General features: G+C 37.7%; 203 protein-coding genes, 1 other RNA gene, 2 pseudogenes and 1 riboswitch (2 of these 207 only partly in view). Of the genes and pseudogenes, 123 read left to right on the top strand and 83 right to left on the bottom strand.

The annotated features are described in order from the left end of the window. The 6 genes from ACYQ0E_RS08865 to ACYQ0E_RS08840 form a co-directional block, all read left to right on the top strand. Positions 1 to 590, top strand: the 3' portion of a protein-coding gene (locus ACYQ0E_RS08865; RefSeq protein ID WP_460187874.1) for a fatty acid desaturase. It extends 424 nt beyond the left edge of the window; only the last 590 of its 1014 coding nucleotides appear in the window; the start codon falls outside the window, past its left edge; it ends in the stop codon at positions 588 to 590. Positions 591 to 696: 106 nt separating this feature from the next. Further along, positions 697 to 1545, top strand: a complete 849-nt coding sequence (locus ACYQ0E_RS08860) for a sugar phosphate isomerase/epimerase family protein (protein WP_460187873.1) — start codon at positions 697 to 699, stop codon at positions 1543 to 1545. Beyond that, positions 1542 to 2459, top strand: coding sequence for a DMT family transporter (locus ACYQ0E_RS08855; protein WP_460187872.1), 918 nt, complete (start codon positions 1542 to 1544; stop codon positions 2457 to 2459). The genes ACYQ0E_RS08860 and ACYQ0E_RS08855 overlap by 4 nt, the downstream gene beginning before the upstream one ends. A 269-nt stretch (positions 2460 to 2728) precedes the next feature. Beyond that, positions 2729 to 3499: a creatininase family protein gene (locus ACYQ0E_RS08850; protein WP_460187871.1), complete on the top strand. Its 771-nt coding sequence runs from the start codon at positions 2729 to 2731 to the stop codon at positions 3497 to 3499. A gap of 44 nt (positions 3500 to 3543) precedes the next feature. Next, the gene (gene glnT / locus ACYQ0E_RS08845; protein WP_460187870.1) at positions 3544 to 4905 is read left to right on the top strand and encodes a type III glutamate--ammonia ligase; all 1362 of its coding nucleotides are present in this window, start codon (positions 3544 to 3546) and stop codon (positions 4903 to 4905) included. 460 nt (positions 4906 to 5365) lie between these two features. Then, complete coding sequence (locus ACYQ0E_RS08840) at positions 5366 to 5728, top strand: HIT family protein (protein WP_460187869.1); 363 nt, start codon at positions 5366 to 5368, stop codon at positions 5726 to 5728. 36 nt (positions 5729 to 5764) lie between these two features. On the opposite strand, the gene atzF is transcribed toward ACYQ0E_RS08840, so the two are convergent. The 8 genes from atzF to ACYQ0E_RS08800 all read right to left on the bottom strand — a co-directional run bounded on the left by atzF (position 5765) and on the right by ACYQ0E_RS08800 (position 16056). Next, positions 5765 to 7591 (bottom strand): allophanate hydrolase, encoded by a 1827-nt coding sequence (atzF, locus tag ACYQ0E_RS08835; protein WP_460187868.1) that lies wholly within the window; start codon positions 7589 to 7591, stop codon positions 5765 to 5767. A gap of 2 nt (positions 7592 to 7593) precedes the next feature. Next, complete coding sequence (gene uca / locus ACYQ0E_RS08830) at positions 7594 to 11253, bottom strand: urea carboxylase (protein WP_460187867.1); 3660 nt, start codon at positions 11251 to 11253, stop codon at positions 7594 to 7596. A gap of 144 nt (positions 11254 to 11397) precedes the next feature. Then, entirely contained in the window at positions 11398 to 12042 is a 645-nt protein-coding gene (locus ACYQ0E_RS08825) for an urea amidolyase associated protein UAAP2 (RefSeq protein ID WP_460187866.1), read from the bottom strand. Next, on the bottom strand, positions 12035 to 12787 hold the full coding sequence (locus ACYQ0E_RS08820) for an urea amidolyase associated protein UAAP1 (protein ID WP_460187865.1): 753 nt from the start codon (positions 12785 to 12787) through the stop codon (positions 12035 to 12037). Before ACYQ0E_RS08820 ends, ACYQ0E_RS08825 begins: the two co-directional genes overlap by 8 nt. After that, entirely contained in the window at positions 12780 to 13247 is a 468-nt protein-coding gene (locus ACYQ0E_RS08815) for a CopG family ribbon-helix-helix protein (protein WP_460187864.1), read from the bottom strand. Before ACYQ0E_RS08815 ends, ACYQ0E_RS08820 begins: the two co-directional genes overlap by 8 nt. A gap of 1 nt (position 13248) precedes the next feature. Then, positions 13249 to 14160, bottom strand: coding sequence for an ABC transporter ATP-binding protein (locus ACYQ0E_RS08810; RefSeq protein WP_460187863.1), 912 nt, complete (start codon positions 14158 to 14160; stop codon positions 13249 to 13251). A 9-nt stretch (positions 14161 to 14169) separates the two neighbouring features. After that, complete coding sequence (locus ACYQ0E_RS08805) at positions 14170 to 15144, bottom strand: ABC transporter permease (protein ID WP_460187862.1); 975 nt, start codon at positions 15142 to 15144, stop codon at positions 14170 to 14172. A 192-nt stretch (positions 15145 to 15336) separates the two neighbouring features. Continuing rightward, positions 15337 to 16056: a biotin--[acetyl-CoA-carboxylase] ligase gene (locus ACYQ0E_RS08800; protein WP_460187861.1), complete on the bottom strand. Its 720-nt coding sequence runs from the start codon at positions 16054 to 16056 to the stop codon at positions 15337 to 15339. A 293-nt stretch (positions 16057 to 16349) separates the two neighbouring features. On the opposite strand from ACYQ0E_RS08800, the gene ACYQ0E_RS08795 reads away from it, so the two are divergent. From ACYQ0E_RS08795 to ACYQ0E_RS08785, 3 genes are all read left to right on the top strand, one after another. Continuing rightward, positions 16350 to 17627 (top strand): Glu/Leu/Phe/Val family dehydrogenase, encoded by a 1278-nt coding sequence (locus ACYQ0E_RS08795; RefSeq protein ID WP_460187860.1) that lies wholly within the window; start codon positions 16350 to 16352, stop codon positions 17625 to 17627. A 65-nt stretch (positions 17628 to 17692) separates the two neighbouring features. After that, positions 17693 to 19168 (top strand): cryptochrome/photolyase family protein, encoded by a 1476-nt coding sequence (locus tag ACYQ0E_RS08790; protein ID WP_460187859.1) that lies wholly within the window; start codon positions 17693 to 17695, stop codon positions 19166 to 19168. 210 nt (positions 19169 to 19378) lie between these two features. Continuing rightward, the gene (locus ACYQ0E_RS08785; protein WP_460187858.1) at positions 19379 to 20224 is read left to right on the top strand and encodes a MerR family transcriptional regulator; all 846 of its coding nucleotides are present in this window, start codon (positions 19379 to 19381) and stop codon (positions 20222 to 20224) included. A gap of 108 nt (positions 20225 to 20332) precedes the next feature. Here the strand turns inward: ACYQ0E_RS08785 and ACYQ0E_RS08780 are convergent, their stop codons facing one another. Then, positions 20333 to 20791, bottom strand: coding sequence for a PAS domain S-box protein (locus tag ACYQ0E_RS08780; protein WP_460187857.1), 459 nt, complete (start codon positions 20789 to 20791; stop codon positions 20333 to 20335). A gap of 120 nt (positions 20792 to 20911) precedes the next feature. Further along, positions 20912 to 21886 (bottom strand): YbgA family protein, encoded by a 975-nt coding sequence (locus tag ACYQ0E_RS08775; RefSeq protein WP_460187856.1) that lies wholly within the window; start codon positions 21884 to 21886, stop codon positions 20912 to 20914. A gap of 230 nt (positions 21887 to 22116) precedes the next feature. On the opposite strand from ACYQ0E_RS08775, the gene ACYQ0E_RS08770 reads away from it, so the two are divergent. The 3 genes from ACYQ0E_RS08770 (at position 22117) to ACYQ0E_RS08760 (ending at position 24656) form a co-directional block, all read left to right on the top strand. Next, positions 22117 to 22665, top strand: a complete 549-nt coding sequence (locus ACYQ0E_RS08770; RefSeq protein ID WP_460187855.1) for a peroxiredoxin — start codon at positions 22117 to 22119, stop codon at positions 22663 to 22665. An 89-nt stretch (positions 22666 to 22754) separates the two neighbouring features. Further along, positions 22755 to 23873 (top strand): ferrochelatase, encoded by a 1119-nt coding sequence (gene hemH, locus ACYQ0E_RS08765; RefSeq protein WP_460187854.1) that lies wholly within the window; start codon positions 22755 to 22757, stop codon positions 23871 to 23873. Between the two features lie 129 nt (positions 23874 to 24002). Continuing rightward, positions 24003 to 24656 (top strand): cupin domain-containing protein, encoded by a 654-nt coding sequence (locus tag ACYQ0E_RS08760; protein ID WP_460187853.1) that lies wholly within the window; start codon positions 24003 to 24005, stop codon positions 24654 to 24656. Positions 24657 to 24913: 257 nt separating this feature from the next. On the opposite strand, the gene pdxH is transcribed toward ACYQ0E_RS08760, so the two are convergent. Both pdxH and ACYQ0E_RS08750 read right to left on the bottom strand, forming a co-directional pair. Next, a complete protein-coding gene (gene pdxH, locus ACYQ0E_RS08755) occupies positions 24914 to 25609 on the bottom strand; it encodes a pyridoxamine 5'-phosphate oxidase (RefSeq protein WP_460187852.1) in 696 nt (231 codons plus the stop codon). Further along, on the bottom strand, positions 25602 to 25898 hold the full coding sequence (locus ACYQ0E_RS08750) for a CPXCG motif-containing cysteine-rich protein (RefSeq protein ID WP_460187851.1): 297 nt from the start codon (positions 25896 to 25898) through the stop codon (positions 25602 to 25604). The genes pdxH and ACYQ0E_RS08750 overlap by 8 nt, the downstream gene beginning before the upstream one ends. A gap of 335 nt (positions 25899 to 26233) precedes the next feature. On the opposite strand from ACYQ0E_RS08750, the gene ACYQ0E_RS08745 reads away from it, so the two are divergent. The 16 genes from ACYQ0E_RS08745 (at position 26234) to ACYQ0E_RS08670 (ending at position 47792) form a co-directional block, all read left to right on the top strand. Then, positions 26234 to 27376: an FIST signal transduction protein gene (locus ACYQ0E_RS08745; RefSeq protein WP_460187850.1), complete on the top strand. Its 1143-nt coding sequence runs from the start codon at positions 26234 to 26236 to the stop codon at positions 27374 to 27376. Next, positions 27376 to 29268, top strand: coding sequence for a putative bifunctional diguanylate cyclase/phosphodiesterase (locus ACYQ0E_RS08740; protein ID WP_460187849.1), 1893 nt, complete (start codon positions 27376 to 27378; stop codon positions 29266 to 29268). The genes ACYQ0E_RS08745 and ACYQ0E_RS08740 overlap by 1 nt, the downstream gene beginning before the upstream one ends. A 330-nt stretch (positions 29269 to 29598) precedes the next feature. After that, complete coding sequence (locus ACYQ0E_RS08735) at positions 29599 to 31776, top strand: HAD family hydrolase (RefSeq protein WP_460187848.1); 2178 nt, start codon at positions 29599 to 29601, stop codon at positions 31774 to 31776. A 3-nt stretch (positions 31777 to 31779) separates the two neighbouring features. Then, on the top strand, positions 31780 to 32616 hold the full coding sequence (locus ACYQ0E_RS08730) for an HAD-IIB family hydrolase (RefSeq protein ID WP_460187847.1): 837 nt from the start codon (positions 31780 to 31782) through the stop codon (positions 32614 to 32616). A 235-nt stretch (positions 32617 to 32851) separates the two neighbouring features. Beyond that, positions 32852 to 33769: a PfkB family carbohydrate kinase gene (locus ACYQ0E_RS08725; protein ID WP_460187846.1), complete on the top strand. Its 918-nt coding sequence runs from the start codon at positions 32852 to 32854 to the stop codon at positions 33767 to 33769. Between the two features lie 16 nt (positions 33770 to 33785). After that, the gene (locus ACYQ0E_RS08720) at positions 33786 to 35741 is read left to right on the top strand and encodes an alpha-amylase family glycosyl hydrolase (RefSeq protein ID WP_460187845.1); all 1956 of its coding nucleotides are present in this window, start codon (positions 33786 to 33788) and stop codon (positions 35739 to 35741) included. A gap of 372 nt (positions 35742 to 36113) precedes the next feature. Further along, positions 36114 to 37295, top strand: a complete 1182-nt coding sequence (locus ACYQ0E_RS08715; protein WP_460187844.1) for an amidase — start codon at positions 36114 to 36116, stop codon at positions 37293 to 37295. Next, a complete protein-coding gene (locus tag ACYQ0E_RS08710; protein WP_460187843.1) occupies positions 37296 to 38870 on the top strand; it encodes a gamma-glutamyltransferase family protein in 1575 nt (524 codons plus the stop codon). A 4-nt stretch (positions 38871 to 38874) separates the two neighbouring features. Next, on the top strand, positions 38875 to 39690 hold the full coding sequence (locus ACYQ0E_RS08705) for a sulfite exporter TauE/SafE family protein (protein WP_460187842.1): 816 nt from the start codon (positions 38875 to 38877) through the stop codon (positions 39688 to 39690). Between the two features lies 1 nt (position 39691). After that, positions 39692 to 40930, top strand: coding sequence for a pyridoxal-phosphate-dependent aminotransferase family protein (locus tag ACYQ0E_RS08700; protein WP_460187841.1), 1239 nt, complete (start codon positions 39692 to 39694; stop codon positions 40928 to 40930). A gap of 6 nt (positions 40931 to 40936) precedes the next feature. Next, entirely contained in the window at positions 40937 to 42178 is a 1242-nt protein-coding gene (locus tag ACYQ0E_RS08695) for an allantoate amidohydrolase (protein ID WP_460187840.1), read from the top strand. A 4-nt stretch (positions 42179 to 42182) separates the two neighbouring features. After that, entirely contained in the window at positions 42183 to 42710 is a 528-nt protein-coding gene (gene rraA / locus ACYQ0E_RS08690; RefSeq protein WP_460187839.1) for a ribonuclease E activity regulator RraA, read from the top strand. A gap of 79 nt (positions 42711 to 42789) precedes the next feature. Continuing rightward, positions 42790 to 44163, top strand: coding sequence for an 8-oxoguanine deaminase (locus ACYQ0E_RS08685; RefSeq protein WP_460187838.1), 1374 nt, complete (start codon positions 42790 to 42792; stop codon positions 44161 to 44163). A 228-nt stretch (positions 44164 to 44391) separates the two neighbouring features. Further along, positions 44392 to 45165, top strand: a complete 774-nt coding sequence (locus ACYQ0E_RS08680; RefSeq protein WP_460187837.1) for a DUF5020 family protein — start codon at positions 44392 to 44394, stop codon at positions 45163 to 45165. A 27-nt stretch (positions 45166 to 45192) separates the two neighbouring features. Continuing rightward, complete coding sequence (locus tag ACYQ0E_RS08675) at positions 45193 to 46281, top strand: BMP family ABC transporter substrate-binding protein (RefSeq protein WP_460187836.1); 1089 nt, start codon at positions 45193 to 45195, stop codon at positions 46279 to 46281. A 503-nt stretch (positions 46282 to 46784) separates the two neighbouring features. Beyond that, positions 46785 to 47792 carry an adenosine deaminase gene (locus tag ACYQ0E_RS08670; RefSeq protein ID WP_460187835.1) on the top strand — a complete coding sequence of 336 codons (1008 nt, stop codon included), beginning with the start codon at positions 46785 to 46787 and terminating at the stop codon, positions 47790 to 47792. 65 nt (positions 47793 to 47857) lie between these two features. Here the strand turns inward: ACYQ0E_RS08670 and ACYQ0E_RS08665 are convergent, their stop codons facing one another. The 8 genes from ACYQ0E_RS08665 to uraH are packed head-to-tail and all read right to left on the bottom strand — an operon-like array spanning position 47858 to position 57197. Next, the gene (locus ACYQ0E_RS08665; RefSeq protein WP_460187834.1) at positions 47858 to 48778 is read right to left on the bottom strand and encodes an ABC transporter permease; all 921 of its coding nucleotides are present in this window, start codon (positions 48776 to 48778) and stop codon (positions 47858 to 47860) included. Positions 48779 to 48780: 2 nt separating this feature from the next. Next, positions 48781 to 49869, bottom strand: coding sequence for an ABC transporter permease (locus ACYQ0E_RS08660; protein ID WP_460187833.1), 1089 nt, complete (start codon positions 49867 to 49869; stop codon positions 48781 to 48783). Further along, positions 49859 to 51409, bottom strand: a complete 1551-nt coding sequence (locus tag ACYQ0E_RS08655; RefSeq protein ID WP_460187832.1) for an ABC transporter ATP-binding protein — start codon at positions 51407 to 51409, stop codon at positions 49859 to 49861. Before ACYQ0E_RS08655 ends, ACYQ0E_RS08660 begins: the two co-directional genes overlap by 11 nt. Positions 51410 to 51432: 23 nt before the next feature. After that, positions 51433 to 51933 carry a nucleoside deaminase gene (locus ACYQ0E_RS08650; RefSeq protein WP_460187831.1) on the bottom strand — a complete coding sequence of 167 codons (501 nt, stop codon included), beginning with the start codon at positions 51931 to 51933 and terminating at the stop codon, positions 51433 to 51435. After that, positions 51926 to 52933 carry a xanthine dehydrogenase accessory protein XdhC gene (gene xdhC / locus ACYQ0E_RS08645; RefSeq protein ID WP_460187830.1) on the bottom strand — a complete coding sequence of 336 codons (1008 nt, stop codon included), beginning with the start codon at positions 52931 to 52933 and terminating at the stop codon, positions 51926 to 51928. Before xdhC ends, ACYQ0E_RS08650 begins: the two co-directional genes overlap by 8 nt. Further along, entirely contained in the window at positions 52926 to 55280 is a 2355-nt protein-coding gene (xdhB, locus tag ACYQ0E_RS08640) for a xanthine dehydrogenase molybdopterin binding subunit (protein WP_460187829.1), read from the bottom strand. Before xdhB ends, xdhC begins: the two co-directional genes overlap by 8 nt. After that, on the bottom strand, positions 55273 to 56817 hold the full coding sequence (gene xdhA, locus ACYQ0E_RS08635; RefSeq protein ID WP_460187828.1) for a xanthine dehydrogenase small subunit: 1545 nt from the start codon (positions 56815 to 56817) through the stop codon (positions 55273 to 55275). The genes xdhB and xdhA overlap by 8 nt, the downstream gene beginning before the upstream one ends. 26 nt (positions 56818 to 56843) lie before the next feature. Next, a complete protein-coding gene (uraH, locus tag ACYQ0E_RS08630) occupies positions 56844 to 57197 on the bottom strand; it encodes a hydroxyisourate hydrolase (protein WP_460187827.1) in 354 nt (117 codons plus the stop codon). A 372-nt stretch (positions 57198 to 57569) separates the two neighbouring features. On the opposite strand from uraH, the gene ACYQ0E_RS08625 reads away from it, so the two are divergent. The 7 genes from ACYQ0E_RS08625 (at position 57570) to uraD (ending at position 63647) form a co-directional block, all read left to right on the top strand. Then, complete coding sequence (locus ACYQ0E_RS08625; protein WP_460187826.1) at positions 57570 to 58256, top strand: GntR family transcriptional regulator; 687 nt, start codon at positions 57570 to 57572, stop codon at positions 58254 to 58256. 54 nt (positions 58257 to 58310) lie between these two features. Continuing rightward, positions 58311 to 59504 carry a urate hydroxylase PuuD gene (locus ACYQ0E_RS08620; RefSeq protein WP_460187825.1) on the top strand — a complete coding sequence of 398 codons (1194 nt, stop codon included), beginning with the start codon at positions 58311 to 58313 and terminating at the stop codon, positions 59502 to 59504. Positions 59505 to 59520: 16 nt separating this feature from the next. Then, positions 59521 to 60459, top strand: coding sequence for an allantoinase PuuE (gene puuE, locus ACYQ0E_RS08615; protein ID WP_460187824.1), 939 nt, complete (start codon positions 59521 to 59523; stop codon positions 60457 to 60459). 93 nt (positions 60460 to 60552) lie between these two features. Continuing rightward, positions 60553 to 61554, top strand: a complete 1002-nt coding sequence (locus ACYQ0E_RS08610) for an ABC transporter substrate-binding protein (protein WP_460187823.1) — start codon at positions 60553 to 60555, stop codon at positions 61552 to 61554. A 3-nt stretch (positions 61555 to 61557) separates the two neighbouring features. Further along, entirely contained in the window at positions 61558 to 62352 is a 795-nt protein-coding gene (locus ACYQ0E_RS08605) for an ABC transporter ATP-binding protein (RefSeq protein WP_460187822.1), read from the top strand. Next, positions 62349 to 63131, top strand: coding sequence for an ABC transporter permease (locus ACYQ0E_RS08600; protein WP_460187821.1), 783 nt, complete (start codon positions 62349 to 62351; stop codon positions 63129 to 63131). Before ACYQ0E_RS08605 ends, ACYQ0E_RS08600 begins: the two co-directional genes overlap by 4 nt. Positions 63132 to 63155: 24 nt before the next feature. Beyond that, positions 63156 to 63647 (top strand): 2-oxo-4-hydroxy-4-carboxy-5-ureidoimidazoline decarboxylase, encoded by a 492-nt coding sequence (uraD, locus tag ACYQ0E_RS08595; protein ID WP_460187820.1) that lies wholly within the window; start codon positions 63156 to 63158, stop codon positions 63645 to 63647. Positions 63648 to 63769: 122 nt separating this feature from the next. Here the strand turns inward: uraD and gpt are convergent, their stop codons facing one another. The 4 genes from gpt to ACYQ0E_RS08575 form a co-directional block, all read right to left on the bottom strand. Beyond that, a complete protein-coding gene (gene gpt / locus ACYQ0E_RS08590; RefSeq protein ID WP_460187819.1) occupies positions 63770 to 64255 on the bottom strand; it encodes a xanthine phosphoribosyltransferase in 486 nt (161 codons plus the stop codon). A 436-nt stretch (positions 64256 to 64691) separates the two neighbouring features. Beyond that, positions 64692 to 65049: a transfer-messenger RNA gene (gene ssrA / locus ACYQ0E_RS08585) on the bottom strand. 188 nt (positions 65050 to 65237) lie between these two features. Beyond that, entirely contained in the window at positions 65238 to 65717 is a 480-nt protein-coding gene (gene smpB, locus ACYQ0E_RS08580; protein ID WP_460187818.1) for an SsrA-binding protein SmpB, read from the bottom strand. 156 nt (positions 65718 to 65873) lie between these two features. Next, positions 65874 to 66653 (bottom strand): hypothetical protein, encoded by a 780-nt coding sequence (locus ACYQ0E_RS08575; RefSeq protein WP_460187817.1) that lies wholly within the window; start codon positions 66651 to 66653, stop codon positions 65874 to 65876. Between the two features lie 215 nt (positions 66654 to 66868). On the opposite strand from ACYQ0E_RS08575, the gene ACYQ0E_RS08570 reads away from it, so the two are divergent. Then, positions 66869 to 67300 carry a type II toxin-antitoxin system RatA family toxin gene (locus ACYQ0E_RS08570; protein ID WP_460187816.1) on the top strand — a complete coding sequence of 144 codons (432 nt, stop codon included), beginning with the start codon at positions 66869 to 66871 and terminating at the stop codon, positions 67298 to 67300. A 14-nt stretch (positions 67301 to 67314) separates the two neighbouring features. After that, entirely contained in the window at positions 67315 to 67605 is a 291-nt protein-coding gene (locus tag ACYQ0E_RS08565; protein ID WP_460187815.1) for an RnfH family protein, read from the top strand. Positions 67606 to 67701: 96 nt separating this feature from the next. Here the strand turns inward: ACYQ0E_RS08565 and ACYQ0E_RS08560 are convergent, their stop codons facing one another. Beyond that, entirely contained in the window at positions 67702 to 68175 is a 474-nt protein-coding gene (locus ACYQ0E_RS08560; protein WP_460187814.1) for an outer membrane protein assembly factor BamE, read from the bottom strand. A gap of 315 nt (positions 68176 to 68490) precedes the next feature. On the opposite strand from ACYQ0E_RS08560, the gene fur reads away from it, so the two are divergent. Together fur and ACYQ0E_RS08550 are read left to right on the top strand one after the other, a co-directional pair. Next, positions 68491 to 68907: a ferric iron uptake transcriptional regulator gene (gene fur / locus ACYQ0E_RS08555; RefSeq protein ID WP_460187813.1), complete on the top strand. Its 417-nt coding sequence runs from the start codon at positions 68491 to 68493 to the stop codon at positions 68905 to 68907. A 137-nt stretch (positions 68908 to 69044) separates the two neighbouring features. After that, positions 69045 to 69431 carry a DUF2237 family protein gene (locus tag ACYQ0E_RS08550; protein ID WP_460187812.1) on the top strand — a complete coding sequence of 129 codons (387 nt, stop codon included), beginning with the start codon at positions 69045 to 69047 and terminating at the stop codon, positions 69429 to 69431. Positions 69432 to 69548: 117 nt separating this feature from the next. Here the strand turns inward: ACYQ0E_RS08550 and recN are convergent, their stop codons facing one another. Further along, the gene (gene recN / locus ACYQ0E_RS08545; protein WP_460187811.1) at positions 69549 to 71210 is read right to left on the bottom strand and encodes a DNA repair protein RecN; all 1662 of its coding nucleotides are present in this window, start codon (positions 71208 to 71210) and stop codon (positions 69549 to 69551) included. Between the two features lie 148 nt (positions 71211 to 71358). Next, complete coding sequence (locus tag ACYQ0E_RS08540; protein ID WP_460187810.1) at positions 71359 to 72234, bottom strand: NAD(+) kinase; 876 nt, start codon at positions 72232 to 72234, stop codon at positions 71359 to 71361. A gap of 130 nt (positions 72235 to 72364) precedes the next feature. Between ACYQ0E_RS08540 and hrcA the strand changes: the two genes are divergently transcribed. Both hrcA and ACYQ0E_RS08530 read left to right on the top strand, forming a co-directional pair. Beyond that, positions 72365 to 73390 carry a heat-inducible transcriptional repressor HrcA gene (gene hrcA / locus ACYQ0E_RS08535; protein WP_460187809.1) on the top strand — a complete coding sequence of 342 codons (1026 nt, stop codon included), beginning with the start codon at positions 72365 to 72367 and terminating at the stop codon, positions 73388 to 73390. 207 nt (positions 73391 to 73597) lie between these two features. After that, entirely contained in the window at positions 73598 to 74440 is an 843-nt protein-coding gene (locus ACYQ0E_RS08530) for a hypothetical protein (protein WP_460187808.1), read from the top strand. An 82-nt stretch (positions 74441 to 74522) separates the two neighbouring features. On the opposite strand, the gene ACYQ0E_RS08525 is transcribed toward ACYQ0E_RS08530, so the two are convergent. After that, the gene (locus ACYQ0E_RS08525; protein WP_460188687.1) at positions 74523 to 75797 is read right to left on the bottom strand and encodes an IS4 family transposase; all 1275 of its coding nucleotides are present in this window, start codon (positions 75795 to 75797) and stop codon (positions 74523 to 74525) included. A 173-nt stretch (positions 75798 to 75970) separates the two neighbouring features. Then, a complete protein-coding gene (locus tag ACYQ0E_RS08520) occupies positions 75971 to 77245 on the bottom strand; it encodes an IS4 family transposase (protein ID WP_460188687.1) in 1275 nt (424 codons plus the stop codon). Between the two features lie 289 nt (positions 77246 to 77534). Between ACYQ0E_RS08520 and ACYQ0E_RS08515 the strand changes: the two genes are divergently transcribed. The 3 genes from ACYQ0E_RS08515 to ACYQ0E_RS08505 all read left to right on the top strand — a co-directional run bounded on the left by ACYQ0E_RS08515 (position 77535) and on the right by ACYQ0E_RS08505 (position 79484). Continuing rightward, positions 77535 to 78551, top strand: coding sequence for an IS110 family RNA-guided transposase (locus tag ACYQ0E_RS08515; RefSeq protein WP_460186738.1), 1017 nt, complete (start codon positions 77535 to 77537; stop codon positions 78549 to 78551). A 431-nt stretch (positions 78552 to 78982) separates the two neighbouring features. Beyond that, positions 78983 to 79207 (top strand): TA system antitoxin ParD family protein, encoded by a 225-nt coding sequence (locus tag ACYQ0E_RS08510; protein WP_460187807.1) that lies wholly within the window; start codon positions 78983 to 78985, stop codon positions 79205 to 79207. Then, on the top strand, positions 79200 to 79484 hold the full coding sequence (locus ACYQ0E_RS08505; protein ID WP_460187806.1) for a type II toxin-antitoxin system RelE/ParE family toxin: 285 nt from the start codon (positions 79200 to 79202) through the stop codon (positions 79482 to 79484). Before ACYQ0E_RS08510 ends, ACYQ0E_RS08505 begins: the two co-directional genes overlap by 8 nt. Positions 79485 to 79596: 112 nt before the next feature. Here the strand turns inward: ACYQ0E_RS08505 and ACYQ0E_RS08500 are convergent, their stop codons facing one another. After that, positions 79597 to 80946 carry a diguanylate cyclase gene (locus ACYQ0E_RS08500; protein WP_460187805.1) on the bottom strand — a complete coding sequence of 450 codons (1350 nt, stop codon included), beginning with the start codon at positions 80944 to 80946 and terminating at the stop codon, positions 79597 to 79599. A gap of 546 nt (positions 80947 to 81492) precedes the next feature. Between ACYQ0E_RS08500 and cydD the strand changes: the two genes are divergently transcribed. The 10 genes from cydD to ACYQ0E_RS08450 all read left to right on the top strand — a co-directional run bounded on the left by cydD (position 81493) and on the right by ACYQ0E_RS08450 (position 93844). Then, entirely contained in the window at positions 81493 to 83265 is a 1773-nt protein-coding gene (gene cydD, locus ACYQ0E_RS08495; protein ID WP_460187804.1) for a thiol reductant ABC exporter subunit CydD, read from the top strand. Then, positions 83262 to 84944 carry a thiol reductant ABC exporter subunit CydC gene (gene cydC / locus ACYQ0E_RS08490; RefSeq protein ID WP_460187803.1) on the top strand — a complete coding sequence of 561 codons (1683 nt, stop codon included), beginning with the start codon at positions 83262 to 83264 and terminating at the stop codon, positions 84942 to 84944. Before cydD ends, cydC begins: the two co-directional genes overlap by 4 nt. A 304-nt stretch (positions 84945 to 85248) precedes the next feature. After that, a complete protein-coding gene (locus ACYQ0E_RS08485) occupies positions 85249 to 86700 on the top strand; it encodes a cytochrome ubiquinol oxidase subunit I (protein WP_460187802.1) in 1452 nt (483 codons plus the stop codon). 56 nt (positions 86701 to 86756) lie between these two features. Continuing rightward, positions 86757 to 87803 (top strand): cytochrome d ubiquinol oxidase subunit II, encoded by a 1047-nt coding sequence (locus ACYQ0E_RS08480; RefSeq protein WP_460187801.1) that lies wholly within the window; start codon positions 86757 to 86759, stop codon positions 87801 to 87803. A gap of 56 nt (positions 87804 to 87859) precedes the next feature. Beyond that, positions 87860 to 88087 (top strand): hypothetical protein, encoded by a 228-nt coding sequence (locus ACYQ0E_RS08475; protein WP_460187800.1) that lies wholly within the window; start codon positions 87860 to 87862, stop codon positions 88085 to 88087. Between the two features lie 311 nt (positions 88088 to 88398). Next, the gene (gene grpE, locus ACYQ0E_RS08470) at positions 88399 to 88983 is read left to right on the top strand and encodes a nucleotide exchange factor GrpE (protein ID WP_460187799.1); all 585 of its coding nucleotides are present in this window, start codon (positions 88399 to 88401) and stop codon (positions 88981 to 88983) included. A gap of 238 nt (positions 88984 to 89221) precedes the next feature. Continuing rightward, positions 89222 to 91141: a molecular chaperone DnaK gene (gene dnaK / locus ACYQ0E_RS08465; protein ID WP_460187798.1), complete on the top strand. Its 1920-nt coding sequence runs from the start codon at positions 89222 to 89224 to the stop codon at positions 91139 to 91141. A 205-nt stretch (positions 91142 to 91346) separates the two neighbouring features. Then, positions 91347 to 92516 (top strand): molecular chaperone DnaJ, encoded by a 1170-nt coding sequence (dnaJ, locus tag ACYQ0E_RS08460; protein ID WP_460187797.1) that lies wholly within the window; start codon positions 91347 to 91349, stop codon positions 92514 to 92516. A 42-nt stretch (positions 92517 to 92558) separates the two neighbouring features. Continuing rightward, positions 92559 to 93359, top strand: coding sequence for a 4-hydroxy-tetrahydrodipicolinate reductase (gene dapB, locus ACYQ0E_RS08455; RefSeq protein ID WP_460187796.1), 801 nt, complete (start codon positions 92559 to 92561; stop codon positions 93357 to 93359). Between the two features lie 191 nt (positions 93360 to 93550). Then, positions 93551 to 93844: a hypothetical protein gene (locus tag ACYQ0E_RS08450; RefSeq protein WP_460187795.1), complete on the top strand. Its 294-nt coding sequence runs from the start codon at positions 93551 to 93553 to the stop codon at positions 93842 to 93844. Positions 93845 to 93940: 96 nt separating this feature from the next. On the opposite strand, the gene msrA is transcribed toward ACYQ0E_RS08450, so the two are convergent. Next, entirely contained in the window at positions 93941 to 95173 is a 1233-nt protein-coding gene (gene msrA / locus ACYQ0E_RS08445) for a peptide-methionine (S)-S-oxide reductase MsrA (RefSeq protein WP_460187794.1), read from the bottom strand. A 504-nt stretch (positions 95174 to 95677) separates the two neighbouring features. Between msrA and ACYQ0E_RS08440 the strand changes: the two genes are divergently transcribed. The 10 genes from ACYQ0E_RS08440 to ACYQ0E_RS08395 all read left to right on the top strand — a co-directional run bounded on the left by ACYQ0E_RS08440 (position 95678) and on the right by ACYQ0E_RS08395 (position 107185). After that, a complete protein-coding gene (locus ACYQ0E_RS08440; protein ID WP_460187793.1) occupies positions 95678 to 96058 on the top strand; it encodes an NlpC/P60 family protein in 381 nt (126 codons plus the stop codon). 486 nt (positions 96059 to 96544) lie between these two features. Continuing rightward, entirely contained in the window at positions 96545 to 97678 is a 1134-nt protein-coding gene (carA, locus tag ACYQ0E_RS08435) for a glutamine-hydrolyzing carbamoyl-phosphate synthase small subunit (protein ID WP_460187792.1), read from the top strand. 18 nt (positions 97679 to 97696) lie between these two features. Beyond that, on the top strand, positions 97697 to 100912 hold the full coding sequence (gene carB, locus ACYQ0E_RS08430) for a carbamoyl-phosphate synthase large subunit (protein WP_460187791.1): 3216 nt from the start codon (positions 97697 to 97699) through the stop codon (positions 100910 to 100912). A 129-nt stretch (positions 100913 to 101041) separates the two neighbouring features. After that, positions 101042 to 101518 carry a transcription elongation factor GreA gene (greA, locus tag ACYQ0E_RS08425; RefSeq protein ID WP_460187790.1) on the top strand — a complete coding sequence of 159 codons (477 nt, stop codon included), beginning with the start codon at positions 101042 to 101044 and terminating at the stop codon, positions 101516 to 101518. A gap of 286 nt (positions 101519 to 101804) precedes the next feature. Continuing rightward, positions 101805 to 102287 (top strand): DUF4149 domain-containing protein, encoded by a 483-nt coding sequence (locus ACYQ0E_RS08420; protein WP_460187789.1) that lies wholly within the window; start codon positions 101805 to 101807, stop codon positions 102285 to 102287. Positions 102288 to 102404: 117 nt separating this feature from the next. Continuing rightward, complete coding sequence (locus ACYQ0E_RS08415; protein WP_460187788.1) at positions 102405 to 102761, top strand: hypothetical protein; 357 nt, start codon at positions 102405 to 102407, stop codon at positions 102759 to 102761. Positions 102762 to 103031: 270 nt separating this feature from the next. Next, positions 103032 to 103793 (top strand): ferritin-like domain-containing protein, encoded by a 762-nt coding sequence (locus ACYQ0E_RS08410; RefSeq protein WP_460188708.1) that lies wholly within the window; start codon positions 103032 to 103034, stop codon positions 103791 to 103793. A 74-nt stretch (positions 103794 to 103867) separates the two neighbouring features. Continuing rightward, positions 103868 to 104551, top strand: coding sequence for a class I SAM-dependent methyltransferase (locus tag ACYQ0E_RS08405; RefSeq protein WP_460187787.1), 684 nt, complete (start codon positions 103868 to 103870; stop codon positions 104549 to 104551). Beyond that, positions 104552 to 105481 carry an ROK family protein gene (locus ACYQ0E_RS08400; protein ID WP_460187786.1) on the top strand — a complete coding sequence of 310 codons (930 nt, stop codon included), beginning with the start codon at positions 104552 to 104554 and terminating at the stop codon, positions 105479 to 105481. A 132-nt stretch (positions 105482 to 105613) separates the two neighbouring features. After that, positions 105614 to 107185 (top strand): pyruvate kinase, encoded by a 1572-nt coding sequence (locus ACYQ0E_RS08395; protein ID WP_460187785.1) that lies wholly within the window; start codon positions 105614 to 105616, stop codon positions 107183 to 107185. A 103-nt stretch (positions 107186 to 107288) separates the two neighbouring features. Here the strand turns inward: ACYQ0E_RS08395 and ACYQ0E_RS08390 are convergent, their stop codons facing one another. Then, the gene (locus ACYQ0E_RS08390; RefSeq protein WP_460187784.1) at positions 107289 to 108041 is read right to left on the bottom strand and encodes a VIT1/CCC1 transporter family protein; all 753 of its coding nucleotides are present in this window, start codon (positions 108039 to 108041) and stop codon (positions 107289 to 107291) included. A gap of 52 nt (positions 108042 to 108093) precedes the next feature. Further along, positions 108094 to 108552, bottom strand: coding sequence for a YaiI/YqxD family protein (locus ACYQ0E_RS08385; RefSeq protein ID WP_460187783.1), 459 nt, complete (start codon positions 108550 to 108552; stop codon positions 108094 to 108096). A gap of 270 nt (positions 108553 to 108822) precedes the next feature. Here ACYQ0E_RS08385 and ACYQ0E_RS08380 point away from each other — a divergent pair, with 270 nt between their 5' ends. Beyond that, positions 108823 to 110151 carry a DEAD/DEAH box helicase gene (locus ACYQ0E_RS08380; RefSeq protein ID WP_460187782.1) on the top strand — a complete coding sequence of 443 codons (1329 nt, stop codon included), beginning with the start codon at positions 108823 to 108825 and terminating at the stop codon, positions 110149 to 110151. Positions 110152 to 110240: 89 nt separating this feature from the next. Beyond that, on the top strand, positions 110241 to 110573 hold the full coding sequence (locus ACYQ0E_RS08375) for a thioredoxin family protein (protein WP_460187781.1): 333 nt from the start codon (positions 110241 to 110243) through the stop codon (positions 110571 to 110573). Between the two features lie 392 nt (positions 110574 to 110965). Here ACYQ0E_RS08375 and ACYQ0E_RS08370 read toward each other — a convergent pair whose 3' ends face one another. From ACYQ0E_RS08370 to ACYQ0E_RS08360, 3 genes are all read right to left on the bottom strand, one after another. Continuing rightward, positions 110966 to 111841 carry an SDR family NAD(P)-dependent oxidoreductase gene (locus ACYQ0E_RS08370; protein WP_460187780.1) on the bottom strand — a complete coding sequence of 292 codons (876 nt, stop codon included), beginning with the start codon at positions 111839 to 111841 and terminating at the stop codon, positions 110966 to 110968. Positions 111842 to 111998: 157 nt separating this feature from the next. After that, positions 111999 to 112373, bottom strand: a complete 375-nt coding sequence (gene trxA, locus ACYQ0E_RS08365; RefSeq protein WP_460187779.1) for a thioredoxin — start codon at positions 112371 to 112373, stop codon at positions 111999 to 112001. Positions 112374 to 112414: 41 nt separating this feature from the next. Further along, entirely contained in the window at positions 112415 to 113818 is a 1404-nt protein-coding gene (locus tag ACYQ0E_RS08360; protein ID WP_460187778.1) for a class II fumarate hydratase, read from the bottom strand. A gap of 191 nt (positions 113819 to 114009) precedes the next feature. Between ACYQ0E_RS08360 and ACYQ0E_RS08355 the strand changes: the two genes are divergently transcribed. Next, a complete protein-coding gene (locus ACYQ0E_RS08355; RefSeq protein ID WP_460187777.1) occupies positions 114010 to 116139 on the top strand; it encodes an ATP-binding response regulator in 2130 nt (709 codons plus the stop codon). Positions 116140 to 116196: 57 nt separating this feature from the next. Beyond that, the gene (locus ACYQ0E_RS08350) at positions 116197 to 116844 is read left to right on the top strand and encodes a response regulator (protein WP_460187776.1); all 648 of its coding nucleotides are present in this window, start codon (positions 116197 to 116199) and stop codon (positions 116842 to 116844) included. 119 nt (positions 116845 to 116963) lie between these two features. On the opposite strand, the gene ACYQ0E_RS08345 is transcribed toward ACYQ0E_RS08350, so the two are convergent. Then, a complete protein-coding gene (locus ACYQ0E_RS08345) occupies positions 116964 to 117683 on the bottom strand; it encodes a DUF5610 domain-containing protein (RefSeq protein ID WP_460187775.1) in 720 nt (239 codons plus the stop codon). A 376-nt stretch (positions 117684 to 118059) separates the two neighbouring features. On the opposite strand from ACYQ0E_RS08345, the gene prfB reads away from it, so the two are divergent. Together prfB and lysS are read left to right on the top strand one after the other, a co-directional pair. Next, a protein-coding gene (prfB, locus tag ACYQ0E_RS08340) for a peptide chain release factor 2 (protein WP_460188707.1) occupies positions 118060 to 119155 on the top strand; the annotation gives its coding sequence in 2 pieces (ribosomal slippage) (positions 118060 to 118131 and positions 118133 to 119155; 1095 coding nt in all). 189 nt (positions 119156 to 119344) lie between these two features. Continuing rightward, positions 119345 to 120859 (top strand): lysine--tRNA ligase, encoded by a 1515-nt coding sequence (gene lysS, locus ACYQ0E_RS08335; RefSeq protein WP_460187774.1) that lies wholly within the window; start codon positions 119345 to 119347, stop codon positions 120857 to 120859. Between the two features lie 115 nt (positions 120860 to 120974). Here lysS and ygfZ read toward each other — a convergent pair whose 3' ends face one another. Next, on the bottom strand, positions 120975 to 122060 hold the full coding sequence (gene ygfZ, locus ACYQ0E_RS08330; RefSeq protein WP_460187773.1) for a CAF17-like 4Fe-4S cluster assembly/insertion protein YgfZ: 1086 nt from the start codon (positions 122058 to 122060) through the stop codon (positions 120975 to 120977). Between the two features lie 416 nt (positions 122061 to 122476). On the opposite strand from ygfZ, the gene ACYQ0E_RS08325 reads away from it, so the two are divergent. Next, a complete protein-coding gene (locus ACYQ0E_RS08325) occupies positions 122477 to 123016 on the top strand; it encodes a chemotaxis protein CheW (RefSeq protein WP_460187772.1) in 540 nt (179 codons plus the stop codon). Between the two features lie 144 nt (positions 123017 to 123160). Here the strand turns inward: ACYQ0E_RS08325 and queD are convergent, their stop codons facing one another. The 3 genes from queD to ACYQ0E_RS08310 all read right to left on the bottom strand — a co-directional run bounded on the left by queD (position 123161) and on the right by ACYQ0E_RS08310 (position 125457). Further along, positions 123161 to 123538 carry a 6-carboxytetrahydropterin synthase QueD gene (gene queD / locus ACYQ0E_RS08320; protein ID WP_460187771.1) on the bottom strand — a complete coding sequence of 126 codons (378 nt, stop codon included), beginning with the start codon at positions 123536 to 123538 and terminating at the stop codon, positions 123161 to 123163. 293 nt (positions 123539 to 123831) lie between these two features. Then, a complete protein-coding gene (locus ACYQ0E_RS08315) occupies positions 123832 to 124719 on the bottom strand; it encodes a polyprenyl synthetase family protein (RefSeq protein ID WP_460187770.1) in 888 nt (295 codons plus the stop codon). Positions 124720 to 124854: 135 nt separating this feature from the next. Continuing rightward, positions 124855 to 125457 (bottom strand): peroxiredoxin, encoded by a 603-nt coding sequence (locus ACYQ0E_RS08310; RefSeq protein WP_460187769.1) that lies wholly within the window; start codon positions 125455 to 125457, stop codon positions 124855 to 124857. A gap of 338 nt (positions 125458 to 125795) precedes the next feature. On the opposite strand from ACYQ0E_RS08310, the gene ACYQ0E_RS08305 reads away from it, so the two are divergent. Then, a complete protein-coding gene (locus tag ACYQ0E_RS08305) occupies positions 125796 to 126428 on the top strand; it encodes a CBS domain-containing protein (RefSeq protein ID WP_460187768.1) in 633 nt (210 codons plus the stop codon). A gap of 156 nt (positions 126429 to 126584) precedes the next feature. Here ACYQ0E_RS08305 and nadB read toward each other — a convergent pair whose 3' ends face one another. Further along, positions 126585 to 128207 (bottom strand): L-aspartate oxidase, encoded by a 1623-nt coding sequence (nadB, locus tag ACYQ0E_RS08300; RefSeq protein ID WP_460187767.1) that lies wholly within the window; start codon positions 128205 to 128207, stop codon positions 126585 to 126587. A 261-nt stretch (positions 128208 to 128468) separates the two neighbouring features. Here nadB and ACYQ0E_RS08295 point away from each other — a divergent pair, with 261 nt between their 5' ends. The 12 genes from ACYQ0E_RS08295 (at position 128469) to ACYQ0E_RS08240 (ending at position 140439) form a co-directional block, all read left to right on the top strand. Next, positions 128469 to 128945 (top strand): SoxR reducing system RseC family protein, encoded by a 477-nt coding sequence (locus ACYQ0E_RS08295; RefSeq protein WP_460187766.1) that lies wholly within the window; start codon positions 128469 to 128471, stop codon positions 128943 to 128945. Between the two features lie 95 nt (positions 128946 to 129040). Beyond that, positions 129041 to 130480 (top strand): DegQ family serine endoprotease, encoded by a 1440-nt coding sequence (locus tag ACYQ0E_RS08290; protein WP_460187765.1) that lies wholly within the window; start codon positions 129041 to 129043, stop codon positions 130478 to 130480. A 307-nt stretch (positions 130481 to 130787) separates the two neighbouring features. Next, positions 130788 to 132593, top strand: coding sequence for a translation elongation factor 4 (gene lepA / locus ACYQ0E_RS08285; RefSeq protein WP_460187764.1), 1806 nt, complete (start codon positions 130788 to 130790; stop codon positions 132591 to 132593). A gap of 2 nt (positions 132594 to 132595) precedes the next feature. Continuing rightward, a complete protein-coding gene (lepB, locus tag ACYQ0E_RS08280) occupies positions 132596 to 133366 on the top strand; it encodes a signal peptidase I (protein ID WP_460187763.1) in 771 nt (256 codons plus the stop codon). Between the two features lies 1 nt (position 133367). Next, the gene (gene rnc, locus ACYQ0E_RS08275) at positions 133368 to 134078 is read left to right on the top strand and encodes a ribonuclease III (RefSeq protein WP_460187762.1); all 711 of its coding nucleotides are present in this window, start codon (positions 133368 to 133370) and stop codon (positions 134076 to 134078) included. Positions 134079 to 134217: 139 nt separating this feature from the next. Further along, positions 134218 to 135192, top strand: coding sequence for a GTPase Era (gene era / locus ACYQ0E_RS08270; protein WP_460187761.1), 975 nt, complete (start codon positions 134218 to 134220; stop codon positions 135190 to 135192). Positions 135193 to 135206: 14 nt separating this feature from the next. Next, the gene (recO, locus tag ACYQ0E_RS08265; RefSeq protein WP_460187760.1) at positions 135207 to 135926 is read left to right on the top strand and encodes a DNA repair protein RecO; all 720 of its coding nucleotides are present in this window, start codon (positions 135207 to 135209) and stop codon (positions 135924 to 135926) included. Between the two features lie 95 nt (positions 135927 to 136021). Further along, complete coding sequence (pdxJ, locus tag ACYQ0E_RS08260; RefSeq protein ID WP_460187759.1) at positions 136022 to 136771, top strand: pyridoxine 5'-phosphate synthase; 750 nt, start codon at positions 136022 to 136024, stop codon at positions 136769 to 136771. 12 nt (positions 136772 to 136783) lie between these two features. After that, positions 136784 to 137167 (top strand): holo-ACP synthase, encoded by a 384-nt coding sequence (gene acpS, locus ACYQ0E_RS08255; protein WP_460187758.1) that lies wholly within the window; start codon positions 136784 to 136786, stop codon positions 137165 to 137167. Between the two features lie 44 nt (positions 137168 to 137211). Beyond that, a complete protein-coding gene (locus ACYQ0E_RS08250; RefSeq protein WP_460187757.1) occupies positions 137212 to 137925 on the top strand; it encodes a DUF445 domain-containing protein in 714 nt (237 codons plus the stop codon). Positions 137926 to 138038: 113 nt separating this feature from the next. Then, complete coding sequence (locus ACYQ0E_RS08245) at positions 138039 to 138965, top strand: bile acid:sodium symporter family protein (RefSeq protein WP_460187756.1); 927 nt, start codon at positions 138039 to 138041, stop codon at positions 138963 to 138965. Between the two features lie 301 nt (positions 138966 to 139266). After that, positions 139267 to 140439, top strand: a complete 1173-nt coding sequence (locus ACYQ0E_RS08240; RefSeq protein ID WP_460187755.1) for an NnrS family protein — start codon at positions 139267 to 139269, stop codon at positions 140437 to 140439. 189 nt (positions 140440 to 140628) lie between these two features. On the opposite strand, the gene ACYQ0E_RS08235 is transcribed toward ACYQ0E_RS08240, so the two are convergent. From ACYQ0E_RS08235 to ACYQ0E_RS08220, 4 genes are all read right to left on the bottom strand, one after another. Beyond that, positions 140629 to 141777, bottom strand: coding sequence for a YeeE/YedE family protein (locus ACYQ0E_RS08235; protein ID WP_460187754.1), 1149 nt, complete (start codon positions 141775 to 141777; stop codon positions 140629 to 140631). A 213-nt stretch (positions 141778 to 141990) separates the two neighbouring features. Continuing rightward, complete coding sequence (locus tag ACYQ0E_RS08230) at positions 141991 to 143214, bottom strand: efflux RND transporter periplasmic adaptor subunit (RefSeq protein ID WP_460187753.1); 1224 nt, start codon at positions 143212 to 143214, stop codon at positions 141991 to 141993. A 100-nt stretch (positions 143215 to 143314) separates the two neighbouring features. Then, positions 143315 to 145702 (bottom strand): ABC transporter permease, encoded by a 2388-nt coding sequence (locus tag ACYQ0E_RS08225; RefSeq protein WP_460187752.1) that lies wholly within the window; start codon positions 145700 to 145702, stop codon positions 143315 to 143317. Between the two features lie 42 nt (positions 145703 to 145744). Further along, positions 145745 to 146515, bottom strand: coding sequence for an ABC transporter ATP-binding protein (locus ACYQ0E_RS08220; protein ID WP_460187751.1), 771 nt, complete (start codon positions 146513 to 146515; stop codon positions 145745 to 145747). A gap of 215 nt (positions 146516 to 146730) precedes the next feature. Between ACYQ0E_RS08220 and ACYQ0E_RS08215 the strand changes: the two genes are divergently transcribed. The 7 genes and pseudogenes from ACYQ0E_RS08215 to ACYQ0E_RS08185 all read left to right on the top strand — a co-directional run bounded on the left by ACYQ0E_RS08215 (position 146731) and on the right by ACYQ0E_RS08185 (position 151360). Further along, complete coding sequence (locus ACYQ0E_RS08215; RefSeq protein WP_460187750.1) at positions 146731 to 147372, top strand: arylesterase; 642 nt, start codon at positions 146731 to 146733, stop codon at positions 147370 to 147372. A 51-nt stretch (positions 147373 to 147423) separates the two neighbouring features. Further along, on the top strand, positions 147424 to 147894 hold the full coding sequence (gene greB, locus ACYQ0E_RS08210) for a transcription elongation factor GreB (RefSeq protein ID WP_460187749.1): 471 nt from the start codon (positions 147424 to 147426) through the stop codon (positions 147892 to 147894). 279 nt (positions 147895 to 148173) lie between these two features. Continuing rightward, positions 148174 to 148371 (top strand): annotated as a pseudogene (locus ACYQ0E_RS08205) (hypothetical protein); the annotation flags it as partial. Between the two features lie 18 nt (positions 148372 to 148389). Further along, positions 148390 to 149148 (top strand): hypothetical protein, encoded by a 759-nt coding sequence (locus ACYQ0E_RS08200; RefSeq protein WP_460187748.1) that lies wholly within the window; start codon positions 148390 to 148392, stop codon positions 149146 to 149148. Beyond that, a complete protein-coding gene (locus tag ACYQ0E_RS08195) occupies positions 149145 to 149327 on the top strand; it encodes a hypothetical protein (protein ID WP_460187747.1) in 183 nt (60 codons plus the stop codon). Before ACYQ0E_RS08200 ends, ACYQ0E_RS08195 begins: the two co-directional genes overlap by 4 nt. Positions 149328 to 149568: 241 nt before the next feature. Then, positions 149569 to 150585: an IS110 family RNA-guided transposase gene (locus ACYQ0E_RS08190; protein WP_460186738.1), complete on the top strand. Its 1017-nt coding sequence runs from the start codon at positions 149569 to 149571 to the stop codon at positions 150583 to 150585. A gap of 451 nt (positions 150586 to 151036) precedes the next feature. Beyond that, entirely contained in the window at positions 151037 to 151360 is a 324-nt protein-coding gene (locus ACYQ0E_RS08185) for a hypothetical protein (protein ID WP_460187746.1), read from the top strand. A 142-nt stretch (positions 151361 to 151502) separates the two neighbouring features. On the opposite strand, the gene ACYQ0E_RS08180 is transcribed toward ACYQ0E_RS08185, so the two are convergent. Beyond that, positions 151503 to 152396 carry a LysR family transcriptional regulator gene (locus tag ACYQ0E_RS08180; protein WP_460187745.1) on the bottom strand — a complete coding sequence of 298 codons (894 nt, stop codon included), beginning with the start codon at positions 152394 to 152396 and terminating at the stop codon, positions 151503 to 151505. Between the two features lie 154 nt (positions 152397 to 152550). On the opposite strand from ACYQ0E_RS08180, the gene ACYQ0E_RS08175 reads away from it, so the two are divergent. Continuing rightward, the gene (locus tag ACYQ0E_RS08175) at positions 152551 to 153240 is read left to right on the top strand and encodes a type 1 glutamine amidotransferase domain-containing protein (RefSeq protein WP_460187744.1); all 690 of its coding nucleotides are present in this window, start codon (positions 152551 to 152553) and stop codon (positions 153238 to 153240) included. Positions 153241 to 153266: 26 nt separating this feature from the next. Beyond that, a complete protein-coding gene (locus ACYQ0E_RS08170; protein WP_460187743.1) occupies positions 153267 to 154424 on the top strand; it encodes an iron-containing alcohol dehydrogenase in 1158 nt (385 codons plus the stop codon). A gap of 203 nt (positions 154425 to 154627) precedes the next feature. Here the strand turns inward: ACYQ0E_RS08170 and ACYQ0E_RS08165 are convergent, their stop codons facing one another. From ACYQ0E_RS08165 to ACYQ0E_RS08150, 4 genes are all read right to left on the bottom strand, one after another. Beyond that, entirely contained in the window at positions 154628 to 155110 is a 483-nt protein-coding gene (locus ACYQ0E_RS08165; protein ID WP_460187742.1) for a hypothetical protein, read from the bottom strand. A gap of 304 nt (positions 155111 to 155414) precedes the next feature. Beyond that, positions 155415 to 155801, bottom strand: coding sequence for a DUF6858 family protein (locus tag ACYQ0E_RS08160; protein WP_460187741.1), 387 nt, complete (start codon positions 155799 to 155801; stop codon positions 155415 to 155417). A 142-nt stretch (positions 155802 to 155943) separates the two neighbouring features. After that, entirely contained in the window at positions 155944 to 157068 is a 1125-nt protein-coding gene (locus ACYQ0E_RS08155) for an NAD(P)/FAD-dependent oxidoreductase (protein ID WP_460187740.1), read from the bottom strand. A gap of 243 nt (positions 157069 to 157311) precedes the next feature. Beyond that, entirely contained in the window at positions 157312 to 158322 is a 1011-nt protein-coding gene (locus ACYQ0E_RS08150; protein WP_460187739.1) for a 1-aminocyclopropane-1-carboxylate deaminase/D-cysteine desulfhydrase, read from the bottom strand. 213 nt (positions 158323 to 158535) lie between these two features. On the opposite strand from ACYQ0E_RS08150, the gene ACYQ0E_RS08145 reads away from it, so the two are divergent. Together ACYQ0E_RS08145 and ACYQ0E_RS08140 are read left to right on the top strand one after the other, a co-directional pair. Beyond that, the gene (locus tag ACYQ0E_RS08145; RefSeq protein ID WP_460187738.1) at positions 158536 to 159756 is read left to right on the top strand and encodes an ammonium transporter; all 1221 of its coding nucleotides are present in this window, start codon (positions 158536 to 158538) and stop codon (positions 159754 to 159756) included. Positions 159757 to 160017: 261 nt separating this feature from the next. After that, complete coding sequence (locus tag ACYQ0E_RS08140) at positions 160018 to 162405, top strand: Lon protease family protein (RefSeq protein WP_460187737.1); 2388 nt, start codon at positions 160018 to 160020, stop codon at positions 162403 to 162405. 100 nt (positions 162406 to 162505) lie between these two features. Here ACYQ0E_RS08140 and ACYQ0E_RS08135 read toward each other — a convergent pair whose 3' ends face one another. Both ACYQ0E_RS08135 and ACYQ0E_RS08130 read right to left on the bottom strand, forming a co-directional pair. Continuing rightward, on the bottom strand, positions 162506 to 162955 hold the full coding sequence (locus tag ACYQ0E_RS08135) for a CZB domain-containing protein (RefSeq protein WP_460187736.1): 450 nt from the start codon (positions 162953 to 162955) through the stop codon (positions 162506 to 162508). Between the two features lie 255 nt (positions 162956 to 163210). Then, complete coding sequence (locus ACYQ0E_RS08130; protein ID WP_460187735.1) at positions 163211 to 163738, bottom strand: DUF2062 domain-containing protein; 528 nt, start codon at positions 163736 to 163738, stop codon at positions 163211 to 163213. Between ACYQ0E_RS08130 and ACYQ0E_RS08125 the strand changes: the two genes are divergently transcribed. The 5 genes from ACYQ0E_RS08125 to ACYQ0E_RS08105 all read left to right on the top strand — a co-directional run bounded on the left by ACYQ0E_RS08125 (position 163722) and on the right by ACYQ0E_RS08105 (position 168882). Beyond that, positions 163722 to 166511, top strand: coding sequence for a DNA internalization-related competence protein ComEC/Rec2 (locus ACYQ0E_RS08125; RefSeq protein ID WP_460187734.1), 2790 nt, complete (start codon positions 163722 to 163724; stop codon positions 166509 to 166511). The two genes, ACYQ0E_RS08130 and ACYQ0E_RS08125, sit on opposite strands and share 17 nt — an antisense overlap. Next, positions 166508 to 167569: a tetraacyldisaccharide 4'-kinase gene (lpxK, locus tag ACYQ0E_RS08120; protein WP_460187733.1), complete on the top strand. Its 1062-nt coding sequence runs from the start codon at positions 166508 to 166510 to the stop codon at positions 167567 to 167569. The genes ACYQ0E_RS08125 and lpxK overlap by 4 nt, the downstream gene beginning before the upstream one ends. Positions 167570 to 167633: 64 nt before the next feature. Beyond that, a complete protein-coding gene (locus ACYQ0E_RS08115; protein ID WP_460187732.1) occupies positions 167634 to 167834 on the top strand; it encodes a Trm112 family protein in 201 nt (66 codons plus the stop codon). A 70-nt stretch (positions 167835 to 167904) separates the two neighbouring features. Continuing rightward, positions 167905 to 168666 (top strand): 3-deoxy-manno-octulosonate cytidylyltransferase, encoded by a 762-nt coding sequence (kdsB, locus tag ACYQ0E_RS08110; RefSeq protein ID WP_460187731.1) that lies wholly within the window; start codon positions 167905 to 167907, stop codon positions 168664 to 168666. Between the two features lie 12 nt (positions 168667 to 168678). Further along, entirely contained in the window at positions 168679 to 168882 is a 204-nt protein-coding gene (locus ACYQ0E_RS08105; protein ID WP_460187730.1) for a G protein-coupled receptor family protein, read from the top strand. A gap of 78 nt (positions 168883 to 168960) precedes the next feature. Here the strand turns inward: ACYQ0E_RS08105 and ACYQ0E_RS08100 are convergent, their stop codons facing one another. The 6 genes from ACYQ0E_RS08100 to ACYQ0E_RS08075 form a co-directional block, all read right to left on the bottom strand. Further along, positions 168961 to 169830 carry a cobalamin-binding protein gene (locus tag ACYQ0E_RS08100; RefSeq protein ID WP_460187729.1) on the bottom strand — a complete coding sequence of 290 codons (870 nt, stop codon included), beginning with the start codon at positions 169828 to 169830 and terminating at the stop codon, positions 168961 to 168963. Between the two features lie 54 nt (positions 169831 to 169884). Next, complete coding sequence (gene cobO / locus ACYQ0E_RS08095; RefSeq protein WP_460187728.1) at positions 169885 to 170496, bottom strand: cob(I)yrinic acid a,c-diamide adenosyltransferase; 612 nt, start codon at positions 170494 to 170496, stop codon at positions 169885 to 169887. 175 nt (positions 170497 to 170671) lie between these two features. Then, entirely contained in the window at positions 170672 to 172501 is a 1830-nt protein-coding gene (locus tag ACYQ0E_RS08090) for a TonB-dependent receptor plug domain-containing protein (RefSeq protein ID WP_460187727.1), read from the bottom strand. Positions 172502 to 172940: 439 nt separating this feature from the next. Then, positions 172941 to 173174: riboswitch (cobalamin riboswitch) on the bottom strand. Between the two features lie 329 nt (positions 173175 to 173503). Beyond that, positions 173504 to 173698 carry a hypothetical protein gene (locus ACYQ0E_RS08085; RefSeq protein WP_460187726.1) on the bottom strand — a complete coding sequence of 65 codons (195 nt, stop codon included), beginning with the start codon at positions 173696 to 173698 and terminating at the stop codon, positions 173504 to 173506. 24 nt (positions 173699 to 173722) lie between these two features. Next, positions 173723 to 174430: a DUF3581 family protein gene (locus tag ACYQ0E_RS08080; RefSeq protein ID WP_460187725.1), complete on the bottom strand. Its 708-nt coding sequence runs from the start codon at positions 174428 to 174430 to the stop codon at positions 173723 to 173725. 165 nt (positions 174431 to 174595) lie between these two features. Beyond that, positions 174596 to 175225: a LysE family translocator gene (locus tag ACYQ0E_RS08075; protein ID WP_460187724.1), complete on the bottom strand. Its 630-nt coding sequence runs from the start codon at positions 175223 to 175225 to the stop codon at positions 174596 to 174598. A gap of 214 nt (positions 175226 to 175439) precedes the next feature. Here ACYQ0E_RS08075 and ACYQ0E_RS08070 point away from each other — a divergent pair, with 214 nt between their 5' ends. The 3 genes from ACYQ0E_RS08070 (at position 175440) to fghA (ending at position 178375) form a co-directional block, all read left to right on the top strand. Next, entirely contained in the window at positions 175440 to 175997 is a 558-nt protein-coding gene (locus ACYQ0E_RS08070; protein WP_460187723.1) for a DUF2058 domain-containing protein, read from the top strand. 364 nt (positions 175998 to 176361) lie between these two features. Beyond that, positions 176362 to 177471: an S-(hydroxymethyl)glutathione dehydrogenase/class III alcohol dehydrogenase gene (locus ACYQ0E_RS08065; protein ID WP_460187722.1), complete on the top strand. Its 1110-nt coding sequence runs from the start codon at positions 176362 to 176364 to the stop codon at positions 177469 to 177471. Positions 177472 to 177517: 46 nt separating this feature from the next. Next, on the top strand, positions 177518 to 178375 hold the full coding sequence (gene fghA, locus ACYQ0E_RS08060; RefSeq protein WP_460187721.1) for an S-formylglutathione hydrolase: 858 nt from the start codon (positions 177518 to 177520) through the stop codon (positions 178373 to 178375). Positions 178376 to 178481: 106 nt separating this feature from the next. Here the strand turns inward: fghA and ACYQ0E_RS08055 are convergent, their stop codons facing one another. Together ACYQ0E_RS08055 and ACYQ0E_RS08050 are read right to left on the bottom strand one after the other, a co-directional pair. Next, positions 178482 to 179306, bottom strand: a complete 825-nt coding sequence (locus tag ACYQ0E_RS08055; RefSeq protein ID WP_460187720.1) for a DnaJ domain-containing protein — start codon at positions 179304 to 179306, stop codon at positions 178482 to 178484. Positions 179307 to 179373: 67 nt separating this feature from the next. Next, positions 179374 to 179652 carry a peptidylprolyl isomerase gene (locus ACYQ0E_RS08050; protein WP_460187719.1) on the bottom strand — a complete coding sequence of 93 codons (279 nt, stop codon included), beginning with the start codon at positions 179650 to 179652 and terminating at the stop codon, positions 179374 to 179376. Between the two features lie 338 nt (positions 179653 to 179990). Here ACYQ0E_RS08050 and glnS point away from each other — a divergent pair, with 338 nt between their 5' ends. The 3 genes from glnS to dbpA all read left to right on the top strand — a co-directional run bounded on the left by glnS (position 179991) and on the right by dbpA (position 183806). Next, positions 179991 to 181670 (top strand): glutamine--tRNA ligase, encoded by a 1680-nt coding sequence (gene glnS, locus ACYQ0E_RS08045; RefSeq protein WP_460187718.1) that lies wholly within the window; start codon positions 179991 to 179993, stop codon positions 181668 to 181670. Continuing rightward, positions 181667 to 182104, top strand: a complete 438-nt coding sequence (locus tag ACYQ0E_RS08040) for a DUF3010 family protein (RefSeq protein ID WP_460187717.1) — start codon at positions 181667 to 181669, stop codon at positions 182102 to 182104. The genes glnS and ACYQ0E_RS08040 overlap by 4 nt, the downstream gene beginning before the upstream one ends. Before the next feature lie 325 nt (positions 182105 to 182429). Then, positions 182430 to 183806 (top strand): ATP-dependent RNA helicase DbpA, encoded by a 1377-nt coding sequence (gene dbpA / locus ACYQ0E_RS08035; RefSeq protein ID WP_460187716.1) that lies wholly within the window; start codon positions 182430 to 182432, stop codon positions 183804 to 183806. A 192-nt stretch (positions 183807 to 183998) separates the two neighbouring features. Here the strand turns inward: dbpA and ACYQ0E_RS08030 are convergent, their stop codons facing one another. From ACYQ0E_RS08030 to ACYQ0E_RS08010, 5 genes and pseudogenes are all read right to left on the bottom strand, one after another. After that, entirely contained in the window at positions 183999 to 186188 is a 2190-nt protein-coding gene (locus ACYQ0E_RS08030; RefSeq protein WP_460187715.1) for a CHASE2 domain-containing protein, read from the bottom strand. A gap of 29 nt (positions 186189 to 186217) precedes the next feature. Further along, the gene (locus ACYQ0E_RS08025; protein WP_460187714.1) at positions 186218 to 187705 is read right to left on the bottom strand and encodes a FecR family protein; all 1488 of its coding nucleotides are present in this window, start codon (positions 187703 to 187705) and stop codon (positions 186218 to 186220) included. A gap of 12 nt (positions 187706 to 187717) precedes the next feature. Next, complete coding sequence (locus tag ACYQ0E_RS08020) at positions 187718 to 188680, bottom strand: hypothetical protein (RefSeq protein ID WP_460187713.1); 963 nt, start codon at positions 188678 to 188680, stop codon at positions 187718 to 187720. 93 nt (positions 188681 to 188773) lie between these two features. Beyond that, positions 188774 to 188992: pseudogene (locus ACYQ0E_RS08015) on the bottom strand (CDC27 family protein); the annotation flags it as partial. A 464-nt stretch (positions 188993 to 189456) separates the two neighbouring features. Next, complete coding sequence (locus ACYQ0E_RS08010; protein WP_460187712.1) at positions 189457 to 189924, bottom strand: peroxiredoxin; 468 nt, start codon at positions 189922 to 189924, stop codon at positions 189457 to 189459. A 373-nt stretch (positions 189925 to 190297) separates the two neighbouring features. Here ACYQ0E_RS08010 and ACYQ0E_RS08005 point away from each other — a divergent pair, with 373 nt between their 5' ends. Together ACYQ0E_RS08005 and ACYQ0E_RS08000 are read left to right on the top strand one after the other, a co-directional pair. Further along, on the top strand, positions 190298 to 192877 hold the full coding sequence (locus ACYQ0E_RS08005) for a sensor histidine kinase (RefSeq protein ID WP_460187711.1): 2580 nt from the start codon (positions 190298 to 190300) through the stop codon (positions 192875 to 192877). Position 192878: 1 nt separating this feature from the next. Continuing rightward, the gene (locus tag ACYQ0E_RS08000; protein ID WP_460187710.1) at positions 192879 to 194021 is read left to right on the top strand and encodes a SpoIIE family protein phosphatase; all 1143 of its coding nucleotides are present in this window, start codon (positions 192879 to 192881) and stop codon (positions 194019 to 194021) included. A 38-nt stretch (positions 194022 to 194059) separates the two neighbouring features. Here the strand turns inward: ACYQ0E_RS08000 and ACYQ0E_RS07995 are convergent, their stop codons facing one another. From ACYQ0E_RS07995 to metG, 11 genes are all read right to left on the bottom strand, one after another. Beyond that, entirely contained in the window at positions 194060 to 194605 is a 546-nt protein-coding gene (locus ACYQ0E_RS07995) for a ribonuclease H family protein (RefSeq protein ID WP_460187709.1), read from the bottom strand. A 28-nt stretch (positions 194606 to 194633) separates the two neighbouring features. After that, positions 194634 to 195605: a sulfurtransferase gene (locus ACYQ0E_RS07990; RefSeq protein WP_460187708.1), complete on the bottom strand. Its 972-nt coding sequence runs from the start codon at positions 195603 to 195605 to the stop codon at positions 194634 to 194636. A gap of 48 nt (positions 195606 to 195653) precedes the next feature. Further along, on the bottom strand, positions 195654 to 196085 hold the full coding sequence (locus ACYQ0E_RS07985) for a DUF1841 family protein (RefSeq protein WP_460187707.1): 432 nt from the start codon (positions 196083 to 196085) through the stop codon (positions 195654 to 195656). Between the two features lie 244 nt (positions 196086 to 196329). Continuing rightward, positions 196330 to 196962 (bottom strand): endonuclease III, encoded by a 633-nt coding sequence (gene nth / locus ACYQ0E_RS07980; RefSeq protein ID WP_460187706.1) that lies wholly within the window; start codon positions 196960 to 196962, stop codon positions 196330 to 196332. A gap of 15 nt (positions 196963 to 196977) precedes the next feature. Continuing rightward, complete coding sequence (locus ACYQ0E_RS07975; protein WP_460187705.1) at positions 196978 to 197703, bottom strand: electron transport complex subunit E; 726 nt, start codon at positions 197701 to 197703, stop codon at positions 196978 to 196980. Further along, positions 197696 to 198340, bottom strand: coding sequence for an electron transport complex subunit RsxG (gene rsxG / locus ACYQ0E_RS07970; RefSeq protein WP_460187704.1), 645 nt, complete (start codon positions 198338 to 198340; stop codon positions 197696 to 197698). The genes ACYQ0E_RS07975 and rsxG overlap by 8 nt, the downstream gene beginning before the upstream one ends. A gap of 10 nt (positions 198341 to 198350) precedes the next feature. After that, the gene (rsxD, locus tag ACYQ0E_RS07965; protein ID WP_460187703.1) at positions 198351 to 199385 is read right to left on the bottom strand and encodes an electron transport complex subunit RsxD; all 1035 of its coding nucleotides are present in this window, start codon (positions 199383 to 199385) and stop codon (positions 198351 to 198353) included. Further along, positions 199386 to 201830: an electron transport complex subunit RsxC gene (rsxC, locus tag ACYQ0E_RS07960; protein ID WP_460187702.1), complete on the bottom strand. Its 2445-nt coding sequence runs from the start codon at positions 201828 to 201830 to the stop codon at positions 199386 to 199388. Further along, positions 201830 to 202432: an electron transport complex subunit RsxB gene (rsxB, locus tag ACYQ0E_RS07955; RefSeq protein WP_460187701.1), complete on the bottom strand. Its 603-nt coding sequence runs from the start codon at positions 202430 to 202432 to the stop codon at positions 201830 to 201832. The genes rsxC and rsxB overlap by 1 nt, the downstream gene beginning before the upstream one ends. Then, positions 202432 to 203007 (bottom strand): electron transport complex subunit RsxA, encoded by a 576-nt coding sequence (gene rsxA, locus ACYQ0E_RS07950; RefSeq protein WP_460187700.1) that lies wholly within the window; start codon positions 203005 to 203007, stop codon positions 202432 to 202434. Before rsxA ends, rsxB begins: the two co-directional genes overlap by 1 nt. Positions 203008 to 203153: 146 nt before the next feature. After that, a complete protein-coding gene (gene metG / locus ACYQ0E_RS07945) occupies positions 203154 to 205241 on the bottom strand; it encodes a methionine--tRNA ligase (protein WP_460187699.1) in 2088 nt (695 codons plus the stop codon). Between the two features lie 551 nt (positions 205242 to 205792). On the opposite strand from metG, the gene ACYQ0E_RS07940 reads away from it, so the two are divergent. Further along, on the top strand, positions 205793 to 206122 hold the full coding sequence (locus ACYQ0E_RS07940) for an STAS domain-containing protein (protein ID WP_460187698.1): 330 nt from the start codon (positions 205793 to 205795) through the stop codon (positions 206120 to 206122). 3 nt (positions 206123 to 206125) lie between these two features. After that, positions 206126 to 206284 (top strand): hypothetical protein, encoded by a 159-nt coding sequence (locus tag ACYQ0E_RS07935; protein ID WP_460187697.1) that lies wholly within the window; start codon positions 206126 to 206128, stop codon positions 206282 to 206284. Here ACYQ0E_RS07935 and apbC read toward each other — a convergent pair. Next, on the bottom strand, positions 206281 to 207405 hold the full coding sequence (apbC, locus tag ACYQ0E_RS07930; protein ID WP_460187696.1) for an iron-sulfur cluster carrier protein ApbC: 1125 nt from the start codon (positions 207403 to 207405) through the stop codon (positions 206281 to 206283). The two genes, ACYQ0E_RS07935 and apbC, sit on opposite strands and share 4 nt — an antisense overlap. Positions 207406 to 207708: 303 nt before the next feature. On the opposite strand from apbC, the gene mutL reads away from it, so the two are divergent. The 9 genes from mutL to ACYQ0E_RS07885 all read left to right on the top strand — a co-directional run bounded on the left by mutL (position 207709) and on the right by ACYQ0E_RS07885 (position 218103). Beyond that, positions 207709 to 209637 carry a DNA mismatch repair endonuclease MutL gene (gene mutL / locus ACYQ0E_RS07925; protein WP_460187695.1) on the top strand — a complete coding sequence of 643 codons (1929 nt, stop codon included), beginning with the start codon at positions 207709 to 207711 and terminating at the stop codon, positions 209635 to 209637. Positions 209638 to 209683: 46 nt separating this feature from the next. Next, positions 209684 to 210643 carry a tRNA (adenosine(37)-N6)-dimethylallyltransferase MiaA gene (miaA, locus tag ACYQ0E_RS07920; RefSeq protein WP_460187694.1) on the top strand — a complete coding sequence of 320 codons (960 nt, stop codon included), beginning with the start codon at positions 209684 to 209686 and terminating at the stop codon, positions 210641 to 210643. Positions 210644 to 211104: 461 nt separating this feature from the next. Further along, positions 211105 to 211371, top strand: a complete 267-nt coding sequence (gene hfq / locus ACYQ0E_RS07915; protein WP_460187693.1) for an RNA chaperone Hfq — start codon at positions 211105 to 211107, stop codon at positions 211369 to 211371. Positions 211372 to 211491: 120 nt separating this feature from the next. Next, the gene (hflX, locus tag ACYQ0E_RS07910) at positions 211492 to 212805 is read left to right on the top strand and encodes a ribosome rescue GTPase HflX (protein ID WP_460187692.1); all 1314 of its coding nucleotides are present in this window, start codon (positions 211492 to 211494) and stop codon (positions 212803 to 212805) included. A gap of 322 nt (positions 212806 to 213127) precedes the next feature. Beyond that, a complete protein-coding gene (hflK, locus tag ACYQ0E_RS07905; RefSeq protein WP_460187691.1) occupies positions 213128 to 214384 on the top strand; it encodes an FtsH protease activity modulator HflK in 1257 nt (418 codons plus the stop codon). Then, a complete protein-coding gene (gene hflC / locus ACYQ0E_RS07900) occupies positions 214384 to 215241 on the top strand; it encodes a protease modulator HflC (protein WP_460187690.1) in 858 nt (285 codons plus the stop codon). The genes hflK and hflC overlap by 1 nt, the downstream gene beginning before the upstream one ends. Before the next feature lie 54 nt (positions 215242 to 215295). Further along, positions 215296 to 215484, top strand: a complete 189-nt coding sequence (locus tag ACYQ0E_RS07895; RefSeq protein WP_460187689.1) for a DUF2065 domain-containing protein — start codon at positions 215296 to 215298, stop codon at positions 215482 to 215484. A 64-nt stretch (positions 215485 to 215548) separates the two neighbouring features. Then, the gene (locus tag ACYQ0E_RS07890; RefSeq protein WP_460187688.1) at positions 215549 to 216721 is read left to right on the top strand and encodes an ATP phosphoribosyltransferase regulatory subunit; all 1173 of its coding nucleotides are present in this window, start codon (positions 215549 to 215551) and stop codon (positions 216719 to 216721) included. A gap of 62 nt (positions 216722 to 216783) precedes the next feature. Continuing rightward, complete coding sequence (locus ACYQ0E_RS07885; protein WP_460187687.1) at positions 216784 to 218103, top strand: adenylosuccinate synthase; 1320 nt, start codon at positions 216784 to 216786, stop codon at positions 218101 to 218103. A 109-nt stretch (positions 218104 to 218212) separates the two neighbouring features. Here the strand turns inward: ACYQ0E_RS07885 and ACYQ0E_RS07880 are convergent, their stop codons facing one another. Further along, on the bottom strand, positions 218213 to 218572 hold the full coding sequence (locus tag ACYQ0E_RS07880) for a response regulator (RefSeq protein ID WP_460187686.1): 360 nt from the start codon (positions 218570 to 218572) through the stop codon (positions 218213 to 218215). A 449-nt stretch (positions 218573 to 219021) separates the two neighbouring features. Between ACYQ0E_RS07880 and ACYQ0E_RS07875 the strand changes: the two genes are divergently transcribed. Then, the gene (locus ACYQ0E_RS07875; RefSeq protein ID WP_460187685.1) at positions 219022 to 220926 is read left to right on the top strand and encodes a SurA N-terminal domain-containing protein; all 1905 of its coding nucleotides are present in this window, start codon (positions 219022 to 219024) and stop codon (positions 220924 to 220926) included. A 492-nt stretch (positions 220927 to 221418) separates the two neighbouring features. On the opposite strand, the gene hflD is transcribed toward ACYQ0E_RS07875, so the two are convergent. From hflD to ACYQ0E_RS07860, 3 genes are all read right to left on the bottom strand, one after another. Further along, complete coding sequence (gene hflD / locus ACYQ0E_RS07870) at positions 221419 to 222111, bottom strand: high frequency lysogenization protein HflD (protein ID WP_460187684.1); 693 nt, start codon at positions 222109 to 222111, stop codon at positions 221419 to 221421. A gap of 60 nt (positions 222112 to 222171) precedes the next feature. Beyond that, entirely contained in the window at positions 222172 to 223299 is a 1128-nt protein-coding gene (gene mnmA / locus ACYQ0E_RS07865; RefSeq protein ID WP_460187683.1) for a tRNA 2-thiouridine(34) synthase MnmA, read from the bottom strand. A 193-nt stretch (positions 223300 to 223492) separates the two neighbouring features. Next, the gene (locus ACYQ0E_RS07860; RefSeq protein ID WP_460187682.1) at positions 223493 to 224056 is read right to left on the bottom strand and encodes an rRNA large subunit pseudouridine synthase E; all 564 of its coding nucleotides are present in this window, start codon (positions 224054 to 224056) and stop codon (positions 223493 to 223495) included. Between the two features lie 204 nt (positions 224057 to 224260). On the opposite strand from ACYQ0E_RS07860, the gene ACYQ0E_RS07855 reads away from it, so the two are divergent. Then, on the top strand, positions 224261 to 226486 hold the full coding sequence (locus tag ACYQ0E_RS07855; protein WP_460187681.1) for an NADP-dependent isocitrate dehydrogenase: 2226 nt from the start codon (positions 224261 to 224263) through the stop codon (positions 226484 to 226486). 74 nt (positions 226487 to 226560) lie between these two features. Here ACYQ0E_RS07855 and ACYQ0E_RS07850 read toward each other — a convergent pair whose 3' ends face one another. After that, on the bottom strand, positions 226561 to 227508 hold the full coding sequence (locus tag ACYQ0E_RS07850) for an IS110 family RNA-guided transposase (RefSeq protein WP_460186573.1): 948 nt from the start codon (positions 227506 to 227508) through the stop codon (positions 226561 to 226563). A 623-nt stretch (positions 227509 to 228131) separates the two neighbouring features. On the opposite strand from ACYQ0E_RS07850, the gene ACYQ0E_RS07845 reads away from it, so the two are divergent. After that, on the top strand, positions 228132 to 229520 hold the full coding sequence (locus ACYQ0E_RS07845; protein ID WP_460187680.1) for an McrB family protein: 1389 nt from the start codon (positions 228132 to 228134) through the stop codon (positions 229518 to 229520). Then, positions 229517 to 230686, top strand: the 5' portion of a protein-coding gene (locus ACYQ0E_RS07840; RefSeq protein ID WP_460187679.1) for a 5-methylcytosine restriction system specificity protein McrC. It continues 204 nt past the right edge of the window; only the first 1170 of its 1374 coding nucleotides appear in the window; it begins with the start codon at positions 229517 to 229519; its stop codon lies off the right edge, out of view. Before ACYQ0E_RS07845 ends, ACYQ0E_RS07840 begins: the two co-directional genes overlap by 4 nt.

The following is a 230686-nucleotide window of genomic DNA, read 5'->3' as shown; positions in this document are numbered from 1 at the left end:
AGGTGTTTATGCATCTATTGGTAATTATTCTGCCGTTTGTAAAAACAAATCGTAAACAGCGTCGCTTAAGAGTTGTTAGTGTGCTCTTTTTAAGAATGGCGTTTTTTGTATTTTTAGCAAACATTTCTTTGCATGTTTTATGGTTATACCCATTGGCTTATATGCTGTTTTTAACGGTTATGCGTTTTATGGATGTGCATCAGCATACCTATGAAATTTACGAAACGTTAGATTCCGCTAGAGGGCCGGAGGCTCGTTTACGAGACAGAACGTTTGAAGAACATAATACCTATTCAAACTTGCTTTCGGCTCGTTACTCATGGGTTAATTTATTGGTGTTGAATTTTTGCTATCACAATGTGCATCATCAACAACAGCTACAACCTTGGTATCGTTTACCTAAACTCCATCAAGAGATGTTTGATGCCGATTATCAGCAAGTTCTTACTTTTAAACATTTAATGAAAAGCTTTCATAAATACCGTATACCCCGTATTTTAAATGGAGACCCAATTGATTTGCCTGTTAAAAAAGATGAAGGCGAATCTTTTATTGGTGTGGATGGAGTCTCATTTTTAACAGCGCATTAAATTGAAGTAAAAAGCAGGTATTGAATGCCACAAAATAAAGTATTCAAATCATAATTATTTTTTTGCAAAAGCAGAATATCTTTCCAAATCCATACGAGTAGTTATCATGAAATTATCGACCTTTAAAACCTTGTGGGGCAATCAGCTATCCATTTATGAGGCCTGTGAACAGGCGCGATTAGCACAATTTGATGGGATTGAAGGGCGCGCTCCTAGTAAACAAAAAGAACGTTTATTATGGTTAGATGCCATGTCTGATAATCATTGCCAATATGTTGCTGAAGTGGTTACCGGGGGGGACTATGTGCCAAACAGACAATGGAGCATGCAGCAGCATTTAGATGATTTGGCTTGGCAACTAGATAATTCTTTACCTTTAAATCCACTGTTTGCTACTGCCATTACAGGCTGTGATGCATGGTCTGAAAGTACGAATATTGAATTTTTTAGTAAAGCTATGGACTTGGCTAAAGAGCGCAATATTATTTTAAGTTTTGAAACGCATCGTAGTCGTAGTTTATTTACACCTTGGATAACATTGCGAATGGTTGAAGTTTTGCCAGATATAAAGCTAACAGTAGATATAAGCCACTGGTGTGTGGTTTGTGAAAGACTAATGGATTCAGAAATAGAAACTATGCAAGCCATTGCAAACAATGTTTTTCATATTCATGGCCGTGTAGGCTATGACCAAGGCCCGCAGGTACCAGATCCAGCTGCGGCAGAATACAGTGAGGCTTTGGCTTCTCATGAAAGAATCTGGCAGTTATTTTGGACACATCAGATTAATCAAGGTAGAGAGATAACAACAATGACTCCAGAGTTTGGCCCGGATGGCTATTGCCATTTACAACCATATACACAGCAACCTGTAGTAGATATATGGAAGGTAAATTGTTGGATGAATCATTCGCAGCGTTCTCATTTTGATGCTTTTATGGGAGCGACCTTATGAGTCAACAATTAAAAACCCCGCAGTCAGCTTTTGTTGTCTTAGCAATGGCTTCTCTTTTATGGGGGCTAGCATGGTTGCCTCTTAAGTATATGGAAGAGTTAGGGTTTAGTGGTGTGCCTATTACTTTATTTGTGTATTTAGTGATGTTTGTTGTTTTTATACCTTTTGTTTATAAGTTTAGAGCAGAGATTATTAAATCTTGGCCAGTATTGCTTGGTGTTGCTTTGTTTGGTGGCGGAGCGCAGTTGGCTTTTAATACCTCAATGATTTATGGCGATGTTATTAGGACAATGGTGTTGTTCTATATGGTGCCATTATGGGGTGTGATAGGCGGACGTATTTTTCTTGGGGAAAAAATAACTCCCTTACGCTGGTTTGGAATGGGGCTTTCGGTTGTTGGTGCATTTTTAGTTGTTGGTGGTATGAACGCCTTTGTTTCTCCACCCTCATGGCTTGATGCTTTAGCCTTATTGTCTGGTTTTTTATTTGCTATGAATAATATTGTTTTTAGAGCATCACCAAAAGTACCTGTTATGTTGATGTTGCCATTTATGTTTTTAGGTTCTGTACTGCTTGCATTTTTGGTTGTTATTCAGCAACAAGAAGTCTTAATTCCAAATGTGTCTGTCAATGCCTGGTTAGTCTTATTGGGTTATGGTGCTATTTGGATGGTCTTGGCCAATTTAGGCACTCAATGGGCTGTTACGAAAATGGAATCTGGAAAATCATCCATTATTCTTATTCTAGAATTAATCACCGCAGTGGTTTCAGCCAGTATTATTTTGGGTGAAACTTTACAAGGGCTTGAATTGCTGGGCGGTGGATTTATTTTGTTTGCTGCCTTCTTAGAAACTCGTTCTCAAGAAAATGAAACCGAGTCTTTGCCCCAAAATGGAGCCGAATCACACCAATAAGGTTCTATTTATTCTCTATAAAATAGTGTGTTTTACCCTATTTTTTACTTAAGTTATTGAAAATTAATATTAATAAATATCTTGGTCTTTAATGTGTTTTATAGGTATTACGATTTATGATAAACGTAATAATTTTAAAAGTAATCTTCCTATTAAGGTTTAGCTATTTTGATTATTACTCATTAAGTAAAACCTATGGCACTGCGTAACTTTGTTGAATTGAGTAAACAACTTAAGTGCCTAGGGATTTTAATTAAAAAGGAATACTTATGCAGTGGCATCAAATGACTTGGCAAGAAGTGGCTGAGTTTAGCAAATTAGAAACAGCTGCCGCGTTGTTACCGATTGGTGCAACTGAACAGCATGGCCCCCATTTAGGCTGTGGAATGGATTCTGAAATTGCTGACCAATTAGCAAAAGAGGCAGGGGATTTAACAGATATCGCGGTGCTTCCAACTTTACCTTATGGTTGCTCTATCGGACATTCTAAAAGATGGCCAGGCACCATTGCCTTACAGCCTAAAACGATGATCGATGTGGTTAAAGAAATAGGTGACTGGGTTGCATACAGCGGTATTAAACGTTTCTTTATTTTAAATAGCCATGTTTCTAATTTTGCTCCATTACGTTGTGCATTAGAAATGTTACGTGCCGAACATGATGACTTGATGGTTGCCATTATCAATTCAGCAACAGTGAGTGAACGTGTTAAAGATCGTCATTTTGAAGATGCTTATGATTGGCACGCTAATGAAGCCGAAACATCGCTAATGATGGCAATCGCACCTGAAATAGTGCGCCCAGAAAAATTAAAAGACAGTGATGACCCTGACAGAACCGAAGGCTGTGTGTTTTCACACCCTGTTAATCACACCAGTTTAAATGGCGTAACAGGTAAACCAAGCTTGGCCACCGAAGACAAAGGAAAAGAACTTTTTAGCTGGATGAAACAAGATTTAGCTGACGTTATTAGAAAGGGAATGATAGAGCAACCACCATTGCCATATTCCTATCACACAACATTACAAGACAACGATTAACAACAACGATTAAAACAATTAAATAGTTTATTTAGGAGATTAAAATGAATAGTGGTATTGATGTTAAAGAGATGCAATCAGATTTAAAATCTAAAGGTGTTAAATACTGTTTGGGTGCCTATGTGGATATTCACGGTATTCCAAAGGGTAAGTTTGTACCGATTGATCATTTAGGACACATGGTTAAAGGATCTGAACTTTATACAGGTTATGCTTTAGATGGTTTAGGGCAAATGCCTAATGAAGATGAAATTGCATCTGTTCCAGACTTAAACAGCGCCATTCAATTACCGTGGCAGCCTGAAGTTTTATGGATGGCGGCTGACAATACATTACATGGCGAACCGTATGAAATCAGTACACGTGTTGCCTTAAAAAAGGTTTTGGCTGAAGCAGAAGAGATGGGCTTTGGTTTTAACTTAGGAATTGAGTGTGAACTCTTTGTATTAAAAGAAGAAGCAGACGGAAGTTTATCTGTTCCAGATCCAGACGATAAATTAGTCAAACCTTGTTATGACGTTCAAAGCTTTATGAATCGTTTTGAATGGATTGATAAAATGGCCACCACCATTAATGATTTAGGCTGGGATCTATATTCACTAGACCATGAGGATGCAAATGGTCAGTATGAATTCGATTTTCAATACAGCGATGCATTAACTATGTGTGATCGCTTTATCTTCTTCCGTTATATGGCAAAACATTACGCCAAAGAAGAAGGGTTACTGGCCACATTTATGCCTAAACCATTTGCAGATAAAACCGGTAACGGCGCACACTTTAATATGTCTTTATTTGATAAAGAAACGGGCGAAAACGTCTTTAAATGCGATCCAAAAGACGATCCTCGCGGCTTAGGATTAACGGAAATAGGGTATCAGTTTATTGCTGGTGTCATTAAACACGGTCCAGCATTATGTGCCGTATTTTCACCAACGGTAAATAGTTATAAACGTCTATTACGTCAAGGTGATATGGCTACCTTCTCATGGGCGCCTGTATTTAACTCGTTTGGTTCAAACAACCGTACCAACTCAGTACGTGTACCAATGGGTGGCGGACGTTTTGAATCACGTAATGCCGATGGATCTGTTAACCCATATCTTGCAGCAACGCTTGTTCTTGCCGCTGGTCTACAAGGTATTCGTGAAAAACTAGATCCAGGTCTACCTCAAGAAGAGAACCTATACGATTTAACCGAAGAACAGCGTCAGGAAAAAGGGATTGAATTCCTACCGCAAAACTTAGGCGAAGCCGTTGAAGCCTTTGCAGCAGATCCTTTTGTAGAAGAAGTACTTGGTTCTGGGTTACGCAACGAATTCATTAAATACAAAAAGCAAGAATGGGAAGAGTATCACAAGACCGTTTCAGCTTGGGAAATTAAGCGTTACAGCCACTTATTTTAATTAATACGCACTCTCACTATCCAATGCTTCAAAAAGGGTTTATCTAATCCTTTTTGAAGCATTTTTTATGTAAAAATCTTATCTAAATATCTTTAACTTCAGAATTTCTATTAACTATTTCTATCTATTTCTATCTAGTTTTACTCTTAATCCTCGCACAACAGATTCATTGATATGAACAAAAATCGTATAACGCAGACTTGCACATTCTTATAATTTACCAGGCCTGGCATGCTCTGTGGCCATACTATTTTGTGAGCACAGGATAAATTGGGTTGATATGTTTTAAGAATACCCATTGTTTTTATATTTATTATGGATTATTTATCTTGATTTATTTAAGGATGACACCAGGCCTGCTAAATTGTAGAATCAAATCTTTGCAATTATTACTAGCATAATGGCTTACCTTTAACCTGCTTTGTAAATCTAAATATAACCTTAAATATTAGGATGTAATGTGAATCTATGCCCATTTTGTAACAGCGAGTTTTATTTAGAAAACGAAACCTGTATTGCACGCTTTGATATTTATCCAGTTTCAAAAGGACACACTTTAGTTATTCCCAAAAGACACGTAGAAACCTGGTTTGATATGAGTCAGCAAGAACAGATTGATGCAATGGATTTGGTTCAAAAAGTTAAAATGTATTTAGATTTAGAGTACACGCCCGATGGATATAATATTGGCGTAAATTGCGGAGAAGTTGCTGGTCAAAGTATTCCCCACGCACACATACACATCATTCCACGCTACAAAAACGATATGCCAGACCCCAAAGGCGGGGTGCGTGGCGTAATTCCAGAAAAACAGAGGTATTAGGGATTGATACAAAAACTGTGATTTAGATAATATAAATTATTCTATTTCTAATAAGTTAGCAGAGCTGCGTTGTTTCATCCAATTACGCCAACCGCTTGTATGTGAAATATTGGTGGCGCCTTGTAAACCATAAGGTTCACAAATAAAACCTACGACTTGTCGGCCATCAATTAGCTCTACTTTTCCTAAACCGAGAGGGGAAGGGATAAGGGCTAAAAAACTGCCTAGATGTTGTTTTGGCATATTCCAAATTTCTACTTCAATAGATTGACCTTCTTTAGACTGTTTTACCAGGCCTGGTTTAAGAATAGGGCCTCCAGCTAATTCATAAAATGTATATTTAGGTGCGGTTTGGGTGGTTTCTAATAAGGTTGCTCCACGTTCAGTCAACTGACTATTGAGTGGAAAACCAACCAAATGTGCACCTACTACGGCTAAAGGAATCGTTTGTGCATTTTTAAATAGAATCGGATTCGCTTGCGGTACTTCTATAAAACGTGCGCCAGAAGCTTCTACAAATGTTGGATGTAATTCATCGGTTAATTGTAATAAGGCTCTATCTGTTCCTGCGGGTGCAAAAAAGGTCACGCCTGTTGGTAGAGTGTCGTTTCTAAATCCTGTTGGCATAGCAATTGCCGCATAGTCTAATAAATTCATAAAGTTGGTGTAGGTTCCTAACTTTGAATTTAAGCCAATAGGGTCTGCTTTTAGCGCTTCAATCGAATAAATAGATGGCGTAGTAGGCGTCATCATGCAATCAATACCATGCTGTTGCCACAAAATTTGTGTTTCTCGCTGAGCTTTTTGTAATGCGTAACTTCCTTGGTAAGTATCGGCTGCAGATAGATTTTTTGCTCCCGCTACAATGGTTGCCACGGTTGAATCCATAAGCGATTCATTTTTATCAAAAAAGTCTGCGATTGCCAAATAACGTTCTGCCACCCATGCACCACCATATAAAAGTTTGGCGGTTTCTATCCAAGCGTTAAAAGGCACCGTTTTAATTTGATAGCCGAGTTTTTCTAAACGGCTTACCGTCTCGGTAAAGTTTTGTTGAGCTTGAGTGTCGCCATCAAAAAACAGGCTTTCGGTATCAGGAATACCAATAATCGGTTTTGCATGCCAAGCGGGAGGCGTTAATTCGGTTTCATTACGGCTAAACTCGTCTTCTTGATCAAATTGTGCTGCCACATCAAATACTTGATACGCATCTTGTGAATTTAACGCAAAAATACTCACCACATCTTGCGAGCGAACTGCTGGCACAACGCCTTTGGTACTCAATAAACCTTTAGAGGGTTTTAGGCCAATTAGGTTGTTAAAGGCGGCGGGCACTCGGCCAGAACCAGCGGTGTCTGTACCTAAAGAGAAACTGCATAAATTTAACGCTAAAGAAACGGCTGAACCGGAGCTTGATCCACCAGAAATCATATTAAAATCAAAGGCGTTATGGCACTCTCCATAAGGCGAACGAGTACCTACCAGGCCTGTCGCAAATTGATCCATATTGGCTTTAGCGATTGGGATAGCTCCGGCTTTAATGAGTTTTTGTACAACTGTTGCCGATTCTTTTGGTACATAAGCATATTCTTTGCAGGCCGCTGTCGTTGGGATATTGGCTAAATCAATATTATCTTTAATTACAAACGGTACACCCCATAAAGGTAGGCTGTTAGGCTCTGTCTTTTCAAGATGATTTAAATAGGGTTCAAGTTCCGCTTCATTAAGCAGGTGAATAAACAGATTATAGTCTGCATAATTCTCCGCTTTTGTGAGCAAGTTTTTTACAACGTCTCTAGGTGTAAGCGTTTTATCTGCGTAAGCCTTTTTTAGAGCAGGTAGGGTTAAATTAAGTTCTTTCATGATTAAACCTCTGATTCCTGTTGGCCAAGTTCATCAAGTTCAAGAACCATTAATGTTTGTCCCGTTTGAATAAGATCACCTTCATTCACTAAAATCTCGGTGACCGTACCAGAAGTTTCAGCCACAACAGGTATTTCAATTTTCATGGTTTCTAAAATGGCAATAGTGTCATCTTCTTGCACTTTATCGCCAGGTTTAACCTGTAATTTCCACACACTTCCGGTAATTGGCGAGGTAGCGGCTTCAAAGCCTTCTGGGATTTCTGTGGCGGTTTCATTTTGAATCTCTTCTTGAGCCGTTTCGGCTTCAAAATTTGCCAGGCCTGATTCTTCCCAATAAAGTCGTTCAGCTTCAAATGCACCTTGTTGTTGAGTTTGAAACGCTTCAATAGTGGCGGTGTTTTCTGCTAAAAATGCTTGGTATTTATTTAAAGATAATTCAGTCTCTTCAATCTCAATGTCATATCGCCCTAGAGGGAAATCTAAACGAGCTTGTGCCAGCTCTTCTTCTGAAACAGGGTAGTATTGAATTTGGTCAAAAAAGTCCAATAGCCAAGGTTTACCAACGGGGAAGTTGTTGGTTATGTGATAAGGGTTCCACATTTGAATGGTTCTACCCACAAACTGATAACCACCAGGGCCTTCCATGCCATATACACACATATAAGCGCCACCAATACCAACCGCATTTTCTGGTGTCCAGGTTCTAGCAGGATTGTATTTGGTGGTTACTAAACGATGACGAGGGTCAAGTGGCGTAGCAACAGGCGCTCCTAAATAAACATCGCCTAATCCCATAACTAAATACTTAGCGTCAAAAATGATTTTTTTAACGTCTTCAATACTATCTAACCCATTAATACGGCGAATAAATTCAATATTACTTGGGCACCAAGGCGCGTCAGGACGAACCGTTTTCATGTATTTTTCAATGGCGAGTTTGGTGCTTGGGTCATCCCAAGAAAGTGGCAAGCGTACAATGCGACTTTTAACGGTTAAGTCTTGACCAGATGAAATTTCTTCTTCTAGTTTAATTAGTTTTTGAATAATGTCTGATTGGGTAATCTGTTTAGGGTCATAGTGAACCTGTAAAGAACGAATACCTGGTGTTAACTCTTTTAAAAATTCCCAGGCCTGGCCTTCTGCTTCTTTATTGGTTTTTAAACGCTCATATAACACCTGAATACGGAAACGTAGCGCTAAATCTAGCTCCATTTTGCCGTATTCAATTAATACATGGCTATCACCAGAACGACGGTATTTAACACCAAATTCGTGCTCGTCTGCTGAGGTTTCATGAGCAATACAAGACTGCTCGGTTGGTTCATTTAGATAAGGTAGTTCAAGTGTCGTTGGGGTTTTTAATTCCGCAATCGCTTGTTCATAATGGGCAATAGCCAGTTCAGCTGTTTCAATAGAGACCGCTTTAAAACGGACCTTATCGCCAGGGCGAAGTTGTCCCATTTTCCATTGTTCGGCTTCAATAATGGTTGCAGGGCAAACAAATCCCCCTAAACTTGGGCCGTCTTGTGCCAAGATAACAGGCATGTCTCCGGTAAAGTCAATTGCGCCAATTGCATAAGGGTTATCGTGAATATTAGAAGGGTGTAAACCAGCTTCACCACCATCTGTTCGCGCCCATTGTGGTTTTGGCCCAACTAGGCGAATACCTGTGCGGCTTGAGTTGTAATGCACTTGCCATTCTGCGGCAAAGAATTTTTCAATATCTTGTTCGGTAAAGAAATCAGGACAACCTTGTGGGCCGTAAATTACGGCAATTTCATATTGGTTTGTTAATGTTGGAATAACCTGTTTTGGGAGGCCTGGTAAGTCTTGATTATCTTCAATATCGGTTAAACGTAATACATCACCAGTGCGTAATAAACGCCCGCCATGACCACCAAATTTACCTAATGAAAAGGTCGTCTTACTGCCCATATAATCAGGCACATCAAATCCGCCAAGCACGGCTAAATACGCTCGTTGCCCAAAGTCTTTAATCACTTTAGATTTTAATTGTTGTCCTGCTTTAACACGCACAGGTTGCCATTGGGGAATAGGTTGCTTATCAAGCGTGGCTTGAATGTCGGCACCCGTAATACAAATGACGGTGTCTTTATCAAAGGTGAGCCCAACACCCGATACGGTCATCTCAATGGTTGCGGCGTCTTCAGGGTTGTTTAAGCAACGGTTCGCTAATCTATGTGATAAAGAATCCATTGGCCCTGATGGTGGTACACCAATATCCCAAAAGCCTACACGGCCTGGATAACTGACTATCATAGAGTGTGTACCAGGGTTGGTAACTTCAATGGTATTAGGTGTGTGCATAAAGTGATTTAAAAATTGTGTGTAAAGACCACTGCCGTTTTTAAATTTATCAGAATGACTTAGCGCACCTAAATAAACAATATTGGTTTCAAAACCATCAATTTTGGTCGTGTCCATAGCCTGCTGTAATTTCTCAACGGCTTCTTCACGGGTATGACCTTTTACAATGATTTTGGCCAGCATAGGATCATAAAATGAGCTGACTTCAATGCCACGGTCACACCAAGTGTCTACACGGCAATTTTTAGGCATTGTCCAACCGGTTAATTTACCTGTACTTGGTTGAAAGTTTTTAAATGGGTCTTCTGCATAAACGCGTACTTCAATCGCATGACCTTCAGCAGGTTGAATTTGTTCGGCTGAAAGCGGTAGTTTGGCTTCATAAGCGACTTTTATCATCCATTCAACTAAATCTACATTTCTAACTGCTTCGGTAATGCCATGCTCAACTTGCAGACGAGTATTCACTTCTAAAAAGTAATATTCATTGGTGTCGGCATCGTAAACGTATTCCACCGTTCCGGCTGATTTATAGCTAACTAATTCACCTAAACGAACAGCATGAGCTTCCATTTCGGCCACTTGGTCACGGTTAATATCAACGGCAGGGGTTTCTTCAACGACTTTTTGGTTACGGCGTTGTAAAGAGCAGTCACGTTCACCAAAAGAGACGACATTGCCATTACCGTCACCAAAAATTTGAATTTCAATATGGCGAGCATTCACAACAAATTTTTCTAAGAAAATACCACTTTGTCCAAAAGAGTTTTGGCTTAAACGGGCGACTTGCTCAAAGGCCTCAGACAGTTCTTCTTGAGTATCGCACTTTTGCATACCAATACCACCGCCACCAGCGGTGCTTTTGAGCATAACAGGGTAGCCAATACGATTAGCTTCAGAAAAGGCGTGCTCTAAAGTGTCTAAAAGGCCTGAACCAGGTAGTAACGGTACTTTGGCTTCAATCGCCAAATCTCTGGCAATGTGTTTTAAACCAAAGTCACGAATGTGTTGCGGTTCTGGGCCAATAAAACGAATACCTGCCGCTTCACAAGATTCGGCAAAACTGGTGTTTTCACTTAAAAAACCATAACCAGGATGCACAGCTTCAACACCACGTTTTATGGCTTCTTCTAAAATAAGGGGTACGTTTAAATAGGTTTCTGTGGCGACATTACCTGGCAAAAAAATGACTTCATCGGCATGTTGAACATGTAACGATGCACGGTCGGCATCTGATGCTAAGACCACAGACTGAATATTCATTTTTTTTAAAGTACGAATAATTCTTGTCGTAATAGCACCACGGTTGGCGATGAGCACTTTATTAAACATAGTTATTTCCTTTTCAGACCGTTCTGAAGTGATTTCTACCAAATTGGGTCGTCCCAATTGGGGTGTATATGTTGTTATGTTTGTTGTTCTATACTAAGAAAGAATGTTTGTTTTTTATTGTGATGATTTTGTGCAAAGTTCTCATTATTCCCAAATAATCATTTCAACTGGAGTTGGGTTATAACCATTGCATGGATTATTAAGCTGTGGGCAGTTAGACACTAAAACCAATACATCCATGTGAGCTTGCATCTCTACATAACGCCCTGGGGCAGAAATACCATCATCAAAATCTAGGTGACCATCTGGTGAAACAGGTACATTCATAAAAAAGTTAATATTGCTGGATAGGTCTTCTTTTGTCATTGGTTTATCGTGATTGCATTCACAATGACTTAAGGCCATCAGAAAAGAGTCGCGGCACGAGTGCATGTGACGTTTTTCAATGGCATAACGTACGGTATTGCTTTCTGCTGAACAAGCTCCGCCAATGGTGTCATGGCGTCCGCAAGTATCATCCACAATAGTGAGCATTGGATTACAAAGATTAGATTGTAAAACGCTTCCCGTTGTTAAGTAAATATTGCCTTGTTCACGAATGGTATCAGTGGCTGAATAGCGTTCATCATGGTCTTTGGCATTGTAGAAAAGCGTATCAACCGCTTGATTTCCTTCAAGATCCACAATTCTAAAATATTGGCCGGCTTTTACTTCGTGCATCCATGGGTCGCCCGCAGCCACTACTTCACGATAAACAATACGGTTTTCATCAAAAGTTGGTTTAGTCATTTGGGTTTTCTCCATAAAATACTTTGGTGTTGTAGTAGGCTCTTTGATTTTCTGCGCGGTGTAAACGACTAGGGTCATTTTTTTCAACAGGTAGCGCTTTATAGACACTTAATTCAATTGGTTTTGGATCATATTCTGGATTAGAATCCATTGGATGTTGAGCGGTTGATAAGCTAACAATACAGTCCATTTCAAAGCGTAAATCAACATAATCTCCCGCTTTAGAATTATTAGCAATAAAAGTCATAGAGCCATTGTCTTCTACACGAACTTTGCTAAACCAGTTAATGTTTGGCATAACATCACTGGCATTTAAACCCCATTTACCAAGTTCATTAATTAGGCTGTCATAGCCATTTTTAAAGTAGTCGTTATGCGCTTCTTGGTAAGGTTTTTTACCGTATTTTTTAGTCATAATGGCTTTATTAGAAAGCCCACCAATGGTGTCATGCCAGCCACAAGTATCGGCAATAATAGAGCACATAACTCTACCCATATCGCTAAAACACATATTCGGTACCGTTAAAAAAGCCGTTTTTTGAGCTTTTAAGGTGTCTGGCATATTGTAGCGTTCGTTTTTTACTTCAAGGTTATTGATAAGCATCGCTACGTTTGCATTGCCTTCAATATCCGTTAAACGTAAAACCGTACCACGACGAATTACACCCGACCAGTGAGCACCGCCTGGTAAATTTTCTTGCCAAATTAAGCCGTTATATTGGCTGGCTTGGTTGGTGTCAGTCATCTGAATTCTCCTGTGTTGTTTCTGAGTTAAAAATGGGCGGTATCGTAGATTGTGTTAAGTACAAGTTGGCATTTTTAACGCCGCGATGAGCCATCATCTCATCACTTATTTTTTTTAAGTTTTGGGCTGCGCCTTGCATTAAGTTGACCTCTAAAGTTTGTTGGTTCATCAACTGTGTTTGCGTACTGGTGATAATTTCGGCAACATATTGATGTTTTAGTTGATTCAATTTTTGTTGTAAGCCAGGAACCGAATGGTCATAAATCATGGTAAAGGTGCCTGCCATAATTTCATTGGTGTAGTTTTGGCTAAAGGATGCGGATTCTTTACGAATAATATCGGCTAAAAGTGCTGAACGATTGGTAAAGCCTTTTGCCTGCATAAGATGATCTAAATCGTCAAGTACACTGGCAGGTAAAGAGGCGCTGGTTCTAATGAGTTTATTTTTATGCTGTGTCATATTAAAAAATATCCGGAACTTCTGAGTTAACTGAAACCATACGTACCATACTTAATTTTTCTTCCATACTTTCTTCCTCTTGTTCAGGATGAACCAATTCCTCTAAATAGGCTTTAGTGGCTAAAAATTCAGGGCTAAGTAAAGTGTTTTCTTTTCTAGGTCGTGGCAAAGGAACACTTAATGTTTCTGAGACTCTACCTGGATTAGCTTCTAAAATAAGAATTCTATCGGCTAAATAAATGGCTTCATCTAGATCGTGAGTGATAAAGAAAATGGTTACATCAATGTTTTGCCAGATTTCTAAAAGGTAGCGTTGCATTTTTAAACGGTTTTGAGGGTCTAAAGCAGCAAAAGGCTCATCCATTAATAAAATTTTAGGCTGGGTTGCTAAGGCTCTAATAATCGCGACACGTTGTTTCATACCACCAGAAAGTTGATGTGGGTAAGCGTTGGTAAACTTTTCTAGACCAACTAAATCAATCCATTGAAAAGCTTCGGCTTCAGCTTGGTTTTTTGCCATGCCGCCTTCAGTTAAACCAAACATGACATTTTCTTTAACGGTCATCCAAGGAAACAGTGAATAACTTTGAAATACCATGCCTCTATCTGGGCCTGGGCCATCAACTAATTTTTCGTCAATATGAATCGTACCAATTTCGTGAGTTTCTAAGCCAGCAATTAAACGGGCAAGCGTTGATTTACCACAACCTGAAGGGCCAACAACACATACAAATTCACGCTTGTAAGCGGTAAAGTCGATAGAGTTAAGTACATTTACTTTTTTACCTTTATGCTCAAACGTTTTGTGTAAATCACTAATAGTTAATGCTTTAGGGCGTTGCAAAATACGTTGATTACGATCTTTAATTTCAGGCGTATACAAGGCCGCTAATGGGTGAACTTTTTTTAACATGACTTACTCCTATTTATCTGTATGCCAAGGGAATAAACGCTTGCCAATTTGGGCAAGAAGCATATCGGTAATGAGACCGATTAATCCAATAATTAAAATAGCGGCGAAGACATTATCAAAGTTTTTATAACGTGCTTGCTGAGTAATAAACCATGTAATCCCTGTGCTGGTACCAATTAATTCTGCAACGATTAAGTAGGTCCAAGCCCAGCCTAACAAAATACGCATATCGCGATAAAGATCTGGCAAAACACCCGGTAAAACTACTCTACGAATCATGCGAAAGCCTTTACAGCCTAAGGTTAAAGAGGCTTCAATAATAGCCATATTTAATTTACGGGTGGTGGTTGCCACAATTAAGACCATTTGAAAAAACGTTCCTATAAAAATAATGGCTATTTTGGGTGCATCATAAATACCTAAAATGGCGACCGCTAAAGCCCCAAAAGCGGGTGCGGGTAAATAGCGAAAGAATTCTGTAAAAGGTTCTATTAAATGTGATGCGGCATTGTAAGTTCCGGCCAAAATACCTAAAGGTACACCAAATATCATTGCCCAAAAGAAGCCCCAAGCAATAACTTGAATAGAGTGCCATAAACTTTCATGTAGCCAAGGTTGTCCATTACGTTTTGGGGGGGTGGTAAATGCGGTATAAAGTGCGGTCAAAACTTCATCTGGCGCAGGTAAATACACTGGGTTAGCAGGAGTTCCTTGCGGAAGTGCGGCCATATCAATTTGTGGGTTTTCTTTAATCTTTTTCTCGACTTCAATTTTAAAGACGTCCTTATCAATTAAAGCACCTTCTCTAAAATAACTTACTCCGCCTGAATCTGTGATTTCTACCTGTGGATGCCAAATAAAAGGTACATAACTTACTAAGCACCAAATAAAAATTGGGATAGCAAAGCTTGCAAAGGTCAGTACACGCGCTGACTTTTTATCTAGTGAGGTTCTTGGTCTTGTCCAACTTTTCAACATGTTCATAGGCAAATTCATCTTTTGAAGTAGAGGGGGTTTATAGGTATTACTTTTTTACAAAAAAGTAATAAGCATTTGTTGTGCCATCTTAAAAATGCGGTTTTATTAGGGATGTATGGTTTTGAAAGCCAATAAATGAAAGGAATTTGTTTCAATTTGGTTCACGAATGAACCAAAATGAAATATTTTTAATCGCTTTTAAAGGGATTTGCGGATAGAGGTTTGGCCAGACGTTAAGGTTTGTATTTTGCCATTGAGGTTAATTAAAGCCTGGCCATTTTGGTTAATGCCTAAGTAAATACCATTTAGTTTGCTGTTGGCGTTTTCTGCGGTAATGAGTTCAATTGGCTCATTAATAGCAAACATATCGTGCGTTTGCCAGTAGTCTAAAAGTGATTGAACTGAGAAATTTACCAGGCCTGGTAATTCTGTTTTTTTAAATAATTTGTCGATTAATGTTTCTGTTTTAAATTGACTTACACTGCTTGCGCTAGCGATTAAATCATTGTGATTGCGATTGATGCCTATGCCAATAATTAAGGCTCGGTAGTCTTTTTTAACCACTTGTTCAATTAATATGCCTGCCACTTTACCTTGGGTATTGTAAAGATCATTTGGCCATTTTAGTTGCAACATATCTTTCGTAATTTCAGTAAGGCTTTGGTGTAATAAAGTCGCAATTTGTAAACTTACCAGGCCTGTTATTTTGTCTTGCGGGTTAAGTGGAACTGCCCAAGAAAAAATCGCAGAGTCTTTATTAGTTTGCCATTTACGGTTTTGTTGTCCATACCCTGCGGTTTGTTGTTCTGTTATACAAAAAACAGCGGAACAAGGTTGGTGTTCAGATACATAATCTTTTAAATAACGATTGGTTGAATCAACACTTTGTAACTGAATGAGGGTATAGGGTGTGTTCAAAATATAGACCTTTGGTATAAATTATTTGTTTTTACGTCTTATTGTAATAAAACTACTCATGTTTTGTTCTTTTAAACAGACAAGACCGTTTACTAAGCGTCAGCTAAACCGAGTTAACATTCGCCTGCTTTTTGTCCAAACTACAAGGGCTGGCGAGAACGCTATGGATTTTTTCTTATTTTTTATTCTGTGTTATCGCTGTGCCAAAGGGTCAGAAACGTATTTTTTATTTAAAAATTACGTTTAGAATGTTACTACGTATTTAATTGTCTTAAAAAGCAAAGAGGTTTTTTATGTTTGAGTTAGCCAAGCAACGTTTAGAGTCAGTTTTTAAATATATTGATGTAGATGAAGAAGTTATGGATAGGTTATCCGTTGCTAAACGATCCATTATTGCCAGTATTCCTGTTCGTATGGATGATGGTTCGTTAAAAATATTTACGGGTTATAGAGTGCAATATGACGATACACGAGGGCCAACTAAAGGCGGTATTCGTTATCATCCACGGGTTAACTTAGATGAAGTGACCTCTTTAAGCTTTTGGATGACCGTAAAGTGTGCCGTTGCAGGTCTACCTTTTGGTGGGGCAAAAGGGGGCGTTATGGTAAACCCTAAAGAGCTTTCAAAATTAGAACTTGAACGTTTGTCACGTGGTTATATTAGAGCCTTTGCGGATGTATTAGGTGAATCACGTGATATACCTGCGCCAGATGTCTATACCAATAGTACCATTATGGGGTGGATGGCAGATGAATACAGTATTATTTCTCGTAGACAAGTCCCCGCTGCAATTACAGGTAAACCCATTCATTTAGGTGGTTCAGAAGGACGAGAATCGGCTACTGGGCAAGGTGCCTTACATGCCTTAAATGAATATGCTCGTCGTAAAGGCTGTAAACCAGAAGAAACCTCAATTGCTGTACAAGGTTTTGGTAATGTAGGTTATCACTTTGCACGGTTAGCAAAAAGCATGGGCTATAGAGTCGTGGCAGTTTCTGACTCCAGAGGCGCTATTTACAGTACCTCGGGTTTAAATATTGAAGATGTTTATCGCTTTAAACAAACAGATGATAAGCTGGCTTCGGTGTATTGCGATGGCTCTGTATGCAATATATTGGATTTTACTGAAATAACTAATGATGAACTGCTTGAGTTAGAGGTAGATGTTTTGGTTTTGGGCGCCTTAGAGAATCAAATAACCCAATTAAATGCCCATAATATTAAAGCCAAAACGGTTTTAGAAATTGCTAACGGGCCGGTTACACCGCAGGCAGATGAAGTATTAGAAAAAAATGGCATCAATGTGATTCCCGACGTTTTAGCCAATTCGGGCGGGGTGATTGTCAGTTATTTTGAGTGGGTACAAAACCGTTCAGGACTTTACTGGGAACGCCCAGAAGTAGAAGAAAAACTAAAAAAACTCATGTGTAGAGAAGCCAATATTATTTATGATTTAGCCCTAAATCATGGCTGTTCATTAAGAACCGCCGCTTATATTCACGGCATAGCACGTTTAGCGGGGGCGATTGATGAACGTGGTAACCAAAAATACTTTAAAAAAGTCCCTTAAGGAGTATTTAAGAGGCTAAAACAAATTATTTTAAGTGCTTACTAAAGAAAGAGTTAATTCACAACATGACAAATTTGGTTTGGATTCAAAGAGAGTTTCGTTTAGAAAGCACCCCTGTTATTCAGCAGGCATTAGCGCAAAGTGATCGCGTGATTTTGGCTTATTTTCACGACCCTAAACAAACAGTGGGTCAGGCAAATAGTGCAAGATTAGCGGCTAGCTTATTAAGCTTTAAAACCAATATTGAACAGCATTCGGGAAGTTTATGGATGCTAGAAGGTGATTTTGAAACTCGGTTAATTGAGTTAATTAAGCACCAAAACATAAAACAGGTTTATTACAGTTATCAAGTGGGTAGCCCATTTTTGCAAATGCAGCAAACGGCCTTAGATGTTTGTAAAAAATACAAAGTGGCTTTAACGCCGTTTTATAGTGAGTTTTTATTAGAACCAGAACGCTTGTTGAATAAACAACAAAAACCGTATTTGGTTTATACGCCTTTTTATAAAAACTTTTTAACAAAAAAAACGCAAATTGAGCCAATCTATGAGTCATTGCCTAGCGGTGATAAGTCTAGCGATAAAGCCAATGTACTCGCTAAAGCAGGTGATATACAGGTACCGCAAAAATATGCCGATTTACCTAACGATTTAAGCAATGTATTAAAACAACCTTGGGCAACCAAAATATTGGCACATTCGCCAGTAGGTGAAAAAGCGGCCTGGAATAGACTGTATGATTTTATACAAGAAGACTTAATCACCTATACCTTAGATAGAGATTTTCCAGCACAATCGGCTACCAGTGCATTATCCAGCTATTTGCATTTTGGGGAGATAGCGATGCGAGATGTTTTTTTCACTCTGCAAAGTCAAATTGAATCGGGCGATATTAAAGCCGATATCGCTCAACCCTGGTTGCGACAATTGGTGTGGAAAGAGTTTGCGCGTCATTTATTACACTGGTTTCCAGAAACCGAAAAACAGTCGTTTCAAAAAAAGTATTTGGCTATGCAATGGCCAAAAGATAACCATCTAATTAGCTTATGGCAAAAAGGGAAAACGGGGATTCCGATTATTGATGCTGGTATGCAAGAGCTTTGGCAAACGGGCATTATGCACAACCGTGTGCGTATGTTGGTGGCGTCTTTTTTAACAAAAAATTTAAATCAAAATTGGTTAGCAGGCAAGCAATGGTTTGATAACACCTTAATCGATGCCGACCCAGCCAATAATGTTATGGGCTGGCAGTGGGTTGCGGGCATTGGGGTAGATGCCGCACCGTATTACCGTCTTTTTAACCCGGTTACACAAAGTACAAAATTTGATAAAACGGGCGAATACATTAAACATTGGTTGCCACAGCTTAAAAATTTGTCAAGTAAAGCGGTGCATGAACCTTGGTTACACAAGCAAGAGTGTGAGCTAAAAGGTGTTATTTTAGGAGAAGATTATCCTTATCCCATTGTGGATTTAAAACAGAGCCGAGAACAGCATCTTACAAGAGTAAGTGAAATGAAATCTTGGGCTGCAAAAGCTTGATGCATCGCAATGTAGGATTGCTTTGGTATAGCTTTTTGTCTAAGATATGCATAACTTAAGTTGGTTTTTTTAAATTTAATTATTATTTGAAACTGCGGACCGTTTTTACTCATTTTTAAAATATTCGTGTCTCCGTGCCTTGGTGGTTGATTTCTTACAATAATGGATAATCAATCACAAAATATGTATACCTAATAATGAAAGAGAATTATGCAAATTAACGAAGCTCTTTACCCAATTAGAGAAGTCTCTAATCTAACAGGGGTTAACTCTATTACCTTACGAGCGTGGGAAAGACGTTACGGTTTAATTGAGCCTGTAAGAACAGAAGGTGGGCATAGGCTTTATACCCAAAAACATATTGATCAAATTAAAGCCGCAGTCGCTTTAACCGAACAAGGTGTGGCGATTAGCCAAGTAAAAGCCTTATTAGACGAACAGGCAAATACCCAAAAAATAGATTTTAAAGTGGGTGAATCTGATTTTCAGAATCGTTTAACAGAGTATGCATTCTCTTACGATAGCGAACAATTAAATATAGAGTTAGATAACCTATTTAATGATTTAGCCGAATTGTATTGGTTGCCTGTACTCAGTTCGGTAACCAAAATGCTTAAACAAGAATCACGATCAGGTTTTATTTTTTGGGAATCACAACTTATCCCAAGATTACAAACCCGCATGCGCTTTGCTATGCGTTCTATGAATATAGCAACCACGCAACCATTATGGCTAGAATCTAAGCCAGGAACTTCACAATCTATATTACTGTTAGCAGCCCTGTCTTTGACGCAAAAAGGGTATTATCCTTATGTGAATTTATATTCCATTTATGCAGACCAACAATATAAAGAGCTTGATGCAACTTTGCATACATTACAGTGCAATACCGTGGCTTTTGTTGATGATAGTAAGGATTTTGATAAAGTGTTTTGGAGTAAATGGGTAGATAATCACCCATTAATGACGGTGCATTTTTTCTTAGAAGAAAACGAGAATACAAGTTTAGACGGTAAAGCGAATTGTTTTATTAACTCAATTCATAATTTCGCTTAATTTAGTGTTATTTGGTCATGTTTTATGTCATTTGTAAATAGATTTACCAGGCCTGGTATGCCTGGTGGCAAACTAAATTTTGTGAGTATAGGTAAATCTAAAAGGGTTCTATTTCTGTAAAGATTGAATATCCGCTTCTAGTTGTGCAATTTTTTGATTAGCCGCGTCTAAAGCTTCTTGTAACAGAACTTCTTCTGTGACATCTTTTTGAATACCAATATAGTAAGTTAATTGATCAACCTCATCATAGTACGGCGTTACGCTTAATTCATTCCAAAAAACAGAACCATCTTTACGGTAGTTTTTTAATACCGTTCTTACCGGCGTAGAACCATCTATGGCATTACGAATGACTTTAATGGCTTGCTGTTCGGTATCGTCGCCTTGCAAAAAGCGACAATCTTGGTACAAAATTTCTTCGGATGAATAGCCAGTCAAATCCTCAAAAGCTGGGTTAACGTAGATAAGAATTGTATCGTGGCCTTCCTTTTCGGCAACCACAATACCTTCTTGTGCGTTTTCAACTAGCTGAATCAGTAAATTGGTTCTAAGTTTAAGGTCTTTCATAAGCTCAATGTTGTGAATGAAATTCTAATTTTATTCATTATGCCTTACTTACAACTACGGTCAAGTAGTGATTATTTATGATTTGTTATCAGTTGTTATCTCTATTAATGAGTCATTGCTTTAACGATAGGCGGTAACCTTCGATCTTAACGCCAGGTCTGCTGGGTAAGGGTGAAAAAACACCTGAGACTGCAAATACTCTGAACCATAGTGATTTAAAAACTGTTCTAAGATTTTAATGGCGGCAATTAACGGCACAATATCTTGCATAAACTCTTCTACGGTTTCTCGAAAATGTCGTTTTTCTGCAGGTGTAACCTGTTTTTTAAAGTAGCCATAAATGTGTTCTAACACATTTTTAACTGAACCTTTTTTTGAACGATAGGCCAATAATTTAAATAACTTAAGTTCATAACCTTTTATACTTTGTTCTAAATTAAACTTGCGAGTAGTGGCCACTAAAGCACCTAAATCACGATACAGTTCTTCATTTTTAGATAAAAACAGATATTTATGGTCTCTATGAAATGCCTGAAAACTTGCCAGTGTAGGTTGCGATTCTAAAAATTCACGCCAGCGAGCCGACGTAAAAACTTGCAGCATAAAATTTTCACGTAACCAAGCATCAGACAATCGTCCTTCTTCTTCAATGGCAAGATGAGGTAAAGCTTCACGTAAATCTCGGGTAAATAAGCCTGCCTGCATTGGGTCTTTAGAACCATGCCATTCGCCATTAGGTTGATAGACTTTAATGCGCTCTAAACCACAGCTAGGTGAACGTGACTTCACTACAGCACCATCCACTTTTTTATCCACCAATTTAGGGATAATTAGATTGTTATACGCCTGTATACCATCGGTATAATCGGTTTCAGATTTTGGCCCAATCACACGTACTTCGTTACCTATACCCACTAAACGAATGGTTTCACGCGGTGTTCCTAAAACGGCGGCTTCTGGGCAAAAAGGATAAAAATCGGCATATTTAGCTAACTCATGATTCACAAAGTCATCTTGAGCATGCCCACCATTGTAACGACATTCGGTTCCTCTTAAGCAGTCAGATACCGCTATTTTAATTCGTGGATAATGCATGGCGTTCTCCTTTTAAACTGATTTTATATGAAATCTTTATGTATATTGTACAATACTTATACAAAATAGTATAAAATTCTGTGAGATTTAAAAATAAGATTAAGTTCAATCGTTAAATTTGTTAAATTGAGCAAAGTTTTTGTTTTATAGCCTATGTATTTGCATACAGGTTAATTGTTGTTGTTTTAAATAGGTTGCCTTATTGGCAAAAAACCATAGGATATATTGTCATGTTTAATCGTATTAAAAGCGTCGTGATAACGTTATTGTTTAGTCTGTCTTCTTTTGTTGTTTTTAATTCACAAGCCCAAGCCGATGACTTAAAAGTAGGGGATATGGCTCCCGGTTTTACTTTGATTGATCAACATGGAAATAATGTGTCATTAAGCGCACAAAAAGGCAAATGGGTGGTGTTGTATTTTTACCCTAAAGACGATACTCCAGGCTGTACAACAGAAGCGTGTAGTTTTAGAGATAATATAAATAGATTAATTACTCAGCAAGCTGTGATTTTGGGTGTGTCGGTTGACAGTAAAGATAGCCATATAGAATTCTCTAAAAAACATAATTTACCATTCTCATTACTGGCTGATGAAGATGGCAAAGTGGCTAAAAAGTACGATGCTATTTTAGATTTAAAACTCATTAAGTTTGCAAAGCGTAATAGTTTTATTATTGATAAACAAGGAAAAATAGCCAAAATTTACCGTGATGTTGACCCAAGTGAACATGTACGCGATGTAATTGCTGACTTAACTAAATTACAAAACCATGACTAAAAATAGAATTAAAAAACAAGATAAAATCGATGTTTTTTATGTAAAACACTAAAATATTTAATAAAAAATAAAGCGTAAACGGAAACTCTATGCACTATAAGACTTATACAAATTATCAACATGGTGACGCCGCTAAAATTGGTGTACTCATTACCAACCTAGGTACACCTGATGCACCAACTAAAGAAGCGTTAAAGCCTTATCTTAAAGAGTTTTTATCTGATCCACGCGTGGTAGAACCACCACCAGCACGTTGGTTATGGAAACTTATTTTAAATGGCATTATTTTAAATACCAGGCCTGCAAAATCGGCTGAAGCCTATAAAACAGTATGGGATTCTGAAGGTCCAGGTGCGCCATTATTAAATATCTCTAAAAGACAAATTGATGCTATTGCCAGCTATGTAAAACCAAAAATAAATACCGATATTGAATTTGAATTAGGTATGCGTTATGGCAATCCTTCTATTGGGTCAGCGCTACAAAATTTGCAAGCTAAGGGTTGTCAAAAGATTTTAGTTTTACCACTTTATCCACAATATGCTGGGGCAACAACCGCTTCAACGTTTGATGCTGTAAATGAAGAGTTAAAAGACTGGCGTTGGATACCTGATATAAGAACCATTAGTCAGTATGCTCGTCATCCAGGTTATATTGAAGCACTGGCCAATTCCATTACAGAATACCAAGCCGAACATGGTAAACCCGATTTATTGGTCATGTCTTATCACGGTATTCCGCAACGTTATTGGGATAATGGCGATTCATACCCTTGTCAGTGTCATTTAACTTCACGTTTACTGGCCGAAAAACTCGGTTTAAGCAAAGATCAATACAAGGTTACTTTTCAATCACGTTTTGGTAAAGAACCTTGGGTGCAACCTTATACTGATGCAACTATGATGGCATTGCCAAAAAATGGCGTCAAAAATATTCAGGTTATTTGCCCTGGTTTTTCAGCAGATTGTTTAGAAACAATTGAAGAAATTGGCGAAGAAAACCGTGAATATTTTGAAGAAGCAGGTGGTGAAAAATTTGGTTACATAAAATGTCTAAACGACCGAGATGATCACGCCAAAGCGCTAGCAGATTTAGTGCTTCAAAACCTACAAGGGTGGGATGAAATTATTGATGAGCAAGATCTTGCCAAAGTTAAAGAAAATGCAGCAAGCCTTGAAACACAAATGATTTTAAAACATAGTGATTAATCTCTTTTATTAAAAACATTGTTAATTCAAAACTATAAGTGATGTTTTTAACTTAATTTAAAAACCTTTGTTTTTAAATGATAATTTACCAGGCCTGGTAAAAAAGACCAAGAGCAATAGGGTAAAAGTATGAGTGAACAAAAACGTATTGATTTTAGCCAAAGAGTGGTTATTGAAACCCTAAATCAACCGTGGATAGGTAGCCCATCTGAAGGGGTATTGCGCAAACCGTTAGAAAAAGAGTTTGCCGAAAGTGGCCGTACTACCAGTTTAGTTCAGTTTATGCCTGGAGCTTCTTTTGCACCACATAAACACCCAATGGGTGAAGAGTTATTTGTGCTTGAAGGCGTGTTCTCGGATGAAACGGGCGATTATCCTGCCGGTAGCTATATTAGAAACCCACCAGGCTCAATGCATAAGCCGTTTTCTAAAGAGGGCTGTGTGTTGTTTGTAAAACTAGATTATTTTGAAGCTGGAGATTTGGAAACAGTCAAAATACAAACCAATTTTGAGCCAAGACAACCCGGTATTGGTAATTTAAAAGTCATGAGTTTGCATAGCTATGCCACGGAAGGTACGGCCTTGGTTTATTGGCCAAAAGGCGAAGTGTTTCAAGCTCATACCCATTTTGGGGGCGAAGAAATTTATGTGATTAGTGGCGAGTTAATTGACGAACATGGTCGTTATCCAGCCGGCACTTGGCTAAGAAGCCCACATTTAAGTAAACACTTTCCGTATGCAGAACAAGAAACGCTTATTTATGTAAAAACAGGGCATTTATAGTTAATAGCCAATCGTTTATGTTTTTTGTTATTAGGCATTTAATCTTGGTTATTTGTAATTATCAATTTCACTTTAAATCAAACTAGACGATTCAGACAAAACCAATAAATAGTCAATCTGTAAAAGCATAAATCACAAATCGTAAATCGTCATTATCAGGCTTGACCTGATCATTTTCACAGGCCTGGTAAAAGTTGTTTTCAGTTAAAAAATGGATCAAGTCGCCATTAAACAGATTAAGTTTTGTGTTTTAAAGATTAAGGAGCCAGTCGTTTAATAGACCAGGCCTGGTCTTTTTGGTCGGTGGCGTTTGCGGTAGGTTCTGTTGTTGATAGGTCTATTGATTCATACAAAATCCTATCATGCAGACGGTTTTCACCACCTTGCCAAAATTCAATTTTATTAGGAATTACTTTATAACCGCCCCAAAAATCAGGAAACGGTACTTCACCATCTTTAAATTTAGCCATAAGCTTTTCATACTGGGCTTTAAGTAATGATTTAGATGAAATGATTTCACTTTGATGGCTTACCCAAGCACCAATTTGGCTACCTTTTGGGCGACGACTAAAATATTTTAGTGATTCAGCGGTGGATATTTTAACGGCTTGACCTTCAATGCGAACTTGACGCTCTAAATCAAGCCATAAAAAATGTAAACTCACATTAGGGTTGTTTTCAATATGATGAGATTTTTCACTTTTAAAATTGGTAAAAAAAACAAAACCACTTTCATCAAAATATTTAAGCAATACCGTGCGACTGGTTGGTTGTAAATTAGCGGTTATCGTGCCTAATGTCATGGCATTGGGTTCAGTTAAATCGGCTTTTTTAGCTTCTTCAAACCAAAGGTCAAACTGTTCATAGGGGTTTTTGGCTACTTCATCTTCATTTAAACCACCTTTTTGATAACTTTGGCGCATATCAGCCAAATCTTTAAAGGTTTTACTCATAAAAATCCTCCTCACTTAATGCTTCCCAATGGCTTGGCTCATTAAAGCCACTGTCACCCTGTTTTTTAAAATGAATAGGGCGACAACAAACAGGGCAGTCTTCAATCATTTCATTTGATTCATCTGAATCATCAATAACCCACTCAAAGAGTTCCCAGCAATAAGGGCATTGCATTTGTATGCTTTCTAGCTCAATGTGTTCGGCTTCAAAATGTTTTAAATCAGAATCGTCAAAGTTTTCTACGTCATCTTCTGTTGCATTTAACGGTTGTAAATCATCTGAACGCATTTTATTCACCCTTGCAAGTTGGACTTTTTAAGCAAATTCCTTATTAACAGCCATTTGAACCGCTATTGTCTTTGAAAGTTAAGCTTATAACTTTTTAGTTGCCGTTACCAAGTTTATAACAAATTATTGGTTTATTGGTTTAGTCAAAATTGAAGAGATAGTAATATTTATACCTTATAAAGATATTTAAGTTGTTTAAAAGTAACGCTTTGTCATACTATGAATAAATCTCATATTAAAATTAAGGTTATTTAAGTAATCTCTAATATGTTTTTATGCAGACACAGTGAGTTAAATGCTTTTATTAGAATTTGATTTTATGCTAAGGATATTTAATGAAAATAGAAACACTTGAACTGGTGAAAGATCATTTTCAATTGATGCAAACCAGTACTTTTCAAGATTTTAATGCCCAACTTGTGTTTATGTTTGGCGATGAAAACCTCTTTAAAAATCCCAAGTACTATTTAGAGCTTAAAAAACGTTATCCCAATGCAAATATTCTTGGCTGTTCTTCTTCTGGTAATGTGCTTGGTGTAGAAATTAGTCACGCACCCATCGTCGCAACAGCCGTTCAATTTACAACATCTCATGTTCGTTTACACAAACTTGCCTTAAAACCTATTCTAGATGAAGATAAATTTAAAGCTCAACTGAGTCAGACTATGGATGATTTAAACAGTAATGGATTAAAGCATCTTTTTGTTCTTGCTAGCGGTCTTAATATGAACAGTTCTCAATTGGTAAGTATTTTAAATAAAGTCAGTCCAGTGCCTGTAACGGGTGGCATAGCAGGCGGAGAAGATTTTTTTATGGAAACTTGGATAGTCGCTGACGATAAACCTCAAAATAATGTGATTGCTCTTTTAGGGTTTTATGGTGATTCAATACATACTGGTTATGGTTGTTATGCTGGGTGGAGTGAGTTTGGTGCAGAGAGGCATATTACAAAATCTACAGATAATATTGTTTATGAAATAGATAGTCAGCCAGCACTTGATTTATACAAAAAATATTTAGGTGATTATGCTCATAATTTACCAAATAGTGGCTTACGCTTTCCATTAAGTATAAAACAACACGATGATGATCCCGAAGTGATTAGAAGCATGATTGCCATTAGTGAAGAAGATAAATCCATTACATTTGCTGGGAATGTACCTACAGGCTTTAAAGCCCGCTTAATGAAACCTAATTTAGATAGTCTTATTGATGGTGCAGGCATGGCCGCGCAGCAAATTAGAAAAAGTAACGATTTACCCGCGTTAGGGTTGGTTGTCAGTTGCGAAGGGCGTAAAGTGGTTATGGGAGAGATGATTGAAGAAGAACTCGATGCCATAGAGGATGTTTTAGGCAAAAATGTATTGCTTTGTGGTTTTTATTCTCATGGTGAAATATCGCCCATGAATGATAAGGCAAACAAGAGTTCTTTACACAATCAAACAATGACATTAACCACTATATATGAAGATGAATAATGCATAAACTTTTATCAAGGCAATTAAAAAAAGCTTACGGCAATGATTATGCAATTGAGTCTTTACCGTCAGAAGTGCAAACGTTAATTACTTTGGTGACAAAAGCTTATGATGATCTTTCGGATGAGCGAAAGTTTTTAGAATATACCTTAGAAATGAATTCTGCAGAACTGACGGCAGCAAATGACTTGGTCACAGAAAAAAATAAATCCCTTAATAAGCAAATTAGAGCGGCTAATCATTCAAAGGTGTTTTTAAAACGGTTAATAGACAGCATTCCCATGTTTGTTTTAACCTTAGATAAAGAACTCAATATCATTACTAGCAATGAACAATTTTTAGCGAATACAAATAAAAAAGTAAGTTCATTTAAAGATATTTTTCCGGACTCAAAAACCTTAGAAAGTTTTAATAAAGATGTGCAATTTTTATTTTCTGAACAATCAGAATATATTTACCATGAGATGGAACTTTTTGATAACTATAACAATACACTCTACATTTCTTGGACTCATACCTTAGTTGAAAATGAGTCTGGAGAAGCTATAATTCTTTCAATTGGTTCTGACTTAACACATCGCAAAGAAGCCGAAAATGCTATGCAATGGATGGCTTATAACGACAGCTTAACCCATATTGGTAATCGTAGAGATTTTCAAAAAAATATTAAGGTAGCCTTACAACGTAAAACGACAGGTGCCTTAGCCTTTATTGATGTAAATCATTTTAAACAAATCAATGATTTTCACGGCCATACGGTGGGCGATCAAGTTCTTATTCATATTGCAGATACCCTAAAGCAAATTACTCGTTCTATTGATATTGTAAGTCGCCTAGCAGGTGATGAGTTTACGGTGTTTTTTTGCAGAGTGGATGAAACCAATATTAACCACATTTTAGATAAACTTGCCAAATCACTTAATAGCTACATTACTTTACAAGATGGCTCACGACTCGAATACTCTGTCAGTATTGGTGCTGCACTTTTTCCACTACATAGTCAGCAAGAAGAAGAGTTAATTATAAAAGCCGATATTGCCATGTATAAAGCCAAAAAAAGCGGTGTGGGGCGTTGGCATTTATTTGACCCTGTCCATGACGATCTTAAGGACTTGAAAGAAGACAACCGTCTTATTTACGGTTTAAAGCAGGCAATAGAAAGTAGCCGAATGCAACTGTATTATCAGCCTATATTATGTTTAGAAACAAAAACCGTGTCGCACTACGAAGTGTTATTACGCATGATTGATGAAAATGGCAAAATGGTCTTTCCTGGCGAATTTATTCCTGCGGCAGAAAGAATGGGATTAATTCGTAATATTGATGAATGGGTATTAGGCCACGCTTTACAACAATTAGCGTTAAACTTAAAAACATACCCAAATTTAAAATTTACCGTTAATATTTCCGCCCCATCATTGCAGGCAGCAGAGTTTCCCAACCATATTAAGCAAGCGTTACAAGAAAGCGGTGTGGCGAGTAAACATCTTATAATCGAGTTAACCGAAACGGCTTATATTGATAATGTTGATCAAGTGAAAAGAAACCTTCAAAAAATTCATGCATTAGGCGTAAAAATTGCCCTTGATGACTTTGGTGTTGGTTTTTCGTCTTTTAGTTATTTAAAGAAAATGCCATTAAGTTACGTTAAGCTTGATGGATCTTATGTAAAAGAGCTCATAAATAGCCCAGAAGACCAAGTGTTTGTAGAAGGTGTTTCTAAAATGGTACAAGCTTATGGAATGCAAACCATTGCCGAATTTGTGGGAGATGATGCCACATGTAAACGTTTAATGGAGCTAGGGGTAAGTTATGGCCAAGGGTATTTTATAGGCCAACCAAAACCTTATTTAGCCACCATAGACGAAATTAAAACCAATTTACTAAATTAATAAAACATTAAAAAACAATTGTTAAATCCAATATAGATTTACTCTATGTCCACAAAACCTTATTGGCCACAGGGTATACCTGGCATACCAGGCCTGGTAAATTTTTTTACTTTTATAACGTTATTGTTAATAAGTCTGTATTAACTGCTTATCTTATTTGTAATTTTTACATTTAATCTATATTTATAATCATTTCTATCGCATTTATGCGAGATTTCTTAAATCTCAGACCCTCTTTTTGAGGTATGGTATAAAAGAGAGAATTAAAAACATTCTAATCGTCTTTTAACAATCTTGATTCTAAAGCCAATAATCAAAAAAGTGAAAAATATGACTGAAAAACAAGCGGGTGTGTATATTGCCCTGATTAGTGTTCACGGACTTATTCGCGCAAATAATTTAGAGCTCGGTCGAGATTCTGATACCGGTGGTCAGAGTCTATATGTTTTAGAGCTTGCACAAGCGTTATCAGAACGGCCAGAAGTCGATAAGGTGGAACTTTTTACACGGTTGGTTAAAGATGAGGCTGTGAGTTCTGAATATGCCCAGCCTGTTGAAAAAATCAACGATAAACTTTCAATTATTAGAATAGAAGCTGGGCCAGAAGAGTATATTTTTAAAGAACAGCTGTGGGATTACCTTGATACTTTTGCCGATAATATGATGGAATATTTTCGAGATCAAAGTCATTATCCAGATATTATTCACAGCCATTATGCCGATGCGGGTTATGTTGGTAGCCAGTTATCTAATCAACTCTCTATTCCTCTTATTCATACAGGGCATTCTTTAGGCCGTGTTAAACGCGCCAGACTTTTTGCTAATGGCGTTCCATCAAAAGAGATTGAAGAACAGTACAACATGTCTAGGCGAATTAATGCTGAAGAACATGTTTTGGCAACGGCAGAACGAGTTATTACCAGTACACACCAAGAGATTGAAGAGCAGTACGAAATTTATGATTTTTATCAACCTGAGCAAATGCGGGTTATACCTCCGGGCACCAATTTACAGCAGTTTCAACCTCCGCGAGGCGATGAACTAAGCTCCGAGCTTTATCAGCAACTTACCTATTCTTTAACCGATAAAAATAAACCCATTATTCTTGCTTTATCACGACCAGACCCACGTAAAAATATTGCGGCATTAATTGAATCTTTTGGTCAATCAACTGAATTACAAGAAAAAGCCAATTTACTTATTATTGCGGGTAACCGAGATGATGTGGAAGATTTAGAGTCTGGAGCTCAGCAAGTATTTCATGAAATTTGGGCTATGATTGACCGTTACGATTTATACGGCAAAGTGTCTTTGCCTAAACATCATAATCGTAATGATGTCGCTTTTATTTATAGAATTGCCGCGGCCTCTGGTGGTATTTTTGTTAACCCGGCATTAACCGAACCCTTTGGTTTAACCTTAATTGAAGCGTCAGCGTCAGGTTTACCTATTGTGGCAACCGAAGATGGTGGGCCAACCGATATTATTGAGAACTGCCAAAACGGAATTCTTATTGATCCTCTTGAACCACGAACGATTACTCATGCGTTGCTTGAATTGCTTAAACAGCCCGATAAAAAAAATCAAATGATTAACGAGGGGTTAATTGGTGTTAAAAAACATTACGCCTGGAAAGCGCATGCCGAGCGTTATTTACATTTAATTATGCCAATTGTGCAAAATTCAGAACGTTTACCAAGAACACCAATCAGTCGACGTTCAGCACTTTATAAAGACAGAGCCTTAGTCACCAGTCTTGATCATAACTTGGTGGGTAATCCACAAGCTTTAAACAAGCTCATTGCTTTATTAAAAGAGCACCGTAAATCAACCTTATTTGTGGTAGCAACCAACAGAAGATTAGATTCTGCATTGCGTTTGCTTAAACATTACAAATTACCAGAACCCGATACACTGATTACCAGTTCTGGAACAGAAATTTGTTATGCCCCGAACCTTAATAAAGATAAGTATTGGGCCAAACATATCGATTTTCATTGGGGAAGACGTAATATTAAAGAACTTTTAGACAGTCATCCAGGTTTGTATTTACAACCTAAATCAGAGCAAACGCCATTTAAGATTAGTTATTACCTAAACAAAGATGTTACTGATCTTGATCATATTAACGGCATACTTCATCAAGAAGATGAATCCGCTAATGTTCAGCTTTCGTTTGATAAATATTTAGATATTTTACCCATGAGAGCTTCTAAAGGAATGGCATTACGTTATGTGGCTGACCGTTGGCAAATTCCGCTAGAACATATATTGGTTGCGGGAGGTTCAGGGGCGGATGAAAATATGATGCGAGGTAATACCCTCGCCGTTGTCGTGGCTAACCGTCATGATGAAGATCTTTCGCAATTGCAAGAGCTTGATAGGATTTATTACGCTAAACAAAGCTATGAAGAAGGCATTTTAGAAGCCATAGATCATTATGATTTTTTTGGTAAATGTTGTCCGCCCGATGAACATCCAGTCAAAGCTGAAAAGCAGGATTCTTAGAGTATGAAATTGCTACTTTGTACAGATATGGACCGTACAGTTATTCCTAATGGTCATCAAAAAGAAGCCAGTGGCGCTCGTGAATTATTTAGACAATTTTGTGGTATGCCAACCGTTACTTTGGCGTACGTGACAGGTCGACACTTAGCTTTAATGAGCCAAGCCGTTAAAGAATATCAACTGCCTTTAGCGGACTATGCCATTACTGATGTTGGTACGCGAATTTATCATCAAAAAGACAGTCAATGGCACCCAATTAGTGCGTGGGAAAAAGAGATTGATCAAGATTGGCAAGGCATAGAAGCAACACAAATTCATCATTTAGTCTCTGAGATAAAAGGCATTTCGCTACAAGAGTTTGAAAAACAAAATTCGCATAAAATAAGCTTTTATATTGACCTTCAACAATTAAATGAAGTCAGCTGTTTAAAACAGGTTAAAGAGCAGATTGCCCCTTTAAATATAAAAACCAATTTAATTTGGAGTATTGATGAAACCAGCAATACTGGGTTGCTTGATATTTTGCCACCCAAAGCCAATAAGCTACATGCGATTGAGTTTTTACAAAGCTATCTCGGTTATCAAACAGAAGAAGTGGTCTTTGCAGGTGACAGTGGCAATGATCTTGAAGTATTAATTAGCTCAGTGCAATCTGTTTTAGTGGCAAATGCAACGCCAGAACTTAAAGAGCAAGCGTTAAATTTGGTTAAGCAACGCGGTACAGAAAATCAGTTTTATCAAGCGGTAAATACGCAGGGTAACGACGGTAATTACAGCTCTGGTATATTACAAGGCGTTATGCATTATTTACCAAAATTTCAATCACATAATCATGATTAGTGACCTTTGCACAAGTTAAGCCACAGTTAAAAATGGCTAAAATTCACTTGATTTTTGTTGAATAACTTGCCAATAGCTTGCTACTTGCTATTAGCTGCTTTATTCGCCGCAATCAGGCAATTTTTATCGCATTTTTTCCGCGCACCTCACTCGTGCAAAAGTCTCTATTAAAATTTAATAGTTAAATTCTAATGATTAAAATCTACTGACTAAAGTTACTGGTTAAAATATTAATATGAATTCATCGTCTCAAACTCAAATTACACTTTTTGGTGAAGTTCTCTTTGATTGCTTTAGCCATCAACAATCATCACAACAAAAGCAAGAACAAGTGCTTGGCGGTGCGCCATTTAATATTTGTTGGCACTTGCAAGCCTTGGACGATAACCCCGTTTTTATATCTAGAGTCGGTCAAGATGATTTAGGTAAAAAAATCATTCAACAGGCTAAGGCTTGGGGGATTAATACTAATAATATTCAGCAAGATACTGTTCATCCCACCGGTCAAGTACAAGTTACGTTTACTGATAATGAACCTAATTACGATATTAAAATTAATAGCGCTTACGACTTTATCAATCAATCTGAAACCATTTTATCAAAACGTAATGGCATTCTTTATCACGGCTCTTTAGCCTTAAGAAGTGACCATGCAAAAGCAGAGTTTCAAAAGCTGGTTGACTCGGGAGAGTGGGATATTTTTTTAGATGTGAATTTAAGAGCGCCTTGGTGGGATAAGCCAAATTTAGTGAAATGGATTAAGCAAGCTAAATGGGTCAAACTTAATATTGATGAACTGCGTGAACTTGGCTTTAAACAGGCTGATATTAATACCGCTATACAGGCCTTTCAAAAAGAGTATGGTAATGAGCAGGTCATTGTTACTCAAGGTGCAGATGGGGTTACGGTATTAACCAAAGAAGGCTTTTTTAAAGAAACCCCAGACAAAATAAATCAATTTATTGATGCTGTTGGTGCAGGTGATGCCTTTACCGCCGTGTACATGCATGGTTTAATAAAAAACTGGTCAATAAAACAAACTCTAGAAAAAGCCCAAGGTCTCGCCAGTAAAATCATAGGCATTCGTGGTGCTACACCTAATAATAAAACCTTTTATCAGTCATTATTTACCACTGATTCTCAAAATAGTTAAGAGCAGTTAACAGCCTATGTACGAAGAAATTTCCCACTCCTTACTCAACGATATTCTTAATCAAATAAAACCAGATATTTATAAAAAAGATTTACGCCATTTTTATACCCGTTTAGGTGCAAACTTTTATGCCATTCATGGTTTATTTGGCAAGTTATACGGTGATAGACCTGACTTTGAGCTCCAAGCACAAAAACTGGTTGAAACCATGGCACGTAAATATATCAAACGCTCTGATGAATTAAAGCAGCAAGATATAGAACGCGAACGTGACTACAACTGGTTTTTAAATCAAAAATGGGTTGGTATGGCACTGTATGCCAATGGCTTTGCTAAAGACATTAAAGATATGCAAGGGCATTTAAGTTACCTGCAAGAGCTGGGTGTAAACCTAGTGCATATTATGCCGATTATGAAATGCCCGGAAGGGCAGAGTGACGGCGGTTATGCAATCAGTGATTTTAGAGAAATTGATGATCGTGTTGGTTCTCTTGAAGATTTAAAAAACCTATCTGAAGACATGCGTGAGCGTGATATGTTACTGGCGTTAGATGTGGTTTTAAATCATACCTCTGATGAGCATGAATGGGCTGAAAAGGCTCGAGAAGGTGATCCGGTTTATCGAGATTACTACTACACGTTTGAATCTCGTAATGTGCCAGATATGTTTGAACAAAGCATGTTAGAAGTGTTTCCAGAAACCGCACCAGGTAATTTTACCTGGGATGACAAAATGCAACGTTGGGTCATGACCGTATTTAATAACTATCAGTGGGATTTAAACTACAACAACCCCGCTGTTTTTATAGAAATGCTTGATGTTATTCTTTACTGGGCAAACAAGGGTGCGGATATCTTGCGTTTAGATGCTGTGGCCTTTTTATGGAAAAAACTAGGCAGCACTTGTCAAAATGAGCACGAAGCCCACCTGATTTTACAACTGCTTAAAGATTGTTGCCAAGTGGTAGCTCCAGGTGTTTTATTTATTGCAGAAGCGATTGTTGCTCCCTCAGAAGTGACCAAATATTTTGGTGAAGATGCGGTTATAGCCAAAGAGTGTGAAATTGCTTATAACGCAACATATATGGCTTTATTATGGGATGCCGTCGCCACTAAAAATGCCAATTTATTAACCCAAGGCATTAAAAGTTTACCCAGTAAATTAGAACGAGCAACCTGGTTAAATTACATTCGCTGTCATGATGATATTGGTCTTGGTTTTGATGATAATGACATTATTCAAGCGGGGTATGAACCACAATCGCATCGTCGTTTTTTAATTAATTATTTAACAGGTCGTTTCGAAGGTTCTCACGCTCGTGGTTTACCTTTTGCCGAGAATTTTAAAACAGGTGATTCTCGTATTTCTGGTTCATTAGCCTCATTGATAGGGCTGCAATACGCGATTGAAACAGGCGATATTGAAGCACAAGAAATTGCCATCAAACAAATCCTACTATTAAACAGTATGATTTTATCTTTTGGCGGGCTACCATTGCTGTATTACGGTGATGAAATTGGTACCTTAAATGATGACTCATATCTAAATGATCCAAACAAAGTGGATGATAACCGCTGGGTACATCGCCCCAAAATTAACTGGCAAAAAGCAGAGCAACGTCATGTAACGGGCACCATTGAATACGAAATATTTAACGGAATTAAAAAGATGATTTCAGTTCGTAAAGAAATCAATGTTTTTTCGGACTTTAATAATCGTGAATTGGTTGATGTTGCTAATCCAAATTTGTTTGTTTTTAGCCGCTTTAATCCACAAAAAGCCAGTGACCGAGTTTTAGTTGTTGCCAACTTTAATAACCAACCACAAAAACTAGAAATAGAAGACGTGAGTAGTTGGGGCAGTTACGACCAAGGTCAATTGTTTGATCTATACAGTCGTCAAAAACCAGAAATTTACAACAACGCTCTCATTATTCCCGCATTTAGTTTCTATTGGCTTAGAGAAATGTAACGCCCTATTAATAGGGCGTTAATAGACATTTAACAAGCTCTATTTCTCATTTCAAAAGTCTCGGTAAAGTAAAATTTACCGAGCTTTCTCAATAAGATTATTTACTAAATACTTTTCAGTTTTTGTATTTCTTATTCTATATTTTTACGTTCTAGTCTCATTTTTATAATGAAAATTCTATGGGATTTAATGACTCCCATTCTTTCGTACTCTATATTCTAAGGGCTTGTTTTTATTATGAGTTGTCTCGTATTTACTAGGTAAAAAGATAGTGTTCTTCACTTCAAAAAAATGAGTGATCACAAAATACAAAATTGATTTACTTTTAATATTGTGTACAATATTGTGTACAAAGTGAGTTAAAGAGTAATTATGTTGAATAGTTTAGATATAAACACAGGTATTATCTTAGGTTTACATATTGATAAAGATTCTTGTAATGGCAAATTGTCTAAACTGACCGTGGCCGTTAAAGACTTGTTTCACATTAAAGGTATACCAACCTCGGCTGGTAATCCAGATTGGTTAGCAACGCATGAACCCCCTAAAATAACGGCCTCTTCGCTTGAAGCTTTGCTAGAAAACGGTGCAACGATTATTGGTAAGTCTTTAACGGATGAACTGGCTTATAGTCTGAACGGTACAAACTTTCACTACGGTACTCCTTTAAATTTAAAATCCCTAAAGAGATTACCAGGCGGGTCATCAAGTGGCTCGGCTGTTGCGGTAACTTCTGGTGTTGCGGATATTGGTTTGGGCACTGACACTGGTGGTTCAATTCGTGTTCCGGCCAGTTATAACGGCTTATTTGGTTTGCGACCTACTCATGGTGTAATTCCAATGGATAATATGGTTGCTTTAGCCCCTTCGTTTGACACGGTGGGGTGGTTAACTCGAGATGTTCAGACCTTGGCTCTTGTGGCTGAAACCTTATTGCCTAAAGCAAAATCACTTTCAACACCCAATAAATTAATCGTATTAAAACCTATTATTAATGATGTCACCATTTGGCATTCAGATATTGATTGTTGGATTGATGAACGTAAGTCTTACTTTATCAGTGTTGAACAAATTTCATTTGATAGCGCCTTTTATACTGAGGCAAGTAATACCTTTCGGGTTTTGCAGGGTGCAGAAATTTGGAAAGAACATGGTGAATGGATTGAAGCAACGTCACCCAAATTTGCACCCGATATACAAACACGTTTTGAATGGTGTAAAACCTTAACCAAGCAAGATGTAGAAAAAGCTAAACAAGCCCAAAAACAGATTGTGGCAGAGCTTGATAAGGTACTTCCTAATGGTTCATTTGTTATGTTATTACCAACTACACCTGGTGCTGCGCCTTTATTAAATTCTTCAAGAGCGTTTATGGATGAATACCGAACTCAATTAATGGGCTTAACGGCACTTGCTGGATTATCGGGTAGGCCCCAATTGAACTTGCCTGTTTTAGAAAGTGAGTCTGCTCCTTGGGGGCTTTCATTACTTGGGGCACAAAACTCAGATTTATCAATCATTGAATTATCAAAACAACTATTAGGAAATTTATAGATGACACAAGTTGCCTTTACTGCATCTCATCACTTAGCAACCCAAGCGGGCATGAAAATATTGCAGCAAGGTGGTAATGCAATTGAAGCAATGGTCGCGGCCGCCGCAACGATTTCTGTGGCTTATCCTCATATGACCGGTTTAGGAGGAGACGGCTTTTGGTTGATTCATAAACCAGGTGAAAAGCCAGTTGCTATTGATGCGACAGGTTTTTCTGCTTTAGCCGTAAACCGTGAAGATTATGCCAAGCAATCGACTCTTCCTACACGAGGTGGTAAAGCGGCGATTACAATTGGTGGCGCAGTATCGGGTTGGCACCAGGCATTAATGTGGGCTCAAAAAGAATTAGATTCTAAGGTTGATTTGTCTTTGCTCTTAAATGATGCGCTTACCCATGCAAAAAACGGTATTGAAATCAGCGAAACCTTAGCAATAACGACACAAAATAAATATCAAGAATTAGTTGATATTCCAGGGTTTTCTGCCAATTTTTTAAAAGATGGAAAGCCTTTAGTTAAAGGTGAAATTTTAAAACAACCAGGCCTGGTAAATTTGTTTGAAAGCTTAATTAACAATGGCCTTGAAGACTTTTTTCAAGGCGAAATAGCCAATAATATTGCACAAGCTTTAGCGGATGCGGGTAGCCCTTTATCAATAGCCGATTTTAATGACTATAAAGCGCAATTTGTTGAGCCTTTACAGAGTGAAATTTCTAAAGGTACTCTGTTTAATCTTTGTGCGCCCACCCAAGGAATTGCATCACTGATTATTTTGGCTTTGTATGATCGCGTATATCAAGATAGTTGGAGTGAATTAGAGAGGGTGCATCATTTAGTGGAATGCACCAAACAAGCCTTTATGCTACGCGATAAATTTGTAACAGATCCGCAACGATTAAAGATTGATTTAGAGGATTTACTTGAGAGTGATTTTTTAGATAAATTAAGTTTAAAGATTGAATCTGATAAAGCGTTAGATTGGCCTTATGAAGGTCAACCTGGCGACACAATTTGGATGGGTGCCGTAGATAAAGATGGCGTGATGGTCAGTTATATTCAAAGCTTATATTGGGAGTTTGGTTCAGGTGTGGTTGTTCCAGAATATGGTTTAGTTTGGAATAATCGAGGCGTAGGTTTTAGCCTACAAAAAGGGCATATTAATGAGCTAGCTCCAAGAGTAAAACCTTTTACCACTTTAAACCCAGCGCTGTGTTTATTTAAAGATGGCAGACGAATGGTATACGGAACCATGGGGGGCGAGGGGCAGCCTCAAACCCAGGCAGCCGTGTTTAGTCGAATCACAGATCTAAATTTATCGCCGGAAAAAGCGATTGCCGAACCACGTTGGCTTTTAGGCCGAACGTGGGGCGATTCACAAAATAATCTAAAGCTAGAACAATCCCTTGCTAATCGTATTGGTACGCAGTTAAAAAACCTAGGGCATGATATAGAAGTAGTGGATGATTTGGCTGAAATGATGGGACATGCCGGAGCAATTATGACAGATTTACCAGGCCTGGTAAAAGCGGGTTCAGATCCAAGAAGTGATGGTGTTGCAATGGTTTGCGAGGTTTAATGTGATGAACTTAGTGGATTATTTACCTCTTTTATTGTCATTAATGGCAACCGGTGTTTTAGGTGGTTTATTGGCAGGTTTGTTGGGAGTAGGCGGCGGTATTGTGATTGTACCGGTACTCTATTTTGTTTTTCAAAGCTTGGGTATGGACAGTATTGGTGCTATGAGCTTAGCAACAGGAACCTCATTGGCCACGATTGTACCCACCTCAATGAGTTCAATTCGTTCGCATCACGCCAAAGGTAATGTTGATTGGAATTTAATTAAATCCTGGTGGCCTTGGTTGTTATTAGGAGTGATTTTAGGCGGCCTGTTAATTTCAGTATATAAAAGTGCCTTGTTTATTTTACTGTTTGCGATGATTGCTGGGTTTGTTGCAATTCGAATGTTATTCGCTGTTAAGCCTAAGGTGTTAGAGCTCCCTAAAAAGGGTATTCAGCGTGCGGTTGCCAGTGTCATTGGTTTTTTATCCGTCATGATTGGTATTGGCGGCGGTACATTGGGTGTACCCGTATTAAGCAAATTTAACTTTGTCACACATCGTGCTGTAGGTACGGCTGCAGTATTTGGCTTAATTATCGCGTTGCCGGGTGCTTTAATGATGCTAATTTTAGGCGTTTCTCCAGAAAACAGCCCAATAGGTACTTACGGTGCAATTAGTTTACCTAGTCTATTAGCTATTATTCCGTTAACCGTTTTATTTGCGCCAGTGGGCGTAAGTCTTGCACAAAAATTAAACCCAGCAACCCTTAAAAAAGTGTTTGCTGTGGTGTTATTAATCACCAGTATTCGTATGTTTACTCAAGTTTTAGGAGTTTAAAATGGCCATTACCTATGACCCAATCAATCCACCAGCACGTTTATTAATGGGACCTGGACCAATAAATGCCGACCCAAGAGTACTGCGCGCCATGTCTGCACAACTGGTTGGGCAGTATGATCCATCAATGACTGAATACATGAATGAAACTCAAGTGTTGTATCGTCAAATATTTAAAACGCAAAACAATGCAACGCTTTTAATTGATGGTACTTCTCGAGCAGGAATTGAAGCGGTATTGGTGTCAATTATTTCTCCTGGCGACAAGGTGTTAGTACCTGTATTTGGACGTTTTGGACACTTATTAAAAGAGATCGCAATTCGTTGCGGTGCTGATGTGCATGTTATAGAAGCGCCTTGGGGTGAAGTGTTTAAGCCTGAACAAATTGAAGAAGCCATTAAACAAGTTCAGCCTAAAATACTGGCATTAGTTCAGGGAGATACTTCGACCACCATGCTGCAACCTCTAGAAGATATTGGTGAAATTTGCCAACGTTATGATGTGTTGTTTTATTCTGATGCCACGGCTTCTATTGCTGGTAACCCTTTTGAAGCAGATGTTTGGGGATTAGATGCGGTTTCAGTTGGTTTACAAAAATGTTTGGGTGGGCCCTCAGGTAGTGCGCCAATATCATTAAGTGAACGTTATGTGGCAGAAGTCAATAAACGCAGACATGTAGAAGCCGGTATCCGTGACGCCCATCATAAAGACAGTTCAGGGCAAATTATTCGTTCAAACTATTTTGATATTCCGATGATTCTAGATTATTGGGGTGAAGAGCGTCTTAATCATCATACAGAAGCCTCAACCATGTTGTATGGTGCTAGAGAATGTGCACGTATTGTCTTATTAGAAGGCCAAGATGAATGTATTGCGCGCCATAAATTACATGGCGATGCAATACGCGCAGGGCTAGAGGGAATGAACCTTGAAATGTTTGGCGATCAAGCACACAAAATGAATAATGTTATTGGTGTCATGATCCCCGATTCAGTTGACGGAGAGGCGGTTAGACAAAGTATGCTTGTTGATTTTGGTATTGAAATAGGTACTTCTTTTGGGCCTTTAAAAGGCAAAGTATGGCGAATTGGAACCATGGGTTATAACGCCAGAAAAGATGCCGTATTAAATACGCTTTGTGCTTTAGAAAATGTATTGAGAAGAATGGGGCATAAACTACCAATGGGAGAAGCGATTGATAGGGCAATGAATCACTATCAAGATAATTTGTTAGGGTAATTGGTGATGTCTAACATTATAAAACGTTGTGAAGAACTAGCCAAAATTACAGATAGTCCGGTTGGTATTTCTAGGCTTTATTTAGCCCCTTCTTATAAAAAGGGCTTAGAGTTAGTTGCTAGCTGGATGCAAAAAGCGGGCATGACAACGCAAATTGATGCGGTGGGTAATTTATGGGGAAAACTGGCTTGTGAAGACCCTAACGCACCCACTTTTATTATAGGTTCTCATTTAGATACTGTTCCAAATGCCGGAATGTTTGATGGTATTTTAGGTGTCATGATTGGAATAGAAGTGGTTCAAAAGGTTCAACAACAAGGTCTAAAACTTCCATTTCATATAGAAATAGTCGGTATTGGCGACGAGGAAGGCGTTAGTTTTGATGCTTCAATGCTTGGCAGTCGTGCCATTGTCGGACAATGGTCAGATGACACATTGGAATTAACCAATACACTTGGTGAAACCTTAGAACAAGCACTTGCTAAAAATGGTTTTAATGGTCAAAACTATGCCCAAGCGTCAAGAGTAACGGATAACCTTTTGGGTTATTGGGAAATACACATGGAACAAGGCCCTGTACTTGAAGCAGAGGGTCTACCTGTTGGCGTTGTTACTGCGATTGCAGGGGCAAGACGATTTAAAGTAACTATTGAAGGTGAAGCGGGGCACGCAGGTACGGTTCCTATGAATTTGCGACATGATGCTTTAACGGCCGCGGCTGAAGTTATTCTCATGATAGAAAGAAATGCTCAGCAGCATAACTTAGTGGCCACAGTTGGAAATCTGACAACCTATCCTGGAGCCGTAAATGTCATACCAGGCCTGGTAGAATTTACCGTTGATATTCGTAGTGATAATGATGAATTAAAAGAACGCATCATGAACCTGATTTTTCATACCTCAGAAGGCATTAGTATGCAAAGAGGGGTAGAAATTTATTGGAAAGATTATCATTGGGCCCCTGCACGCCAATGCAATTTAGATTTTAGAAGTTTATTTGAAGAATCTATAGCGCAACAAAAAATACCGGTACGTTCCTTAGTGAGTGGCGCAGGACATGATGCTATGGCTTTTGCTGAAATTACAGATATTGCGATGTTATTTGTTCGGTGTAAAGGTGGAATTAGTCACCATCCAGATGAATATGTAAGTGAAGAGGATGCCGATATTGCTGTGAATACAACCTTTATCGCATTAGAAAAGTTAGCCGCATGTTATTCAGTTAACCACAGTATTCATAGGGCATAATGATATGAAATTAGGTACTCCTGATATTTGTGATCAGCACAGAGATATTTTGCAAGTTGCTAACCCTGTATTTAAATCTTATGGCGGTTGCCAACGTGTTGCGGGCATGATTGAAACCTTAAAGATATTTCGTGAAAATAGCCAGTTTTGGGAAGTTCTTCGCACACCTGGTAATGGTCGAATTTTATTTGTAGATGCCGCAGCAGATTACGGTGCAGTCATGGGTGACAAAATGGCTATAATCGCGGTCGAAAATGGTTGGAAAGGGATTGTGGTTAATGGCTATATTCGTGATATAGCTATTATTAAAACCCTGCCATTAGCGGTTTGGGCATTAGGAAGTTGCCCAATGAAAGGTAAAATGAACTCAAAAGCTGAACAGAGTGTTGCACTCAAATTTCATGGCTTAGATATTCAGCCAGGTATGTTTGCTTATGCTGATGAAGACGGAATCTTAATAACGCCAGACTCTTTGCCAGATTTTAATGCAGATTTTAATTTTGAATTTCAAAATGAGTTTACTCACAAATAAAGTTTCTCTAACTTTTGTTTAAATTTCTTTATTGTGTACAATGTTTTAATAACAATGTATTCAATAAAGAGATTTAATTATGTCAAACTCCTCATTACAATCCAAAGTTCTTTGGATTAAAAACCCCTTAGCCATATTTACCGCAAATGACCAAGATGCCAAAGGCGGTATTCTTATCAAAAATGATAAGATTATTGAACTTGTGGCAATGGGAACAAAACCTAAACTTCACTATGATGAAATATACGATGCTTCCGAATCGGTGGTTTTACCAGGCCTGGTAAATGTACATCATCACTTTTATCAAACGCTTACAAGGGCTTATCCTCCAGCTTTAAACAAACGTTTGTTTCCTTGGCTCAAAACGCTTTATCCTGTTTGGTCGGGTCTTAAACGTGATCATTTACAAATTGCCTCTACCTTAGCAATGAGCGAACTGATGTTATCTGGATGTACCACGGCTTCAGACCACCATTATGTTTTTACGGATGGATTGGATGATGCTATTGATATTCAAATTGAAGCCGCTAGAAAATTAGGTATGAGAGTGCATTTAACTCGAGGATCTATGAGTTTAGGTGAGGATCAAGGCGGATTACCGCCACAAAATACCGTACAAACAGAACAAGTTATTTTGGATGATTGTGAACGATTAATTAAAACCTACCATAACAAACAGCCTGGAGCGATGGAAAGAATTGCGCTTGCCCCTTGCTCACCTTTTTCAGTAACTGAATCTTTAATGAAAGAAACGGCTCTGTTGTCACAAACATACGACGTGATGATGCATACACATTTAGCTGAAACCGAAGACGAAAATAAATTTTGTATAAAAATGTTCGGTTTACGACCTTTAGAATACTTAGAAAAAGTGGGGTGGTTAAATAATAAAGTTTGGTTAGCGCATGGTATTCATTTCAATGACCAAGAGGTAAAACAATTAGGTTTGAACGGGGTTGGTATTAGTCATTGTCCGTCCTCAAATATGATTTTAGCCTCGGGCATTTGTAGAGCAATTGAGCTTGAACAAGCCGGTTGTCCAGTTGGTATTGGTGTGGATGGCTCTGCTTCTAACGATGGTTCAAATATGATTTCAGAGGTCAGACAAGCTTTATTAATTCAACGTTTACGTTACCAAGCAGATGAAGTAACCCATTTAGATGTTTTGCGTTGGGCAACTAAAGGCTCAGCAGCTTGTTTAGGTCGTGATGATATTGGGGAAATTGCTGTCGGTAAACAAGCGGATATTGCATTGTTTAAATTAGATGAACTTAGATTTTCTGGCGCAGGAGACCCATTAGCGGCATTGATTATGTGCGGTGCACAATCTGTAGATAGATTAATGATTAATGGTAAATGGCGTGTTATAAATGGTCAATTAATGGATATAGATATGATAGATATGATGTCAATGCACAAACAAAAAGCAAAACAAGTGCAACAATATGAATAAATGCTTGCACTAAAATGGAGCGTTTTATCATTAATTGTACGCAGATCAATAAGTTCAATATTTTTTAAATGGGAGGAGGTAACCGCTTTATAGGGGCTCAAGGGTTCTTTAATGGTTTTTATGATTGAAATTAAAAGATGGCATTATGATTGCTAACTATTTCATAAATAAATTGTACACAATATCTGTACACATTATTAAAATCTAAAACCATAAAAGGAAAATGTAATGTCTATGCCAACTATCTTTAAAAAGAAATCATTAGTCACCAGTCTAGCATTAGCTGGAGCTATGTTATCTGCAACCACTTCTCATGCAGCGGATTGGAGTAATACCAATCTATTACTTTTAAATGGTTCTGGTTATAAAGAAGTACCGTCTGATAATGAAGTTGATGGTACCGTTGTAACAGTAGAGCATGTAAGTGGATGGAAGTATGGTTCAAACTTCTTCTTCTTTGATGTGACTAACGCCAATACCAGTAAGAGTGATTTTTATGGTGAAATCTCGCCTAGCTTATCTTTTGGAAAAATGACAGGTAAAGATCTTTCTTTTGGATTTGTTAAAGATGTTTCTCTTGCTGCAACTTTAGAAGTTGGGCAAGTTACAAACGCACAGTTATATGGTATAGGTTTTGATTTAGATATTCCTGGTGTTCCCGTTGCTCAAGTAAACTTTTATCAGAGAGCGAGTACAAGTGATTACTATCCTGGAAAAATGGGTAGTGGTCAACAGGTTACTTTTGTTTGGATGGCGCCATTTAAATTAGGTTCAACAAGTTGGACTTTTGAAGGTTTCCTAGATTATGCTTCTGCTGAAAAAGAAGTTGGTAAGGTTGAAAACATTATTGCATCGCCACGTTTAACTATGGATGTGGGTGAATTATTTGGTGCACCAAAACGTATTTCAGCAGGTATCGAATACTCTTATTGGATGAATAAATATGGTCAAGATGGCATTGACGAAGGTGTTCCACAAGCAACCGTTAAGTGGACGTTCTAAATTAGCGATTTAAATAAAGGAAATATGATGAAAAGAAGAACATTTTTAAAGCCTTTAGCTTTAGGTCTACTTGCTGCAACAATGGGTATGAGTTCTTCTTTTGCTACGGCAGAAGAAAAACTTAAAGTTGGATTTGTTTATGTTGGTCCTATTGGTGATCATGGTTGGAGTTATCAACATAACCAAGGACGCTTAGCCGTTGAAAAAGAATTTGGTGATAAAGTAAAAACAACCTTTGTAGAAAAAGTACCTGAAGGTGCAGATGCAGAGCGTGTTATTCGCAAACTGGCCTCTACTGGACATGACATTATTTTTACAACGTCATTTGGTTTTATGAACCCAACCTTAAAAGTGGCAAAACAGTTTCCAAAAGTAAATTTTGAACATGCTACGGGTTACAAAATGGCTAAAAACGTCGGTATCTATGGCGCACGTTTTTATGAAGGTCGTTACGTTATGGGGCAGGTTGCAGGTAAGATGACAAAATCGAATGTTATTGGTTACATTGCTTCATTTCCAATTCCAGAGGTTATGCGTGGAATTAATGCCACTGTTCAAGGTCTAAAAACCGTTAATCCTGATGCTAAAGTTAAAGTTATTTGGGTGAACAGTTGGTACGATCCAGGTAAAGAAGGTGATGCGGCAAAAGCTCTTATAGACCAAGGTGCCGACTTTATTATGCAACATACCGATTCTCCAGCCCCGTTACAAGTTGCTGAACAACGTGGTGTTTACGCGGTAGGTCAAGCATCTGATATGTCTGCATTTGCTCCTAAAGCACAGGTAAGTTCAATTATTGATGACTGGAGTGGTTATTACATCAAAAAAGTTAAAGAAACAATGGATGGAACTTGGAAGCCTGACAACACTTGGGGCGGTATTAAATCAGGTATGGTAGGTATTGGTCCTTTTGCTGATTTTGTTCCTAAAGATGTGGTTGCTATGGCAGAAAAAACGATTGAAGACATTAAGTCAGGTGCTGTAAAACCGTTTCAAGGTCCTATTAAAAATCAAGAAGGTAAGTTGATAGTTGAAAAAGGTAAAGAACTTAGTGACGGTGATTTACTTGGTATGAACTGGTATGTAGAAGGTGTTGATGGAACGGTACCAAAATAAAACGTTCTCGTTTTATAGATATCAACAAACAAATTAAATTCTCTTAACTCTCTCCAAAGAAGTTGTTCTACTTCACCCGGGTGGCCTTGTCCACCCTTTTTAGTTATTCAATAGACGATATTCATTGATTCAACAGAAGAAAATTTTTACATTTTCTAATGCGATTTAGCTCTTTTAATAAAGTCTAAATATCGATGATAAATTGTTCTGTATTCCATTCTAAGCCAGTTTTACGTTCAAATATTTTCGTGTTTTTTAAGAAATTACTGCGATAAAAATTGGGTTATTTGATACAGCTTGTTTTATGAAAAAACACTTAAAAACTTAAGATCAATATATCAGGGAAGATTTCTATTCATTAAATTTAGGGATGATTACATGAGTCTTAAGTGCAATGAACTACAAGAAAGTATAAAAAATCCATTTAGCGGTTTTTTAGAATTACATATTGTTAAAAAAGGCGAGATTTAGTGCGCTTTTTGGATTTAAAAGGAGAAACTTTCATGAATGAATTTATAAAAAAAATGCCTAAAGCAGAACTTCATTTACATATTGAAGGAACCTTAGAGCCAGCTATGATGTTTGAGTTGGCTCAAAGAAATGATGTTCGGTTATCTTACAAGAGTGTTGAAGAAATTGAATCTGCTTATGATTTCAAAGATTTGCAATCTTTTTTAGATCTCTATTATCAAGGCATGATTGTGTTACAAACAGAACAAGATTTTTATGATCTTACCTGGGCATATTTACAGAAATGTGCAGAGCAAAATATTATATATGCTGAAGTATTTTTTGACCCCCAAGCTCATATGGAACGCGGTGTTTTATTTGAAACTGTATTAAATGGGATCTATAACGCGATAATGGATGCTAAAGAACAATTGGGTGTACAGGTGAATATTATTATGTCGATTTTACGACATTTAGATGAAAGTTCAGCCCAAGAGATTTTAGACTTGGCGATTGTTTATCAAGATAAGATTATTGGCATTGGACTTGATTCATCAGAAAAAGGTAACCCACCTGAAAAATTTCAACGTGTCTACCAAAGAGCGAAACTTGCCGGTTTTTATTTAGTTGCTCATGCGGGTGAAGAAGGGGATGCCAGTTATGTTTCTGGTGCACTCCATAACCTTAATGTTAACCGTGTTGATCATGGAAACAATTCCATTGAAGATCCCGTTTTACTTGAAGAGCTTAAAAATAAGCAGATAGCCTTAACCTTATGCCCATTGTCTAATCAACGTTTACAGGTGGTTAAAGACTTAACTCAGCATCCTTTAAAGAAAATGTATGATATGGGACTTAAAGTGACGATTAATTCAGATGATCCTGCATACTTTGGAGGGTATCTTAATGAGAACTATCAAGCCATGAGTGATAGTTTAGAGTTAACGAAAAGTGAATTAATTGATATTTCTAAAAATGCCTTTGAAGCGAGTTTTTTAGAAAGAGAACAAAAAGCGGAATATTTAGAGAAACTACTAAAATATGCTCATCAACTACATTAGTGAGTAATTCGTTTAAGAGTAAAAAAAAGGGGCTTTAAAAGCCCCTTTTTTAGTATTTAAAAAAGTTAATGTGTCGGGTGAAAAGGGCTACCCAAATTGGCAGGTGCAAAATTATTTTGTGCTTGTTTCGAAATAATAACAAGAACAATAATCGTGGCTAAGTAAGGCAGCATTGAGAAGAATTCAGAAGGAATAGAAATCCCTAATCCTTGTCCATGTAATTGTAAAATGGTAATTCCACCGAACATATAAGCTCCCATTAGAATTCGAGAAGGCATCCACATAGCAAATACCACTAAGGCCACAGCAATCCAACCACGACCTGCTGTCATGTTATCAGCCCACATAGGTGAGTAAGAAAGTGATAAATAAGCACCAGCAAGGCCACTCATTGCACCACCGTACAGTACAGCCATATATCGAATTTTAATAACAGGGTAGCCAATAGCATGAGCGGCATCATGTGATTCACCTACAGCTCTTAATATAAGACCATAGCGAGTTTTATTTAAAAACCAGTAACTTACATAAACCATGATAAGTGAAAAATAAATCAGAATGTCATGGCTAAAAAGTACGTTTCCAAAAAATGGAATCTGACTCAAAAATTCAATATTAAGTTTTGGCAACCCCTCATAAGCAACGCCAACTAAATCGCTGCCTAATAATGAACTTAAACCGAGACCAAAAATAGTTAAGGCTAAACCGGTTGCGACTTGGTTTGACTGCAGCGATAAGGTTAAGATACCAAATATTAATGCCATGGCCATACCCGCTAATGCAGCAGAAATAACCGCTAAAGTCGCGCTACCTGTATAGGTTACTGTCGCAAAAGCGACTACCGCGCCGACAATCATCATTCCCTCTAAACCTAAATTTAATACACCAGATTTTTCAGAGATTAATTCACCTAAAGCGGTTAGTAATAAAGGGGTGGCCGCACTGATTATGGTGACCATAATTAATGAAATAATTTGTATATCCATCTTTATAACCCCTCTGGAGTGGTGTTTTTTAGATTATAAGTAAAGCGAATTTTGTACATAATCAACACATCGGTCGCTAATAAGAAAAACAGTAATAATCCTTGGAAAAGCCCTGTTAAGGCAACAGGAAGTCCAAGCGCAATTTGTGCATTTTCACCACCTAAATAAGAGATAGCCATAATTAAACCCGCCAGTAGAATCCCTAATGGATGAAGTCGGCCTAAAAAGGCCACAATAATGGCTGTAAATCCATAACCTGGCGATATAGAAGGAAGTAGTTGACCGATAGGGCCAGAGACTTCCATTATGCCCGCCATGCCCGCCATTGCACCACCTAAAAGAAAAGCAAACCACACGATTTTTTTATGATTAAACCCAGCATATTTAGCCGCATTTGGTGACTGACCAACAACGTTTACTTGGAAGCCGATAATCGTTCTAGATAGCATGACCCACAGCCCAATAAGTACAATAACCGTAATAAGCGTACCTAGGTTTAATCGAGTTCCTTCAATCAATATGGGTAATAGTGCAGAATCACTAAATAAGCGTGATTCAGGAAAGTTATAACCTGAAGGATCTCGGAAGGGACCATTCACCATAAAATTTAAAAACAGAATAGCGACATAAGTAAGCATTAAGCTGGTTAAAATTTCATTAGTATTATATTTCGTTTTTAATAGAGCAGGAATTGCAGCCCAGAGCATACCTCCTATGGCACCAAATAGAATCATCATAGGAAGCAACCAGGCACTTTCAGATTCATAAAACCATAAGGCAAGTCCACCGCCTAGAATAGCCCCTATAATAAGTTGACCTTCGGCACCAATATTCCAAATATTGGCTTTAAAGCCTACGGCTAATCCTAAGGCAATTAAAATTAATGGCGTGGCTTTTACCGCGAGTTCACCTAATCCATAAATATTGGTAATAGGTTCTATAAAAAATACGTAGGTTCCTTCAATAGGAGATTTTCCCATAGAAGCAAAAATTATCATGCCAGATAAAACCGTTAACAAAACCGCAATTACAGGCGAAAGATAGGTCATTTTTTTCGAAGGAATGCTTCGAGCTTCTAATCTAAGCAACATGTTCATCATCTCCATTCAATTTTGGATTAGGAGTCGAAATTCCTCCCATAAGAAGACCAATTTGTTCGCGACTCACGTTTGAAATAGGGTAGGCTTCAGAAAGCGTACCTTCGTAGATCACACAAATAGAATCACAAACTTCAAAGAGTTCATCTAAATCTTGCGAGAGGACTAAAATGCCACTCTTTTTTTCAGCTAAATCTAAAATAGATTGGTGAATAGCCGCCGCAGCTCCCGCATCAACACCCCAAGTAGGTTGTGCCGCAATCAAGATACTTGGCGCTTGTTCTATCTCACGACCAACGATAAATTTTTGTAAATTCCCTCCCGAAAGACTTTTAGCAAGAGATTGAATACCAGATTGTTTTACATTGTATTTGTCACAAATCAATTGTGCGTATTCATCACGCTTTTTAAAATTAATAAAGCCATTTTTTTGTAAGTTTTGTGCCTTATAACCACTTAAAAAAGCATTTTGATGCAAGGAATCGTTGGGAACAGCGCCGTGCCCTAAACGCTCTTCTGGCACATAAGCCATACCTATCATTCTGCGTTGATTAGAAGGTAAGTTACCGCTAGGTCTACCATGAATGATAATGCTGTCAACTTCGGTATCCGCTTCGCCACTTAAGGCCGATAATAATTCTGTTTGACCGTTACCAGCAATACCAGCAATACCGAGTATTTCACCTTCACGGATGACAAAATTCACATCTATTAAATCGTTACCAAAGGCTTGGTCAGATTTAACCGATAGATTTTGAACTCGAATAACTTCTTTTCCATATTCTGTAGAGAATTCTCGTTTAGGTGGGTTAATTTTTTCACCCACCATGAGTTGAGCCATACTTTTTGCCGTCTCTTGGCTTGGATCAACTTCTTGGATATAGCGACCACCTCTAAGTATGGTTGCGCGATGACAAAGCGCTTTAATTTCATCGAGTTTATGACTTATATATAGAATTGAAACACCTTCAGATGAGAGGCGACGTAAGGTAACAAATAATTTATTGACTTCTTGGGGGGTAAGTACAGAGGTTGGTTCATCCATAATAAGCAGTTTAGGATCTTGAAGTAGGCAGCGTATGATTTCGACACGCTGTCGTTCACCAACCGATAAGTCATGAATATACATTTTTGGATTGATATGTAAGCCATAATCTTCTGAAACTTGAATAATACGCTGTTCTAATTTTTTAAGATTAAACTCGCCATCTATTCCCACGGCTATATTTTCGAGTACGGTTAAAGCATCAAAAAGAGAAAAATGCTGAAATACCATGCCTATGCCTATACTTCGAGCCTCTTTGGGGCTATCAATTTCTATTGGAGAACCTTCCCAAATCATTTGGCCTTTATCAGGTTTCATAAGGCCATAAATCATCTTAACTAGCGTGCTTTTACCCGCGCCGTTTTCGCCTAATAATGCATGAATCTCCCCAGGGTTGATGGTTAAGTCAACACTGTCATTTGCCAAGCAACCAGGGAACTCTTTAGTAATTTGGGCCAGTTTTAATCTAGGTTGTATTGTATCTGTCATGGTATGCACCTTAGCCAAAGACTTTAATAACGAATTTTATCGCTCTTGTTTTTCCAATCATTAAAAGGACGAATCGCTTCGTCTTCTAACATTCTGTGGGTTGGAATACTTCTTTCTGAAATGGGTTTTGAAATTTCGGAGTACAGCATTTCATCATCAAAACCAATATCGGCAGCATCTTCACGAGAGTTTGCATAATAGATGGTTTCAAGCCTGGCCCAGTAAATAGCGCTTAAACACATAGGGCAAGGTTCGCAACTGGTATAAATTTCACAACCAGATAAGTCAAATGATTCTAGAAATTTACAGGCCTCGCGAATGGCTGTTACTTCGGCATGAGCGGTAGGATCATTGCTAGAGGTGACTTGGTTATAGCCTTCGGCAATAATTTTTCCGTCCTTTGTAATAACGGCACCAAATGGGCCACCAAATCCCGCTTCCATTTTGGTTTGCGATAGCTCAATAGCATGACGCATAAATTCTTTACTGCCGCTTGTTGTAGAATTAGATTGGCAATCACACATAATGGTTCCTTTTTGTTGTAGATAAATCCGTTGGCTGATTGTTTATATTAGCCATGCTTTGTATTTGTAAAATTTGAGCGACAACCGAAACAGCAATAATTTCTGGCGTTTTACCTTGAATAGACGGTAGGCCAATTGGGCAAGTTAAGCTGTTTAGCTGTGTATCTGTAATACCAGATGCTTTTAGTTGTCTTTGAAAACGAATCTTTTTAGTTTTGGAGCCAATTAATCCAAAATACGTATGGTTATTACGTTTTAAAATGGCTTCAGTGATTTCATAATCTAATTTATGGCTATGTGTTAAAACTAAAAAGTAAGCGTTGTTAGGGGCTTCTGATACATAGGTTTGCCAGTTTGTTGTGTGTACAGAATGTACATTACTTGCGTTATTAACGGGCTGTTGTTCTAAGCGGCTATCGATGCAGGTTATGTTTACATTTAAATGTTGTAATTGATTCACAATGGCTTTGCCAACATGTCCTGTACCAAAAATATAAACTGGTAGAGATGCGTTATGAATAGGTTCGACTAATTGATTTTTTTTAGGTAGCCAGTGAATTTTATCAGTGGATTGTTGGGCTTTTTTATCAGTATGTATATATCGAATATTTTGTTGTAAATCGGTAATTAACCAGGCCTGGTAATTTTGATTCTGAAACAGATATTTTTTTAAGTTTTTAAGCCAACCAGAGGTTTGAGGATTCACTTTTTCAAATAATAACTGCACAACACCACCGCAACACTGATCATATTGTGGGGTAAGAGGGGTTGTATATTCTGTAATTTGATTTTCAATAGACTGGCTAAGGTGTTCTTTTGCTTGTTTAATAGCAAAAAATTCTAAGTTACCACCTCCAATCGTACCAATGATTTGAGATTGAGTAACCATCATTTTGGCTCCCATTTCTCGTGGAGACGAACCTTGTACCTTACCGACTGTTACCAGTACAAAAGGTTCTTTTGTTTCTGCTAGATTGGCTAAAGATTCCAAATTAAACATGCTGTTCATCCTTGTGATTTTGGCGTAATGCTTCACAAGCTAACAAAACACGTTCGGGTGTGGCCGGGGCATCCAGTTTTGGACAGGCCTGGTAATTTGCAACGCTGGCCACAGCATGTGTTAAAGCATTAAATACACTAATTCCTAACATTAACGGTGGTTCGCCAACAGCTTTAGAGCGGTATATTGTATCTTCGCGGTTAGCATCACAACGCAGATGAATATTCATTTCTTTTGGACGATCACCAAAAGATGGGATTTTATAGGTAGAGGGTGCATGTGTTCTTAAGCGACCTGAATCATCATAAACTAACTCTTCCGTGGTTAACCAGCCCATACCTTGAATAAAACCACCCTCAATTTGCCCAGTATCAATTGCAGGGTTAATACTGTCGCCACAATCATGCACGATATCTACGCGATTTACTTTGTATTCACCAGTAAGCGTATCTATCGTGACTTCTGAGACCGCTGCACCATAAGCAAAATAGAAGAAGGGGTGGCCTTTACCCATTGTTTGGTCAAAATGAATTTTAGGTGTTTGATAATAGCCTGTTGTAGAGAGTGAAATACGGGCAAAGTAAGCCTGCATAACCAAATCTTTAAAAGCCACTATTTCATGACCGATTTGCACACCTTTTGCCGTAAATTGGATATTAGTGCTATCCACTTTATATTGACTACTTGCAAAATCAATTAATCTTTCTTTTAAAATAATGGCGGCATTTTGTGCGGCTTTACCATTTAAGTCACAACCACTAGAAGCCGCTGTTGGCGATGTATTGGGTACCTTAGCGGTATCGGTTGCGGTGATTTTTATTTGTTCAATTTCAACCTGAAACTCTTCTGCTACAATTTGTGCTACTTTGGTAAATAAGCCTTGCCCCATTTCTGTTCCACCGTGGTTAAGGTGAATTGAGCCGTCGGTGTATATGTGTAATAAAGCCCCTGCTTGGTTTAAATGGGTTGCTGTAAAAGAGATACCAAATTTAACCGGTGAAAGAGCAATCCCTTTTTTAATATAAGGACTATTTTCATTAAACTGCATGACGTTTTTAAGGCGTGTTTTATAGTCAGAGCTGGCTTCAAGTTCAGCTGTAATTTCATGAATAATATTGTCGGTAACGGGCATGTAATAAGGGGTAATGTTGCGATCATTAATGCCATAGTAGTTTAGTTTACGAATCGATAAAGGATCTTGCTTTGTGTGATAAGCAATTTCATCCATAACACGTTCTATGGCAACCATGCCTTGTGGGCCACCAAAACCACGAAATGCGGTATTAGAAACAGTATGTGTTTTGCAACGGTGTGATACGATTGAAACATTATCTAGGTAGTAGGCATTATCTAAATGGAACATGGTTCTATCATTAATGGATGCAGATAAATCGGCAGACATTCCGCAACGAGAAGCTGCTTCAAAGGCAATGGCTTCAATTAAACCGTCTTGATCAAAACCAACATCATACTGAATGACATAATCATGTCGTTTGCCAGTCATAGTCATATCATCATCTCTATCTAAACGCACTTTAGCAGGCCGTTTGGTGTGATGCGTAACCAGAGCAGCAATGCTCGCAAATAAAGCGGGTTGAGACTCTTTTCCTCCAAAACCGCCACCCATACGACGCATCTCTACATGAATGGCGTGATCGGGTAAACCAATGGCTCTTGCACAACAATGCTGCACTTCAGTAGGGTGTTGAGTTGAACTATGAACCTTGATGTCGTTGTCTTCACCAGGAATAGCCATTGCAACATTGGATTCTAAATAAAAATGATCTTGACCACCAATCTCTATTTCACCTTGAATTCGGTATTTGGCTTTTAAAAGTGTTTCATGTGGATTACCACGCAAAAAGGTTTTAGATTCCAGCACAAAGGAATTTTGTTCTAAGGCTTGTTTAACGGTTGTTATGGCAGGTAAAGGTTCATATTCTACAACCGCTAATTGCGCCGCTTCACGCGCTATGTCAATAGAATCGGCAGCAACCGCAAAAAGGGATTGGCCAATATATTCAACTAAACCATCTGCAAAAATAGGATCACCATCAATCACTGGCGCAAAATCATTTTTACCTGTCACATCTTTTGCGGTAAGCACTTTTGTAACGCCAGGAAAGGCAATTACCTTTGAAATATCTAAAGACAAAACCTTAGCGTGAGCTTGTTCACTTTGTGCAATATATACATGCAGTAAATCACGCGGTTCAGGTAGGTCATCAATATAAAAGGCTTCACCACTTACGTGCTTTTCGGCACTATCATGTTTTACCTTAGCACTTACACCTGTTTTGATTTTAGGGAGTCGCTGTGGTTCGGTAGAAGGCATTGTATTAAGCATGTTTAATCTCCCCTGTATGCAAGATTTGAATGGCTGTATTTTGAGGAGAGTCAGAGAGCAAATTTTTAGATTGCGATTCAATAAAAAACTTACGTAAAAGATTTTTAGCAACCGCTATTCGGTATTCACTAGATGCTCTAAAATCACTAAAAGGTTGATAGTCTTCACTGAGTTTTAAACAGGCCTGGTCAATATTTTCAAGATTCCAGGTTGTATTAATAAGCGCCGCTTCGGTTTGTTTTGCTCTTAATGGCGTAGCGGCCATTCCGCCATAACAAAGGCGAACCGTAGTAATTTCGTTATGGTTTAATTCAATATAAAACGCAGCACTTACTGAAGAGATATCTTGTTCAAATCGTTTGGAAATTTTGTATAAATTAAACAGGCCTGGTCTATTAATAGGTACGCGAACTTTTTCTATAAATTCATTTGCTTTACGGTCTTGTTTACCATAGGCAATAAAGTAGTCTTCTAAAAGCATTTCTCGTGAGCCTTGTACACTACTTAAAGTAATTTTTGCGCCCAAAGCAATAAAGGGAGGAGGGATATCACCAATGGGGGAGCCATTTGCGATATTGCCAACGATGGTTCCAGAGTTACGTATTTGTGTTGAGCTATGTCTTTCTAAATACCCTTCCATTTGTGGAAAGTGTTTGATTAATACAGGCATGGCTTCGCTATAAGTTACCGATGCACCCAACTCAATGTAATCTTCTTTTTCGGTAATGGTTTTTAATTCAGGAATTTGACCTAAATAGATAAGTGTTTCTAGCTTTTTACGCTGTTTGGTAACCCATAAACCTAAATCAGTTGCACCTGCTAATAAGTGAGCAGAAGGTGTTGAGTCTAAGGCGTTATTGAGTTCAGTGATATTGCTTGGTTGAATATAGGTTTGCGCCTTGTTAGTAAAAGATTTTTTACATTTTGGAGTAATGCTTTTAAGTTGTTTTATGATGTCGGCATTTTCTTGTTCAATAGTCACTTGGTTTTCTAGCGCTTTTTGAATAAATGTTTTTGCAGATTCAATAATAGGGCCGTAACCGGTGCATCGACAAAGATTACCCGCATAGGTTTTATTTAAACAATCTGTTTGGGCTGACGCATTATTACAGGCCTGGTAATTTGAGCTCGAATCGTTTTTAGAAAGACGCGTGTTTTGGTATAAAGCAAAACCAGACATAACAATACCAGGCGTGCAAAAACCACATTGAGAAGCATGATGATCAACCATGGCTTGTTGAACAGGATGCAGTTGATTATCTTGGTTTTTAAGGTGTTCTACAGTTAAAACTTGTTTTCCATCCAACATAGGTAAAAAAAGTATGCAGGCATTAACCGCTCTATAAGTTATTTGACCTTGTTGTAATTCCACTAAAACAACAGTACAAGCCCCGCAATCACCTTCAGCACAACCCTCTTTAGTTCCAACTAAATCGGCTTCTGTTCTAAGGTAATTAAGCAATGTTAGAGTAGGTGAACAGTCTTTTACGGTAACGAGTTTTTGGCCTAAAAAGAATTTAATATCGTTTGAATTCATAATGTTATCTCTTGAATTAAAATAGATTAGCTACCGCGATAGGTACTAAAGCCAAAAGGTGATACCAATAATGGAACATGATAGTGAGCGTCTTTATCTGAAATACTAAACTGAATCGGTATATCACTTAAAAATAACGGTTCTATTAGATTGTTTTGTGTGTGTTTAAAATAGGGGGCCATTTCAAATAATAGTTGATAAGTACCAATTTCCATTTGCGCTGATGTTAATAGCGGTTGCTCTGATCTACCATCAATATTTGTTACGACTTCATTTATTAAGGTAAACCCATCTTGGGAATATTTAAAAAGTTTTATATGCACACCCTCAGCAGGTAAACCTAAGCTGGTATCTAAAATATGTGTTGTCAGTCCGCTCATAAAAAACAGCCTTTTATTTTGTTTTCAAATGTTTTAATTGATTGTACACAATCTTAAATATTAATAATAGGTTTAATTATCATAGTAAAGACAATATATTTAAATTTTGTATACAAATAGTAAGAATTAAACCGTGAGGAAAGAGAAAAAAGTTTAAAATTAACTAATAATCTTGAGTTTTAAAAATATGATTAAAACCCATTAAATTAAAGGTTTAAGAGCAGTTAAGTTCTAAATTGTTAGATTGCAGTTAAGATAAATTATGAAAAAACGGTAAAAAATAGTTACCATTGTTTTTATAAATTGTATACAATCAATGTCAGGAACAAGGTTTTTTGAGATTGATTTTCTATTGGAAGGAGTTTTGTAAACATGGAAAAGTCGAAAGGATCAAGAAACCAAGAACAAGTCATTTATGACAGACTGTTTGATGTCATTCTTGAGCAAAAGTTGCAACCAGGTTCCCGTTTAACTGAGGTACCTCTAGCCGAAATTTTTGGCGTGAGTCGTACAATAATACGCAGAGTACTATTAAGGCTTTCACATGAAGGTGTTGTAGAGATTAAGCCAAATGTCGGAGCAAGTGTTGTGGCGACTCCGCCAGAAGACGTTGAACAGTATTTTGAAGCCCGAAAAATTATTGAAGGAGCGATAGCAAAAAAGTTAACTGGCCATCTTACGGATTACCAAGCAGAAATGTTAAGTTCAATGGTTAGGGAAGAGAATCGCATGTTTGATTTAGGAAATCTTGCAAAAGGGTTACGTAAATCAACAGAGTTTCACTTTTTTCTTGCTGAAGCGGCTGGTAATCAAGCTTTAGAAGAAATTGCTAAACAGTTAATTGCTAGAACTTCTCTAATAGTGTCGCAATATAACTTAACGGGCTCAGGTGGTTGCGCTTGTATTGATCACAACACATTGGTAGACATTTTACAAAACGGTAAACCAGAAGTTGCTGAAAAAATGATGATTGATCATATTGATCATATCGAGCAAGGATTACAGCTAAGTGAGAAGGCCGTTGAGCCGGATCTTTATGCTTTATTAAAAGATAATTAATCTTATTCTCTAAATGTTGGGGATAAGTGTTCTAAGCCATTAAGGGAGAACGACATGGATCCTCAAATTATTGAGTGGTTAAATTTAAATATAAAATGGATACACCTTATTGTAGGGATAGCATGGATTGGTGCTTCATTTTATTTTAACTGGCTAGAAGGTAATTTAGAACGTAATAAACCCGGTTTAAACAAAGGTGTGGCAGGCGATTTATGGGCTGTACATGGCGGTGGGTTTTATCACGTTGAAAAGTTTGAAAACTCGCCTGAAAAACTACCCGATGTGTTGCATTGGTTTAAGTGGGAAGCCTACCTAACTTGGATAACGGGTTTTGCTATGATGATTTTGGTGTTCTATATGACACCAAGTATGACACTTGTTGATAGCTCTGTTATGGATATTTCACCTAACCTTGCCATTGCCATTAGTCTACTTTCTATGCTGTTATCTTGGGTTGTATATGATCAACTATGCAAAACTAAGTTGTCAGAAAATGGCACTTTATTCTTTTGGATAATCTTTATTGGTTTAACAGTCGTTGCCTATGTTTTAACTCAAATCTTTAGTGCAAAAGCAGCTTATATTCACGTTGGAGCCATTATTGGTACTATTATGGTCGCCAATGTCTTTTTTGGCATTATTCCTTCACAAAAAACCATGGTAAAAGCGATGGAAAAGGGTGAAATTCCTGATCCAATAGTAGGCAAACTTGGTTATCAACGTTCATTACACAATAACTATTTTACGCTTCCCGTTCTGTTTATTATGATCAGTGGCCATTACCCGCTGACTTATGGTAGCGAATATAACTGGCTGGTTCTTGCTGCAATTTCTTTAATTGGTGTGTTTGTTAGACACTACTTTAACCTTAAAAACCGTGGTCAAAATAAAGTTTGGATGTTACCCGTTGCCGCTATTTTAATGGCTGTGCTAGCGTATTTGACCATGCCTAAAAAAACAGACGTTACCCTTAGTTCTTCCGTTAGTTATGAGCAAATTGCTCCGGTTATACAACAGCGTTGCGCTACTTGTCATGCTGTTAATCCAACCGATCCTGCATTTAAAGTTGCGCCAAAAGGGGTCGCTTTAGAAACACAAAGTGATTTAGAACGTAATGCGGATATGGTTTATGCACAAACAGTCACCACCCATGTCATGCCAATAGGTAATCTCACTAAAATGACAGAACAAGAACGTACTTTACTTGACGGTTGGTATCAAACCTACAAGCAGAGTTTAAAACAGTAATTAAAAGGCTTAAGCAATGGTAAAACTCTACGACAGAGATTTAATCGGTTACGGACAAAATCCACCAAAAGTTTCTTGGCCGGGTGGTGCTCGTATCGCTGTACAGTTTGTTATTAATTATGAAGAAGGTGGCGAAAACTGCATATTGCATGGTGATAAGACGTCAGAAGCTTTTTTATCCGAAGTGGTGGGGGCTTCTGAATGGCCTGGTCAACGTCATATGAGTATTGAATCGGTTTATGAATATGGTACAAGAGTTGGTTTTTGGCGATTACATAAGTTGTTTACCCAAAATAATATGCCTGTAACCGTTTTTGGTGTGGCTATGGCTTTGCAACGTAATCCTAACGCAGTGAATGCTATGTTAGAGGCTAATTGGGAAATCGCTTCTCATGGTTACCGTTGGATTGACTACCGAAATGTACAAGAAGCAGTAGAGCGCATGCATATTCAAAAAGCGTTAGAAATTCACACCCAAATGACAGGCAAGCCACCAGCAGGTTGGTATATTGGTCGCAATAATGATCGTACACGTAAAATTATTTTGCAACAAACAACGCCATTATATGATGCAGACTCTTATGCCGATGAATTACCCTATTGGATAAATAACCCTGCAACAGACGATGACAAACCGCATTTAATTGTGCCATATACCCTTGACGCAAATGATATGCGTTTTGCCACTTCGCAAGGTTTTAATTCAGGCGAACAGTTTTTTCAATACTTAAAAGATTCATTCGACGTTTTGTATGAAGAAGGTGAAACTGAACCCAAAATGTTGTCAATTGGCCTGCATTGTCGATTAATTGGCAGGCCTGGTCGATTTGCGGCACTTAAACGTTTTATTGAATATATACAAAAAAAACAAGACGTATGGGTATGTACTCGGGAACAAATTGCCACACATTGGCATGAAAAACATTATCCAAATAAATCTGAAATTAATATCTAAATAAATCTATCTATTACAAATTTGTTGGCAACGGCGTCGACATTAATTTTATTAAACGATCCTCTCTTAATGAGAACAATGGAGATTACTCTCATGAAATTAAAGATGTTTTTTGCCGCCGTTTTAGCGACAACAAGTTTATCGGCTTTTGCCGCCACCCCAGTTAAATTTACACTTGATTGGAAGTTTGAAGGACCTTCTGCCGCTTATTTAGCAGCTATTGATAAAGGCTTTTATAAAGAAGAAGGTTTGGATGTCACCATTGATTCAGGTAAAGGTTCCTTAGATGCTATTCCTAAAGTAGCTTCTGGTACTTATGAGTTTGGTTTTGCAGACATCAATTCATTAATTAAATTTAAAGATCAAAATCCTAGCTCTAAATTGCAAGGTATTTTAATGGTCTATAACAAACCGCCATTTGCCATTATAGGAACCAAACAAACAGGCGTTTCTAAGCCTAAAGATTTAGAAGGTAAAATTTTAGGCGCTCCAGCGCCAGATGGTGCCTATGCACAATGGAAAGCGTTCACTAAAGTGGCAGGGGTTGATGCTTCAAAAGTGACTATCGATAATGTGAGTTTTTCTGTTCGTGAATCCATGCTGGTTCAAAAGCGTGTTGATGCGATTGCCGGCTTTTCATTTTCATCATTCTTAAATTTAAAGAAAATAGGTTTAAAGCCTGAAGACATTAATGTCATGTTAATGGCTGATTATGGTTTAAAACTTTATGGTAATACTTTGATTGTTAATCCGGAGTATGCAAAACAACATCCAGAAGTTGTTAAAGGATTTATTAAAGCAACAATTAAAGGCTGGAAATACACCATCGAACATCCAGCAGAAGCCATTAAGTTAGTTATGGCTAAAAATAAGATTGCCAAAGAATCTGTTGAATTAGAGCGTTTACAGATGTGTATTAACGATAATGTTATGACTGAGGACGTTAAAGCGAACGGCTTTGGGGATGTGGATTATGGACGTTTAGCAGAATCGATTGAGCAAATTGGTTATACCTATACTTTTAAAAATAAGCCACTCGCTAAAAATGTGTTTACAGAAGCCTACTTACCAGCGAAATCAGAAAGAGAGATGTAAGTTATGTCTGATTTTATACAGCTAGAAAAAGTTTCTTTGAGTTACAACGGTTCAGAAAAACTTGAAGACATGGCTATTCATGAAGTCAATTTAACCATAAAAAAAGGAAGTTTTACTGCAGTTGTAGGTCCTAGTGGCTGCGGTAAATCAACCATGATGAAGTTATTATCGGGGTTGCAAGCCCCGACGTTAGGTTATGTCTTTATGAATAATCGTGAAGTTAATGGCCCTGTTTCTGGGGTTGGAATGGCTTTTCAAAAATCAACGTTGTTACCATGGCGAAATATTATAGATAACGTATTGTTACCGTTTGAAGTTAGCCCTGATTACGAAAGGCAGTACCGAAAAAATAAACAAAAATACATTGATAAAGCAACTGAGTTACTAGAACAAGTGGGTTTAAAAGGCTATGAAGATAGTTTTCCATGGGAGCTATCAGGGGGAATGCAACAGCGAGCATCTATTTGCCGTGCCTTAGTGCATGAACCAAGTTTACTCATTTTAGATGAACCATTTGGTGCTTTAGACTCTTTTACTCGTGAAGAGCTCTGGGTTATGTTGAGTGAACTTCAAGAGGCCAAAAAGTTTACCGTTTTATTGGTTACTCATGACTTAGAAGAAGCCTCTTATTTGGCAGATGATATTTATGTTATGTCTACTCGACCAGGACAAATTGTTCATGAAGAAAAAGTCGATTTTACTCGTCCAAGATCCATTGATATTCGTTACGATACGGAATTTACGCATCTTGTACAAAAACTCCGTGGCTTTATTAAAGCGGCTAAGGAGGCAGCATGAAAAAAACCGCATGGTCATCATTAACGGAATCCAAATCTTATGAATATGGCGCACCTTTACTGATATTTTTTTCAGCCATTGGTATTTGGCAGATAACGTGTATGTTGGGAAATATTCCCGAGTATTTTTTACCATCACCTATTCGAATATTTCAATCGATGGTGGAATATCAAGATGCGTTACTTGAAAATGGTTGGCAAACTTTAAAAACCACCATTATTGGTTTTGCCATTTCGGTTGTCTTTGGAGTGGCTGTTGGGGCATTAATTGGTAATTCAAAAACCTTATACAATGCTTTATATCCGTTATTTATTGCCTTTGAAACGGTACCTAAAGTGGCCGTTGTGCCTATTTTAGTACTATGGTTTGGTATTGGTACAACGCCAGCAATTTTAACCGCATGGCTTATCTCATTCTTTCCAATTGTTGTTAATGTATCAACAGGCCTGGCAACTTTAGAACCAGAAGTGGTTGATGTAATGCGAGCACTTAGAGCCAGTAAACGTCAAATCTTACTTAAAGTCGGTATTCCTAATACACTGCCGTATTTTTTTGGAGCCTTAAAAATTTCAATCACTTTAGCGTTTGTTGGTTCGGTGGTTGCAGAGACCGTTGCTGCTAATTCAGGTGTAGGGCATTTAATGCTTTCAGCTCAAGCCAATTTTGACGTTCCGTTAGTTTTTGCAGGCCTGGTTGTTTTAGCAATAGAAGGCTTAGCCGTTTATACGTTGTTTGCATTATTAGAAAAACGCATGACTAAATGGGCATTTAGAAACTAAATTAAATAGAGAAGTATTTATTTTATGACATTGGACGAACTTAATAAATTACCGACCAAATCCTTTTTAGAGCAGTGTAAGTCGTTATTGGAACATTGTGATTGGGTTTTACCAGTCTTAGAGGAATCTCGTCCATTTATGAGTGCTTTAGATATGCAAAATAAACTGGCTGTTGCAATCAAAAATGCGCCTTTAGGTCTTCAGAAACAAGCGTTGCAACTACACCCTAAGCTTGGTGTAGGCAAAGCTCAACCAGGTTTTTCTCAATCAGAACAACAGCAGGCAGGTTTATCCAGTTTGAGTGAAGATGAACTGATGTTATTTAAGAAGTTAAACCATGAATACGAAAACAAAATGGGGTATCCATTTGTGGTCGCTGTTACAGGGATGAATAAGACACAGATATTGACATTGATGCAACAGCGCTTAAATCAAACAGAAGAGATTGAATGGCCTGTATCCGTTGCAGAACTGATTAAAATTGCTCAGATAAGAGTGAAAAAACTAATAGATTAGATTATTCAAAAGCTTTAATTAGGGTTGTATAGAGAAATATCAACGTTTTAATAGGATGGTTAAAAAGCATTTTTAACCATCTATTTTAATCATCTATTTTAACTATCTAATGAAAAATACGTTTATTCATCTGCGTGTTTGGAGATTGGTTTTACGTAATCTAATTCCAAATCCCATGGAAAATAAATCCAAGTATCTTGTGGTACTTCCGTTATAAAGTTGTCTACTAAAGGTCTACCTTCAGGCTTTGCGTATACGGTTGCAAAATAAGCTTTTGGTAGTCGTTCACGAACAAACCTTGCCGTTTTACCTGTATCAACTAAATCATCAATTAATAGATAATTTTCACCATCGGTTGTTGCTGTTACGTCATTCAACACAACAGGCTCACTTATTTCTTTATGACTATAGGTTCTAACCGAAATAGTATCAACAACTCGGATTCCAAGTTCACGTGCAATAATACCAGCGGGAATCATACCGCCACGTGTAATCGCAATAATGCCATCCCACTTTTTATCAAGCGCAATTAATTCATGTGTTAAGGCTCTGCAGTCTCTATGAAGTTGATCCCAAGAGATAATATGTTTTTTAATTTGGTTGCTCATAAAAGACCTTTTTTTTTAATTTTGGCAATTATACAGTAATCTATCGATATCAACAGTTTGAAGACAAATATATCTGTAAAAACGCACTGATAAATTAAGTGAAAGTTTTGCACGATTCATAGACGAAAGAAAAGTAGACGTAAGTACCCCTTGAAGGCAAATAATTACTGGTTGAGCCTGAAGTTCAGTTTATAACTAGAGATTGACAAGTTTTAGCATGAAGAGCTGTGTGGTTTTATTAGACCACTACAATATTGACTTATGAATTTGAAAATGACGTTTAAATACATGAAAAATATGTGTTTGATAAAAAACTATATGAATTGTATTTTAAATCTTATATAGAATTTTTAACAAAAAAAGGGCCATAAGGCCCTTGTATAAAGAACTAATTTGATTTTATTAAACCTAATTAGTCTTTCTTGAAAAACGAAATTGGTGGAGCTGGGGGGAGTCGAACCCCCGTCCGCGAAGCCGCCATCTAAAAATCTACATGTTTATTTGGTCTATTCATTTAACTACAATGCTTCCCGGCCAGCAGGGAACACATTAAGCGAGCTTGTGAAGTTTGATGCTAAACACCCAAACACGTATTTAACACGGTTCTATGTAAGATGATACAGCGATCAGGGGCCATAGACAACTTGCCTGAGCTGCACTAGCGGCCTAAGCTGCTAGAGAGTAGTTATCGTCGTTTGCAACTATAACAAAATTGAAATAAGGATTTACGTGCATCATTCAGGCACGACATGCATCTCAAATTTTGTACTCCCCGTCGAAACCAGTACAGCCCCGAATTTTTCTTGTTAACCGATATTTTGGTTAGCAAGGGGAATTTATAAGAGTTGAGGTATTATTGGGGGTGAATCAAAATAATTCAAGGGATGGTTTGAATAAAAACCTAAAAAACGCGATTTTCTAGGTTTTATTATTTAAAAGGGTGATGAAAACTTAACAGGTTTGTGTGAATCGATTAATGAATTTATCGAATATCACCTTTTAAAATACGTTGTTTGTCTCGATTCCAATCACGTTCTTTCATGGTGGCACGTTTGTCGTGCTGTTTTTTACCTTTGGCTAGGCCAATGGATAGCTTAACTTTACCTTGCTTCCAATAGAGTTCTAAAGGCACAACGGTGGAACCGTCAATTTCGACTAGACCACGTAGGCGGTTAATTTCACGGCGGTGCAGTAGTAGTTGGCGAGTGCGTAATGGGTCGTGAAAGTTATGGGTCGATGCGGTCATTAGTGGGGTAATTAAGGCACCAAATAGCCAGGCCTGGTTATCTTTAAAGGTCACATAGCTTTCACCCAGTTGAATTTTACCAGCACGTAGGCTTTTTACTTCCCAACCTTCTAGGCTTAACCCTGCTTCTAGCGATTCTTCTATAAAATAGTCAAAACGTGCTTTTTTATTGAGAGCAATGGTATTTTCTTTATTAAATTTTTTCTTTTTAGCCATGGTGTTATCTTTAAATCAGTATTAAGTTGTGTGGTTTTAGCTGGGCGATTAATTGGGTGGTTAAACAATCCAAAATGCTAAGTGAAACCTTTATTTATCAACTTGTGTATAAGTTGTTCGGTATTATAGCAGGCCTTTTGGATTGTGTAGCGATGCTTATTTGAGTTGACGTTTGGTAAGACAAAAATCCATGACTTCTTCTGGCACAAAATCGGTCATTCGTTTGGTGTCTAGCGTAAATGTTCTAATGTGGTCATTATCGGCTTCTAAAGTAAAGTTCATGTTTTGTTGTTGTTTAATGGCGTTATTTAATTGCTTAAAAAAGTCTTTTGCATCATCTGGTGTGTCGCTTGCTCTAAAGCTAGGCATTTCTTTAAAGGTAAAAGAATAGAACCAAGTCATTCCCATTTCACCTGGTTGTAAGGTGTTTTGGGTTTTAAAAAGACCGGTTGTATGATTGGTTTGCCCGCCAACGGAAGGATGGTAAGTTTCTGAGTTATCGCCCACTTTTACGGTCATTTTTTGTTTATCGTCATAGACGTAACCCAGTTTGGCAAATGAGGATGAAGCATTGCTTAGCTTGCCGTTTTCAGCCAAGTTTTTTTGTTGATCAATATATTCCATACTAAAGTTGGTAAAAAAAGGTTTGCACTGCATGGTAAATGCAGCTTGTGGGCCAAACTGTTTTGGTATGTATAATACGCGTGCTTTTTTAACGGCGTCTGTAAAATCATCTGCTTCGTAAGTTACGATCCAAGTATCAGAAAGCGGTGTAGATGGATTTTCTATGATTTTATCATTACCCGCTAAGCTGGGAACGGCATAACTAATAAAGCCTAAAATGAATAAGGGTGTTATTAGGGTTTGGCTAATCTTTTGAATACGGCTTGGTGGGTGATTACATGCTTGAGCTTGAGTATTTATTATTGCGGTCACAACAATCTCCAGTAATGAACTTGCTTAAAATAGATTTTTAGCTAAGTGAGTGAGCATATTTAAAATATACCATACGGTTTTATTTATTTTAACACTGGGTTGATTAAAGAATGTGATTCTTGACCACAGGGTATACCAGGCCTGGTAAAATGCCATATTGATTAGCTTACAGCTAATAATTTTTAATAAAAGACATAAAACGAACCTAATTTAACATGAAGAAAATTGCTAGAACGGCATTATTGCCTTATTCCGCCCAACAAGTTTATGCACTGGTTAATGATGTAAAATCGTACCCAGAATTCTTGCCGTGGTGTGGTGGGGCAGATGTTTTAAATTGTACGGATTATGAGATGCAAGCGAGTGTTACTATTGCTAAAGCAGGAATTAAACAAACATTTAAAACGCAAAATCATCTCGTGCCAGGTGAACGTATTGAAATGCACTTATTAGATGGGCCGTTTAAATCGTTGCGTGGTGAATGGGAGTTTAAAGCACTGGATGAAGATGCGTGTAAAATCATATTTGAAGTTGAATTTGAAGTGAGTAATGGATTATTAAATATGGCAATAGGGCCAATTTTTGAACACATAGCTAGCACGATGGTAGATTCTTTTTGTGAACGTGCAAAACAGATATACGGATAAAAAGAGAGTAATCAATGAGTGATATGATTCAAATAGAAGTCGCTTATGCATTAGAAGATATTCAATACTTATTTGCAGAACAAGTTGAAAAAGGCACCACGGTTGAACAAGCCTTGCAGCAGTCTAAACTATTAAAAGAATTACCAGGCCTGGTAATTGATAAAGTGGGTATATTTAGTAAATTAGTTAGCTTAGAAACCGTTTTGCGAGAAGGCGATAGAATTGAAGTGTACCGTCCACTAAAAGTAGATCCAAGAGATAGACGTCGTCAAAAAGTAGAAGAAGAGCGTAAAGCGGCTAAATAAAGATAAAAATAGCGTAGAAACCATAAATAAGAAGGCCTGGTAAGTTTAATTTACCAGGCCTTTTTTTATTTTTGGAGAAGTTGACGTTAAGATGGTTTAAAACCAACCTAAACCTAACCATGAATCATCTTTATTAATGTCAATGGCTTCTTTTTCTTCTTTCCAAGAGCTAAGTAATTTATCTTTATCAAATGTTAATACCACATGCGAACGTTTATTCTTAGTTTGCGAGTTGGTTTCAGAACTGTAATAAATATATTCCCAATGCTCTGGGTTAAAAGGATTTTGACCCATTGGAGGCCCTAATAACTCTCTAACTTGAGATTGAGTTAACCCTTCTTGAAGCAGTGATAATGACTCTTTAGTCATGACATTACCTTGCGTTAATGGCGCTTTATAAGGCTCTAAATAAGAACAACCTGATAATAAACCTATGCTGAATAGCCCAATTAAAAAAAGCGAACGTGAACGAGCCAGTAAAGTAAAAGAATTATTTGTTTTAGACATGCTTTCCTCAGAATGAAGAATGCCTTTTATTGGGATTAAAAAGGCATTTTTCTGTAAAATCATTATTTCTATTTAAATTTTAGTTACGGATAATTTAGGGTATTATACACACTATTCTCAGTATGCACCTTTAGTCATATCAAAAAAAAATAGTGGCCAAAATATGAGAGATATTATGCTTTTTATTGCAGTTGTTATGGCAAGCAATATATCAAAACCTGTAATTCCTTGAGGGCAGTGCATTCTCTCAGAGTTAAGTAGATAATTATTGGGTCATTGAGTTTACAAAGTTAACGGAAAGTTATTTAAACTTAATTGGTTTGTTAATGTTTTAGCAACCCCCAAATAACAAAATAAAAAAGTAAGAGGGCAGCTTAAATGAGCGGAGCAGAACTTAAAAAAGTCGGTTTAAAAGTGACTTTACCAAGATTAAAAATTTTAGAAATATTAGAAACTTCAGGTGATCAGCATCATTTAACGGCTGAAGATGTTTATAAAATTCTTTTAGAACAAGGTGAAGAAGTTGGTTTAGCCACCGTTTACCGAGTGCTTACTCAGTTTGAACAAGCAGGTATTGTAAGACGTTTAAATTTTGAAAATAATATCTCAATTTTTGAACTAGATACAGGTGATAATCACGACCATTTAGTCTGTTTAAAAAGTGGAAAAGTAAAAGAATTTGTTGACCCTATTATTGAAAAACGAATTCAAGAAATCGCTAAAGAAAATGGTTACGAATTATCGGGCCATAGTTTGGTTATTTACGGTACCTTGCCTCCTGAATTATTAAAATAGAACGTTTTAATATTTTGTGATTTGTTAAAAGAGAGCCTAACGGCTCTTTTTTTTACTTTAAAAATCTTTGGCTTATTTACATTGAGGTTTATTATTAAGGTATCTGCGTTAAACAAAGTCATTGTGTGAGAAATAAAATGAAAAAAACTGCAAATGTAGTCAGCCAAACCCGTAATGTGTTTGGTAAACCTATGAAAATATGCTGTTTAGAACCTGCAACTGGGTATTACCGTGATGGGTTTTGTCATTTTGGCGAGGACGATTATGGCGTGCATGGTGTTTGCGTTGTAATGACGGCAGAGTTTTTAGCGTTTAGTAAAGAGCAAGGTAATGATTTAAGTACCTCTATACCAGAATATGGTTTTGTGGGTTTAAAACCAGGCGATGCTTGGTGTTTGTGTGCCGATAGATGGATTCAAGCTTATAACCAAGGTATGGCACCAAAACTGAAACTGGAGAGTTGTCACCATATTTTATTAGAACTTGTGCCTTTAGAGGTTTTGCAACAATTCGCGGCAGACTAAGCTCTATAATCAGCTTTAAAACAAAGGTTTAAAACAATAAGGACTTGTTTGGATTATCCATTCCGTTTTTAAATATCAATACAGTCAAAAGATTGAGTGTATTGATAAATGTGGTTTTTATGGATGTGCCGTTTGCAACATTTCTTTGGCGTGTGCAATCGTTTGTTCAGTCACTTTTAAGCCACCAATCATTCGCGCCAATTCTTGAATGCGATCATCTTCTGCTAAAGCATTTACTTGGGTAAAGGTTGCTTCATCTTTAGTCTGTTTTTGTATATGCAAATGCGTATGACCATGCGATGCCACTTGCGCTAAATGGGTAATAGAAAATATTTGTTTGTTTTTACCCAGCTGTTGCATTTTTTGGCCAACCACTTCGGCAATGCCGCCGCCAATACCTACATCAACCTCATCAAAAATAAGCGTAGGCAGTTGCGCTATTTCAGAGGTTGCTACCTGAATAGCCAAACTAATACGAGATAACTCACCACCCGATGCTACCTTGGCTAGCGGTTGTAATGGCTGGCCTTTGTTTGCGGTTACATTAAAAATAACTTTATCGGTACCATTGGCATTGGGTTGCTCGGCATCACTTAAGGCCACTTCAAATAATCCATTAGGCATGCCCAAGGTTTGCATACCTTCAGTCACAATATTGCTTAGGTTTTTGGCGGCTTTTAGGCGTGATTTTTTAAGAATATTCGCTTGCTCTTGATAATTTTTCCAGGCCTGGTCAAGTGCCAATTTTAAAGCTTCTAACGATGAATCTGATTGTTCTAGTCGTTCTAAGTCTTCTTGAATTTGCTGGTGTTTTTCAACCAGTTGTTCGGCTTCAATATTGTATTTTTTGGCTAAACCAAATAGGGCAGACAAACGGTCTTCTACGTTTTGCAGTTGTAGCGGATCTAAATCAATATTTTCAGCGTGGTGCTGAATTTCAGTTGCCGCTTCTTGCACCTCAATGACACTGCTGTTTAGTTGAGTTATTAAGTTTTCTAAACCTGGGCTAAATTCAATAATAGATTCTAAAGCGTGAATCGCTTGGTTTAAAGAATCCACTGCACCTTGTTCATCTTCAATAACGGTATACGCTTTTTCGCACGCAGATTTAATTTCGTTAGCGTGAGAGAGTTGGCTTTGTTCTTCAGACAAGGTTTCAAATTCATTGGCTTGTGGGTTAATTTCATCAAACTCATTTTTTTGAAAACTCAATAACTCCAACTTGCTTTGGTAGTCGGCTTGCTCTTCTTCAATTTGTTTTAGTTGACGTTTTAAATCTTGCCAAGCTTTAAAGGCTTGCTGTGTTTGGCTAAGATTTTTAGGGTGATTGGCATAAGCATCAAGCAACTCTAATTGCTTGTGACTTGAAAGCAGAGTTTGATGTTCATGTTGACCATGAATATCAATTAAAAAACTGCCTAAGGTTTTAAGCTGATTAGCCGCCACAGGGTAACCATTAATATACGCTTTTGAGCGACCTTCAGAAGTAACGGTTCTGCGTAAATAACACGCCATATCATCGTCTAACTCTTGCTCTTGTAGCCAGTTTTGTATGTGGGGTAATTTTTCAATTTCAAATAGGGCGGTTACATCCGCTTTAGATGTGTTGTGACGAACCAAAGAACTATCAGCACGTTCGCCTAAGGCTAATCCTAACGCGTCTAATAAAATAGATTTACCCGCACCTGTTTCACCCGTTAACGTAGTAAAACCTGTGTTAAATTGCAGTTGAAGTTTTTCAATTAAAGCTAAATTTTGAATAGAGAGTTCTTGCAGCATAATGGCTTTTATTTCATATTAATAAATTTACCAGGCCTGGTAAAAATCAATTTTACCAGGCCTGGTAATTTGCGAGATTGAATTGTATGTTGGTTAACATGCCCAGTATTTTAAAACGAATAAAAAACGTCATAAAAAGTAAAAAAACCTATGAAAGCTTATTACCCCAGTGCAATTTGGCTCTTAATAGCTCAAAGTGGTCATGGCTTTTGGGGTGTAGCAAACGTAGGTAGTGTTCGTTACGTTTAATAACGGTTCGGTGTTTTGGTGAAATCTCATGAGTAATTTGACCATCACAAATAATTTGCGAGTTATTTTCACAGTTTTCATGCGCACGCAATTCCACTGTGCTACTGCTATTAATCACATAAGGGCGTGTGCTCATGGTGTGTGGGTTAATAGAAACTAAAGTTATGGCATCAACTCCTGGGTCTAAAATAGGCCCACCAGCCGACAACGCATAAGCGGTAGAACCTGTTGGGGTAGAGATAATCATACCGTCAGAACGTTGGCTATTTAAAAAACGACCATCCACAAATGTTTCAAATTCAATCATGCGTGGTGAGTCGGTTTTATGAATCACGACATCATTAATGGCACGTTCTTGAAACACCAATTTATCTTCTTCATAAACGCTGACTTGCAAAACATTGCGTAGCTCTTCTTGATAAACCCCTTCAAGTACCTCTTGCATGGTTTCAATCATATTGTCTGGGGAAATATCCGTTAAAAAACCTAAACGACCCAAGTTAATACCTAAAATAGGCACATCATTATCTGTAATACAACGCGCTACATCTAAAAAAGTACCATCACCACCCACCATAATGGCTAGGTCAATTTTACTTTTTAATTCTTCGCGTTCTAACATCTGCACAGAATCATGTTTAGGAAACTTTTTGCAAGAAGGTTTATCTAAATAAACCGTGCATGATTTTGATTCTAAAAAATCAATAAGGGTTTGAATGTGTTTCCAACATTGATTGCCTTTGTATTTACCAAATATTCCGATTGATTGAAACATATTTTTTAACTCGTATGTCATCTCAGCAAGGCTTAAGATGTAATTAAATAATCTCTAAATATTACTTTAAAAACTTGAATAACTGCGTGTTGTTCATATAATTTAGCAGTCTACCCTAAAGAGCCTTGTAATGCTAAACGACCGTTCACAATTATTATTTAAAAACCTCATGGGATTATACCTTAACGACGGTAAGCCGGTAGGGTCAACTACGCTTGCTAAATTACCCGATATTGGCTTGAGTTCAGCAACGGTTCGTAATGTAATGGCAGACCTAGAAAAAATGGGCCTAATTCACGCACCACATACCTCAGCTGGGCGCGTGCCTACTGATAATGGTTACCGATTTTTTCTCGATTCTATACTTACCTATGAGCCACTTTCGCAACAAAAACAAGCCTCTATTCGTAATGAGTTATCGGTGGGGTTAAATCAAGATGCCTTACTTGAAAGTGCCTCAAAAGTCTTGTCTGGCATTACAGGGATGACTAGCTTGGTGTTAATGCCAAATAAACAGCAAGAGATTCTTAAACACATAGACTTTATTCAACTCGGTGCAAATCGTGTGTTAGTGGTATTGGTGTTTAACGATAATGATGTACAAAACCGCATTATTGAACTAGAAAAGCCCGTGAGTAGTGATGAACTTCAGCAAACCGCAAACTATTTAAATGAACACTGTTTAGGCAAAAACCTAGCCGAAGCCAAACAATTTTTAATGTCTAGAATGGATACGATTCGTTCTACCACCAATGACTTTATGAGCTCGATTGTGCAAGCCACCGACTTTGTTTTAGAAAGTCAGTTGGCACAAAAAATGCCGTTTTTAGTCTCAGGTAAAACCAATTTATTAAACTACCAAGAGCTCGCCAGTTCAGAAAAGTTAAAAGCACTCTTTAACTCGTTTGAACAACATAATGAAATGGTTTCATTGTTAGATAAAAGCATGCAAGCTCAAGGCGTACAAGTGTTTGTAGGCCACGAATGCGGTAACGAAATATACCAAGACTGCAGTATTATCACCACACCCTATGAAGTAGAAGGCGAAATTCTAGGCGTGCTAGGTGTAGTAGGCCCAAGCCGAATGAACTACCAAAGAGTCGTACCTAGAGTTGATATGACCGCAAAAATATTAGGTTCACTTCTTAAAAAGTAATTTCACTACTTCTCTCTTTAAACTTCATTTAATAAGTAATTAAACTTAATTTATTTCCCTTTTTACGGTAATCGTTTAAGATGATATTCATCACAAACGAGTGCCGTAAAACTATGTCTATTTCTGTTATTCAAAATTATTTATCCCTGTTTGCTCAAATGCTTTTGCGGGGTTTAAAATTCAGCCCTGTTTTGCAAAGGGTTCATTATGTTTAAAGATCCGTTTTTAAAGTGGGGTGGTATTTTTGCCGTGGTGTTTGTGGTCGGGTATCTGACTGAAGACATTATTATGACCAATATCCTTGGTTACTATCACTGTTCTCAAGACCCCAACCCAAAAACATTCATTAAAAAAACCGTGGAGTACCCAGAGAGTATTTACTGGGAAGATAATGTGTATCCTGGTTTTAATGAAGAAGACCGCAAGTTAATGATTATGAATTATCTCGATGGCAAACATTTAAAAGCCATGGCTTTAAATGGGGATGAAGGCAAAGTTTATATATATAAAGCCATAAATGCAGAGGCATTAAGTCGCAATGCGGAACTCGCTGAAATGAATAAAGCATACCTCAAGAAAATAACCAGTACAGAAAACAAAACCTTAAAAGAGTCGTTGATTAAAGAAAATAGGGCTGTTCTAGCAGAGAAAAAAGATTTGCTAAATAACTATGTTCAAAAAGTAGTTGATAACGCTGTTATTTATACTTCAAAAGAAACCATGCCACAAATGAATTACACCGTGAATTTTCAGCCAGTCAATTTAGGCGAACTTTCAAGTAAGTACCTTTATTCAGATAAAGTCACTATTACCGATAACCACACTCAAGAAGTGATTGCCTATAACCAACGAATTATGCATTTCTTTTATAAATTATTTCCAGATATTTCTCAGGGAAATATATATTTTTATCCTCACCCAATATGTGGTGATGAACGTTCTTGGTATGAGAGAAATGTTTTTGTGTTCAAACGTATTCGAAGTGTGCCAAATCACACTTTAAGCATAAATAAAAAAGCTTATTTAGAGCATTATCAAGGGAGAAGGTAATAATGGATTCAAGCATAGAAAAAATATCTCTAAAAAAGGGGACGCTACCCAATGCCATTAAGTTAAGCTGTAAGTCGTTGTTTTATAGGCATGATTTATACTCAATTGGCAGTTCTAATTTCTCTTTACTTCTCAAAGTCCTATTGAATTTTCGACCTTTTCTAATGGCCGTTACTGATAATGCTATCTTATTAATTAGCCTTCGAAGTTCTTTATCTAATTTACGAGTTGGTCCGTGAGCCAAAAAAATAAACCTGACTAGTGAGTGTTTCATTTTAGAAACCGTCTGTGCAAAATTAACTCGATATTTGAGTTTGCGTTTTTTATCTTTTCGGTTCACTTTTTTCTGTGCTACCCAGCTGTGTATTTCTGTTAGATTAGCTGCTAAGATTTTGGCAAAAAAATCCTGTCTGATTGACAACGCAGTCTTGCCTGAAAAGTTGGTAATTTCTAGCCATTGTTTTAATCGCTTATAGTTTTCTTCAATGCCCCAACGTAAAAAATAAAGATGTTTAAAGCAACTCGTTGGATAATGTCTTTCATCCATTAAATTGGTGATTAATACCTCAACCTCTGAGTCTAGGTCTACCCGAATTAAACGCAGTGTAATAGGGGCAGCATCCAATTCATTTTGTTGACATTGATTGGCAGAGTATTTTGAGGGCTTAAGCGTGACCACTTGTTGTTTAGCACCGCTCTTTACAAAAGCTTGAGCGATCTTGAGTTGGTTTACCTTTACTCTTGCACAAAACTTTCTATTGCATTGTTGATGATAAGCATAAATAGGGAAGCCACCATAGCCTCGGTCATATAACACTAAATCTTTGTTGGTTGAGTAATGAAGGTGTTCAATTGCGCAAGTTCTCTCTGATGTATGAATCGATTCAATGGTTGAATCGATCACTACGCGGTTTAAAACATCATAAAATACAGAACAAAGTGCCATAGGGCAGCCCTCGGTTGAATTCTGTCCTTTATGTACGCCAAAATTATCGACTATATTTTTTGATTTGGGTAGTCGCATCATAGAGCCATCAATGGCTGCTAATCGAAACCCTTTCCAATGCTTTAAACGTTTAGATTCAGCATAAACATGATTGACCAAGTGGTTGTTTAACGTTTTGAAGGTCAATGAGCATAACTGACTTCTTGCCTGAGTTAAAGCAGACTGCGAAGGTAATCGGCGAGAAGAACTAGACTGAACATGTTCAAAGAACTGATTGAGTTCTGTTTGCCCTGTTTGTTTTCTAAAATTGAGTAGAAAAAGAACTAAACTGGAAAAATCTAAGCTGCGATTTCGAGTGAAAGCAGTTTTGGATAGACGGTGTTGTTTTATGAAAGAAGGTCTAGATAAAATATTATTAATAAGGGTATAAGTGTTTTTAAATGAAGTTTAAAGATGACATTTGTTAATTCCTTTTCTATAACCAAAATGTAAGCTTTATCTTAACATAATCAATGCGTTACAGCTTAACTTAATGGCATTGGGACGCTACCCAATGCCATTAAGTTAAGCTGTAAGTCGTTGTTTTATAGGCATGATTTATACTCAATTGGCAGTTCTAATTTCTCTTTACTTCTCAAAGTCCTATTGAATTTTCGACCTTTTCTAATGGCCGTTACTGATAATGCTATCTTATTAATTAGCCTTCGAAGTTCTTTATCTAATTTACGAGTTGGTCCGTGAGCCAAAAAAATAAACCTGACTAGTGAGTGTTTCATTTTAGAAACCGTCTGTGCAAAATTAACTCGATATTTGAGTTTGCGTTTTTTATCTTTTCGGTTCACTTTTTTCTGTGCTACCCAGCTGTGTATTTCTGTTAGATTAGCTGCTAAGATTTTGGCAAAAAAATCCTGTCTGATTGACAACGCAGTCTTGCCTGAAAAGTTGGTAATTTCTAGCCATTGTTTTAATCGCTTATAGTTTTCTTCAATGCCCCAACGTAAAAAATAAAGATGTTTAAAGCAACTCGTTGGATAATGTCTTTCATCCATTAAATTGGTGATTAATACCTCAACCTCTGAGTCTAGGTCTACCCGAATTAAACGCAGTGTAATAGGGGCAGCATCCAATTCATTTTGTTGACATTGATTGGCAGAGTATTTTGAGGGCTTAAGCGTGACCACTTGTTGTTTAGCACCGCTCTTTACAAAAGCTTGAGCGATCTTGAGTTGGTTTACCTTTACTCTTGCACAAAACTTTCTATTGCATTGTTGATGATAAGCATAAATAGGGAAGCCACCATAGCCTCGGTCATATAACACTAAATCTTTGTTGGTTGAGTAATGAAGGTGTTCAATTGCGCAAGTTCTCTCTGATGTATGAATCGATTCAATGGTTGAATCGATCACTACGCGGTTTAAAACATCATAAAATACAGAACAAAGTGCCATAGGGCAGCCCTCGGTTGAATTCTGTCCTTTATGTACGCCAAAATTATCGACTATATTTTTTGATTTGGGTAGTCGCATCATAGAGCCATCAATGGCTGCTAATCGAAACCCTTTCCAATGCTTTAAACGTTTAGATTCAGCATAAACATGATTGACCAAGTGGTTGTTTAACGTTTTGAAGGTCAATGAGCATAACTGACTTCTTGCCTGAGTTAAAGCAGACTGCGAAGGTAATCGGCGAGAAGAACTAGACTGAACATGTTCAAAGAACTGATTGAGTTCTGTTTGCCCTGTTTGTTTTCTAAAATTGAGTAGAAAAAGAACTAAACTGGAAAAATCTAAGCTGCGATTTCGAGTGAAAGCAGTTTTGGATAGACGGTGTTGTTTTATGAAAGAAGGTCTAGATAAAATATTATTAATAAGGGTATAAGTGTTTTTAAATGAAGTTTAAAGATGACATTTGTTAATTCCTTTTCTATAACCAAAATGTAAGCTTTATCTTAACATAATCAATGCGTTACAGCTTAACTTAATGGCATTGGGACGCTACCCTTTTAATCGAAAATTAAAGAGGTTTAAGAATGACAAAGTATAAATCAATCGAGTCTGATGGTATGGACACGCCCATCATACAAAACGGCTTTACGAATGCATTGAGCCAGTATGATAAAGGTGTAATCTCAAACAAAGGAGCGTGCCCATGACTAAAGATATTACTACTATTGGTGTTGATATTGCAAAACATACCTTTCATTTAGTCTTTGCTAATCAACAAGGTAAACCGATTCAGCGTAAGCAATTGAATCGGTCAAAATTTAAAGAACTCATCCAAACTCATGAGATAACAACATTTGTTCTTGAAGCCTGTGGCACCAGTCATTATTGGGCTCGGACCATTCAACAGGCAGGCCACGAGGTAAAGCTCATTAACCCTGCCTTTGTAAAACCGTTTGTGATGTCCAATAAGAATGACTTTAATGACGCGACTGCCATTATCGTGGCCGCAAACCAACCCACTATGCGTTATGTCTCACCAAAATCCACCGAACAGCAAGATGTTCTGATGCTCCATCGCGTTCGTGAACGTATGGTCAATCAGAAAACCGCACTCATCAACCAAATTCGAGGGTTATTGGCCGAATTCGGCATTGTGATTAAAGGTGGTGCTAAAAGTTTGATGGCCGAACTGCCTTTTACCTTGGAAGATCCTGAAAATGGTTTATCTCCTTTAGCAAGGGAGCAGTTTTATCTGCTTTATCAGGAGTTAAAACAAGCGGATCAACGTCTTAGTGAACAAAGTGCAAAAATTGAACGTTTAGCACAGCAAGATCCGGTGGCATCTAAATTACAAAAACTGCCTGGGGTGGGCTTTTTAACGGCTTCAGCCATTGCGGCTTCTGTCGGTGATCCTCTGGAGTTTAAAAACGGTCGCCAATTTTCTGCATGGCTAGGTCTCGTTCCAAAACAAAACTCCACAGGGGGCAAAAATGTCTTGCTTAGTATAAGCAAACGAGGTGATGGTTATTTAAGGCGGCTGTTAGTTCAAGGCGCATTAACTGCGATTGCTCGAAGTAAAGGCAATGATAACCAAGTCACTTGGGCCAAAAAGTTACGGCAAGCCAAATGTATTCAAGTAGCCGCGGTTGCCCTAGCGAATAAGACAGCAAGAATTATGTGGTCATTAATGGCACACAATAAAGAGTACCAAGTGATGTAGTTAAACTCTGTTACTAGACTACTTCACTTTAACAACTTACCTTGAAAAGCAAAGCTCATGGTAAAACGGGTTAATCCCACCTTGGCAAGGCCTGAATTTGGGGTCTGAGACATAGGTCTCGTGAGTCTGATGAGGAGCCAAGGTGCGGATAACATGATGGCTAGCCGGGTGCCTTAAGCCCGACACTTAAGAGCCGAATATACGACCGCTTAACTCGCTTTTAACCCTAGCCGGCGAAGCTGCGCAAAAAGGTAACTAGTGAATTTAAAATGCTGAAAAATGCATTAATGGAATTTTATTGCTTGAAATCTAGGGCGTGTCCATATATGACCCTATCGATAAAATTGTTTTTTTGCGTACAGTTGTAGCGAGTTGCTTTTATTGATGCAAGTTACTACACTTTGGGTATTTAAAACTTAAAGGAGAGTAGTATGGCAACGGCAAGCGTACGCTTAGACCAATCATTGGTTGAAAAGGCGAATATTTGGGGTAAGGCTCATCACCGTACCGCTCCTAAACAAATTGAATATTGGGCTAAAATTGGCGAGATTATGGAAGATAATCCAGACCTGCCTTTTTCTTTTGTGCAACAGGCTTTATTGGCTCAAGCCGAGCGTGAAGCAGGCAAGTTAGAGCCTTTTGATTTAGATGACTGAGTTGCAGTTGTTACAAACGCCCTGTTTTAAAAAGGCTTTTAAAAAACTGCACGCTAACCAGCAGTCTGAAGTCAAAGAGGCGATTCGTCATTTGTTGCTAAACCCAGAAGCAGGTGAGCAGAAAAAGGGTGATTTGCGTTTTTTGAGAGTTTATAAATTTAAGATGGTTGGCCAGTTAACTTTGCTTGGTTATGCCTATGAGCAAGAACGTCTCGTTTTGGAATTATTGGCACTTGGAAGTCAAGAAAACGTTTACCGTGATGTAAAGCAATCCTAAATAGTTTTGAAAAATAATTTTTCTTGCTTATTCATACACACAAATCAAGTAAAACTTACCACACCCCGAAAGGGGTTATAAAGGCCTGGTAAATTGTTTTTAACTCTTATTGTTAAACTGGTTTTAGTAGGTTATTGATACAAACTTGATTACGTCCCGCCTTTTTTGCGGCGTATAGAGAGTGGTCTGCGGCTTTAAATAGGGTTTGGTAGTTTAGCTCTATCTCTTCTGGGTTTTGATTGATGTTTTCAAGTAGCTCCACCAGTTGTAAAGCCACTTTTTTATCATGACAAGCTAGCCCAATAGAGCAAGTAGTCGTGAGACCTAGCGGTTGAGCTTCTGCGACTTGTTGGCGTATGGTTTCTGCTCGTTGTAGGACTTTTTGTTGATTTTGGTCTTTAATAATCATGACAAACTCATCACCGCCATAGCGGGCAATAATGTCGTTTGCATGGCCATTATTTTTTAGAATTGAAGCAACGGTTTTAAGTATGGTGTCGCCTGCAGTGTGTCCCTTTATGTCGTTTATTTCTTTGAACTGGTCAATATCTAATAACATTAAGGCAATCGCTTCGTTTTGAGAGATTGCTGATTTGACGAGTTTTTCGCCATACTCATCTAAAAAATGGCGGTTATTAATGCCGGTTAGCGAGTCTATATTTACTTTTTGGTAAAGTGCGGCTTGTTCTTCTATGAGTTCATCACGAGCTCGTTTGCCCATAATTAGGTTGATGGCTCGTGCTAAAAAGTCGGTTTCATTAAAGGGTTTGGCAATAAAGTCGCCTGCACCGTGTTTAAGAACATACACTTGGCGTAATAGGTCATTCCATCCAGATACGGCCAAAATAGGGATGTCGCGAATGCGTTCATTGCCTTGACGAATTAGGTTAATAAGACCAATACCACTCACTTCGCCTTCTAAAACCAAGTCTGTGACTACGATATCAAACGATTTTTGTGTGTTATCTAACAGTTTGGCGGCTTCTTCACCACTTTTAACGTGCGTTACTTTCCAGCCGGCTGATTGCATAATGTGGCTAGTAAAGTCGGCGGTGCTTTGGGTGTCTTCTACATAGAGAACATGAGCGGATATATTTAGTGTGGCATACAGCATTAAACTATGCAGAGCACGTTTTAGGGTTGGAAAATCAGATTTAATAAACACTTCGGTAAAGCCGGCATTGTAGGCTTGGCGTTTAAAGTTGGGCGAATTATTTGAAGTGAGCAAAAATTTAGGTGTGTTGTTTAAGTTTAAGTTGGACTTTAATTCATTTAAAAACTTAAAACTATCCATGTCTCCCAGTTCATGGGCTACGCATATGGCCGATGGTTTGTGTTTTTTTAAATAGGTTAAGCCATCGCTACCAGTACAGGCCTCGGCGATTTTTGTATCTTCATTACTAAGGGTGAGCTTGATAATATTACGATAACTGTTAGATGGGTCGACAATGAGTATATTCATAGAATGAGAAATGGCTTTGTAAAAAGCCTGTTATTTTAAGGCTAAATGCGTGTCTCAACAAGGATGATATTACGTAGAAGCTTGTGTAACAAAGGCCAAATGACTGAAAATATTGCGGATTTGGTTATGTTGACTGCTTTTTTAGCCCAACAGACAATATAGATATTTGGTTTTTACCAGGCCTGGTAAATCTTAAAATGATGATTTTAAAAGTCGCAAAGTAGGCTTTTCTTTGAAAAGGTCTCTATTAAAACGCCATGATTTTGTCATATTCCCAAAATGATATGGTTAAAAAAATGATTATACTAATGACTATATTAAAGCCTTTGCAGAAGAAGCGGGCATAGATGTAAAGCTTAAGTTTTAAACCTTTAGCCAAAAAACCTTAATAGCGAGAATATAAATAACACAGGTATAAGTAGCAAGATATTAATTCTGTTTTTGTTATCTTGGTTGAATCTCTTTTTAGTCATTTTTACTCGTTTAAGTTCTTGTACAAAGCTCTCTAAGTTCATCAAAATTTTTATAGCAAGGATGTATTCATCAATGGCTAATCCCACCCCATTACAAGATAAAGCGCAAACTCTTGAGTTGGATCGCTGGCTTAAAAATCAAGCAAAAAGGGTTAAAAAACCTCTCAATATTGCTGTTATTTTAGGCAGTTTTAATGGTTTCTTTTTAATTGCACAGTGCTGGCTGTTAGCGCAGGTGCTTAATGCCACAGCTATCGAACATCAATCTATTATGGCGGTTTGGGGTTATTTAGTAGGCATGGTGGGGTTATTTGGGGTGCGTGCCTTGCTTACCTATGGTAATCAACGATTTACTTTTGAAGCGGCTGCCCGTTTACGTACCTATCTTAGAGCTCAGTTGTTTAAACACATGCATGACTTAGGGCCTGCTTGGAGCCGAGAACAACGCTCTGGTGCTCGTGCCACTGAATTGGTGGATGGAGTTGAAGCACTTGAAAAGTATTTCAGTCTGTATTTGCCACAAAAACAATTGGCTATCATTATTCCTGCGGCCATTTTGGTATTTGTTTTTCCATTTGATTGGGTATCTGGGCTTATTTTAGCCATTACCGCGCCGTTATTACCTGTCTTTATGATTATTATTGGTAGCCAAACAGAAAAATTGAACCGTAGCCAATGGCGTAGCCTGACTCGAATGGGAGCTCACTTTTTTGACATGATTGAGGGGCTTACGACGCTTAAGCTTTTTAATGCGGCGCAAACCGAGGCGCGGTTTATTGGTCAGATAGCGGAGGATTACCGCCTGCAAACTATGAAAGTATTGCGTGTTGCTTTTCTTTCTTCAATGGTGCTGGAGTTTCTGGCGGCTATTAGCATTGCCATGGTGGCGGTTTATGTAGGGTTTCGGTTGATGTATGGTGATATTCACTATCTTAATGGTATTTTTGTGCTGTTATTAGCGCCAGAGTTTTATTTGCCTTTGCGTAGTATGGGCACGCAATTTCATGCTCGAATGGATGCTTTAGGTGCGGTTGAACCCATTATTAAACTGCTTAATACACCTGTTCCATCTCAGCAAGATGGTCAAGTGAAACTGACTTTACAACACGCACCAGAGATTCGTTTTACTAACCTAAAGTTTGCTTACCCTAAACGAGATGCGGTTATTCGGGGGCTTAATCTTAACTTGCCTGCTGGCAGTCGCACAGCCTTAATAGGGCATAGCGGAGCAGGCAAATCAACTTTAGGGCAGTTATTGCTAGGCTTTTTAAGCCCATCGCAAGGCGAAATCTTAATTGATAAAACGCCGCTATCCCAAATCAGCTCTAGCAGTTGGAATAAGCAGGTAGCCTGGTTGCCACAAGACCCTACGTTATTTCATGGCACACTTGAAGAAAACATCGCTTTATCACCTCACTTGCAAGGGCATGAAGAGGCGTTAGTCCAAGCTGCAGAAGCGGCATACGCTTTGGAATTTATTAATCGCTTACCACTCGGGTTTAAAACCGTAGTAGGAGATAGGGGGCAAGGTCTTTCAGGAGGGCAGATTCAACGTATTGCTTTGGCGCGTGCTTTTTATAAGGATGCTCCCGTTGTGATTCTTGATGAACCTTCAGCCAGTTTAGACCCACACAGTGAACAACTTATTACACAAGCGATTGCCAAATTGTCCGTAGGTCGAACCTTGCTCATTATTGCGCACCGACTGACCACCATTGAGCAAAGTGATCAAATCGTGGTGCTTGATAAGGGTGGCATTATCGAGCAAGGCACCCATGAATCATTAATGGCTTTACAAGGCGCTTACGCTAAACGCTATCATCAGTATCGCAGGGCAGGATTATGAATCATCAAAAAGATGTGCATGAGCTACGCTGGCTTTTTAAAATGAGCCGTGCCTATTTAGGTTGGATGGCGGCGGGTGTGTTACTGGCCACTACCGTTATTTTGGCCAATGTGGCATTGCTAGCTGTTTCGGGTTGGTTTATTACGGCGATGGCCATTAGTGGTTTGACGGCTACGGCCATTAATTATTTTACCCCCGCAGCCGCCATTCGTGGTTTGGCTATTTTACGAACAGTGAGTAGATATTTAGAGCGTTTGGTCACCCATGAAGCGACTTTTAGATTACTGGCCGAGTTACGACAATGGTTTTTTGAGCAATTAGAACCTTTAGCGCCTGCTCGACTTCAGTATTATCAAGGGGGAGATTTATTAAGTCGTATTCGTGCTGATATTGATACCTTAGAGAATGCTTATTTACGAATTTTAACGCCTACTTTAGCCGCACTATTGGCCAGCTTTTTAATGGTTGTCTTTTTGTTATTTTGGAACCCAGCCATTGCCTTGGTTAACCTTATAGGCTTGTTGGTGGTTGGGTTTATGTTACCCATAGCCGCGCTGTATCTTGGAATGAATAGTGGACAAGAAATGGTAGAAGCCAAGGCCGCTTTGCGCCAAAGAACCAGTGAAACGGTACGTGGTTTAGCTGAAATCACGCTTTATGGTGAACCACAACAACGCATCGAAATGATTCAAACAGAAAACAGCGCCTTGGTAGAACCCCAAAGACAGCAAAATCGTATTGATTCAACCAGTACCGCTTTGACAGGGCTGTTTAGCCAGTTAACGTGGTTGGGCATGATTGTGATTGCCATTACTTTGGTGCAGAGTGGTCAGATTGATGGTCCCGAGTTGGTCATGTTGGCCTTTTTTGGTATGGCCAGTTTTGAAGCGGTTGCCGCACTGCCTGTGGCTTTTCGTGCAATGGGGGAAACCCGAAGTGCCGCACGCCGTATTTTACAATTAGTTAACGCCAAACCAGCCGTTACCGAGCCGCTTGAGCCTTGTGCGATACCTACAACATTTGATATACGATTCGATTCGGTCAGCTTTGCTTATGTAGAAGATAAGTCTGAAGCTTTGCATAATGTAAGTTTTCAAGTGGCACAAGGTCAAAAGCTCGCCATTCGTGGGGCAAGCGGTTCGGGTAAAACCAGTTTGACCCAATTGCTACTCAAATTTTGGCAAGCAGATACCGGTAAAATTACAATTGGCAATACCAATTTAGATGACCTGAATGGTGACATGGTTCGTAAACTTTGTGCGGTGGTTTCTCAACAAGTTCATCTATTTAATACCACCGTTGCCGCCAATTTATATTTGGCTAATCCTAATGCAACCCATGAACAATTATTAGAAGCGTGCCGTGCTGCGGCTATTCTTGATGATATTTTGGCTTTGCCAGAAGGGTTTGATACCGAGGTAGGCGAAGCGGCAACGCGTTTATCTGGCGGGCAAATTAGGCGTATTGGTATTGCCAGAGCTTTGCTTAAAGACGCACCTATTGTTATTTTGGATGAGCCTACAGAAGGGTTGGATGCTGAGACAGAACAGCAAGTAACGCAAGCTTTGGCAAGACTTTTGCAGGGCAGAACCGCCATTATTATTACCCATCGTCCACAGTTGCTAACCTTGGCTGATCATAGTTTTGTTATGAATCAAGGGCAAATTATTCCAGACTAGCACGGCAAAATTTACTGGTATTTTGTCGTGAGAGAAAAAATTGTTTTGCTGAAGTTTATATAAAGATTAAAGATTCTGAACATAGATTGACTTTGTCTCTTCAAACCATCATAGCTTTGTTTAATTATATTAGAATCCCCTTATTAAGTCCTTTGCTCGAGACGACTGCATGGTCGTGAGATTAAAAAAGTTAAAATTTCTCGCAACGCGGCGAAAAATATCTCCTTCTTTTTCTCTTTCTAGCCGTCTACTCGTGTAAAGGTCTTACATCATATTTACTCCTTTAAACTCATGGAGAAACACAGTGACAGACCCCACCTTAATGACTGACCTTGCGAGACTTGATTTCGGATGGATCACCACAATGCACATTATTTATCCACCGCTGACCATTGGTTTAGCCGCTTTTTTATTTTTTAGTGAATGGCGTTGGCTTAAAACCGATAGTGACGAATGGTATCGACTGACGCGCTTTTTTGAAAAACTCTTTATTATTAATTTTGGTGCAGGTGTCGCCACAGGCATTACGATGGAAATGTCTTTTGGGATTTTATTTAGTCCTTTCTCACAGGCGGCAGGTCCATTTTTTGGCAATATCTTGGGTTATGAAACCATTACCGCCTTTATGTATGAAGCAGGCTTTATTGGTTTGATGATTTTTGGTTGGGGCAAAATTAGTAAGAAAATGCACTTGTTTGCCACTTTTAATGTGGCATTTGCTTCTATGTTATCGGCCATGTGGATTTTAGATGCCAATTCATGGATGCAAACACCAACAGGTACACACCTAGAAAACGGTATATTTTTGGTAGATAACTGGACTCAGGCCATTTTTAACCCGAACTTTTTAACGGCCTTTCCGCACATGCTGATTGCTTGTTTAGAAGTTGGGTTATTCTTTGTAGCAGGTGTTTCAGCGTGGATGATTTACAAAAAACGTCATTCTAATCTGTTTATACGCACACTCACGGCTTCTATTATGGCGTTAGTTATTGTTGCGCCTTTGCAAGTTTATATGGGTGATGTGCTTGGGCAAACAGTGGCTAAACACGACCCAGCCGCCTTGGCCGCAATGGAAGGGCATTGGCATACACTTAATAAAGACGGTTCACCAAATACCAGCTGGAATTTAGTGGCTTGGCCAAATGAAGAAAAAGCCACTAATGATTTTAAGATTGCCATTCCACATGTATTAAGTTTGCTTGAAGACCATGAATGGGTCAGTACGGTAATGGGGTTAGATCAAGTTGATAAGGCTGACCGCCCACCCGTTTTAGTGCCATTTTACGCTTTCCGTATTATGGTCGCCGCTGGAATGTTTTTAATGCTAGTGGCTTTTTGGGCACTTTACTTACGTTATCGTGGCGAGTTTTCCGCCACAAAATTGCAGAATCATCCTTGGTTTTTACGCACCGTTATTTTTAGTGCCATTTTGCCCTATATTGCTATTTGGACAGGTTGGTGGACACGAGAGATCGCGCGTCAGCCTTGGATTATTCATGGCTTAATGCGCACATCCGAGGGGGCGAGCCAAATGAGCATTACCGCAGAGATTGTTTGGTTTATTGGTTTTGTTCTTTTTGATCTCATCGTTTGGTTTGGGGCTTGGTACTTCTTTGTTAAAGTCGTTCGTAAAGGGCCGGATATGGAAGCAGAGGTCATTCACGGTGTTATGCCTGAAACATTACATCTTGGTGATATGCCAAACAAAGAAATGCCAGAAGGTAAGCCTTTGTTTGTAAGACCTACTCTTTAAATGATAAGGAGACCTTTGTTTATGATTTGTATAAAGGTCTCATTCGGAGAAAAAATATGCAGCATATTATGAGTATGACTCATCCAGAGCAATGGGTGACACTGGTTTGGTGGATTTTAATTGGTTTGTTTGTGGTCGTTTACATTATTCTTGACGGTTCAGATTTGGGAGCAGGTATCTACTCTTTATTTCATTCTGACAGTGAAGAAAAGGGCGCTATTATGGCTTCTATGGCGGGTACTTGGGATGCAAATGAAACCTGGTTAGTGGTAGTTGGTGGCGCGCTTTTTGGAACATTTCCAATGGCTTATGGCGCACTTTTTCATTATTTAATGATTCCGCTGATGTTTGTACTTTGGGGAATTATTATACGAGCGGTCTCTTTAGAGTTTCACCACTACTCAAAACGCAGTAGAGTGTTTTGGGATTGGGGCTTTGGTATTGGTAGTTTAATGGTGGCCTTTTTTGCAGGAGTGTCTTTAGGCGCTTTTTTACAAGGGTTTCCAACCACGGGTACCACAATCGTTAACTTTTCAGGTGGCGCTTTAGATTTTTTAACACCTTTTAGCGCGTGGACTGGAGTAACAGCAACCATTGCCGCTTCGTTAGCGGGAGGCGTGTATCTTAGAGCACGTTTTGATAGAGAAAGTACTATTTATCATAAAGCTTTAGTCTGGACAAATGTGATGTTTTACCTCTCTCTCGTTGCCATTCTAAGCACCGTAATCTGGACATTTATTCAGTTTTCATGGGCAAGAGATAAATGGATTGGGCCTTATTGGTGGGCTTATGTACTTTCGGGTGCTGTGGTGTTGTATGCCGTATGGGCCATGCGCCGTGCATCGCATCAAAAAAAGGATGTTAAAGCCATGCTTTGGTTAGGCGTAATTGTCTTTATTAATTTTGTCATTATGATGATTACACTCTTCCCTTGGTTTGTACCAGGTACTATGACCATTTACGATGCTGCAAGCCCTTCAAATGACTCAGGTGCTTTTACTTACGTTATGCTCGGTTTTGTGCCGGTTATGCTTTCTTATAACTTTTACCAGGCCTGGGTATTTCGTGCTCGACTTAATAAATTGGCAGGGTATAACAGTTAAACGGTTTATTAGTTAAACGGCTTATTAGTTAAACAAATTATGACAGACTGAAGTTAATGAATACTTTTTTATCCTCATCTCCAACCATAAAAGCGTTATGGCGTTTACGCGCCATGGCACTTTTTTTTATTGGGCCTGTTGCCGGGGTCGTCCTTGTTCAGTTAATCTTTGGATTACCTAAAATATTATGGTGGTCAGCAGGAGGGATGGGGTTATTTATGTTCTCGATTTTTTTAATATTGGTGTTAAAAGAGCGAGCAATAATCATAAAGCAAACCTTTTAAGCAGAGGTTAAGGTCACGCAAAAGAGCTTATCAATATCAAAAGTAAACAGAAATGCCTAGAGAGTTGCTACGTAACTTGGCATGAGGCGTTTATGATGATTGGTTTGTTAACCCTGATTTGGCATGATTGGTATTTGTAAATCATGAAATTTTTACGGTAATCTAAAGCAATATGAATACTTGAGATTCATTACTTCTCTTTGACATTTACCAGGCCTGGTAAATTCTTTTAAAAAAAATCCTTCTTTGGCTTGAATTACTCAAAGCTATCCCTTATAAAACCCCCGACTAGATATTTACTGGAGATAACCATGTCTGAAAAAGAGCAAAAAATGAATGATGACGTTAATGCAGAAACTGTAGAAAATCAAACCGCAGAAGAAGCGGCTCAACAGGCTGAAGAAGCTTTAGATAATGCACAAGAAGCGGTTCAGGAAGATATTGCAGCTTTATTAGAAGAAGCAAAAGCAGAAGCGGAAAAGCATAAAGATTTGGCCTTACGTGTTCAAGCGGATATGGAAAATTTACGCCGTCGTACTCGTCTTGATGTAGAAAGCGCACATAAATATGCATTAGAAAAGTTTGTTAATGCGTTATTGCCAGCTATGGATTCTATGGAGATGGGGATTGATGCGGCTTCTAAAGAAGAAGCAACCATTGAAAGTATTCGTGAAGGTCTAGATATGACTTTTAAGCAAATGCTAGATGTATTACAAGAGTTTAGTGTTGAGCGTGTCAACCCAACGGGTGAAAAATTTGACCCAACTTTGCATGAGGCATTAACCATGATTCCGTCACCTGACCATGAAAGCAACACGGTTGTGGATACGATTCAAAAAGGGTACACATTAAATGAACGATTAGTGCGTGCAGCACGCGTGATTGTGGCTCAGTAACACTTTTTATGTGAACGGATTTGTTTGTGTTTAGAAAAAATGATTAGAAAACACAACAAAAACACAAAAAAAGTGGTTTTTAGACTTGAAAGCTTGTTTAACAACCTTATATACAAGTCAACTAAGTAAAACAAACATATTTAATTAAAAGTATTAACTTAAATTTTCAGGGTATTAAACGCTTTAACTAAGCTACCAGGCCTGGTAAATCTTAAGTTTGCAATTTGGAGAAAATCAAATGGCTAAAATTATTGGTATCGATTTAGGAACCACCAACTCATGTGTTGCGGTTATGGAAGGCAAAGAAGTTAAAGTTATTCCAAACGCAGAAGGCGTACGTACAACACCATCTATTGTTGGTTATACAGCAGACGGTGAAGTATTAGTAGGTGATTCAGCAAAACGTCAAGCGGTAACAAACCCAGAAAATACACTATTTGCAATCAAGCGTTTAATTGGTCGTCGTGCCGATGATGCGGTTGTACAAAAAGATAAAGACATGGTTCCTTATGCGATTGTGGCTGCAGATAACGGCGATGCATGGGTTGAAGTAGCAGGTAAAAAACTGTCTCCACAAGAAGTATCTGCTCGTACTCTTATGAAAATGAAGAAAACGGCAGAAGATTACCTAGGTCACGAAGTGACTGAAGCGGTAGTAACAGTGCCTGCTTACTTTAACGATGCGCAACGTCAAGCGACTAAAGATGCAGGTAAAATCGCTGGTTTAGAAGTAAAACGTATTATTAACGAACCAACCGCAGCAGCACTTGCTTATGGTATGGATAAAGCGACTGGCGACAGCAAAATTGCTGTTTACGATTTAGGTGGTGGTACCTTTGATATCTCTATCATTGAAGTAGCAGACCTTGATGGTGAAAAACAAGTAGAAGTTCTTTCTACCAATGGTGACACTTTCTTAGGTGGTGAAGACTTTGATAACGTAATTGTTGACTACATTGCTGAAGAATTCAAAAAAGACCAAAACGTTGATCTTAAACTAGATAAGTTGGCTTTACAGCGTGTTCGTGAAGCAGCAGAAAAAGCAAAAATTGAGCTTTCTTCTCGTGAGCAAACTGACATTAACTTACCTTACGTTACTGCAGATGCAACAGGGCCAAAACACTTAAACATGAAAATCACTCGTGCTAAGTTTGAATCTTTAATTGAAGGCCTAGTTAAGCGTTCTATTGAGCCTTGCAAAATGGCACTTAAAGATGCAGGTCTTTCAGCGTCTGAAATTGACGATGTTATTTTGGTTGGTGGTTCAACTCGTGTACCAATGGTACAAGCAGCGGTTAAAGAGTTCTTTGGTAAAGAGCCACGTAAAGATGTAAACCCTGATGAAGCCGTAGCAATGGGTGCAGCGATTCAAGGTGGTGTACTTTCTGGTGATGTTAATGATGTACTTCTATTAGACGTTACTCCTCTATCTCTAGGTATTGAGACTATGGGTGGTGTAATGACTAAGTTGATTGAGAAGAACACAACAATCCCAACACGTAAGTCACAAGTATTCTCTACTGCAGAAGATAACCAAAATGCGGTAACGATTCACGTAGTTCAAGGTGAACGTGAAATGGCTTCTGGTAACAAATCATTAGGTCAATTTAACCTAGATGAAATTCCAGCAGCGCCACGTGGTACACCACAAATTGAAGTAACGTTTGATATTGATGCCAACGGTATTTTAAATGTATCGGCTAAAGACAAAAACTCTGGTAAAGAGCAACACATCACAATTCAAGCCTCTTCTGGTTTAAGTGATGCGGAAGTTGAAGCCATGGTTAAAGATGCTGAAGCGCACGCTGAAGAAGATGCAAAAATGAAAGAACTTGTTGAAGCTCGTAACCAAGCAGACGCTATGGTTCACGCAACCAATAAAATGGTAGCAGACGCTGGTGATGCCGTTGATGCAGCTGAAAAAGAAGCCGTAGAAACAGCAATCAAAGCAGTAGAAGAAGCCATTAAAGGTTCTGATAAAGCAGCGATTGAAGAGTCAGTGGCCAAACTAGGTGAAGCAAGTCAATCAATTGCTCAAAAAGCACAAGCTAAACAGCAAGATGGTGGTGAAGCAGCTCAAGAGCAAGGTTCAGCAGACAATGCAGATGACGATATCGTAGATGCAGAGTTTGAAGAAGTGAATGACGATAAAAAGTAATTCTTAGAGCTAACCACGAAGGCACGAAGGCACGAAGTTTTGATGAATTTAATTTTAAATTTATCAAAATGGAAAGGTCTTCGTGCTTTTCTATTTAAACAGTTAGTTTGTATCCGAAAACAATCTTAAAAACTTCGTGACTTCGTGTCTTCGTGGTTAAAAGTTTTTTGATATTAATTAGATTAAAGAATAAAACGAGAAATCGATGAGTAAAACCTGTTACTACGAAATCCTATCCGTTTCAAAAACGGCTTCTGAAGGTGAAATTAAAAAAGCCTATCGCAAAATGGCAATGAAATATCACCCTGACCGTAACCCTGATGATGCCGAAGCAGAAAATAAATTTAAAGAAGCCGCAGAAGCTTATGAAGTGTTGTCAGATGCACAAAAGCGTGCAACTTATGATCAGTTTGGTCATGCCGGTTTAGAAGGTGGTCACGGTGGTGGCGGCTTTGGCGGCGGCGGTGGTTTTGGTGACGCGTTTGGCGATATCTTTGGCGATATTTTTGGTGGCGGTTTTGGTGGGCAAAGAGGTCCGCAACCTGGCCAAGATTTACAGTATGAGTTAGAAGTTTCTTTAGAAGATGCGGTAGCAGGTACAACCGTTGATATTCGCATTCCAACCAAAGATGTTTGCGATGCTTGTGATGGAACAGGCGCTGAACCAGGTAGTGATGTAGAAACTTGCCCAACCTGTCATGGTGCGGGCCAAGTACGTATGCAACAAGGTTTCTTTGCGGTGAATCGTACTTGTCCTAGCTGTCATGGTTCAGGTAAATTAATTAAAACGCCGTGTAAAAAATGCCGTGGTGAAGGCTATACACATGACAATAAAACCTTGTCAGTTAAGATTCCAGCAGGTGTCGATACGGGCGATCGTATTCGTCTTCAAGGTGAAGGTGAAGCGGGTGAGCCAGGTGCACCACGTGGTGATTTATATGTGCGTATTCGTGTTAAAAAACACGCTATATTTGAACGTGATGGCAATACTTTATATTGTGAATTGCCAATCAGTTTTGCCACAGCGGCATTGGGTGGATCGGTTGACGTACCTACTTTAGGCGGCAGTGCCAGCTTAAAAGTGCCGGCTGGTACTCAGTCTGGCCAACGTTTTAAATTGGCTGGTAAAGGGGTTAAGTCGGTTAGAACTTCACATATTGGTGATATGATTGTGTTAGTGAATATTGAAACTCCCGTTAAATTGACGGCACGTCAAAAAGAATTATTACAAGAATTTGATGAGAGTTTGCAAGGTAAACATCACAAACAACATAGTCCTCAAACGCATAGTTTTTTTGATTCCGTTAAATCATTCTTTACTGGTGATGACGACGATTCAAAATCAAAAAAAGACAAAGATGAACCTTGGAACTAATTAAACGCTGATTCACGCTAGAAATACAAAAGGAAACAAAACATGAGAGTAGCCATTATTGGAGCTTCAGGACGCATGGGGAAAAACCTAATTGATGCGGTAAATCAAACGCAAGGTTTAACCGTGAGTGCCGCGATTGAACGCCCTGAAAGTTCATTAATTGGTGCTGATGCTGGTGAACTAGCTGGTGTGGGTAAACTTGGTGTTGCCATTGTGGGTGATATTGAAAAGGTAGTGGATGACTTTGATGTTTTAATCGATTTCACTACACCAGCTACCACCGTACATAATTTAGATGTCTGTGTGGATCACAATAAAAAGATTGTGATTGGTACAACGGGTTTTGATGATGCTGGTTTGGCGGCTATTGATAAGGCAGCAGAAAGCATTGCCGTTATTTTTGCGGCTAACTTTAGTGTGGGGGTTAACTTGTGTTTAAAACTGTTAAAACAAGCGGCTGAAGTGCTTAACGAAGGTTACGATATTGAAGTGATTGAAGGGCATCACCGCCATAAAGTCGATGCGCCATCGGGTACCGCATTACGTATGGGTGAAGTGGTTGCCGATACCTTAGGGCGTGATTTAAAAGAGTGTGCAGTTTATGGACGAGAAGGCATTACTGGCGCACGTGACCCAAATACCATTGGTTTTGCTACCATTCGTGCAGGTGATATTGTTGGTGACCATACCGTATTATTTGCTACCGAAGGCGAGCGTGTAGAAATTACTCATAAAGCTTCTAGTCGTATGACATTTGCAAATGGTGCGGCTCGTTCTTGTAATTGGATATCTAATAAAGATAAAGGCTTATTTGATATGCAAGATGTCTTAAATTTAAGATAATTTATTACATTTTTAGATAATTAATTAAGTTTTATTATTACCGCTAATTACCATTGTTTATGGTCAATACAGGCACTCAATTAGATTAATTGAGTGCCTTTTTATTTTATGATTGGATTAATTTACCAGGCCTGGTAAAGTGGGAAAAGTGAAATATAAATGAGTTATGAAAAATTGAGGTATTAGAACTTATGTCTAAAAAATCTAAGATACAAAGTGATGAAGAACTAGATAAAAAAGCCGCTTTAAAAACAGCAGAAAAAATTGAGAGAAAATTAGCTGAACAAGCTCAAAAAGCGGAAAAAAAGTTAGCTAAAAAAGCGACTAAAGACGCAAAAAAAGAAGCTGAGAAATCAGAGAAAAAAGCGGATAAAGAAGCGTTAAAAAAAGAAGCGAAAAAAGAGTCAGACAAAGAAGTTAAAAAATCGAAAAAAGACAAGAAAAAGAAAAAAGACAAAAAAGATAAGAAGTCTAAGAAAAAATAATTTTAAATAATACGTTTGATATTTTTCGAAACAATAAAAACCTACTCAGTATATTTATTATTGGGTAGGTTTTTTTATGGGTGTATTTTTTTAAATTTATTCTGCTTTATCAGGCACAAATTTTAATACATTGCCATTAATGCAGTAGCGTTTATAAGTTGGGGCTGGGCCATCGTCAAATACGTGGCCAAGGTGAATCCCTGAACTCGCACTTCTTACTTCTACACGGTGCATTCCGTGGCTGTTGTCTTCCACTTCTGTTATTGCGCCTTCAACTGGGTTAAAAAAGCTTGGCCAACCTGTGCCGCTTTTAAATTTAGTATCACTTCTAAACAGTTTTGCACCTGTAATCGGGTCAACAAAATAGCCAGGTCGGGTTTCATCTAAATGTGATCCGGTAAAAGCTCTTTCTGTACCATCCTCAAAGGCAATTTGGCGTTGTTCTGGCGTTAATAGTCTGAAACCTAACCATTTCCAAAAACGGGCTTTATCACCGTTATAACCTGTAAAACGCGATACTTCTTTACCGTTTTCAAATAAGACGATGGTTGGTGTTGCAAACAGCGCTTTTTCTAATGTCCAACCTTGTGGCGGGTTTGGGTTTAGGGTGGCGATGATAGGGACTTCTGATTTCCAAGTGCTTAAAACATCTTGGGTAAATTTTTTGCAGTATGGGCAGTCTTCTGCTTCAAAAACAATCAGTTGCTGTTTTTTATTTACATCCCTTGTAGAAAGTTGCGGGTGCTGTTTTGTGGTTGATCCTGGATAGGCAACCCCTGTACCACCTAATCCACAATAGCTATTAGGGTTCTTTTTAAGGTAGTCTTGATGATATTCTTCTGCAGGAATATAGTTAACCAATGGGGCAATTTCAGTGGTGATTTTTGAAAAACCAGCTTTTGTTAAAGCTTGTTGATAAACCGCCTCTGTTTCTTCGGCTAGATTTTTTTCAGCATCGGTTTGGTAGTAAATAACACTGCGGTAATTTGTACCTACATCGTTACCTTGGCGATTTCCTTGGGTAGGGTTATGGCTTTCCCAAAATTTAATTAAAATGGTTTTTAAATCAACCATTTCAGGGTTGTAAGTGACTTTAATCACTTCAGCATGATTTCGTTCATGGCTTAAGCCCATTTGAATTTTTTGCTCTAATCCAAGTACGTCTTTATAGCCGGCTTTTTTAGCGTCACCACCAGCGTAACCGCTTTGCACATCAATAACGCCTGGTATTTCTGACATGCGTTTTTCGGCACCCCAAAAACAGCCCATGCCTAATACAATAGACTGGCTGTCGATATTGGTGACTTCCATATCATTTTTATTGCTCATGTCAGGCTCCTTGGCGCAGCTTTGTAGGCTTAATGTTAAGGGTATTATAAAGGCTATTAGCCATTTAGTTAGCTGAGTTATTTTATAGGGTCTCGCTTTCATAATAGGCTTCCTTTGTTATTACGTTTTATTTGTTGTTCTTAACTAATACAGACAGTGTAATCTAAATAAACTTTCTTACAATGACGTTATATTCATGCTTTGTTCATGATTGAATGGTTGGTATAGTAAAAGCCACTAAGCGTGACTTTGTGTTTTTAATGCCAAGGGTAATAAATAGAGTATTTAGTGCCTTAATATTTAGTTTCAATTGATAGAATGCTTGCAAGAGATAAATAATGAGTGGTTTTTGTGTTGCTGGTAAATAATAAAATATGGACTAAACAGAGCCGTTTTAATCAGGCATTTTTAATGCTGATAGGGTTAATGGTTCTTTTTTTAAACGGGTGCTCGAGTTCGCCAAGTAAGTCTTCTTATTCATTTAAAGCGGCTAAGCCGGTTAATTTGTCAGATTCTAGTAAAGTAAAAAGTTTAATTTTATCTCAATATAAATTATGGAAAGGCACGCCTTATGAGTATGGCGGTGTTGATTTTAACGGGGTTGACTGTTCTGCCTTTGTACAAAATACCTATCGTTCTAAACTTGGGTATACGATTCCAAGAACAACTCGTACCCAAATAAAGTTGGGAAAACGAGTGTTAAAAAGGCATTTAAAAGTTGGCGACATTGTTTTTTTTAAAACAGGCAGAAACTCTTTGCACAACGGTATTTATATTGGAAAATCCCAATTTGTACATGCCTCAACCAGTAAAGGGGTGACTATTTCTAACTTAAATAACGTGTATTGGAGAAAAACGTATTATCTCTCTAAACGTATAAGGTAATCATCTGGGTGTTTTACTCTATTATCAAATAACGTTTGATAGCTTATCTAATTTGCAATTTACCAGGCCTGGTAAAAACGTAAAAACAAATTTATTTTATAAATAAAAGTCGTGTAATACGGATTACTTGTTGTGATCTACTTCGTTTTAAATCATAACGATAATGAGCAGAGCGATTCATTTTAAAAAACAGGGTTTATCGGATATTAAAATTAAATGTTAACGTATTGAATAAAAGCCGAATTTTAGCGGTATTTGATATAGACACAAGTCAGCAAATCGAGTACAATTCGCGTTATTAATTTTTGCGACTGAAATTATCAGTTATTTGCAGTTTACGGGGTATTTAGCGGAGATGATTAAGTTCATTTAGCAACTAAGAAACGGAGTGAGTCTTCATTGGAGACTGGCTCCGTTTTTTTGTATGTGCCGTACAAATTTAGCAAATAGCGTTTTAATTTCAAATCACTTTGGATGGATGTATAGATGACACAGGCTTTGCTGGCTTTAGAAGACGGTACCCTTTTTTGGGGAACCTCGCTCGGTGCGGAAGGGGAAACAACAGGTGAAGTAGTATTTAACACCTCGATGACAGGATATCAAGAAATCCTTACAGACCCTTCTTACTTTAAACAGATCGTTACATTAACGTATCCACATATTGGTAATGTTGGTGTTAATGCAGAGGATGAAGAATCTTCTCGTATTATGGCTCAAGGTCTTGTTATTAAAGATTGTCCTCCAGTAATGAGTAATTTTCGTGCTGAAAAATCATTGCCAGAATACTTAAAAGAACAAAACGTTGTGGCAATTGCAGATATAGACACTCGTAAATTAACACGTATTTTACGTACTAAAGGTGCACAATCTGGTGTGATTGTAGCGGGCGAAAATATTGATGCCGACGACGCGGTTGCAAAAGCCAAAGCGTTTAGTGGTTTAAAAGGGTTAGATTTAGCTAAAGAAGTGACTACGGCAGAAACCTATGTTTGGACTGAAGGGTCTTGGTCTTTAGGCGAAGGGCATGCAGATTGTACTGCCAATAATGAGTACCATGTCGTGGCATATGACTATGGCGTTAAGCGTAACATCCTGCGCATGATCGCCGACCGTGGTTGCAAACTAACGGTTGTACCAGCAAAAACACCAGCCGAAGACGTATTAGCCATGAATCCAGATGGTGTTTTCTTATCAAATGGTCCTGGTGATCCAGAGCCATGTGATTACGCTATTGAAGCCATTCAAAAAGTTTTAGAAACCAAAGTGCCTGTATTTGGAATTTGTCTAGGGCATCAATTATTGGCGTTAGCCAGTGGTGCTAAAACCGTTAAAATGAAGTTTGGTCATCACGGTGCCAACCATCCTGTTCAAGACAGCGAAACTAAAAAAGTAATGATTACTGCACAGAATCATGGCTTTGCGGTAGATGCAGAAACATTGCCAGCTAATTTAAAAGCCACGCATAAATCTTTGTTTGACGGTACTTTACAAGGTATTTCGCGTACAGATAAATCAGCCTTTAGCTTTCAAGGTCACCCAGAAGCAAGCCCTGGTCCGCACGATGTTGCCCCTTTATTTGACCAGTTTATTGATAACATGAAAAGCGCCAAAAACGCATAACCAATAGTAGGAAAAAGAATGCCAAAAAGAAGTGATATAAAAAGTATTATGATTATTGGTGCTGGCCCTATTATTATTGGGCAAGCATGCGAATTTGATTACTCTGGAGTTCAAGCGTGTAAAGCGTTAAAAGAAGAAGGCTACCGTGTCATCTTAGTGAACTCTAACCCAGCCACCATTATGACTGACCCTGAAATGGCCGATGCTACCTACATTGAGCCAATTGAATGGAAAACGGTTGAAGCGATTATTGCTAAAGAACGTCCAGATGCTATTTTGCCAACAATGGGTGGCCAAACCGCTCTAAACTGTGCATTAGACTTAGATGCCAAAGGCGTTTTAGAAAAATACAATGTAGAGTTGATTGGTGCTAAAGCAGACGCAATTGATAAAGCCGAGAACCGTGATCGTTTCCGTCAAGCTATGACAAAAATTGGCTTAGATATGCCTAAGTCTGATGTGGCGCATAATCTTGAAGAAGCTTGGGCTATTCAAGCTGAAGTTGGTTTTCCAACGGTTATTCGTCCATCATTCACCTTAGGGGGTTCTGGTGGTGGTATTGCCTACAACAAGCAAGAATTTGAACAAATTTGTAAATTTGGTTTAGAGCTTTCACCAACTAAAGAGTTATTGATTGAAGAATCTATTGAAGGTTGGAAAGAGTATGAGATGGAAGTGGTTCGTGATAAAAACGATAACTCTATCATTGTTTGCTCAATTGAAAACTTAGACCCAATGGGTGTGCATACCGGTGATTCAATTACCGTTGCACCCGCACAAACTTTAACTGATAAAGAATATCAAATCATGCGTAATGCCTCTTTGGCTGTACTGCGTGAAATTGGTGTTGAAACAGGTGGCTCTAACGTTCAGTTCTCAATTCACCCTGATACAGGGCGAATGATTATTATTGAAATGAACCCTCGTGTATCTCGTTCGTCTGCATTGGCATCAAAAGCAACCGGTTTTCCAATTGCTAAAATTGCCGCCAAGTTGGCCGTAGGTTATACCTTAGATGAACTTTCAAATGATATTACTAACGGCGCAACACCGGCTTCTTTTGAACCTACAATTGACTATGTTGTTACTAAGGTACCTCGTTTTACATTTGAAAAATTCCCGCAAGCACAAAATCGCTTATCGACTCAAATGAAGTCGGTAGGTGAAGTTATGGCAATGGGTCGTAACTTTCAAGAATCTATTCAAAAAGCACTACGTGGTTTAGAAACAGACAAATCTGGTTTTGATGAAATTATGCCATTGGCGACAATGGAAGAGAAAGACATTAAAGATAAGTTACGTCAAGAGTTACGTAACCCAGGTGCAGAACGTCTATGGTACGTGGCCGATGCTTTCCGTGCTGGTTGGGATCTAGAAACCGTATTTGATATTTGTAAAATTGATCCATGGTTCTTAGCGCAAATCAAAGAACTGATTGATATGGAAGACAACGTTAAGCAACGCGGTTTAGATGCACTTGATGAAGCTTACCTACGTAATTTAAAACGTAAAGGTTTTTCTGATAACCGTTTAGCAAAACTATTAGATACCGATGCGGCGTTTGTTCGTAAGTTCCGCCATACGTTAAATATTCGTCCTGTATTCAAGCGTGTTGATACCTGTGCTGCAGAATTTGAAACCTCTACCGCTTATATGTACTCAACTTATGATGAAGAGTGTGAAGCTAACCCAACAGATCGTGACAAAATCATGATTTTAGGTGGTGGGCCAAACCGCATTGGTCAAGGTATTGAGTTTGATTATTGCTGTGTGCATGCAGCAATGGCAATGCGTGAAGATGGTTATGAAACCATTATGGTTAACTGTAACCCTGAAACGGTTTCGACCGATTACGATACCTCTGACCGTTTATATTTTGAACCACTCACGCTTGAAGACGTGCTTGAGATTGTTGAAGTTGAACAACCTAAAGGTGTCATTGTTCAATACGGTGGTCAAACGCCACTTAAATTGGCAGAAGATTTAGAAGCCGCAGGTGTACCTATTGTTGGAACTTCACCTGAATCAATTGATTTAGCTGAAGACCGTGAGCGTTTTCAAAAAATTCTAAATGACAATGACTTACTTCAGCCACCTAACCGTATTGCAAGCAATGCAGGTGAAGCAGCCGCTTTAGCAAAAGAAATTGGTTACCCATTAGTGGTACGTCCATCTTATGTTTTGGGTGGGCGAGGAATGGAAATTGTATATGACGAAGCGAATTTAATGCGTTATATGCAAGCAGCAATTGATGTATCTAACGAATCGCCAGTGTTACTTGATCGTTTCTTGGATGATGCGGTTGAGTTAGATGTTGATGCCATTTGTGATGGTGAACAGGTCGTGATTGGCGGTATTATGGAACATATTGAGCAAGCAGGTATTCACTCAGGTGATTCAGCTTGTTCATTACCGCCTTATAGTATTTCAGTTGATATTCAAGATCGTATTCGTGTTCAAGTTGAAAAAATGGCACGTGCCTTAGGTGTTGTAGGTTTAATGAATACACAGTTTGCCGTTAAAGGTGACGATATTTATGTGCTTGAAGTTAACCCTCGTGCATCACGTACTGTACCATTTGTTTCTAAAGCCATTGGTCATCCGTTAGCTAAAATTGCTGCTCGTTGTATGGTTGGTCAAAAACTGGCTGAGCAAGGATTTATTGCTGAGGTTAAACCTAATCATTTCTCTGTTAAAGAAGCGGTTTTCCCATTTATTAAATTCTTGGGTGTAGATCCGATTCTTGGGCCTGAGATGAAATCTACGGGTGAAGTTATGGGGGTTGGTGCTAACTTTGCACAAGCTTACTCAAAAGCTTTATTAGCTGCGGGTACTGTTCTTCCACGTTCAGGTAAAGCATTTTTATCTGTGCGTAAAGCAGATCGTGTAAAAGTGATTGAGCTCGCCACAAAACTGATTGAAAAAGGCTTTGATGTCTGTGCAACACGCGGTACAGCAACCTCGTTAAAAGAGGCGGGGGTTGAGTGTGAAGCAGTGAATAAAGTGACAGAAGGTCGTCCAAATATTGTCGATTCAATTGTGAATGAAGAAATTGCATTAATTGTTAATACCTCAGATGGTTCTGTTAGTATTCAAGATTCATCGTCAATTCGTCGTGAAGCTTTAATGCATAAAACTTGTTATACAACGACAATTGCTGGTGCATTTGGTATGGTTGCCGCTATGGATTACTTAGATGATCAGCCGGTAACACGATTACAAGATATACACTAATTTAAACGGCTTTTACATTGCGCCAAAGTCTAATTAAATTAGGCTTTGGCGTTTTACGTTTATTACATACAAGGAGTCGTTATACATGACTTGCTTGTACTATCAAAATTATAAAAAGGATAAGATGTTATGCAAAAGCATCCTATGACAAAAGAAGGTGCAGATGCCCTTCAAGCCGAATTAAACAAATTAAAAAAAGAAGATCGACCACGTATTACCCAAGCGATTGCTGATGCACGTGAACATGGCGACTTAAAAGAAAATGCAGAATACCATGCTGCTCGTGAACAACAAGGTTTAGCAGAAGCTCGCATTAGCCAGATAGAAGGTCAGCTTTCTAACGCTCAGATTATTGACGTTACTAAGCTAAATGCGGGTGGAAAAATCGTTTTTGGAGCGACAGTTACGGTTTTAAACATTGATACTGATGAAGAGTTAACCTACAAAATTGTAGGAAATGAAGAAGCAGATGTTAAAGTTAATAAAATTTCTGTAAACTCACCGATTGCTCGTGCCTTAATTGGTCATGAAGAGGGTGATGAGATTGTGGTAAAAGCGCCAAGTGGTGATATTGATTATGAAATTATTACCGTTCAATATATTTAACGTTTAATCGGTTAGCTAAATTGAAATGCCAACCAGGCCTGGTAAATTTACTAGGCCTGGTTTTTTTTATATCTATTTTATATAGAGGGACCTTTGCACGAGACCATGAACACATAAAAACAGCTATAGTTCTCTATCTTCAAGCTAAAAAAATCACCCAATAACTCCTTATTATGCGTGTTTTTTAGCCTAAATCTAAAGAATTCTATCTTGTTTTTCTTGTGCCCCTGTCTCGTGTAAAGGTCTCAGAGATACCTTTATATAAACCTTAACTAAGGAGCAAATAATGTCAGTTAAATTGAGTAAACCTGCATCTTATTATTTAACTATAGGATTGGTATTACAATCATTTTTGCTGACGCTTTTAATCACGCTTGGTTACTTTGTTACTCCAGTCTTATTTGATTCATTAGACACAAAAACAGCCGGAGATATTGCTGGAATATTGTTTCAAATATCGGGTTATGTCACCTTAACGGTTTTAATCTTATTGCTCCTTTGGCAGCAATTTTATAAATTTACCTTTGTCTCAATATGGCCAAATAGGATCGTTGTCTTAATAATGTTACTTTTATTATTTTGGATTAGTCCTTGGATGAATAAAATTAAAGAAGATTATCCATTAGGTCTAACATCTGATTCTGCTGATTGGTCAATTTTTGCTTCATTGCATGGTGTCTACCAAGTTGGGTATCTTATTGTTATTATTGCGTTAATTTGGAGTGTTTACCGTTCAGTAAAAATCCTTAATTTGAATGTATATAAGTGATAAAAAAAGTTTATAAGCATTTCATTATTTTCTAATTCAAATAGGGTTGCAATTTAGTTTGAAAACAGTCAAAATTGAAGAGTTAAAGCGACAAATCAAAACTTCGGAGTTTAATTAATGAAACAGTTAACACTAAAAGCATTATTCGTTTCTGCCATCGCGGTAATGTCTATGAACGCACAAGCAGCAGACGATGTATACAACCAATGTATCGCTGATGCTGAAAATGTAATTGCAACAGCTAAAAAAGATGGTGGTACAGCAGCTAGAGCGATCGAGCAAAAAACTGATGTAAAAACTTGCATGGGTGAATTATCTAAAATTGAAGCAAAATATGGCGACAAAACAATCGCTAAAAATCCTTCATATGTTATGACTCCAGAAGATCGTGCAAAATGGGCCAAATTATTTGATGCTATTGATGCAAAACAATATAAAGGTGTTCCATTCTTACAAGCTTCTTACTACCGTTAATTTGGTTGTAATTCTTGTTTGAAAAAAACCGGTCTTTTGGCCGGTTTTTTTGTTTTAGTGACAATATTTTTATTTACGCCTTTATGCTAGGCATTTTAATAGACTTATAATCATGTCATAATCTGCGATTATCTAAGTTTTTCTAGTTTGTCCAATCTAGCTATCCCACTTGTAATACATTGAATTCAGCCACATTAAAGAGTCGTTATGTCAAAAAGTTCTTCGCAACAAAAATCACAAAATTTATTTGAATCTGTTTACGCCTGTTTAATGGAAAGTGACTTAAACCAAAAAGTTACCCAACTTTCCAAACTACAAGAAGATTGGTCTAATGATGTGTTTGAAATGACTCCTACTAAAACAATAGTACGTGTTCCAGATGCCGGACGACCAGAAAAACCTGTATTAGTGCCGCCCAAAGACTTACCAAGGCGACGTTTAGGTTCAAATGAAGGTCATGCCTCATTAATGCATTCCATTGCACACATTGAGTTTAATGCAGTAAATTTAGCATTAGATGCGGTGTATCGTTTTCAAGATATGCCGTATGAATATTACCGTGATTGGCTAGGCGTTGCCGGCGAAGAGTCTTATCACTTTCAAATGGTAAGAGAGCATTTAAACCACTTAGGTTATGAATATGGTGATATGCCGGCTCATGATGGTTTATGGATGACCACTTATGAAACGGACCATGATCCACTGATTAGAATGGCTTTAGTTCCTCGCACGCTTGAAGCACGAGGTTTAGATGTTACCCCTCCAATGATCAGTAAATTACGTTCTATTGGTGATAAACGCGGTGTAGAGATTTTAAAAATATTACTACGAGATGAAATAGGGCATGTAGAAGTAGGTACGCGTTGGTTTAGATATTTATGTGCTGAACGTGATTTAAATCCATTTAATGAATTTCAACACATTATCAAAAATTACTTTCATGGTGATTTACGTGGGCCTTTTAACTTTGAAGCACGCCAAGAAGCAGGGTTTTCGGAAGAAGAGATTTCTTGGTTAAAATCTATTAGCTAATTGGGTTTTATTAGGCTTTATTACTCTTTATTATTTTAGCTGTAGATTTGCTTGCTAATCGTAACGGATATGACATGTCTCATTCACCAGATAAATTAACACAAAAACAACGTTTAAGAATTCAAACTCGTCACAAGGTATCTATTGAGCGCCACGGTTACCAACCGCAAGCGTTGTATTGGAGTAATCGTGAAATTCAAGAAATACGTTTTCAAAATTTAATCTCCATTCTTCCTAATTCACATGACTTAAAGAACCAGGCCTGGTCATTATTAGATGTGGGTTGTGGTTTTGCAGATTTAATCGATTATTTAGCTTCTTCGAGCTATCTTCCAAATTATACCGGGTTAGATTTATCGCCAGATATGGTTCTAGCTGCTCAATCATTGCATCCAAAAAGTATTATTTTAGAGGGTGAATTAGTGGAATCTCAATTTGTAGATTCTCAGTTTGATTATGTGATGCTCTCAGGCGCATTAAATGAAGTGGTTGAAACAGAAATTGAAAATACCGCGCAGTTTAAAGGCTGTTACGCTAAATCAGTCATTAAAGAGATGTATCGTATTTGTAAAAAAGGTGTGGCTTTTAATCTTTTAGATGCTAATCATGCCTGGGTACAAAGTCGCTATGATTTACAAAGCTTTAAGCCTAAAGAGATGGTTGCCTATTGTGAAGAGTTTGCCGATGAAGTTGTGTTGATTCAAGGCTATTTAGATAATGATTTTACTATTCATTTAAAAAAACAGAGTGTTAAGTAAATGAAAAGATTACGTTTTGGGATTGATTTAGGTGGCTCCAAAATTGAAATTATAGGTTTGCTTACCGACAATGTATCTTTTAATAATACCAAAGTGATTTACACAAAACGTATTCAAACCCCAAAAGGGGGCTATGCCGCAACCGTTCAAGCCATTGTTTCTCTAATAATTAACGCTGAAAAAGAACTGGTTAAAACTCAAAAAATAAATTTACCAGGCCTGGTAGGGGTTGGTATTCCAGGTGCAATATCAAGCAAAACAGGCAAAATAAAAAATGCCAATTCAACTTGGTTAATTGGTAAAGACTTGCAGGGCGATTTACAATATAAATTAAATCGTCCAGTGACATTGGCAAATGATGCAAACTGTTTTTCATTATCAGAAGCAACAGACGGTAATGCAAAAGGAGCCGCTTCAGTTTTTGGCGTTATTATTGGCACTGGTTGTGGTGGTGGCCTAGTGATAAATGGCAAAATTCATAATGGCATTAATGCTATTGGTGGCGAGTGGGGACACAATTCATTACCCTGGATAACTAAAAACGATGTGGCTATGGATTGTTACTGTGGTTTACAAGGTTGTATTGAAACGTTTCTATCAGGTAGTGGTTTACAGGCACATTATGCTCTGAGAACGGGCAAAACTCTTACTGCGCAAGAAATTGAAATATTAGCTTTACAAGGTGATAAACAAGCACAACAACAAATGCAAGATTACATCACTTGGTTAGCCAAAGGGTTAGCCAGTGTTATAAATGTATTCGATCCCGAGGTGATTGTATTGGGTGGCGGCATGTCTAATGTACCTACTCTTTATACTGATGTACCTAAAATTTGGCACAAGTGGGTGTTTAGCGATGAAGTAAACACTAAGTTGGTTGCGCCTAAGTATGGTGATTCTAGCGGCGTACGTGGCGCGGCTTGGTTGTAATGCTTTACTTTCCAAAGCTGCTTATAACTTAGCTTGTTAAGACTTAGCAATACTAACTGTCATAAAATCTTAAATTGGCAATAAAATCAAATTTATAAAATAGAGATCTTAACTCACAAAAGGTTTCTTACTATGTCTCATGTTGTCTCTCCATCCTGTGTTCAATTACCCGATTTACTGAATGATTTATTAGAACTTAAGCAGCGCATAGAATCTGAAACCGAGAAAGGGCTTTTAAACCTCAATGTGCAAAACGCAACTAAGCCATCTTTATTTAGTCTAGTAAACCTGTTGAATTATGTTGTTATGAGAAGAGAAGAACTTCATGGTCTTCAATCTAGATTGGCACAAGCAGGGTTGTCTTCTTTAGGGCGTGTTGAACCACACGTTATGACAAATATTAATGCTGTAATTGATGTATTAACAAAAGCAACAACACATGAAAATAAGCCTATAGAAGAAGAACAATTCTGTGTCGATTATGAACAGGGATACCGTTTATTACAAGCTCGTTCAGAGCGTATGTTTGGTCAACATCCAAAAGCTCGTTCTGAATATATTATGGTTACCATGCCAACAGAAGCCACGACTGATAGACAATTAATTGAAACTTTTTTTAATGCAGGTATGAATAATGCAAGAATTAATTGTGCGCATGATAATGAAGATACTTGGTTAAAAATGATAACCAATATTAGATTGGTAGCAAGAAACCAAGATAAAGATTGTAAAATTTTAATGGATTTAGCAGGTCATAAAATTCGTACAGGCGATATTGTTGCTGTTAATCAAAAGATAAAAAACCATAAAAAAAGCAAACATAAGAAAAAAAGCAAACAAACAATAGAAACTATTGCACCTAGGGTTTATAAGGGTGATTGGGTTTTGCTTTGTAAAGCGTTGCCAAAAAAGACTGAACTTTTGGAAAACTTGCCTGTTAATGTGAATGTTATGGTGACGTGCACTTATGATGCCGTTATAGATTTACTTGAAATAGGTCAAAGTGTTTGGTTTGATGATGGAAAAATAGGCTTACAGGTAAAAGAGTTAAGTGAGTGTGGTTTACTGCTTCAAATCACTCAAGTAGGCCCAAAGGGCGCTAAGTTAAAAACTGAAAAAGGCATTAATCTCCCAGATACAATCTTAAATTTACCCACGTTAAGTAAAAAAGACTGTAAAGATTTAACTTTTGTAAGTCAACATGCAGACATGATTGGTTTGTCTTTTACAGAGTGTGCTAATGATGTGCTTTATTTACAAGAGCAGTTAACTGATTTAGAACGTCCAGATTTACCCATATTGGTTAAAATTGAAACCGCTGATGGTGTGCAGAATTTGCCTGATATATTACTTCAATCATTAGCAAAAAATATAGATATTGGGGTGATGATTGCACGTGGAGATTTAGCCGTTGAACTTGGAAGCGTGCGTATGGCAGAAATGCAAGATGCGATTTTGCGTTTATGTGAATCGGCGCATATCCCTGTCGTTTGGGCGACCCAAGTATTAGAATCTTTAGCTAAAGAGGGCACCATATCACGTGCAGAAATTACAGATGCTGCAACCTCGCAAAGAGCAGAATGCATCATGCTTAATAAGGGACCATATATTGCAGAAGCGGTCTCTGTTTTAAGCCATGTATTACAGAGCATGGAAGCACAACAGTTTAAAAGTCATACCCATTTTAAAGCTTTAAAGTGGTAAGTTTTTATTCGTTACTGAGTTTAAAACGACTAGGCATTAAAAGTATAGGTTTGCAAAAATGAGAGCTGTGGTAAACATGTTATTTGCTTTGCAAATGATTATTTTAAATGCCAAATTGTTCTCTTAGAATATAGCCTGTTATAAATGCTAAGCTGGCTGCAGCACTGCCTGTAATAAGCGTTTGTATTCCTGAAATTAGAATGGGTTTTGCAAACACCATACTTTTTAACATACCAATTAGAAAAAACATAATTCCTGCTAATATCGCACTCGCCATAAATTGTTGATCAATCGTAATTGCTGATATAAAAAATGGTATAAGTGGAATGACGCCAACCAATAAAAATGCGCCAAAGGTTGTTAATGCAGCTTCTATTGGATTTTGAGTTTGTAATTGTAAACCATGTTCTTCAATCAACATGGTGTCAATCCATAGATTTTGATTTCGGGTAATGGTCTCGACTATTTTTTCTAAGATATCGCCCTCAAATCCTTTGCGTTGAAATATCTGTCTAATTTCTTCTTGTTCTCCCTCCGGGATTTTTTGAATATGTTCAGCTTCCATCTTACGCACACTTTCAACATATTCTTTTTGCGCTTTGTTCGCTTCATAATTGCTTACGGCCATACTAAAGCCGTCCGCAAAAAGATTGGCAAAACCTAAAATCAAAGCCACATTGGATGAAAAACCAGCACCAATGGCACCAGCAACAATAGCAAATGTGGTCACACAACCATCAATAGCACCTAAAACAGCATCTGAAATATATTGTTTTTTTTGTGGAGAATCTAATCTTTGAGCAATGATTTCTGGCTGATGTTCAAATTCAAGATTTTCTTGATGTTTTGTTTTCATAAATTATCCAAGTGTTTATCTGCTAACAATCATATTTGCTTTAGATTATTGTTTAGAGTGTCGCTGATTTGTTTTTGGTTAACCAACGATCAAGTTGGTTGGCAAACGCTTGTCTATCCGTTTTATTCATAGCATTTTGACCACCAGTATCAACTCCAGTACTGCGTAAGGTTTCCATAAAGTCCCGCATGTTTAGGCGCGCTCTAATGTTAGATTCAGTATACAACTCGCCTCTAGGGCTGAGTACGATAGCGCCTTTTTCAATGGCTTCAGCCGCCAAAGGAATGTCGCTACTGATAACTAAATCACCAGACTGTAACTGAGCAACAATTTTATCGTCTGCGACATCAAATCCTGACTGTACCTGTTGAAACTTAATCCAAGGAGAAGGCTGTATGTGTATGGCATGATTTGCAACAAAGGTTGTTAAGGTTTCTGTTCTGTTGGCCGCTCTAAATAGCGTTTCTTTAATAACTGCCGGACAGGCATCGGCATCAACCCAAATATTCATATTTATTTTCACATTATTAGATTATGGCTAAATTCTAGCACAGCAATTAGGCATTTATATTTTGCTTTAATTTCTTAAGGTTAACCTTGTCGGTAGACGCCTAAATATAAGTGAATATAGGGTTTAGTTTATTGACTTGTAATCAAGCAAAAATTTAAAAGTAATCTAATGGCTTTATGTAGGTTCTTAAGGTAAGCTACCCGCTCATTTTAATTATGGCAAATATCGTAATTTTTTACTTTTCTTTGCCAATCAGCAAAGAGCGATATTATGGATTTTTCCTCTCTAGGTTTATCAGAACCTATTTTACAAGCGGTAACAGAGCTTGGTTATAACAAAGCGTCACCCATTCAAGAAAAAGCGATTCCTGTTGTTTTAGAAGGCAAGGATATTATGGCGGCCGCTCAAACGGGTACAGGTAAAACGGCAGGTTTTACGTTACCCATGTTAGAGCGATTATTAAAAGGCGAACGCCCACAAAGTAACCAGGCTAGAGCTTTAGTCTTAACGCCAACTCGTGAACTTGCCGCACAAGTGCAAGAAAGCGTTTTTCAATACAGTAAACATACGCCTTTACGTTCAGATGTCGTATTTGGTGGTGTTAAAATTAACCCTCAAATGCAACGTTTACGACGTGGTGTTGATATTTTAGTCGCTACACCTGGGCGTTTATTAGATTTACATAGTCAAAATGCCATTAAGTTTAATCAGCTAGAATTTTTAGTTTTAGATGAAGCCGATAGAATGCTAGATATGGGTTTCATTCACGACTTAAAACGCATTATGAAATTGCTACCTAAAAACCGCCAAACGCTGTTGTTTTCAGCCACATTTTCACCCGAAATTCGTGAATTAGCCAAAGGTTTTGTGCGTAATCCTGTCGAAATTTCAGTAACACCACCAAATAGCACCGTAAAGAAAATAGAACAATGGATTTATGAAGTAGATAAAGGGCATAAAACCAAATTATTAATTGATTTAATTGTCGATAATAAATGGGAACAAGTCTTGGTTTTTAGTAAAACCAAACACGGCGCAAACCGCATTACCAAACAACTTAATGCTATTGGGATTACCGCATCACCTATTCACGGAAACAAAAGCCAATCGGCGCGTACCAAAGCCTTGGCTGATTTTAAATCGGGCGCCATTCGTGTATTAGTTGCCACCGACATTGCTGCACGTGGTTTGGACATTGACCAACTTCCACACGTTGTGAATTACGATTTACCAAATGTAGCAGAAGATTATGTGCATAGAATTGGACGCACAGGGCGTGCAGGTGCAAGCGGAGAAGCCATCTCATTAGTTTGTTCAGAAGAAGATAAATTACTGTTTGATATTGAACGACTAATTGGCGAATTATTAGAACGTAGAAAACTAGACGGCTATGTTCCCACTCACCCAGTTAAGCAATCACGTTTAAATCCAAAGCCAAAAAAACCTAAAAAACCAAAGAAACCAAAAACCAATCATCAAGATGGCCAACGTTCTGGCGAAAATCGAAGTGGTAATAATGTACCAGGTAATCGTGGTAATAAACCTGGTAGTAGACACAGTAATAAAAATACGAGCCAAACCAATAATACTAAAGGGTAATTTGGTTTTTACCAGGCCTGGTAAAATGCTGCGTTTGAATGTAATGTTGATATTTAAAGATGAGTAAAAACTAAAGTGGGTGATTCATTATGCAAAATATAGAAACTTTAGAAGAGCTTGAAAGCTTAAAACAATCACAAGATGCCTTATTGATTTTGTTTGGTGGAAAAGAGTGCAATGTGTGTCACTCAATTAAACCTAAACTGATCGACCTAATGGCAGAGAGCTACCCAAAAGTAAAATTGGTCTATGTAGATTGCCATGTAGTAACGGAAGTTTGCTCACAAAATGGCGTGTTTACCTTGCCAACTTTACAAGTATTTTTTACCGGTCAACGATTTATAGAAGAAGTACGCAGTTTTAGTTTACAGAAAGTCATGCAAGACATAGCAAGACCTTATTCAATGGTCTTCTCTGATTAGGCTTCCTAAAGCAGGCCATTTCTGCGTTAAAGCAACGTTCATTTACCTTGTAAGTAAACTTCACGTTTCTTTGCCTTGAACTGACCTACTTTTGAAAGCCTAATGATTAACAAATAGTCGTTAATAATTTCTAAGCAGGTTGTTTCTGCGCTAAGGAAGTGCTCATTTACCTTGTAAGTAAACTTCACGTTTCTTTGCCTTGAACTGACCAACTTTTGAAAGCCTAATGATTAACAAATAGTCGTTAATACTTTCTAAGCAGGTTGTTTCTGCGCTAAGGAAGTGTTCATTTACCTTGTAAGTAAACTTCACGTTTCTTTGCCTTGAACTGATCTACTTTTGAAAGCCTAATGATGTATTGATTGCTTTTTAATCTATATAAAAAATAGTTGTTAACGCTTCCCATCTCCACCGGCTTTAATCAAAAGAGCATCTAACCAACGGTTTGGCAAAATGCGTTTTAGGTAGGCAAAAACAATGGTGGGTACGGTGACACGGTAGCGAATTTTGGCTTGTTTATGTTGTAAAGCATGTAGCACACATTTGCTTACGGCTTCTGGTCCTAAGGTAAATGGGGCACTTGGGCCAACGGTTTCTAAACGCGCAATCATTGCTTGGTATTTTGCTTTATGTGCGCTTTCTTCAACCTTAATCCATTTTTTAAATTGTTCAAAAGCATTTTTTCTAAAATCAGACAATATTGGCCCGGGTTCAATTAGGCTGACTTGAATGTTGTCTTGCTTTACTTCGATTCTTAAGGTATCTGCAAAACCTTCAATGGCAAACTTACTGGCATTGTAAGCGCCACGATATTGCATGGCGGCAAAGCCTAAAATAGAGCTGTTATAGATAATCTTTCCATGACCTTGCTTACGCATGATTTTAACGACTTTATTGGTGAGTTCTTGGGTACCAAATACATTGGTTCTAAATTGATATTCCATGGCTTCACGAGTTAAATCTTCTACTGCACCAGGTAAGCCAAAAGCACCATTGTTAAAGAGGGCGTCAATTTTTCCATCGGTTTTGGTTAGTATCTCCGTAAGGGCAAAATCAATACAGACACTGCAAGCTAAATCTAATTGAAAGCAAGTCAAACCTTCTTCTTTTAAACGGCTTACATCCTCTTGTTTTCTACAAGTGGCAATGACGTTATAGCCTAAATTTTTAAGAGCATGAGCGGTATGGTAACCAATGCCCGTAGAGCAGCCAGTAATTAAAATGGTACTGGGTGGCAAGATTTGAGTAACTGAAGTGTTTTGTGACATGTAAATTCCGTAAGCAAAAGGTATTGAAATGTTTACATGATTATAGGGGATTTATTAACTTAAAGTGGCTGATTCTGGTTGGTTTTTGAGGAGGGATATATAAAGGGTGCAGATATAGAAAAAGCACCCTTAAAAGCGAAGAGATAAGTGTTAAAAATTAACCTTCTTGCTTAGCTTGCTCAGCCGCTAAATCAGCATGGACTTTTTCCATATCTAATTCTAAAAGTTGGCCAATACCTTCTTCTAAAGCTGTTCCAGGGATAGCGCCAGGGTTTGAGAAGACAACAATTTTTTCACGCATAAATACTAGCGTAGGGATTGAACGTACTTGAAACATGCCGGCTAGTTGTTCTTCTTCTTCCACATTCACTTTGCAAAAAGCGATGTCTGGGTATTTTTCAGAGATTTCTTCAAATACTGGACCAAATTGTTTGCAAGGACCACACCATTCGGCCCAAAAGTCGAATATGACGATGTCATTGTTGGCAATGGTTTCTTCAAACTGTTCCGTTTTTAAATTAATTATGGCCATGTTTTTTCCTTTGAGATTTTAAATAAAAAATAAAATGTGAGTTATACCGCTGGGTTTCCACCTTCAGTTAATAGGGCAGGGTTAAGGTATTTTTTTAGTGTGGTTTCATCTAAATCGGTCATTTCAAGCGCGACCTCTAAAACAGGACGAGCAGAGGCGTAGGCTTCTTTAGCGATAGCCGCACCTTTTTCATACCCCACTACCGTGTTTAAAGCGGTCACTAAAATAGGGTTAACGTCTAATGCTTTTTGAATGTTTGCTGTATTAACGGTAAAGTCTTTAATTGCTAAGTCGGCTAATTGTATTGAGCTAGTTGCGGCAATTTCAATGCTTTGTAGTAAGTTATGAACAATCATCGGTAACATAACATTTAACTGAAAATTACCTGATTGAGCCCCCACTGTAATCGCGGTATGGTTTCCCATGATTTGTGCCGCTACCATCGCAACCGCTTCTGGAATAACCGGGTTTACTTTACCTGGCATAATTGAGCTACCTGGTTGTAAGGCAGGCAGTTGAATTTCTCCCAGGCCTGCTAAAGGGCCCGAGTTCATCCAGCGTAAATCATTGGCGATTTTCATTAAGCTTGCCGCCAATACATTTAACTGGCCACTAAGTTCAAGCGCCGTATCTTGTGAGCTTAAACCAATAAATAAGTTTTTCATTGGTTCAAAGTGAATAGCGGTAATGGTGGCTAGGTTCGCGCAGACTAATTGACCAAACTCTGGATCAGCATTAACCCCTGTGCCTACTGCAGTACCACCTTGCGGTAGCATTTGAATACGTTTTTGCGTTTCTTTTAAACGGTCAATATTGTCATTAATTTGCGCTTTCCATGCACCTAGTTCTTGGCTAATTTTTACCGGCATGGCATCCATTAAATGAGTTCGACCTGTTTTAACGATGTCTTTTAGTTCAATTTCACGATCTTCAATGGTTTCCACTAAATGCAATAGGGCTGGCAATAAAGTCTCTTCTAAGGCAATGGCCGCCGCAACATGAATGGTGGTAGGAATCACATCATTTGAACTTTGGCTCATATTAATGTCATCGTTAGGGTGAACATCAATTCCTGTTAGTTGCTTAGCAACACTTGATAAGACTTCATTGGCATTCATATTGGTGCTTGTACCAGAACCCGTTTGAAAAATATCAATTGGAAAATGGTCGTAATAATCACCTTGAATCACTTCTTTAGCGGCCGTTTGAATGGCATCTGCCTTTTCTTCGCTCAATAACCCTAGTTCTTGGTTGCTGTCTGAACAAGCAAATTTTACATAACATAATGCCTGAATAAAGCTTTTAGGCATGGGAATGCCACTAATAGGAAAATTATTAATAGCACGCTGTGTTTGTGCGCCATATAAAGCATTCTTTGGCACATCTAAGCTGCCCATGCTATCTTTTTCAATACGAGTTTCGGTTGTTGAGATTGGTTGCGACATAGTTATTGGTTCTTATTGGGTTAATGATTATTGCTCTGTCTATGTTAGTAAAGGCAGAGTTTTAGTAAACAAAATTACGGGTTGGGAGTGATGATTGGGTTTATTCGTGGTTAAATGAACACAGTCAAAATAATGCTGAATATTTTAGCATTTTTGAATAAAAAATACAGGGTAGCAATGAGCGTAGTCAGATGAGTCTTCAACAAAACGAATTAGCCAATCAAATGTATCACCAAACCCTATGGTGGTCTTATGTCAAGGACGGTAGTCAAGAGCTATTGCAGATATCTGATGCTCTACAAGAAGCCTTAGGCCGTACTGTTACTGTGATTGAAGACATGATGGGGGAATTTGAAACAACCTTGCTGAGACTCAAAATAACCGAGGCATTAAAAGCAAAACAATCAACAAAGTCTGATTTTGATATGCGTTTTGTAGCAAGTTATGAAACGCTTAAAGGTAAAAGAACCTTTCAGCATCAGTTGCGGGTACTCGAAAACGAAGGTAAAAAAGTTGTATGGTGCCAATGTATTGATGTCTCTGAAATGGCGGCTTTAGAACGAGAAATGGTGGATGCGCAAGGCCGATTATCACTACAACAGGTGGTAGAGCGAGAGCAACATATCGCTGATCAAAGCCGTTTTGTGCATGATTCTTACGATAAACAATCACGTTTTTTAGCAATGTTAAGTCATGAACTCCGCTCTCCGCTTTTGGGTATTAGTAGTCTCGTTAAACGTTTAAGAAGTGAGATAGACACGTCTCCTGATGTCTTAAATATGCTTAAAACGATACACATGACCGCTGAGCAATCGACCTATTTGGTTAATGATATTTTGACCTATTCTCAAACAGAATATGATGGCATTACCTTACACCCTTCAGAAGTGTCATTACCTGAGTTATTAGAAAGTGTAAAACAACTCACTAAATCAATTGGTTCTGATAAAAACTTGGTGATTTCATTAGTGTATTTAGGCAAACATAAATATGTGTTGGCTGATGGTGTTCGGTTAACCCAAATTTTAATAAACCTAATTGTGAATGGTATTAAATTTACCCAATACGGTGGGGTAAATATTGAAATTAATGAAAAAGAAAATGGAAAATTTGTTTTTAACATAACCGATTCTGGCGAAGGCATACCAGAAAATAGACTAAACAAAATTTTTGAACCATTTGCTCAACTCGAAGCCAGTGAAGGTGGTTACACAAAAAACACAACTTATTTGGGAGCCGGTTTAGGGTTGTTTGTGGTTAAACAACTTGTTGAACTGATGAAAGGAGAGATTAAAGTCTCGTCTTCAGTGGGGGTCGGTACAAGTTTTGAATTTAGTTTGTCATTGCCGATAATTGTTACTGAAAATTTATCCGTTGATAAGAATCAGACCTCACAACAAAAAAACATTACCAACTTAAAAAAGACCAAATTACGTCGTACTTTAAAGGATAGCGAAAATGACGCCAAATCCTCTGCGAATGCATTGGCAACAAAACCAAGATATAAGGTCCTTATCGCGGATGATTCTAAAATTAATAGAATGGTTTTGGCAGGGTATTTATCGGATTTTCATTGTGATGTTGTTGAAGCAAAAGATGGTAGAGAAGCCTGGGATTTATTTCAAAAAAACCAATTTGATTATGTTTTATTAGATATTCAAATGCCTTTTATGGATGGTCTACAAGTCTGTAAAAATATACAAACCCAATTTGAAAAAGGAGAACTACCAAATTTAAAAGGGGTGTTTGCCATAACGGCAGGTGGAGATTCATCTGGTTTTATGGATGAAAATGAACATCATGAAGGCATTGGGTTTGATAAATGGCTCGTTAAACCTGTAGGTAAAACGCAAATACTTGCATTATTAGAGCAGAATTATCGAGATATTAATAAAAACAAATTAGACACTCAACAAGAAAATAAACTTAAAGACCATGGCAAAATATTAACGGATAACACAGACGATGATGAGCTGGAGTTACACACGTTAAATGATATTCCTCAGCAGTTTCATCATTTGTTTGAAGCTTTTATTCAAGAAATAAACAGTGGTTTGCAGGAATTAAATGAGCACAATTTAAAAGATGATGTTGACGAGATACAACGGCTTGCACATTACTTAAAAGGTAACTGTATGTTATTTCAATTACCAGGCCTGGTAAAATTATTTAAAACACTTGAAACTACTCAACAAAACGCACTAAATCAGTCAATTAATAAAGCACAACGCTTGAAAAAAACAGAAAAGATCTTACAAAAGATTGTATTAATTATGAAAAGTCTTGAGAAGTCTGGCACGATTAGTCATAATAACGAGTAGAAGAAAATTGATATTATTATAAATTAAGTAAAATTAACAAGTTAGGTAGTAACGAATATGTCTGGAAAGATTAGTGTTTTATTAGCGGAAGACCATGGATTAGTTCGAGCGGGCTTTAAATCTATTATTGAAGGTGAAGCCGATTTTGATGTGGTTGCTGAAGCTGAAGATGGTTTAGAATGTTTAGAGCTTATTCGAGCTAAAACGCCTAATGTTGTGTTGCTTGATTTATCAATGCCTAAATTGAGTGGTGTTAATGCCATTACTCATATTCAAAAACGTTATTCAGATACAAAAATTATTGTTTTAACGGCGGCAGAAACGATTAACGTTTGGCGTGAAGTATTAGAAATGGGTATTCAAGGTTTAGCCATGAAATCAATTTCGCCAAAAGAATTAGTGGCTGGTATTCGTCAAGTTATGAATGGTGAAACATTTATTCATTCAGAGATTCAACCAATTTTAGAAGCGGAAGCAGGGTTAGCAAATAAACGTTTATCTGTTCGTGAAAAACAAGTGGTAAAACTGGTTGCAGAAGGCTTTAAAACCAAAGATATTGCTGAAAAGTTAGAAATTAGTGATAGAACGGTTTCTAAACACCGTGAAAATCTAATGACAAAAATGGGCATGACTTCTACAGCAGAGTTAACAAACTATGCAAATGAATCTGGCTTAACAAAGGTTGGTTTAGAAGAAATTGAATAATTTCAATTTCAAACTAAAGTTAATGCTTTAGTTGTTACATTTTACTTAATAAAAAAGGCGTTTAAAATACGCCTTTTTTATTGCCTGCTAGAAATGCGAATCAAGCAGGTAGTCGGATTTTAGCTGTTATTTATTTCAGTATCAGCTGCTTCAGTCGCCGTTTCTGTTATCGCTTCATCGGTTTGATTAAGCCCTAAATATTGATTTTTAAAGTTTTGCATTCCGTCTTGCACTAATTGGTAGGTTGAATCAATATTGGTTGCAATATCACCTTGCAGTACGTCAAGGTCACCAAGAATGCTTTTAGCTTCATCAAAACCTTGAGTTAGGCCTCCACCAACGACGTCCATAAACTTATTCATGAGCTCTTCGCCTTCTAAGTCAGGGTTGGCTTTTTGAAAACCGCCCAAAAACATAGTGGCAGCATCAACAATACGTTTTGCCGTGTTTTCAGGCGTCCAATAATCCATACCACCTTGGCTCGCTAAAGTTTCTTCACTAATGGGGGCTGAACTTGTTTCACCTTCAGCCGTTGTATCCATGTTGGCAGTTAAAACTTCATTGATTTTTTCAATAGCCGCTTGATAGGTTAATTTAAGTGAACTTTGGTCAGCGGTGGTTCCATCACCAAACAAATGAGCAACTAAACTGGCTTGCATGTCATTACGAATAGTCGTTTTAGTTGCATCCAGTGTGGTTTGTTCTGTTGTCTGTTGTGCAAATTGTGATATGGCACTGTTTTGATTTGCTTTGGTGCCAGCGGTATCTGAGTTATTTGATAATGTCGCCAGCTTTTGATAGGCCTGTATAGAACCTAAATTGTTTGCATCGATAGCCATGGTATATGCCTTTTTCTGGTCAAAATATAGTGTAAAACCCTTTGTACAAACATACTAAAAGAATTTTATTATTCACGATATGCGGTATTGAATTGATAAGCATTGGTTTTAATGTCTACAATTTTAAACTGAAGCCAATGAAACCTAAAGACTTTAATTAAACGCATTCGATTATTGTTATTAGTGTTATTACAAAATATAACGGCCGAATAAACAGAAACTTAAGTGCTAAGGTAAAATAATTAAAAGAGTGTGAGCTGAATCGATAAAAGGTTACTGTTTAGAATGTGCGTCTTAACAGAACTAAAGCAAAACTTAGCGTTTCCTGGTATTATTTGCGGCTTATTTTTAAAAGTAATAGATGGATAAAATTAACATGGAATTAAATCCTGTTTATAACCGAATTCAAGATTACCAAGAGCGTAGTGACGTTCTTAGGGGGTATCTTTGACTATGATGTTAAGGCCGAGCGTTTAGAAGAAGTTTCTAAAGAACTTGAAGACCCTAATATTTGGAATAAACCTCAAGAAGCCCAAGCCTTAGGTAAAGAAAAATCACAGTTAGAAAATATTGTTTCAACCATTGATGATTTAAAGTCAGGTACCGAATCAGCCAAAGAGTTATTAGAAATGGCAGAAATGGATTCTGATCAAGAGATGGTTGATGAAGTGATTATGGAACTAGACCGTTTAGGTGAACGTTTAGATAAACTAGAGTTTCAACGAATGTTCTCTGGTGATATGGACGCCAATAACGCTTACTTAGAAATTCAGTCTGGTTCAGGTGGAACCGAAGCCCAAGATTGGGCCAATATGATTTTAAGAATGTATTTACGCTGGTCTGACCGTCACGGTTTTAAGGCCGATATTACTGAGATTTCGGCAGGGGATGTTGCTGGAATTAAAGGTGCAACGATTCATATACAAGGTGATTATGCCTATGGTTGGCTAAGAACCGAGCTGGGTGTGCATCGATTAGTGCGTAAATCACCGTTTGATTCCAACTCTAAACGTCATACTTCATTTGCTTCAGTATTTATATCGCCAGAAATTGATGACAGTTTTGAAGTCGATATTAACCCAGCCGATTTACGCATTGATGTTTATCGTGCCAGTGGTGCAGGTGGTCAGCACGTTAACAAAACTGAGTCTGCTGTACGTATCACGCATTTACCAACCAATACCGTTACCCAATGTCAAAATGGTCGTTCTCAACATCAAAACAAAGCCGAAGCCATGAAACAGTTACGCGCCAAGTTATATGAGTTAGAAATGTTAAGCCGCAGTGCTGAAAAACAAGAGCTAGAAGACACAAAATCGGATATAGGTTGGGGGAGTCAAATTCGTTCTTATGTTTTAGATTCGGGTCGAATTAAAGATTTAAGAACGGGTGTTGAGTCAGGAAATACGCAAGGTGTTTTAGATGGCGATTTAGATCAATTTATTGTGGCAAGTTTAAAGTCAGGTGTTTAAAGTCAGTTAAACAGTAACAGTATTTAAAATAATGGAATTAAAAGCGATTTTGCTAGAGTTTAAGTCACTAAACGCTTAAAATAACCGCATATTAAATTGTATTGCGTTTTAAATTTACCAGGCCTGGTCAATCATTGATTTTACCAGGCCTGGTTGTTTTAAAACATTAAGTTTTAAGAGAGAAAGTTCATGTCGGAAACAAAAAATAACGCGCCAGAAGTCGTTGATGAAAATAAAATCATTGCTGAACGACGTGCCAAGCTTGCTGCTTTAAGAGAAGATGGCCATTCTTACCCAAATACTTTTCGCCGAGATAGCGAAGCGGCGGAGTTACACGCCAAGTTTGATGAGATGACCAAAGAAGAATTAGCTGAAGCCGAGCCTGTGCGTGTCAAAGTAGCAGGGCGTATGATGTTACGTCGCATTATGGGTAAAGCCAGTTTTGCGACTTTACAAGATGCAACCGGGCGTATTCAGGTTTATGTTACCCGTGATGAATTGCCAGAAGGTTTTTATAATACTCAGTTTAAAAAATGGGATTTAGGCGATATCGTTGGTGCAGAAGGTTATGTATTTAAAACCAATACTGGTGAACTTTCTATTCATGTTGAACACATTGAATTAGTTACTAAATCCATTCGCCCATTACCAGACAAGTTTCATGGTTTACAAGACCAAGAAATGCGTTACCGTCAGCGTTATGTCGATTTAATCGTAAACCAAGATAGTCGTGATACCTTTGTTTTACGTTCTAAAATTGTACAGCATGTGCGTAACTTCTTAATTCGCCATAACTTTATGGAAGTAGAAACGCCAATGATGCACGTGATTCCAGGTGGTGCAACGGCTAAACCGTTTAACACACATCACAATGCATTAGATATGCCTTTGTATTTACGTATTGCACCAGAGCTTTATTTAAAACGTTTGGTTGTTGGTGGTTTTGAGCGCGTATTTGAAATAAACCGTTCATTCCGTAACGAAGGGCTATCAACACGTCATAATCCAGAATTTACAATGGTTGAATTTTACGCGGCCTACACCAATTACCATCAGTTAATGGATTACACGGAAGAACTTTTAAAAGAGCTTGCTGAATTAGCGGTAGGTTCAACAAAAGTACCTTATCAAGGGTTAGAGTTTGATTTTGGTAAACCGTTTGCACGTTTAAGTATGAAAGACGCCATTCTTCAATATAACGAAGGTGTTACCGCAGATCAGCTTGAAACGATTGAACAAGCGACCGCTTTAGCAGAGTCTTTAAAAATTCACGTTAAAGAAGGTTACGGTTTAGGTAAAATCATTACTGAAATCTTTGAAGAAACCGTTGAAGAAAAATTGATGGATCCAACGTTTATTACGGAATACCCTGCAGAAGTTTCACCTTTAGCACGTCGTAATGATGAAAACCCATTTATTACCGACCGTTTTGAACTGTTTATTGGTGGGCGTGAGTTGGCTAATGGCTTTAACGAGTTAAATGATGCTGAAGACCAAGCCGAACGTTTTAAATCGCAAGTTGAAGCAAAAGATGCCGGTGATGATGAAGCCATGCATTATGACGAAGATTACATTACCGCTTTAGAACACGGAATGCCGCCAACAGCAGGTGAAGGTATTGGTATTGACCGTTTAGTAATGCTCTTTACTGATTCAGCTTCTATACGCGACGTTCTTCTGTTCCCGCACATGCGTAAACATTAAGTTTTAGCGTTAGTAGTCATAAAAAACCCCGCTTACAAATAGTTGTAAGCGGGGTTTTTTTATGGCTAAAAATGATGACCAAACATTACTGTGTAGGTTATCTAATCGTTGATAGTTACTCTTCTTCAGTAATGGTATAGGGTAATGGTTCAATTTTAGCTAGGTTGCCATTTTCAGTGGTTAAGTCACCCTGTACAGAATCAAGCGGTTTTAAAGTGGCAATCGCAAGACATAAGGTGCCTTTTAAGACATCTGCATTTGAGCTAACAACGCTAAGTTTATAACTCTTATCGGCTTCATCTTTTAACGTTAATGTATCACCCGCTGTTAAGGCTGCATCTTCATTTAAATGAATGCGTAGCATTCTTTTGGTGACTTTACCGCGGTAGTGAATTCGAGCAATAATCTCTTGGCCAGGAAAGCAGCCTTTTTTAAAGTTAATAGCATCAAATTTATCTAGGTTAAAAAACTGTGCAATAAATTGGCCTGTGGTCTCTGCCGTTACTTCTGGAACACCGGCAGCAATATTCAATAATTTCCAATCATAGTTGTTGGTTACATCACTGTTATCACGAATTTTTGACCATGCTTGAATCATCTGATCCGCAGGCCCAAATAAAGCGTAACGGTGGTAAGGGCCAGGTACTTTAATAACTAATACCTCTTCAATCCCTTCAAGCTCAGCTAAACCAGATTCAAATACTTCTTTTACTTTGGTGCTTAAACGGCGTTGAATATCTAAATCACCAAATTCACCCGCAAAACCAATCTGAATAAGGTCATCAGAAACTTCGGTTAACTTTACATCAGAGCGTAATACAAACATGCTTAGTCGTTTTAAAATAACGTCTCTTAAAGAACCGTCAAAATTTAGGTAGTAATCACCTAAATATTTAAAAATTAAAAAATTGGCAAGCACTTGGCCTTGTGGGTCGCAAAAAGCAGAAAATTGTGCTTTATTTTCAGTGACTTCATTTACATCGCTTGTTAACTGAGCTTGTAAAAATTGTTGAGCTTCACTACCCGATACTTTAATTAACGCTTGTTCAGTAAGGCTCGTCACAATAGGGCCGTTTTTTACTAAAAAACGTTCAAGTTCAGGGTGCCCAAAACTATAAATTTTGCCAGATTCATCAAATTGTGCATTTTGAGTAGCTAAAAAGTCTGACCAAATTGGGCTTAAAGTCGTTTGTGTTGCCATTTTTTTTCCTTAACTTTATTGGTTAACGTTATTTTTAGCTGATGATACCTTACTCAATTCAAATAACAAAATATCTTGGCGTATTTCTTGCATGTAAGCTGATGTATTAACCTCTTGACCATAAAATCGCAACAAAATTGCCTGTTTTTTGTAGGTATATTGCCACGTTTAAGTTTTGTATCTTAAATATGGCAATGATTGTGCTGATTTGAACGTGAATGTTTTAGTTAAACCATTTTAAAAGGTATGCTATTTACAGGTTATTGGGTAATTAAAGTACAATAAAACCCCATTTGATTTTAACGATTATTTTAAGCGTAACTTTGTATAAAAGCTTTGAATAATAGGGTTAGAAAGGGTATAAGAATATTTATTGCTGGTGTTTTCCAGAAGATGTTGCATAACGGAGGCCGTTTGTGTCGAGTACTAAACAAGAATTTTTAACTTTTATTATTGGTAAAGAAGAGTTTGCCGTTGAAATTCTTCGGGTTCAAGAAATTCGCGGCTGGGAAATGCCAAACCCATTGCCAAGCGTGCCGAGTTATGTAAAAGGTGTCGTTGATTTACGAGGTACAGTCGTGCCTATTATAGATCTTCGTGAAAAATTTAATTTACAAGCGAGTTATGATGGAACAACGGTTGTTATTGTTGTACATGTTTTAACCTCTCAAGGCGAACGAATTGTTGGTTTAGTGGTTGATGCAGTGTCAGATGTTCATCAGTTTGACCTTAATAATTTGCAACCAGCCCCCGATATTTCAAATTCAATTGATAGCCAATATATTTTAGGTTTAACAACTATTCGTGATAGCCAAGGGCAAAGTAGTGCGGCACAAATGGGGAGCGACAATAAAGTGTTGTCGGATAAAGGCAGAATGGTGATTGTGGTTGATTTAGATAAGTTGGCTATGGATGGGCTTATTAATGATATTGTTTTACAACAAGGCAATGTATAAATAGAAGCATAAGCGGATCGTTTATTGTAAAAACTATTTTAGGTTGCGTTAATCAAATTGATGCTACAAAAAAGCCGATTCAAAATGAATCGGCTTTTTTATTAGTGAAGGTTTAAATTAAGATAGGGTATTTATTTTCAATATCTATTCTGAATAGGTCACGCAATTACGATCATTTTCCCATACGGTTAAGCTATGCATCTTAACTTCTGGAGATTGAATACGTTTTTCTATTTCTTTAAAAATATAAACTGCAATGTTTTCAGCGGTTGGGTTTATTTTTGTAAAGTGTGGGTGGTCATTTAAAAAAGTGTGGTCTAGTTCTTTAACGACTTCTTTTGCATGGCGTTTAATCTCTTTAAAATCAATTACCATACCGATGTCATTTAACTGAGTACCCGCTACTTGAACTTCAATTTTCCAGTTATGACCATGCAATTTAGCGCAGTCACCAGGGTATCCTCTTAAGCTATGCGCAGAGGCGAAATCAAGTAAGGTTTTTAATACAAATGTTTGTGCCATGAGAAATCACTTTTTATCTTTTAAGTTCTTGGCTAAAACGTAGAATTAAGAAGCCAATAAAATGAAACTCTTATTGTATCTTAAAAACAGTCCTATGTTTTACAAGGCCAGAAGGGGTGCCGATTATAACCAAAAGATTTTAGGATGAAAAGCTAACTTTTTGAAAAGCTAAGATTCTTTTGTGTGGAAGCACCTAAATACGGTTGTTTTTATGGTCGTCAAATCCAGGCAAAAACTCAATTTGCGTTTAAAGCCGGTGTTGTTTGCAGTTAAGTGTGCATTATGGTTAATGTTTAGTGGAGTCTTGCAGCGATATAGTCAATTAACTCTTCAAGAAATTTACTATGAATATTCAGATCGTGCAGTTGTTGTTTTGCTTGAATAATTAATTGATCACGATAGTCTTTTGCAGCCTGTAACCCTAAAAGTTTTGGATAGGTTGATTTATCGAGTAGTAAATCACTGCCTTGCGGTTTTCCTAATGTTTGGGTATTGCCTTCAATATCTAAAATATCGTCTTGTACTTGAAATGCTAAACCAATTAGTTCACCCAGTTTTAGCAGGCCTGGTTTAATCGTTATGTAATCTTTAGACTGTACAGCACCCATTAATAAGGCACATTGAATTAAAGCACCTGTTTTTTTATTATGAAGTTGTTTTAATTGCTCGGCAGTAATTTCTTTGCCTTCTGATTCAATGTCTAATACTTGACCACCAATCATACCCAAAGGGCCACTGGCTTTGGCTAATAAAGTCACCATTTTAATGGCGTGATTAGGTTGTAAATTAGGGTCTTCACTGAGAATTTGAAAAGCCATTGTTTGTTGAGCATCACCGACTAAGATTGCGGTAGCTTCATCGTATTGAATATGGCAAGTAGGTTGGCCTCTGCGTAAATCGTCATTATCCATTGCAGGTAAATCATCATGTACTAAAGAGTAGCTATGAATAAGTTCAATGGCGCAGGCTGCCGTGTCGACTTGTTTTAAAGGTGTATTTAACGCTTGTGCTATGGCATAAATTAATGCAGGTCTTAGGCGTTTACCTTTATTCAAGGTTGAATATTGAATAGCGCTAAACAAATTGTTTGTATTGCTAGATTGTTGATTAGCAAGCTTATTAATATAGTCTTCTAAAGCTTGATTAACGCGTGTTTGAAACTGAGTAAGCTGGCTTTGCAAAAGTATTCTCCATAAAAAAAGCCGTCTATTGACGGCCTTTTTTTAAAGTACGATAAATATTGTGGCTATTTTAACGGTTAATACTATTGAAATAAACTCATTAACACGGCTAACACAATATTTTATGTAAACGAATTATAACTCGTCTGAATGCTCGCTTAGGTACTCGGCAACACCGTCTGGCGTATCTTTCATGCCTGAATCACCTTTATTCCAACCGGCAGGGCAAACTTCACCCACTTCTTCATGGAACTGAAGGGCTTCAACCATACGTACCATTTCGTCCACGTTACGTCCTAGAGGAAGGTCATTAACCACTTGGTGACGTACTACGCCATTGGTGTCAATTAAAAAAGCACCGCGTAATGCAACGTTACCTGGGTGAACAATACCGTAAGCTTCCATGATAGAACCACCTAAATCGGCTACTAATGGAAACTTAACAGGACCTAATCCACCTTGGTTAACTGGCGTGTTACGCCAAGCGTTGTGAGTAAATTGAGAATCTACTGAGATACCAACTACTTCTGTTCCTAATTCTTTAAAACGATCAACACGGTGGTCAAAAGCTAAGATTTCAGAAGGGCATACAAAGGTGAAATCTAAAGGGTAGAAAAACACAACGGCGTATTTACCAGCAATATGGTTTTTAAGGTTGAAGTCTTCAACAATTGAACCATCAGCTAATACAGCGGCTGACGTGAAATCTGGAGCTTGTTTTGTTACAAGAACTGACATAGTTTTAATCCTTAATATAAGTTAAATAAGATGAATAAATTAACTGAAATAGTATAGTAAAAAACGGCTGTTTATACCAGTGAATAACATAGATAAAAGAATTTACCAGGCCTGGTAAAAACGTAACAAAATACAAAATATTAAAGCTTTAATTGTTTTTAGCCGTTATAGTTTATAGAAAGTTTGAGTAACGCTTGTATTATTAAAATAGTTATTCTTGTCATTAAGTGTTCTTAAACAAAAATAAAGAGTTTATATTCTTGATGTTATTTATGTGATTGTAGCGAACTATTATGAAATAGCGGTTTTGTAAAAATATCTCAACTAGGTTGTTGTTTATGTTTATTGTGTATAGTCCAGAAGGTCAGAGCTTTATAGGTGCAGCGCAAAATTTGCCTGCATTAAAAGTAGACCCTGCCAAACGCATTAATAAAATTGAAGCGGCCGAGCTGGAAGCGTTAAAGGTTGATTTACAACAAAAGCATAGCGGCAATACAAAACAAAATAGTGCGGTCAATGCTTATAAAGTAAATCAAAAAGAATCACAACGACGTTTACTGGTTAAAGGCGCTGAGATTATGAGTTCGCCAGTGATAACGATTGATGAAGACCGTTCTTTAGAGGACGCTTGGAATTTAATGCAACAACACCACATAAAACACTTACCTGTTTTAAGCGAAGGTCAGCTAGTTGCAATGTGTTCTAAAACGGATTTATTAACGAGAATGATTGTGAGTGCAAAAGGTCAACTTGAAGGGGTTAAGCCTGAAAAAGTAAGCCAAGTAATGAAAACGGGCGTGGTCACTACGGCATTAGATACCGATATAAGACACATTGCTTTAGCTTTAACCGATTATGACATTGATGCTTTAGTCATTATGGGGGAGTATCAAAAAATATTAGGTATTGTGACAGAAAGCGATTTAATTAATCGTTTGGCGCAAGAACCACCGCTTGAACTTTATACCTAAACTTTGTCTTTAAGGTTTTGTATTTAAGGTTTTATATTACATCTGTTTTTAATGAAATCGTCAGTGTAAACACAGATTTACCAGGCCTGGTAAAATGATTAAATTGCGAATCAAATCTGTTGATTTAATAGTACAAAACGCTTTAAATCCAGTATTTTAATGTGTTTTAGGTTTTAAAATAGTGGGCTTAGGTATTTTGTGAATATGTGGGTAATCTAAGTTGTAGTGCAAGCCACGGCTTTCTTTACGACGTTGTGCGCTCATTACCATTAATTCGGCTACCAGTACCAGGTTTCTTAATTCTAATAGATCACGAGTTAAGGTGTGTTGACGGTAGTATTCATCCACTTCTTTGTGTAAGTTTCTAATACGTTGGCGTGCGCGTTTTAAACGTTTATTGGTTCTAACAATACCAACATAATCCCACATGACTCGGCGAAGTTCATCCCAATCATGGCTAATTAAGACTTTCTCTTTAGGTTCAGTGGTGCCGCTGCTATCCCAAGGTTCAACAGGTTGGCGATCAAATGTTTGACTGGCAAACGCTTTACAAATACTTTCTTGAGCCATTTTGGCAAAAACCAATCCTTCTGCCAGTGAATTACTTGCTAAACGATTCGCACCATGCAAACCTGTATAAGCCGTTTCACCAATCGCATATAAACCATCCAGGCTACTACGACCTTCTAAGTCGGTTACCACGCCTCCGCACGTATAATGAGCTGCGGGTACAACCGGTATTTGTTCTTTAGTGATATCAATACCCAGTTTTTTGCATCGTTCATAAATAGTTGGAAAATGCGTTTTTATTAAATCTGCGGGTTGATGGGTAATGTCTAAATACACGCAATCAATACCATGCATTTTCATCTCTTGGTCAATGGCTCTGGCCACAATGTCTCTGGATGCAAGGTCGGCACGTTTATCATATTTATGCATAAATGCTTCACCATCAGGTAAGCGTAAAATAGCCCCTTCGCCACGTAATGCTTCACTGATTAAAAATGAACGATCTTTAGGGTGAAACAAGCAGGTTGGATGAAACTGATTAAATTCCATATTGCCCACTTGGCAACCTGCGCGCCATGCCATAGCAATACCATCCCCGGTAGACGTATCGGGGTTGCTGGTATATAAATAAGCTTTACTTGCACCACCTGTTGCTAAAACGGTAAACAGCGAGGATATGGCGTAAATACTGTAATCTTTTAAGTTAAGTACGTAAGCACCAATACAGCGATTTCTTTTTTTGTTTTGAATTAAATCAATCGTCATATGATCGGGTAATAACGTAATGTTTTTATGCGTTTTTACTTTTTTAATTAAGGTCGCTAAAACCGATTGCCCTGTGTGGTCGGCCGCATGTATTACACGTCTGTGGCTGTGTCCGCCTTCTTGGGTTAAATGAAACGGAAAGTCCGATTTATTATGTTCCCCAGGTTCTTCTGGATGATCAACGCTAAAAGGGACACCAAGTTCAATGAGTTCTTGAATGGATTCTGCCGCATGGGATGCAACAATTTCTACGGCCTTTGGATCACATAACCCCGCACCCGCAATTTGTGTATCTTTTATATGTGCGTCAATACTATCAAATGGGTCTAAAACTCCTGCAATTCCACCTTGGGCATAGTTAGAACTCCCTTCTGAAAGAGGGCCTTTAGCCAAAATAGTAATTTTATGATTTTCAGCTAATTTAAGGGCAATGGATAAGCCAGCAATTCCACTTCCAATGACTAGAATGTCGGTATTATGCGTAGTGCTGTTTTTTGAAAACAAAATGAATCCTTAAGTTTTAAATGCAATCATGCGGGCAGTTTAAACACGAAGAGTTGACTATGACATGAAGTAGAGTTGTTTTATGGTACACGCTTTTTTTATGTTTATAGTTGTTATTATATTGGACAAGAAAGTGAACTAAAATGCTTATTTTCGCTAACTGAGCGATAAAAGAAGGGAATTTTTATTGAAAGTTAAGGTAATATCCTTATTTAAAGCTTTAATTCGTTAGTGATTAGCAAAAGATTGTTTGAGGAAATCATGGAAAATCAAGAAGGTCGTTTGTTGCGTGAACAAGGTATTGTTGTGGGTATTGAAGCCAACAGTGTATTAGTGCAAACGCAAAGAGTTACGGGTTGTTCAGGTTGTTCATCATCATCTGGCTGTGGTACTTCGGCTTTGTCAAAACTATTTTCAGGTACCAGTAAAGAACCGGTAAGGGTTAATAAGACCCTGTCATGTAATTTAGGAGATTCTGTAGAGCTTGTATTGGATGAGTCACGATTGCTTAAACATTCATTTATGGCTTATGGTTTACCATTAATTGGCTTATTTTTATTTTCAATTACCTTTTCAAAGCTTGCTATAGGTCTTTTAGGTTTAGCCAATTTAGCGGATATAGCAGCTATTTTGGGTGGTGGTTTTGGGCTTTTTTGTGGTTGGTGGATAACCCGAAAACTCTACAAGCCTGTTATGCCAGAATTAAGCAAAGTATATGGCCCAGCTTCAACGTCGTAATAATTTTTGTTGCTTGGGTAAGATAGTTAATCGTAAAAGCAAAGGGTTTTGCGATTTAATGAATTAAAGTGATGAATATAGGGAGTCAGTTAACCATGAAAAAAACATCCGTATTTTTTAGTGTTGTTATTAGTGCTTGGATGGTTTTTCAGCCTGTAACCAGTTTTGCAGCCAATGCAAACGATTACGGCTTGCCTGATTTTAGTCAATTGGTAGATGAAACCAATCAAATAGTGGTCAATATCAGCACCTCTAAAAAAGTAGATCGTGAAAAAATGCCCCAGTTTAGAGGTGTGCCAGATGAGATGTTACGCCACTTCTTTGGGTTGCCAAAATATAGAAACGGTCCAGATAGTGATCAAGACTCAGAGCAAAATAGAATTCCGCAAGAAGAGATGCACTCTTTAGGTTCTGGTTTTATTATTAGTGCAGATGGTTACATCTTAACGAATAACCATGTGGTTGAAGGGGCAGACGAAATTATCGTTAGAATGCGTAATCGTCAAGAACTAAAAGCCAAAGTAATAGGTACTGATCCACGTACTGATGTTGCCTTAATTAAAATTGATGCACATGATTTACCGTTTGCAAAAATTGGTAATTCAAGTGATTTAAAAGTAGGCCAATGGGTCTTAGCGATTGGTGAACCATTTGGTTTAGACTTTAGTGCAACCCACGGTATTATTAGTGCTTTAGGGCGTGCTTTACCTGAAGACACTTATGTTCCCTTTATTCAATCAGATGTTTCTATTAATCCAGGAAACTCTGGTGGGCCATTATTTAATTTAGATGGTGAGGTTATTGGTATTAACTCGCAAATCTACAGTAAATCAGGTGGCTCAATGGGATTATCATTCTCTATCCCTATCAATATTGCTATGAATGTTGTTAATCAACTGAGAACGGATGGTAAGGTTTCTCGCGGTTATTTGGGTGTGCAAATTCAAGAAGTAACGAATGATTTAGCGCAATCTTTTGGCTTGTCTAAACCAGAAGGAGCTTTAGTTGGGCAAATTTTCCCAGATACAGCGGCATCAAAAGCAGGTATTCAACCGGGTGATATTATTTTAGAATTTGATGGCAAAGCCATTAAAAAGTCAGCCGATTTACCACCTATTGTTGGTATGACATCGCTTAAAAAATCGGTTAAGGTCAAGGTGTTAAGACAAGGTAAAACGATTTTCTTTACTGTACATCTTAAAGCGCTAGATCAAGATGAAACCTTAGCCAGTAATTCTAAGGCCAAGTCTGCTAAAAATAACCGATTAGGAGCATTGGTTAAAGAATTAGATAGTGATTCTTTAAAAGCCTTAAACCTTCCATTTGGTGTAATGGTTACAGATGTTTTGGGCGGAGCCGCAGAAAAAGCAGGTCTTCGTACTGGTGATATTATTGTTACCATCGACTTTAAGCCTATAAAAAGTGTTAAGGGTTTAAAAGCCATTATGAAAAAACTGCCTAAAAATCGTTCTTTACCCGTGAGAGTAGTTCGCAATAAACAGTCTCTATTCTTACCGTTAACCCTTGATAAGTAAGGTTTTATGAATGTTTTAAAAAGTAAATTAAATCCAATGAAAACTGGGGGGTGTTTAATTTAAGTTTAAGTCGATGAATCAAGATGATTTATCAATGCGAAATAACTTGAATTAGCGTAAAATACCCGCCATTCATTGGTAACCAACACAACGTTGTTTTATGTATCTTAAAAATAGGTCAATAATCGTTGTGTAAAAAGGGGCTATGGCCCCTTTTTTATTTGTTTTTTTTAATCATTTCTCAAAGAACCTTTATGCAAAGGTCAAACAGAGTGAATGAAAAGTGTATCGTTAAGTTGGAGCTTAAATGTCAGACAGTTTAAAACATATTCGAAATTTTTCGATTATTGCGCACATTGACCATGGTAAATCGACCATTGCAGATCGTTTTATTCATTTATGTGGTGGATTAACTGATCGTGAGATGCAAGCTCAAGTGCTTGATTCAATGGATATTGAAAAAGAACGTGGTATTACCATTAAAGCGCAAAGTGTCACTTTGTACTATAAAGCTGATGATGGTGAAACTTACCAATTAAACTTTATCGATACTCCAGGCCACGTTGACTTCTCTTATGAAGTATCACGTTCGTTAGCGGCATGTGAAGGTGCGCTTTTAGTGGTTGATGCCTCTCAAGGTGTAGAAGCTCAAACCGTAGCTAACTGCTATACCGCCATAGAACAGGGGTTAGAAGTTCTTGTTGTTTTAAATAAAATTGATTTACCTGCCGCAGATCCAGACCGAGTTATTGAAGAAGTTGAAGAGATTATTGGTGTTGAAGCCGTTGATGCGGTAAGAGCCAGTGCTAAAGCGGGTATTGGTATTCGTGAAACATTAGAAGACATTGTTGCAAAAATACCACCACCTGAAGGTGATACGGATGCACCGCTAAAAGCCTTAATTATTGATTCTTGGTTTGATAACTATTTAGGTGTTGTCTCTTTAGTGCGAGTAATTGACGGTAAAATTGGTAAAAAAACCAAAATGAAAGTCATGTCCACCAAAGAAGAATACATGGTTGATGATGTGGGTATCTTTACGCCAAAACGTACTTCTAAACCGTATTTATCAGCGGGTGAAGTAGGGTATGTTATATCGGGTATTAAAGACATTGACGGTGCACCCGTTGGTGATACTTTATGTGATGCGGCACGTGAAGATGTAGATGCGCTTCCAGGTTTTAAACCAGCACAACCACGCGTTTTTGCAGGCCTGTTTCCAATTAGTTCAGAACAATATGAAGATTTGCGTGAAGCGTTACGTAAGCTACGTTTAAATGATGCGGCATTGCACTTTGAACCCGAAACGTCAGAAGCCTTAGGGTTTGGTTTCCGTTGTGGTTTCTTAGGTATGCTGCACATGGAAATTATTCAAGAGCGTCTTGAACGTGAATATGATATTGATTTAATTACCACAGCCCCAACGGTTATTTACGAACTTTTAACCAAAGCAGGAGATGTAATCAATATAGATAATCCATCAGAACTTCCAGATGGTGGGATTATTGAAGAAATTCGTGAACCGATTATTCAAGCCAATATTCTTGTGCCAAACGAATATGTTGGCGCCGTAATGAAATTGTGTATTGAAAAACGTGGCGTGCAAAAAGACATGCAGTATTCGGGTGGTCAAGTATCTATTCATTATGAGCTACCGTTAAATGAAGTAGTATTAGACTTCTTTGATCGTCTTAAATCATGTAGTCGCGGTTATGCCTCTATGGATTACGAGTTTAAACGTTTTCAAGCAGATGATTTGATTCGTGTTGACTTTATGATTAATGGTGAAAAAGTGGATGCCTTAGCGTTAATTGCTCACCGTAGTTTTGCGGTAAAACGCGCCAAAGTGATTATTGAAAAATTACGCGAAGTTATTCCACGTCAAATGTTTGATGTCGCCATACAAGCCGCTATTGGCGGTAAAATCATTGGTCGTTCAAATGTAAAAGCCCTACGTAAAAACGTAACTGCCAAATGTTATGGTGGTGATGTTTCTCGTAAAAAGAAATTGTTGCAGAAGCAAAAAGAGGGTAAAAAACGAATGAAATCAATTGGTAGTGTAGAATTGCCTCAAGAAGCCTTCTTGGCTATTTTAGATACAGGAGAATCTTAAATATGAGTTTTGAGTTAATCTTAGTCATTGTTACGGCAATTACGGGTGTTATCACCTACGTAGATCGTGTAGTTTGGCGACCCAAAAGATTGTCAGCGATGATGCCAGAAAAAGAACCTATTCTAGTAGAATACGCTCGCTCACTTTTCCCTGTGTTTTTAGTGGTTTTGGTACTGCGTTCTTTTATTATAGAACCGTTTAGAATTCCGTCAGGATCAATGTACCCAACATTACAAATTGGTGATTTTATTGCCGTGAATAAGTTTGCTTACGGTATTAAACTACCCGTTTTGCAAACTAAAATTATTCCAATTTCTGAACCTCAACGTGGTGATGTTGTGGTCTTTAAATACCCTAAAGATCCAGATGTAGATTACATTAAACGTGTGATTGGTTTACCAGGCGATAAAATTACCTATGTAGATAGAACGCTTTTTATTAACGGTAAAGTGGTTCCACAAAAGTACATTGGCAAATATCACGGAACGGAATCGAGCGCGATTATGAATGGTGCATCGGTTGTTCAAGAAACATTTGATGATGGCAATGTGCATCAAATTTTATTAGATATGGACAAGTCTTCAGCCGACATGAATACAGTCACTGTGCCTCCTGGTCATTATTTTATGATGGGAGATAATCGTGATCACAGTAATGATAGTCGTTTCTGGGGCTTTGTTCCTGAAAAGAATTTAAAGGGTAAAGCATTCGGAATTTGGATGAACTGGGACAGTAAGTTACATCTAAATAGATTAGGTACGGGAATTCATTAATATGGCTAAGTCAAACGGTAAACTTTCAGTTGAGCGTCTTGCTAAATTAGGGCAATTATCTAAAAAGTTGGGTTACCAATTTAACGATATCTCTGTTTTACAACACGCATTAACCCATCGTAGTATGGGGGCGATCAATAATGAGCGTTTAGAGTTTTTAGGTGACAGCCTGGTTAATTTTATGATTGCGGATGTTTTGTTTCATCAGTTTAATCGTTTACCAGAAGGTGATATGAGCCGAGTGCGTGCGCATTTGGTAAAAGGGGATACCTTAGCGATTATTGGTAAAGAGTATGAATTAAGTGATTATTTAGTACTTGGACCTGGTGAGCTTAAAAGCGGTGGTTTTAGACGTAATTCTATTATTGCCGATTCAGTAGAGGCGATTATTGCAGCGGTATATGAAGACGGTGGTTTAGATGCCTGTCGAGAGTTAGTCATGCGTTTTTATAAAAAACGACTTGAAGAACTTGACCCTAAAAAAGTGGGTAAAGACCCTAAAACCCGTTTACAAGAATACTTACAGTCACATAATGAAGACCTACCCGAATACAGTATTATTAGTGTTAATGGCGCAGCGCATGCTCAAGAATTTACGGTTTCTTGCTATGTAGGCAAGTTAAATTCTAAGTTTGAAGCCAATGCTTCAAACCGTCGTAAAGCAGAACAAAAAGCCGCCGAGATTGCTTTAGAAGCATTGGGTGAGTTGTAGTTAACAAAACAAATTACCATTTCTTTATTTTGCGAGTTTTAGTCTGTTTTAGCATTTTACCAGGCCTGGTAAAATATAAAACTTCTGTAATTTAGAGTTATAATCAATCATGTAATAGCATGATTATATTGAGAAAACCATGTCAGATAACGAATTATCTTTAGAAAAAATCCTCGCCGGTTCAGCTGAACAAGATGCTGAAGCCGTTACCGATTATCAAGCAGGCTTTGCCGCAGTAATTGGTCGCCCAAATGTGGGTAAATCCACCATTATGAACGAGATGCTAGGCCAAAAACTTAGCATTACTTCACATAAACCACAAACCACTCGTCACCGAATTCACGGCATTTACACCACACCTAAACACCAAATTATTTATGTGGATACGCCAGGTATGCATCTTGGGGGTGAAAAATCGATTAACGAATACATGAACCGTACCGCTAACAGCGCATTTGCCGATGTTGATGTAATTTTATTTGTGGTAGAAGCAGGGCGTTGGACCAAAGAAGATGAAGCCGTTGCTAAAAAATTGCAAGGTATTGAAACACCCGTTGTGGTTTTAATGAATAAAATCGACAACTATAAAAACAAAGAAGATTTGTTTCCGTTTATGCAAACGGTGGGTGAAAACGTTCAAATGGACACCTTGATTCCGATTTCTGCTTATAAGAAAAACGGTTTAGATTTAATTAAAAAAGAGGTCCTTAAATACCTACCTCATCAAGATAAAATCTTTCCAGAAGAGTATGTAACTGATCGTTCTCAACGTTTTTTAGCGGCAGAGATTATTCGTGAAAAACTGATGCGTACATTGGGTGAAGAAGTACCTTACGGTTCAACCGTTGAAATTGAACAGTTTAAATACGATGAAGAAGAAGATCGCTGGTTTATTAATGCCTTGATTTTGGTTGAACGTAAAGGCCAAAAACAGATTGTCATTGGTAAAAAAGGCGAGCTCATTAAACAAATGGGTATTCAAGCACGTAAAGATTTAATTGCGCTACTCGACGGCAGAGTTCACCTAGAACTTTGGGTTAAAGTTAAAGAAAACTGGTCAGATGATGCACGCGCATTAGCCAGTTTGGGTTATGACGATAACTATTCAAGTTAATTAGGTTTTAGGCCATGGAGATAGAGCAGTCAGCTTATGTTCTGCATTCTCGCCCTTACCGAGAAACCAGTGCCTTGGTGACTTTTTTTACCCCCGAATACGGCAAAATAAACGGCGTAGTGCGTGGGGTAAGAGGGGGGCGCAAAACAGCTTCTCAAAAAACAGCCATGTTACAGCCATTTCAAAAACTCACTTTGCAGTGGCGCGAAAAACCCAATAACTGTTCTGATTTAGTCAGTATTAAACAAGTTGAATTTGATTCACTACGTTTTCCTCTTATGGCAGAAGCCAATATTTGTGGTCTTTATGTCAATGAGCTGCTATACCGTTTGCTTTTTCCGCAGGTGGCCACTGAAACTTTATTTGAACTTTACCAACATACCCTTTATGACTTATTAGCCGCTACACAAAGAAATCAACAGGCCTGGTCTTTAAGGCAGTTTGAACACCACTTATTGGCTGAAATGGGGCATGGCTTACAGTGTGATACGGATGTGAATCAACAGCCTATTTTAGCGGAACAAGCCTATTTTTTTTACCCTCAAATGGGGGCTGTTTTAGCCCATTTAGACAGCCAAAAGCAAGGTGTACCTATACAAGGTGAATCGCTGTTAGCAATGCAAGAAATGCGTTATTGTGAAACCTGTTTGCCTGATTTAAAACGTCTTTATAGAACGGTTCTAGCGCACTATTTAGGCGGTAAACCCATTATGACTCGTGAACTTTTTAATTAACGTTTTTTAAGTTTTTACTGGTTTTTTCAATGATATTTCATCGCTAAACAGCGATAATAATTCACTTAATTTTGACACTATTTCAAGGAAAAGTAATGAATCCAATTTACCTAGGTTTAAATATTGATCACGTTGCCACTTTACGCCAAGCTCGTGGTACACGCTACCCGGATCCAGTTAAGGCCGCATTAGATGCAGAGATGGCTGGCGCAGACAGCATTACTTTACACTTGCGTGAAGATAGACGTCATATTCAAGATGCAGACGTGGTTAAAATATCGGCCATGCGTCAAACCAAAGTAAACCTTGAAATGGCCGCCACCGAAGAAATGGTACAAATTGCCATTCAGCAAAAACCAGAAGATGTTTGTTTAGTGCCAGAAAAACGTCAAGAGTTAACAACGGAAGGTGGGTTAGATGTAGCCGGGCAAATGCCTTGGTTAACCGATGTTTGTGCTCGTTTGGCAGAAGCAGGCTGTCGTGTATCTTTGTTTATTGATCCAGATGAAAAACAGATAGAAGCCGCCAAAGAAGTGGGTGCACCAGTCATTGAACTGCATACAGGTACTTACGCTGACTTAGAAAAACCAGAAGAAGTGGCCGAAGAAATCGCCCGTATTAAGCATGCTGCAGAATACGCTACCCGTTTAGGTTTAGTGGTAAATGCTGGGCATGGTTTGCATTACCATAATGTACAACCTATTGCCGCTATGAAAGAAATTGAAGAGTTAAATATTGGTCACGCTATTATCGCTCAAGCCATCTATTCTGGTTTACCAGAGGCCATTCGTGAAATGAAACGATTAATGATTGAAGCCCGTCAACAAGCGTACTTAAACGATTAAAAGGTCTGCATAATGATTATTGGTGTAGGCACAGATATTGTTGATGTAGAACGTATTGAAAAAGTGTATGAAAAACAGGGCGATACCTTTGCACAAAGATTATTGTCTGATGCAGAACTTAAAGAGTTTAAAAATCAGCTGTATCCTGCTCGGTTTTTAGCCAAACGTTGGGCTTTAAAAGAGGCCGTATCTAAAGCATTGGGTACAGGGATTGCACAAGGTGTTCGTTTTAAAGATATGACCGTAGCCCACAAAGAGAGTGGGCAACCTGTTTTAGTGCTTACTGATTCAACGTTAGAAAAATCAAATGAATTGGGCATTACCGATTGGGCAATAAGTATTAGCGACGAAAAACATCACACCGTGGCGTTTGTAGTGGCAGAGCAGCGAACTTAATAAATTTAAATTTAATCAATCAACCGATATTAGGAGTTTTTAGCATGAATAAATCGCTGGTTACTAACTTAACCGCACTTATTTTAATGGTTTTGGGTTATGTGTTACAAGACACATTACTTTTAATGATGGGGCTTTTTGCGTTATCAGGTGCCTTAACTAACTGGTTAGCGGTTTATATGCTGTTTGAAAAAGTTCCCGGCTTAGTCGGTTCGGGTGTGATTCCTAACCGTTTTGAGGAGTTTAAAAGCGCGATTAAATCACTCATGATGGAACAGTTTTTCACGCAAGAAAATATTGATAAGTTTGTTTCTAATACCGCAAAACAATCAAAATTTGAGCTTAAACCTATTATTGAAAAAGTTGATTTAACTCCCTCTTATGAACGATTGGTAGAAGTGATTATGAATTCATCTTTTGGTTCTATGTTGGGTATGTTTGGTGGTGCAGACTCGTTAACACCATTAAAAGAACCATTTTTAGTGAACATGAAAAGCTCATTAATAGAAATGACGCAAACGGATGAATTTCATCAAATGTTACAAGAAGAACTTGATCAACCCGATGTCATGGCCGATATTAAAAGCCAAGTCGCTAATATTATTGATGCTCGTCTTGATGAATTAACGCCGCAACTGGTTAAAGAGATGGTACAAAAAATGATTAAACAGCATCTTGGTTGGTTAGTCGTTTGGGGTGGTGTTTTTGGTGGGTTAATTGGTTTAGTTTCATCACTATTTATGATGATGCCCGTTTAATAAAATTTATTTTTTACCCCTTTTTTCTTTTGCAAAACTAAATTACCAGGCCTGGTAATTTAGTTTTTTTGTATTATGCAAAATGATTGATAAACCTTAAAAAGACACGTTTTATGATAATGACAGCATTTCCAATTTGGGCCATTCTATTAAGTGCTTTAGCCATGTTTTTTCCGCAAATGTTTGTGGATTTAAAATCATGGATTGTGCCATTGCTTATGCTGGTTATGCTTGGCATGGGTCTCACGCTTAAATGGCAAGACTTTAAGCAAGTTTGGCAACATCGCTTTGTGGTTGTTTTAGGGGTTGTTATTCAATTTTTAATCATGCCTTTGGCGGCTTGGTTGCTTTCTCTTGTTTTTGGCTTATCTCTAGAGCTCACCATCGGCATGATGTTAGTGGGTGCAACGGCAGGCGGTACTGCTTCTAATGTTATTGCGTATTTAGCAAAGGGTGATTTAGCCTTATCGGTAAGCATGACGCTGGTTTCAACCTTAGCTGCGGTGGTTATGTTGCCATTATTAACCTGGTTATATATTGGCCAACAAGTGGACGTGCCCGTTATGTCTATGTTGATTATGTTGCTTAAAATTATTGTGTTACCCATTATTTTGGGCATGATTATCAACCATTTTTGGCATGCAAAATTACAAAAGGTTATGGTGTTTTTTCCGCCTTTTTCTATGTTGGCCATCTTATTAATTATTGCTATTGTGGTTGCATTAAATGCCAATAATTTAGAAACCGTTGCCTGGACAGTAATTGCTGCCGTTATATTGCACAACGTAATAGGTATGTTTTCTGGTTATTATTTAGCCAGAAAATTTGGTTATAACTCAGTGATTGCCCGAACGGTTGCTATTGAAGTGGGTATGCAAAATTCGGGTCTAAGTGTGGCATTAGCCCTTAAATACTTTACAGCAACCAGTGCTTTGCCAGGAGCAGTGTTTAGTATTTGGCATAATATTTCGGGTTCAATTTTTGCAAGTTACTGGCAAAAGAAAAGTAAATCAAGCCATTCAACAGAGGCCTCTAAATAAAAAATAGGTATTTTTAATTCCGTATTAAAATTCTGTATTTTAAATTCTGTAATGGTCTGTAAATAAAGAAAAAGTTTTGTTTTTACTTCACGCCTCATGAATTCTTATCTATAATATGTATTTTAAATCCATGTTTAAAATTGCACTTAAAAATGTGCTTACTATTTATGGTTAATGACCATGTTAAATATTGATATTAAATATGGATGTATATAGAGCAGGCTAGTAATGACCAGGCCTGGTAAATTTAAGAATAAACCTAAATATCAGTCTATTGTGGTTTTAAAGGCTTTATAGAATTATGTATTTTTTTGACCGGGCATTTCGTTCTTTTTTTCTGGGTGGGGCACTTTTCGCCACCATTTCTATGCTTATTTGGTGGCTTAACTATCCCGTAGTAAATGCGGGCTTAAATCTAACCAATTTTTCGGGTGTGTCACCCGTTTATTGGCATGGTCACGAAATGATATTTGGCTACGCTCTGGCAACTATAACCGGTTTTTTACTCACCGCAGTCATGAACTGGACAGGTTTAAATTCGGCATCGGGTAAAAGTTTGGCAGGGCTGTTTTTATTATGGTTATTAGCCCGTTTAGGGTATTTATTTGATCTTCCCATTCAGTACATTGCCATGGTTGATATCGGTTTTACATTAGGTCTGTTTTTACACTTTTTTATACCCGTGTACAAAACCAAACAGTGGAAACAAACAGGCATAGCGGTTAAGTTCTTTTTGCTAATCTTTGCTAATGCGCTCTATTATTTAGGTGCGTTGGGTTTATTACCAAAGGGCGAATATTGGGGAATGATTTCGGGGCTGTTTTTAGTCTTAGCCATTAACTTAACCATGATGCGTCGCTTGATTCCATTTTTTACAGAAAAAGCATTGGGCTTGCCAGAAAAAAAGAATGAAATATGGATTGATGTTTTAGCCGTAGGCGGTTTTTTAGGTTTAATGGTAGCGATTATGTTTGTGCCTAACAATTGGTTAATCAGTGTTATTGCGTTTCCACTTGCACTTATTCATACCTGGCGTTGGCTAAAATGGTATCACCCTAAAATTTGGAAGATCACACTCATTTGGCCATTACATGTCTCTTATGCGTTTATGATTTTAGGTATGTTTTTATACGGTTTTGTTGGCTTAAAAATGGTGAATGAATCCCTTGCTATTCACGCTTTAGCCGCAGGAGGCATTGGTTTGCTGTGCTCATCCATGATGGCAAGAATCTCTTTAGGGCATACCAACAGAAATGTATTTGAACCACCTAAAATAGTGGTTGCGATATTTGCCTTATTAACCCTTACGGCTATTGTTAGAGTAATCTTACCGCTTGTAGATGCTAGTCACTATGTTTTATGGATGCATCTCAGTCAATGGGGTTGGGCAATCAGTTTTGCTATTTTAAGCATCGTCTATTGGTCAATTTTAACAAAGCGCAGCCCTTTAAAAGACACGGGTATTAGGCTTTGATAGACTTTGATAGGCTTTGATATTGGTTGCAATAGACAGTTATAGGTTGCCATAGATTGTGAATTATTATTCATCACTAATCACTCATCATTCAGCGTTAATTAGAGGCTCAGTAACTACAAAGTAACGCCTAATTAACGCTTAAGTAACGCCTAATTAACGCTTAATTAACGCTTAATTAACGCTTAATTAACGCTTAATGCTAAAAACTCGTTTTCTAATAACCAAACCCAATATATTGCCAAATAACGCAAATACCAACCATAGCCAACCATGCAAACTGCCTGAGGCAATACCGCTAAAAAATGCCCCAATATTACAGCCAGAAGCCATAACTGCTCCAAATCCCATAATTGTGCCGCCTATAATACTTGCTGTTAAGGCTTTAGCGCTAATCGTTACCTTGATTCTTGGATGAATCAGCGATGCAATAAACGCCCCTAAAATAACTCCCATAGTTGTTAAACTCACCGTATTTTCAAATAGTCCCTGATTCATTCGGGTACTGTTTTCCATAGCATAATCCCAAAATGTCCAATCAATAGAAAGGCCAAATAGGTCAATTAGACTCGTTCCCCAATATGGAAAAACCGAACTAATCGACCAAGGAGTGCCAGATATAAATAATAGCGATGCATTTAAAAATGCCAAACTGATTGCGGCGGCTAAAAATGGGTGTGTCTTTAAAAAATGTTGTTTAGCAATTAAGGGCTGATAATCTTGATGATGGCGTTGTTCTAACCGTTTTAATAACAGATACAAAAATGCCAATAAAAGCAGTTGAACCAATAAACCTAACAACCAACCAAACTCACGTTGAAACGCAAATGGTTCAAAAACAGGTAATTGATTCCAATCAGAAAAAGTCATGGCAGCCAAGCTACCGCCAATAATCATAAAAAATAGGGTAGAAAACGACATAGCTTGTAACTGACCCACTCTGTTAAGAGTGCCAGAGGTGCAACCGCAGCCTATTTGCATGCCGATTCCGAAAATAAATGCCCCTAAAGGTATGGCTAAACTCAACGGGCGAATAAACCCAGTAAAGGTTTGATCGTGCCAAGATTGCAGAGCCAAAAGCGGGGCAAATAAAAGTATGGCAATGGCTAATAACCAAATAATAGATCGCATACCTGCGGTGCGTTTTTCTGTAATCAAAGAGCGAAAACTACTGCTAAAACCAAACTGAAAGTAATTTAAACTTGCTCCTAAAAGAGCACCAATTAATAGTAAATTAAAGGCCAAAAGTTGGCTGTTTTGAATAATATTATTGAGAGCAAACACCCATAAAGGTGAGGTTAAAAATAAAATGTATAAAGAAAATTTTGTGCGGTTCATGAACATATCCCAGGTTTTATAAAGATATCTTAATAAGATTTACTTATTAAGTATAATCAATAAAACTAATGATGTTATTGGTTGTAACCTTAGCTAGAACCCCAATTTAAAAGGTCGTTATCGGGGTTTGTGTGTATATCTGTTAAGTAAAATAGTAATTTACCAGGCCTGGTAAATTGCTAATTTAAAGAAAAAAGCTGGTTAATTATGGGATTAATTTTTGATGCGTGTTTTTGTGGTTTTATTATTTTCAACCGCATCATTTGGGTGATTAATAATGGATTCACCTTCTACCAGGCCTGCTAAAACTTGCGCACTTAAACCATTGCGTTGACCTACTTTTACTGCTTGTCTTATTGCGGTGTTATTAACATTTTTAAAGACCGCCCAGCCATCCTTGTAACGAAATAAAGCACTTGAAGGAACTTGTAATACATTGTCTTGTTGCCACAAAATAAATTGAGCTTCAACACGATAGCCATCACCTAATTTTTGCCACTCTTTCGTTGCAGAGGTAAAGTCACATATCACCCAAACACGTTGTTCTTCTACACCTAAAGCCGACACTTTGGTAAAACCAACGGGTTCAATCAGTCTTACAATACCTTCTAAAGGGTGCGAACCTCCCCAGCGGTCAAATAATACTTTCATGCCTGGCTTGATTTTAACGGCGTCGGCAGAAAGTACATCAACCTCAACTTCTAATGCGGTTGGATCACCCACCTCTAATAAGGATTCGCCAGTGATAACCGGGCCTTCACATTTACGAGCGACTTTTAAAATTTTGCCATTAATGGGTGAGTTTACGGGCACACGTTCAATATTGTTATTGTGTGGTTTTGCGGCGGAATAGTTGAGTGTGGTCATGGCTGATTGCAGTTCAAATTGAGCCACCTCAACGGCAAAATTAGCAGAGCGTTGTTGGCTTTTTGTCGTTAGTGCGGCTGTTTTGGTTTGATCAAAGGTTTCTTGAGAAATTAAGCCTTTGGCCAGAAGCGGTTGATAGCGTTTGAGTTTATCGCTAGCCAGTTTGGCATTGGCTTTTGCTAAAACCACTTGTTGTTTAGCCGCTTGCAAAGCAGAATTGGCAACCGATACTTGAGCTTGTGCCTGAGCTTTACTTCTAGCATCAAGCACTTGAGATTCTAATGGACTAATATTGAGTAAATTTTGCCCTTGGGTTACGGTGTCGCCCACCTTTAAATGCATACGGCAAGTCATTCCATTAATGGGCGAGGCAATCACATAACGGTCAATCACTCTAGTACGACCGTCTTCTTGAATACTAACAATCAGCGGCGCTTTTTTAACCTTAACAATCTCTACCATAATTGGTTTTGGCCAAAATCCCCAGACTAGCATCCCGATAATCAAAATCAAAGTCACCAAAATGCCAGGGTGTTTGAGTAGGGTTGAATTTTTAAATGGGTTATTCATAGTTAAACTCTTAATTTAGCCTTTAGTTGTATCGTTTTTAGTTGGTCTAGCTTTTAGTTAGTTCAGTTTTTAGTTGGTTTAGCTTTGATTTTATCTATATCTATTCTTTGGCTTTTAATACCGCTACCATATCAAGCTGGTCAAGATTTCGCCATATCATAAAACCAGAAAGTAGTGATGAAACTAAAACCACCAGTGCCGCTTTGGCATAGACTGCGTTTTCTAAAATAAGTGGAATTCGATATAAATCACTATCAAATTGCATGGCTAAATAGCCGCATAAAAGATAACCAATGACAAAACCCAGCGGAATTGCAAAAAGGGTTAATAGAGCTTGCTCACCCAATAAAATATAGGCTATTTCTGAGCGATGAAACCCTAACACTCTTAGGCTAGCCAGTTCTCTACTGCGTTCAGATAACGCAATTCTCATACTGTTATAAACCACGCCAAAAGCGATGCTTGCCCCCAGTAGCGTTGAGATAAAGCTAAAAAACAAAATGGTATCGTCCATGGTTTCATAAAAACCCTCAATGGCTGATTTTTGCTGTACCACGCCAGCAATTCTAGGCATGTTTTTTAGCTGGTTATAAACCGATTTTTGATATTTTTCATCTACTTTTAAATAAGCACCAGAAATCACATTTCCCTCTTTTAACAAGCGGTTTAAGGTGCTGCGTTGCATATACACATTTAACCCTAAATATTGCTTTACTGTACCAATAATGGGCACATGAATAGTGGGGCGATTGCCTTCTAAAACTTCAATGGTCAGAATATCACCCACTTTAATATGCAGCTGTTGAGAAAGGTAATCGGTAATAATTACACCTTCTTGCGGTACGCTGACTTTATTGAGATGACTGTCTAACAAATCTGTTAAAAAAGATATTGGCTCCACGCCACTGACTGAAGTGCGGTAAGAACGATGTTCAAATTTAAGTTTAGCGGCCACATTTCTAAAACCTTCTGCCAGTTCAACGCCTTGAATACTTTTTAAAGAGTGCAACGATTTGCTTGCGGAGGGTTCTGCATACAACGCCATTAAATCTTCATGTTGGCTCATATTGTATTGCACATCAACCATCTCATTAATGGCACCTTCTTGAAACCCACTTACCATCATAATACCGCATGCCATACTAATGCCAAGTGTGGTTAATAATGATTTAATTGGGCGGCGTTCAATGTGCCGCAAAATCATTCTAGATGGTTGAGAAAACTGATTTTGTAAACCCAAACGTTCTATAAATGTGGGGTGATAACTGGCCGGTGCTTGAGCTCGCATACCTTGAGCGGGCGGGAGTTTTACCGCTTTATAAACGGCATGCAATGTGCCCAATAAAGCCACTGCAAAGCTCACTAATACGGCTAAAGCAATCATATGCGGTTGCACAATATAATTCATATAGGGCAGGCTATACACATCCATATAGATCTGGCTCATGCCTTTGCCCATCCAAATACCCAGGGCAATACCAATAATAATTCCTAGCGAGACAATCATTAATACCAATTTACTGTAATGAATGCCAATGGCAAGATTACTGTATCCAAAGGCTTTAAGTACGGCGATCTGTTCTCGTTCAAGCGAAATTAAACGGCTAATAACCACATTCAATAAAAATGCCGCAACTCCAAAAAAGATAATGGGAAATAGGGTCGCCATGTTTTGGAGCTGTTTTAACTCTTCCGTTAAAAAGCGATTTGAGAGTTGGTCTTTACGAGCATAAGCACCAATACCGCCATAGGGTTTGAGTATTTGGTCAAGCTGGTCAATAACATCTTGGGCATTGGCCCCTTTAAACAAGGTTAAGGTGACGTTATTAAAAGCACCTTGCATATCATACGCACTGGCTAAAGGGGCACGAGCCATCCACATGACCCCATAACTTTTATAGTCTGGAAACATCGCACCAGGCGCAATTTGATAAATGTATTCAGGAGAAAGACCCGTACCCACAATCGTTAATTTTTTACTGCGGCCATTAATATTGGCTCTAATTTTATCGCCAGCTTTTAATTTGTGGGCATCGGCAAACTCTTCACTCAAAATAATTTCATTATCACGGCCTGGTTCAATAACCCGACCATCACGTAAATAGATTTGGTTAAGTAAGCCACGTGGGTTATTGCTATTACCGCTAATACTGCTATCTGGCAGAGAGATTAAATGTCCGCTTACTGGGTCGTTATAACCCGCAATCTCTAAATTTACATAACTCACCACACGGGTTTCTACCTTATCAACGCCCGGTATTTCTGCAATACGTTTAGCAACTGAGAGAGGAGCACGTTTTAGCGATGAAAAAATGTCTGCAAAATGGTGATCTTGATAATAGCTAGCACGGCTTTGATAAAGTGAATCATAGGTACTTAATGACATAATAAAAATGGCCACACCACTTACAATCACCATAGCAATAGCTAAGGCTTGCATACGCATATTCCAAAGTTCACGCCAAAGTTTGATGTCAATTGCATTCATGATATTGGGGTCTTTATAGCTTCTTTATGGATTAGTTGTTTTCTACCACGATAAATCTTGCGGAGAGACACGGGTTTGATTGCTGTAACTTTTGATAATCTGCCCATCTGATAAACTAATCACTCTATCGGCCATTTCAGCAATGCCTGCATTGTGGGTAATGACTGCGGTAGTGGTACCTAGTTCTTGGTTAACGCGTTGTAACGCTTCTAATACTTTAATCCCCGTTTGCGAATCCAAAGCCCCTGTGGGTTCATCACACAATAAAACATCTGGATTTTTAGCAATGGCTCGTGCAATCGCCACACGCTGTTGTTCTCCACCAGAAAGTTGGGCAGGAAAGTGATTTAATCGTTCACCCAAGCCAACTATCTCTAAAGCCTCTTCAGGTGTCATGGGGTTTTTAGCAATTTCAGTCACCACCGCCACATTTTCACGTGCGGTTAAACTGGGAATAAGATTATAAAATTGAAAGACAAACCCCACGTTATAACGGCGATATTCGGTAAGCTGATATTCGCTGGCTTGGCTTAAATCAATTTCTTCAGGATGATTGTTTTGTATATTTTTATGGTTGTAGTAAAAAACCTCACCCGAACTAGGTGTGTCTAAACCACCTAAAATATTAAGCAAGGTGGATTTACCACTTCCTGAAGGCCCTAATAACACCGTAAATTCACCCTGAAAAAGTTCTAAATCAATGCCACGTAAAGCATGCACATCAACTTCACCCATTTGATAGGTCTTTGTGATGTTTTTTGCACTAAAGACTAAGGCTTTATTTATGTTTGAAAGAGCGTTTCTATTTTGCATTTTTGGGTTATTAACCTTAAATTATAAAAGACATATTTTAAGTATATACCTAAAAATTATTAGAGGTAAGAGTTCATAAAATTGAAATAAGTTCCGTTACCATCGCGAATTAAAATCATCTTTTTTGTATTAAATGAATAGCACATTAAAGATACAGAACACAGTAAAATAGACCCATAATAACGTTCTGATTTAAATACAGTTGGTATCAATTAATGGCAATTACTTTTAAACAATTTGATATAAATCTCTTTTTACCAGGCCTGGTAATTTTATTTTTAACCACAATTTTTCTTGCAGGTTGCAGTTCTAAGAGCCTACAACCTTTGCCAGAAGATAGCGTTATTATGGCTTTTGGAGACAGCTTAACTGCAGGTTATGGCGTAAATAAAACACAAAGTTACCCCAATGTATTAGCCAATTTAACCGGGTTAAAAGTAGTAAACGCGGGTGTAATTGGCGAAACAACTCAGCAAGGCCTTAATAGAATAGATAAGCTGTTAGAAACCCATCAACCAGGCCTGGTAATTTTACTAGAAGGTGGAAATGATGTTTTACAAAAAGTACCAACAGCCACAATAAAAGACAATTTACGGCAAATGATTCTTAAAATACAAGCGCATGGCGTAGCCGTTGTTTTAATTGGCGTACCACCCAAAAAGTTATTTGCAGATTCAATGGATTTGTATTCAGAGCTGTCTGATGAATTTAATATTCCGCTAGAAGACGATATTGTGGCCAGTTTAATAATGAAACCCTCAATGAAATCGGATTATGTACATTTTAATGCCAAAGGCTACCAAGCACTGGCTGAAGCCATTTATAAAAAAGTACAAGACAGTGGAGCGGTTAAATAAGACTTTATTGTTTAACCTAACCAGATAAAAATAAAAGAAATACCGTAAACGATGAAAACAAAATTAATCACCAAACAAGGTTTTACAAAACTCCAAGCGGAACTGGATGAACTTTGGCGTAAAGAACGCCCACAAGTCACCAAAATTGTCACCTGGGCAGCCAGCCTTGGAGATCGCTCAGAAAATGCAGACTACCAATACAATAAACGCCGTTTAAGAGAAATAGATCGCCGAGTACGCTTTTTAAGAAGGTACTTAGAAGAGGTCAAAATTGTTGAATACCATCCGCAACAAGACGGCAAAGTGTTTTTTGGTGCTTGGGTAGAACTAGAAGACGAAGAGGGCAAAACACTGAAAGTCAAAATTGTTGGCCCAGAAGAAATTTACGGCGCAAAAGATTACATCTCCATAGATTCACCCATGGCCAGAGCCTGCATTGGCAAACAAGTTGATGACGAAGTGATTGTAAATATACCAACAGGCAAAAAAACCTGGTTTGTAAACGCGATTAGTTATAGTTAGGAATAATGATTTAACCTACCTAAAACAGTTTACATGCATTCCAATCAAACCACTTCTAAACTCTAAACCACACAAATAGATTCATTCAAAAAAATAATTTACCAGGCCTGGTAAATTGCAACTTAATCCTAAAACAATCCTAAAATACATTCTTTTATTAATTGAATAAGTAAAATTTCTGATTTATTATAAATGCGTTTATTACACGAATTTTGGCGTTTAGTCTATTAGAGAGCTTCAAGCTGACCCCTTTAATTTGATTACGCATCGGCAAGGCGGTTTTTAGTGTTTTTTATTTATTTGAATGATGATTTTGAAGGTGGCGAAACCAGTTTTAAACAGTTCAATATTAAAGTTAAACCCAAACAGGGCAGTTTGATTCTATTTCCACCCATGTGGAACTGGTTACTCCAATCCCGTGCCGTAACAGGCAATAATCCTAAATACAGTGTTGGGAGTTATATGCATTATGTTTAAGAATTTAGGGGGTTTTAGATGTATTTACATTTAATTGGCCTTTTGTTTGTCGCTGCTTATTTCATAGTTATTTTTTTAGCTAAAAAATCTTATTTTTTACGGTTTAAAAATAGACTTAGAAGGTTCTCTTTTTTTCATACTAAAGTTTTTAAATATTTACGTTTGTATTTCAGGATTTTATTACCACATGCTTGGTCTACTTCGGCCTATAAAGCCAGTAATTGGAAAAGGTATCCTTGGTTTTATTCCATGCTTAATGGTCTTCAGTTTTTCTTTATTTTTGGAGGTTCAATACTCTTTATGAATGAGATGGCATCAAACGTAAAATTAGATCGTGTTGAGCAGGGTATGTTCAGTACTGCTGATGCAAAATTTGAGAGTTTTAGAGCAGGCTATAGAAATAAGGTTAATAGATATTTTCCCTCCAAACTTTTTTTAACCACGAGTGAGCATTCGGACTTGAGTTTTGTTTTTAATCCACATCTAGAAGCAATCCCAAATGTTATAGACAAATTTGAGTCACTAAAGTCAGGTCAAAATGTTGAAGTGAGGTATTTTACGGTTTTAGGTCGGGATTATTTGATAGATATGTCGGTTAATGACATTAACTTACTTAGCCCAGAGCAGGCAATTCAGGCGTACCGCTACAGAGAAGGTGGCAAGGATTCAATAAGTTATTTTAATGAAGTAATTTTATTATTAGCTGTTTTTCTGGCGCTTATTAAATACAAGATTTATGGGTTGAGAAACTATTTTAAAAGGATTGATAAGAAATGAGTAAGACAAATGTACAAGTAGACGATGTCATCCAAAAAGTTATTAATACAGGTGAGTTTACTGTTAATGATTATAACGCAATACAAAATTATTCGAAGGACGATCCAGTTGGAACTGCTCTTTCGTCAGCTCAAGCAATAAACAATGGTGTTGAATTAGTAAAAAAATACCAGGTTTAGGAAGTGCATTAACATTAGCGGATACTCGTTATCAGATTTATAACGAAGGTGCCAATATATCAACTTACGATGCCATACAGTCTGCAGTTAGCGTGACTGGTCTAATACCAGGCCTTCAACCGAATCATCGATGTAAATCAATCGAGTCTGATGGTATGGACACGCCCATCATACAAAACGGCTTTACGAATGCATTGAGCCAGTATGATAAAGGTGTAATCTCAAACAAAGGAGCGTGCCCATGACTAAAGATATTACTACTATTGGTGTTGATATTGCAAAACATACCTTTCATTTAGTCTTTGCTAATCAACAAGGTAAACCGATTCAGCGTAAGCAATTGAATCGGTCAAAATTTAAAGAACTCATCCAAACTCATGAGATAACAACATTTGTTCTTGAAGCCTGTGGCACCAGTCATTATTGGGCTCGGACCATTCAACAGGCAGGCCACGAGGTAAAGCTCATTAACCCTGCCTTTGTAAAACCGTTTGTGATGTCCAATAAGAATGACTTTAATGACGCGACTGCCATTATCGTGGCCGCAAACCAACCCACTATGCGTTATGTCTCACCAAAATCCACCGAACAGCAAGATGTTCTGATGCTCCATCGCGTTCGTGAACGTATGGTCAATCAGAAAACCGCACTCATCAACCAAATTCGAGGGTTATTGGCCGAATTCGGCATTGTGATTAAAGGTGGTGCTAAAAGTTTGATGGCCGAACTGCCTTTTACCTTGGAAGATCCTGAAAATGGTTTATCTCCTTTAGCAAGGGAGCAGTTTTATCTGCTTTATCAGGAGTTAAAACAAGCGGATCAACGTCTTAGTGAACAAAGTGCAAAAATTGAACGTTTAGCACAGCAAGATCCGGTGGCATCTAAATTACAAAAACTGCCTGGGGTGGGCTTTTTAACGGCTTCAGCCATTGCGGCTTCTGTCGGTGATCCTCTGGAGTTTAAAAACGGTCGCCAATTTTCTGCATGGCTAGGTCTCGTTCCAAAACAAAACTCCACAGGGGGCAAAAATGTCTTGCTTAGTATAAGCAAACGAGGTGATGGTTATTTAAGGCGGCTGTTAGTTCAAGGCGCATTAACTGCGATTGCTCGAAGTAAAGGCAATGATAACCAAGTCACTTGGGCCAAAAAGTTACGGCAAGCCAAATGTATTCAAGTAGCCGCGGTTGCCCTAGCGAATAAGACAGCAAGAATTATGTGGTCATTAATGGCACACAATAAAGAGTACCAAGTGATGTAGTTAAACTCTGTTACTAGACTACTTCACTTTAACAACTTACCTTGAAAAGCAAAGCTCATGGTAAAACGGGTTAATCCCACCTTGGCAAGGCCTGAATTTGGGGTCTGAGACATAGGTCTCGTGAGTCTGATGAGGAGCCAAGGTGCGGATAACATGATGGCTAGCCGGGTGCCTTAAGCCCGACACTTAAGAGCCGAATATACGACCGCTTAACTCGCTTTTAACCCTAGCCGGCGAAGCTGCGCAAAAAGGTAACTAGTGAATTTAAAATGCTGAAAAATGCATTAATGGAATTTTATTGCTTGAAATCTAGGGCGTGTCCATATATGACCCCATCGATATGTAAACGTAATTAGTTATAGTTAGGAATAATGATAGTCAAAAATACAATTTACCAGGCCTGGTAAAAGGGTTTATTTAATTTATATACATTAAGTATGAGGGTAAAAATATGCAACAGGATGAATTAACGCTAAATCAAATTTTTGAGAAGGTTTTGAATGGTGAAGAGGTAAAGTTCTCCGAGGATGTATTATCATTGCTTTATAAAGCCGAGATTTTTAAACCTGGGCTTGATGATGAATTACAAGGTGAATTTATAACTGAACATATAACTGAACTTAATGTTAAATCTAGTCCCAGTTCTATCTCTAATTCTAGCCTTACACATAAATCAGTTGTCGATGAGAGTTCAGAATACTGGACTAGCCGAATAAAATCGAAATGCACGGAAATGCTAGATATTCCTTGTTATGTAACTAAGTCTATTCATTAATTTCTCTGAAAAAATTAAGCTACTCTTAAAGCTATAACACTTAAAATTCTTTAATTCAAAAAACCAATTTACCAGGCCTGGTAAATTGGTTTAGATATTAGTCGTCTATTCGTGTTTTCTGTCTATTTGCCATTTTTTTGGATTACAGCTTTAAAAAATATCCCTTTAAATAATCTATTAGTAACCGTAATTTTTTAGACTCTGCATTACCAGGGGGAAAGACGCCATAGACGTTAATGTCTTTAAGGGTGTAATCTTCTAACACGGATCTTAAAGTGCCACGTTGAATTTTGGGTTGTGCATCATAAATTGGAATTTGGGCTAAACCGTGCCCGCCTTCTACAAAGGCTGTTCTTGCCGCGGCATTATTGGTTTTAATGGTGCCTTTTCTTTCAATTGAATAAGAACGAGTGCCTTTTGTGAGTTCTAGGTTGTCTGAGGTCAATTTATATAATACCCACTGATGTTTATGGAGGTCAGTAGGTTTTTGGGGGATGCCAAATTTTTCAAAATAGCTCGGTGCACCACAAAGGCAGGTTTTTAGTGTTGAGAGTTTTGTGGCTTGCAGTCCGGAGTTGGGTAGTGATGCGCCACGAATGGCTAAATCAATGCCTTCTTTCATTATGTCGACGACTTCATCGGTAAACATGACATCGAGTTCAACTTTTGGGTAGAGCGCTCTAAATTCATTGAGGGCGGGCACAATAAGTTGTAGACCTACATTGACTGGGCAAGTGATTTTTAGCAAGCCATTAGGGTCATGCTTGAAGTTTTCAATTTTTTGATTGGCCGCATTAGCTTGTTCTGCAATGACGCGACAATGTTCATAGTAGGCTCGACCAGCTTCAGTGAGTGAGATTGTTCTGGTTGAACGATTGAGTAATTTTATCTCTAAGTGTGCTTCCAACTTTTTTATATGGTAGCTGACAACGGCACGAGATAACCCCAGGTGCTTGGCAGCACCGCTTAAGGTTCCTTGCTCAATCACCTGAGCAAATACCATCATGCTTTTCAATTGTTCAAATGGCAGATCCATAAGTTGGTTTCACTGTTTAATGGAGAATGGAATTATTGTATCAATTATTGATACAAAGTAGTCTATTTTGTCTGCATTGTTAGACTAGGTTTAGTTGGTTAGAATTCTCTACAAGTTGAAATCAAACGAAAAATTAAAACCAATGAGGTCTCAAATGAAGTCTAAAAAAATATTAATGGTGTTAACGTCGCATGCTGATTTAGGTAATACCGGTGAAAAGACCGGTTTTTGGATAGAAGAGTTCGCAACGCCATATTATGCGTTTAAAGATGCTGGTTTAGAGGTTGTATTGGCTTCACCCGCAGGTGGTCAACCGCCAATTGATCCTAAGAGTGAATTAGAGGGGTTTCAAACTCCCGCAACGGTTCGTTATAACGCAGACAGAGATACGCAAAACGTGGTGGCTAATACACTTGTTTTAAAAGAAGCGAATGTTGAAGATTTTGATGCTATTTTCTATCCCGGTGGGCATGGTCCTTTATGGGATTTAACAGACAATAGCGATTCTATTCAATTAATCGAGGCATTTTTGGTAGCAAATAAGCCTGTTGCTGCGGTATGTCACGCACCTGCGGCTTTATTAAATGTGAAGAATAAATCTGGTGAATATGCCATTAAAGGCAAAGCCATTTCTGGTTTTACTAACGGCGAAGAAGCCGCCGTGGAATTAACCGATATCGTGCCTTTTTTATTGGAAGATGAATTGATTAAACGCGGTGGCGATTACCAAAAAGTAGATGATTGGCATGCTTTTGCCGTTCAAGATGGCCTGTTTATTACCGGGCAAAATCCACAAAGTTCAGAATTAGTTGCACAAAAACTATTAAGCCAATTAAACGCTTAATTTCAATTTTTTATGAGGTATTTTAAATGTTAAATTTTAGTTTCCATAACCCAACAAAAATTCATTTTGGTGAAGATCAAATTAAGTTGATTGCCAGTGAAATTCCGTCTAATGCAAAAGTTTTAATGATTTATGGCGGTGGCTCAATTAAAAGTAATGGTGTTTACGATCAAGTCGTTAATGCATTATCCGAGCATACTTGGTTCGAGTTCTCAGGTATAGAGCCTAATCCTAAATATGATACGCTGATGAAGGCTCAAGCCATTATTAAACAAGAAGGTATTGATTATTTACTGGCTGTTGGCGGAGGATCGGTTATTGATGGCGCTAAATTTATTGCCGCCGCAGCACTGTACGAAGGCGAAGATCCTTGGGATATTCTTGCAAAACAAGTTCCTGTAAAACAGGCTTTACCTATTGGTGCGGTATTAACCTTACCTGCTACGGGTTCTGAAAGTAATGGTAATTCAGTTGTTACCCGTGATGGTAATAAATTACCGTTTTCTAGTCCTTTAGTTTGCCCACAATTTGCGGTATTAGATCCTAAAGTGACTTTGTCATTATCAGATCGTCAAATCAGTAATGGTGTGGTGGATGCGTTTGTTCATACCATCGAACAATATCTGACTTATAGCGTGAATGGTAAGGTGCAAGACCGTTTTGCAGAAGGCTTATTACAAACCTTAATTGAAGAAGGCCCTAAAGCTTTAGAACCCGCTACTAAGGATGACTTGGAGATACGTGCAAATATTATGTGGTCAGCCACAATGGCACTTAATGGATTGATTGGTTCGGGTGTTCCCCAAGATTGGTCGACCCATATGATTGGTCATGAATTAACAGGTCGTTTTGGTATTGATCATGCAAGAACCTTATCGATTATTTTACCTGCTGTAATGAAAGTAAAACGTAAAGAAAAGCATGATAAATTAGTGCAATTTGCAGAACGTGTTTGGCATTTAACTGAAGGCAATGATGAGCTTAAAATTGATAAAGCCATTGAGTTGACCGAAGCGTTTTTTAAACGTATGAATGTACCAACGCGATTATCTGAAGTGGATGTCACCAAAAAAGATATTGACGGCCTGCTAGAAAAGCTTGAACAACATGGTATGACTCAGCTGGGCGAACATGGTGATATTACATTGGATGTAAGCCGAACTATTTATGAGAAGGCTCTTTAAGTCTTTTATCAAATACAGAATAGAGTTGGAGTGAGGTTAAGGTTGTAACTTTATGATAATATTGGTTAAGTTTAAAATTAATTTATTCTATTTTAATTAAAGTAGATTATTAAATCCAATTTACCAGGCCTGGTAAATTGGGTTTAGATATTGTTAGATTTGTTCTTTAGGTAGGGTAATTTTCTCAGATATATATCTGTAGTTTATTCGCTTTTTTCTGGAAACCAAGTCGATTTTTCTGCTTGTTTGTATAGATCACCAAACTGATCGTGAATCTCTTTTATCCAACCTTTTTCTCTGGCCCCAGAGCAACCGCCTAGAGCGTTTAAGTTTTTCTTAAAGGCTGTTTCTTGGTTTTCTTTTTCGGCACGTACATCTTGATTAATGTAGTTTTTTATAAAGTTATTGGCCGTTAAACTGTACTTTGTAATATAAAGACGATTCACTTTATTAAAGTTTTTTGCCACGCTAATCCCACGACAGCGAACATTATAAAAATCCACTTGAAGCGCTTTTAAAACCAAATCTGAATGGAGTTTAAGTTCTGGTTGTTCAATGTTATTAGTTTTAGCTGTTTCATTAGCGAAAGTATTAACTGAAAACAAGCCTAAAAAGGGTATGAATACGGCTATAAGCAGTAAGTTGTTTATTGTTTTAAATACGTTTTTTAGTTTGTAAGTAACCATATAATTTCCAATAAGTGCTCAATGCAAGTTCATGAGTAATACTAGTTTACTGGATATGCAACGTGTTTTGAAAGCGAATGCTTATTGAGTGAGTCTTAAGAGTTTTGATTTATGTTTTTTATAGAGACTTTTGCACGAGACAGGGGCACAAGAAAAACAAGATAGAATTTTTTAGTTTGAAGATAGAGAATTATAGCTGTTTTTATGTGTTTATGGTCTCGTGCAAAGGCCTCTTATAGACTAAAAAGCCTCAAGCAACGAGGTTGTTTGAGGCCTTTAGGTATTTAACAAGTAAACGTTTAAGTTATTTTACAAGTTGTTTTGCCCAAGATTCCATTGTGCTGTTTGCTACATCATTTGGCGCTTCCATAAAGTTAACCACAAAATGATTACCCATATCTGTTACACCAATTGAACGCGGACGAACAGCAACTGGATCAGCAGACGGTAATTGAAAACCAAAACAAAAAACGATGTTTTGTGCATCAACAATGCCTTCGCCAATTTCACCATTAATGCTTTTTGTGTGGCTAAAATGATCAAAACGCGCAATATTGATGGCTTTTGGATTCGCTTCAATTTGTTCGTATAAATAATCTAAAATTGCAGGAACTGAATCGAATTTTGATTCTTCTTTTGTAAATTCTAGAGAGAAAATTGGATACGTTTCTTTAAACATCTTTTTTTGCATGGAGTTTTCCTTAATGTAGAAAATAGCCCATTTACCAAATAAAAATTATTTTATTTATGGGCTTAGGTTAGTTTTATTATTGTAATTAAAGTGTGATTAAAAGACTTTAATCACACGGTGGAGCATGTATTTGTTACTTGTTTTAACGATACTGGCGAAGGTACATCCATTCAAAAACACGTTTACCAATATGCAGTAAACGACAAGGAGGTAATATGGTTGGGCCTTTTTCTGTACGTTTAATTAAAATACCGTGAGTGAGTGTGTCAACAATACAGATTAGTTCATGTTTAAACTCTTCAAGATTGGTTTGGCCGTTAAGCGTTTTAACCAAGTTTCTGGCAGCGGCTTTAGCTTGTAAATCTGCAGCGTGTGCTTGTTTTGCTTGCCAATCAGGGCCAGGGAAACTACCCGCATCACCAGCTACGTATACATTGTTGTAGCCTTCAACCTGCGCGTACATATTGGCAACAATCATGCCGCCTTCTGATTTTGGTAGGTCTGAATTAGGTAACCATGCTGGCCCAGTCATTCCAGGCATAAACAGAATTAAATCGGCATCAAATTCACCACCTTCTGTTTTTACTTTATTGGCTTCAAAACCAACCATTTTATGGCCTAAGTGGGTTTCAATCCCTCTTTTAGTCATCATTTTAGCTAGGTTAGCCGGTACATTTGGCCCTAGACGTTTACCAGGTTCTGGAGATGGGTTAAAGAAGACGAGTTTAAATTTATCACGACGGCCCTGGCTACGAAGTAGGTTATCTATACCAAATAAAAATTCAAACATTGGTCCGCCACGCATGGCTGAAGGTTCTTTAGGGTTACCACCAAAACCAATAGCAATGGTTCCACCACTCATGCCATTTAAACGGTCTTTAATTCTATTAGCGGCATCAATGCCTTCGCATGGGGTTATAGCATGTTCAATTCCAGGAAGTTTTTTAATAAAACGACCACCCGTGGCAATAATTAAACCATCGTTATGATATTCACCTGTTGAAGTGACAACAGTGCGTCCATCATTAATTATGTTTTCAACGCTTGCTTGAATAAATTCTACTTTTTGGCGATTAAAAAAGTTGTGTAAATCTACCTGAAGGTCTTCACCTTTGCGAAGTCCTGAAGGAATCCAAATTAAGCTTGGAAAATACATAAAAGATTCTTGCGGGGCAATGACTGTAATGTTAGCTAAAGGTGAAGCTTTACGTGTTTCTTTAATTGCTGTAAGGGCTGCAAATCCTGTGCCTAAAATTGTTATGTTCATAAAAAACCATCCATTAGTATATTTTTGTCTATTATAAGTCAGGCTTATAATTTATTTTAAAAAGTTAATTAGAATTTATATATGAATCATAACAAAAAAAACTTATGGTATAGGTGTAATAAATACCCTGACTAGGGTGATGTATTTATAAGTTGCTTTAAGTCTTTTAAGTAACTTTTAATGGAGTTTATTTATTAATTTATTCTTTATAAACAAGTTGTTGTATTGTTTTTATAAAGTGATTTATAATTTATTTCTTCCTTGTAAACCACCGGTGTGTAACAATATTATTTTTGAATTTTTTGGAAAAGCCTGCATTTTTAATTGCTCATAAAATGCAAAAATCATTTTTGATGTGTACACGGGGTCTAGCGGAATACCAAAAGTTTTTTCAAAATCTTGTTGGTTTTTTAAACCTAATTTGGATGTTTTGGCATAACCACCATCATGATATTGAGTGAGTAAATTCCAATTAATGAGTTGATGATGTTTGGATCTTTTTGAGTGTTTATTATTTAACTGAGCAAGCCAATCTGTTATTTGTTGATTTAGATATTCAGCTTCTTTAAGTACTGCAATTCCAATCACTTGTTTAGAGATATTTGTATTCAATGGTGATATTGAATCTTTTCCTTGCTCAAGAGATGGCATATTTGTTTGAGCGAGTTTATTTGTAAAGTAACTTAAACCCGCTAAAGTACCGCCCGTGCCTACTGGGCAAAATAGATGAGTCCAATTAGGGCATTGTTGCTGTAAATCGGCAATTAAGTCTTCAAAACCTAAAATAGCCAGTTCATTTGTTCCACCTTCGGGCAGAATATAACTATTGGGATACTTATTTCTCAGTTCGTTTAAATAGGTTTCGCTCTCTTTTTGGCGATAATTTTGTCGGCTTATAAACTGAAATTCCATTCCATTCTGCTGGGCGGTCTTTAAAGTAGGGCTCCACTTTTCTGGTGAATCAGCTAGTTCATTTCCACGAATAATTCCAATACTCTTAAAGCCATAAGCTTTAGCGGCATAAGCGGTTGCTGCAATGTGATTAGAGTAAGCGCCACCAAAAGTAATGAGTGTTGTTGCTTTATTAATTTTAGCTTGTTGTAAGTTGTGTTTTAATTTGTGCCATTTATTACCCTGAATAGAAGGGTGATTTAGGTCATCTCTTTTTACATAAACTTCAATATTGTATTCATCAAACAGCGTTGAATATAAACGGGTTAATGGCGTGGTATAAAGCTTTTTATGTGCAATCATAAGTGTATATTTGGTACAATTAGCCGCCATTTTTTTGGCGATTTTAAATAAAAAAAGAAATGATTTAATTGAATGCTATTGTATCCAATAACATGGTTTGAATCGTTTAAATATAGTAGCCAATTTTGTGGTTCATGAAATCGGTATTTTTACCTTAATTTAATTCAAATATACCCTTGAGTTTAGGGTGTACAAAGTTTGTCGAGGAGACAGATGGAACAGTTAACAACAAGTTTGGACGTATTGTTCATTTTATTAGGTGCAATACTGGTCTTGTTTATGCATGCAGGGTTTGCTTTTTTAGAAGTGGGTACTGTGCAACATAAAAACCAAGTGAATGCTTTGGTTAAAATCATGAGTGATTTAGGCGTATCGACTGTAGCGTATTTTTTTATAGGTTATGGCGTGGCTTATGGTGTATTTCTAGGGTTTAACGTTGATGGTCAATTAACACAAGCCATGACAGAAAAATCGGGCTTTGAACTGGTTAAATTTTTCTTTTTAATGACCTTTGCCGCCGCAATACCAGCTATCGTATCTGGAGGAATTGCAGAAAGAGCGCGTTTTTATCCAGTATTAATGTCCACCTTTTTAATTGTTGCCTTTATTTACCCTATATTTGAAGGTATTTCTTGGAATGATAACTTTGGTATACAAGATTGGTTAAGTAAAACATTTGGAGCAGGATTTCATGATTTTGCCGGCAGTATTGTAGTTCACGCTGTTGGCGGTTGGATTGCATTAGCGGCAATATTGGTTTTAGGTGCACGCCATAACCGTTATGACAAACAAGGTAATATTCGTCACGTTCATCCACCATCAAGTATTCCTTTTTTAGCTTTAGGTGCATGGATTTTAACCGTGGGTTGGTTTGGTTTTAACGTTATGTCTGCACAGTCGATTGAAGGTGTTCAAGGACTTGTTGCAATGAACTCATTAATGGCAATGGTCGGGGGAATCTTAGCAGCGACATTTGTGGGTGATAAAGATCCAGGTTTTGTTCATAATGGCCCTTTAGCAGGTTTAGTGGCTATTTGTGCTGGCTCAGATGTTGTGAGCCCATTAGGCGCATTGGTAATTGGATTAGTTGCTGGTGCTTTATTTGTAAAAGCATTTACTTGGACTCAGAAAACCTTAAAAATTGATGATGTATTAGGTGTCTGGCCACTGCATGGTTTAGTTGGCGTTTGGGGTGGCCTTGCCGTTGGTATTTTTGGTTCTGAAAAACTTGGTGGTTTAGGTGGTGTATCTATGGCTTCGCAGTTAATAGGTGTTGGTTTAGGTGTTGTCATTGCTTTTACAGGTGGATATTTGGTTTACTTGTTGGTTAATAAAGTTTCTGTAATAAGAATGACTGAAGAAGAGCAATATCAAGGTGCCGATTTAACCATTCATAAAATTCGTGCTAACCCTCCACAAGAAGATTATTCATAAAATTTTTACTTAAATAGTGCTTAAAAGCCTATTTAGCATGTTATGAATGTTGAATGAAAAGCCCGTAATAAAATCACGGGCTTTTTTATTAAAGTGATAAATACAATAAACGCCACGAATAAACGATAAAATTGACTATAATTTACCTAAGCTTTGTCATATCTACTGTCGTAATCGTTATTTTAACAATAATCATAAATAGAGACCTTTGCGCAGCTTGAGTAAAGACCTCCAATTAAAAGAAGAAGTTGAATCACCTCTATGGAAAAATTATCCTCTCAACAGCTATATCGCCACACAGACTTAAGCCAATTTGATTTTAAAATTGATCCTAATAAAGGTAAGGACGATGAAATTTTAGATTTCATGCAATATTTTCATCCTAGAGCATATCAGTCACTTAATTTTGGCTTGCACATGAAGCGTAATCACAACCATATATTTATTATGGGTGAACCAGGTATTGGCCGTATTGGTATGACTAAAGCGATGTTAAAGCAGTCGGCTCAACAAAAGCCAATACCGGATGATATTGTGCTGGTTTCTGACTTTAGTGAGGCGAATAAAACACAATATTTGTATTTTGAAGCGGGCGTAGGGATTGAGTTTAAAGCAGCGGTAGAAACCTTTATTACTCAACTAAGAACACAACTTCCCGTTTTATTTGATGGACACGCATACCAACTGCGTAGCCAAATGTTAGAAAATGATCTTAATGAAAAACAAGAAGCTGTTTTAGAACCGGCATTTGAACTGGCAGAAGAGCTGAGTATCTCTATTACCCAAACTGAAAATAACTTTGTTTTATCAGCCATTATCGACGACAAAGCTTATAGAGCGGCCGAACTTAAAAACTTTGATGAAGCAACGCAAAAACATTTTATAGAAGCGTTTGATAAGGTTGAAGAAGCTTTAAATAAAGGCTTAACGCATTTTCCATTTTTACAACACGAATATATGGATGCGGGTAAACGTTTAAATACTAAAGTAACAAATGAACATTTAGAGCCGTTAATTCAAACACTTAAAATGGAATTTGCTAAAACGCCTGATATTGTGGCTTACCTAGACTCTTTACAAAATAGTGTGGTTTCTAAACTGCACCTTTTTTGGGATCAGAATGCTGATCAAGTTACCTCAAGCAATCAGTCAAGTATGGATGAACTCTTGTCAGAACAACAAGGCTTGTCTGTTTTTGAAGTAAATTTACTGGTAGATCATCGTGATTTAAAACACGCGCCTATAATTTATGAACAAAATGCCTCTATGCCAAAGCTATTTGGCTACACCATTAATTCAGCAGCAGCCACAGCAACCGATACGGTAAGCTTAGCCATGAGTCATCAAGCGGGCTTATTGCAAAAAGCGAATGGCGGTTATTTAATTTTAAATATCCAATCTTTATTAAAAGATCCAGAGATTTGGTCAAGTTTAAAAGCGGCCTTAATGAGTAAAAAACTCAGTTTTGAAGTGCCATCTTCAAGCAGTGTCGCCCCTTACCATTTACCTGATTTTCCTCTGAACTTAACCTTAATTTTAGTAGGCCAGGCGGCACACTTTTATGCTTTACAAGAAATTGATGCACAATTTAGTCGTTTGTTTAAAGTGCAAGTTGAATTTGAAGTTGAGCTAGCAAGAACACCAGAGCATGAATTGACATTAGCCAAACAGCTCGCATCTGAAATTATGGATTGGGATGACTTACCAGTAGAAAAATCAGCTTATGAACGTTTAATTGAACATGCATCAAGAATGGCAGAAGATGAGAGCCGTCTTTATAGTAATAAAGCCATTCTGCGTGATGTTTTGGCAGAAGCCAATGCGTTTGCTCGTGCAAAGGGTGAGGAATCCGTCAGTCGTCAAACCATTGAGGACACCATTTTACAGCGTGAGTTTCATACTGGATTAATGGAAGAATATTACCATCGTGCGATTACCGAACAGCAGGTATTAATTCTGACTGAAGGCGAGCATATTGGTATGGTAAATGGCTTAACGGTACTTACGGTAGGTAAGCAATCATTTGGTCAGCCCGTTAGAATTACCGCACAAGCGTCAGCAGGCGATGAAGGTGTGGTTGATATTGAACGTGAAGTTGAAATGGCAGGGCCAATACATTCTAAAGGTATGTTGATTCTTTCTGGTTATTTACGTGGCCGTTATATGAAACAGCGTGCACTAGGTTTTAGTGGTTCTATTGTTATGGAGCAATCTTACAATGGTGTGGAAGGCGATTCGGCCTCATCGGCAGAACTTTTGGCATTAATTTCATCGCTTGCCCAATTACCTATGCGTCAAGATATCGCAGTGACTGGGTCTATTAACCAATTTGGTGAAATTCAACCAATTGGCGGTGTTAATGAAAAAATTGAAGGTTTTTATAAGATTTGTCATGCTCGTGGTTTAACTGGTACACAAGGTGTGATTATTCCGCATTCAAATGCAAGCCATTTAATGCTTAATCTTGAAGTCAGAAATGCGGTAGAAAGAGGTGATTTTCATGTATATACAATGAATCATATAGATGACGCGATTACTTTATTTACCGGCATAAAAGCAGGTAAATTAAATAAAAAAGGGCAGTTTACTAAAAATAGCGTTAATGCAAGAGTGGTTAAAGCGCTAGAGGTTATGAACGAGAAAACCTAAGTGAATATTTAATTGCTAAGGCTATTTTAAAACCGTTTAATGAACTGAGTTTGTTAAACGGTTTTTTTATATTTGGGGTTCTGTTTGGATCATTTAGGCATTAATAAAGTTCATTAATTTGACTATCTGTCATTGCCATAACTTCTTGTTCTAAGCTATTTATTGAGGCCAATAATTCTTCAGAAATAACCGTTAAGTTTTTCATTAATTCTTCGGCTTGTTTTACATTTTTTAAATGGCGTTTTTCTTGAGAGTTAAATATGCTATCCAATAAGCTTGGTTTAGTTTTTGTAAAAATCAGTTTATAAATATTCATGTATTCTTGATGTAACAATACATGTGGTTTATCGATTTCAGCAAAATGTTTTAAGTTACTAAGGCTTTGGCCTTGTCCATAGTACCATTGTCCAAATTTACAGTCGGTATGAATAACGGGTACTAAGTTTTGGTCAATAGAAAAACCTGCAACTAAAGCTTGAGCATAAGCACGCCATTGAATATGCGCTGTTTTAGCCGCTCTTAATTGCGCAATAATCTCTTTTCTGGTCATTTTTTACTCATTTATTAAGTGTAAAGCGAGGTCGTTATTGTTAGTGGTTTCGTTTTTTAATCAAATAATTTTTAACAAAAAACGAATGAGATTCGTGGTTACGATTCGCTTTTTAAGCAAGAAAATTTTGGATTGAATTGAATTGTATTAAATTGGATAAAATTCGGGTAGAGAGAACCCTGTATATATGCTTGAATTTTTAAATAAGATATTATTAAAAAATAAGTATAAAATACACTAAATGTATTTTTTTACTTATTTTTTTATTTTAAGGTTCGCTTTTCTCGCTAACCAGCTTTTATTAACATGGTGGCGCCATAGAAGTTTAATAACAAAATAGGAAGTAAACCCTAATACTAAACCAACGACCACACTGCCTAAGTAAAGTGGTAACCAAAGTTCACCAAGGACATTAACAATCCAGTGCCAGCTCAGTTCAAAATGCAGGCTTTCTTGTGCTTCATCACCCAAAATAAATGAACCAACTAAGTAATTAAAGTAAAAAATAGGCGGCATAGTAAGCGGATTACTTATCCAAACTAAAGCAACACTTAACGGTAAGTTAGCTCTAAATAATATGGCGCTAAAAGCCGCAACAACCATTTGAGAGGGAATGGGAATTGCCATCCAAAATAGACCAATAAAAAATGCTTTAGAGACTGAATGTCTATTGAGATGCCAAATATTAGGATTGTGTAACCATGTTCCTAAAAAACCTAAACCTTTCATGTTTTTTACTTTATCAGGGGTTGGCAGGTAGCGTTTAATGAATTTCTTTGGCATGTTTATTCAGTTTGTTTTAGGTTTGTTGGTAACCGTTATTTTATGTTACCAAGTGCCACAATTTCCATCTTTATGGGTGGGGTGGGCATTGTTTGTTTTAATGACTTGGATGCTGTTGTTTATTGCCTTACACAAAACGCATTATGTCTATTTTATAAAACGTACACAAAATAATATTCAAAGCCTATTACTGCCGTCTGCAAAAAATAGGCTTTTTTATTTACTCTTGAGTGTCATTATAGGGATGAATTTAGTTTTCTGGCAGGCTTTTTTTAGCCCAAAAATCCCTGAAGAGAGTGTTAACCATAAAAATGTTTTAGATATTAAGGTGTTAACGCTTCCAGAAGTAAATCAGAGTGATCATTTTACTAAAATTTCATTTGAAGCTTCTTTAGCCAAAATACAGCTCAAACGTACGCAAAGTTCACTTTTTAATACTAAACAATTTCAAATTTCCCTATGTTCACAAGATAGGGCATGCCAGGCCTGGTATTTTAATCCACCCAAAATTAAAGTTTCTTGGTATTTAGATCATGCTGAATATGCCCGTTTAGTTAAACAATCTGCTCGTCCACAAGTCGGTCAAACTTGGCAACTGTATGCCAAATTAAAATCTAACCATGCCTCAATGAATTTAGCTGGACGAGATTATGAGGCCTGGCTGTTTCAAAATCATATTTTAGCAAAAGCGACCGTGTCTGGTTTGGTGGTTAAACATAAATCAAACCAAAGTCATGCAGAGAAAATACCCAATTTAACGGCAATTAAACTCAAAGAGGCTTCTATGTTTAATTGGCGAGTATGGCGTGCTAATACGGTTTTGTATGTGAATAATCTCTTTAAAGAAAGCTCATTTAAAGGTATTTATTCAGGCCTTTTGGTTGGCGATAAATCGTTAATAGACACTCAACAATGGGCGCTTTTCCAGCAAACGGGCACGATTCACTTAATGGCTATTTCTGGCTTACACATGAGTATTGTGGCTTTATTGGGTTATTTGTTCTTTCGCCTAGTTTGGAAAAGTGTACTGTACCGCTATCAAAACGTGACTCTGCCAACCTTTGGTGCTGTTGGTGGTTTGGTTTTTGCCACATTGTACCTGTTTATTTCTGGTGCAAGTATTCCAACGCAAAGAGCTTGGATTATGGTGGCAACGGTTTTGGCTTTTTTATTAATCAGGCGTCAATTTCAACCGTGGAGCGCATTAGCCATGGCCGCTTTAGCAGTTGTTGTTTGGGATTCTCGTTCTGTATTAAGTACGGGTTTTTGGCTCTCTTTTTTGGCAGTGTCGTTTATTTTTATCGCCTTAAAACTGTATCACGACCGACCAAATTGGCAAAAACTCGTTGCTATGCAAATAATGCTAACGGCGGGTTTAGCGCCATTTATTTTGTTTAGTTTTTATCAAGTGCCGCTGTATGGTTTATTGGCAAATCTTATTGCCGTACCGTTTGTTACCATAATTGGTTTGCCTGGTTTAATGCTTGTGGTGGCAAGCAGTCTGTTTTCTACTGAATTGGCAAATAATTTACGTGAAATAATGGATTGGTTTTGGCAACAACTTTGGGATTATTTAGCAGAAATTGCCAAGCTATCAAACTTAACAAGCTATAACGATACATTTCATCTTGTCACCAGTCAGCACTCTGTTTTATGGTTAATAATTGTGAGTGGTTTTTTATGGTTGTTTATTTTATTCTTTAAATATTATCAAACGACAATTCAAACCAAAATCCTTTATAGCCGTTTTTATTTCTTATTGTTGATGATTGGTTATTTTTTACTTGTGGCTTTGTATCCATATTCTCCACCACGCCCGCTAATGGAATTGACTTCAAATCACAAAAATCAAAATTACCAGGCCTGGTTAACGGTGCTGGATGTAGGGCAAGGGCAGGCAATTGTTATTGAAACCGCTAACCATGTGGTTGTGTATGACACAGGAGCAACGTGGGGATTGCATACCGATGCCGCTAAGGTGGCATTAATACCGTATTTAAAAGCGCAGGGTTGGTCAAAAATAGATTTACTCATGGTGAGTCACAGTGATATTGACCATGCAGGCGGTACGCCGAGTGTGTATCAAGCCTTTAAGATCGTTCAAGCGGTGAGTGGTCAGCCAAAAGAGGTGAATCAACGTTTGAGCCACAAGCTGAATTTATTTACAACAAAACCAATAAAAGAAACATCAGCTTTATCAAAAGTAAATTTAAGCAAACAACCTAAATTTACTCAATGTTATGCAGGGCAAAAATGGCAGTTTGATGGTATCACCTTTGAAGTTTTATCGCCCTTTAAAAAAGCAAAGTCCGCTTTAAAAACAGACAATGATTTATCTTGTGTCTTAAAAGTGAGTAATCAACACCAGGCCTGGTTAATTACCGGCGATTTAAGTAAAAAAGGTGAAGCATTTTTAATAAAAAAATATCCAAAACAAACCTTTATATTGCGCGCTAACTTATTAGTGGCAGGGCATCATGGTAGTAAAACGTCTACCTCACAAGCTTGGTTAGATGCCGTACACCCCAGTAAAATGGTATTTTCATCGGGCTACTTAAATCGGTATCAATTTCCTGCAAAAGAGGTGGTTAAACGGGTAGAAAATTGGCGGGGTTTAACGTCAATTTCTTGGTGGAACACCGCTTGCTCTGGCGGGCTATCTTTTAAAATGGATAAAAGCACTACAGTTTTACGTTATGAGGCTCGCAAAAAACAGCGTAAATGGTATCATCACTCCTGTTTACCGTCTGAGCAAGGAACTTATTTTCAGTGAGTTGGCCAAAATTTTGGGAAAAAAAGCAATGGCAAAGTATTGCGTTATTACCACTCGCCAAATTAGTGTGCTGGGAAGCGGCTCGCCGTCTTAAAAAGTTTGAGTCTAGCAGCACTAATAAACCGACTCAAGCCGTTGTTGTTGTTGTGGGTAATATTGTGGTGGGCGGTACGGGCAAAACACCGTTTATTATTTGGTTGGCCAAACAGTTGCAACAGCGTAATCTTAAGGTCGGTATTATTAGTCGTGGTTATGGCGCAAAGCAACAAAACTGGCCGCATTTGGTTACAGACCAAAGCCAAGCCGCTGAGTGTGGCGATGAACCTTTAATGCTTGCTAAGCAAACGGGTTGTCCCGTTGCGGTATCGCCTAAACGTATTGAGGCAATTGAACTGTTAGCAAGCAAAACGCAATGCGATGTGATCATTAGTGACGATGGTTTACAGCATTACGCCATGGCAAGAGATATTGAAATTGTGTTAATTGACGCGCAACGCCGATTTGGTAATGGCTTTTGTATGCCGTCAGGCCCATTGCGTGAGCCGTTAGATAGAATACAAAAAGTCGATTTTACTGTGTGGAATGGACTCGATTTACATGATGCCATTCCCACATTAAGCCTGGTTCAGAAAAATCCATCACGTATGCAATTAAAACCTCATACTTTTAGATTGGTAGGAGAGCCAAATACTGAACTGAGTGTGCATGACTTTTTAAAAAAATATTCTAATTTAAACGTTTATGCAATTGCCGGTATTGGTAACCCGCAGCGATTTTTTACCACCTTAACATCAATGGGTTTAAAGGTGGATAGTACAGCGTTTAAAGATCACTTTTCTTACCAAAAAGAAGACATACAAAATATAGTAAACGCCTCTTTAAATAAGCCCAATAATGCAATTGAACAAAAACCATTAATTATGACGGAAAAAGATGCGGTAAAATGTACCCAATTTGCTAAAACACAAAAACACTGGTGGTATTTACAAGTGCAATCAGAATGTGATGGTGCAATGGTTGAAGCGGTGGTTGATAAAGTACGCAACTCAGTTTCATAATTGGCATTTACTTGTTTGTATACAGCAGTGAAATAATCACCCATAAATAATCTAAGAGTAGAAAATGGATCCTAAATTATTAGAAATTTTAGTTTGCCCAGTCAGTAAAACCAAACTGATTTTTGATAAGGCAAATCAAGAGTTGATTTCAACGGCCGCCAATCTTGCTTTTCCGGTAAGAGATGGAATTCCTATTTTATTAGAAGATGAAGCACGTCAGTTAAGTGCGCAAGAAGTAGAATCTTTTCGTAAACAAAAAAGTTAACCATTAAAGTTAAACAATCAAATTAATGATTCGTCATTGTTTTTTAAAACGCCCAACGTAGAACCTCAATATGTCATTTTGCATTATTATTCCAGCCCGTTTTGAATCAAGTCGTTTACCAGGTAAACCTTTAATGGATATTCACGGTAAACCCATGATTTATTGGACTTGGCAACAAGCTAAAAAATCTGGCGCACAACGCATTATTATTGCGACCGAATCTGAACAAGTAAAACAAGCTTGTGAAGCATTTGGTGCAGAGGTTTGCCTAACCGGTAATCAACACCAATCAGGCACTGAGCGTATTGCTGAGGTGATTGAGCTTTCTGGTATTGCGGACAATGACATTATTGTGAATGTGCAAGGCGATGAACCTATGTTGCCAGCTGAATTAATTCATCAAGTAGCCGCAGGATTAGAAACGCATCCCAATATTCAAATGGCCACCTTGTGTGAGCCTATTCACAATGTTGAAACCGTTTTTGATCCTCATGCGGTTAAGGTGTCAAGAGATGTAAATAACTACGCTATTAACTTTAGTCGTGCGCCATTGCCGTGGTCACGAGATACCTTTACCCAATCATCAAAAACTTTACCAACCAATTGGGCGTATAAACGTCACATTGGTTTATACGCTTACCGAGCAGGTTTTGTAAAACAATATGTGGCTTGGCCTGAGTGTGAACTAGAGCATGTAGAAAAATTAGAGCAGTTACGTGTGCTTTGGCATGGTGTGAATATTTTAGTTTTAGATGCATTGTGCGATGCGGGTGTGGGTGTTGATACCGCTGAAGATCTAAAGCAAGTTCGTAGCTTGTTAAACCCAAACTAATGACGAATTGCGATGCTTAAATACCTTACCTTAATGGCCGTTATTTACTTTTTTTACTGGTTAATTAAACAAAAAATCCGTAATCGTAAATTAGAACAGCAGGGCATAGTGGTGGAACAAAAAGGCCTAAGACCCATCACCTTAATGAGTATTGTCATGGTCGTCATGTACGGCGGTTATATGCTCTATTTTTTGATATTTGCTAATAATGCCTAAAGCTATTGTAAAATTCAAAATTCAAAATTCAAAATTCAAAATTCAAAATTCAAAATTCAAAATTCAAAATTCAAAAAATCACTTTCTTCCTTTATCAATTAGCTTACATAAATTAGGTAAATTCTCTATAAACCGTGCCGTTGGTCTTTGGTATAAGTTATTGTTTAACAAATAAATTTGTTGATTTTTTACGGCATCTAAAAATGGGTAGTTAAACCATTGTTGTTTCCAATCATTTTGAAATGCTTTTTGCCCACCAATAAGTAGTACCGTTGGGTTACGTTGAATCACACTTTCTGTATTTATTTCTGCGGCCAATGTTGGCAGGTCTGCAAAGGCATTTTTGGCACCACAAATATTCATTCCTAAACTAATAAACTGTTTGCCATTAATCGTCATTAAGGGGTTTTGCCAAACTTCATAAAAGGCCGTAATTTGCTGTTTATGGCTGTAATGTAAGCTTAATTGATTCAGTATTAGATTTAGCTCTTTTGCTTTTTGGTTAGCTAAATAAGTTGTGCCAGCTTGCTCACCGATTTTAGTAATAAGTTTAGGAATATCTTCTAAGGTGTTTATTTTGGTTAGCCAAACATTTAAGCCAAATGCCTTTAATTTGGCAATGTCTTGTGGGCGGCTAGAGGATTGCCATGCGATGATTAAATCGGGTTTTAGGGCTAATATCGCTTCAATGTTAATCGCGTTAGAATTTCCTACAGACGGAAGGTTTTTGGCTTGCAAGGGAAAGTCAGAATAATCACTCACGCCCACTAAGTGTTGCCCAGCGCCCGCTGAATACACCAACTCCGTAAGATGAGGAGACAATGAAATAATACGATGTTTAGCAATAGAATCGGCTGACCAGGCCTGGTAATTTTGAAAAAACAAAAACAAACCTATTAATAATAAGCTAGCTAAACGTACTTTAAAAGAACGGCTCTGATTAAGCATAGTCTATTTAACCTTAATAGCGGTGCATTGGGCTGAGATAGAACAAGATTTCCATTATAAATCAACACCTTTTTGTGCTTTTATGCCACTGGTATAGGCGTGTTTTTCATCTTTAATTTCAGAAACGGTATCGGCTAAATCTCGTAATTCTGCAATTGCTGAACGACCTGTTACAACTACGTGCTGCATATCGGGACGATTTTGAATGGTATCCAATACGATGTTTTTGTCTAGATAGTTATAACTTAACAGATAGGTTAATTCATCTAAAACCACTAAATCATAACTTGGATCAGTCAGCATTTTAGTTGCTACTTGCCAGCCTTTTTCTGAGGTAATAATATCTTGTTTTTTATCTTGTGTGTCCCAGGTAAAACCGTCCCCTAAAACATGCCATTCACAATTAGGTTGTTGGTTAAAAAAAGCTTCTTCACCTGTGTCAGTACGGCTTTTTATAAACTGACAAACGCCCACTTTCATGCCGTGACCTAAAGCACGTGCGACCATGCCAAAACCAGAGGTAGACTTGCCTTTACCGTTGCCAGTAATAACAAGCAAAATCCCTTTTTCATCAGAAGCACGGGCAATAGAAGCATCTATTTGCGCCTTTTTGCGTTCCATTCGTATTTTGTGGTATTGGTCTTGTTTCGTAATTTGTTCACTCATATTTGTTCTCGATTATTTAGCACAGAGGCTAGGTATCATTTTTATCAATCATTTTTACATAAACAAACACACGGCTTAGTAATATTAAGCCGTGTGTTTGTTTTAACTGTTATTTAACTGTTATAAGCCTAGATAAATCATTATCCATTCTTACAAATCGTTTAATTTTTATAAATTAAAGACTACCACGAACACCAACAAAGAACTGGCGACCACCGTTAGCGTAAACATAATTTGGTGTTACATTTGTTGCAGGCCAGTCAGCAACACTGGTTATGTAATCTTCATCAGTAAGGTTAACGACTTTTGCATAGACGTTTAGATTTTTATTTACCTGGTAATCAATATTAAAGTCAGTAACAAAATATTCACCAATTTGCGCCCCAAGTTCATCGTCAGCGGAATAGTTTGTGCCGGTATAACGTGTTTCTAAACCTAAATGTAGATTGCTAATACTATAGTTATCAACCGTTAAACTGGCTTGCTGTTGAGGAATATAGGCTTTAAGCTCTTTGTTTTCATTTTTAGCAGTAAGCCATGTGGCATTGACTGAAAAATGGGTATTAATGGCATTGAGTTCCTTTTGATAGCTTAGTTCCCAACCTTCAGTGGTGGTTTTTCCATCGGCATTAACATAGTAACTATTTGGCCAAGAACCTTGTGAATCCAGTAAATCTTCTGTTACGCTATTAAAGTAGGTAACTTCAGCACCATAAGCGCCTAAGGTAAACTCATAACCTTCAACGGATTCGGGTTTTAGCTCCGTTGGATTGGCAGGTCTACTTACTTGGTACAAAGAAGGGGCGTTGTAGCCTGTACCGTAATTAGCCGCAATAAATATTTGATCTGTAAATTGGTTTTTTAAACCTAATTTACCTGTAGTGGCATTGTCAAAGTTATCATAGTCGTCATAACGCAACGCTTCATTTAGGATTAAAGAGGGTGTTAAGTAATGGTTATTGGCAATGGCATAGCCTGTATTGGTATATTCGGTATCACTTAATGTATCTCTAAAATGCTTTTTCTCAAGAGAAACATTTAACGCATTTTGTTGACCATATTGGTAACCCATCTGACCACCTAAACTTTCAATTAAGCCCTCGGTTTTATAACCGCTGCTAAAACTACTGTTTAAAATCTGCTCATTAATATAAATACGGCCATTGATTTTATCTTGGTTATATAAATATTGTAGTTGGCGAGTAGTGATTTCATTGTCATTATAAGAAGAAGCATCACCGGGATTCGTTCCCGAGTCATATTCATTGCTAGCATTGGTATTTTTAATAAGCGTTTCAATACGATGGGCTGGGGTGATATTTATGCCCATTTTAAAAGAAACATCGGTTTGGTTAAATCCATCGTCTTCATAGCTAGATTCATTTGAATGGTAAGGTTTTATAGCTGTGAAACCATCGGTGCTAATATCTTCAAGATGAAATGCAAAATCAAACTGTTTATTACTCGCACCTAATGTCGTTGCTAGTTTTTTTGTATTATTAGAGCCCATTTCAACATTTACATTGGCGATTTTTTGGCCTTTTATGGTGATGATATTAATCACACCTGCAGAGGCATTTGCACCCCAAACACCAGATTGTGGACCTTTTAAGATTTCAATTCGTTCAACATTACTTAAAAGCATATTGGCTACGTTGGCACCAAAAGCTGCTGGATCGGTTTGTTCAATGCCATCAATTAAAATTAATACCTGACGATCAGACGAAGAGGCGCCACGCATAAAAATGGAACTCGACTTGCCTAATCCACCAGTGTTTTTAACCGTGATACCAGTGACACTTTTTAGGGCATCACCTAAAATTTGATAATTTTTTTGTTCTATATCTTCACGTGTAATAACGTTAACTTGGCTGGTTACGGATTGAATGTTTTGAGACATATTGTTTGCTGTCACAACAACATTGTGTAAATTTGTGGCGTCGGCAAAGACGGTTTGTGAAAAAGAGGCCGCTAAAATAGCCGCAGAGATTTGTGAAAGTTTCATGATTTTCCTTTAATTCATGCGGGCACCACGATTGACTCTAAATTGAATTCTGCGGAACGTAAAGATCACTTATTTTAGGCGTAGGGTGTAGGCCTTAGTCATCTAAGTTCAAGGCCTATAACAACAAAAAAGTAGTCTTTACGTCCCACCCAACGGGACTTAGCCAAGTTTTATAGCTCTGTGTTGTGAATGTTTATAAGGTCTAGACATTATTTCACACCCACGCCTTGATCTATAAAACTTGGCGTTGTCAGAATTAAATTTAGGGTCAATCGAGGTGCCCATGTATTGAACAAAGGCAAACGGACAGGCGGTAAACGTTTTACTAGGCCTGGTAAGATAAATTACTCTAGTGAATGTTATGGGTAAAACATTGGTGTATTTGGCTTATCTCCGTATTGCCCACCGCAATCGGGGTTGAGATAACGTATATAAAAACGATAAACTCGATTTTTAGGCCGGTATCCGGGCTTAAGAGCAGTTTCAGATTGCCTTCTCAGAACGTCCTGTTCCAATGGCAAAATTAATCTGTTTTCTCTATTACCGTTGCGGGGGCAGCGTAGGAATGGATTGTTTTATTAAGACAATCGCACCAATCTTCCCGTTTAACGTAAGAATATTTACAAAAAATAAACGTGTAAATATCTCATGCACCTAAAAAATAAGATTTTACAAGGTAGAAAATTAAATGCAAGGGTTTAACTATTTTATATTTGATCCTGTGCTCACATCACAAAGACGGTCACAGGACATGTCCTGTGCTCACATAACAAAGACGGTCACAGGACATGTCCTGTGCTTACATGATAGAGAAGGCCAGAGGATATGTAAGGCCTGGTAAATTAGGTGTTTAGAGTCTAAATAACGTTTTTTGCAATTAAGAGCAGAAGAGGGATGGACACTCTTTGGTTGGTGGGTTTTATAAGTGCGTTATTTAGGGATATACAGAAAAAATAGACGAAGTTTAACGTTGTTGTTTATTCTTTTGCCTGTAATAAGGTTTTAGAGGTTTCTGTTTTTAAAATAAGCGATAGCTTCGCTTTTTAATGGTTCGTCTAACGCTTCAGGATCATAAACGGTAGACTTAAGCATAATATGCCCACCATCAGCAGAAATATTTGCTTTTAGTTTAAGGTGTTTAGCGCGTATTTCTAGCCACTCTTTTAATTCTTTACTAAGTTCAGTTGTATGGGGCATATTTATAAAACCTTGGTTATACTTTTAAGCGGTGTAGTTGGCTTTAGATGATTCGTATAGCTCAATTAAGGTGTCTACCTGTTCTTGCTCATATTCACGCAAGCCACTCATTACCATGGTTTTGTACCCTTTACCAATTTGGGTATCGTTATCCATAATGGTAAATTCTAAACGCACAATGCCACGTTTACCATCTACTTTTAGTTGGCTATTGTCTAATTCTAACAATGGTTGAGTGACATTTAAATCATCAAATTCAAATGCCATGCTTTCATAGATAATCATAGGTCTTAATGGGTTAATCATCACATTATGTTTTTGCATTAATGGCACTAAAATATGCGGAAAGCTACGTCCAGAAAAGGCAACATAGGCTTTAGAAAAGGCTTCAATTAGAGTCATATCTGAAGTGATTTCGCCATCACGAGTCACATTTAAATAAGGTTTTTCATTGCCACCTTTAATGGTAAAACTTTTTTCATCGGTATCAGGAATGCAGAGTTCGGCGCCTTTACCGACCATGCCTGTGTAGTTAAAAACCATTTTTTTTGATAAACCAAGACGGGCTAAAGTTAAAGCAAACAGTAAGTCACCTGGTACACAAAAGCGTTTAGATTCTGGATTATGTAACGGGTTAAAGTCATCCGAAATCTCTTTGGCAAAGCGACTGCCTTGTTCTGGTGTGATTTGAATTAAATTGTTTTGAATAGCATAAAAGGCGTCTAAATACATAGTTTCTCGGTTTAATGAAAATGATAAGCAAAAATGACAAAGTGGGAATAATACTCAAATATATGAAAATAAGCACCTTTTTCTACCAATTAGTTTTACCAGGCCTGGTAAAACTACATAGGTATTTTACGTTATTTACCTGTTTTAAGGGAGCTTTTATTGTTACTAAATACTTGAAAGTAATAGGTTTACCGCAAGGGCGGTAAAAACAATACCCGCAATTCTGTTTAAATACAGTTGCGCTTTATCCGATTGATTAAGCCAGTTACCAAGTTTGCCAGCAGTAAATGCAATGGTAATAAAAGAGATTAATCCTATAATCGTAAAAATGGCGCTTAATTCAAATATTTGATAAAGAGCCGATTGGTCATTACTTGTTGTAACAAATTGAGGTAAAAAAGCTAAAAAGAACACGGTGACTTTTGGGTTGGTAATATTCATAAAAATACCGCGACGGTATAGTTGAAATGCTGTTTTAGGTATGTTCTTTTCAGCTTTTAATTTATTTGAATGCGCTCTAAATGCTTGCCAGGCTAAGTAGAGTAAATATAAAGCACCAATTGTTTTTAATACCGTAAATGCAACGGGCGAGGCAATAATAATAGCGGCAACACCAAATGCCACTAATAAAGTATGAAACACGAGACCAGACACCAAACCTAATGTGATTAAAATACCTGTCCTTACACCCTGAATGGCAGATTGAGTTACTACAAAAATCAAATCTGGACCTGGTGAGACGATCAGTACAAATGAAGCAATGATAAAGGTAAAAATGGAATCAGTTGGAATCACAATAGAATGCTCTAAAAAATAAAAGATTTTGAATTAAAAATTAAAGTTGAACAATTTTAACCGTAAATAACGATTGAGTTGTTGTCGTTTTATACTTTTAATCTTTTTAAATCAGAAAAAGTGCATTTTTTTATTTAAAGATTCTTGCGTACAAGGACGTGCTTGAAATTATTCGGTTAGAATAGTGGCCTTAATAAAAAATATAGGCAAAAAGATGGCAGGTTCTCTATTTGATCAGTTGAAAAAATCAGGTTTAGTAAACGACAAAAAAGCCAAGCAGATTCAACGTGAAAAACAGCAACAGAATAAACAAAGTAAAGCCAATAAAAACAAAAAAGGCCAAACCGTTGTGAGTGAATCGGCGCAACTAGCGGCCAAAGCGGCCCAAGAAAAAGCCGAGCGCGATCGTCAATTAAATTTACAGCGTCAGCAAGAACAAGCTGAAAAAGCTAAAAAAGCAGAATTAGTACAAATTATAGAATCCAATAAGCTTAAAGACTTTAATGGCGATATGGCTTATAACTTTGCTGATGGTGCAGTGGTTAAAACTTTGCATGTTAATGCTAAAACACATAAACAATTAAGTATTGATGCATTGCGTATTGCTCGATTTAAAGACGGTTATGCCTTGATTTCAGTGGAAGCAGCAGAAAAAATTATAAAACGCGATGAATCGGTATTAATTAGCGCGGTAACAAGTGATGATTCTATGTCACAAGAAGACAAAGACTACTATGCTAAATTTGAAATTCCAGATGATTTAGTTTGGTAATTCTGTTTAAATATCTACAAACTTAAGCAAACAGCTGTGTTATTTAGCTTGTTTATGCGCATTTATTGTCAGGTCGTTTTTCAATAGTTTTATCTTACGGTTCAAAACAAATTCAATAGGCCAAAAGCCTGCTATAGCATTTTATAGCTTTATATTTTAAAGCTGTTGATACATAAAGATTTATATGGGTACCCCTTTGAGGGTATAGTTTTTTTTAGGTTTTAATTGAAAATACCCATCACTTAGAGTTTTAGAGTTAGGTTTTTAGCAAGATGAAATGATTCCACTTTTGTTCTTGTTTTTTATTGAACTCGTTCAACTCCCTCTATATCAAATACCAAAAAATAGAAAGGACTTAATAAATATGAAATGCAAAGCAGCAGTCGCTTGGGCGCCAAAGCAACCTTTAGAAATTGAAGAAGTTGAAGTTGAAGGCCCAAAAGAAGGTGAAGTCTTATTAAAAGTCATTGCATCTGGCGTGTGTCATACCGATGCTTTTACCTTGTCTGGTAATGATCCAGAAGGTGTGTTTCCTGCTATTTTAGGGCATGAAGGCGGTTGTGAGGTGGTTGAATGTGGACCTGGTGTTAAAGATTTAAAGCCAGGCGATCATGTTATTCCATTATATATTCCTGAATGTGGTGAGTGTGAATACTGTCACTCTACTAAAAGTAATTTATGTCAATCCATTGCGAGCACAGTATGGACAGGTTATATGCCAGACGGAACGCGTCGTTTTTCTAAAAATGGTAAACCTATTTATCACTATATGGGTTGTTCAACCTTTTCTGAATATACGGTGGTTCCTGAAATTGCCTTAGCCAAAATCAATAAAGCCGCACCACTTGAAAAAGTATGTTTATTAGGTTGCGGTGTCACAACAGGTATTGGTGCGGTGCTAAATACGGCTAAGGTTGAACCAGGCTCTACAGTTGCCGTATTTGGTTTAGGTGGTATTGGTCTTTCTTGTATTCAAGGTGCGGTAATGGCCAAAGCATCGCGTATTATTGCGGTGGATATAAACCCAAGTAAATGGGAGATGGCTAAGGCATTAGGTGCGACCGATTTTGTAAACCCGCAAAAAGTAGATGGTAAAGTCAGTGAATACATTGCAGAGTTAACGAATGGCGGTGTTGATTACTCATTTGAGTGTATTGGTAATGTGGATGTTATGCGTGATGCACTTGAATGTACCCGTATGGGTTGGGGTGTTTCTACGGTTATTGGTGTGGCTGGTGCTGGTCAAGAGATTTCTACTCGTCCGTTTAATCTAGTAGTTGGGCGTACTTGGCAAGGTAGTGCATTTGGTGGCGTTAAAGGTCGTAGTGAACTTCCAGGTTATGTTGACCGTTATATGGATGGCGAAATTGAGTTAGATTCAATGGTCACTCATACGATGGGCTTAGAAGATATTAACAAAGCGTTTGATTTAATGCACAGTGGAGAAAGTATTCGCTCAGTTATTATTTTTTAAAAAACTCTTTTTAAGATAACTTTTTATAATAATGAAAGGTAACGAGATGAATCAAAAAATCAAACAGATCGAAAGTGTTAAAGAGTTTGGCGGTTTTCTTAACCGTTACACCCATTTTTCTGATACTTGCCATTGTAATATGACGTTTTCAGTGTATCTGCCTCCCCAAGCAGAAACTCAGGCCGTGCCTGCTTTGTACTGGTTGTCGGGCTTAACATGCACTGACGATAATGTACGAGTTAAGGCCGGAGCACAACGTTATGCGACCGAGCATGGTATTGCCTTAGTTATGCCAGACACTAGCCCTCGTGGTGATGGTGTGGCCGATGAAGCCGAACGTTATGATTTAGGGCAAGGTGCGGGTTTTTATGTGAATGCAACGCAAGAGCCTTGGGCTCAGAATTACCAAATGTATGATTATGTTACCGCAGAATTGCCAGGTTTAATTGAACAGTATCTCCCTGTTGTTACAGGTGTAAAGTCAATTAGTGGCCACTCTATGGGTGGGCATGGTGCATTAATTTGTGCGTTAAAAAATCCTGGGGTATTTCAATCGGTTTCAGCGTTTTCGCCCATTTGTCATCCAATGCATTGTGGTTGGGGACAAGGGTGTTTTACCGCGTATTTAGGTGAAGAAAATCAAAGTGATTGGGCGGCGTATGATGCCGTTAAATTGATTGAAAACGGCGCTTCTTGCGGGGCGATTTTGGTCGATCAAGGTACGGCGGATGAGTTTTTAACCGAAGGCCAATTACAACCAGAAAGTTTACAAAAAGCGTGTGACGATAAAGGCATTAACTTGCAACTTAGAATGCAAGAGGGCTATGACCATAGTTATCACTTTATTTCTACGTTTATTGGTGAGCATATCGCTTATCACGCTAAGGCACTTTTACAAAAATAAGTAAAAGTAGAGTGTATTAGGCAAAAAAACCGTTAAGCCAGTTATAACTTGCTTAGCGGTTTTTTTTGTTTAACAAGTTTTTACACGGGTTAGCGCTCTCTAATAATTACTCACCTCTGCGGCGTTTAATCTCTTCATACGCCGCATTTATATCTTGCATTTTTGTAGTCGCTTTCTGAATATCTTCATTGTCCATACCTTGGCCGTGCATAAAGTCAGGATGATTTTGTTTAACCAGTTTGCGATAGGCTTTTTTAATGGTAGAAAAGTCATCAGATTCATTACATTCTAATACTTTATAAGGGTCAGAATCTGCAAAGGTACTGGCGTAAGAACCCGCTGAACCACCGCGTACTTGGTCAATAAACTGTTCAACTTCTTCATGGCTAAAGTCAAATAATCCGCCAATTTCAAAGATTAATTCTTTCGTGCTCTCTGATAAACCGTCCAAAGTGGCAAAAGAGATCATTTGCAATAAAGCACCACGGCGAACTTCTACCCCAGTCTGTTTTAAAGATTGGCAATAATAAGCGGTGGGGTTGTCGTCTTGTTTGGCCTGATTCGCTAAAGTAAATAAACGTTTTTTGGTAACATCAATAATCGCTTTTGGTAGGCCTGCCTGTTGCATAGCGTGCGCCATTGACTTAATGGTGTCGCTCATAAACTCAATTTCTAAACGACTAATTTGCCCATCACTTTTGGCTACTTTTGCCATTAAAGCAATCACTTCTTCAGGTACGCTTAAACGAGATTTACTGTATTGGTTACTGGTAAAGTTTTTATAAGCTTCATCAAAACTTTCACTGTTTTTAACAGATTTATAAGCATCTACGCCAATATCTACGGTTTTGCGTGACCCTTTAAACAATAAATGAATAATCTTTAAAAAGAGAAAAAGAATGATTAAAAATAGACCTTTAATAAAGCGCAATGTGTTTCCTTTGAATAAATGGTTAATAGGTGATTAATAGGGTAAATGAATATTTTAAATCAATAAGTTAACTTCGATAGATGGTTTCAATTAAATGATAACCAAATTTGGTTTTAATCGGACCGTGTACCGTTAAAACGGGTAATTTAAACACCACATTATCAAATGCTTTAACCATAGTGCCAGGTGCAAATTCACCTAAGTTACCGCCTTTCTTTTTAGAAGGGCATAGTGAATGCTTTTTAGCCATAGATGCAAAATCAGCGCCTTTGGCGAGCTGTTGTTTGATTTTTTCAGCCTCTTCTTTGGTTTTTACCAAAATATGTCTAGCGCAAGCTAAAGCCATCTTTGTACTCTCTTTAGAATATGATTGAGCATTTTATTATAGTGTTTGTTTATTCACTTCGCAGTATTCTTCAATGAAGATTTTACCAGGCCTGGTCTGACTTATGACCTTAAATACTCTGCAGGAATTAGGAGCATTCTTTTTAAACGTACAGTTAAAACCGTTAAGTTAAAGCAACTTCACAATCGTAAGAGCCTTAGTATTTAATGTCGACGTTAATCTCAAGTTCTCTTGAATACCCCTTAATCTTTAATGCTATAATTTGCGGCATTAATTTCTTTATAAACTTAGTGAATTACTAGGTTTGTCATATCCGTATTTGAACAGGTTTTAGATAAATGAGTAACAACGGTAAATCCGCAGAAGTAGAACGTCCAGTAAATTTTATTCGCAATATTATTAATGATGATTTAAGTAGTCATAAACATGACTCTGTGCAAACGCGATTTCCGCCAGAACCTAATGGCTATTTGCATATTGGTCACGCCAAGTCTATTTGCTTAAACTTTGGTGTCGCGCAGGACTATAACGGCGGGTGCAACTTACGTTTCGACGATACTAACCCTGCTAAAGAAGACATTGAATATGTCGATTCTATTAAGCAAGATGTGACTTGGTTAGGGTTTCACTGGTCAGGCGATATTTGTTATTCATCAAACTATTTTGACCAGTTTTATGCCTATGCAGTTGAACTTATTGAGAAAGGCTTGGCTTACGTCTGTTTTTTAAATGCTGAAGAAACACGAGAATATCGCGGAAGCCTTAAAGAGCCAGGTAAAGACAGTCCATATCGTAATACCTCAATAGAAGAGAATTTAGCTCTATTTGCCAAAATGAAAAACGGCGAGTTTAAAGAAGGTGAGTGTGTATTACGTGCCAAAATTGATATGGCCTCTTCGTTTATGTGTATGCGTGATCCAACACTTTACCGAGTGCGTTTTGCACACCATCACCAAACGGGTGATAAATGGTGTATTTATCCAATGTACGATTATGCGCACTGTGTTTCAGATGGTATAGAAGGCGTTACCCATTCTTTATGTACGCTTGAGTTTCAAGACAATCGACGTTTGTATGACTGGGTTTTAGATAATCTAAGCGATTTTCAAAGACCGGATCGTCCACACCAGTATGAGTTTTCACGTTTAAACCTAGAATATACTGTTATGTCTAAACGTAAATTACATCAGTTAGTAGACGATAAATTAGTAGAAGGTTGGCAAGACCCTCGTATGCCAACTATTTCGGGAATGCGTCGTCGTGGTTATACACCCGCGTCCATTCGTGATTTTGCCGAACGTATTGGTATCTCAAAAGTAGATAGCATGACTGAAATGAGTATTTTAGAAGCGGCAGTACGTGATGACTTAAATGTGGTTGCTCCACGTTCTATGGCCGTTTTAGACCCGATAAAAGTGATTATAGAAAACTTTGATGGAGAGCCAGAAGTCTTAATGGCACCGATTCATCCGCAAAATGAAGAGATGGGTAAACGCGAGATTTTCTTTGGTCGTGAATTGTATATTGACCGTGCCGACTTTACCGAAGTTGCACCAAATGGTAAATATATGCGTTTGGCCATAAATAAAGAAGTACGTTTGCGTAATGCTTATGTCATTAAAGGTGAACGTGCTGAATACGATGCGGATGGCAATGTAACGACTGTTTATTGTTCTTATGACCCAGAAACACACGGTAAAAATCCTGCCGATGGTCGTAAAGTAAAAGGCGTAATTCATTTTGTAGAAGCCAGCAAAGCCGTTGCGGCAGAATTTAGATTGTACGACCGATTATTTACGGTAGAAAACCCTGCTAAAGAAGCGGATTTTGAAGCTGTAATTAATCCAGAATCTTTAATTGTTAAACACGGATTTATAGAACCAGGCCTGGTAAATTCAGAACCAGAAAAAGCCTACCAGTTTGAGCGTGAAGGTTATTTTTGTCGAGATAATCAATCAGGTGAAAAACAAATTTATAACCGTACTGTTGCTTTACGCGACACTTGGAGCAAAAAATGATGCGAATTTGTGGTGTAGAGTTAACAGGTAATGATGCCGTTATTACCTTACTAACGGTAGAAAATGAACTGTTTAATCTACCCGATTGCCGAGTGCGCCGCATTACCTGTCAAAACCCAGATACAGCAAATGATTTAAAGTACTTTCAAAAGACATTTGTGCAGTTAATGAAAGATTACCAAGTCGATACCGTGGTCATTAGAGAGCGCATGAAAAAGGGTAAATTTGCAGGTGGAGCGAATGGCTTTAAATTAGAAGCCACTTTGCAGTTAATTGAACATCTAAAAGTCGTTTTAATGAATCCAACGGATCAAAAAGCACATTTAAAACATTATCCATTACCTATTACCTTTGCAGAAACAGGGCTTAAAAAATTCCAAGAAACCGCCTTTATGGCGGCTTTTGCCTATTATGCTAGCAAGCATGAATGGTAATTGGTTTTAAATCTTTTTGATTATTTTGAACCACGAAGACACGTTTAAAAAAATTGAACCACGAAGACACGAAGTCACGAAGAAAAACAGAGTTTTAATAAGGTTTAAAGAACGATTAATTTGGAATTGCTTTTTAAATTTACTACACCCCGCAAGGGGAGATAAAGGCCTGCTATGTCCTGTGGCTTACTTTAATTATGTAAAAATCATTCTAAAAACTTCGTGTCTTCGTGACTTCGTGGTGAATTAAAAAGCCTTTGTGATTAATTAAAAACCTTCGTGGTGAACACCAAAACCAAAACATAAACATTAAATGAGTAAATTCATGCCAAGTAATTTTGAACATCTTGATCTTCCTAAGTCGCAGTTACAAAACTTAGAGCAGTTGGGTTACCACTCAATGACGCCTATTCAAGAAGAGGCTTTGCCTTTAGGTTTGGGTGGGCATGATTTGATTGCTCAGGCTAAAACGGGTAGCGGTAAAACAGCGGCATTTGGTATTCCTATGCTCAATAAACTTGATATGGCAAACAAGGCGGTGCAAGGTTTAGTGATTTGCCCAACGCGTGAACTGAGTAATCAGGTGGCCGAAGAGCTACGACGTTTAGCGCGTTTTCAAGCCAATATTAAAATTATTGTTTTATCGGGCGGTATTCCTATGCGTCCGCAAATTGCCTCTTTAGAACATGGTGCACATATTGTTGTTGGTACGCCAGGGCGTTTAAAAGACCATATTCAAAAAAATAATCTCGATATTTCAAATATACATACTTTGGTTTTAGATGAAGCTGATCGCATGTTAGAAATGGGTTTTAAAGAAGAGATGATTGATATTATTGGTTACACGCCACATACACGTCAAACATTACTGTTTTCAGCCACTTTTCCTGATGATATTGAATATATTAGCCGTCGTTTTCAAAAGAACCCAATGCAAGTGGCGGTGGAATCTCATCACGATGCCGACAGTATTGAACAATTCTTTTATATGTGTCAGCACAAAGATAAATTAGCCAGTTTAGTGCGTATTTTGTCAGTGAATGAATTTGAACACGCTATGATTTTCTGTAACACCAAAGCCTTAGTGCAAGAAGTGATTGATTTTTTAAAAAACAAAGGGTTTGATGCGGTTGCTTTGCACGGCGATATGGAACAGCGTGAGCGTGAACAAATTTTAATTCGTTTTAAGCATCACAGCACTAACTTTTTAGTGGCGACCGATGTGGCCGCACGTGGTTTAGACATTGAAGCTTTACCTGCGGTGATTAACTATGAGTTACCAAGAAACCAAGAAACCTATACGCACCGTATTGGGCGCACAGGGCGAGCAGGGTTAGAAGGTAAAGCCATTAGCCTATTTACCGAAAAAGAACGTTATAAGTTAGATCATTTAAGTTCTTATCAAGGTCATGCTTTAGAGTATGAATCCATTGAGCGTTTACCTCAATCACGTTCTAACCGAGTACAGCCTGAATTTGTGACTTTATATATATCAGGTGGGCGTAAAGACAAAGTACGCCGTGGTGATATCTTGGGGGCGATTACCAAACAAATCGGTTTAGATGGCAAGCATGTGGGTAAAATCGATGTGGTTGACCATTCAAGCTATGTGGCCATTGAGCGTGGTTACGAATCTGAAGTGGTAAGAGGGTTAAACGAAAATAAAATTAAAGGCCGTAAATTCAAAGTAGGGCGTGTTTAATTACTGTTTTATATATTAATATTGAATAGATTATTACTTTTAAAATAATAAAAAACCAATTTACCAGGCCTGGTAAATTGGTTTTTTTGTTTGTAAAGCTAGCAATAAGGCTAACAAAATAGATGATATACGAGTGAACGAAGCCAAGAATCAAGTGTATTTGTATGCTTTTTATTGGTTGTTTAATTTATCCTATTTGCTGGTATGTTCATATACAGCATTAAAGTTTTGAGGTGTACATTTTATGTATTGGTTGCAACGCGCAATATAAATGCCATAAATTTTACGATTGGTTTTGTCTGGTAGTGATTCTAATCTAGTAAAGCATTCAAGTGCTTCTGTAAACTTGGCTTCTTGGTAGAGTTTGATTGCATAGTGGTAATCGTCTAATTCGGTTTTTAAACGCCCTTGTGCTTGACCAAAATCGTGTACTTGCCAGATATCGACTGGCTGCGCTTTACCTTTAACGGTTACTCTGTCTAAAAAACGCAAAATATACGGTTGTTGTAATTGTTGTTTAGTCTGTTCAGAAATATTAAGTGTTGAACCATAAAATTTACACAAAGATTCTAAACGCGACCCTAAGTTAACGGTATCGCCAATAATGGTGTAATCACTGCGCCCCGAACTTCCCATTTCGCCCACAACGGCATCACCTGTATTTAAGCCAATGCCTATTTGAATAGGCTCAATTTGATTAATCTTACATAACTGAGTAACGGCATCAAATTTTGGATTTTCTTTTATCCGTTGGTTTAAATCCGGAAGGGCTTTAAGTTGCTCTAAACTGGCCGTTACAGCTAAGTCTGCATGATTGGCGACATTAAGCGGCGCATTCCAGTACGCCATAATGGCATCACCAATAAACTTATCAACCGTGGCTTGGTGTTTGACAATGATATTGGTCATTTCAGTGGCGTACTCATTTAAAAAATCAATGAGAGTTTGCGGGTTAGGCATGGTCTCAGATAAACGAGTAAAGTCGCGTAAATCTGAGAAAAACACGGTAATTTCTCGGGTTTGTCCTTGCATGATATCTTGTGATTCATTTTTAAGTATTTCACCCATTACCGAGGGACTCACCTTACTAGCAAGCTTATTTTTAATAAGAATTTTTTGGCGCGTTTCAAAAAAATAACTGGCGAGAGTGGATAAAAACATGGCCGAAATTAATGCGGCAAAAGGCAATAAAATATTTAAAATAATCCCTTCTTTAAATAGCATGTAGTTTAAAAAGAAAAACAGTAAACTTAAGCTAGAAACAAAAGCGATAACTAACCAAAATGCATTGAGTTGATTAAAAATTAAATAGCTAATTAAAAAAAGTAAAATCAACAGTGTTAAGTCAACGGCATCAACCCAAGTGGGGTTAGATAAAATATCACCAGTAAGAATATTATCAATCACCGTAGCATGCGCTTCTACCCCAGGGTAAACATTATCAAAGGGCATAGAACGTAAATCGAGTAGCCCGCTGGCCGAGGTGCCAACTAATACCCATTTGTTTTTGATAAGGTCTCGGTCATAAGTGCCATTAAGAATGTCAACAGCGCTGACGTAAGGGAAACTATGTCCAGGGCCACGATAGTTTAAAAACAGTTGTGCATGGCGATCAGTGGGAATGTTTACGTCAGCTAACTGAATGGTGTCTACACCCGTTTCAGAAGAAATCACTTTTATGGTTGGGCTATTTAAGCCAATGCGTAGCATTTCAAGTGCTAATGAAGGGTATATCACTCCTTGATATTTCATAATCAAGGGAACGCTTCTTACCATACCCGATGCGTCTGGGATATTATTGAAAAAACCGCTGCTATAGGCTTTATTTTGAATAGCTGAAATATTGGGTAATACCCCTTTTGGGGATAATAAAGCATTGTAATCTGATGTGCCTTGTTCTATCACTACAACAGGAATAGATGGAACGATTGTTTGCGGTGTAGTTTGTGTCATATTAAACACATAACCTAAAATAGTAGGGCTATTGGCAACGGTATTAGCTAATATGGCATCATAATCAGCAGGGTTATTTAAAGCAAAATGGTGTTTTTGGTTAATGTAAGCGGGCGATGTTTTATCTGCTTCTGCAAACACCATATCAAGGCCAATAATCCCTGCACCATCTTTGGTAAGTTTTGTTAATAGCTCGGCTACCAGGTCGCGTTCCCAAGGCCATTGTCCCAATTTAGTAAGGCTTTTTTCATCAATATCCACAATGGTAACTTGATTTGAGGTTGGTATCTCACCACGAATTTGAAAGAATATATCGCGCAGCGAACTGTCTAGCGATTGCAATTGTGGAGGAGGGAATAGAAATAAGAGCGCTAATAAAAAAGCACCTATAAAACTTACGATAAAATGATAGAGGCGCTGTTTACTCATAATGCGGTTATTTAAACTCTATTTTAGGATTATTGAGCGCCACTATAAACACCAGAACTGTTAACAGTCGTGTCTGTTACTACATTCGTTCCTTGCAAATTAAACGCACCAGAAATACCTTCTGCATTTGGGCCAGAAAATTGGCCATCTAATTGGCCAGTAATACCTGTTACATCAGAATCAGCTTGTGGTATGAAGTTAGTAATATTTAGACCTGTATTGGATAAGCCACCAACAAAGTCGGTATTCCATCTGGTATGGTCAATATTATAGTTTAAGTTGCCATCTATAGCTGTACCACCACCATTGAAGTTAACATCAATCGTGACACTACCAGTACCTAAATGATTATTTTCATCAATGGCTATTATGTTGCCATTATATTGTGCGGTCGCGTTAGCAGAAATAAGAGCATCAACATTAGCTGGAGTTGTGATAGAGCTGGCTTCTGTCCATAAATCACTAATAGCTCCATTTATTGGGTTTAACCAATAACCGTATGAAGTATAACTGTCAGAACCACTTGTTACTTTAGTTAGTGAATCAAGATTACTATATGTACCGTCTATAGTCGTATCCAGAACATTACCAAGAAAACCACCAACCTCATCTACAGTAGAATCGATTACAGGGGTAACGAGAGGTTCAGGGGAAGTATCAACAGCTACGTCAGGTGTGGTATCAACGGCGGTATCTGGAGAGGTATCAACAGCTGCGTCAGGAGTAGTATCAACGGCGGTATCTGGAGAGGTATCAGCAGCTGCGTCAGGTGTGGTATCAACAGATGTGTCTGGCGATGTTTCAACTGTAGAGCCGTTAGTTTCTTCCGTCGTGGCTTCTGATGTTTGATTTTCAACAGGTGATGCTGAACGGTTATCGTCGTTGTTTTCTATTAACTTGCTAGGCGTAGTACCATTTTTAGGAGCTTGACCGTTAGTGCCTATATTTGGAGTTTTAAGGGCACTTATTTTCACTTCTTTAGTGATGTTATTAAAAACAAGTTGTTTATTTTTAACAACTGGGTATAAAACACCCGAGAGGTTATCCATTAAGTAAGTTTCACCTTTAAACGTTTTTAATATGACCTTATCATCATTAACTTGAATGCTGTATGTGGTACCACGAATACCAATTGTTGCATTTTTTGTTTTAATTTTAAAACGTTGTGGAGCTAACTTTCCTATTTTACCGGATACGGCTTTATAAAAACCTTGGACCAAGCTAAATTCAGCTTTGGAATTTGCAGTATTACCAAATTGGTAGGATTGAACTGAAAATAGAGTATTCGCACCTAAGGTAATGGCGGTTTTATCAATAAAGATGATTTGTAATAAGGTATTGGAATGGGTACGAATCGTATCAGTAGTTTCAACTTTAGTACCGATTTTAATAGGGATAACTTGTTGGTTTCGGTCAATTGAAGCGGTTCCATTTATAGCTGTAATTGTACCAATGGCGGATGATGCAAAAGCATCAATACTTAAGGAAAACATTATTAGAACGATTAAATACCTCATGTAAATTTTCCTTTAAAAGCGAGTAATTAAATTTAGCATTACGATATCTTTATCGTAAGTGTAAAGTTCTTGGTTAGAATCATTGTATGTTCTAGAAAGATTAAGTTGGGCCAACAAGTTTTTAGTAATATTTTTGCTGGCATTTAATGTCAGGTTACGATTTCTATCTTGGCGTTTTTCTAGAAAGTAAGGGTTATTATCAAGATAATTAGTCCCTTTGATTTCTGCACTTACACCTAATTGCCAATTTTGAGGCAGGTAATAACTTAGTGCAACTCGCATACCAAGTCTGTCGTAGTCTACATCGTATCGGTTACCTGTTTCTTTACGTTCTTGTTGTAAAGTCGTGTAAAGAACAAAGGCAATATTTGAGCCAATTAATTTTTGATACTGCGCATTTAATTCGGTGTAAAGGGCGTCTCTTTCTTTATCAATTGTTTGTAAATAATGTTTTTTTAGAACTTTAATTTGGCCAAAAACATGGCCGAAATCATCGGAACGGTAAGATAACTTGGGTGCTAATCCATAACTTTCTAAGTAAGCATCAGCACCGTAGCGCATATAGTTATACTCTAATGCAGTTTCAAGTTGGTAATCACCATATTCAAATATAAGAGAAGGTGTGTAGCGAGTAAATAAAATATTATAGTCACTTTCTCCAGGTAGACTTTTTGAGTAAATCAGTAAATTATTTTTAATGCCAAAACCGTATTCTTCAGTAGCATCGTAATAATGGTTAATAACAGCAGTTTCTTGATGAAAATTACTTTCTATTTGTTTGGTCGTATTGTCAAAATCTAGGGAAAACGCAGGTAAATACCAAGAATCTGCGGTAGCAGCGGTATTGACATTGGTATCATGCCCAACTCCAAAAATAAGTACCCCCGTGAGTGAGGATTTATTTTGTGCTTTTTTGATTTTAGCCAAAAACTGGTTAATGTTTTCTTCGACTTGAAGAGGTACGTTATCTTGCAAAGCAGACTTAAAATAGAGTTCTGATAGCTTATAAGTTCCTTGCTGATAGTGCAGTTTAGCGAGTTCTAATTTACTTCGAGTATTACTTGGGTCAAGGATTAAGATACGTTCATAGGTTATGATGGCTTCGTCTAGTCTATGAGTTAGAGTCGCTGAACGGGCTAAGTAAAAATTGTATTTTACAGAACCATAGTTTGACTCAACGAATTTTGTAAATGCTTGATAAGCCGCTTCATATTGTTTGCCATTAAAAAAAGTTAAGGCCTGTTTATAATTAGCTTCATTAGCGGTGCTCTGCTGGCTGAAGAACAGGATGCTTATTAATGTAATTGTGGATATTAATTTTCTAAGTAAGTTAGTTAGAAACTGTCAAAATTTAAACCTTTTTCAAAGATGGTTAAATATACTTAATATAGGAGTTGCTTCTAACATGTATTTAAGTTATTTAGAAAAAGTATACCCTATATTCTTTATCTTGAATATTTATTCATTATTTGGTCGGTAGAGAAACTAAAGGGCAATCAACATAGTTTATGGAATATTTAAGAAATGATGAAGGCTTTGTATTATGACTATGACTTAGGCAATATGGTGTAAAGGGATTAATATGTTATGTAAACAAGGTAGGTATAAATTAGAAAAAAGCCAGTTTAGACTGTGTTTACAAATATCTAGTCAGCCACATGGTCTGCCTGTTTTACTTTTTTTGTAGACTTAGCGGCCATGTGGTACAAGATAGATTTACTTTTTTATTTTAGAAAACGTAAATCGTGAGCTTAAGTGAGTTCTTTTACTACATTAAGCATATGTGCTGCATGTCCATCAGGTGAAACACCATATTCTACATAGGCGAGTTTGCCCTCTTTATTAATGACAAAAGTAGAGCGAACAAGCCCCATTTTAGAAACGCCATTTTTCTCTTTTAATTGCCAAACACCAAATGCATCACAAACTTCACCGGTGGTATCGGCCAGTAGGTCTACTTTAAGGCCAAATTTATCTATAAAAGCCTGATGGCTTCCGCAATCGTCTTTGCTTACACCTATAACGACACTGTCGGCATTGGCAAAATCAGTGGCAAGTTGGGTAAAATCATTGGCTTCAATGGTACATCCAGGTGTGTCGTCTTTTGGGTAAAAGTACAAAACAACATTTTTTAGTCCCTGATAATCTGTTAGCGATACTGGTTTTTCATATTGGTTTGGGCTGGTTATGTTTGGTGCTAAATCGCCAATTGTAAGCATTGGGTATTCCTTTAAGTAAGTGACGTGAAAATCTGAACAACTATACGGTACAAAAATTTTAAAGTTTAATTCGGTTTATATCCTAATCAATTTTTAAATGCATTTCGCCCACAATCTTTTTATGGGTACTTGACTCTCCTTAAATACAAAGTCTTGTTTGAGTATTTTCTTTGAAAGAGAGTACGAGTAAATAAAAAAATGACTTATAAAAAGCTCAATGGGATCAATATTAATTTTAATGGAGATAAATACGCAGTATTTTTTTTGATACGTTAAAATGTCTATCATTACTTGCCTTAGTTATGTGTTTGTGTAATAAGTCTTTTATATAGGGTTTTGAACCGAGAACATATAACTCATTTTTGGACGACGTGTGAATAAAAACTTTTCTTGTAAAATTATTTTTTTAGTTTCAGTTTCATTCTTTGTAATGGGGCTGTCAATAACGTCTTTATTGATTAAATATGATGAAAAAAACCGTATTTATGCGTTAGAAACAAAGTTTGATTCCTATTCAGTGCAAGCTTTTAATGTTTTTCAAAACAAGTTAAATCGGGAGCTTGAAAGACTTAATAGCCTAACGGCGGTATTTGATTTTTCAGAAGAAATGAATAAAAACGATTTTGATATATTTGGGAAATCGTTACTAAAACAAAGTTCTGAGGTTCAAGCATTAGAATGGATAGAAATTGTTCATGCTAAGAATATAAATGAATTTAAAGAAAAAATGGCAATACAAGAAGGCACTAAAAAGTTTTTTATTAAACAAAACTTACTGGGTACTTTAGTAAAGCAGTTTAGTGGTAAGGATCAATATGCCGTTGTTAAATATGTTTATCCTTATGATAAAAATAAATCTATTGTCGGGTTAGACGCCTCATCGAATGCAACGCAACATGAAGCGATGCTTACGGCGAGCTTAACTAAAAGCCAAGTTGCCATAAATGCACAAACGCTTATATCAAACCCTAAAAGAGATTATTCCGTAATCGTTTACCAACCTGTTTATAAAGGTGATTATTCTTTATATGGTTACACGGCAATAATTTTGGATATGAGCCATTATTTACGTTGTCTGCAAAAACACTCTCTACTAGAAAAATCTTTACGAGTCTCTATTTTTGACTCACCTTCGGGGCAACAGTCTAAAGTCTCTATTGGTAAAGAATATTCAAAAGATTCACCTTTATACCGAGTCAATCATTACCATTTTGACTTTGCTGGTGAACGGCTTTTTATGAATACATCGGTGAATCTAAAGGCTTTACCTGACTATCGCGTTTTTACGGATAAATCTGAACATAAAAAATGGGTGGCGGGTTCTCTAATTAGTTTTTTGCTCGCTTTAACGGTATTTTTGATTTTGAAGTATTTAAGACAGTCGTCCAATACTCAAGGTAGTCTGCAAAAACAAGAAGAACTGTATCATAAGATTATTAACCAAACATCCGATGCTTATTACTTACTGGATAGTGATGGGCGAATTTTAGATGTTAATAGAGAAACTTGCCTTGCTTTAGGGTACGAACGCCAGGAGTTATTGAAAAAAAGAATTAGTAATATTGATATTAAATATAAACCTGAAGAGGTGACTAATATTTGTATAAATTTTGAACCTGGTACGCGTATTTTGTTTGAAACAATTCATCAACGTCAAGATGGATCTAGCATACACGTTGAAATAGCCGCCACCAAATTTAAAATTGATGATAAATGGGTAACTTGCGCCTTTGCTCGAGATATAAGCGAAAGAATTATTAATAAAGCTTTAAGTGTTGATAATAAAGAATTGCAACAATCTATCGAGCTTTATACTCGGCAGTTAAATAAGCAAAAAGAGACATTTGAAACACTTTTTGAAAAATCAGCAGATGGTATTTTTATTACAGAAGGTCGCCATCTTTTAGACTGCAACCAGGCTACGGTTGAGATGTTTGGTTATCCCTCTAAAGCCAAATTATTAAGAACACCTAATAAAGCATTTGCGCCCAAATTTCAGCCTGATGGTGAAAGCTCTCACCGTAAAGGTTTTAGAATGTTACAAATTTGTCTAGAACAAGGTTCTCATCATTATGAATGGGTGAACAGAAAAGCGAATGGTCAAACATTTTGGACAGATGTTGTTTTAACAAGATTGGAATATTATGGCCGAAATGTTATTCATGTGGCTTTACGTGATATTTCTGAACGTAAACATTTAGAAAAAGCGATGTATCTTGCACGAGAAGAAGCGGTAGCTGCAAATAAGGCTAAATCGTATTTTTTGGCCAAGATGTCTCATGATATTCGAACACCTTTACACGGAATTCTTAGTTATGCCGAAATGGGTGGATCAAGAGTAGGTCTGTTGGATACAGATAAATTAAGGCGGTATTTTAATAATATCTCGCAGAGTGGACACCGCTTAATGGCATTGTTAGATAACTTGCTAGATTCGGCTAAATTAGAATCTGGTTTAATGCGTTTTGACTTTGCACATAAACCTTTAAAACCGATTGTTGAAATTTGCTTGGCAGACCAGAAATCACTCATTAACACCAAAAACATCACAATAAAATCCTCGTATATAGATTTATTGGCTTATTTTGATAGACATAGAATTGCTCAAGTTGTGTCTAACTTATTAAGTAATGCAATTATGTTTTCACCGTTTGGTTCAACTTTGATTTTAAGCATTGATAAACACAATGAAGATTTTTTAATATTTTCATTACAAGATGAAGGTAAAGGTATTCCGGTTGAAGATCTAGACTTAATTTTTGGTAAATTTATACAGAGCCATGATACCGACAGAAACACGGGTGGAACAGGGCTTGGCCTAGCCATTAGTAAAGAAATTATATTAGCGCATGGTGGTGAAATTTGGGCAGAAAACCATCAAGTAGATGGTTCTGTACAAGGGGCTATTTTTAAATTTACATTGCCACTAAACCCACCTAAAGAGACGACATGAAATGGTTGAAAATATAATAACAACAGGTGTTGATAAAGCGTACGTTCTTGTGGTTGATGATGAACCGTTAAATAGATTGATTGTAGAAGATTTAATTGAAGATCGTTATGAACTTAAGCTGGTTGATAGTGGTCAAGCGTGTTTACAAGAGATAAAGAAAAAAAAACCTCATTTAATTTTATTAGATGTAAATATGCCAGGATTATCAGGCTTTGAAGTGTGTGCTATTCTAAAAAAGGATGCAGCTACTCGAGATATTCCAATTATATTTTTAACCGCAATGATTGGTTCTGACGATGAAAAAAGAGGGTTTCAGATTGGTGCCGTTGACTATATTACCAAGCCATTTACCGAATCAATTTTACTGGCGAGAATGCAAACTCATCTCTCTTTGTACTTTACTCGTCAGTTACTTGAAAAAAGTAGCCAAGTCTTGCAACAAGAACGTGACTATATTGAACATATTATTACGTCAATGGAACATGATCAACGCTTTGAAAAACAAGGAATTCGCCAAGTTACTTCGCCCGTAGAAAAATGCAGTGGTGATATTGTACTGTCTTGTCTTAGTTCAAATAATCATCAACATATCTTTGTTGGAGACTTTACCGGACATGGCCTTGTTGCCGCTATCGCAGGGCCTTTAGTTTCGTCTTTATTTTATACGCATGTTAAGCAAAATCGCTGTTCTTCTGATGTTTTGCAAATTATAAATGATGAATTAGTTCATAAGTTACCACCACAAAATTTCTTGGCGGCAACCTATATTGATTGGAATAGAAATAATCAAGAAGTGACTATTTGGAACTTTGGTATGCCTTGTAGCTTATATGTACGATCAAATAAAATTAAAAAAAATTCATCCATATCTGTCGCGCTTGGCATTATTCCAATGGCTCAACATAGGTTAACCCCAAAACAAATCAATTTTTGTGAAGGTGATAAACTGTTTATTTACACAGATGGGCTTGCCGAAGTAAAAAATAATGTGGGTGAAGAGTTTGGTGAAACAAGAACCATAGAAGTTTTGCTGAAAGTGATTGAAGAAAATTTAGAGCTTAATGATGTTGTTCAATATCTTCATCAGTTTTCGGGTGGTAAAGGTTTATCCGATGATACAACGTTACTAGAAATTTCAGCTTAGTCAGTATGTTTTGTGTAAAGGCTTGTATTCTCTAGTAACTAATAAGATCGTTGCATAACCGCTTCTCTTGCTAAAGAATCAGCCCTAGTATTACCAGGGTTGCCATTATGGGCTTTTATCCAACGTAGGGTAATATGGTTTTGCGTACAAAGCCTAGATAAACTTTGCCACAGCTCTTTATATACCACCGTTTTACCAGATTTTACTTTCCACTGGTTTGCACACCAAATGGGGTATTTTTGGGTAAGGCCATCAATTAAAATTTTTGAATCTGTAAATAAAGTCGTGCTTAAATTTTCTGGTAAAGAATGATGGTTAAGAGATTGTTCGTTAGCTTGGATAGCGTTTATCTTTTCTATGGCTTTTTGTGCCGCAAATAATTCCATTTCTAAACTAGACGTTTGTTTTTGCCAGCCTGAATCACGCAAAACTTCTTGGTCGTTTTTAAAAATAACAAAACCCCAACCGCCAATATCTAACTTTTCAAAATAACCACCATCGGTATAAATCTGATAATCATCCAATAAAGCGTTTTGGTGTTTGATTGATTGGTCGCTATTTTGATTAAAGAGCGTTGTTTGCATATTTACCAGGCCTGGTCTTTTTTAAAAATTATGGTCGTGTACCGTGTTTTAACGGTAAAGATTTATCCATTAAATATTCTTGAATAGAGCCATCGTAAAGTTTAACGTGCTTAAACCCTAAACTTTTAAACATGGTAAAGCTACGGGCCGCGCGGTGAGCCGTATTGCAATACACAATAATCGGTTGGTTAAGGTCATATACCCCCATGCCTCGTAAGGTCTGTAATAGGGTTTCTTTAGGGTATTGTTTAAACCCATTTTTTAAGTCAACTGCATTTGACCATTCAAACCATAATGCGGCTGGAATATGACCACTGCGTGGTTGTTTTGAGTTGCCCGTATATTCTTCTTTAGTACGGGCGTCTATTAAGATTACTTGGTCTTTTTTAGCTTGAATAACATCATTTTTATAGGCCGTAAGTTGTTTAGTTAAATCCTTTTTAGAGGCCTGGTAATTGGTTTTGTTCGGGCGAACAGGGCGTTTTTGCGTTACCGGATTACCAGCTAAAACCCAACTTACAATACCGCCGTCTAAAATATGCACATTTTTGTGATTAAGTTTTTTAAGCTCCCAATATAAGCGACTAGCAGGTAGCCCGCCCATATCGTCATAAATCACAATGTGGTCACTATTTTTAATGCCTAATTGTGACAAAACATTAGCCATGTAAGCGGAACCACCACTGAGTTCAACACGGTTTTTAGGTTTAATTAACCAGCCATAACTTACCCAAATAGCATTTTTAATATGAAACTTTTGATAATTAGCTTGTTCACTCATATCAATCACTTTTACATTTGATTGATGTTGCATAAGCCATTGCGGACTCACAAAAACAGATTGATTAGCGGCAAAACTTGGTATAGAAAAGAGTGTAAGAAAACTAAAAATTAAAATTACCAGGCCTGGTAATTTTAACGCCCCTTTGTTTTGAATGTGCTGTGTTTGTTGGTATTTAACGTATTGATTAAAACGGGGTGCGTTTTTGAGTAATGACATTAATGATTCCTCAGTTTATAAACCATGCATGGTAAAAATAAAGTGTTTTTATTTAAAAAGTAAGCTCTGTAAACAGCTTAAATACGCTTGTTCATTTGGTTCAACTTGATCACGTTGAGCGATCCATAAAGATTCAGCTAAACAGTCCATCATGGCATGTTCGGTTTTATGTACATCGCCTAAACGTTCACCCAATTGTTGGTAAATGGCTTGAATGCCAGCAGGGCGGTCCATTGATACTTGTTCTTGCAAACCAAGGTGCATACCCATATGCAAAAAGGGATTAGTTTCACCATCTTCAGGTTTGTATTCATTGCCCAAATGCTTTTCATTGGTAAGCATATTGTGGTATTCCGGGTGCAACTCAATCACACGGGCCACCATGGTTTCCATTGCATCCATAGGCAAACCATGGCGCGCCTTTTGCCAAGTATCTACATAAAACTGTCTAAGCTTGTCTCTTTCAGATGTGTAAAACATATTAACCTTTATGATTTACCAGGCCTGGTAAATTGTTATTTTAATGATTTTATAAATTCACCACGAAGTCACGAAGTTTTTTAGAATGATTTTATCTAGTGCTCTCATAACAGAGATAACCACCGGACTTGCCTGGCCTTTATACCCCCTTGCGGGGTGTGGTAAAACCAAAATCTAACTTTTTTATCAAACCTTATTAAATCTTTTCTTCGTGACTTCGTGGTAAAAAATAGGGGCAAAAATATTAAACCGTTTTTTCTTTATATTCGCATAAATCGTAAATACAGCAAGCGCCGCAACGGGGTTTGCGGGCTACGCAGGTGTAGCGTCCGTGTAAAATAAGTAGGTGATGCGCTGGGATAATGTATTGTTTGGGTATGTTTTTGAGCAGTTTCATTTCTACTTCTAATACATTTTTACCCGGGGCAATTTTGGTGCGGTTTGATACTCTAAAAATATGTGTATCAACAGCCATAGTTGGTTGACCATAAGCGGTGTTAAGCACCACGTTAGCGGTTTTTCGGCCAACGCCAGGCAGGGCTTCTAGGTCCTTGCGATTATCGGGTACTTGCGAACCATGCAAATCAATTAACATTTTGCAGGTTTTAATAATATTGGCACCCTTAGTATTAAATAGTCCAATGGTTTTTATGTATTCTTTTAAGCCGTCTTCACCTAAAGCGTAAATGGCTTCTGGTGTATTGGCGACTGGAAACAGTTTATCGGTGGCGATATTAACCCCTTTATCGGTGGCTTGTGCCGATAAAATTACTGCAATCAACAACTCAAATGGATTGCTGTAATTAAGCTCGGTTTCTGGGTTAGGAATCGCTTCACTGAGTCGTTCAAATATTTCTAAACGTTTGGCTTTATTCATAAAAGGTGCGTAGTCTTATTTGGCTTGCATGGGAGTAACGGCAATTTGAATGCCGAGTTGATTTTGTTGTTTAGCGACTTTTTTAGCATCCGCCCAGTTTTTAAGGGCAATTAATAGTCCTAAACCAATAAATGCACCCGGGGGTAAAATGGCCAATAAAACGCCTTGGTAGTTATCGCCAAAATGCAATGTCCAGCTTCTTGCCGATTCGCCAAACATTAAATATGCTTGGTCAAATAGAGTGCCGTTACCAATCATTTCACGCAAGGCTCCTAGTACAACCAATACGGCTAAAAACCCGAGCCCCATAAACAGGCCATCAACTAAGGCTTTATCCATTCTGTTCTTAGAAGCATAAGCTTCAGCACGCCCTAAAATGGCACAGTTGGTAACAATAAGGGGAATAAATATCCCTAAAATACCGTGCAAAGTGTGAAAGTAGGCATTCATTAATAAATCAATAATGGTCACCATTGTGGCGATTATGGCAATAAAAACCGGTATGCGAATTTCGTCAGAAACGTGGTTTCTAATGGCGGATACTAATACGTTAGAAAGTACCAATACTAATAAAGTGGCTAAACCTAAACCAAAACCGTTAATGGCGTTGTTTGATACGGCTAAAAGCGGACACAAACCTAATAGGGCAACAAGTGCTTGGTTGTTTTTCCAGAGGCCATTTTCGATAATTTGTTTATAGTCTTGCCAAATAGATTTACGTTCAGTATTTGTTTCACTCATATAAACGTGCTCCTAAATCATTAATAACGGTCAGTGCGTTTTTAATTGAACCTACTACCGCGCGTGGCGTTATGGTGGCACCGGTAAACTGGTCAAAGTCGCCGCCGTCTTTTTGTACCGCCCAACGAGGTTCATTATCATCCCGTAAATTACGGCCATCAAACTCTAGCACCCATTTACTTTTATTCATTTCAATTTTATCACCCAGGCCTGGTGTTTCTGAATGTTTAATCACACGAACACCTGCAATACGACCGTCAGGAAAAACGCCCACTAAAACATAAATATTACCGCTGTAACCATTGGGCGCAATGGTGGTAAAAATAACGCCTGCGGGCTTGCCATTTTTAGTAGCACGATAAAAAGTCACCGGTTTATTACTGCCCAATAGCTTTAAATAAGCCGGGTCTTTAATGATTTTAGTGTTTTTTAAAGGATCATTATCATAGTAAGTGCTCGGTAACACTTCATCAAAAGTATTAAGTAACGTTTCTCTTTCTGCTTGTTGAATTTCAGGTGCAGTAATATAACGAATACTCAGCAGTAAAATAATGCTTATAAAAACAAATAAGGTCAATTTGCCTGCCGATGAGAGCATGGTTTTAATTAATGTTTGGGTGTTGCTATTTTTTGACATAACAAGCTCCCTAACGTTTGTGACCATACACACGAGGTTGTGTGTATTGATCAATTAAAGGTACGGCAATATTCATCAATAAAATGGCAAACGCAATACCATCGGGAAAAGCGCCCCAATTACGAATAACATAAACCAATACACCAATGCCGCATGCATAAATTAATTTACCACGTGGTGTAGTGCTTGCCGTTACGGGGTCGGTAATAATAAAGAAAGCCGCTAACATTGTCCCACCACTCAGTAGAGTAAAGCTCATCGGAGGGTAAAGAGCAGGGTCAATTTGGTTAAATACAAAGCTGATTAAAGCCAAGGTGCCCAAAAAACCAACCGGAAACTGCCAACTAATGGTACGAGTAATCATCATCCAAACACCACCAACAACAAAGGCGATATTTACCCAGCCCCAACTGGTTAATCCCCAAAGGTTGCTGGTAGATTCTGCACTTAAGGTCTCTATGACCGTTTTACCTTGTGATAAACCCGTTCTAACATCATTTAATGGCGTTGCACCCGTTATGGCATCAATGGATAGGCCTGGAATATGCCCTGTAAAAATATAATAGGCGGAATCTATAAAACTTAAAGCGTGGCCACTTAAACTCACAGGCAAAGTCCATTGAGTCATTTGCACCGGAAATGAGATGAGCAAAAATGCATAACCCAGCATAGCAGGGTTAAAAGGGTTGTAACCTAAACCGCCATAGAGATGTTTACCAAAAATTATGGCAAAAGCGCTGCCCGATACAATAACCCACCAAGGTGCCTCGGGCGGAATACAAAATACCAAACCGGTTATGGTAATTAAGGCACTCATATCTGTCATAAACGGCATAATGGGGCGGCCACGTAAACGTAACATAACGTATTCAACCACTAACATGGTGGCTACAGCTAATAACCACTGAACCACAATACCAAAGCCAAATAGATAAATGTGTGTGAGCAGAGCAGGCAAGGCAGCAATTTGAACTTGCATCATGACTTTGCGCACATTTTGATTATTATGCGTATAAGGTGATGAACTGAGGTTATTTGAATTCACTTAGTTACTCTCCTCAGAGTTGGATTGTGCTTGTTTTTCTGCACGTTTTTTTGCCGCACGTTCGGCAGCTTTTTGTTTAGCCAGTTGCATAGCTTGCTGTTTTTTTGTTTCTGGTGTTTCTATAAGATTATCATCAGATGTATTCGTTTCAGAAGAACTGTTTGTAGAAGTATTACTCTCAGAGTCTACTAACGATTCTGCTGATTGTTCAGATTGTTCAGATTGTAAAAGGGTTGCTTTTTGTTGCTTTTTTTCATCACTACGTTTTTTGGCCGCTGCTCTGGCAGCTTGCATAGCCGCTTTACGTGCGGCTTCTTTTTTAGATGCATTTGTTTCTACAGTGGTGACTTCAGTTAGGTCTGTAGCGATTTCTGTGGTTAGATCTTGTGTAGCTTGTAGTTGTTCAGCTTGTAAATCGAGTTCTTGTTCATCAATTTGTTTTGCTTTAATGGGTTGAACTTCAAGTGATTGTGTTAATGCTTTTTTGGCTTGAGCTCGTTGTTGAGCCGCTGCTTTTGCAGCCGCCATAGCAGCCGTTTTAGCCGCAGATTTAGCCTCAGTAACATCTTGTATTGGTTCTTTAGTCTCTGTCGTTTCAGGTTTTACAATAGACTCTTCAGTCGCGACGGTTTTTTTAACCTCGTCAGTGCTGTGTGACGCTTTAGCTTGTTCGCGTTTTTTTGCAGCCGCAGCCATAGCGGCTTTTTTGGCGGCTTCTTTAGGGTTTGTAGCACCTCCACTTTGTTGAGTGGCTTTTTTAGCCGCTTCAATGGCTTTTCTTCTTGCGGGTGGAATATTATCTGTTTCTGACGTTGCCGTTGCATTAGCATTTTTAGCGGCGGCTCTTTTGGCGGCCGCGGCTTTAGCTGCAGCCGCTGCTGCAGAAGCTTTAGGTTTATTGCTGGTGTTTTTTTGTAAACTTTCTTTAGAATCTGTTTGTGCTGAAGCTTGTTTTTTAACGGCTTCTTTTTTGGCTCTTAAACGTTCTTCACGTTCTTGTTTTTCACGTTCAATACGTGCAAGCTTAAACTCGTGCCGTTGTTTAGCAAGTTCAACCGCTTTTTCTTCGGCATGCATTTCTTTAATTTCAGATTTTGCATTTCTATAATATTGAACAAGCGGAATATGACTAGGGCATACATAGCTACAACAGCCACATTCTATGCAATCAAAAACATTCAGTTTTTCTACCTTGTCAAACTCATGCGCTTGGCTATGCCAATACATTTGTTGAGGCAATAAGTTGATTGGGCAGGCATCCATACATTCGCCACAACGAATACACGGCATTTGCATCTCTGTTGGTTCCGGTGGATTTGCCAGAATGCAGTTAGTGGTTTTAAGCACAGGAACTTGATTAGATTTAACGGCAAAGCCCATCATAGGCCCTCCCATAATCAGCGGATAATTAAGCGCTGTTTTAGGTTCAGCAGCTTGTGCTAAATCTATAAAAGATGTTCCGATTAACGCGTGAATATTAAAAGGTTTAGCCAAACCTAAACCTGTTACCGTAACCAAGCGTGAGGTTAATGGGTCGCCATAAGTAACCGCTTTAAATATAGAAGCGTAGGTGGCTACGTTCATCATTAACATACCAATATCTACAGCATGTGCTTTATAGGGCATTTCAATGCCTGTAAGTTCCTGAGTAAGCTGTTTTTGACCACCCATTGGGTAAACTGTTTGTACTTCTACAATACGTACAATGGTATTTTTTGCCGCTTGTTGCATGGCTTTAATCGCGGTAGGTTTGTTAGTTTCTATACCGCAAATAATTTTGCTCGAACCTAAAGCATTGGCGGTAATTAATGCACCCTGAATAATTGATTCGGCCTCAGTTTGCATTAATACATCATCACAAGTAATAAACGGTTCACACTCTGCACCATTAATCATTAAGGTGTGAATTGTGCCTTTTTCATTTGGTATTTTGGCGTAGGTTGGAAAACCCGCACCGCCCATACCTACAATACCGGCATTTAGCAAGATATCTTTAAGCTGTTGCGGAGTTTCTGGGTGTTTGCCAGTAACATTAAGCGCATTATTAATTTGGGTATTAAGATGGTCGGGTTCAATAATAATGGCAATATCTTCTAAACCAGAAGGGTGCGGCAAGGTTTCTGAACTTATGGCGGTAACCGTACCTGAAGTTGGCGCATGAATAGGCACAACCAAGGCTTTATTGGCATCTTTAGATGATCGTGCAATCAGTTGATTTTTTTTAACCTTATCACCCACTTTTACTAACATTTCAGCAGGTAAGCCTACTTGTTGTTGAAGTGGCATAATTAAACGGTTGGGAATCAAAGCTTCTCTAATGGGTTGTCTTGAAGAAAGCTCTTTACTATACGCAGGGAATATTCCACCATTAAAACTGTGTAACCAACGTTTTGCTTGTGGGTAGATTGGAGCAAGAATTTTTACAACTTTGGCAAAGACAGACATTATTTTGATGTCTCCGAGTTGTTGGTTTCTAAATCGATGGAATTATCTGTATTTGAAGCATTTATAGAATTGACATTAGGTTCAGGCCATTTCCAGTTTTTAACAGAAACCGCAAGTGGAACCATATCAATGCAGTCAACAGGGCAAACAGGTATACACTTCTCGCACCCTGTACACTCTTTTTCGATAACCGTGTGCATTAATTTAGTGGCACCTAAAATGGCATCAACAGGGCATTCTTTTATACAAAGTACACAGCCAATACAAAGTTCTTCATTGATTTTGGCCACTTCTTTGGTTTTATGCTCTTCTTCAACAACCTCCATCTCTTTAGGTTCTAACCCCGTGATTTCAGAGATTAAAATCATAACCTCGTTACCACCAGGAATACATAAATTCACTTCAGTTTCGCCCTTAGCTAAAGCTTCAGCATAAGGTTTGCAACCTGGAAAACCACATTGACCACATTGTGTTTGTGGCAAGATCTTATCAACCTGTTCTGCAACAGGATTGCCTTCTACTTTAAATTTAACTGAGGCGTAACCCAGTAATAAACCAAATAGGATGGCTAATCCAACAAAAATAAGTACGGCTTCAATCATTAAACTAATCCACCAAATCCCATAAAGGCCATAGACATTAAGCCTGCGGTAATTAAGGCAATCGGCGCACCTTTAAAAGGCCCAGGAACATCCGCTACATCAACACGTTCACGAATAGAGGCAAATAAAACCATTACTAAAGTAAAACCAACCGCAGCACCAAAACCATAAACGGCGGAGGCGATAAAGTCATTTTTTTCGCCCACATTCAGTAGTGCTACACCCAATACCGCGCAGTTTGTTGTAATAAGGGGTAAGTAGATCCCTAAGACTTGATAAAGTGCAGGGCTGGTTTTATGAATCGCCATTTCGGTAAAACCCACTACAGCGGCAATGGCTAAAATAAAGGCGATGGTTTGTAAATACTCTAAGCCAAATGGTTCAAGCAGGTAGGTGAAAATAATGTAACTTAATACAGAACTTAAGGTTAATACAAAGGTGGTGGCCAACCCCATACCTAAAGCGGCATCGGTCTTTTTTGAAACACCCATAAACGGGCATAGGCCTAAAAACTTTACTAATACAAAGTTATTGACCAAGACAGTGCTAATTAGAATGAGAATGTATTCGTGCATTAAATATTCCTGTAACTATACCTGTAAGCATTTTAAAGTTATGACGTTTGTTTTTTATACCGTTTTTACCAGGCCTGGTAAAAAGGGTTTATTTAATTGTTTTACTTAATCTGTTTTACTTAATCTGTTTTATGTAATCGTATTAATTATTTAACACGCATACCTGGTTGTGCACCGTCATCGGGTGAAAGTACATATAAATCACTACCACCTGGGCCTGCGGCTAAAACCATGCCTTCTGATAAACCAAAACGCATTTTGCGTGGTGCTAAATTGGCAACCATAACGGTGAGTTTGCCAATTAAGTCTTCTGGTTCGTAAGCCGATTTAATCCCTGCAAAAACTTGACGTTGTTCTAAACCAATATCAAGTGTTAATTTAAGCAGTTTTTTAGCTTCTGGAACGGCTTCGGCATTCACTATTTTGGCAATGCGTAAATCAATTTTAGCAAAGTCGTCAATGGTGATTTGTTCAGCAATCGGTTCAATCACCGCTTCAGCTTTAGCTTCTGGTGCTTGTTTGGCTTTTTTATCGCCTTTTTTGCCATCAGGCACAGAAGAAGCTGTACTTAAAGATTCTGCAGATGCGGCAATCATTTTTTCAATATCGGTCATTTCTAAACGCGTTAATAAGGCTTTAAATTTGGTGATTTCATGCCCCATTAGTGGTTCTTTCACATCGTTCCAGTTCCAAGCTTCAATATTTAAAAAGGCTTTTGCTTTTTCAGCTGTTTCTGGAATAACAGGCGCTAAATAACTCATTAATACTCTAAATAAGTTAATACCCACACTAACAGATTCATGTAATTCAGTTTCTTTGCCTTCTTCTTTGGCTAAAACCCAAGGTGCGGTTTCGGCAATATATTCATTGGCTTTATCGGCTAAAGCCATGATTTCACGCATGGCATGGCCGTATTCACGTTGCTCATATAAGTCGGCGATTTCTTCAGATTTATCTGCAAAAGATTGGTATAAAGTGCTGGCTTCAGTAGACCATTCGCTGGCCAGTTTGCTATCAAATTTCTTAACCACAAAGCCGGCACAACGGCTGGCGATATTCACGACTTTACCTACTAAATCAGAGTTTACACGTTGTGCAAAATCTTCTAGGTTAAGATCAATGTCATCAATACGGCCACTGAGTTTGGCTGCATAGTAGTAGCGTAAATATTCTGGGTTTAAATGTTCTAAATAGGTTTTGGCCATAATAAATGTGCCGCGAGATTTAGACATTTTTTGTCCGTCAACAGTTAAGAAGCCGTGCGCAAATACCGCGTTAGGCGTTCTAAACCCAGCCCCAGACAACATAGCAGGCCAAAATAGGGCATGAAAGTTAATAATGTCTTTACCAATAAAATGATAAAGCTCAGTTTTTGAACCGGCTTTCCAATATTCATCAAAGTTCAATCCAGATTTTTCGCAATAGGCTTTAAAGCTCGACATGTAACCAATAGGCGCATCTAACCAAACGTAAAAATATTTATTGGGCTCGCCTGGGATTTCAAAACCAAAATAAGGTGCATCGCGAGAAATATCCCAACCACGTAAGCCAGTTTCTAACCACTCATCTAATTTATTCGCAATTTGAGTTTGTAAGTGTCCTGCACGAGTCCACTCTTTAAGCATGTCTTCAAATTTACCTAATTCAAAAAATAGGTGGTCAGTCTCTTTTTCAATAGGTGTTGCACCTGAAACAGCTGATTTTGGATTAATTAAATCCGTTGGGCTGTAAGTTGCCCCACACACTTCACAGTTGTCACCATATTGGTCTTCGGCTTTACATTTTGGGCAAGTGCCTTTTACAAAACGGTCTGGCAAAAACATCTCTTTTTCTGGGTCGTAGGCCTGAGTAATGGTTTTACGAGAGATATAACCTTTTTCATTTAACTGGTTATAAATGTACTCTGCACACGCTTTATTTTCTGGCGAGTTGGTACTGTGATAATGATCAAAAGCGATATTAAAACCAGTAAAGTCGGCTTGATGTTCTTCTGACGATTTGGCAATTAAGGCTTCTGGCGTAATGCCTTCGGCTTGCGCTCTTAGCATAATAGGGGTGCCGTGCGCATCGTCAGCACAGACATAAGTACAGGTATTGCCACGCATGTTTTGAAAACGCGACCAGATGTCAGTTTGAATATATTCAACAAGGTGTCCTAAATGAATAGGGCCGTTTGCATAAGGTAATGCACTTGTAACTAATATTTTTCTTGGGGTCGTTGATTTATCTGACATTGGTGTGTTGTTCCAGTTTGGTATATTGTTTTAATGTGTTTACGTAATTAAAGCGGTCTAAAGCGTGATTAAATAAAGTCTTTTTTACATTTTTATCAATAAAAAAAGCAATAGATCACGACTGTAATTTAGCTTTGCTAAGTAAATCTATAAATTAGCTCGATATTATAGAGTTTTTTGCCCTTTTTGTATTGATACTTTTATATTAATGTACGGCGAATGTGTAACTATTTAATTGTCTTAAAACACGATTGCAATTTGGCTTAGTAATTTGCCGACTGTTTTTAAATATCCACCTCGGGTATGCTAATCAATAGCTTTATATGCAAGGCCTTTTTATAGGAGGGCAAAAGGCGGTTGAGCGTTAATTGTGGTTTGTGATATTTTTATCAGATCGTTGTTTACCTCTGCTTGTCATTCGTTGTATTTATGGCTTGAAATTAAAAAGTTTTTATTTGATGTATTGATTAAACTTTTTATGCAAAAATCCCAAAAAATCATTTATTTGATTTTTGGTGAAATAAAACACGTGTATTTTAGGAAGAAATTAAGTGGATAATCTTATTACTAAACAAAAAGATGGCGTTGTAACGATTGTGTTGCCTTGTAGTTTTGATGTTAGTCAGTATGAAGAATTTAAGTTGATTTGCCAAAAATATCAGGCCGATAATAATTGCTTTAAAGTTGATTTTACAGAAACTCAATATATGGACAGTTCTGCTTTAGGGATGCTTTTACTTTTAAGAGAGCAGGTTAAAGGAGATAAAGAACGAGTTTTGCTCGCCAATGTGAGCGGTACGGCATTAAAAATATTAGAAATCGCCCAGTTTAACCAGTTATTTAATATTAAAAAATCTTTGCACGAGGATATGAACGAATAAAAAATGTTCATTTTTCTTTCGTTTATGAGTCGTACAAAGATGGCATTAAATAAAAAAGAGTTTACACGCCTGTCTTTAATCTTAGCGACACTTAGGCCGCTAGATGGTTATATGAAATTACCAGGCCTGGTAAAAGCTGAGTCATTTACCTGTTTTTATTAAGTGTTTTGAATCACAATATTAGGAAAGACGCTGGCGTAGTTACGTTTTTGAATACCAATTTGTGCACTGATTTTATGTGACATATGACGATATTTTTGAGCAATATCACTTTGTGGTTCAGCGGTAACCGTTGGTTTACCATTATCCGCTTCTTCACGAATACGTTTATCTAAAGGCAAAGCGCCTAAAAATTCCATTTTGTATTCTTTAGCCATTTTTTCGCCACCATGTGAACCAAAAATCGCTTCTTCATGACCACAGTTACTGCAAATGTGGGTGCTCATGTTTTCAATAATTCCTAATACAGGAATCTCTACTTTTTCAAACATTTTTAAGCCTTTTTTGGCATCAATTAGCGACACTTGTTGTGGCGTGGTAACAATTACGGCACCCGTTACAGGAATTTGTTGAGAAAGTGTTAATTGAACATCACCTGTACCTGGCGGTAAATCAATGACTAAATAATCCAGGTCATCCCAATTGGTTTCTTTAAGCAGTTGGGTTAAGGTTTGGGTTACTATTGGGCCACGCCAAATCATGGGAGAATCTTCTTCAATTAGTGCGCCAATAGACATAACCTGTAAACCATAAGCGGTTAAAGGTTGCATACTTTTGCCATCTTTAGATTGTGGCTTTTCTTTTATGTTTAACATGGTTGGAATACTGGGGCCATAAATATCGGCATCCAATAAACCTACGCTTGCGCCTTCTTGTTGCAGAGCCAAAGCAATGTTTACCGCCGTGGTTGATTTACCCACACCACCTTTTCCTGAAGCGATGGCAATAATATTTTTAATATTAGGTAAGTGTGCAACGCCTTTTTGAGCATCGTGAGAAACGATTTTGGTTTCAAATTGCACATTAACTTGCTTTATTTCATCAAGTTTTAATAACTCATGCTGTATATTTTGTTCAATACTTGGCCAAAGACTTTTGCACGGATACGGCATGGCAATAGTAAGTGATAACACACCTTTTTTAAATTGTAGGCTCTGTATGGCTTTTAGCGATTCTAAACTTTGCTTTGAGGTTGGGTCTGTGCAAATAGTAAGTTGCTGAGTAATTTGTGTTTGCAAAGCTTCTGAAATGCCGTTGCCAAACAAAGAGTTAAGTATGCCCATGTGGTAAACCTTTTTGCCAATTTAATTATTTGTGGGCTATTTTACCAGTTATAGCCACTATAAAAAAACGACTATATCTATGTGGTCTTATAAAAGGTTTTTCTACAATAGGTTTAATTCCTGAGATTATTGTTTGTGCAAACAATTTACCAGGCCTGGTAAATTGTTATGAGAACTTAATTTAAAAAGCATTGTGGCATTGCTATCTTGCTGTAATTGATGGTTTGCAATGCTATAATTCGGCCAGATTTTTAAATGTATGAAACGTCAGATTATTAAGTCTGATAAAAGGTTTTTATCTAAATGAGACAGTCCATTGAACAACTTCCTAGTTACCTTGCTGACCAAATTGCAGCAGGTGAAGTGGTGGAACGTCCTGCCTCTGTGGTTAAAGAGCTGCTTGAAAATGCCTTAGATTCAGGTGCTAATCAAATCGAAATTCTGATTGAAGAGGGTGGTGAAAAGTCGATTGTTGTTATCGATAATGGACATGGAATACCTAAAGACGAATTGATTTTAGCCGTAAGCCGTCATGCAACCAGTAAAATTAAAACTGGTGCTGATTTGGCCTCAGTGGCCACTTTAGGGTTTCGCGGTGAGGCATTAGCCAGTATTAGTTCCGTTTCACGTTTTGAGATTATTAGTCGCCACCAAGATGAATCTGCCGCCTGGAAATTATATGCTGAAGGCGAGGGGAATTGGAGTGAAGCTCAACCATCTGCAGGTAGAGTCGGTACTCGTATTAGTGTTAATGATCTGTTTTTTAATACACCAGCACGTAAAAAGTTTTTGCGTGCCGCAAGAACTGAATTTTCTAAAATTGACCAATTAGTTAAAAGTGTCATGTTAAGCCGCCCAAATGTTGGTTTTAAATTAGTACACAATCAAAAGGTGGTCAGACAAGTTCATGCGGTGACCGACCAAGCAAGTTTGCAAAAACGTTTGAGTCAATTAATGGGTTCAAATTTTGTAGAGCAATCTTTATCCATTGCGTTTGAAAGCCAAGATATTAAGTTATCAGGTTGGGTAGGGTTACCTACTTTTAATCGTAGCCAAACCGATATGCAATATGTGTTTGTTAATGGGCGTATTGTGCGTGATCGTTTACTCTCTTATGCGGTAAAACAAGCCTATGCCGATGTGATGTATCACGGCCGCCACCCAGCGTATTTGCTGTTTATAGAAATGCCACATGACTTGGTGGATGTAAATGTACATCCTGCAAAATACGAAGTACGTTTTGCTAATGACCGTTGGGTTTACGATTTTTTAAGAAGAAGTGTAAGAGATGCGGTAGCTAAACCCGTAGTGTCAAAAAAAGGTACGGGCGCTTCTTTAGAGTCGGTTATGGCAGAGGGAACTTTGGGTGACGCAAATAGCCCAGGTCAAAATCCATACTCTTTGTATCGTCCTGGTTTTACACCGCAAAATATTTCAGTACAAGAGTCAATTTCGTTTCAAGCCCCAGCGAATGAATTGCCAGAAAATACTATGGCTCATACCGCATTTAACCAAAAGCAAGGCAGTTATAACGCACAGTTAGCCGATGTCATTCAGCAACGTAGGCAAGGTGGTGATTTATCTTCATTAACGGCTTCCGAACCACAATCTGGTTATGAAGCTAGTAATCAACAATACGATGAAAATATGCCCATGTTGGGGTTTGCTAAAGCACAATTGCATGGTGTGTTTATTTTGGCAGAAAATCAAAATGGTATGGTTTTGGTAGATATGCATGCCGCACATGAAAGAGTGGTTTACGAACGTTTTAAACAACAATGGCAAAAAGACCGCTTAATTAGTCAACCTTTATTAGTGCCTATGGCGCTTACCTTTGAACAAGCTTATATTGCCGTTTGGCAAGAGCATGAGAACTTGTTTGAGCAGTTAGGTTTTGCTATGGATGAGTTGGGGCCAGAACAATTAAAGGTAACGGCTGTGCCTGCTTTATTGGTTAAAAGTGATATAGCAGGCCTGGTAAATGACATGATTGCCGATTTATCTGAAGCAGGGCAAACTCAACAAGTAGAAGAAAAAATTAATCACATTTTATCAACCATGGCATGCCACGGTTCTGTTAGAGCAAACCGCCAGCTGACTATAGCAGAAATGAATGCGCTGCTTAGAGAAATGGAAGTGACAGAGCGTTCTGATCAATGCAATCACGGCAGACCAACTTGGGTACAACTTTCTATGAATCAGCTAGATAGCTTATTTATGCGCGGCCAGTAAACCAAATAATAATCAAATTAACAGCTCAAAATATAAGAAATTACACATGGATTTAGTCAAACAATTAATTGCAAATAAACAATGTTTAGCCATTATGGGGCCAACCGCATCGGGTAAAAGCCAGCTTTCAATGTTGTTGGCTGAACAGTTGCCTATTGAAATCATTAGTGTAGATTCGGCTCTTATTTACCGAGGTTTAGATATTGGTACTGCCAAACCTTCTCAGCAAGAGTTAGATACCGTTCCGCATCACTTAATTAATACCCATGATGTTACTGAAACGTATTCGGCTTCTGATTTTGTAGAAGATGTAAATCGGTTAGTGTTTGAGATTTTTGCCCGTAATCGTTTGCCCGTTTTGGTTGGCGGTACCATGATGTATTTTAATGCGTTGCAACAAGGTATGTCTGATTTGCCTTCTGCTAATGAAAAAATACGTGAAAAATGGCTAAAAATTTGGCAAGAAACGCCTGATATGTTGCATGAGAAATTACTTGATATTGATCCAGAATCAGCAGAAAGAATTCATAAAAACGATCCGCAACGTTTGGTTAGAGCAATAGAAGTCTATGAGGTTACAGGCAAAACGTTAACTGAATTAAGAGCAGAACCTAAAAAAGGGTTGCCAGAATTTAAAATGTTAAAAATCGCTCTAGTTCCAGAAAACAGAGCAAAGCTACATAAGCAAATAGAAAAACGTTTTAGTCAAATGATTGATAATGGTTTTCTGCAAGAAGTTAAAAGTTTATTTGAGCGTGGTGATTTAAATGAAGATATGACTTCACTTCGCAGTGTGGGGTATAGACAGGCCTGGTTGTTTATGCAAGGCGAGTATGACTATGAAACGTTTATTTATAAGGGTTTGGTCGCCACAAGACAATTGGCTAAACGTCAACTTACTTGGTTAAGAAAAGAGCAAAACTTAACCATTATTGACCCGTATAAAACTTCATTACAAGAGCGTGTTGAACAAACCCTTGAATTATTAAAAAAAGCCCTTACATAGTGCATAATGCTTAAAAAAGATGTAATTGTTAGCAAGGTCGGTGAGGTTATCTTACAAATTTTAGTAAATTAAACGATTTAATTTAAATGAATTGATAATAACAATCTTGTTTGCTGTGGTATGCTTTTCGCTATATGTTTGCAATTCAATTTTATTACGTTTTAATTGAACATTTGGTTAAGAAAATTCGTAATTTATACCTAAACTTAAGTGTTTAAACGAATAAAAGAATTTTGCACGAGATAATGAATAGATAAAAATGGTTAAAATCCACCTGTTTTAGTTATACCTAATGATAATGTCATTGGGCGGCGGTTTGCTAAAACGAGTTGTTAATCGTGTTTTATTACTTGATTAGATAAGATTAGGCTTAATTTTCTGTTCTACTCTCGTTAAAACATAAAATAAATATAAAAACATAAAATATAAAAACATAAAAAATAATAAAAATAGGAACCATCATGGAGAACAAGAAAGTGGCAAAAGCGTTGCCAATTCAAGACCCGTATTTAAACGCTTTAAGAAAGGAACGCATTGGTGTTTCAATCTATTTAGTCAATGGGGTTAAGCTCCAAGGTAAAGTTGATTCATTTGACCAGTTTGTTGTCTTATTGAGAAGTAATGTCACACAAATGGTTTACAAACATGCAATTTCAACGATTGTTCCAATGCGTGATCCAAAGCCTTATGAAGCGGCTTCGGAAGATAGAGAAAGTGCTGAGGTTTAATTTAATCTTGAATAATATTTTTATAATTTCATTTACTGTTCTTACTAACCGTTTATTTAATTGACGATGAATTTAATAAAGTTTATTTTCACAAATAACTTAGTCGTCTAGAGAGCGTTAATGGAATTATTTGATCGACTTGAACGACAAGAACTAGAACGAGCTGTTTTAGTTCATGTCGATTTTCGCAATGAAGCTGATAGAGAAGAACTTGATGAGTTCTACGAGTTAGTGGATTCTGCCGGTGCTGAAATAGGCACACTTCTTACGACGAAACGTCAAAATCCAGATTCTAAATATTTTGTAGGTAAAGGTAAAGCCGAAGAAATTCAACAAGCTGTTGAACTCTATGAGGCAGATGTTGTGATTGTTAATCATGCCTTAACACCCGCGCAAGAACGAAATTTATCTGAACTAGTCGGCTGCCAGGTCTTAGACCGAATTGGCTTGATTTTAGATATTTTTGCTCAAAGAGCTCGTTCGCATGAAGGTAAGTTACAAGTAGAGTTAGCTCAACTAAAACGCATGGCAACACGTTTAGTTAAAGGGTGGACTCACCTTGATAGACAAGGTGGAATTGGTGCAAGAGGGCCAGGTGAAACCCAGTTGGAATCTGATAGACGATTGGTGCAAGGTCGCATAAAACAGCTTGAATCTAAAATAGATAAAGTACGAAAACAACGTGATTTAGGGCGTCGTTCTCGTAAACGATCTGAACTGCCAACCATTACCATTGTTGGTTACACTAATGCGGGTAAATCAACGTTATTTAACTACATGACAACCGCCAATGTTTATGCAGAAGATCGATTATTTGCGACCTTAGATTCTACCTTACGTAGGGTACATTTGCCTGGCGCTGGGCCGGTTATTTTTGCAGATACGGTTGGTTTTATTAGACACATTCCGCATGATTTAGTGACGGCATTTCGTTCTACTTTAGAAGAAACACGGGAAGCAAGCCTGTTGATTCATCTTGTTGATGCATCAGATATACATCGCGAAGAAAAAATGACCGACGTTTATGAGGTTATTCGAGAGGTAGGTGCAGACGACGTACCTCAATTGGTTGTTTTTAATAAAATTGATTTATTAGAACCTACCGTAGAACCGCATATAGACTATGATGAAAACGGCGTGGCAAGTCGCGTTTGGGTTTCGGCTCAAAAAGGCTTAGGTGTTGAGTTATTAATGGAAGCCGTAGCCTCCTTTTTTAAAGGACGATTTCATACTGTTGATTTAGTTTTAAATGTCAATGCAGGTAAAAAACGCGCCCAGCTTTATGAGCTCGGTACCATTCTGGAAGAAGGGTTTGATGAAGAGGGTAATAGTGTTTTTACCATGCTTCTTACTGAAACGGAATGGAGCAGTATTAAAAAATGGCCAGAATTTATAAAGGCTAATATTAGAAACCCCGATACATTAGAAAAATAATACAAGTTTTTGTATAAGATTCATGTTCAGGTAAAAAGATAAAGACTAATGAATTTATATAAACCTTGTTAATAGTTGGTGATTAGCGACATATTTCTTAATTTAAAATTAAATTTTATTTATTTTTCTTCTACACCGCAGATAGATAAAGGTTTTAGTAAAATTATCTTATCTATAAAATCTTTTAATAGGTGACTTTTGATGAGTAACTCTCTAAAATGTCGGGATTACAAATCGCAACATTAGGGTTTATCTATAAAAAATGTTTTATAGATAAATTGAATTGAAGCACAACCAATGTGAAAGCATGGAGATAGGTTAAATGGCTTGGAACGAACCAGGTAAGTCAGGACAAGATCCTTGGGGTAACTCAGGAAACTCTGGCAATAATGGTGGTGGCGATAAAAAACCACCTAAGAAACCAAATAATGATGACTTAGACCAGTTATTAAAAAAAGCACAAAGTATCCTTGGTGGTGCTGGCAATAAATTAGGCGGAAGCGGGGGCGGCATTGGCGGCTTCGGCGGAACAGTTATTTTTGCTGTTATTGTGATTGTTTGGTTATTATCAGGGATTTATATTGTAGATCCAGCTGAACGAGGTGTTGTTACTCGTTTTGGTGCGTTTGTTGAAGAAACTCAAGCAGGTCCACATTGGCATATGCCTTATCCTATAGAAACGGTAAGAATCGTAAACGTAGACCAAATACGTACCGCTGAAATTGGTTACCGTTCAGGTGTTGCACAAGATTCTCGTGGTCGTACCGCTTCAGGCAGCGTATTAAATGAATCTTTAATGTTAACTAAAGATGAAAATATTGTTGATCTTAAAATTGCTGTTCAATACCAAATTACCAGTGCAAATAATTATTTATTTGATGTAACAGACCCAGATTCAACGCTACGTTCTGTTACCGAAAGTGCACTGCGTGAAGTGGTTGGTCAAAACACGATGGACTTTGTGTTAACTGAAGGGCGTGATGTAATTGTTAAGCGTGTTCAAGAGTTAGCTCAAGAACGATTAAACTCATATAAAACCGGTTTAATGATTACCAGTGTTAACTTACAGGAAGCAAAACCACCTGAGCAAGTTCAACCAGCCTTTGCCGATGTTGTTAAAGCAGGTCAAGACAGAGAGCGTTCAATTAACGAAGCTGAAGCCTATTCAAACGATATTTTACCTAAAGCACGTGGTCAAGCGGCTCGTTTGCTTGAAGAAGCAAGTGCTTATCATGACCAAGTTATTGCACAAGCAAAAGGTGAATCAGCACGTTTTACCAGTATTGTTGCTGAATATGAAAAAGCACCACAAGTGACACGTAAACGTCTATATATTGATGCCGTTTCTTCAGTATTAAGCGCAACGAGTAAAGTATTTGTTGGTTCTGAAAGTGCAAATAACTTACTGTATTTACCTTTAGATAAAATGATTGGTAATCAACACACTGTGCCATTTAAATTAGATGAAAGCAGTACTACTAGCTCACAAAGCACCAAGACTCAAGTTCCTATGACAAATAGTAATACAACACAAAAACCTGGAATTCGTGAGTATTTAAGAACGAGGGAGCTACGTTAATGAAAACTTTATTATTAATATTTGTAGCAGCAGTATTATTTGTTGCCAGCAATTCTGTTTATGTTGTTAATCAATGGCAAACAGGCGTTGTTCTTCGTTTAGGTGAAATTGTTAAAGCCGACGTTACACCAGGCCTACATATCAAAACACCATTTATTAACAATGTGCGCTTGTTTGATTCTCGTTTACAAACATTAGATGCTGCACCAGAAGATTACTACACAGTAGAAAAGAAAAAGCTAGAAGTGGATTCTTTTGTTAAGTGGCGTATTATTGATGTGAAAAAATTCTATACGACTATGAATGGTGATAACCGTTTAGCGGGTATGCGTTTAGGGCAAATTGTTCAATCTGGTTTAAGAGATGAATTTGGTAGCCGTACAGTAAAAGAAGTTATTTCTGGTGAACGTGTAGAAATTGCGCAAAAAATCAAGAAAACAACAGATTTACAAGCCAAGTCTTTTGGTATCGAAATTGAAGATGTACGTATTAAACGTATAGATTTAGCAAAAGATATCAGTGAATCGGTTTATCAAAGAATGAATGCAGAGCGTAATCGTGAAGCAAAAGACTTACGTTCAAAAGGGACTGAAACGGCTGAAAAAATTAAAGCCGATGCAGATCGTCAACGTGTTGTTCTTTTAGCTGACGCATATAGTGAAGCAGAAATTTTACGAGGTAAAGGTGATGCAACAGCAGCCGATATCTACGCTAAAGCCTACGGAAAAGATCCAGAGTTTTATGCGTTTTATCACAGCATCAACGCCTACAAGAAAACATTTGATAACAAATCTGATGTCATGATCGTTGATCCGAAGTCTGATTTCTTTAAGTACTTTAATCAGTCAACTAAATAGAGTTATCAAGTTAAATAATATAAAGGTGGGGTAACCCACCTTTTTTATGGACGTATGATAGAAAATACCTTATTAGCCGCAATTGCTTTAGTCTTTATCTTAGAAGGCTTGTTGCCGTTTGTGTTTCCAAAGTTTTGGCAACAAATGATGGAACAAGCGGTAAAGCTTGGCGAACGTGATTTGCGGGTAATGGGATTTTTTTCAATTTTAATAGGCCTGGTTATTTTGCTATTTTTTAGTTAAGAGGCCTGAGTTGATTTATAATAATTTGTCCAACAGAATTTATTAAATAAAAAGAAGTTTTGAAATGCAACAATCTACGTGGTTTACGCCCGAAGGTTTAGAAGACCTCCTACCATCTCAAGCCCAAAAACTAGAATTCTACCGTCGTAAGTTAATTGATGGTTTTGAACTTTCTGGATTTGAACTTGTTCTTCCTCCTATCGCTGAGTTTACAGATTCTTTATTAACCGGAACCGCTGGTCATATGGCCGTGGATACTTGCCGTTTTACTGACCAAGAAAGTGGTCGTATGATGGGTGTGCGTGCCGATATGACACCGCAAGTTGCGCGTATTGTTAGTAATCGTTTAAAAGCAGACTCCACCATATCAAGACTTTGTTATGTAGGCGAGGTTTTAAAAACCCGTAATAATAAAGCCAAAGGTTCACGTAGCCCAATTCAAGTCGGTGCGGAGTTATTTGGTCATCAGGGCGTAGAGAGTGATTTTGAAATTATTGAACTCATGCTTGAAAGCATGCAACGCATTCAATTACCTGACATTAAAATGAGTCTAGGACATGTTGCTATCATGACTGAAATGATGGCATTAGCTCATTTTAACGACAAGCAATCAAAAGAATTTATTGATATTTTGCAGCGTAAAGCGATTCCTGAATATGAAAAATTTATTGCTCTTTTTGATATGCCAGCCGAATTAAAAGCTAAATTTACGATTCTACCTAAACTGTGTGGTGAAGCTTCTCAAGTTATTCTTGAGGCCAAACAAACTCTAGCAGGCCTTTCAAAAACTCTAGATTCTACTTTAGAACACGTTGCGAATATTATTGAACTGATCCAAACTTCATTTAACATCCCAGTGTATTTAGATGTGACTGAAATGCGTGGTTATCAATACCATACTGGGATTGTTTTTGCTTCATACAGCGGAAGTAAGTTACAACCTATTGCCAAGGGTGGCCGCTACGATAATATTGGTTCAGTATTTGGTTTGGGGCTTCCAGCAACAGGCTTTAGTTTAGATTTACGTTCAGCATTAGATTTATTAAAACAAGTAGAACTAAATGTTAAAGACACAGTTTACGTTCCACATCTTGTTAATCAATCATTAAAAGACGCCATTTTAGATCTAAAGTCTAAAGGATTTCGTGTGATTAAAGCCTATGAAATGCATAGCGTGCCAACAGGTGCTAAAAAGTTGGTTGAAGAAGCTGGAAACTGGATTGTTAAGACAGCTTGATAATCGATAAAGATTAACAAGCTGTTAGATTAAAATTATTATTAAGTTATTAAGAAGTAGTTATGTCAAAGCGAAATATAGTTGTTGTTGGTACCCAATGGGGCGATGAAGGTAAAGGTAAGATTGTAGACTTACTAACCGATAGAGTCGCAGCCGTAGTCCGTTTTCAAGGCGGTCATAATGCAGGTCATACTTTAGTTATTGATGGGCAAAAAACAGTTTTACATTTAATTCCGTCTGGAATCTTACGTAAAGAAGTTCAATGTTTTATCGGTAACGGTGTTGTGTTAGCTCCTGATGCATTAGAACGAGAAGTGACTCAACTTGAAGCCACAGGCTTAAAAGTACAGAATCGCCTTAAAATTAGTGACGCTTGTCCATTAATTTTAGATTATCACGTAGCCTTAGACCAAGCACGTGAACTTGCACGTGGTAATAAACCGATTGGTACAACGGGACGTGGAATTGGGCCAGCCTATGAAGATAAAGTGGCTCGTCGAGGTTTACGTGCTGGTGACTTTAAAAACATGCCTGCTTTTAAAGAAAAATTAAAAGAAGCCACGGACTATCACAATTTTATGATTGTGAACTATTACAAAGCGCCAGCCGTATCATTTGACGAACTTTGGCAAAAATGTGAACGTTATTGTGAAATGATTTTACCTATGTTGGCCGATGTGCCTAACTTAATGAGTGAATGTAACACTGCTGGTCAAAATCTAATGTTTGAAGGCGCTCAAGGAACTTTACTTGATGTAGATCATGGAACTTATCCTTATGTTACCTCTTCAAATACCACGTCAGGTGGCGCTGGGCCAGGAGCGGGTATTGGGCCAACAGAACTAGACTATGTTCTTGGTATTACTAAAGCTTACACAACTCGTGTAGGAAGCGGGCCTTTTCCAACAGAATTAAGTTATAACTGTGATACTGGTGAAGGTGATCCAATTGGTAAAGAGTTAGGTACTCGTGGTCGTGAATTTGGTGCAACAACAGGTCGTCAAAGACGTTGTGGTTGGTTTGATACCGTTGCATTGCGTCGTTCAGCTCAAATTAATGGTCTAAGCGGTATGTGTTTAACCAAGCTTGATGTTATGGATGAGTTGGCTGAGATTAAAGTTTGTATCTCTTATGAGCAAAATGGCAAAACATTATTATTACCACCATCAAGTGCGGATGAATATGAAACCTGCAAACCTAATTATGTAACCATGCCTGGTTGGCAAACTTCAACTGTTGGTATTGAATCTTGGGATGCTTTACCAGAAGCAGCTAAAAACTATATTCAGTTTTTAGAAAAAGAAGTAGGTGTTCCTGTCTCTATTTTATCAACTGGGCCAGATCGTTCTGAAACCCTAGTGATTACAGACCCATTTGCATAGTTAGATTATCTTAAGCAAAAGTACAAATAAAAAACCTCCCGTTATGAATTTATAACGGGAGGTTTTTTTTGGGTTTAAATTCTGTCTTTATAAAAGCGTTTTAAAGCGATTAATTAATCAATCTATTAATCGCATTTGCCAGTTTATCTGGATCAAAAGGCTTTACTATCCAACCGGTTGCACCTAACCGTTTGCCTTCGGCTTTTAATTCAGCACTGGCTTCTGTTGTTAGCATAAGTACAGGAGTATATTGGCTGTTAGGGTGTTTTCTTAACTTTTCTAATAGCTCTAATCCTGACATGACAGGCATATTAATATCAGAAATAATGACATCAAATTTTTGTTTTTGAATCGCCTCATAACCTAACTGACCATTTTCAGCCATAGTGACATCAAATTGCTTACTTAGCACCAAATCAATCAATTTACGCATAGATTTAGCATCATCCACATACAGTACTTTTTTCATCTCACGCTCTTATTGATTAAGGTTGTTCTATTAGTTTACTAAAACATGACTTGTTAAAGCATTAAAAAGGTATTTAATATTTATAGCCTTATCAATAAAAGCGTTTAAAAATATAAAACTCAATGAATCACCAGGCCTGGTAAAAAAAGTAGGTTAATTCTTAAAATAACGCATAAAAATTCTGAAAGAATTGCCACAGGTTGGTATTATAAAGCACTATTTTATGAGACCTTTGTACGAATTAGGTGCAAAAGAAAACGGGTAAGAATATTGTTCGTTTTTCGGCATACAACTTATAAATGCTAGGTTCTACGTTTAAGGTTAATAATCTTGCTAATAGCAGTTTATTATTAAGATTATTAACGAAAATTAAACGAATTTTAAGCATTTTATTTGCGGTTAACTTGCTCAAAGGTCTCTTGTATTAAAAATGAAGAAAAGGATTAAGCATGTTACAAGCTATTCGTGATCACGCTCAAGGGTGGATTGCTTGGGTGATTGTCGGATTAATTATTTTAACGTTTGCTTTATTTGGTATTGACCAATATGCGCGTGGAGATAAGGTCGTTGTTGTTGCTGAAGTAAATGGCCAAGACATTACTGCCAATCAATTTATGACAATGTATAACCGTCAAAAACAAAGATTACAGCAGCAATTTGGTGATTTATACGAGCAAGTTGTTAAAGATCAAGATTTACGTGACCAAGTGCTTGATGCCTTAATTGAATCAGAAGAAATTCGTCAATGGGCAGATGAAAACGGGCTTGTCATCAGTGATCAACAATTAGCATCCGCTATTCATGGCGCTAAGGTTTTTCAAGAAAAAGGTAAGTTTTCGCAAAAGGTCTATGAAGATGTTCTATTGCGTAATGGCTTAAATGTTGCCCGTTTTGAACAAGAGCAACGTCAATTTTTATCAGAAAATCAATTTAAGAACTTAACAGAATCATCTGGTTTTTCTACGGCACATGAAATTGAACAACTTGCAAGTTTGCAAGCACAACAAAGAAAAGTGAACTATTTAAGAATAGACCAACGTCCATTCCTAAAAACGGTTGTTATTTCTGATGATCAAATTAAAGACTATTACGAAAAACACTTAAAACAATATGTAGACCCTGAAAAAGTAACCATTGACTATATTGAATTGTCTAAAGAAAAATTAGCTGAAAACGTACCGGTTACTGACGATATTATTAAAGGGTATTACCAAGATAATAAAAACCAGTTTACTTTGCCTGAAAAGCGTCATGCAGAACATATTTTAATTAAAGTGGATGCCAATACTCCTGCTGGAGATAAAGCGGCTTTAGATAAAATTGCAGAAATTCAAAAGAAACTTAAAGCCGGTGAATCTTTTGAAGAATTAGCAAAAACCTATTCTCAAGATCCAGGTTCAGCTAAAACGGGTGGTGATTTAGGTACGTTTGAACAAGGTGTGATGGTTCCTGCTTTTGACGATGCTGTTTTTGCCATGAAAGAGGGTGAAGTAAGCAAACCTGTTAAAACAGAGTTTGGATATCACTTAATTAAATTAGAAAAAATTATCCCAAAACAGCAGCAACCTTTAAGTGCGGTTAAAGCTGAAGTGACTAAACAGTACAAATCGCAAGAAGCTGAACGTCAATATTTTGATGTATTAGATAAGCTAAATACCACTGCTTATGAGCAATCAGATAGTTTAGAACCCGCTGCAACGGAAGCAGGATTAACGGTTCAAACATCTGAAGCATTTAGCCGAGAAGGTGGTAAAGGTCCTATTTTATCTAATGCTAAAGTGATTAATTCCGCTTTCTCTGATGATGTTTTAAAGTCGCATTTAAACAGTTCATCAATTGAAGTTTCAGCTAATAACGCTGTGTTTATTCGTGTTAATACACATCAAGATGCACGTCAAAAAACATTAGATGAAGTTTCAGCTTCTATTAGAGAAGAGCTTGTTCGTGAAGCAGCGGTGGCTGAATCAGCTAAACTGGGTGAGGCCTTATTGAAAAAAATTCAGTCAGGCGAATCACCAGAGTCATTAATGAAAGATGGTGTTGAATGGAATACCGTTGGTTGGGTTGGCCGTGATGCGCAAAACTTATTGCCTCAAATGGTGGGTGAAATATTTAAAACACCTAAACCTACTAAAGGTAAACCTAGCTGGACTAAGTTTGCTCTATCAACGGGCGACACCATTCTATTACAGGTATCAGAAGTAAAAACTGAAGCCTTAACTGACAAACAAAAAGATGCGCTTAAAAAAGCTTATACTGAAATGTTTGCTCAATCAGAGATGGCAACACGTTTAGCTGAGTTAAAAGCTCATGCAGAAGTGGTTAAAAAAGAAGTTTATAAAACAATTAAATAATAAACGACTAATCAATAGTGTTTAATTTCACTATTGGTTTACCACACTAAAAAGCCAAATTACCAGGCCTGGTAATTTGGCTTTTTTTTATTTTGAATTTAATACTAATCTTTTATGTTTATTAAACACAACCTCTATTTATCATGAATAAAATCACAATAAAAAATTGTGATTAATGGCAATTTAAGATTGAGCGGTAACAACAATATAACGTCATTATCGGGCTTGATTTGATAATCACTCTTTGAGTGAGAAGATCCACTGGTCAAGCCAGAGGGTGACGATATGAAGGGGATAGTATGCTAAATAATCTAAATTTCCCAACGTCATTATCGGGCTTGGCTTGATAATCTTTCAGCGTGTTAGATAATAAAAAAGAGGGTAAGTGGTTATGCAGAAAAGGTGACTATATTTTCAGAAACAAAGGGGTAATATAGTTAACCACTCTTGAATGTTGTAGATGGTTAACTAAATTCCGATTAGTGGCAAACCCTAGTCTTTAGGGTTAAAGTAATCACTTTTATGGTTGTCGTCGTCTTTTGGTGGGTTGTTAGCAGGGCGATACAGTGCTTGGGTACCTTGTAAATATTTTTTACGTGACCATAATAAGCCCCAACGAGAACCGCCAACTTGATACCAAAGTAATGCTGAACGAATACCAGCTAATAATAAGGCTCTAATTTTATTGGCAACACGAGGGTTTCGTAGGTGACCGTCCTGACCATTTACCATGATTCTTGGTGCAACATCACTTACATTTTCTGAGTAAGCACGTGCTAATGTGGCAATAACATTTTCATGTAAATCACCAAATTGTTCGGTTTGCATTTTAGCGGTTTCAAGAATACCAAAAATATTATTGAGTGGTGTTTGTAGTTCTTGTAGCTTTTTAGCCAATATCATTAAGTTTAAAACATAACGAGTGATTTCAATATTTCTGTTTTGAATCGCTTGGTCAGAACTCATTTGGGCGAGTAGGGTATTAACGCCTTTTTGAATGTTTTCAACCTGACCACCGTATACATCTAAAGTTGTTTTTGGATTATCGGCAAACAAGCTTTCAATACAAGTTTTGTAGGCAAGTTGATCAGCAGTACCTGTGGTTGCCAATTCATGCACGAGTTGAGAGCATTGGTACAGCCCAACGAGTGATATGGTTTTATCTTGTTGTGTATATTCGCTCATCATGTACTCTTAATTAAATAGGTTAGATAGATTTTATTTCGTTAAAAAAGCGTAAAAATCTTAAATACGTTCTTCTAAATTATGTAATCGTTGGTCAATAATTCCGCCGCCTAAGCAATCGTCATCGGCATAAAATACCACGGATTGGCCTGGCGCAATGGCCGTTTGTGGTTCATCAAATTTCACTACAATTTGTCCATCTTTATGTTCAATGATCTGACAAGGTTGTTCGGCTTGTCGGTAACGGATTTTGGCTTTTAAAGGTGTATTAAGGGCAGGGCATTCACCAGAAACCCAATCCAAAGTATCGGCCACTAAATACGGGTGTTGCAACAGTGGGTGTTGTTTACCTTGTACCGCTACCAATATATTGTTTTTTAAATCTTTATCCGCCGCATACCAAGGGTCATTACCCGTGCCATGACCACCACCAATGCCTAATCCTTTACGCTGCCCTAAGGTGTGATACATCAAGCCATCGTGTTTACCAATTACATTGCCTTGGTCATCAACAATATCGCCAGGTTGTGCAGGTAAAAACTGCTGTAAAAAGTCTTTAAATTTACGCTCACCAATAAAACAAATTCCCGTACTGTCTTTTTTATCGTGAGTAATAAACCCGGCTTCTTCTGCTAGTCTTCGCACTTCTGGTTTTTCTAATTCACCAACAGGAAACAGCGATTTTTGCAGTTGATGTTGCTGTAAGGTGTATAAAAAGTAGCTCTGATCTTTATTGTCATCCAACCCTTTTAGTAAGTGGCATTGGTTATTTTCATCACGTATTACACGGGTGTAATGTCCGGTGGCAATATAGTCAGCGCCTAACGTTAAGGCATGCTGTAAAAAGGCTTTAAATTTAACCTCTTTATTGCATAAAATATCTGGGTTTGGGGTACGACCTGATTTGTATTCGGCTAAAAAATGTTTAAAAACATTATCCCAATATTCACCCGAAAAATTTTCAATATGAACGGGAATATCAAGCTTTTCTGCCACTGCCATTACATCTTTTAAATCTTCAGCGGCAGGGCAGTAATCTTCAGTATCATCACCCTCCCAGTTTTTCATAAACAAACCTTCAACATCGTAACCTTGTTGCTTTAGCAATAAAGCAGCAACAGATGAATCAACCCCTCCTGAAAGGCCTACGATAACTTTGATTTTGGCGTTGTCTTGAGTTGAGTTCATGCTGTTTTAGTACCTAAAATTTGATAGTTTGATATTTGATTTAAGAAATTGACGTTAACTTACATTAATTTTATGTAACTTAATGTGGGTCAAAGTGATGTTTTTCAAGGCTGTTAGTTTAGCAGAGAGTCATATTTTCTGCGACAAACTCAATCGCCTTTAGTGCATTTAAATGACTTTGTAGATCAAATTATTAAATGGATTGGTTTTTTAAAAGCATTGATTCACCCAACGCTAAATTGCCAAGTTTCCATTGTCCAATTTGAATACGCACCAAACGCAAAGTAGGAAAGCCAACCGCAGCCGTCATTCTGCGAACTTGGCGATTTTTACCTTCTGTAATGGTGAGTTCTAACCAACTGGTGGGAATATTTTTACGTTCTCTAACGGGCGGATTACGCTCCCAAAGCCATTTTGGCTCAGAAACTTTGCGAGATTTAGCAGGCCTGGTCAAGCCATCTTTTAGTTGTACACCTTGTTGTAACTGCTTAATGGCTTCTTTGCTAATTTCGCCTTCAACTTGCACCAAATACGTTTTGGGCTGTTTGGTTTTGGGGTTAGCAATTTGGTGTTGTAATTTACCATCGTCAGTTAATAACAATAAACCTTCAGAATCGCGGTCTAAACGTCCTGCCGCATAAAAGTTAGGTTGATTAATATAATCGGCCAACGTTTCACGCTGTGCTTTCAGTTCAGACTCATCGGTAAACTGGCAAAGTACGTTAAAAGGCTTGTTAAAAAGAAGTAAATTAGACATAAAATTGGGTGCTTATTTTGTTAATCGATTATTAATCGCTGGATAATTGCCTGTTAATTGCTTTTATTAAGCGGAGCAGGTGATAAAATAGAACAAATTTTAACACTTTTTAAGACCTTTGCAGGTTCATCGAACGTGTTCAAAGCTCTCATTTAAAATCAGCGTACTCAGCGACGAGTCATAGAGAAACTTACAGGAAATTGTATGTCAGAAAAATCTAAGATAATTTATACCTTAACCGATGAAGCGCCAGCATTGGCCACTTACTCATTTTTACCAATGGTACAAGCTTTTACTGGTGCGGCTGACGTTGCCGTTGAGACGCGTGATATTTCACTAGCCGCTCGAATTATTGCTAACTTTCCATCTTATCTTACTGAAGAGCAACGCATTAACGATACCCTAGCTGAACTGGGTGAAATGGCAACCACGCCAGAAGCCAATATTATTAAGTTACCGAATGTTTCAGCCTCAGTTCCACAGCTTGTTGCCGCTATTGCGGAACTACAATCACATGGTTACGCCGTTCCTAACTACCCAGCAGAACCACAAAATGACGAAGAAAAAGCCATTAAAGCGTCTTACGCCAAAGTATTAGGTTCTGCAGTAAACCCAGTATTACGTGAAGGTAACTCAGACCGTCGCGCGCCTTTATCAGTTAAAAACTACGCACGTAAAAACCCTCATTCAATGGGTGCGTGGTCAACAGAATCTAAAAGTCATGTTGCCAATATGACAGACGGTGATTTTTACGGTTCAGAAAAGTCAATTACACTACCAGAAGACAATACCTTTAAAATCGAATTTGTTGCCAAAGATGGTAGCGTAACTGAGCTAAAATCAGCCGCACCTTTATTAAAAGGTGAAGTATTAGATGCCTCAGTAATGAGTCAATCTGCATTAAGAGCTTTTTTAAAAGAAGCTAAAGCCAAGGCTAAAGAAGAGGGGGTTCTGTTCTCATTACACCTAAAAGCCACCATGATGAAAGTCTCTGACCCAATTATTTTTGGTAATGCCGTTGCTGTGTATTTTGAAGACGTTTTTGCAAAACACGCAGAGACGTTTGCCGAGATTGGTGTTAACGTCAATAACGGTTTAGGGGATGTTTACAATAAAATCGCCTCCTTACCCGCCGACAAACAAGCAGAGATTGAAGCCGATATTGCCGCCGCTATTGATGCAGGGCCTGATATTGCCATGGTTGATTCTGATAAAGGTATTACCAACCTGCATGTTCCTTCAGATGTGATTGTGGATGCCTCTATGCCAGCCATGATTCGTACTTCTGGTCAAATGTGGAACAAAGACGGCAAACAGCAAGATACTATGGCCGTTATTCCAGACCGTTGTTATGCAACGATTTACGAAGAAACCATCCGTTTTTGCAAACAACACGGCGCGTTTGATCCAACCACAATGGGTTCAGTACCTAACGTAGGGTTAATGGCGCAAAAAGCCGAAGAATACGGTTCACACGATAAAACATTCCAAGCGACAGGTGCTGGTAGTATTCGTGCGGTAGATGCAAACGGTAACACCTTATTAGAACAGCCCGTTGAAGAAGGCGATATCTTCCGTATGTGCCAAGCTAAAGACGCCCCCATTCAAGACTGGGTAAAATTAGCTGTAAATCGTGCGCGTGCAACGGGTAATCCAACCGTATTTTGGTTAGACACTAATCGTGCGCATGACCACCAAATCATCGAAAAAGTCACACAGTATTTAGCTATTCACGACACTGCAGGTCTAGAAATTCATATTATGGAACCGGCAGAAGCCACACGTTTTACCCTTCGTCATATTAAAGAAGGTAAAGACGTTATTTCTGTTACAGGTAACGTATTACGTGACTACCTAACTGATCTATTCCCAATTTTAGAATTAGGGACTTCAGCCAAAATGCTATCCATTGTTCCATTAATGAGCGGTGGTGGCTTATTTGAAACAGGTGCAGGTGGTTCAGCACCAAAACACGTTCAGCAATTAATTAAAGAAAACCATTTACGTTGGGATTCTTTAGGTGAATTCTTAGCATTAGCAGTATCGCTTGAGCATCTTTCTCAAACGTTTAATAACCCTAAAGCGCAAGTATTAGCCAGTGCATTAGATAAAGCTACGGGTAAATTCTTAGACACCAATAAATCACCATCACGTAAAGTCGGTGAGATTGATAACCGTGGCAGTCACTTCTATTTAGCCATGTATTGGGCGCAAGAACTTGCCGCTCAAAATGAGGATGCTGAATTAAAAGCGCACTTTGCAAAAGTAGCAGAAGCCTTAGCCGCCAATGAAACTAAAATTGTAGCCGAGTTAGCAGAAGTTCAAGGCAAAGCGGTTGATCTTGGCGGGTACTACCAGCCAAATAAAGAAACAACATCAAACGTAATGCGCCCAAGTGCAACATTAAATGCCATTATTGACGCAATCTAAACGTTAAATACCTTTAGGTTTCAGTAAATAAACAGCCCACACCTTTTACCAGATACTGTGTTCAACATTAGATGTCAAGCACAGTTCTTATATTCTGGATCAAAAGGTTTGCCGTGCTTTAATACGGCAAACACAATATGAATAAGTTTTCTCATTATTGCCACCACTCTTTTCTTTCCTTTTACGCCGTTGGCTTTTAACCGTTCTGAAAAACGCTTAATGACAGGGTTATGCTGAATGGCACTTAATGCTGGCATATACAATGCCTTTCTGAGTTCGGCATCGCCCATTTTGGACATCTTTGAGCTATTCAATGAGCTACCTGACTGACGAATTAACGGAGCAAGTCCCATAAAACTGGCCATGTGCTTGGCTTTGTCAAAATACTTTATATCACGAATTCCAACTAACAACCGAGTGGCGGTGGCTTCAGCAATACCGGGTATGGTTTCGAGTAGCTTAACTTGGCTCAGCAATTCATCGTCTGAGCGTAAGCACTTTTTTATTTTGGTTTCAATTTTTTTAAGTTGTTGACTCAAATGCGCAATCTGTTCTTGTTCAAACTCTTGAATCTCTAACTCTAGGCTGCTACCCATTTGATTTTTAAGTTGAATCTCTTGTTTTATTAGTAGAGATTGTACTCTGTGCCATTCTTGCAGTTTACGCAGTGTTGGCGACGGTGGTTGCCATGGCTTTGGGCGTTGTGTCATGGCAAAGTCAGCAATAAGTTTGGCATCTTCTTTATCGGTCTTGGTTCGATTCAGTTGCGATTGTGCATATCGCTTGATTCGGGTTGGGTTAACGACACTAACCGAAATCTTTTGTTCATAAAGTACCAAAGCTAAGCCAAGCGAGTATTTGCCAGTGGCTTCCATGACAATGGCACAATTTTGATTAGGCATCCATTGGATTAGGGCTTTATAGCCAAGTTCATCATTTAAAAAGCGTTTAACATCGTTTGTTTGAGCAATAGCGACATCAAAGTATTCTTTTCCTATATCAACACCAATATATGTTGTCATAATTTACCACCTTTATGTTTTGTGATAAGGTAATTATTGCTTGGTAAAATCACACTATGAGCAGACTAACCTTATGAATACAGGCTAAACGACGGTTTGCCTAAGATACTGTTCAGTTTATAGTGTGTGGGGATAAAGGTCTTAATCTGATAACCTGGATCACTTCGGTGTCCTTGGCCTGGTAACAAGATCTCTCTATCCCTTTACTAAGCGTCCCTAGTAAATTCTCCATTTCTGAAGAACACTTTCAACATATAAGGCCTGGTAAAACGTGTGGTTTTTTTATGTCAGAAATTTGTTAATTTGATGTTAAAAAGTAAATTAGCACACCCGTGCAAGCGGGTATAAAAGCCTGGTAATTTTAGTTTTTTATAAAATATCTTCGTAAATATACTAAATTATGTTTATAGTAACGTCTAAGTATTTTTTATTCGGTTTTACGTGGTTATTTAGGTGACCTAAATAATGATAAAAATTCGTTTTAAATCAAATAATACCAATAAAAAACAATCTACAACACATTCTAATATTTTGTATAAAACGGCTATTTTATACACGGTTTAAATATGTTTTATATAAGTGTTAGGATGTCTAATTATAGTTAGGCATCATAAGGAAGTTTTATGGGAATAGAAACTATTAGACAATTCATAAAAGATAAAGCAGAAGAATTCGGTGCCAAGACAGGTAACGAATTCAACAAACCTTATGTTGAACGAAATAATACTGGACAGGAAGCACTTAAAGACAACGGTGCATATTTTGGATTTATCCATCCAGAGGAAGAAGCGTCCGGACCTTTCCACGACTTTTCATTGACAATTTTTCCAAACGACCAAAGCAACCCTTGGTTAGTATGTCTTGGAATTGGTTCAAGCGGTTTCAAAAATGACTATGAACTTGCAACTTATCCAGGACTTAGACGATTGTTTTCAAAGCTAACGAACGAACGTGGCTTTTGTAAATCAGATTTTTCAGACATAGAAACAAGTTTGCCAAAATCAATCACTAGTAACCAGGATTTACTGCACATAAAAAACACGATTAAAACGTATACTAAAGTTTTACCGACTTGTCAAATTATTGACGACTCAGAAAGTGTAGAAGGTCAACAAATTATTGCAGCCTTTGTCGCAGGTTATGCAAAGTTTCGAGACTGGCCGACTAATAATAATCATCGAAAAGCAGTTTCAGAAGCTTTAGAACCATTCTTAAAAACAGAAACAATTGACGAAACTGAAGAAGTAAAAAATCTTTTAAACGAAAGAAAGTACATAGTTCTTCAAGGTCCTCCGGGAACTGGAAAAACAAGAACATCAAAAAATGTTGCAGAAAAAATTGGTGCGAAAACTTTCTTCACTCAATTTCACGCAGAAACAAGTTTCTCCGATTTTATTTTCGGAATTCGACCTGATACAGCAAACGAAGAACTTAGATACAAAGAAAATTTAGGTAGTTTCGCAGAGGCCTTAAAATATGCCGTTGAAAATATTAATACAAAAGTCATCTTGATCATTGACGAAATAAATAGGGCTAATCTTTCAAATGTCTTGGGACCTATTTTTTATCTATTCGAACATAAAATGGACGTCTCGAATGTTGAAATTGAAATTTCTCCCAATTTCAAAGTAAAGAAACTGCCTGACAACTTTTCTGTAATTGCTACTATGAACACTGCCGACAGAAGTTTGGCCGTTGTTGACTTTGCATTGAGAAGACGCTTTGCCTGGTACACGTTAAAGCCAAAAGCGATAAAATCAAAACAGTTTTTTAACGAAGATTTTAGCAAAATTCAGGAAATATTTGACTGGTATGCCACAAGCACTGAGTTGAATTTACAACCTGGACAAGGCTACTTCATCGCAGAATCCGAAGACGAAATGAAAAATCGTATTTGTTATGAAATATTCCCTTTGATTAAAGAATATCTACAAGAAGGACTTTTGCGAAATGCTAAAGAAGAGTTCAATAACTATTTCTCGACTAGAATAAATCTATCTCTTTTCGAATGAGCAAGCTATTAGATGTATTTTGTGAAATTCCATGCCTAACTGAACAATCAAAACAGTTAGGTGGAGTTGCCTTGCAAAAAAAGTGGTTCAAGTCAGCAGACAAAAGAATTATTGGTCAATACCTCCAGAAATTTATTGACTACAACTCTGAGCAATTTAAATTCCTAGGTGTCCAACCATACATAATTGGTTCAGACCAAAGCACAGCACTAACATTCCGCTCATCTGGTTTCATTGGCTCTATTCCTTTAAGGGCTTCTGACACTGGAAAGCAAATTGGTGATTTTGTAGTTATGCCTAGGTTTACCGGTCGTGACAGATTTCAGGACTATATTGAAATACTGAATCTCCTTGGCACGGAAATCAGTCCAGAAGTAATTGATAGCCTACCACTAGCATCGGGTAAAAACTTCAGGCCACCATTATATTTAGAAGCAGTAAAATTTATCGCATCACTCGAAAAACTCACAATTAGACCGTGGCGTAAGTTCGATAACGTAGAGAAAGTTTCCAATCAACCATCTGGTCAAATAAATTGGAATAAATATATCAACAACGAATTCAAGGTTGAAAGTCGGTTAAAATTTCCTGTAAAAGCTAATGTTCTAAGCGAGTTTCATAGGGAATATGCAGAAATCAGATATGTATTTGATATTTGCAAAAGTGAACTTCTTTCAGCTAATACACCACAAAGAATTAAGAGCAGTTTACGAAACAAATTGAGTTTTCTTGAAGAACGTTTATATCATCATAAACCAAGAGCCACTAATAAAATAGGGATTCGGTTTTCTGATACCCCAATCGTAAAAGCCTGCAAGGAACAAGCTAATAAAATTTTAAATTTCAACCTAGTAGATTGCACCGCGTGGCGTGTTGACTTCTCAGATGTATTCGAAAAGTTTATACAATACATTTTTAAAGAAGTCGCAAAAGAAACTGGCGGTCGACTCTATTCAAATTTCAAGTTCCGTTCTCGAACTTCAAAGCATTACTCGTGGGAACTTAAACATATTGAACCGGACGCAATTTTTCAGAAAGAAAATGTTTTGGTTTTTATAGACGCCAAATACAAGTCGAATTTATACAACAAGTTTGACCAAAGTGAAGTCCTTAAAGAAGACCACAGACACGACTTACATCAAATAATGGCTTACTCATCATTTAGT

This window comes from Thiomicrorhabdus hydrogeniphila (genome assembly GCF_054656895.1).
The sequence above is the reverse complement of the archived record's forward strand: the minus strand, read 5'-3'. Positions and strand labels throughout refer to the sequence as shown.

Excerpts from the sequence above, each read along its gene's own strand:
- ACYQ0E_RS08160 (WP_460187741.1), bottom strand. The coding sequence starts at position 155,801 with ATGCAAAAAAAGATGTTTAAAGAAACGTATCCAATTTTCTCTCTAGAA.
- ACYQ0E_RS08190 (WP_460186738.1), top strand. The coding sequence starts at position 149,569 with ATGACTAAAGATATTACTACTATTGGTGTTGATATTGCAAAACATACC.
- ACYQ0E_RS08850 (WP_460187871.1), top strand. The coding sequence starts at position 2,729 with ATGCAGTGGCATCAAATGACTTGGCAAGAAGTGGCTGAGTTTAGCAAA.
- pdxJ (WP_460187759.1), top strand. The coding sequence starts at position 136,022 with ATGAATCCAATTTACCTAGGTTTAAATATTGATCACGTTGCCACTTTA.
- ACYQ0E_RS07880 (WP_460187686.1), bottom strand. The coding sequence starts at position 218,572 with ATGAAAAAAGTACTGTATGTGGATGATGCTAAATCTATGCGTAAATTG.
- ACYQ0E_RS07995 (WP_460187709.1), bottom strand. The coding sequence starts at position 194,605 with ATGCAAACAACGCTCTTTAATCAAAATAGCGACCAATCAATCAAACAC.
- ACYQ0E_RS07845 (WP_460187680.1), top strand. The coding sequence starts at position 228,132 with ATGGGAATAGAAACTATTAGACAATTCATAAAAGATAAAGCAGAAGAA.
- ACYQ0E_RS08605 (WP_460187822.1), top strand. The coding sequence starts at position 61,558 with ATGTCTGATTTTATACAGCTAGAAAAAGTTTCTTTGAGTTACAACGGT.
- ACYQ0E_RS07890 (WP_460187688.1), top strand. The coding sequence starts at position 215,549 with ATGCAACAATCTACGTGGTTTACGCCCGAAGGTTTAGAAGACCTCCTA.
- dnaJ (WP_460187797.1), top strand. The coding sequence starts at position 91,347 with ATGAGTAAAACCTGTTACTACGAAATCCTATCCGTTTCAAAAACGGCT.
- ACYQ0E_RS08705 (WP_460187842.1), top strand. The coding sequence starts at position 38,875 with ATGAACTTAGTGGATTATTTACCTCTTTTATTGTCATTAATGGCAACC.
- hflX (WP_460187692.1), top strand. The coding sequence starts at position 211,492 with ATGGAATTATTTGATCGACTTGAACGACAAGAACTAGAACGAGCTGTT.
- ACYQ0E_RS08080 (WP_460187725.1), bottom strand. The coding sequence starts at position 174,430 with ATGTATTTAGACGCCTTTTATGCTATTCAAAACAATTTAATTCAAATC.
- ACYQ0E_RS08195 (WP_460187747.1), top strand. The coding sequence starts at position 149,145 with ATGAGTAAGACAAATGTACAAGTAGACGATGTCATCCAAAAAGTTATT.
- ACYQ0E_RS08820 (WP_460187865.1), bottom strand. The coding sequence starts at position 12,787 with ATGACTGACACCAACCAAGCCAGCCAATATAACGGCTTAATTTGGCAA.
- ACYQ0E_RS08105 (WP_460187730.1), top strand. The coding sequence starts at position 168,679 with ATGCTTAAATACCTTACCTTAATGGCCGTTATTTACTTTTTTTACTGG.
- ACYQ0E_RS08085 (WP_460187726.1), bottom strand. The coding sequence starts at position 173,698 with ATGCCCCATACAACTGAACTTAGTAAAGAATTAAAAGAGTGGCTAGAA.
- ACYQ0E_RS08720 (WP_460187845.1), top strand. The coding sequence starts at position 33,786 with ATGTACGAAGAAATTTCCCACTCCTTACTCAACGATATTCTTAATCAA.
- ACYQ0E_RS08795 (WP_460187860.1), top strand. The coding sequence starts at position 16,350 with ATGTTTGAGTTAGCCAAGCAACGTTTAGAGTCAGTTTTTAAATATATT.
- ACYQ0E_RS08775 (WP_460187856.1), bottom strand. The coding sequence starts at position 21,886 with ATGCATTATCCACGAATTAAAATAGCGGTATCTGACTGCTTAAGAGGA.
- ACYQ0E_RS08090 (WP_460187727.1), bottom strand. The coding sequence starts at position 172,501 with ATGAAACTTTCACAAATCTCTGCGGCTATTTTAGCGGCCTCTTTTTCA.
- ACYQ0E_RS08400 (WP_460187786.1), top strand. The coding sequence starts at position 104,552 with ATGAAAAGATTACGTTTTGGGATTGATTTAGGTGGCTCCAAAATTGAA.
- lepA (WP_460187764.1), top strand. The coding sequence starts at position 130,788 with ATGTCAGACAGTTTAAAACATATTCGAAATTTTTCGATTATTGCGCAC.
- greA (WP_460187790.1), top strand. The coding sequence starts at position 101,042 with ATGCAAAAGCATCCTATGACAAAAGAAGGTGCAGATGCCCTTCAAGCC.
- ACYQ0E_RS08165 (WP_460187742.1), bottom strand. The coding sequence starts at position 155,110 with ATGGTTACTTACAAACTAAAAAACGTATTTAAAACAATAAACAACTTA.
- hflK (WP_460187691.1), top strand. The coding sequence starts at position 213,128 with ATGGCTTGGAACGAACCAGGTAAGTCAGGACAAGATCCTTGGGGTAAC.
- ACYQ0E_RS08655 (WP_460187832.1), bottom strand. The coding sequence starts at position 51,409 with ATGACAGATACAATACAACCTAGATTAAAACTGGCCCAAATTACTAAA.
- ACYQ0E_RS07990 (WP_460187708.1), bottom strand. The coding sequence starts at position 195,605 with ATGTCATTACTCAAAAACGCACCCCGTTTTAATCAATACGTTAAATAC.
- ACYQ0E_RS07885 (WP_460187687.1), top strand. The coding sequence starts at position 216,784 with ATGTCAAAGCGAAATATAGTTGTTGTTGGTACCCAATGGGGCGATGAA.
- ACYQ0E_RS08390 (WP_460187784.1), bottom strand. The coding sequence starts at position 108,041 with ATGAAAACAAAACATCAAGAAAATCTTGAATTTGAACATCAGCCAGAA.
- ACYQ0E_RS08245 (WP_460187756.1), top strand. The coding sequence starts at position 138,039 with ATGATAATGACAGCATTTCCAATTTGGGCCATTCTATTAAGTGCTTTA.
- msrA (WP_460187794.1), bottom strand. The coding sequence starts at position 95,173 with ATGAGCAATAAAAATGATATGGAAGTCACCAATATCGACAGCCAGTCT.
- ACYQ0E_RS08450 (WP_460187795.1), top strand. The coding sequence starts at position 93,551 with ATGTCTAAAAAATCTAAGATACAAAGTGATGAAGAACTAGATAAAAAA.
- ACYQ0E_RS08170 (WP_460187743.1), top strand. The coding sequence starts at position 153,267 with ATGTTAAATTTTAGTTTCCATAACCCAACAAAAATTCATTTTGGTGAA.
- dnaK (WP_460187798.1), top strand. The coding sequence starts at position 89,222 with ATGGCTAAAATTATTGGTATCGATTTAGGAACCACCAACTCATGTGTT.
- ACYQ0E_RS08740 (WP_460187849.1), top strand. The coding sequence starts at position 27,376 with ATGCATAAACTTTTATCAAGGCAATTAAAAAAAGCTTACGGCAATGAT.
- ACYQ0E_RS08250 (WP_460187757.1), top strand. The coding sequence starts at position 137,212 with ATGAATAAATCGCTGGTTACTAACTTAACCGCACTTATTTTAATGGTT.
- ACYQ0E_RS08225 (WP_460187752.1), bottom strand. The coding sequence starts at position 145,702 with ATGAATGCAATTGACATCAAACTTTGGCGTGAACTTTGGAATATGCGT.
- ACYQ0E_RS08860 (WP_460187873.1), top strand. The coding sequence starts at position 697 with ATGAAATTATCGACCTTTAAAACCTTGTGGGGCAATCAGCTATCCATT.
- ACYQ0E_RS08130 (WP_460187735.1), bottom strand. The coding sequence starts at position 163,738 with ATGCCAAAGAAATTCATTAAACGCTACCTGCCAACCCCTGATAAAGTA.
- hrcA (WP_460187809.1), top strand. The coding sequence starts at position 72,365 with ATGCTAAACGACCGTTCACAATTATTATTTAAAAACCTCATGGGATTA.
- ACYQ0E_RS08625 (WP_460187826.1), top strand. The coding sequence starts at position 57,570 with ATGGAAAAGTCGAAAGGATCAAGAAACCAAGAACAAGTCATTTATGAC.
- hemH (WP_460187854.1), top strand. The coding sequence starts at position 22,755 with ATGCACTATAAGACTTATACAAATTATCAACATGGTGACGCCGCTAAA.
- ACYQ0E_RS08185 (WP_460187746.1), top strand. The coding sequence starts at position 151,037 with ATGCAACAGGATGAATTAACGCTAAATCAAATTTTTGAGAAGGTTTTG.
- ACYQ0E_RS08175 (WP_460187744.1), top strand. The coding sequence starts at position 152,551 with ATGAAGTCTAAAAAAATATTAATGGTGTTAACGTCGCATGCTGATTTA.
- grpE (WP_460187799.1), top strand. The coding sequence starts at position 88,399 with ATGTCTGAAAAAGAGCAAAAAATGAATGATGACGTTAATGCAGAAACT.
- ACYQ0E_RS08695 (WP_460187840.1), top strand. The coding sequence starts at position 40,937 with ATGTCTAACATTATAAAACGTTGTGAAGAACTAGCCAAAATTACAGAT.
- ACYQ0E_RS08505 (WP_460187806.1), top strand. The coding sequence starts at position 79,200 with ATGACTGAGTTGCAGTTGTTACAAACGCCCTGTTTTAAAAAGGCTTTT.
- ACYQ0E_RS08780 (WP_460187857.1), bottom strand. The coding sequence starts at position 20,791 with ATGAAAGACCTTAAACTTAGAACCAATTTACTGATTCAGCTAGTTGAA.
- ACYQ0E_RS08565 (WP_460187815.1), top strand. The coding sequence starts at position 67,315 with ATGAGTGATATGATTCAAATAGAAGTCGCTTATGCATTAGAAGATATT.
- ACYQ0E_RS08040 (WP_460187717.1), top strand. The coding sequence starts at position 181,667 with ATGATGCGAATTTGTGGTGTAGAGTTAACAGGTAATGATGCCGTTATT.
- ACYQ0E_RS08100 (WP_460187729.1), bottom strand. The coding sequence starts at position 169,830 with ATGCTTAATCAGAGCCGTTCTTTTAAAGTACGTTTAGCTAGCTTATTA.
- cydD (WP_460187804.1), top strand. The coding sequence starts at position 81,493 with ATGGCTAATCCCACCCCATTACAAGATAAAGCGCAAACTCTTGAGTTG.
- ACYQ0E_RS07850 (WP_460186573.1), bottom strand. The coding sequence starts at position 227,508 with ATGACAACATATATTGGTGTTGATATAGGAAAAGAATACTTTGATGTC.
- ACYQ0E_RS08125 (WP_460187734.1), top strand. The coding sequence starts at position 163,722 with ATGAATTTCTTTGGCATGTTTATTCAGTTTGTTTTAGGTTTGTTGGTA.
- uraH (WP_460187827.1), bottom strand. The coding sequence starts at position 57,197 with ATGAGCGGACTGACAACACATATTTTAGATACCAGCTTAGGTTTACCT.
- ACYQ0E_RS08715 (WP_460187844.1), top strand. The coding sequence starts at position 36,114 with ATGTTGAATAGTTTAGATATAAACACAGGTATTATCTTAGGTTTACAT.
- era (WP_460187761.1), top strand. The coding sequence starts at position 134,218 with ATGTCAGATAACGAATTATCTTTAGAAAAAATCCTCGCCGGTTCAGCT.
- ACYQ0E_RS08180 (WP_460187745.1), bottom strand. The coding sequence starts at position 152,396 with ATGGATCTGCCATTTGAACAATTGAAAAGCATGATGGTATTTGCTCAG.
- ACYQ0E_RS07975 (WP_460187705.1), bottom strand. The coding sequence starts at position 197,703 with ATGAGTGAAACAAATACTGAACGTAAATCTATTTGGCAAGACTATAAA.
- smpB (WP_460187818.1), bottom strand. The coding sequence starts at position 65,717 with ATGGCTAAAAAGAAAAAATTTAATAAAGAAAATACCATTGCTCTCAAT.
- rnc (WP_460187762.1), top strand. The coding sequence starts at position 133,368 with ATGGCTAAGTCAAACGGTAAACTTTCAGTTGAGCGTCTTGCTAAATTA.
- ACYQ0E_RS08375 (WP_460187781.1), top strand. The coding sequence starts at position 110,241 with ATGCAAAATATAGAAACTTTAGAAGAGCTTGAAAGCTTAAAACAATCA.
- rsxG (WP_460187704.1), bottom strand. The coding sequence starts at position 198,340 with ATGTCAAAAAATAGCAACACCCAAACATTAATTAAAACCATGCTCTCA.
- ACYQ0E_RS08660 (WP_460187833.1), bottom strand. The coding sequence starts at position 49,869 with ATGTTGCTTAGATTAGAAGCTCGAAGCATTCCTTCGAAAAAAATGACC.
- xdhC (WP_460187830.1), bottom strand. The coding sequence starts at position 52,933 with ATGTTTAATTTGGAATCTTTAGCCAATCTAGCAGAAACAAAAGAACCT.
- ACYQ0E_RS08310 (WP_460187769.1), bottom strand. The coding sequence starts at position 125,457 with ATGTCAGTTCTTGTAACAAAACAAGCTCCAGATTTCACGTCAGCCGCT.
- ACYQ0E_RS08710 (WP_460187843.1), top strand. The coding sequence starts at position 37,296 with ATGACACAAGTTGCCTTTACTGCATCTCATCACTTAGCAACCCAAGCG.
- ACYQ0E_RS08810 (WP_460187863.1), bottom strand. The coding sequence starts at position 14,160 with ATGTTAAAAAAAGTTCACCCATTAGCGGCCTTGTATACGCCTGAAATT.
- mutL (WP_460187695.1), top strand. The coding sequence starts at position 207,709 with ATGAGACAGTCCATTGAACAACTTCCTAGTTACCTTGCTGACCAAATT.
- ACYQ0E_RS08665 (WP_460187834.1), bottom strand. The coding sequence starts at position 48,778 with ATGGATATACAAATTATTTCATTAATTATGGTCACCATAATCAGTGCG.
- ACYQ0E_RS08135 (WP_460187736.1), bottom strand. The coding sequence starts at position 162,955 with ATGACCAGAAAAGAGATTATTGCGCAATTAAGAGCGGCTAAAACAGCG.
- ACYQ0E_RS08475 (WP_460187800.1), top strand. The coding sequence starts at position 87,860 with ATGAATACTTTTTTATCCTCATCTCCAACCATAAAAGCGTTATGGCGT.
- ACYQ0E_RS08670 (WP_460187835.1), top strand. The coding sequence starts at position 46,785 with ATGAATGAATTTATAAAAAAAATGCCTAAAGCAGAACTTCATTTACAT.
- ACYQ0E_RS08150 (WP_460187739.1), bottom strand. The coding sequence starts at position 158,322 with ATGATTGCACATAAAAAGCTTTATACCACGCCATTAACCCGTTTATAT.
- dapB (WP_460187796.1), top strand. The coding sequence starts at position 92,559 with ATGAGAGTAGCCATTATTGGAGCTTCAGGACGCATGGGGAAAAACCTA.
- rraA (WP_460187839.1), top strand. The coding sequence starts at position 42,183 with ATGAAATTAGGTACTCCTGATATTTGTGATCAGCACAGAGATATTTTG.
- uca (WP_460187867.1), bottom strand. The coding sequence starts at position 11,253 with ATGTTTAATAAAGTGCTCATCGCCAACCGTGGTGCTATTACGACAAGA.
- ACYQ0E_RS08685 (WP_460187838.1), top strand. The coding sequence starts at position 42,790 with ATGTCAAACTCCTCATTACAATCCAAAGTTCTTTGGATTAAAAACCCC.
- cobO (WP_460187728.1), bottom strand. The coding sequence starts at position 170,496 with ATGAGTGAACAAATTACGAAACAAGACCAATACCACAAAATACGAATG.
- greB (WP_460187749.1), top strand. The coding sequence starts at position 147,424 with ATGAAAACAAAATTAATCACCAAACAAGGTTTTACAAAACTCCAAGCG.
- rsxB (WP_460187701.1), bottom strand. The coding sequence starts at position 202,432 with ATGATTGAAGCCGTACTTATTTTTGTTGGATTAGCCATCCTATTTGGT.
- ACYQ0E_RS08235 (WP_460187754.1), bottom strand. The coding sequence starts at position 141,777 with ATGAACCGCACAAAATTTTCTTTATACATTTTATTTTTAACCTCACCT.
- ACYQ0E_RS08220 (WP_460187751.1), bottom strand. The coding sequence starts at position 146,515 with ATGCAAAATAGAAACGCTCTTTCAAACATAAATAAAGCCTTAGTCTTT.
- carA (WP_460187792.1), top strand. The coding sequence starts at position 96,545 with ATGACACAGGCTTTGCTGGCTTTAGAAGACGGTACCCTTTTTTGGGGA.
- ACYQ0E_RS08805 (WP_460187862.1), bottom strand. The coding sequence starts at position 15,144 with ATGAACATGTTGAAAAGTTGGACAAGACCAAGAACCTCACTAGATAAA.
- ACYQ0E_RS07875 (WP_460187685.1), top strand. The coding sequence starts at position 219,022 with ATGTTACAAGCTATTCGTGATCACGCTCAAGGGTGGATTGCTTGGGTG.
- puuE (WP_460187824.1), top strand. The coding sequence starts at position 59,521 with ATGGTAAAACTCTACGACAGAGATTTAATCGGTTACGGACAAAATCCA.
- ACYQ0E_RS08540 (WP_460187810.1), bottom strand. The coding sequence starts at position 72,234 with ATGTTTCAATCAATCGGAATATTTGGTAAATACAAAGGCAATCAATGT.
- ACYQ0E_RS08825 (WP_460187866.1), bottom strand. The coding sequence starts at position 12,042 with ATGACTAAACCAACTTTTGATGAAAACCGTATTGTTTATCGTGAAGTA.
- recO (WP_460187760.1), top strand. The coding sequence starts at position 135,207 with ATGGAGATAGAGCAGTCAGCTTATGTTCTGCATTCTCGCCCTTACCGA.
- nth (WP_460187706.1), bottom strand. The coding sequence starts at position 196,962 with ATGAATAAAGCCAAACGTTTAGAAATATTTGAACGACTCAGTGAAGCG.
- ACYQ0E_RS08550 (WP_460187812.1), top strand. The coding sequence starts at position 69,045 with ATGAAAAAAACTGCAAATGTAGTCAGCCAAACCCGTAATGTGTTTGGT.
- ACYQ0E_RS08155 (WP_460187740.1), bottom strand. The coding sequence starts at position 157,068 with ATGAACATAACAATTTTAGGCACAGGATTTGCAGCCCTTACAGCAATT.
- ACYQ0E_RS08700 (WP_460187841.1), top strand. The coding sequence starts at position 39,692 with ATGGCCATTACCTATGACCCAATCAATCCACCAGCACGTTTATTAATG.
- ACYQ0E_RS08290 (WP_460187765.1), top strand. The coding sequence starts at position 129,041 with ATGAAAAAAACATCCGTATTTTTTAGTGTTGTTATTAGTGCTTGGATG.
- ACYQ0E_RS08790 (WP_460187859.1), top strand. The coding sequence starts at position 17,693 with ATGACAAATTTGGTTTGGATTCAAAGAGAGTTTCGTTTAGAAAGCACC.
- glnT (WP_460187870.1), top strand. The coding sequence starts at position 3,544 with ATGAATAGTGGTATTGATGTTAAAGAGATGCAATCAGATTTAAAATCT.
- ACYQ0E_RS08240 (WP_460187755.1), top strand. The coding sequence starts at position 139,267 with ATGTATTTTTTTGACCGGGCATTTCGTTCTTTTTTTCTGGGTGGGGCA.
- ACYQ0E_RS08680 (WP_460187837.1), top strand. The coding sequence starts at position 44,392 with ATGTCTATGCCAACTATCTTTAAAAAGAAATCATTAGTCACCAGTCTA.
- ACYQ0E_RS08010 (WP_460187712.1), bottom strand. The coding sequence starts at position 189,924 with ATGCTTACAATTGGCGATTTAGCACCAAACATAACCAGCCCAAACCAA.
- ACYQ0E_RS08510 (WP_460187807.1), top strand. The coding sequence starts at position 78,983 with ATGGCAACGGCAAGCGTACGCTTAGACCAATCATTGGTTGAAAAGGCG.
- glnS (WP_460187718.1), top strand. The coding sequence starts at position 179,991 with ATGAGTAACAACGGTAAATCCGCAGAAGTAGAACGTCCAGTAAATTTT.
- ACYQ0E_RS08785 (WP_460187858.1), top strand. The coding sequence starts at position 19,379 with ATGCAAATTAACGAAGCTCTTTACCCAATTAGAGAAGTCTCTAATCTA.
- ACYQ0E_RS08370 (WP_460187780.1), bottom strand. The coding sequence starts at position 111,841 with ATGTCACAAAACACTTCAGTTACTCAAATCTTGCCACCCAGTACCATT.
- ACYQ0E_RS08000 (WP_460187710.1), top strand. The coding sequence starts at position 192,879 with ATGGTTGAAAATATAATAACAACAGGTGTTGATAAAGCGTACGTTCTT.
- ACYQ0E_RS08415 (WP_460187788.1), top strand. The coding sequence starts at position 102,405 with ATGAAACAGTTAACACTAAAAGCATTATTCGTTTCTGCCATCGCGGTA.
- ACYQ0E_RS08115 (WP_460187732.1), top strand. The coding sequence starts at position 167,634 with ATGGATCCTAAATTATTAGAAATTTTAGTTTGCCCAGTCAGTAAAACC.
- rsxC (WP_460187702.1), bottom strand. The coding sequence starts at position 201,830 with ATGTCTGTCTTTGCCAAAGTTGTAAAAATTCTTGCTCCAATCTACCCA.
- trxA (WP_460187779.1), bottom strand. The coding sequence starts at position 112,373 with ATGGCCATAATTAATTTAAAAACGGAACAGTTTGAAGAAACCATTGCC.
- ACYQ0E_RS08360 (WP_460187778.1), bottom strand. The coding sequence starts at position 113,818 with ATGTCGCAACCAATCTCAACAACCGAAACTCGTATTGAAAAAGATAGC.
- ACYQ0E_RS08345 (WP_460187775.1), bottom strand. The coding sequence starts at position 117,683 with ATGGCTATCGATGCAAACAATTTAGGTTCTATACAGGCCTATCAAAAG.
- kdsB (WP_460187731.1), top strand. The coding sequence starts at position 167,905 with ATGTCATTTTGCATTATTATTCCAGCCCGTTTTGAATCAAGTCGTTTA.
- ACYQ0E_RS08295 (WP_460187766.1), top strand. The coding sequence starts at position 128,469 with ATGGAAAATCAAGAAGGTCGTTTGTTGCGTGAACAAGGTATTGTTGTG.
- ACYQ0E_RS08385 (WP_460187783.1), bottom strand. The coding sequence starts at position 108,552 with ATGAATATTTGGGTTGATGCCGATGCCTGTCCGGCAGTTATTAAAGAA.
- ACYQ0E_RS08515 (WP_460186738.1), top strand. The coding sequence starts at position 77,535 with ATGACTAAAGATATTACTACTATTGGTGTTGATATTGCAAAACATACC.
- ACYQ0E_RS07860 (WP_460187682.1), bottom strand. The coding sequence starts at position 224,056 with ATGTCTAATTTACTTCTTTTTAACAAGCCTTTTAACGTACTTTGCCAG.
- miaA (WP_460187694.1), top strand. The coding sequence starts at position 209,684 with ATGGATTTAGTCAAACAATTAATTGCAAATAAACAATGTTTAGCCATT.
- ACYQ0E_RS08530 (WP_460187808.1), top strand. The coding sequence starts at position 73,598 with ATGTTTAAAGATCCGTTTTTAAAGTGGGGTGGTATTTTTGCCGTGGTG.
- pdxH (WP_460187852.1), bottom strand. The coding sequence starts at position 25,609 with ATGAGTAAAACCTTTAAAGATTTGGCTGATATGCGCCAAAGTTATCAA.
- xdhB (WP_460187829.1), bottom strand. The coding sequence starts at position 55,280 with ATGCTTAATACAATGCCTTCTACCGAACCACAGCGACTCCCTAAAATC.
- xdhA (WP_460187828.1), bottom strand. The coding sequence starts at position 56,817 with ATGAATTCAAACGATATTAAATTCTTTTTAGGCCAAAAACTCGTTACC.
- mnmA (WP_460187683.1), bottom strand. The coding sequence starts at position 223,299 with ATGAACTCAACTCAAGACAACGCCAAAATCAAAGTTATCGTAGGCCTT.
- ACYQ0E_RS08230 (WP_460187753.1), bottom strand. The coding sequence starts at position 143,214 with ATGAATAACCCATTTAAAAATTCAACCCTACTCAAACACCCTGGCATT.
- metG (WP_460187699.1), bottom strand. The coding sequence starts at position 205,241 with ATGTCAGATAAATCAACGACCCCAAGAAAAATATTAGTTACAAGTGCA.
- gpt (WP_460187819.1), bottom strand. The coding sequence starts at position 64,255 with ATGAGCAACCAAATTAAAAAACATATTATCTCTTGGGATCAACTTCAT.
- apbC (WP_460187696.1), bottom strand. The coding sequence starts at position 207,405 with ATGGGCATACTTAACTCTTTGTTTGGCAACGGCATTTCAGAAGCTTTG.
- ACYQ0E_RS08480 (WP_460187801.1), top strand. The coding sequence starts at position 86,757 with ATGCAGCATATTATGAGTATGACTCATCCAGAGCAATGGGTGACACTG.
- uraD (WP_460187820.1), top strand. The coding sequence starts at position 63,156 with ATGACATTGGACGAACTTAATAAATTACCGACCAAATCCTTTTTAGAG.
- ACYQ0E_RS08350 (WP_460187776.1), top strand. The coding sequence starts at position 116,197 with ATGTCTGGAAAGATTAGTGTTTTATTAGCGGAAGACCATGGATTAGTT.
- ACYQ0E_RS08675 (WP_460187836.1), top strand. The coding sequence starts at position 45,193 with ATGAAAAGAAGAACATTTTTAAAGCCTTTAGCTTTAGGTCTACTTGCT.
- ACYQ0E_RS08730 (WP_460187847.1), top strand. The coding sequence starts at position 31,780 with ATGAAATTGCTACTTTGTACAGATATGGACCGTACAGTTATTCCTAAT.
- ACYQ0E_RS08065 (WP_460187722.1), top strand. The coding sequence starts at position 176,362 with ATGAAATGCAAAGCAGCAGTCGCTTGGGCGCCAAAGCAACCTTTAGAA.
- ACYQ0E_RS08610 (WP_460187823.1), top strand. The coding sequence starts at position 60,553 with ATGAAATTAAAGATGTTTTTTGCCGCCGTTTTAGCGACAACAAGTTTA.
- rsxA (WP_460187700.1), bottom strand. The coding sequence starts at position 203,007 with ATGCACGAATACATTCTCATTCTAATTAGCACTGTCTTGGTCAATAAC.
- hflD (WP_460187684.1), bottom strand. The coding sequence starts at position 222,111 with ATGAGCGAATATACACAACAAGATAAAACCATATCACTCGTTGGGCTG.
- ACYQ0E_RS08355 (WP_460187777.1), top strand. The coding sequence starts at position 114,010 with ATGAGTCTTCAACAAAACGAATTAGCCAATCAAATGTATCACCAAACC.
- ACYQ0E_RS07985 (WP_460187707.1), bottom strand. The coding sequence starts at position 196,085 with ATGTTTTACACATCTGAAAGAGACAAGCTTAGACAGTTTTATGTAGAT.
- ACYQ0E_RS08140 (WP_460187737.1), top strand. The coding sequence starts at position 160,018 with ATGGAAAAATTATCCTCTCAACAGCTATATCGCCACACAGACTTAAGC.
- recN (WP_460187811.1), bottom strand. The coding sequence starts at position 71,210 with ATGCTGCAAGAACTCTCTATTCAAAATTTAGCTTTAATTGAAAAACTT.
- cydC (WP_460187803.1), top strand. The coding sequence starts at position 83,262 with ATGAATCATCAAAAAGATGTGCATGAGCTACGCTGGCTTTTTAAAATG.
- ACYQ0E_RS08815 (WP_460187864.1), bottom strand. The coding sequence starts at position 13,247 with ATGACACAGCATAAAAATAAACTCATTAGAACCAGCGCCTCTTTACCT.
- ACYQ0E_RS08650 (WP_460187831.1), bottom strand. The coding sequence starts at position 51,933 with ATGTGTGATTGCCAATCTAATTCTACAACAAGCGGCAGTAAAGAATTT.
- acpS (WP_460187758.1), top strand. The coding sequence starts at position 136,784 with ATGATTATTGGTGTAGGCACAGATATTGTTGATGTAGAACGTATTGAA.
- ACYQ0E_RS08770 (WP_460187855.1), top strand. The coding sequence starts at position 22,117 with ATGTTTAATCGTATTAAAAGCGTCGTGATAACGTTATTGTTTAGTCTG.
- ACYQ0E_RS08760 (WP_460187853.1), top strand. The coding sequence starts at position 24,003 with ATGAGTGAACAAAAACGTATTGATTTTAGCCAAAGAGTGGTTATTGAA.
- lepB (WP_460187763.1), top strand. The coding sequence starts at position 132,596 with ATGAGTTTTGAGTTAATCTTAGTCATTGTTACGGCAATTACGGGTGTT.
- ACYQ0E_RS08215 (WP_460187750.1), top strand. The coding sequence starts at position 146,731 with ATGGCAATTACTTTTAAACAATTTGATATAAATCTCTTTTTACCAGGC.
- lysS (WP_460187774.1), top strand. The coding sequence starts at position 119,345 with ATGTCGGAAACAAAAAATAACGCGCCAGAAGTCGTTGATGAAAATAAA.
- hfq (WP_460187693.1), top strand. The coding sequence starts at position 211,105 with ATGGAGAACAAGAAAGTGGCAAAAGCGTTGCCAATTCAAGACCCGTAT.
- ACYQ0E_RS08745 (WP_460187850.1), top strand. The coding sequence starts at position 26,234 with ATGAAAATAGAAACACTTGAACTGGTGAAAGATCATTTTCAATTGATG.
- ACYQ0E_RS08395 (WP_460187785.1), top strand. The coding sequence starts at position 105,614 with ATGTCTCATGTTGTCTCTCCATCCTGTGTTCAATTACCCGATTTACTG.
- fur (WP_460187813.1), top strand. The coding sequence starts at position 68,491 with ATGAGCGGAGCAGAACTTAAAAAAGTCGGTTTAAAAGTGACTTTACCA.
- ACYQ0E_RS08050 (WP_460187719.1), bottom strand. The coding sequence starts at position 179,652 with ATGGCTTTAGCTTGCGCTAGACATATTTTGGTAAAAACCAAAGAAGAG.
- ACYQ0E_RS08200 (WP_460187748.1), top strand. The coding sequence starts at position 148,390 with ATGTATTTACATTTAATTGGCCTTTTGTTTGTCGCTGCTTATTTCATA.
- ACYQ0E_RS07935 (WP_460187697.1), top strand. The coding sequence starts at position 206,126 with ATGTTCATTTTTCTTTCGTTTATGAGTCGTACAAAGATGGCATTAAAT.
- atzF (WP_460187868.1), bottom strand. The coding sequence starts at position 7,591 with ATGAAAGAACTTAATTTAACCCTACCTGCTCTAAAAAAGGCTTACGCA.
- ACYQ0E_RS08620 (WP_460187825.1), top strand. The coding sequence starts at position 58,311 with ATGGATCCTCAAATTATTGAGTGGTTAAATTTAAATATAAAATGGATA.
- ACYQ0E_RS08570 (WP_460187816.1), top strand. The coding sequence starts at position 66,869 with ATGAAGAAAATTGCTAGAACGGCATTATTGCCTTATTCCGCCCAACAA.
- ACYQ0E_RS08750 (WP_460187851.1), bottom strand. The coding sequence starts at position 25,898 with ATGCGTTCAGATGATTTACAACCGTTAAATGCAACAGAAGATGACGTA.
- ACYQ0E_RS07895 (WP_460187689.1), top strand. The coding sequence starts at position 215,296 with ATGATAGAAAATACCTTATTAGCCGCAATTGCTTTAGTCTTTATCTTA.
- ACYQ0E_RS08855 (WP_460187872.1), top strand. The coding sequence starts at position 1,542 with ATGAGTCAACAATTAAAAACCCCGCAGTCAGCTTTTGTTGTCTTAGCA.
- ACYQ0E_RS08380 (WP_460187782.1), top strand. The coding sequence starts at position 108,823 with ATGGATTTTTCCTCTCTAGGTTTATCAGAACCTATTTTACAAGCGGTA.
- queD (WP_460187771.1), bottom strand. The coding sequence starts at position 123,538 with ATGGCACAAACATTTGTATTAAAAACCTTACTTGATTTCGCCTCTGCG.
- ACYQ0E_RS08600 (WP_460187821.1), top strand. The coding sequence starts at position 62,349 with ATGAAAAAAACCGCATGGTCATCATTAACGGAATCCAAATCTTATGAA.
- ACYQ0E_RS08025 (WP_460187714.1), bottom strand. The coding sequence starts at position 187,705 with ATGAGGTATTTAATCGTTCTAATAATGTTTTCCTTAAGTATTGATGCT.
- ACYQ0E_RS08070 (WP_460187723.1), top strand. The coding sequence starts at position 175,440 with ATGGCAGGTTCTCTATTTGATCAGTTGAAAAAATCAGGTTTAGTAAAC.
- dbpA (WP_460187716.1), top strand. The coding sequence starts at position 182,430 with ATGCCAAGTAATTTTGAACATCTTGATCTTCCTAAGTCGCAGTTACAA.
- ACYQ0E_RS08500 (WP_460187805.1), bottom strand. The coding sequence starts at position 80,946 with ATGAATATACTCATTGTCGACCCATCTAACAGTTATCGTAATATTATC.
- ACYQ0E_RS08725 (WP_460187846.1), top strand. The coding sequence starts at position 32,852 with ATGAATTCATCGTCTCAAACTCAAATTACACTTTTTGGTGAAGTTCTC.
- carB (WP_460187791.1), top strand. The coding sequence starts at position 97,697 with ATGCCAAAAAGAAGTGATATAAAAAGTATTATGATTATTGGTGCTGGC.
- ACYQ0E_RS08420 (WP_460187789.1), top strand. The coding sequence starts at position 101,805 with ATGTCAGTTAAATTGAGTAAACCTGCATCTTATTATTTAACTATAGGA.
- ACYQ0E_RS08735 (WP_460187848.1), top strand. The coding sequence starts at position 29,599 with ATGACTGAAAAACAAGCGGGTGTGTATATTGCCCTGATTAGTGTTCAC.
- ACYQ0E_RS08410 (WP_460188708.1), top strand. The coding sequence starts at position 103,032 with ATGGAAAGTGACTTAAACCAAAAAGTTACCCAACTTTCCAAACTACAA.
- ACYQ0E_RS08560 (WP_460187814.1), bottom strand. The coding sequence starts at position 68,175 with ATGATTTTACAGAAAAATGCCTTTTTAATCCCAATAAAAGGCATTCTT.
- ACYQ0E_RS08145 (WP_460187738.1), top strand. The coding sequence starts at position 158,536 with ATGGAACAGTTAACAACAAGTTTGGACGTATTGTTCATTTTATTAGGT.
- ACYQ0E_RS08305 (WP_460187768.1), top strand. The coding sequence starts at position 125,796 with ATGTTTATTGTGTATAGTCCAGAAGGTCAGAGCTTTATAGGTGCAGCG.
- ACYQ0E_RS08030 (WP_460187715.1), bottom strand. The coding sequence starts at position 186,188 with ATGAGTAAACAGCGCCTCTATCATTTTATCGTAAGTTTTATAGGTGCT.
- fghA (WP_460187721.1), top strand. The coding sequence starts at position 177,518 with ATGAATCAAAAAATCAAACAGATCGAAAGTGTTAAAGAGTTTGGCGGT.
- ygfZ (WP_460187773.1), bottom strand. The coding sequence starts at position 122,060 with ATGGCAACACAAACGACTTTAAGCCCAATTTGGTCAGACTTTTTAGCT.
- ACYQ0E_RS07855 (WP_460187681.1), top strand. The coding sequence starts at position 224,261 with ATGTCAGAAAAATCTAAGATAATTTATACCTTAACCGATGAAGCGCCA.
- ACYQ0E_RS08405 (WP_460187787.1), top strand. The coding sequence starts at position 103,868 with ATGTCTCATTCACCAGATAAATTAACACAAAAACAACGTTTAAGAATT.
- hflC (WP_460187690.1), top strand. The coding sequence starts at position 214,384 with ATGAAAACTTTATTATTAATATTTGTAGCAGCAGTATTATTTGTTGCC.